This is a genomic window from Shewanella sp. 10N.286.48.B5, from assembly GCF_002874355.2.
GTDB lineage: Bacteria > Pseudomonadota > Gammaproteobacteria > Enterobacterales > Shewanellaceae > Shewanella.
In genome coordinates, this window is sequence record NZ_MCVG02000001.1 from 2,076,174 (window position 1) to 2,306,859 (window position 230,686).

At 41.2% G+C, this 230,686-nt stretch carries 181 protein-coding genes, 7 tRNA genes, 3 rRNA genes and 3 pseudogenes (2 of these 194 only partly in view); 64 read left to right on the forward strand and 130 right to left on the reverse strand.

Going from position 1 to position 230,686, the window contains the following annotated elements:
• Together BCU57_RS08930 and BCU57_RS08935 are read left to right on the forward strand one after the other, a co-directional pair.
• On the forward strand, positions 1-394 hold the 3' end of the coding sequence (locus tag BCU57_RS08930; RefSeq protein WP_102438315.1) for an efflux RND transporter permease subunit. The gene continues 2,687 nt to the left of window position 1, outside the view; 394 of the gene's 3,081 nt are visible here — the last part of the coding sequence; the start codon falls outside the window, past its left edge; it ends in the stop codon at positions 392-394.
• A 63-nt stretch (positions 395-457) separates the two neighbouring features.
• Positions 458-1,321 carry an MBL fold metallo-hydrolase gene (locus tag BCU57_RS08935; RefSeq protein ID WP_076537435.1) on the forward strand — a complete coding sequence of 288 codons (864 nt, stop codon included), beginning with the start codon at positions 458-460 and terminating at the stop codon, positions 1,319-1,321.
• Between the two features lie 121 nt (positions 1,322-1,442).
• Here BCU57_RS08935 and BCU57_RS08940 read toward each other — a convergent pair whose 3' ends face one another.
• From BCU57_RS08940 to BCU57_RS08955, 4 genes are read right to left on the reverse strand one after another with little or no spacing between them, the layout of a single operon-like run.
• Positions 1,443-1,616 (reverse strand): Trm112 family protein, encoded by a 174-nt coding sequence (locus BCU57_RS08940; RefSeq protein ID WP_076537432.1) that lies wholly within the window; start codon positions 1,614-1,616, stop codon positions 1,443-1,445.
• Positions 1,603-2,610 carry a tetraacyldisaccharide 4'-kinase gene (lpxK, locus tag BCU57_RS08945; protein ID WP_102438317.1) on the reverse strand — a complete coding sequence of 336 codons (1,008 nt, stop codon included), beginning with the start codon at positions 2,608-2,610 and terminating at the stop codon, positions 1,603-1,605. Before lpxK ends, BCU57_RS08940 begins: the two co-directional genes overlap by 14 nt.
• Complete coding sequence (gene msbA, locus BCU57_RS08950; RefSeq protein ID WP_102438319.1) at positions 2,611-4,410, reverse strand: lipid A export permease/ATP-binding protein MsbA; 1,800 nt, start codon at positions 4,408-4,410, stop codon at positions 2,611-2,613. It lies immediately after the preceding gene.
• Positions 4,411-4,449: 39 nt separating this feature from the next.
• Positions 4,450-6,927, reverse strand: coding sequence for a DNA internalization-related competence protein ComEC/Rec2 (locus BCU57_RS08955; RefSeq protein ID WP_102438321.1), 2,478 nt, complete (start codon positions 6,925-6,927; stop codon positions 4,450-4,452).
• A 28-nt stretch (positions 6,928-6,955) separates the two neighbouring features.
• On the opposite strand from BCU57_RS08955, the gene BCU57_RS08960 reads away from it, so the two are divergent.
• Positions 6,956-7,459 (forward strand): DUF2062 domain-containing protein, encoded by a 504-nt coding sequence (locus BCU57_RS08960; RefSeq protein WP_102438323.1) that lies wholly within the window; start codon positions 6,956-6,958, stop codon positions 7,457-7,459.
• A 156-nt stretch (positions 7,460-7,615) separates the two neighbouring features.
• Here BCU57_RS08960 and BCU57_RS08965 read toward each other — a convergent pair whose 3' ends face one another.
• Both BCU57_RS08965 and BCU57_RS08970 read right to left on the reverse strand, forming a co-directional pair.
• A complete protein-coding gene (locus tag BCU57_RS08965) occupies positions 7,616-8,194 on the reverse strand; it encodes a GNAT family N-acetyltransferase (protein WP_102438325.1) in 579 nt (192 codons plus the stop codon).
• Between the two features lie 51 nt (positions 8,195-8,245).
• Positions 8,246-9,151 carry a LysR family transcriptional regulator gene (locus BCU57_RS08970; RefSeq protein ID WP_102438327.1) on the reverse strand — a complete coding sequence of 302 codons (906 nt, stop codon included), beginning with the start codon at positions 9,149-9,151 and terminating at the stop codon, positions 8,246-8,248.
• A 123-nt stretch (positions 9,152-9,274) separates the two neighbouring features.
• Between BCU57_RS08970 and BCU57_RS08975 the strand changes: the two genes are divergently transcribed.
• A complete protein-coding gene (locus BCU57_RS08975) occupies positions 9,275-10,273 on the forward strand; it encodes an NADP-dependent oxidoreductase (protein WP_076537421.1) in 999 nt (332 codons plus the stop codon).
• A 157-nt stretch (positions 10,274-10,430) separates the two neighbouring features.
• Here BCU57_RS08975 and BCU57_RS08980 read toward each other — a convergent pair whose 3' ends face one another.
• The 3 genes from BCU57_RS08980 to BCU57_RS08990 all read right to left on the reverse strand — a co-directional run bounded on the left by BCU57_RS08980 (position 10,431) and on the right by BCU57_RS08990 (position 13,671).
• Positions 10,431-11,099, reverse strand: a complete 669-nt coding sequence (locus BCU57_RS08980; protein WP_133149370.1) for a hypothetical protein — start codon at positions 11,097-11,099, stop codon at positions 10,431-10,433.
• Between the two features lie 560 nt (positions 11,100-11,659).
• Entirely contained in the window at positions 11,660-12,637 is a 978-nt protein-coding gene (locus BCU57_RS08985) for a transposase (RefSeq protein ID WP_413211453.1), read from the reverse strand.
• 53 nt (positions 12,638-12,690) lie between these two features.
• Positions 12,691-13,671 carry a LysR family transcriptional regulator gene (locus BCU57_RS08990; protein ID WP_102436877.1) on the reverse strand — a complete coding sequence of 327 codons (981 nt, stop codon included), beginning with the start codon at positions 13,669-13,671 and terminating at the stop codon, positions 12,691-12,693.
• A 151-nt stretch (positions 13,672-13,822) separates the two neighbouring features.
• Between BCU57_RS08990 and BCU57_RS08995 the strand changes: the two genes are divergently transcribed.
• The 3 genes from BCU57_RS08995 to BCU57_RS09005 all read left to right on the forward strand — a co-directional run bounded on the left by BCU57_RS08995 (position 13,823) and on the right by BCU57_RS09005 (position 16,014).
• Positions 13,823-14,725 (forward strand): SDR family oxidoreductase, encoded by a 903-nt coding sequence (locus tag BCU57_RS08995; RefSeq protein ID WP_102436875.1) that lies wholly within the window; start codon positions 13,823-13,825, stop codon positions 14,723-14,725.
• A gap of 15 nt (positions 14,726-14,740) precedes the next feature.
• Positions 14,741-15,358: a hypothetical protein gene (locus BCU57_RS09000; protein WP_102436872.1), complete on the forward strand. Its 618-nt coding sequence runs from the start codon at positions 14,741-14,743 to the stop codon at positions 15,356-15,358.
• A gap of 254 nt (positions 15,359-15,612) precedes the next feature.
• Positions 15,613-16,014 carry a YbhB/YbcL family Raf kinase inhibitor-like protein gene (locus BCU57_RS09005; protein WP_198589902.1) on the forward strand — a complete coding sequence of 134 codons (402 nt, stop codon included), beginning with the start codon at positions 15,613-15,615 and terminating at the stop codon, positions 16,012-16,014.
• 165 nt (positions 16,015-16,179) lie between these two features.
• Here BCU57_RS09005 and BCU57_RS09010 read toward each other — a convergent pair.
• Positions 16,180-16,413, reverse strand: a pseudogene (locus BCU57_RS09010) (transposase); the annotation flags it as partial.
• Between the two features lie 186 nt (positions 16,414-16,599).
• A complete protein-coding gene (locus BCU57_RS09015) occupies positions 16,600-17,142 on the reverse strand; it encodes a DUF924 family protein (protein ID WP_102436870.1) in 543 nt (180 codons plus the stop codon).
• A 168-nt stretch (positions 17,143-17,310) separates the two neighbouring features.
• Between BCU57_RS09015 and BCU57_RS09020 the strand changes: the two genes are divergently transcribed.
• Positions 17,311-17,802: a hypothetical protein gene (locus tag BCU57_RS09020; RefSeq protein ID WP_241900997.1), complete on the forward strand. Its 492-nt coding sequence runs from the start codon at positions 17,311-17,313 to the stop codon at positions 17,800-17,802.
• 207 nt (positions 17,803-18,009) lie between these two features.
• Here BCU57_RS09020 and lolE read toward each other — a convergent pair whose 3' ends face one another.
• From lolE to BCU57_RS09035, 3 genes are read right to left on the reverse strand one after another with little or no spacing between them, the layout of a single operon-like run.
• Complete coding sequence (gene lolE, locus BCU57_RS09025; protein WP_102436868.1) at positions 18,010-19,257, reverse strand: lipoprotein-releasing ABC transporter permease subunit LolE; 1,248 nt, start codon at positions 19,255-19,257, stop codon at positions 18,010-18,012.
• Positions 19,257-19,955, reverse strand: coding sequence for a lipoprotein-releasing ABC transporter ATP-binding protein LolD (gene lolD, locus BCU57_RS09030; RefSeq protein WP_102436866.1), 699 nt, complete (start codon positions 19,953-19,955; stop codon positions 19,257-19,259). The genes lolE and lolD overlap by 1 nt, the downstream gene beginning before the upstream one ends.
• Complete coding sequence (locus BCU57_RS09035) at positions 19,955-21,187, reverse strand: lipoprotein-releasing ABC transporter permease subunit (RefSeq protein ID WP_102436864.1); 1,233 nt, start codon at positions 21,185-21,187, stop codon at positions 19,955-19,957. The genes lolD and BCU57_RS09035 overlap by 1 nt, the downstream gene beginning before the upstream one ends.
• A gap of 134 nt (positions 21,188-21,321) precedes the next feature.
• On the opposite strand from BCU57_RS09035, the gene BCU57_RS09040 reads away from it, so the two are divergent.
• The 3 genes from BCU57_RS09040 (at position 21,322) to BCU57_RS09050 (ending at position 26,759) form a co-directional block, all read left to right on the forward strand.
• Complete coding sequence (locus tag BCU57_RS09040; protein ID WP_102436862.1) at positions 21,322-21,939, forward strand: hypothetical protein; 618 nt, start codon at positions 21,322-21,324, stop codon at positions 21,937-21,939.
• Positions 21,940-22,104: 165 nt separating this feature from the next.
• A complete protein-coding gene (gene mfd / locus BCU57_RS09045) occupies positions 22,105-25,620 on the forward strand; it encodes a transcription-repair coupling factor (protein WP_102436860.1) in 3,516 nt (1,171 codons plus the stop codon).
• Complete coding sequence (locus BCU57_RS09050) at positions 25,620-26,759, forward strand: peptidoglycan binding protein CsiV (RefSeq protein ID WP_102436859.1); 1,140 nt, start codon at positions 25,620-25,622, stop codon at positions 26,757-26,759. Before mfd ends, BCU57_RS09050 begins: the two co-directional genes overlap by 1 nt.
• Before the next feature lie 308 nt (positions 26,760-27,067).
• Here BCU57_RS09050 and nagZ read toward each other — a convergent pair whose 3' ends face one another.
• Positions 27,068-28,090, reverse strand: coding sequence for a beta-N-acetylhexosaminidase (gene nagZ, locus BCU57_RS09055; RefSeq protein ID WP_102436857.1), 1,023 nt, complete (start codon positions 28,088-28,090; stop codon positions 27,068-27,070).
• A 434-nt stretch (positions 28,091-28,524) separates the two neighbouring features.
• On the opposite strand from nagZ, the gene BCU57_RS09060 reads away from it, so the two are divergent.
• The 4 genes from BCU57_RS09060 (at position 28,525) to BCU57_RS09075 (ending at position 32,920) form a co-directional block, all read left to right on the forward strand.
• The gene (locus BCU57_RS09060; protein ID WP_102436855.1) at positions 28,525-29,901 is read left to right on the forward strand and encodes an L-serine ammonia-lyase; all 1,377 of its coding nucleotides are present in this window, start codon (positions 28,525-28,527) and stop codon (positions 29,899-29,901) included.
• A 295-nt stretch (positions 29,902-30,196) separates the two neighbouring features.
• The gene (locus tag BCU57_RS09065; RefSeq protein ID WP_102436853.1) at positions 30,197-30,946 is read left to right on the forward strand and encodes a class I SAM-dependent methyltransferase; all 750 of its coding nucleotides are present in this window, start codon (positions 30,197-30,199) and stop codon (positions 30,944-30,946) included.
• A 453-nt stretch (positions 30,947-31,399) separates the two neighbouring features.
• Positions 31,400-32,293, forward strand: a complete 894-nt coding sequence (locus tag BCU57_RS09070; RefSeq protein WP_102436851.1) for a LysR family transcriptional regulator — start codon at positions 31,400-31,402, stop codon at positions 32,291-32,293.
• A gap of 117 nt (positions 32,294-32,410) precedes the next feature.
• The gene (locus BCU57_RS09075) at positions 32,411-32,920 is read left to right on the forward strand and encodes a hypothetical protein (RefSeq protein WP_102436849.1); all 510 of its coding nucleotides are present in this window, start codon (positions 32,411-32,413) and stop codon (positions 32,918-32,920) included.
• Between the two features lie 434 nt (positions 32,921-33,354).
• Here the strand turns inward: BCU57_RS09075 and BCU57_RS09080 are convergent, their stop codons facing one another.
• Positions 33,355-34,959 (reverse strand): FG-GAP-like repeat-containing protein, encoded by a 1,605-nt coding sequence (locus tag BCU57_RS09080; RefSeq protein WP_102436847.1) that lies wholly within the window; start codon positions 34,957-34,959, stop codon positions 33,355-33,357.
• Positions 34,960-35,654: 695 nt separating this feature from the next.
• On the opposite strand from BCU57_RS09080, the gene BCU57_RS09085 reads away from it, so the two are divergent.
• The 6 genes from BCU57_RS09085 to BCU57_RS09110 all read left to right on the forward strand — a co-directional run bounded on the left by BCU57_RS09085 (position 35,655) and on the right by BCU57_RS09110 (position 45,753).
• Complete coding sequence (locus BCU57_RS09085) at positions 35,655-37,307, forward strand: L-lactate permease (RefSeq protein ID WP_102436845.1); 1,653 nt, start codon at positions 35,655-35,657, stop codon at positions 37,305-37,307.
• Between the two features lie 71 nt (positions 37,308-37,378).
• On the forward strand, positions 37,379-40,189 hold the full coding sequence (locus tag BCU57_RS09090; protein WP_102436843.1) for an FAD-binding and (Fe-S)-binding domain-containing protein: 2,811 nt from the start codon (positions 37,379-37,381) through the stop codon (positions 40,187-40,189).
• A gap of 184 nt (positions 40,190-40,373) precedes the next feature.
• On the forward strand, positions 40,374-41,120 hold the full coding sequence (locus tag BCU57_RS09095) for an HAD-IIA family hydrolase (protein ID WP_102436842.1): 747 nt from the start codon (positions 40,374-40,376) through the stop codon (positions 41,118-41,120).
• Between the two features lie 202 nt (positions 41,121-41,322).
• Positions 41,323-43,005 carry a M28 family metallopeptidase gene (locus BCU57_RS09100; RefSeq protein WP_102436840.1) on the forward strand — a complete coding sequence of 561 codons (1,683 nt, stop codon included), beginning with the start codon at positions 41,323-41,325 and terminating at the stop codon, positions 43,003-43,005.
• A 438-nt stretch (positions 43,006-43,443) separates the two neighbouring features.
• The gene (gene asnB / locus BCU57_RS09105; protein ID WP_102436838.1) at positions 43,444-45,108 is read left to right on the forward strand and encodes an asparagine synthase B; all 1,665 of its coding nucleotides are present in this window, start codon (positions 43,444-43,446) and stop codon (positions 45,106-45,108) included.
• A gap of 153 nt (positions 45,109-45,261) precedes the next feature.
• The gene (locus tag BCU57_RS09110) at positions 45,262-45,753 is read left to right on the forward strand and encodes a GNAT family N-acetyltransferase (protein ID WP_102436836.1); all 492 of its coding nucleotides are present in this window, start codon (positions 45,262-45,264) and stop codon (positions 45,751-45,753) included.
• A gap of 103 nt (positions 45,754-45,856) precedes the next feature.
• Here the strand turns inward: BCU57_RS09110 and BCU57_RS09115 are convergent, their stop codons facing one another.
• From BCU57_RS09115 to BCU57_RS09130, 4 genes are all read right to left on the reverse strand, one after another.
• Positions 45,857-46,051, reverse strand: coding sequence for a DUF1289 domain-containing protein (locus BCU57_RS09115; protein WP_102436834.1), 195 nt, complete (start codon positions 46,049-46,051; stop codon positions 45,857-45,859).
• On the reverse strand, positions 46,051-46,401 hold the full coding sequence (locus BCU57_RS09120) for a VOC family protein (RefSeq protein WP_102436832.1): 351 nt from the start codon (positions 46,399-46,401) through the stop codon (positions 46,051-46,053). Before BCU57_RS09120 ends, BCU57_RS09115 begins: the two co-directional genes overlap by 1 nt.
• A gap of 88 nt (positions 46,402-46,489) precedes the next feature.
• Entirely contained in the window at positions 46,490-47,191 is a 702-nt protein-coding gene (locus BCU57_RS09125) for a DUF445 family protein (protein ID WP_102436830.1), read from the reverse strand.
• A gap of 89 nt (positions 47,192-47,280) precedes the next feature.
• Positions 47,281-47,712, reverse strand: coding sequence for a GNAT family N-acetyltransferase (locus BCU57_RS09130; RefSeq protein WP_102436828.1), 432 nt, complete (start codon positions 47,710-47,712; stop codon positions 47,281-47,283).
• A gap of 331 nt (positions 47,713-48,043) precedes the next feature.
• Here BCU57_RS09130 and BCU57_RS09135 point away from each other — a divergent pair, with 331 nt between their 5' ends.
• From BCU57_RS09135 to BCU57_RS09150, 4 genes are all read left to right on the forward strand, one after another.
• On the forward strand, positions 48,044-51,205 hold the full coding sequence (locus BCU57_RS09135; RefSeq protein ID WP_198589901.1) for a DUF748 domain-containing protein: 3,162 nt from the start codon (positions 48,044-48,046) through the stop codon (positions 51,203-51,205).
• 199 nt (positions 51,206-51,404) lie between these two features.
• Positions 51,405-51,761: a glutathione S-transferase N-terminal domain-containing protein gene (locus BCU57_RS09140; protein ID WP_102436824.1), complete on the forward strand. Its 357-nt coding sequence runs from the start codon at positions 51,405-51,407 to the stop codon at positions 51,759-51,761.
• A 152-nt stretch (positions 51,762-51,913) separates the two neighbouring features.
• Positions 51,914-52,369, forward strand: coding sequence for a hypothetical protein (locus BCU57_RS09145; RefSeq protein ID WP_102436822.1), 456 nt, complete (start codon positions 51,914-51,916; stop codon positions 52,367-52,369).
• 223 nt (positions 52,370-52,592) lie between these two features.
• Entirely contained in the window at positions 52,593-52,793 is a 201-nt protein-coding gene (locus tag BCU57_RS09150; protein WP_372000778.1) for a DUF2986 domain-containing protein, read from the forward strand.
• A gap of 149 nt (positions 52,794-52,942) precedes the next feature.
• On the opposite strand, the gene BCU57_RS09155 is transcribed toward BCU57_RS09150, so the two are convergent.
• Both BCU57_RS09155 and BCU57_RS09160 read right to left on the reverse strand, forming a co-directional pair.
• Positions 52,943-54,451, reverse strand: a complete 1,509-nt coding sequence (locus tag BCU57_RS09155) for an MATE family efflux transporter (RefSeq protein ID WP_102436818.1) — start codon at positions 54,449-54,451, stop codon at positions 52,943-52,945.
• Positions 54,448-55,308 carry an ion transporter gene (locus tag BCU57_RS09160; RefSeq protein WP_102436816.1) on the reverse strand — a complete coding sequence of 287 codons (861 nt, stop codon included), beginning with the start codon at positions 55,306-55,308 and terminating at the stop codon, positions 54,448-54,450. The genes BCU57_RS09155 and BCU57_RS09160 overlap by 4 nt, the downstream gene beginning before the upstream one ends.
• Before the next feature lie 172 nt (positions 55,309-55,480).
• Between BCU57_RS09160 and BCU57_RS09165 the strand changes: the two genes are divergently transcribed.
• Together BCU57_RS09165 and BCU57_RS09170 are read left to right on the forward strand one after the other, a co-directional pair.
• On the forward strand, positions 55,481-55,987 hold the full coding sequence (locus BCU57_RS09165) for a L,D-transpeptidase family protein (protein WP_102436814.1): 507 nt from the start codon (positions 55,481-55,483) through the stop codon (positions 55,985-55,987).
• Positions 55,988-56,071: 84 nt separating this feature from the next.
• On the forward strand, positions 56,072-56,632 hold the full coding sequence (locus BCU57_RS09170) for a VOC family protein (RefSeq protein ID WP_102436813.1): 561 nt from the start codon (positions 56,072-56,074) through the stop codon (positions 56,630-56,632).
• 82 nt (positions 56,633-56,714) lie between these two features.
• Here BCU57_RS09170 and BCU57_RS09175 read toward each other — a convergent pair whose 3' ends face one another.
• From BCU57_RS09175 to BCU57_RS09190, 4 genes are all read right to left on the reverse strand, one after another.
• Positions 56,715-57,578, reverse strand: coding sequence for a M23 family metallopeptidase (locus BCU57_RS09175; protein ID WP_102436811.1), 864 nt, complete (start codon positions 57,576-57,578; stop codon positions 56,715-56,717).
• Positions 57,579-57,628: 50 nt separating this feature from the next.
• Positions 57,629-58,498: a 6-carboxytetrahydropterin synthase gene (locus BCU57_RS09180; protein WP_102436809.1), complete on the reverse strand. Its 870-nt coding sequence runs from the start codon at positions 58,496-58,498 to the stop codon at positions 57,629-57,631.
• Between the two features lie 174 nt (positions 58,499-58,672).
• The gene (locus tag BCU57_RS09185; protein WP_102436807.1) at positions 58,673-59,368 is read right to left on the reverse strand and encodes a response regulator; all 696 of its coding nucleotides are present in this window, start codon (positions 59,366-59,368) and stop codon (positions 58,673-58,675) included.
• 41 nt (positions 59,369-59,409) lie between these two features.
• Complete coding sequence (locus tag BCU57_RS09190) at positions 59,410-60,927, reverse strand: ATP-binding protein (protein ID WP_102436805.1); 1,518 nt, start codon at positions 60,925-60,927, stop codon at positions 59,410-59,412.
• A 167-nt stretch (positions 60,928-61,094) separates the two neighbouring features.
• Here BCU57_RS09190 and BCU57_RS09195 point away from each other — a divergent pair, with 167 nt between their 5' ends.
• Both BCU57_RS09195 and BCU57_RS09200 read left to right on the forward strand, forming a co-directional pair.
• A complete protein-coding gene (locus BCU57_RS09195) occupies positions 61,095-61,364 on the forward strand; it encodes a hypothetical protein (RefSeq protein ID WP_102436803.1) in 270 nt (89 codons plus the stop codon).
• Between the two features lie 13 nt (positions 61,365-61,377).
• Entirely contained in the window at positions 61,378-61,731 is a 354-nt protein-coding gene (locus tag BCU57_RS09200; RefSeq protein WP_102436801.1) for a hypothetical protein, read from the forward strand.
• Between the two features lie 74 nt (positions 61,732-61,805).
• Here the strand turns inward: BCU57_RS09200 and BCU57_RS09205 are convergent, their stop codons facing one another.
• The 11 genes and pseudogenes from BCU57_RS09205 to BCU57_RS09255 all read right to left on the reverse strand — a co-directional run.
• The gene (locus tag BCU57_RS09205) at positions 61,806-64,265 is read right to left on the reverse strand and encodes an EAL domain-containing protein (protein ID WP_102436799.1); all 2,460 of its coding nucleotides are present in this window, start codon (positions 64,263-64,265) and stop codon (positions 61,806-61,808) included.
• Between the two features lie 1,675 nt (positions 64,266-65,940).
• Positions 65,941-66,017: transfer RNA gene (locus tag BCU57_RS09210), tRNA-Asp, on the reverse strand.
• Positions 66,018-66,119: 102 nt separating this feature from the next.
• Positions 66,120-66,235: ribosomal RNA gene (gene rrf, locus BCU57_RS09215) — 5S ribosomal RNA — on the reverse strand.
• A 150-nt stretch (positions 66,236-66,385) separates the two neighbouring features.
• Positions 66,386-69,277 (reverse strand): 23S ribosomal RNA (locus BCU57_RS09220).
• 368 nt (positions 69,278-69,645) lie between these two features.
• A tRNA-Ala gene (locus BCU57_RS09225) sits at positions 69,646-69,721 on the reverse strand.
• 63 nt (positions 69,722-69,784) lie between these two features.
• Positions 69,785-69,861: transfer RNA gene (locus BCU57_RS09230), tRNA-Ile, on the reverse strand.
• A 200-nt stretch (positions 69,862-70,061) separates the two neighbouring features.
• Positions 70,062-71,604, reverse strand: a 16S ribosomal RNA gene (locus BCU57_RS09235).
• The 16S, 23S and 5S rRNA genes sit together here with 3 tRNA genes alongside, the layout of an rRNA operon.
• Positions 71,605-72,573: 969 nt before the next feature.
• Entirely contained in the window at positions 72,574-73,557 is a 984-nt protein-coding gene (locus BCU57_RS09240; protein WP_102435784.1) for a tetratricopeptide repeat protein, read from the reverse strand.
• A 57-nt stretch (positions 73,558-73,614) separates the two neighbouring features.
• Positions 73,615-74,586: a type II secretion system F family protein gene (locus tag BCU57_RS09245; RefSeq protein ID WP_102435756.1), complete on the reverse strand. Its 972-nt coding sequence runs from the start codon at positions 74,584-74,586 to the stop codon at positions 73,615-73,617.
• A 1-nt stretch (position 74,587) separates the two neighbouring features.
• On the reverse strand, positions 74,588-75,565 hold the full coding sequence (locus BCU57_RS09250) for a type II secretion system F family protein (protein ID WP_102435758.1): 978 nt from the start codon (positions 75,563-75,565) through the stop codon (positions 74,588-74,590).
• A gap of 9 nt (positions 75,566-75,574) precedes the next feature.
• Positions 75,575-76,246, reverse strand: a pseudogene (locus BCU57_RS09255) (CpaF family protein); the annotation flags it as partial.
• Between the two features lie 114 nt (positions 76,247-76,360).
• On the opposite strand from BCU57_RS09255, the gene BCU57_RS09260 reads away from it, so the two are divergent.
• Positions 76,361-78,460: a sulfatase-like hydrolase/transferase gene (locus BCU57_RS09260; RefSeq protein ID WP_102435760.1), complete on the forward strand. Its 2,100-nt coding sequence runs from the start codon at positions 76,361-76,363 to the stop codon at positions 78,458-78,460.
• A gap of 177 nt (positions 78,461-78,637) precedes the next feature.
• On the opposite strand, the gene gmhB is transcribed toward BCU57_RS09260, so the two are convergent.
• Positions 78,638-79,192, reverse strand: a complete 555-nt coding sequence (gmhB, locus tag BCU57_RS09265) for a D-glycero-beta-D-manno-heptose 1,7-bisphosphate 7-phosphatase (RefSeq protein ID WP_102435762.1) — start codon at positions 79,190-79,192, stop codon at positions 78,638-78,640.
• Between the two features lie 156 nt (positions 79,193-79,348).
• Here gmhB and BCU57_RS09270 point away from each other — a divergent pair, with 156 nt between their 5' ends.
• Together BCU57_RS09270 and BCU57_RS09275 are read left to right on the forward strand one after the other, a co-directional pair.
• Complete coding sequence (locus tag BCU57_RS09270; protein WP_102435764.1) at positions 79,349-80,020, forward strand: GntR family transcriptional regulator; 672 nt, start codon at positions 79,349-79,351, stop codon at positions 80,018-80,020.
• A gap of 86 nt (positions 80,021-80,106) precedes the next feature.
• On the forward strand, positions 80,107-81,180 hold the full coding sequence (locus tag BCU57_RS09275) for a ketoacyl-ACP synthase III (RefSeq protein WP_102435766.1): 1,074 nt from the start codon (positions 80,107-80,109) through the stop codon (positions 81,178-81,180).
• A gap of 96 nt (positions 81,181-81,276) precedes the next feature.
• On the opposite strand, the gene BCU57_RS09280 is transcribed toward BCU57_RS09275, so the two are convergent.
• The 4 genes from BCU57_RS09280 to BCU57_RS09295 all read right to left on the reverse strand — a co-directional run bounded on the left by BCU57_RS09280 (position 81,277) and on the right by BCU57_RS09295 (position 86,117).
• Positions 81,277-81,954, reverse strand: a complete 678-nt coding sequence (locus BCU57_RS09280) for an exonuclease domain-containing protein (protein WP_241900982.1) — start codon at positions 81,952-81,954, stop codon at positions 81,277-81,279.
• Positions 81,955-82,027: 73 nt separating this feature from the next.
• Positions 82,028-83,878 (reverse strand): DUF294 nucleotidyltransferase-like domain-containing protein, encoded by a 1,851-nt coding sequence (locus BCU57_RS09285; protein WP_102435768.1) that lies wholly within the window; start codon positions 83,876-83,878, stop codon positions 82,028-82,030.
• 243 nt (positions 83,879-84,121) lie between these two features.
• A complete protein-coding gene (locus BCU57_RS09290; RefSeq protein WP_102435770.1) occupies positions 84,122-85,840 on the reverse strand; it encodes a sodium:solute symporter family protein in 1,719 nt (572 codons plus the stop codon).
• Between the two features lie 10 nt (positions 85,841-85,850).
• Entirely contained in the window at positions 85,851-86,117 is a 267-nt protein-coding gene (locus BCU57_RS09295) for a DUF4212 domain-containing protein (RefSeq protein ID WP_076542242.1), read from the reverse strand.
• A 445-nt stretch (positions 86,118-86,562) separates the two neighbouring features.
• Between BCU57_RS09295 and BCU57_RS09300 the strand changes: the two genes are divergently transcribed.
• Positions 86,563-88,683 (forward strand): diguanylate cyclase, encoded by a 2,121-nt coding sequence (locus BCU57_RS09300; protein WP_102435772.1) that lies wholly within the window; start codon positions 86,563-86,565, stop codon positions 88,681-88,683.
• A 65-nt stretch (positions 88,684-88,748) separates the two neighbouring features.
• Here BCU57_RS09300 and BCU57_RS09305 read toward each other — a convergent pair whose 3' ends face one another.
• Positions 88,749-90,194, reverse strand: coding sequence for an alpha/beta hydrolase (locus BCU57_RS09305; protein WP_102435774.1), 1,446 nt, complete (start codon positions 90,192-90,194; stop codon positions 88,749-88,751).
• A gap of 118 nt (positions 90,195-90,312) precedes the next feature.
• Between BCU57_RS09305 and BCU57_RS09310 the strand changes: the two genes are divergently transcribed.
• Positions 90,313-90,912 (forward strand): DUF6942 family protein, encoded by a 600-nt coding sequence (locus tag BCU57_RS09310; protein WP_241903441.1) that lies wholly within the window; start codon positions 90,313-90,315, stop codon positions 90,910-90,912.
• Positions 90,913-90,929: 17 nt separating this feature from the next.
• On the opposite strand, the gene nadE is transcribed toward BCU57_RS09310, so the two are convergent.
• The 17 genes from nadE to BCU57_RS09395 all read right to left on the reverse strand — a co-directional run bounded on the left by nadE (position 90,930) and on the right by BCU57_RS09395 (position 108,329).
• The gene (nadE, locus tag BCU57_RS09315; protein WP_102435776.1) at positions 90,930-91,760 is read right to left on the reverse strand and encodes an ammonia-dependent NAD(+) synthetase; all 831 of its coding nucleotides are present in this window, start codon (positions 91,758-91,760) and stop codon (positions 90,930-90,932) included.
• Between the two features lie 191 nt (positions 91,761-91,951).
• Positions 91,952-93,256, reverse strand: a complete 1,305-nt coding sequence (locus tag BCU57_RS09320; RefSeq protein WP_102435778.1) for an inosine/guanosine kinase — start codon at positions 93,254-93,256, stop codon at positions 91,952-91,954.
• Between the two features lie 249 nt (positions 93,257-93,505).
• Positions 93,506-94,150, reverse strand: coding sequence for an adenylate kinase (gene adk / locus BCU57_RS09325; RefSeq protein ID WP_076542252.1), 645 nt, complete (start codon positions 94,148-94,150; stop codon positions 93,506-93,508).
• Between the two features lie 120 nt (positions 94,151-94,270).
• Entirely contained in the window at positions 94,271-95,143 is an 873-nt protein-coding gene (locus BCU57_RS09330; protein WP_102435780.1) for a co-chaperone YbbN, read from the reverse strand.
• Between the two features lie 74 nt (positions 95,144-95,217).
• Positions 95,218-97,131: a molecular chaperone HtpG gene (gene htpG, locus BCU57_RS09335; protein WP_102435782.1), complete on the reverse strand. Its 1,914-nt coding sequence runs from the start codon at positions 97,129-97,131 to the stop codon at positions 95,218-95,220.
• Positions 97,132-97,400: 269 nt separating this feature from the next.
• A complete protein-coding gene (locus BCU57_RS09340) occupies positions 97,401-98,612 on the reverse strand; it encodes an IS256 family transposase (RefSeq protein ID WP_102440683.1) in 1,212 nt (403 codons plus the stop codon).
• A 566-nt stretch (positions 98,613-99,178) separates the two neighbouring features.
• Positions 99,179-99,778 carry a recombination mediator RecR gene (gene recR / locus BCU57_RS09345; protein ID WP_102436326.1) on the reverse strand — a complete coding sequence of 200 codons (600 nt, stop codon included), beginning with the start codon at positions 99,776-99,778 and terminating at the stop codon, positions 99,179-99,181.
• 219 nt (positions 99,779-99,997) lie between these two features.
• Positions 99,998-100,228: a helix-turn-helix transcriptional regulator gene (locus BCU57_RS09350; protein WP_102436328.1), complete on the reverse strand. Its 231-nt coding sequence runs from the start codon at positions 100,226-100,228 to the stop codon at positions 99,998-100,000.
• Positions 100,221-100,718 (reverse strand): hypothetical protein, encoded by a 498-nt coding sequence (locus BCU57_RS09355; protein ID WP_102436330.1) that lies wholly within the window; start codon positions 100,716-100,718, stop codon positions 100,221-100,223. Before BCU57_RS09355 ends, BCU57_RS09350 begins: the two co-directional genes overlap by 8 nt.
• Before the next feature lie 114 nt (positions 100,719-100,832).
• On the reverse strand, positions 100,833-101,228 hold the full coding sequence (locus BCU57_RS09360) for a GFA family protein (RefSeq protein WP_102436332.1): 396 nt from the start codon (positions 101,226-101,228) through the stop codon (positions 100,833-100,835).
• Positions 101,229-101,349: 121 nt separating this feature from the next.
• Positions 101,350-101,679: a YbaB/EbfC family nucleoid-associated protein gene (locus tag BCU57_RS09365; RefSeq protein ID WP_076542292.1), complete on the reverse strand. Its 330-nt coding sequence runs from the start codon at positions 101,677-101,679 to the stop codon at positions 101,350-101,352.
• Positions 101,680-101,809: 130 nt separating this feature from the next.
• Positions 101,810-104,536, reverse strand: a complete 2,727-nt coding sequence (dnaX, locus tag BCU57_RS09370) for a DNA polymerase III subunit gamma/tau (RefSeq protein WP_102436334.1) — start codon at positions 104,534-104,536, stop codon at positions 101,810-101,812.
• Between the two features lie 219 nt (positions 104,537-104,755).
• A complete protein-coding gene (gene apt, locus BCU57_RS09375) occupies positions 104,756-105,307 on the reverse strand; it encodes an adenine phosphoribosyltransferase (RefSeq protein ID WP_198589273.1) in 552 nt (183 codons plus the stop codon).
• A 158-nt stretch (positions 105,308-105,465) separates the two neighbouring features.
• Positions 105,466-105,831, reverse strand: a complete 366-nt coding sequence (locus BCU57_RS09380) for a YbaN family protein (protein ID WP_102436336.1) — start codon at positions 105,829-105,831, stop codon at positions 105,466-105,468.
• Between the two features lie 349 nt (positions 105,832-106,180).
• Positions 106,181-106,930 (reverse strand): DUF2063 domain-containing protein, encoded by a 750-nt coding sequence (locus BCU57_RS09385; RefSeq protein ID WP_102436340.1) that lies wholly within the window; start codon positions 106,928-106,930, stop codon positions 106,181-106,183.
• The gene (locus BCU57_RS09390) at positions 106,930-107,763 is read right to left on the reverse strand and encodes a DUF692 domain-containing protein (RefSeq protein ID WP_102436342.1); all 834 of its coding nucleotides are present in this window, start codon (positions 107,761-107,763) and stop codon (positions 106,930-106,932) included. The genes BCU57_RS09385 and BCU57_RS09390 overlap by 1 nt, the downstream gene beginning before the upstream one ends.
• Before the next feature lie 155 nt (positions 107,764-107,918).
• A complete protein-coding gene (locus BCU57_RS09395) occupies positions 107,919-108,329 on the reverse strand; it encodes a hypothetical protein (protein ID WP_303411207.1) in 411 nt (136 codons plus the stop codon).
• A 314-nt stretch (positions 108,330-108,643) separates the two neighbouring features.
• On the opposite strand from BCU57_RS09395, the gene dusC reads away from it, so the two are divergent.
• Entirely contained in the window at positions 108,644-109,600 is a 957-nt protein-coding gene (gene dusC / locus BCU57_RS09400) for a tRNA dihydrouridine(16) synthase DusC (RefSeq protein WP_102440381.1), read from the forward strand.
• A gap of 333 nt (positions 109,601-109,933) precedes the next feature.
• On the forward strand, positions 109,934-110,296 hold the full coding sequence (locus BCU57_RS09405) for a TraR/DksA family transcriptional regulator (protein ID WP_076542304.1): 363 nt from the start codon (positions 109,934-109,936) through the stop codon (positions 110,294-110,296).
• 176 nt (positions 110,297-110,472) lie between these two features.
• Here BCU57_RS09405 and BCU57_RS09410 read toward each other — a convergent pair whose 3' ends face one another.
• The 15 genes from BCU57_RS09410 to trmJ all read right to left on the reverse strand — a co-directional run bounded on the left by BCU57_RS09410 (position 110,473) and on the right by trmJ (position 125,246).
• Positions 110,473-113,103, reverse strand: a complete 2,631-nt coding sequence (locus BCU57_RS09410; protein WP_102440382.1) for a TonB-dependent receptor plug domain-containing protein — start codon at positions 113,101-113,103, stop codon at positions 110,473-110,475.
• An 809-nt stretch (positions 113,104-113,912) separates the two neighbouring features.
• Entirely contained in the window at positions 113,913-114,344 is a 432-nt protein-coding gene (gene ndk, locus BCU57_RS09415) for a nucleoside-diphosphate kinase (RefSeq protein ID WP_102440383.1), read from the reverse strand.
• A gap of 146 nt (positions 114,345-114,490) precedes the next feature.
• Positions 114,491-115,138 carry a TetR/AcrR family transcriptional regulator gene (locus tag BCU57_RS09420; protein WP_102440384.1) on the reverse strand — a complete coding sequence of 216 codons (648 nt, stop codon included), beginning with the start codon at positions 115,136-115,138 and terminating at the stop codon, positions 114,491-114,493.
• 126 nt (positions 115,139-115,264) lie between these two features.
• A complete protein-coding gene (locus BCU57_RS09425) occupies positions 115,265-116,668 on the reverse strand; it encodes an amidohydrolase family protein (protein ID WP_102440385.1) in 1,404 nt (467 codons plus the stop codon).
• A gap of 92 nt (positions 116,669-116,760) precedes the next feature.
• Entirely contained in the window at positions 116,761-117,243 is a 483-nt protein-coding gene (locus tag BCU57_RS09430; protein WP_102440386.1) for a Rid family detoxifying hydrolase, read from the reverse strand.
• 15 nt (positions 117,244-117,258) lie between these two features.
• Complete coding sequence (locus BCU57_RS09435) at positions 117,259-117,666, reverse strand: GFA family protein (RefSeq protein WP_102440387.1); 408 nt, start codon at positions 117,664-117,666, stop codon at positions 117,259-117,261.
• 286 nt (positions 117,667-117,952) lie between these two features.
• Positions 117,953-118,288: an ISC system 2Fe-2S type ferredoxin gene (fdx, locus tag BCU57_RS09440; protein WP_102440388.1), complete on the reverse strand. Its 336-nt coding sequence runs from the start codon at positions 118,286-118,288 to the stop codon at positions 117,953-117,955.
• Between the two features lie 8 nt (positions 118,289-118,296).
• A complete protein-coding gene (gene hscA / locus BCU57_RS09445; RefSeq protein ID WP_102440389.1) occupies positions 118,297-120,159 on the reverse strand; it encodes a Fe-S protein assembly chaperone HscA in 1,863 nt (620 codons plus the stop codon).
• A gap of 89 nt (positions 120,160-120,248) precedes the next feature.
• Entirely contained in the window at positions 120,249-120,773 is a 525-nt protein-coding gene (gene hscB, locus BCU57_RS09450) for a co-chaperone HscB (RefSeq protein ID WP_102440390.1), read from the reverse strand.
• Between the two features lie 60 nt (positions 120,774-120,833).
• Positions 120,834-121,157: an iron-sulfur cluster assembly protein IscA gene (iscA, locus tag BCU57_RS09455; RefSeq protein WP_102440391.1), complete on the reverse strand. Its 324-nt coding sequence runs from the start codon at positions 121,155-121,157 to the stop codon at positions 120,834-120,836.
• Between the two features lie 14 nt (positions 121,158-121,171).
• The gene (gene iscU / locus BCU57_RS09460) at positions 121,172-121,555 is read right to left on the reverse strand and encodes a Fe-S cluster assembly scaffold IscU (RefSeq protein WP_076542320.1); all 384 of its coding nucleotides are present in this window, start codon (positions 121,553-121,555) and stop codon (positions 121,172-121,174) included.
• Between the two features lie 39 nt (positions 121,556-121,594).
• A complete protein-coding gene (locus tag BCU57_RS09465; protein ID WP_102440392.1) occupies positions 121,595-122,809 on the reverse strand; it encodes an IscS subfamily cysteine desulfurase in 1,215 nt (404 codons plus the stop codon).
• A 79-nt stretch (positions 122,810-122,888) separates the two neighbouring features.
• Positions 122,889-123,350: a Fe-S cluster assembly transcriptional regulator IscR gene (iscR, locus tag BCU57_RS09470; protein WP_076542338.1), complete on the reverse strand. Its 462-nt coding sequence runs from the start codon at positions 123,348-123,350 to the stop codon at positions 122,889-122,891.
• Between the two features lie 312 nt (positions 123,351-123,662).
• Complete coding sequence (gene cysE, locus BCU57_RS09475) at positions 123,663-124,484, reverse strand: serine O-acetyltransferase (protein ID WP_102440393.1); 822 nt, start codon at positions 124,482-124,484, stop codon at positions 123,663-123,665.
• Between the two features lie 24 nt (positions 124,485-124,508).
• Entirely contained in the window at positions 124,509-125,246 is a 738-nt protein-coding gene (gene trmJ / locus BCU57_RS09480; RefSeq protein ID WP_102440394.1) for a tRNA (cytosine(32)/uridine(32)-2'-O)-methyltransferase TrmJ, read from the reverse strand.
• 149 nt (positions 125,247-125,395) lie between these two features.
• Between trmJ and suhB the strand changes: the two genes are divergently transcribed.
• From suhB to BCU57_RS09505, 5 genes are all read left to right on the forward strand, one after another.
• Positions 125,396-126,199: an inositol-1-monophosphatase gene (gene suhB / locus BCU57_RS09485; protein ID WP_102440395.1), complete on the forward strand. Its 804-nt coding sequence runs from the start codon at positions 125,396-125,398 to the stop codon at positions 126,197-126,199.
• Between the two features lie 194 nt (positions 126,200-126,393).
• Complete coding sequence (locus BCU57_RS09490) at positions 126,394-126,801, forward strand: phosphate-starvation-inducible protein PsiE (RefSeq protein WP_076540074.1); 408 nt, start codon at positions 126,394-126,396, stop codon at positions 126,799-126,801.
• 147 nt (positions 126,802-126,948) lie between these two features.
• On the forward strand, positions 126,949-127,251 hold the full coding sequence (locus tag BCU57_RS09495) for a PilZ domain-containing protein (protein ID WP_102440396.1): 303 nt from the start codon (positions 126,949-126,951) through the stop codon (positions 127,249-127,251).
• A 42-nt stretch (positions 127,252-127,293) separates the two neighbouring features.
• Positions 127,294-127,959 (forward strand): AAA family ATPase, encoded by a 666-nt coding sequence (locus tag BCU57_RS09500; RefSeq protein ID WP_102440397.1) that lies wholly within the window; start codon positions 127,294-127,296, stop codon positions 127,957-127,959.
• Between the two features lie 114 nt (positions 127,960-128,073).
• Complete coding sequence (locus BCU57_RS09505) at positions 128,074-128,424, forward strand: VF530 family DNA-binding protein (protein ID WP_102440398.1); 351 nt, start codon at positions 128,074-128,076, stop codon at positions 128,422-128,424.
• A 119-nt stretch (positions 128,425-128,543) separates the two neighbouring features.
• On the opposite strand, the gene BCU57_RS09510 is transcribed toward BCU57_RS09505, so the two are convergent.
• The 6 genes from BCU57_RS09510 to rssA form a co-directional block, all read right to left on the reverse strand.
• Entirely contained in the window at positions 128,544-129,410 is an 867-nt protein-coding gene (locus BCU57_RS09510; RefSeq protein WP_102440399.1) for a hypothetical protein, read from the reverse strand.
• 28 nt (positions 129,411-129,438) lie between these two features.
• On the reverse strand, positions 129,439-130,053 hold the full coding sequence (ribA, locus tag BCU57_RS09515; protein ID WP_076540064.1) for a GTP cyclohydrolase II: 615 nt from the start codon (positions 130,051-130,053) through the stop codon (positions 129,439-129,441).
• An 86-nt stretch (positions 130,054-130,139) separates the two neighbouring features.
• A complete protein-coding gene (locus tag BCU57_RS09520) occupies positions 130,140-130,496 on the reverse strand; it encodes a YibL family ribosome-associated protein (protein WP_076540062.1) in 357 nt (118 codons plus the stop codon).
• 139 nt (positions 130,497-130,635) lie between these two features.
• Positions 130,636-131,109: an anaerobic ribonucleoside-triphosphate reductase-activating protein gene (gene nrdG, locus BCU57_RS09525; protein ID WP_102440400.1), complete on the reverse strand. Its 474-nt coding sequence runs from the start codon at positions 131,107-131,109 to the stop codon at positions 130,636-130,638.
• A 146-nt stretch (positions 131,110-131,255) separates the two neighbouring features.
• Positions 131,256-133,376: an anaerobic ribonucleoside-triphosphate reductase gene (nrdD, locus tag BCU57_RS09530; RefSeq protein ID WP_102440401.1), complete on the reverse strand. Its 2,121-nt coding sequence runs from the start codon at positions 133,374-133,376 to the stop codon at positions 131,256-131,258.
• Between the two features lie 383 nt (positions 133,377-133,759).
• The gene (gene rssA / locus BCU57_RS09535) at positions 133,760-134,734 is read right to left on the reverse strand and encodes a patatin-like phospholipase RssA (RefSeq protein ID WP_102440402.1); all 975 of its coding nucleotides are present in this window, start codon (positions 134,732-134,734) and stop codon (positions 133,760-133,762) included.
• 118 nt (positions 134,735-134,852) lie between these two features.
• On the opposite strand from rssA, the gene BCU57_RS09540 reads away from it, so the two are divergent.
• The 4 genes from BCU57_RS09540 to BCU57_RS09555 all read left to right on the forward strand — a co-directional run bounded on the left by BCU57_RS09540 (position 134,853) and on the right by BCU57_RS09555 (position 137,998).
• Entirely contained in the window at positions 134,853-136,220 is a 1,368-nt protein-coding gene (locus tag BCU57_RS09540; protein WP_102440403.1) for a DEAD/DEAH box helicase, read from the forward strand.
• A 79-nt stretch (positions 136,221-136,299) separates the two neighbouring features.
• Positions 136,300-136,737: a DUF3010 family protein gene (locus BCU57_RS09545; RefSeq protein WP_102440404.1), complete on the forward strand. Its 438-nt coding sequence runs from the start codon at positions 136,300-136,302 to the stop codon at positions 136,735-136,737.
• Between the two features lie 101 nt (positions 136,738-136,838).
• Positions 136,839-137,522, forward strand: a complete 684-nt coding sequence (locus BCU57_RS09550; protein WP_102440405.1) for a YgjP-like metallopeptidase domain-containing protein — start codon at positions 136,839-136,841, stop codon at positions 137,520-137,522.
• Between the two features lie 41 nt (positions 137,523-137,563).
• Positions 137,564-137,998 carry an HNH endonuclease gene (locus tag BCU57_RS09555; RefSeq protein WP_102440406.1) on the forward strand — a complete coding sequence of 145 codons (435 nt, stop codon included), beginning with the start codon at positions 137,564-137,566 and terminating at the stop codon, positions 137,996-137,998.
• Positions 137,999-138,059: 61 nt separating this feature from the next.
• Here the strand turns inward: BCU57_RS09555 and BCU57_RS09560 are convergent, their stop codons facing one another.
• The 16 genes and pseudogenes from BCU57_RS09560 to BCU57_RS09635 all read right to left on the reverse strand — a co-directional run bounded on the left by BCU57_RS09560 (position 138,060) and on the right by BCU57_RS09635 (position 161,525).
• Complete coding sequence (locus BCU57_RS09560; RefSeq protein ID WP_102440407.1) at positions 138,060-139,334, reverse strand: peptidoglycan DD-metalloendopeptidase family protein; 1,275 nt, start codon at positions 139,332-139,334, stop codon at positions 138,060-138,062.
• Positions 139,335-139,780: 446 nt separating this feature from the next.
• Positions 139,781-143,578 carry an AAA family ATPase gene (locus BCU57_RS09565; protein WP_102440408.1) on the reverse strand — a complete coding sequence of 1,266 codons (3,798 nt, stop codon included), beginning with the start codon at positions 143,576-143,578 and terminating at the stop codon, positions 139,781-139,783.
• Positions 143,578-144,837: an exonuclease subunit SbcD gene (sbcD, locus tag BCU57_RS09570; RefSeq protein WP_102440409.1), complete on the reverse strand. Its 1,260-nt coding sequence runs from the start codon at positions 144,835-144,837 to the stop codon at positions 143,578-143,580. Before sbcD ends, BCU57_RS09565 begins: the two co-directional genes overlap by 1 nt.
• A 76-nt stretch (positions 144,838-144,913) precedes the next feature.
• Positions 144,914-145,675, reverse strand: a complete 762-nt coding sequence (locus BCU57_RS09575; RefSeq protein ID WP_102440410.1) for a TSUP family transporter — start codon at positions 145,673-145,675, stop codon at positions 144,914-144,916.
• A 249-nt stretch (positions 145,676-145,924) separates the two neighbouring features.
• Complete coding sequence (locus tag BCU57_RS09580; protein ID WP_102440411.1) at positions 145,925-147,304, reverse strand: SLC13 family permease; 1,380 nt, start codon at positions 147,302-147,304, stop codon at positions 145,925-145,927.
• A 544-nt stretch (positions 147,305-147,848) separates the two neighbouring features.
• Positions 147,849-148,202 (reverse strand): hypothetical protein, encoded by a 354-nt coding sequence (locus tag BCU57_RS09585; protein ID WP_102440412.1) that lies wholly within the window; start codon positions 148,200-148,202, stop codon positions 147,849-147,851.
• A gap of 372 nt (positions 148,203-148,574) precedes the next feature.
• Positions 148,575-149,042 (reverse strand): GNAT family N-acetyltransferase, encoded by a 468-nt coding sequence (locus BCU57_RS09590; RefSeq protein WP_102440413.1) that lies wholly within the window; start codon positions 149,040-149,042, stop codon positions 148,575-148,577.
• A 107-nt stretch (positions 149,043-149,149) separates the two neighbouring features.
• The gene (locus tag BCU57_RS09595) at positions 149,150-151,135 is read right to left on the reverse strand and encodes an NERD domain-containing protein kinase family protein (protein ID WP_102440414.1); all 1,986 of its coding nucleotides are present in this window, start codon (positions 151,133-151,135) and stop codon (positions 149,150-149,152) included.
• Positions 151,136-151,266: 131 nt separating this feature from the next.
• Complete coding sequence (locus BCU57_RS09600; protein ID WP_102440415.1) at positions 151,267-151,659, reverse strand: ribonuclease E inhibitor RraB; 393 nt, start codon at positions 151,657-151,659, stop codon at positions 151,267-151,269.
• 10 nt (positions 151,660-151,669) lie between these two features.
• A complete protein-coding gene (locus tag BCU57_RS09605; protein ID WP_102440416.1) occupies positions 151,670-151,903 on the reverse strand; it encodes an RNA-binding S4 domain-containing protein in 234 nt (77 codons plus the stop codon).
• 88 nt (positions 151,904-151,991) lie between these two features.
• Entirely contained in the window at positions 151,992-152,813 is an 822-nt protein-coding gene (locus BCU57_RS09610; protein ID WP_102440417.1) for an SDR family oxidoreductase, read from the reverse strand.
• Between the two features lie 30 nt (positions 152,814-152,843).
• On the reverse strand, positions 152,844-154,049 hold the full coding sequence (locus BCU57_RS09615; protein ID WP_198589271.1) for an HD-GYP domain-containing protein: 1,206 nt from the start codon (positions 154,047-154,049) through the stop codon (positions 152,844-152,846).
• Positions 154,050-154,322: 273 nt separating this feature from the next.
• Positions 154,323-154,784, reverse strand: a pseudogene (locus BCU57_RS09620) (DUF2919 domain-containing protein); the annotation flags it as partial.
• Between the two features lie 149 nt (positions 154,785-154,933).
• Complete coding sequence (ligA, locus tag BCU57_RS09625) at positions 154,934-156,940, reverse strand: NAD-dependent DNA ligase LigA (RefSeq protein WP_102440426.1); 2,007 nt, start codon at positions 156,938-156,940, stop codon at positions 154,934-154,936.
• Between the two features lie 65 nt (positions 156,941-157,005).
• Positions 157,006-158,070 carry a cell division protein ZipA gene (gene zipA, locus BCU57_RS09630; protein ID WP_102440420.1) on the reverse strand — a complete coding sequence of 355 codons (1,065 nt, stop codon included), beginning with the start codon at positions 158,068-158,070 and terminating at the stop codon, positions 157,006-157,008.
• 29 nt (positions 158,071-158,099) lie between these two features.
• Positions 158,100-161,525, reverse strand: a complete 3,426-nt coding sequence (locus BCU57_RS09635; RefSeq protein WP_102440421.1) for a chromosome segregation protein SMC — start codon at positions 161,523-161,525, stop codon at positions 158,100-158,102.
• Between the two features lie 204 nt (positions 161,526-161,729).
• Between BCU57_RS09635 and cysZ the strand changes: the two genes are divergently transcribed.
• Positions 161,730-162,494 (forward strand): sulfate transporter CysZ, encoded by a 765-nt coding sequence (gene cysZ, locus BCU57_RS09640; protein WP_076540003.1) that lies wholly within the window; start codon positions 161,730-161,732, stop codon positions 162,492-162,494.
• Positions 162,495-162,821: 327 nt separating this feature from the next.
• Here the strand turns inward: cysZ and BCU57_RS09645 are convergent, their stop codons facing one another.
• The gene (locus BCU57_RS09645) at positions 162,822-163,628 is read right to left on the reverse strand and encodes an SDR family NAD(P)-dependent oxidoreductase (RefSeq protein WP_102440422.1); all 807 of its coding nucleotides are present in this window, start codon (positions 163,626-163,628) and stop codon (positions 162,822-162,824) included.
• Between the two features lie 347 nt (positions 163,629-163,975).
• Complete coding sequence (locus BCU57_RS09650; RefSeq protein WP_102440423.1) at positions 163,976-164,329, reverse strand: GFA family protein; 354 nt, start codon at positions 164,327-164,329, stop codon at positions 163,976-163,978.
• Positions 164,330-164,858: 529 nt separating this feature from the next.
• On the opposite strand from BCU57_RS09650, the gene BCU57_RS09655 reads away from it, so the two are divergent.
• Positions 164,859-167,381, forward strand: coding sequence for an Ig-like domain-containing protein (locus BCU57_RS09655; protein WP_102440424.1), 2,523 nt, complete (start codon positions 164,859-164,861; stop codon positions 167,379-167,381).
• Between the two features lie 456 nt (positions 167,382-167,837).
• Positions 167,838-169,015 (forward strand): IS3 family transposase gene (locus BCU57_RS09660; RefSeq protein WP_102531200.1). Its coding sequence is split into 2 segments (ribosomal slippage): positions 167,838-168,105 and positions 168,105-169,015, totalling 1,179 coding nucleotides; the frame shifts between segments, so codons are not numbered across the junction.
• Between the two features lie 3 nt (positions 169,016-169,018).
• Here the strand turns inward: BCU57_RS09660 and BCU57_RS09665 are convergent.
• Complete coding sequence (locus BCU57_RS09665) at positions 169,019-169,450, reverse strand: hypothetical protein (protein WP_102437241.1); 432 nt, start codon at positions 169,448-169,450, stop codon at positions 169,019-169,021.
• Positions 169,451-170,139: 689 nt separating this feature from the next.
• Here BCU57_RS09665 and BCU57_RS09670 point away from each other — a divergent pair.
• Positions 170,140-172,509 carry a DUF5916 domain-containing protein gene (locus BCU57_RS09670; RefSeq protein ID WP_413211422.1) on the forward strand — a complete coding sequence of 790 codons (2,370 nt, stop codon included), beginning with the start codon at positions 170,140-170,142 and terminating at the stop codon, positions 172,507-172,509.
• 104 nt (positions 172,510-172,613) lie between these two features.
• Here BCU57_RS09670 and BCU57_RS09675 read toward each other — a convergent pair whose 3' ends face one another.
• Complete coding sequence (locus tag BCU57_RS09675; protein WP_102439868.1) at positions 172,614-173,735, reverse strand: beta-ketoacyl-ACP synthase III; 1,122 nt, start codon at positions 173,733-173,735, stop codon at positions 172,614-172,616.
• A gap of 357 nt (positions 173,736-174,092) precedes the next feature.
• Here BCU57_RS09675 and cysK point away from each other — a divergent pair, with 357 nt between their 5' ends.
• Both cysK and BCU57_RS09685 read left to right on the forward strand, forming a co-directional pair.
• Positions 174,093-175,058 carry a cysteine synthase A gene (gene cysK / locus BCU57_RS09680; RefSeq protein WP_102439869.1) on the forward strand — a complete coding sequence of 322 codons (966 nt, stop codon included), beginning with the start codon at positions 174,093-174,095 and terminating at the stop codon, positions 175,056-175,058.
• 277 nt (positions 175,059-175,335) lie between these two features.
• Entirely contained in the window at positions 175,336-176,412 is a 1,077-nt protein-coding gene (locus BCU57_RS09685) for a methyltransferase (protein ID WP_102439870.1), read from the forward strand.
• A gap of 114 nt (positions 176,413-176,526) precedes the next feature.
• Here the strand turns inward: BCU57_RS09685 and yfcC are convergent, their stop codons facing one another.
• Positions 176,527-178,053 carry a putative basic amino acid antiporter YfcC gene (gene yfcC, locus BCU57_RS09690; protein WP_102439871.1) on the reverse strand — a complete coding sequence of 509 codons (1,527 nt, stop codon included), beginning with the start codon at positions 178,051-178,053 and terminating at the stop codon, positions 176,527-176,529.
• 352 nt (positions 178,054-178,405) lie between these two features.
• Positions 178,406-179,320 carry a formate transporter FocA gene (gene focA / locus BCU57_RS09695; RefSeq protein WP_102439872.1) on the reverse strand — a complete coding sequence of 305 codons (915 nt, stop codon included), beginning with the start codon at positions 179,318-179,320 and terminating at the stop codon, positions 178,406-178,408.
• A gap of 531 nt (positions 179,321-179,851) precedes the next feature.
• Here focA and pflB point away from each other — a divergent pair.
• Complete coding sequence (gene pflB / locus BCU57_RS09700) at positions 179,852-182,134, forward strand: formate C-acetyltransferase (RefSeq protein WP_102439873.1); 2,283 nt, start codon at positions 179,852-179,854, stop codon at positions 182,132-182,134.
• Between the two features lie 88 nt (positions 182,135-182,222).
• A complete protein-coding gene (gene pflA, locus BCU57_RS09705) occupies positions 182,223-182,954 on the forward strand; it encodes a pyruvate formate lyase 1-activating protein (RefSeq protein WP_102439874.1) in 732 nt (243 codons plus the stop codon).
• Positions 182,955-183,009: 55 nt separating this feature from the next.
• Here pflA and yfbV read toward each other — a convergent pair whose 3' ends face one another.
• Complete coding sequence (yfbV, locus tag BCU57_RS09710; RefSeq protein ID WP_102439875.1) at positions 183,010-183,453, reverse strand: terminus macrodomain insulation protein YfbV; 444 nt, start codon at positions 183,451-183,453, stop codon at positions 183,010-183,012.
• Positions 183,454-183,630: 177 nt separating this feature from the next.
• On the opposite strand from yfbV, the gene ackA reads away from it, so the two are divergent.
• The 3 genes from ackA (at position 183,631) to BCU57_RS09725 (ending at position 188,305) form a co-directional block, all read left to right on the forward strand.
• Entirely contained in the window at positions 183,631-184,830 is a 1,200-nt protein-coding gene (gene ackA / locus BCU57_RS09715; protein ID WP_102439876.1) for an acetate kinase, read from the forward strand.
• 71 nt (positions 184,831-184,901) lie between these two features.
• Positions 184,902-187,049, forward strand: a complete 2,148-nt coding sequence (gene pta / locus BCU57_RS09720) for a phosphate acetyltransferase (RefSeq protein WP_102439877.1) — start codon at positions 184,902-184,904, stop codon at positions 187,047-187,049.
• An 806-nt stretch (positions 187,050-187,855) separates the two neighbouring features.
• Positions 187,856-188,305, forward strand: a complete 450-nt coding sequence (locus BCU57_RS09725) for a hypothetical protein (protein WP_102439878.1) — start codon at positions 187,856-187,858, stop codon at positions 188,303-188,305.
• A 607-nt stretch (positions 188,306-188,912) separates the two neighbouring features.
• Here the strand turns inward: BCU57_RS09725 and hrpA are convergent.
• The 12 genes from hrpA to norR all read right to left on the reverse strand — a co-directional run bounded on the left by hrpA (position 188,913) and on the right by norR (position 204,488).
• Positions 188,913-192,788: an ATP-dependent RNA helicase HrpA gene (gene hrpA / locus BCU57_RS09730; protein ID WP_102439880.1), complete on the reverse strand. Its 3,876-nt coding sequence runs from the start codon at positions 192,786-192,788 to the stop codon at positions 188,913-188,915.
• Between the two features lie 80 nt (positions 192,789-192,868).
• On the reverse strand, positions 192,869-193,285 hold the full coding sequence (locus BCU57_RS09735) for a CBS domain-containing protein (RefSeq protein WP_102439881.1): 417 nt from the start codon (positions 193,283-193,285) through the stop codon (positions 192,869-192,871).
• Positions 193,286-193,726: 441 nt separating this feature from the next.
• The gene (locus BCU57_RS09740) at positions 193,727-196,057 is read right to left on the reverse strand and encodes a putative bifunctional diguanylate cyclase/phosphodiesterase (protein WP_102439882.1); all 2,331 of its coding nucleotides are present in this window, start codon (positions 196,055-196,057) and stop codon (positions 193,727-193,729) included.
• A 6-nt stretch (positions 196,058-196,063) separates the two neighbouring features.
• Positions 196,064-196,987, reverse strand: a complete 924-nt coding sequence (locus BCU57_RS09745) for a transporter substrate-binding domain-containing protein (RefSeq protein ID WP_102439883.1) — start codon at positions 196,985-196,987, stop codon at positions 196,064-196,066.
• Between the two features lie 598 nt (positions 196,988-197,585).
• Positions 197,586-197,885 carry a hypothetical protein gene (locus BCU57_RS09750; RefSeq protein WP_198589964.1) on the reverse strand — a complete coding sequence of 100 codons (300 nt, stop codon included), beginning with the start codon at positions 197,883-197,885 and terminating at the stop codon, positions 197,586-197,588.
• 260 nt (positions 197,886-198,145) lie between these two features.
• Positions 198,146-199,072, reverse strand: a complete 927-nt coding sequence (locus tag BCU57_RS09755) for a GGDEF domain-containing protein (protein WP_102439884.1) — start codon at positions 199,070-199,072, stop codon at positions 198,146-198,148.
• A 270-nt stretch (positions 199,073-199,342) separates the two neighbouring features.
• Positions 199,343-199,744, reverse strand: coding sequence for an ACT domain-containing protein (locus BCU57_RS09760; RefSeq protein ID WP_102439885.1), 402 nt, complete (start codon positions 199,742-199,744; stop codon positions 199,343-199,345).
• Between the two features lie 80 nt (positions 199,745-199,824).
• A complete protein-coding gene (locus tag BCU57_RS09765) occupies positions 199,825-200,418 on the reverse strand; it encodes a hypothetical protein (RefSeq protein WP_102439886.1) in 594 nt (197 codons plus the stop codon).
• A 773-nt stretch (positions 200,419-201,191) separates the two neighbouring features.
• Positions 201,192-202,220 carry an isoaspartyl peptidase/L-asparaginase family protein gene (locus tag BCU57_RS09770; protein WP_413211423.1) on the reverse strand — a complete coding sequence of 343 codons (1,029 nt, stop codon included), beginning with the start codon at positions 202,218-202,220 and terminating at the stop codon, positions 201,192-201,194.
• Between the two features lie 129 nt (positions 202,221-202,349).
• Positions 202,350-202,595 carry an HAD hydrolase-like protein gene (locus tag BCU57_RS09775; RefSeq protein WP_241903572.1) on the reverse strand — a complete coding sequence of 82 codons (246 nt, stop codon included), beginning with the start codon at positions 202,593-202,595 and terminating at the stop codon, positions 202,350-202,352.
• A 14-nt stretch (positions 202,596-202,609) separates the two neighbouring features.
• Positions 202,610-202,819, reverse strand: coding sequence for a hypothetical protein (locus BCU57_RS09780; RefSeq protein ID WP_241903570.1), 210 nt, complete (start codon positions 202,817-202,819; stop codon positions 202,610-202,612).
• 79 nt (positions 202,820-202,898) lie between these two features.
• Positions 202,899-204,488 (reverse strand): nitric oxide reductase transcriptional regulator NorR, encoded by a 1,590-nt coding sequence (gene norR, locus BCU57_RS09785; RefSeq protein ID WP_102439888.1) that lies wholly within the window; start codon positions 204,486-204,488, stop codon positions 202,899-202,901.
• Positions 204,489-204,718: 230 nt separating this feature from the next.
• On the opposite strand from norR, the gene norV reads away from it, so the two are divergent.
• The 4 genes from norV to BCU57_RS09805 all read left to right on the forward strand — a co-directional run bounded on the left by norV (position 204,719) and on the right by BCU57_RS09805 (position 213,525).
• On the forward strand, positions 204,719-206,296 hold the full coding sequence (gene norV, locus BCU57_RS09790) for an anaerobic nitric oxide reductase flavorubredoxin (RefSeq protein WP_102439889.1): 1,578 nt from the start codon (positions 204,719-204,721) through the stop codon (positions 206,294-206,296).
• A complete protein-coding gene (norW, locus tag BCU57_RS09795; protein ID WP_102439890.1) occupies positions 206,296-207,432 on the forward strand; it encodes an NADH:flavorubredoxin reductase NorW in 1,137 nt (378 codons plus the stop codon). The genes norV and norW overlap by 1 nt, the downstream gene beginning before the upstream one ends.
• A 352-nt stretch (positions 207,433-207,784) precedes the next feature.
• Positions 207,785-209,581: an autotransporter assembly complex protein TamA gene (locus BCU57_RS09800; protein WP_102439895.1), complete on the forward strand. Its 1,797-nt coding sequence runs from the start codon at positions 207,785-207,787 to the stop codon at positions 209,579-209,581.
• Entirely contained in the window at positions 209,581-213,525 is a 3,945-nt protein-coding gene (locus BCU57_RS09805; RefSeq protein ID WP_102439891.1) for a translocation/assembly module TamB domain-containing protein, read from the forward strand. The genes BCU57_RS09800 and BCU57_RS09805 overlap by 1 nt, the downstream gene beginning before the upstream one ends.
• A 67-nt stretch (positions 213,526-213,592) precedes the next feature.
• On the opposite strand, the gene rplY is transcribed toward BCU57_RS09805, so the two are convergent.
• The 3 genes from rplY to BCU57_RS09820 all read right to left on the reverse strand — a co-directional run bounded on the left by rplY (position 213,593) and on the right by BCU57_RS09820 (position 216,194).
• Positions 213,593-213,880 (reverse strand): 50S ribosomal protein L25, encoded by a 288-nt coding sequence (rplY, locus tag BCU57_RS09810; RefSeq protein ID WP_076539958.1) that lies wholly within the window; start codon positions 213,878-213,880, stop codon positions 213,593-213,595.
• 187 nt (positions 213,881-214,067) lie between these two features.
• Positions 214,068-214,616: a DUF882 domain-containing protein gene (locus tag BCU57_RS09815; protein ID WP_102439896.1), complete on the reverse strand. Its 549-nt coding sequence runs from the start codon at positions 214,614-214,616 to the stop codon at positions 214,068-214,070.
• 150 nt (positions 214,617-214,766) lie between these two features.
• A complete protein-coding gene (locus tag BCU57_RS09820; protein ID WP_102439892.1) occupies positions 214,767-216,194 on the reverse strand; it encodes a L,D-transpeptidase family protein in 1,428 nt (475 codons plus the stop codon).
• A gap of 239 nt (positions 216,195-216,433) precedes the next feature.
• Between BCU57_RS09820 and BCU57_RS09825 the strand changes: the two genes are divergently transcribed.
• Together BCU57_RS09825 and BCU57_RS09830 are read left to right on the forward strand one after the other, a co-directional pair.
• Complete coding sequence (locus tag BCU57_RS09825) at positions 216,434-216,709, forward strand: HU family DNA-binding protein (protein WP_076539954.1); 276 nt, start codon at positions 216,434-216,436, stop codon at positions 216,707-216,709.
• Between the two features lie 129 nt (positions 216,710-216,838).
• A complete protein-coding gene (locus BCU57_RS09830; protein ID WP_102439893.1) occupies positions 216,839-218,722 on the forward strand; it encodes a metallophosphoesterase in 1,884 nt (627 codons plus the stop codon).
• 338 nt (positions 218,723-219,060) lie between these two features.
• Here the strand turns inward: BCU57_RS09830 and BCU57_RS09835 are convergent, their stop codons facing one another.
• From BCU57_RS09835 to BCU57_RS09860, 6 genes are all read right to left on the reverse strand, one after another.
• Positions 219,061-220,272: an IS256 family transposase gene (locus BCU57_RS09835; protein ID WP_102440683.1), complete on the reverse strand. Its 1,212-nt coding sequence runs from the start codon at positions 220,270-220,272 to the stop codon at positions 219,061-219,063.
• Between the two features lie 97 nt (positions 220,273-220,369).
• A complete protein-coding gene (locus BCU57_RS09840) occupies positions 220,370-221,335 on the reverse strand; it encodes a hypothetical protein (RefSeq protein WP_102440271.1) in 966 nt (321 codons plus the stop codon).
• Positions 221,336-221,518: 183 nt separating this feature from the next.
• Positions 221,519-222,808 carry an NTP/NDP exchange transporter gene (locus BCU57_RS09845; RefSeq protein WP_102440272.1) on the reverse strand — a complete coding sequence of 430 codons (1,290 nt, stop codon included), beginning with the start codon at positions 222,806-222,808 and terminating at the stop codon, positions 221,519-221,521.
• A gap of 677 nt (positions 222,809-223,485) precedes the next feature.
• Positions 223,486-223,571: transfer RNA gene (locus BCU57_RS09850), tRNA-Leu, on the reverse strand.
• Positions 223,572-223,774: 203 nt separating this feature from the next.
• Complete coding sequence (locus BCU57_RS09855; protein ID WP_102440273.1) at positions 223,775-224,362, reverse strand: uracil-DNA glycosylase family protein; 588 nt, start codon at positions 224,360-224,362, stop codon at positions 223,775-223,777.
• Between the two features lie 60 nt (positions 224,363-224,422).
• Positions 224,423-225,802, reverse strand: a complete 1,380-nt coding sequence (locus BCU57_RS09860) for a leucine-rich repeat-containing protein kinase family protein (RefSeq protein WP_102440274.1) — start codon at positions 225,800-225,802, stop codon at positions 224,423-224,425.
• Between the two features lie 140 nt (positions 225,803-225,942).
• On the opposite strand from BCU57_RS09860, the gene yqfB reads away from it, so the two are divergent.
• Together yqfB and BCU57_RS09870 are read left to right on the forward strand one after the other, a co-directional pair.
• On the forward strand, positions 225,943-226,263 hold the full coding sequence (gene yqfB, locus BCU57_RS09865) for a N(4)-acetylcytidine aminohydrolase (protein WP_102440275.1): 321 nt from the start codon (positions 225,943-225,945) through the stop codon (positions 226,261-226,263).
• 27 nt (positions 226,264-226,290) lie between these two features.
• Entirely contained in the window at positions 226,291-227,004 is a 714-nt protein-coding gene (locus BCU57_RS09870) for an SGNH/GDSL hydrolase family protein (RefSeq protein WP_102440276.1), read from the forward strand.
• Positions 227,005-228,089: 1,085 nt separating this feature from the next.
• On the opposite strand, the gene BCU57_RS09875 is transcribed toward BCU57_RS09870, so the two are convergent.
• From BCU57_RS09875 to uvrC, 5 genes are all read right to left on the reverse strand, one after another.
• Positions 228,090-228,175: transfer RNA gene (locus BCU57_RS09875), tRNA-Leu, on the reverse strand.
• 45 nt (positions 228,176-228,220) lie between these two features.
• A tRNA-Cys gene (locus tag BCU57_RS09880) sits at positions 228,221-228,294 on the reverse strand.
• A 15-nt stretch (positions 228,295-228,309) separates the two neighbouring features.
• Positions 228,310-228,385 (reverse strand) — tRNA-Gly (locus tag BCU57_RS09885).
• A gap of 183 nt (positions 228,386-228,568) precedes the next feature.
• Positions 228,569-229,117 carry a CDP-diacylglycerol--glycerol-3-phosphate 3-phosphatidyltransferase gene (pgsA, locus tag BCU57_RS09890; protein ID WP_076539933.1) on the reverse strand — a complete coding sequence of 183 codons (549 nt, stop codon included), beginning with the start codon at positions 229,115-229,117 and terminating at the stop codon, positions 228,569-228,571.
• A 45-nt stretch (positions 229,118-229,162) separates the two neighbouring features.
• Positions 229,163-230,686: the 3' portion of an excinuclease ABC subunit UvrC gene (uvrC, locus tag BCU57_RS09895; protein ID WP_102440277.1), read on the reverse strand. 309 nt of this gene lie beyond the right edge of the window; 1,524 of the gene's 1,833 nt are visible here — the last part of the coding sequence; the start codon falls outside the window, past its right edge; it ends in the stop codon at positions 229,163-229,165.

Consider the following 230,686-nt stretch of genomic DNA (forward strand, 5'->3'; position numbering starts at 1 on the left):
AATGATAGGGATCCTTATCTTAATGGGTATCGTAGTAAACAATGGCATTGTTTTGGTTGACCAAATAAATCAAAAAACGCCTAAATTAACCGATTTATCTGAATCTATCTTAGCTATCTGTATTACCCGTTTACGCCCTGTATTGATGACGGTTGCTACCACAGTGTTAGGCTTAGTGCCTTTAGCAATGGGCGACACTCAAATTGGCGGCGGAGGACCACCTTATTCGCCAATGGCAATCGCCATTATTGGCGGACTGTCGTTCTCAACTGTTACCAGTTTGTACTTGGTGCCGCTTTGTTATCAGGCGCTTTATCGCATACGTTATCAGTCATCGATAAAATTAGCTTCTGCTGACAAACGAGCCAAAAAGCTGCTACCTTGGACAGTGTAATCAGGATGCAAGCAAGCGCAACATTAAGCGATTAATGAGGCGCTTTACATTAAAGGACGACAAATGAAGCATAAAATTAAAACAAGTTTACTGGCATTATCACTAATAACATCTAGCGCTGTGGCTGATGATGACCGCTTCAAAGATGTACAAATTAGCTCAACACAACTCAGTGACACTGCTTATATGTTTGTGGGATCTGGCGGTAATATTGGCGTGTCAGCCGGCAGTGATGGCATATTGATAATCGATGATCAATTTGCGCCGCTGGCGAACAAAATTAGCCAATCATTAAATAAAATCCAGCCCGGCAGCCCCAAGTATGTCATCAATACCCACTATCATGGGGATCATACTGGGGGTAATGCCCACTTTGGTGAGCAAGCGATTATTTTTGCCCATGACAATGTACTAACTCGGCTCAGCGCCGATAAAGATACGCCAAAATCTGCGCTACCTGTTGTCACCTACGCGACTGATATATCAATTCATTTTAACAAGGATACTTTGGTGGTGAAGCACCTCGGGCCTGGCCATACTGACGGGGATAGTGTTGTGATGTGGAAAAATGCCAACATTGTGCACATGGGGGATTTGTTTTTTAAAGACCGTTTTCCATATATTGATTTAAAGGGCGGCGGATCTGTACTTGGCTATCGTGACAATGTCGCTAAATTACTCGCATCAATGGATAATGACACCCAAGTGATCCCAGGTCATGGTGCACTTGCTAATAAAGATGATCTCATGAAATTTAAGCATATGCTGGATCATTCCATTAATTGGATGAACAAGAATATCCAAGAAGGCCACTCGTTAGCCAATATTCAAGCGAAAGGAATGCATAAGAAATGGAAAAATTGGAGCTGGAATTTCATATCCGAAGAAAAATGGATTGATACTCTTTATCAAGGACTGAAAAAATAGCGTAAAACTTTCCTATATTGGCTGCTAACACTGTATTTATCAGCGCAATATAGTGATGCAAACTAGGATATAAACAGCCATAAAAAAGCGCCATTAAGGCGCTTTTTCGATAACAATCAAATTACGACTCGATTGGCTCAGCTCTATTTTCCAGCAACACTGGAATACCTTCAGTAATTGGGTAAGCTAATTTATCTGCTTTACAAATCAATTGGTCGGCTTCTTTATCGAATTCTAATTTACCCTTACAAACAGGGCAAGCCACAATCTCAAGTAATTTTTTATCGAACGCCATGGAGGTTTCCTTGTTTATCTTTTATGACTTGGTTAAGTCTATTCAAAAAAGCGGTATCAAATTCAGTATTAAGCTTCGCATTTACAGGCAAATACCACCAGTTATCTTGTGCAAAATCGCGACATTTAACCGCATCTTTCTCGGTCATGATCAATGGATGCTGCTTTGAGAGCTGTTTCAGTTCATTTTCATCAAATGCTTGATGATCTTCAAAAGCTTTAGTCTCAGCAAGGCTAAACCCTTGCAATGATAAGCTGTCAAAAAAACGTTGAGGGTTACCAATACCTGCCATTGCAATAGCAGCTTGTGGTTGCCAGTGCTGAGTTGAATTGGGTTTTACAGGCTTAAGGGCTGCTGGCGTTAAACTCATCGCGACTTCATTGCCTTGCACTACACCGCCATTATTTAATACCCAATCAATGCTATTTAAACGCCACAGCCCTTCACGCAGCGGGCCTGCAGGTATTAAACATTGATTACCATAACGGCGCTGACCATCAACAATATTGATCTCAATATCACGTGCAAGCGCGTAATGCTGTAAGCCATCATCACTAATAATCACATCTACATTGGTTTCACTCAGTAACTGTTTTGCAGCGTCAATGCGTTTCGCCCCGACCACCATAGGAACTTGTGTTCGAGCCACAATCATTGCTGGTTCATCACCCACATCTGCGGCGTTATCGGTTGCTTTGACGGTTTTTACCCCATCAATATTGACACCATAACCACGACTGATCACCCCAGGGGTATAGCCTTGCTGACGTAATAAGTTAATCAAGTAAATAACCGTTGGGGTTTTACCACTGCCACCAGCGGTAATATTGCCAACAATCACCACAGGGACATCCAATACTTGCGCTTGTTTAAAACCAAGTTTAAATGCCCAGCGCCTGACACTGGATATCAACCCAAATAGTGCACTCAGTGGTAATAATAACCACTTAGCGCGGTGTCCTTGGTACCAAATTTTATTGACTAACGCCTGCATTTAACTACCAAATTGCATTTGATATAAGTTAGCGTACATGCCCTCTTTTGCCACTAAGTCGCTGTGAGTACCACGCTCAACTACTTGGCCTTGATCGATAACTAAAATCTCATCAGCACTTTCAATGGTTGATAAACGGTGGGCAATCACAATCGAGGTACGATTATGGCGCAAGTTATCAAGACCTTGCTGAATCGCTTTTTCTGATTCAGTATCAAGGGCTGATGTTGCTTCATCTAATATTAATACTGGCGCGTCACGCAACATCGCCCGAGCGATAGCAATACGTTGACGTTGGCCACCCGACAGCAATACGCCATTCTCACCCACCTGAGTATCTAACCCCTCAGGTAAATTTTCGATAAATTCCATCGCATGAGCTAGGGTTGCAGCTTGTAAAATTTGTTCGCGAGTGGCTTCACCTGGATAAGCATAAGCAATGTTATTAGCTATAGTGTCGTTAAATAAAGTAACTTGCTGTGATACTAACGCCACCTGATTACGTAATGACTTTAATTTGTAATCATAAATATCAACGTCGTCTAAGGTAATTTGCCCTTCTGACACGCCGGTATAGAAACGGGTGATTAAGCTGGCAATGGTTGATTTACCCGAACCACTGCGTCCAACAAGGGCAATGGTTTTACCCTGCTTCACTTCAAAATCAACATGAGTTAAGGCTGGTTTTTCTTGCTCAGGATAACTAAAGGTAACGTTATTGAATTTTAAATTACCTTTAACGCGCTGAGTTTCAAATTCACCCGTATCGGCTTCAGGTGCTGTATCTAGCAGCTCAAAAACTGTGGTACATGCGGCAATACCACGTTGAAATTCAGCATTCACACGGGTTAAGTTTTTAATCGGCTGAAGCATTGCCATCATCGCGCCCAAAATGGCCGCAAATGTGCCTGCGGTTAAATCGGCTTTCAAGCTTGGGAATGTGGCGGCGTACAATACAAACGCTAACGCAAATGAACCGATTATCATGATAACCGGTTGGCTGACGGCTTGGGCAACTGCCAACTTCATATTTTGCTTGCGGTTACCCTCATTAACTTTATGAAAACGCTCGACTTCAGTCTTTTGTCCACCAAACGCCAACACATTCTTATGACCTTTAATCATTTGCTCAGTGGTTGCGGTGACATTGCCCATGGCTGCTTGAATGCGTTTAGAGACTTTTCTGAAACGCTTACTCACAACGCTAATCACGATACCCATTAATGGGCCAATGACTAGGATGCACATGGAAAGCTTCCAAGAATAGATGAACATGATAGCTAACATACCAATGACGGTAATAGAGTCACGTACAATAGAGATTAACGCACTGCCTGATGCACGGGCAATTTGTTCGGTATCAAAGGTCACTCGAGAAATCAGGTTACCGCTATTTTCGCGATCGATATAGCTTACAGGCAAACGCAAATAATGCTCAAACACTTGCTGACGCATATCCATGATTAATCTCGAGCTCATGTAAGACACACAATAAGTCGACACGAAATTGGCTAAGCCACGTAGGGTAAACATTCCAATAACCACTAGCGGTGCCATGATCATAATATTGTTATTGGAATTAAAGCCGCCGTGACTCGGCACTTCTACGCCCGCGACCACTGACGGAGTTTGACTAAAGCCTTCGTCAATAAATGGTTTGATGAAGTAAATGAATGCAGCGTCAACCAAGCCGTAGGTCAATAATGCCAATACAGCTAACAGAAACATCCCTTTCATTGGGACAAGATAAGTTAGAAGGCGCTTAAAGACGCTCGACATTTCGTTATTAGTTGTTGTCATTGATTACATTAATACTCGAATTGCTAACAAAGGCGTATTCTACTCTGGTTTAACTTGGACACCAAATCTAAACAAGTTGTTATACCAAAATGGCTTAATAACTGTACGATACGGTCGAATTTTATAACTTTGACGTTTAAAATCTATACTAAGCTGGCCTGTTTCGCCACTGACAAGCGTGGTAACACCATGGGTTTTATAGCGCTCAACAACGTCATGTTTAGGAAAACCATACTGATTAGCAAAACCCGCAGTAAAAATTGCCTCGCTGGGATTAACGGCCGCAATAAACTCTGCAGACGATGAAGTACGACTGCCATGATGTGGCACAAGTAGGATATCAGCATCCAGTAAAGAGCCGCTTTGTATCAGCCGCTGTTCAGTTTGTTTCTCAATATCACCGGCCAGTAAAACACGGTTATTGCCATCATCAATATGCACAACACAAGACTGGTTATTATCACTTTTTGCTGCCATGTTACTGGTTAAAGTAATGGCTAAATTAAACCAATTAAACCTCCTATCATCGCATTGCTTTTGAGTTTTATCGGCTAGTTGCGCATCAAACTGCACTGTATTGGTTATATCAGTTTGCTGGTACTTATCGATATTACTGATAATAGTTAGCTTACTGAAATGCTTAAGTAGTTCATTTACCCCACCAGCATGATCATTATCGTCATGGCTGATAATTAAATAATCTAGCTCAGTCACACCTTTAGCCATTAATGTGGGTATCACCACTCTTTGGGCGTAACTAAAATTGTCACCATAAGCCGCGCCAGTGTCATAAAGTATGCCTTTATGACCTTGTTGTAATAGCACCGCCATGCCCTGACCCACATCTAATACATGCATTTGCCACAACAGCTTAGTCGATAGGGGTTGAGTATTATCTTTGATAAAGCCATATACCTGAAACATAAAAGGCAGCGCCATTAATCCAAAGCATACTCGCCAATGGGTGTCGCTAGCCCACTTAAATAGAAACAGTCCTAAGGCAAGTAATAGTAAACTGACTGTCAGCGCATCTGAAAGGTGAAATTGAGCCAAGGGTAACTGCCCACTTAGGCTTAACAGGTAGTAAAAAGGGGCAAGGCTATGATCAGTAAGCCACAATAATGTGCTAACTATTGCATCACTTATAAACTCAGGTGCAGGTAACAGCATAAAGACACTATTTAGCAATAAAGCCAACATACACAGCGGAATAACAATGACACTAAACCATGGCACCATCAAAAAGTTAATCCAAATACTGTGGATTGAAATACTACCAAATAACAGCGCTTGTATTATCCCGAGACCGATAAATAAGCGCCACTGAATCGCCCAAAAATTAATTAGAAAACCCATCAAATTCGACTTAAGCTGACTTAAACGGCGTAAGCCTCGCGCCATTAATCTATCATCTTGCAAATCTTCATTATCAACTGACAAGCTAGCACTACTCAGTTGCCGGGCGTTTATCTCAGCAGTCGATTTAACCCCAAGGTAGTCAATGGTAAATAATATGATTGCCAATGCGCTAAAGCTAAGCCAAAAACCAGCACTTAAACTGGCAAAAGGGTCAAATACCAACACCGCAAATAACGCCCATATCAAGCGCTGCCAAGTCGAGGCGTGTTGTCTAAATACGGTTAGCAACACAATCATTAACAGCATCATCAATGCCCGCTGAGTGGATATAGCCATCCCAGCTAAATAACCATAACCAGCAGCAACCATTGCTGCCATTAATACCACCAAGATGAGATTACGCCGAGAGGATGTTGCCATGAAATTTAACAATAACAGCCTAAATAAACTCCAGCTAAGACCAAACACTACAGATAAATGTAACCCTGAAATCGCAACTAAATGACCTGTGCCCGTTGATCTTAACGCCTGCCATTGCTCGGTAGAAATGTCAGTTTTATCGCCAAACAACAACGCATTAATGATGGGATAATGGCTTAAATGTTGTAATTTCGGTTTGAAATCACTAATTACTCTTTGCCTTAAAGACAATTTATAATCGATAAGCTGTGACTGTTTAACACTGCCTTTTGCGACAATGTGTTGGCTTAATAAATATTTTTGTTGATTAAAACCACCTTGGTTAATCGGGCTGGTAATGGGCTTCATTCTGGCGTCAAACGCCCATACCTGCCCAACTTTTACCTCAGGCGCTTGTTGCCAATTAAGTCTATAGTATCGCTTGTAAAGCGAATGTTGCGCTGATAGTAAAACAACATTAAAGCTTATCCAGTCGCTGTTTTTGCTAACTAGTGATACTATCTGTGCCTTAAATTGTGTTCTAACTGGCATTTCAGATTCATGATGAGAAAATAATGAATAAAAACAGATAGAAACCCAAAAAAAACCTAAAAGGCAGCCACTGATGAATGGCCACCTCTTTAACGTGAGTACCCCAATAACAAACATTAAAACCGCTAGCGATATTGGAAGTAAACTTGGCAATAAATTGCTAAATAGGACGCTAGCGCAAAATCCATAAACAAATCGATTTATCATCGGTTAATTAAAGACAGTAATCGCATATATGCCAAAAAAATTATTACAAAAATTTATGCCGAAGCCTGAGACTTTACGTAACAATAAATATTTACGTATTTTTGGTGGTTTGCTGGATAAACCAAATTTATGGACCCTCAACCGAAAATCGGCTCCGGGGTCCTTTGCGGTGGGCTTATTTGTCGCTTGGTTACCATTTCCTTTTCAAATGGTTATTGCTGCAGGCATGGCGATATTTTTTAACGTCAATATCCCATTGGCAGTGGCATTAGTTTGGATAACAAACCCGTTTACCATGCCATTTATGTTTTATGCTGCCTATATTTTAGGAGCAAAAATTCTTGGCCATAACACTGCTCATTTCAATTTTGAAGCCAGCTGGCAATGGGTTGAAAGCTCTATCAGTACCGTAGGGCCGCCATTTTTACTGGGTTGCATTATACTCGGTGCAATATTTGCCTTTATCGGTTTCTTTGTGATTAAGAGCTTATGGAAGTACTCGATTTTATTTAAATGGAAAAAAAGAAACTAATCACACAACTGTTCGCCCTAGTGAGTAAAATCGAATTACCAATAAAAAAGTCAGCTTTGTGCTGACTTTTTGCTTTTAAAGCTCAGGTTTAGATTTGAGTTATCGACCACACTCTACCGATAGCGACAACAATAACGATTGTGATAAATACCGTTATTAAGACTGCTGAAAATACTCCTGTTGCAACAGTGCAAAGCCGCACTCATCGCTCCACTTCCCTTTAAAAAATATATTCTTTAAGTAATGGGCCTCTTTTCGAAATCCCAGCCTTTCTAGTAACGCTATTGATGCTAGGTTCTCGGCATCAGTTATCGCCGTTATGCGATGTTTGTTTAAGCTGACAAACAAATAATCAATCACTGCTGCCAGTGCTTCAGTAGCAAAACCTTGCTGCTGATACTCTCTCGCTATGGTAAAACCAAGCTCCATCTGCATATCGTCGACAAAATGCACTGCTACATCGCCTACTAGCTGTTGGCTTTTATCGACAATAGCTAGCTGAAACCAGTTACCAGCAACACCAAACAAACCATAATCCATACTGGTAAACAGCGCCTTGGCATCTTCGAGCTGATAATCATCCCAGCTTTGATATTGCGCAATCACAGGATCGGCTCGATAAGCTACAAATGCTGCCAAATCATCGGCTTGAAAAGCGCGGAGCGTCAGCCTTGTGGTTACTATTGTTGGTGTTGCAATCATTACTAATGATACTCTTGATGTAGACACTGTCATAACAGCCAATATTTAAACATGCTAGCTGCTTTGAATATTACATAAACTAAGTTATTTAGCGTGTTTAATCCTAGCCACTAAAAAATCTACCGCCGCTTTGACCTTAGGGACATGATAGCGCTGCTTTTGATAAATAAGATATACCCCGAAATCATCACTTTGACTGGCTGATAATGGCGGCTCAAACTGTAATTCAGTCAGCTGATTAGATTCAAAAAATGGTGCTAGCACCCAGCGCGGCATCATCACTATGCCTTGATGTTGCAGCGCTTTATCGATTAACCACTCACCAGCATTACTGATCGCCTCAACAGGGGCTGATACATCATGCCACTGGCCATTAATTTTACTTAGCCACGGCACGCGGCCTTTTGGCGAGCGATAATATAAGCCTTTATGTTGTTTAAGCTCATTTGGGTGTAAAGGTACGCCATAGTCCGCTAGATACTGCTGGGTCGCTGCTGGTACAAACTGGTTGTCCATTAACCTTATCGCCACTACGCGATCATTAGGGGCATAACCACCACGAATGGCAATATCCACATCATCACGTCCAACAGACGACAGTTCATCGCTGAGCTCAATATCTAAAATCACTTTGGGATATAACCTTGAGAACTCATCCATCAATGGCAGCAGCTGTTCACGGCCAAAGCCAACCATGGCACTAATGCGTAATTTCCCCATAGGTTCAGTTTGATAACTTCTCACCGCCTCATTGCTTTGTTCAAGCTGATTTAGCAAGCTTGATACTTGCTGATAATATTCTCGGCCAATCTCAGTCAAACTGACGGCGCGGGTTGAACGCTTTAATAACGTCGCCCCAAGGGAGTTTTCAAGATCTGCAACCCGTCTTGATAATGATGATGCCGGTACAGAAAAAGCCTTAGCCGCTTGGGTAAAGCTGCCTAACTCCACCACTTTCACAAAATATTTAAGCGCCCGTAATTGATCCATCAAAGCCTCATTATTGTTTTTAAAGCAATAAAGTATCGCTTTTTAGCTACTATATCTTATCAAAAAGAAAAGCAATAATGCATTCAATAGCAAAATTGATAAAAATAAAGACAAGGAATAACAATGAGCACATTTACCGCCATCAACTTAGTAAAGCGTCCACAAGGTGGCCCAATCACCGCTGATATTTTTGAAGTGGTACAAAAGCCAATGCCAACCGTGAACCCAGGCGAGATTTTAGTAAAACAAAATCATATGTCATTAGACCCTGCCATGTTTGGTTGGATGCAACCTGATACTGACAGCTATATTCCGCCAGTGAACTTAGGTGAAGTAATGCGCAGTAGCGGTGTCGGTGAAGTCGTTGAAAGCCATCACCCCGATTTTAAAGTTGGCGATCGCGTGATGGGCATGATGGGCTGGCAAGAATATTTTCACAGTAATGGTCAAGGCTTAAACAAAGTTGATGCGCCATTACCAGACGAAGCAATACTGTCTGTATTTGCGCTACCGGGATTAACCGCCACTCAAGGCCTATTTAATGTCGGTAAGCCCAAAGCTGGCGAAACCATTATTGTTACCGGCGCTGCGGGGTCTGTTGGCTCAATTGTTGGTCAACTTGCTAAAGCAGATGGCCTAACGGTTATTGGGGTAGTTGGTAGTGATGAAAAAGCAGATTGGATTGTCAATGAACTTGGTTTTGATTCAGCCATTAACTACAAAACCGATGATCTTGAAGCCAAACTTGCACAATGTGCCCCAAATGGCATCGACTTATTCTTTGAAAATACCGCAGGCCCAATCCAAAGCCTAATTATCGATAAAATGAATCCCCATGGCCGTGTCATGGTTTGTGGTTTAATTGCCGATTACAGCAGCCAAACACCGGCACCGGGCCCTAGCTGGATGAATATTTTAAAAAGACGCCTCACGATTCAAGGCTTCACAATGCCTGATCACTTTGGTGAAGTGCCAAGCTTATTGGCTAAGCTCACCCCTTATGTACTGCAAGGTAAAATCAAACACCGCGCCCATGTACTTAATGGCTTAGAGTCATCAATCGACGGATTGAACTTATTCTTCTCTGGTGCCAACAAAGGCAAATTGATGGTTAAGCTTTAATAGGCTTCAGTGCCAACGCTGACAAGCGCTAGGGTTAAAGCAACAAAAAGGTATTAATGCAGTGGCATTAATACCTTTTTATTTTGTCATCTTCTCCATCTTTCGCTGTACAATTAATAGACAAAGATCATCGAAAAATATATTGAAATTAATTTATTCACATTTTACTAAATAGTATTACTGGTAGCATTGGCCATGCCATGAGCAGACCAATATTATTCGACCAAGCTGATTGAGTGCTTTCAACACCGGTTAATTGTTCACTTAAAATATCACCGATTGCGACTGAATTAATTAAACTATCAGGGCTTATGTAAAATTCATTGCCGTTAGCATCTGTAAAAATAACACCTAAACTTAATCCAAACGAAGGGTGGCTAATCTCAACTCGATCCATTGTCAGGGTAACATTTTCATCAAATAGCACTACCTCGAATGGGTCATTGGTATGTGATCGTTGTCGCCAATTTTCAATATTATCAGGCTTGATAAGATAAAACTGATTTGAATATGCTGCCCCCTGATAGCCCCAACCCGAAACTAACTCAACTTTTGCACCTAAATAAGGAAATATCAGTTTATTTGTGGGTTTGTCCCACATAAAAAATGCAAATACCATTGAAACAATAATAATCAGGGAGTACTTAAGTCGCTTGTGATAGTCCCTAATGATTATAAAGAATAAAACCATAAATGGCGTAGCCCAAAGAAAACCTGTGAAGCCTAGATTAACAGCCCCAGCAAAGATAAATAGCAGACTGACAGGTAAAAAAACAATATCTTTTGTTGGTTTAGATATAAATGCGATTAATAAATCGAGTCTCATAGAAGTCTTTAAACCTGAGCCCATTTAAGGGGTCTTATTTATAGTGGAAGTGAATACAATTAACAGACAAAGCAAAACGTTTAGCTCAAATAATCTCCACACAGAAAGAGATAAGCTCATCTAAGCCGACTTTAACTCGGATTGAGTAAACTCTTTAGACATAGCTTTTCTGATTGAGTCGTCCTCGATTCATTGTCACTTAAACCCCTGCTATTAAGCAGGGAAGTTATAACCAGCGCCTAACACTTTGTTTATATCTAATATAATCGTTTCCAAAAATAGAAGTTAACAATACTTCTTCTGGTTTTATTTGAAATTTATTCATATACCAAACAAATAAAATCAAAGTTATAAGAAATAAATAGCCACCCATTATTTTGAAGTTATAACATATCGCCTTTCGTTTTGAGTTGCCAACACCTACATTCATTTACTGATGGACGATCCCTGTCAAAGGACTGAATATTTCATCATTAATCGCCAAAATTAACTCATAAACTAAATTCAATCCAGCAGAAAAAAGTGGGAAATGCTTTTATTTGAAATTAAGAAATGGTGTATTAAGCGCACAACCAGCGCTGACAGTTAGCTGCACCTTGTCGTCGTTTTAGGTCTAAATGCTCACAATAATCTGTTAATGCAGGCAACGCCCCCACCGCACCTTTGAATAAAGCGCCAAACTCAGTGGTGATTTTAAGCCAATTCTCTGCGGGAATGTTCAGCCTATTGAGGATATCCTGACTACTCGCGCTAATGACGCCGCGTTTATCTTCTCGAATAATCCGCCCAGTATCTTCAACCAGCACAATGTAGTCTTTAACACTAAACATCAGTCCATTAGGCATATCTAAACGTTCATTTCCTACAAATGGTAGTAACTCTTTTGGTTGCTCACCTTTAATCGCTGAATTTATGCGTCGTTGAATACTTGTGTAATCTGAAGTTTCAGGTGTTGCAGCCATTTGTGCGCGAATTGGATTCAAATCAACATACGCCATACAGGCGAGTACGGCCGCATCATCTAACAAGGCTTGAGATTTAAAGCGCCCTTCCCAAAAACGGCCTGTACACTTGTCTTCTTTATTGGCCATTCTAGCAATCGGTTCACTCAAGGAACGCATAAACCAACTAATATCGGTTAAACGTTCTCGATATAGCCCAATACAATCATTAACCGTCTTTAATTCAAACTCATTAAGGACTTCAGCTTTAACAAATTTATGCGTCAACAGGGTGCCTTTAAAGCCTTTATGCCATTGGGTAAGCACATCTATATCAGACCATTCTTTGGCTTTATCCACATCGACTTTAAGCACCACATGTAAATGATTACTCATCACCGCATAAGCACAAATATCAATCGCGAAAATCGTCGACAATTCAATAATTCGGTTATCTACCCACTCACGGCGATGTTCATAGTTTTCGCCTGTCGTCTTATCAAACCCACACAAAAATGCCTTACGTACCACACGCGAACAACAGTGGTAGTAAGGCGTATCTTCTAAACTCACGAGTTTTTTTCTAGGTCTGGCCATCATTAATTACCGAAAATTAAGTAATAACTAAAGCCTAGTAGGGTGTTTAACATTTAGCCAACTAGAATGGGTGGCCATGTTAATTCACTCTGGTGTCCGTACATCTTGTCATGTCCAGGAATATTTAACTCCCAACAGGGAGGAGCCTCTCCGATGTGGTCTCGCACCACATCTAGAAATAACCTTGTACGAATAGGCATATCCCGGTGAGGGTAGACTGCGTAGAAGGGGGGATAAGAAGGCAGTTTCAGATCCGTCATAATTGCAACCAATCTCCCAGAGCTTACCTCATCAGTAATATGAATCATCGGAATCTTGCAATAAATGCTACCAGACAGAGCTTTATGTACAACAAGATCGATATCATTACCATAATAGATACAGTTCATTGCCATCATCTGGCTTTGGTTTTTATTATCTACATACTTGAGTTGATCAATGCGAGAGGTTTCTGTCGCATATCCGCCGGCGGGCAGTTGCTGTAGCTCCTCGATAGTTTTTGGTTCACCGTGTTTTTTTAGAAACTGCGGTGATGCAACCAGTACTGGTCGATTGCGCGCTAACTGGCGGGCAATCAATGATGAGTTCTGCAGCTGTCCAGATCGAAAAGCGATATCAAATCCTTCTCCGACAATATCAACCAAACGATCCTCCATGTGAAGCTCAATGACAACCTCTGGATAGAGAGTCTGAAATTCATCGATTACCGATTGCAGAACATTTTTTGCAAAAGATGTGATGGCCGTAATTTTCAGTAGCCCCTTTGGCTCGGAGTGAAAACTTTGTGCTGCCTGAATGGTTTCTCTCAGATTATCCCGCAATACTTCAGCTCTACGCTTTACCTCCACACCTGCAGAGGTAAGTGAAAAGGCTCTGGTAGAGCGGTTTAATAATCTAACCTCAAGCTCTTTTTCCAATTTGGCTATCTGTTTAGAAACGACTGAGCGGTCGATATTACGAAGCTCTGCTGTTTTGGCATAAGAGCCGCGCTCTGCGACATCGAGAAACAGTAATAATCGGCTGGTGATATCCATTTTATCTTCCTGTATCAAAACTATATTGGTGCAAAAATGGCACTAGTCAAGTGCTTTTTTGGGGCTTCTTTCGCACCGAGTAAGTTCGTAATATATACCTGTTTTATCACTAATTGCAATCAACAAAATAGATAGCACTGGAGAGTAAGAAATGAATATTTTAATTACAGGTACAAACAGCGGATTTGGCAAAGAGATGACTATCACGCTAGCTCAGTTAGGTCATACCGTATATGCCGCTATGCGTAATCTTCAGGGAAAAAACAGCGCAAGTGGCGATGAATTATCCGCTTTATCTGAGACCTTATCCGGACAGATTATTCCATTAGAGATGGATGTAAGTAGTGATGATTCCGTAGAGAGTGCAGTTGCGAAGGCCTTGGGTAATTCATCAGGGGTGCTTGACGTCGTTATAAACAACGCAGGTTTCTTTATCAATGGTCTGAATGAGACTTTTTCGTCTTCACAGGCACACGATATGTTCAATGTTAATCTGTTTGGTCCACTGCGAGTGATGCGTTCAGTTTTACCTGCACTGCACAAACAGGGAAAAGGAACTATTATCAATGTAACCAGCAGTGCGAATAGATTTCCGATGCCGGGTAGTGGTCACTATGTCGCCAGCAAGGCCGCATTGGAAAGTGTTACAGAAAGTTACGCCTATGAACTGGCTCCGTCAGGTATAGAAGCACTTATCTTACAGCCAGGGGCATTCAATACCGGAATTGCAGGTAAGGGGTATGCGCCTGACGACGTTCAGCGTAGCAGCGCTTATGCTGAAACATTTGAGCATATGGAAAATCTGATGCCACGGTTTATGGCACTGATTGAAGATACCTATATGAATCAATCACCGACAATGCTTGCAGATGCCGTCGTTGATTTGTTGGCCCTTCCGTATGGCAAGCGTCCTCTGCGTACTTTGGTTGATACCTCTGGTCTTGGTAAACAGACTGCACAAATAAACAGATCTTTTGAAGAAGCTCAGAAGAAGTTTCTTCACTCTATTGGTCTTGAGAAAATGGCTCAGGTATCAATTAAATCAGACAAATAATGACGGAGAATTAAGATGAAATCAACAAAACAGAAAACAATCTCAGCGGAACATCCAATATCTGTAGATGATAAAAATGAAAAAAGATCATCTCTTTCCCGTCGAGATTTTGGGAAAATAGCGGCCGGGTTAGGCTTAGCTTCGGTTGTTGGATCTTCAAGCGTTTTTGCACAAGAGAATAAAGGTTCACCTTCTCATGAAGAGAGTAAAACCAGCGCAACTCCAGAAGGATATGAAGGAAATATTGCTGTCTGCACTGTCTTGATTGTGAAAGAGGAGATGGAAAAAGAAACTGACAATGTGTGGGACAATCATAAGCAGTGGTTAAAGGAATCACATGGTCCTTGGGGAATGGTCTCTTATACAGTTGCCAAGCATAAAGAGTTGAAGTACCCATTAAATCCCGAAAATGGTGAGACAACAAACCGTATTGTCTATGTTATTCATGAGGTCTATAGGCATATTGATGGGCTTAATAAACATTATGCAGAGTGTCGGGATGGTAATTATCTAGATGAATTTATTAGGATTTGTACCACAGAAGGGAACTCTTTCACCGTTTTGCAGGGCGCTCCAGTGACTCACTCCTTGTTGCCCAAAGATTGTGATTTCCCTATTACGTTTAATTCATAAAATTTAGGTAACTACTCAGGTCGTCGCCATTTAAGGCTATTTCATCGTTGAAAAATGCGCATTTAAACCACTAAACTGTGCTTTTTCGCCTTGACCTAACCATAAATGGCTTAGTCCTGAGCATTTACGGTCTGTTTTGTACAAAGCACCTGAATTTAAATGGGGTGCTGAGTAGTTACAAATTTAGTTGCTCTTCGTTTATCTTGCGGCTAGTCGAGCTAGCCTTTTTACTCAATTTTTAATTATGGATATATATGAAAATAATGCGAATCAGCACATTTTTAGCTGGGTGTGCAGTCTCTGCTTTACAACTCTTAATCGTCTTACCCGCTTTTGCTGGTTCATTAACCCTCTCAAGTAATGATATTGAGCAGGGCAAAATGATGAGCTCAAGACAAGAAGCAAATGGTCTCGGCTGTAGTGGCGGTAATATGTCCCCTCATCTGAAATGGGCAGGAGTCCCCCAAGGAACCAAAAGCTTTGCAATCACTGCCTATGATCCGGATGCGCCTACGGGCAGTGGTTGGTGGCACTGGCAGATTGTAAATATTCCTGCTCAAATTACGGAGATACAAGCGAATGCAGGTAGTACGACGGAAATAATTAACAAAGCCACCCATTATTTTGAAGTTATAACATATCGCCTTTCGTTTTGAGTTGCCAACACCTACATTCATTTACTGATGGACGATCCCAGCCAAAGGACTGAATATTTCATCATTAATCACCAAAATTAACTCATAAACTAAATTCAATCCAGCAGAAAAGCTTGATATCAATCAAGTGGAAAATGCTGTTATTTGAGATTAAGAAATGATTTATTAAGCGCACAACCAGCGCTGACAGTTAGCTGCACCTTGTCGTCGTTTACGGTCTAAATGCTCACAATAATCTGTTAATGCAGGTAACGCCCCTACTGCACCTTTGAATAAAGCGCCAAACTCAGTGGTGATTTTAAGCCAATTCTCTGCGGGAATGTTCAGCCTATTGAGGATATTCTGACTACTCGCGCTAATGACGCCGCGTTTATCTTCTCGAATAATTAGCCCTGTATCTTAAACCAGCACACTTGTTCAACTAATTAGGGGCAAATATGATTCCCAAAAACTTAAAATTTAGATTAGGTAGTACAAATAATGAAAAGAAAATCCTCTAAAAAATTATTAAAAAAATTTTATGGTTTGTGCTGCGTGACTAAAGTCTTTTAAACAAACCTTCGCACTCGTCGATACACCATAAAACTAAAAAGACGAACCAGGCTGTGCTAAAAAAGCTAATTCTTCTATGGTTGATGTTCGACCAAGCAACTCATTTCGATGGGGGTAACGGCCAAAACGTTCAATAATTTTTAAGTGTTTTAATTCAAATTGATAATTAGATTCAAGCCCATTACTTTTAAATAGCGCTAACCCTTGTTGATGCACTTTTAACGACTCACTGTGCATATAGGGCATATACAAAAAAGTTCGCTCGATTGCGGTTAATTGTTGATCAAGCCCCTGTAAAATGGCCTCTTGGGCTAAGGCTAATGCCATGAGATCAGCGCTAAATGCTCGAGCATCATCACGGTAAATATTGCGGGAGAACTGATCCAATATGATAATTTCAGCTAAGCGCCCTTGCAGATGCTGACGCCATAACCATAATTCCCCCGCTATGGCTTGAGTATGTAACTTACCAAAGCGTGTGCGAATTAATTCATCAAAGCTAACATCTTTTTTAAACCATTGGGCAGGCTCAATTTCAGTAAACCAAAAGTTAATAACCTGCTTTACCTCATCCATTCAAACTCCTCGTGGTAAAAATAAATTTTTGGGGCGTATTCTAGGGTTTATTCTATGCTAGATTAAAATCAGGTTTAGCTTAGTCATAATAAAGCCGACCTTACGCTAATAACTGGCTGATACCAAAATACAATGACTGCTATTTTGTTTGATAATTATGGAAAATATATGCCACAAAGCAATACGGATGTAGCTAAAAAAACCGCTAAAACTGACATTAACAATGAAGTTCAACCTAAAGTGACAGCGGCTTCGCCTAAGTCTATTAGGCAAGATCCTCTCATTGCAAAAATGCTTAAGCGTTCGCCGTCAGATATTGCTGATAGTTTTACTGATGCGCAGCTCAATGCGATTAAGCAAGCCTTGGGTCCATCGACTTGGGGTGGTCACTTTCTTGATAGCCGTGGCACCTTTAAGTTTCCTTTTATTAAATGGCGTTTTTATTACGTCTTATTATTAGGTAAAAACAAACGCGCCTATACTCGCCGCGAAAAACGAATATCGCTAGTGATGATGATTACCACTGTCACCGGTTTTATACTTTTCAGCATGTTATTTGGTTTGTTAGCTCTGTATTTATTAAAGTCTGCCTTAGGTATCGACTTGTTTCCTGATACCTCGTTAGGGATTTGGCATTACTTTAAAAGCTTGTTTAACTGATGTGTTTAGACTGAGTTTGGAACGCTGTTTTAATTGATGTTATCAATAGCGATTGTCATAGCCTATTCTCATAGCCAATTGTCAGTGCTTGTTGTAAGCGCCTAGTTACGCAATTGAAAATAAATTTTAACCAATAAAAAACGCGCTAGAGCGCGTTTTTATCTCTGCTTTTCAAGGCAGTGATTCAAGACCTAACACCTAGTCAATTCATCGCCCTGCTAATGCCGTTGCTGGCGCTATTTTGGTTGCTTTATAGGCCGGATAAATAGTCGCCAGTAAACTCATCACAAAGCCCATACCAACAACCACTAACACATCTTGTTGCTGTAGCTGTGACGGCAAGAAGTCGATAAAGTAAATATCAGATTCTAGTAATTTAATCCCAAAAAATTGCTCAACAGCATTGGCAAACGCGCTCAGATTAAGTGCCAATGTCACGCCTATAGCAGCGCCAATAGTGCAACCTAAAGCACCATTGAGTGCACCTTGCATAATAAATATCGCCATCACTTGGGCACGCTTTAATCCCATTGTCATCAAAATAGCGATTTCGGCGCTTTTATCTCGCACTGCCATCACCAAAGTAGAAACAATATTAAAACAAGCCACGGCAATCACCAGTGCAAGTACCAAATACATCACCATTCTAACCAGCTGAATATCTTGATATAAATGCCCTTGTGAACGAGTCCAGTTATTTAAATGCAAATACTGATTTTGTGCATAACCCAAATCGCGAGTAATGCGCGGCGCACTGAAAACTTTATTAACCGTAATGCGCAGGCCTGTCACTGAGCCCACAGGCAGTTTCAGTACTTCAGCAAGATACGGCAAAGACACATAGGCTTGAGTTGATTCTATTTCTCCACCCAAGTCATACACACCAGCAACCACAAAGCGATGACTTTTCGCCGCAGTTAACTTATTGGTTTGCCCCATATCTGGGGTGTACATTGATAAGGTGTCACCGACCTTTAAACCAAGTTTGTCTAATAAGCTGCGACCAACGACAATGTTGTTGGAGTGAGTACTTAAAGAGGCCCACGCCTGTGCTGGCATAAATTCATCAATGGTTGAAACCTCTTTTTCAAGTTCTGCCTCAATACCATTAAGCTCTAGCCCTTGAAAGCCGCCCGGCTTTTGTACCAAGCCCTGCATTTTAATAAACGGCGCGGTAGCAACAATTTCTGGCATGCTTTTAGCCGTTTCTGCAATGCCTTGCCAGTCATGTAATGGCTCGTTAACGCTCAGCAGTTCACCATGTGCAACAACGCCTAATAACCTCTGCTCTAATTCACGTTCAAAGCCATTCATGGCTGATAACACTAAAATTAACACTGCCACACCCAGCGCAATACCTGCGGTGGAGGCAAATGAAATAAAGCCAATAAAGCCGTTAGATTGTCTTGCGCGATAAAAACGCCAACCGATAACCAGTGGCAGTAATGACTTCATTATTTCTCTTCCGCTACTTGCTGTAAAACGCCGTCTTTCATGGTTAATTGACGATCCATTTTCGCTGCTAATTTATAATCATGGGTTACCACTACAAAGGCTGTGCCCAGTTGCTGAGCAAGCTCACGAATCAGTTCGTACACACTATCGCCGCTGCTGGCATCTAAGTTACCGGTTGGCTCATCGGCCAATACTAACTTGGGTTTATTAATCAGCGCCCGTGCAATGGCGACACGTTGGCGCTCGCCGCCTGAAAGCTGCGCAGGAATATGCTCTAAACGATGCCCTAGTCCAACTCTCTCTAATAAGGCTGTAGCTTCAGCTAACGATTGCTTTTTATCTCGACCTTGAATAAACGCTGGCATGGCGACATTTTCAAGCGCAGAAAACTCAGGTAATAGGTGATGGAATTGATAAATAAAGCCTAAGTCTTTATTTCTGACTTCAGCTTGTCTAGCTGCGCTTAGCTGATAAAGGTCTTCACCATCTAGCTTCACGGTGCCAGATGTTGGGATATCTAAGGTGCCCATAATATGCAGTAAGGTACTTTTACCTGAGCCAGAGGTGCCGACAATGGCCAATTGCTCACCTTGATAAACCGTTAAATCAACGCTCGAAAGCACCTTGGTGGTGGTTTCACCGTCATGAAATTGCTTAGTGACCTTGTTAACTTCTAATACTACTGGTTGTTTATTCATTATTCATATCTCAAGGCTGTTGCAGGTTGCACTCGCGCAGCCGTTAATGCTGGATAAATGGTGGCAAGTAATGTCATGATAAGAGTGCCAACAACAATGACCATAATTTGTTGACTTGCTATGATCACCGGTAAATTTTGCCCTACTCCAAGTACTGATATACCCAAGACATTAAGCATACTATTTAAATTTAAAGTAATTGTGACCCCAGCTAAGGTGCCTAATGCCAAACCAATAATGGCATTCAGTGAGCCCTGAACAATAAAGATGTTCATCACCGATTGCGTCGTTAAGCCTTGGGTTTTTAGCACTGCTACATCGGTGGTTTTATCTATTACCATCATCACTAATGCCGACACAATATTAAACGCCGCCACGGCAACGATTAAACTGAGCATCAATGACATCATGTTTTTTTCCATTTTTACCGCAGCAAATAAATGGCCAAAATCATCGCGCCAATCGCGGGTTTCAATAGCTATGCCTTGCTGAGCTAATTTATCTGTCAATGTAACGCCCATTTCAGGGGCGATGAAGGGATCGGTTAAGTAAACCCGTAATTCATTAATTTCACTGGGGCTTACACGCATTAACCGTCTTGCATCTTGATAATGCACATAGGCTAATACTCCATCCACTTGCGAGCCCATTTCAAATAAACCCGCCACGGTAAATTTACGCTGGCTTGGCACGGGGCCTAATGGTGAGTACACCACCCCATCGCCACTTAAAATGCGAATTTTGTCGCCAACACTGATAGATAGTTTTCTGGCAAGCTCGCTGCCCAGCACCACGTTGTAACTGCCTGGGGTGAGTTGTTCAAAGGCGCTGGAATAGGTATTGGCAACAATGGCAGAAAGGTTTTGCTCATACTCAGGGAACACACCATACACTTGTACAGCGCTGATATTTTTACTTGATTGCACCATAGCTTGAGTCGTCACCGTGGGTGCGAGCCCTTGTACTTGCGGCAATGTTGTTAACGACTTAGCTTGGGTTTGCCAATCACTAAAGCCTGCATCATTAATGAGGGTTAGTTGTGGCACTGCGCCTAAAATTCGCTGTTTAAGCTGACCTTCTAGACCGTTCATCACTGAGCTGACAATGATCAGCGCGGCTACCCCTAAAAAAATGCCCGATACCGCAAAAAAAGTAATGAAAGATGCAAAAGCATTGGCTTTACGCGTCCGCCAATAGCGGTAGCCCATGAATAATGAAAACCGAAAGTTCATAAAGAAAAGTGCATCCTTGGTGTTTATTGGAATAAAAAACAGCAGTTTAATTTAACACAAAGGCTAAAACTTGCTAAATCATTAAGATGGGCATGATAATAGGGGTATTAGTCTGATAAATAAAGAGACAAACCTTGTTAACTGAATCCAATGCATATTTTACCGTGCCCCATGACTTTGCTGTTTATCTTGAAAACTGGTCAGGTTCTCAAGGCATTCCGTCTGAACAAGACTTACGCTCGATGCAATCGGTTGGGCTTAAATTACTATCAGAAGTCAAAGAGTTAGAAGCAAGCTGTTTACTGCAATTAAGAAGTATTGATAACGATGCTAAAGCTGTGGTCGACTTTCTTAAACTGCAATCACGTAAAGTAGATTTAGTGCTGCATCATGTGCTAGAAAAAGAAGTCCAAAGCGGTGAAAAATTCCAAGGCAGCCATTTTGGTGGTAGCGGCATCAGTTTAATTACCCCTAAGCCACTGACCATTGGTGAGTATTTTAAAACCTCGATTTATATCAGTAGCGAGTTAGTGGCCATTTTGTGTCTTTGTCAGGTGAGCCAATGCAAGCTCATTAACTTTGATGATGACGCAGAGCAAAATAATAAAAGAAATCAGCCACAATATGCCGTCAGCTTAGATTTTAGTCAGATTTTAGATGCCGATGTAGAGCAACTGGTTAAAGCCAGCTTAACAGTGCAGCAAAAAATGCTTCAGCAGCGCAAACAAATTCGCCAACAAGCAGCCAAATAACACATATTGCCTGCATATTGTTTTAAGCTTGCTTATAATAGCTATCATAATCTGGTGCTAATCAACTATCGCCAATACAAATTTAGCCAAGCCTGATTGGTTTTGATGATCACAATCTGCGGGCTAAATTTATCACTTTTATAAAAGAAGTTAGTTAGATATTCAATGAAGAATTTTAGCGTTCTAACACCGCCAAGTGTAAAAAAAGGCCAACAGTTTCAAACCTTAACAACACTGGGGGGGGTCTCACAAGCTATTACGCTTTCTAGCCTAATTTCCCAGCATTCGGGTACTAGTCTGGTTGTTACCAATGACACCCCAAGCGCATTACAGCTTGAGGTTGAACTGGGTTACCTTCTGGCAGAATCTGACATCAATGTGTGTTTATTCCCAGATAGAGAAACCCTGCCTTACGACAGCTTCTCGCCCCATCAAGACTTGATTTCACAGCGCTTAGAAACCTTGGCAAAAATGAGCCAGTCACATCACAATGTGATAATCGTACCGGTGAACACCTTGATGGTGAAGTTACCGCCAAAATCGTTTTTAACCTCCAATGTCATGCTACTTAAAAAAGGTGACATTTACGGCTTACAGCAGGTTAGGCAGCACCTAACCGACACCGGCTACTACTTGGTTGATCAAGTTTATGAGCATGGTGAGTTTGCGATCCGTGGCTCGATTTTAGATATTTTCCCTACGGGATCTTCCCAGCCTTTGCGCATTGAATTATTTGACGATGAAGTAGAAACCATCCGCTATTTTGATGTGGACTCTCAGCGCTCAAAAGAAGAAATTGATTCAATACGCATGTTGCCCGCAAAAGAGTTCCCTACCGATACAGCGGGTATTGAAGGCTTTAGACAACGTTACCGTCGCCGCTTTGAAGTGATTTCAAAAGAAGCGGAATCGGTTTATCAGCAAGTGAGCCGTAATTTAATGCCCGCGGGTATTGAAAACTATTTACCGCTATTTTTTGAAGAGTGCGCCACTTTATTTGACTATATTCCTCAGGATACTCAACTGATCACCCTTGGGGATATTGAACAAGCCAGTGAGCATCATTTAACTGAAATTAAAACTCGCTATGAAGATCGCCGCGTTGACCCGTTAAGACCGTTACTGGCGCCCCAAGAGCTATACATACTCACCGATGAGTTATTTGCAGCCTTTAAAAAATACACCCGCTCGCAAATTAGCACGCCTAACAAAAATGCCGAGGGCGAGCTTGAGCTTATTGTAAAAGCCAAGCAGGCAAATGTAGCCAGACTGCCTGATGTTAATGCCAACCATAAGCTCAAACAGCCGTTAATTAACCTGCAAGCGTACACCAAGGCCCAAGGTCAGACTAAAGGACAATTATTATTCAGCGCTGAATCTGAAGGGCGACGTGAAGCCTTAATTGAATTGCTTGGCAAAATTGACATCAAACCTAAGTTATTTAGCCATTTAAATGCCTTTATAACCGCTAAAGACAACATAGGTTTAATCGTCTCGCCGTTATCACAAGGTTGCATGTTACTTGATACCCCTAAAGGTGATATCAGCGTAATTTGTGAAACAGAGTTATTTGGCCAACGAATTTCTCAGCGTCGTCGCCGTGAAAAGCAAAAACAAGTTAGCTCAGATGTACTGGTAAAAAACTTAGCAGAGCTTAAAGTCGGCGAGCCTATTGTGCATTTAGAGCATGGTGTTGCGCTTTATCAGGGGCTTGTCACCTTAGATACGGGCGGCTTAGTGGCCGAGTACCTGCAACTTGAATATACCGCAGGCGATAAGCTGTATGTCCCAGTGTCATCGCTGCACCTTATTAGCCGTTACAGCATTGGCGCCGATGAAAAGCCGACATTAAATAAACTGGGTAATGAAACCTGGTCAAAAGCCAAGAAAAAAGCCATTGAAAAAATCCGCGATGTGGCGGCTGAATTACTGGATGTTTACGCTAGACGCCAAGCTCGCCCGGGTGATGCGCTAAAAATTGATGCAGAAGAATATGCCCAATTTTCACAAGGTTTCCCCTTTGAAGAAACCGTCGATCAAGAAACTGCAATTGAAGCCGTACTAAGCGATATGCAAACCCCAATGGCCATGGACCGCCTTGTGTGTGGTGACGTTGGTTTTGGTAAAACCGAAGTTGCGATGCGCGCAGCATTTGTGGCGGTCAATGCCGGTAAACAGGTGGTGGTGTTAGTGCCAACTACCCTACTTGCACAGCAACACTATGAAAACTTTAAAGATCGTTTTGCCGATTGGCCAATGGTAATTGAAGTGATGTCGCGGTTTCGCTCAGCTAAAGAGCAAACTCAAGTGCTGCAGTCATTATCAGATGGCAAAGTCGACATTGTCATTGGTACCCATAAGTTACTGCAGGCTGAAGCAAACTTTGAAAACTTAGGCTTATTGGTTATTGATGAAGAACACCGCTTTGGGGTGCGCCAAAAAGAAAAGATAAAAGCCCTGCGGGCTAATGTCGATATCTTAACCCTTACTGCCACGCCAATTCCACGTACCCTAAATATGGCCATGTCGGGTATGCGTGATTTATCCATTATTGCCACCCCACCGGCTAAGCGCTTAGCAGTAAAAACCTTTGTACGTGAGTACGATATTGCCACGGTAAGAGAAGCTATTTTGCGTGAAATTTTGCGTGGTGGGCAAGTTTATTTCTTACACAATAATGTCGAAACCATTGAAAAATGCGCTGAAAACATTCGCCAATTACTGCCTGAAGCTCGAGTGGTTACCGCCCACGGCCAAATGCGCGAACGTGAACTTGAAAAAGTCATGTCAGAATTTTATCACCAACGTTTTAATGTGCTGGTGTGTACCACCATTATTGAAACCGGAATTGATGTTCCCAGTGCTAACACCATTATTATCGACCGAGCGGATAAGTTTGGTTTAGCACAATTGCATCAATTACGTGGTCGTGTGGGCCGTTCACATCACCAAGCATATGCTTATTTGATGACGCCGCACCCTAAATTAATGAGCGCAGATGCCCGTAAGCGATTAACCGCCATTGATGCCTTAGAAGACTTAGGTGCAGGCTTTATGCTCGCCACTCAAGATTTAGAAATTCGCGGCGCCGGTGAATTACTCGGTGATGAACAAAGCGGCCATATTTCTAAAATTGGTTTTAGCTTGTACATGGAAATGCTTGAATCAGCAGTAAAAGCATTAAAAGAAGGTAAAGAGCCTTCACTAGATTATATGCTTAAATCCCAGTGTGAAGTTGAATTACGCATTCCAGCGCTACTGCCTGATGATTATGTTTCTGATGTTAATATGCGCTTATCGCTTTATAAACGCATTGCTAACTGCGAAACTGAACGCATGCTTGATGAGTTAAAAGTTGAGTTTATTGACCGTTTTGGCATGTTGCCAGAACCGACTAAAAACTTAATGGAATTAACCTTATATAAGCATCAGGCAACAGCTTTAGGTGCAACAAAGATTGAAATGCATGCCAAAGGTGGCAGCATTGAATTTAGTGACGACCATAAAATTGACCCAATGTTTATCATTGGCTTATTACAAAGTCAGCCACAAATTTATCGAATGGAAGGCCCAAATAAGTTAAAGTTCACCTTGCCTGCTGAAACCAGCAAGCAACGACTAGACTTAATTAAGACCTTGCTCGAGCAACTTGATAAACATCGTACTGGAGAAACTAAATAGTGCTGCGTAACATTGCTTTTTCTATTGCCGCTATATCGGCACTATCGACACCAATGCAAGCCCAAGCTAAAACATGGTTTGAGGTTGAAGTATATGTGTTTGAAAGACAAACCAACAGTGTCGAAAAGTGGCAAGACGATAATGCAGCGGCGCCAAACCGAAAGAATATCGATTTGATCACCCCAATGATCAGTAACGATATTACCGGGGTTGCGCTAGGTTTAAACGGCTGCACCTCAACTGACTGGAGTAGCAGCGAAATCGACTGCCAAGACCCGTTAGTGAGCGCCAACAAAACCGCCTTTCCAAGCCAAGTGCCATTTTCTATTGCTGCTGCGAGTGAGCAGCAAGCCTATTTAGGTGATGGTCCTGTATTACTGGCTGAGTCTCAAAGTGAATTTGGTGAAATCATCCAAGCGGTACGCCGCGAGTCAAACGTGCGCAGTTTACTTCACCTGACTTGGCAACAAGATATGCAATCTCGTAATCGTGCCAAACCGATACGTATTTTTGCAGGTAAAGATTACTCTGAAGACTTTGAATATTCTGGCAATGCTATTTCTGAGCAAGTAGAGGATGAATTTTCAGGCTTTGATTTTAATTCAAGTTTTGCCAGTTTAGCGCCAGAGCCTCAAACCACTCCAGTGTGGGAATTAGACGGTAATATTAATATTTACCTAAGTCATTATTTGTTTATTGAAACCAACTTAGCACTGCGCCAGCCGATCCAAAAGCAAACAGCGTCCAGTGAATACTTTCAATACGCTGAGCAAGCTGATATAGACAAGGTAATGAGTCCATTTTTACAATCGATTCCTATGGTGCAAAACCGCCGCGTGAGAAGTGGTGAAATCCATTATTTTGATCATCCAAGGCTCGGCATTGTGATGCAAATCCGTAAAATGGAACAACCGACGGAAACTCGTCCTGTGGCGTTATTGCTTGATGACACTGAGGTAAATACCGCGGTTACTGATACCAATCTTGATGCTATTGTTGATGCTATTGTTGATACTGAGGCAGAAAGCGGCCCTGAATCCATGGTTGATGCTATTGTTGATACTGAGGCAGAAAGCGGCCCTGAATCCATGGTTGAAAACGCAGTCGCAACTGAAGAGCGGACGCTGAAAAGCTTTTAACTCAAACCACTATAAACCTCTAGAAAAAAAACAGCTAATCATAGGATTAGCTGTTATCACAAGTCTCTAGTAAAACTTAAAAAAGCCCTAGAAATAAAGTTTTTAAAATAATATGACAGTGAGCTTGGGTCGCATGCCAAACTCACTGTATCAATATGTAACATAGGCGCTGCGGTTTTACTATTGTCTCACGTGTGACTGGCCGTTAATTAACCAGCCATAATTTATCGTGCAACTGCAAACAAACTCTGTCGTTTAACAGCAAGCCAAACTTAACCGCTCAAAAATCATCTAAGGCTCAATTTCTATTATTTTTTTGCCGCTAATATTTGCTTTGCCAATTGCTGCGCATGTTGCCAGCGCTCAGACTGTTCAAGGGCATTAATCACCTGCTTAGCATTCGCTCTTAATGCGAGTGCAGATTTAAATTCAGACAATTGCTCAGGCCAAGTAAACTCGGTTAATAAGGTTTTAACCCCTTCAGGATCATTACAAACCAAAATCATATTACAACCTGCTGATAATGCTGCTTGGGCTCTGCCAATATAATCGCCAGCAAAACTTGCGCCTTTCATGCCTAAATCATCTGAGAAAATCACCCCGTCAAATTTAAGCTCTTTACGCAGCACCTGTTGCAGCCAATAGTTTGAAAAACCTGCCGGATTTGGATCTACTTGCGAATAAACCACATGGGCAGGCATAACGCCATTTAGCTGCTGCTGGCCTATTAACTGCTTAAAAGGCTGCATATCATGATTAAAAATAGTCTCTTTAGTGCGCGTATCTACAGCCATCGCCACATGGGTATCTGCTTTTACACTGCCGTGACCGGGAAAGTGTTTACCCACTGTCGCCATACCCGCTTGAGTCATGCCTTGAATAAAGCTGTGAGCTAAACTGGTCACTTGCTCAGGTTCGGCGCTAAAGCTGCGAGTGCCAATAACATCACTGATACCATTAACATCTAATACTGGCGCAAAGCTTAAGTCGATATCACAAGCTAAAAGCTCAATCGCCATTAAAAAGCCTAACTCTTGGCTCCAACGTTTCGCAAGCGCCATATCGCCCTTGGCGGCAGGCAAAATATCCCCCATGGCTGGTAGCAGAGTAAACTCTTCACGAAAGCGTTGTACCCTGCCACCTTCATGATCAACCGCAATCAATAAATCACGGCGAATATGTCGAACAGATTTAATCAAAGCCTGTAATTGTGCTTTATTAGAAAAATTGCGTGTAAATAATATAATGCCGCCCACTTTATCGTGGCTTAATAGCTCGGCTTCTTCTTCGCTGACCGTAACGCCAGCCAAATCCATCATTAGATAACTCACGCTTACTCCTAAAATATCCTGTTAAATGTTAATTACCACTGTCATTGTTGATAAATTTAAAAACAACACCTTGATAACTGACGCTGCAATAAACTCACCTAATCTGAACCACTATGCATAAGAAAATCTAATGAAGTATCTCGTAAAAAGTATGGGATACTGCAGTTAAATGGCGCCATTGCTCTAGATAAAAATACCAGCTACTTAGGCTATATTGCTTGGTATAATCGCAGTTAATTGCAAACTTAGTCTGCCAAATTAACGCCATTATGCCGCTAAATTTTAATTTCCCTAAGGAAATTCCCAATAAAATGACCCGTTACAGGGAGATAACTAACATTGCCGCACAATTTTTACTCACTGCGAGCGCTAGAATAAAACGCCAAAAAATTTAAACGACTAAAATAATAAAAACTGATTAAAGGTTAATAACAATGATTAGTGTATTTGATATGTTCAAAATCGGTATTGGGCCTTCAAGCTCCCATACTGTTGGCCCGATGAAAGCGGGTAAATTGTTTATGCAACACTTGAGCGATCAAGGTTTTTTGCCACAAACTGATGAATTACAATCGCAACTCTTTGGCTCCCTTGGCCAAACAGGTAAAGGCCATGGAACGGGTAAAGCCGTCATATTGGGCTTAATGGGTGAAGATCCTGATACCGTAGATACCGATGCGATTGATGCCATACTGGAAAAAGTTTCAGCCGAACAAACCCTTAAAATTGCCGATGGCCGCCTAGTCAAGTTCACTCGAGACAACGGTATTACCTATCATCGCCGTAAAAGCCTGCCTGCCCATGCAAACGCCATGACCCTATATGCGTTTAGCAAAGGTGAATGCATTTATGAGCGCACATATTACTCAGTCGGCGGCGGATTTATTCTAGATGAAGATGAAATTACCCAGCGTGATGCCTCGCCTGCGACCCCGATAAAATCCGCCCCTTATGATTTTAATTCTGCCGCGCAGTTACTGGATTTGTGTTGTGAAAATGGTTTAAGTATTTCTTCACTCATGATGTCAAATGAGCTAAGTATTGCCAGCGAAGAGGACGTTAAACAAGGCTTGTGGAATATCTGGCAAACCATGAAAACCTGTATTGAACGTGGTTACCAAAAAGAAGGCATGTTACCCGGAGGTTTAAAGCTGCGCCGCCGCGCGCCAGCTTTATATCGCCGCTTGCAAGCAGAAGGCCGTAATAACAATGACCCATTAACCGCCATGGACTGGGTTGATTTATTCGCATTATCTGTCAATGAGCAAAACGCCGCTGGCGATCGCGTTGTTACAGCGCCCACCAATGGCGCTGCTGGCATTATTCCGGCAGTATTATGCTACTACCACACCTTCGTTCAAGAAGTTGATGAGGAAGTCTGTTGCCGCTTCTTATTAACCGCGGCCGCTATTGGTATTTTGTATAAGAAGAACGCCTCTATCTCGGGAGCTGAAGTAGGCTGTCAGGGTGAAGTGGGCGTGGCTTGCTCAATGGCAGCAGGTGCACTCACTGAAATAATGGGCGGCACTGTCGAACATGTGGAGAATGCAGCTGAAATTGGTATGGAACATAACTTAGGTTTAACTTGCGACCCTGTTGGCGGCTTAGTACAAGTGCCTTGTATTGAACGTAATGCCATGGGCGCAGTAAAAGCCATCAACGCTTCACGTATGGCATTGCGCGGCGATGGCAACCATAAAGTCACCCTCGACAAAGTCATCAAAACTATGATGGATACCGGTAAAGATATGCGCAGCAAATACAAAGAAACCGCCAAAGGTGGTTTAGCAGTCAACATTGTTGAATGTTAAGCGCTTATTATTAAGCTAATAATGCTCACTGCTCAGGGTAAGCACAAGATCTTAGTAAAGTAATTAACTTGCTGATGGATTAATTACTCGAATTAAAAAGAGGCTGCAAAGCCTCTTTTTTAATGATATTTTCAGCCTTATCTCGTAAGTATCCCTGCCAAACACAAGCTAAAAAGGATTAGACATATTTTTATTGGATAAAAACCATAAAGTCCAATTTATAATTAATTCGTTGCCAGCTTTTAATAAAACTTACAGTTTAACTCACCAGTAGCATCACATATAAGGAAATATCATGCTCAGTGTCGAAGACCATTATGAAACGTTATTATCTGACGTATACACATGGCTGATGGGCGGTTTTGCTCAAGCAAAACAACAGAATATCGCCTTCTTTAGCCATCGTAATATTAAACCAACAGGTTCAGGCATTGCAGTCGATCTCGGTGCAGGTTCGGGGTTTCAATCAATCCCGTTAGCCGAATTAGGCTTTAATGTCACCGCCATCGACCTAAGCCGAAAATTATTAAATCAGCTAACATCTAACGCCAAAACCGTTGACATTAAAACCATCAAGGATGATATTTTAAATTTCCCACATCATCTGAGTGAACCTTGTGAATTAATTATCTGCATGACAGACACTTTGACCCATCTAAAATCAAAATCTGATGTTTTAGCCTTACTGCAACATGCATTTAATTCACTTGAAGATAACGGCAGCTTGATATTAAGTTTTCGAGATTTATCCAATGAACTCAAAGACACCGACAGGTTTATTCCATTAAGAAGTGATGAAAATATCATATTCACCTGCTTTTTAGAGTATGAAGCTGAAACAGTTAAGATCCATGATCTGGTACACCTAAAAACTAATGGCACATGGACGCTTAATAAAAGCTGTTATCGTAAATTGAGGTTATCAGTCCCATGGGTTGAAGCCGAGCTTTTGAACATTGGTTTTGAATTACAAGAATCAAGTGAAAACGGCGGATTTCAAACCATTATTGCCGTCAAAAAAGTCACAGCCGAACATGAACGTTAACAAGGGGTGTTAGTTCACATCATCATAAATAATCCAAAAACAAAAAGTCCGTTAGTGGTTAGCCAACGGACTTTATGTTTGTGAAACGTGATGATATTTAATATAAATGCCATTCATATTTCACTATCTGGCAAGCTATTGATTTTACACAACTTATGCGGGCAGCAAATGTAATGAATCAATATCTTCAATCAATTTGTAAGCCATTAGTGGGGAGGCTAACAACTCAAATTGATTACGCTTCTTTAGCGTCTGCTGGCATTTCTTTAGCTTCAGCTTCAGCTACTTCAGGAAGTGCAGCAAGAAAAAGTGCACTAGCAAATAAATTTTTGAATGCTGTCATGTCATATTCCTTCAATTTAAACGGTTAACTGGTTTCTATGGAATAGACTATATTCTTAGGCTATAAATAAGTAAAATGACAAAAAATTACTTACTGGATTCCATATTGGCATGAACATATCAATTAAAAACTTACAATGTTTTTTAACTGTGATTGAGGTTGGTCACTTTACCCTCGCCGCTGAGCAACTTTATATGACGCAGCCGACCTTGAGTAAAACCATTAAAAAAATGGAACAAACCCTTGATCAGACATTGTTGATCCGTAACAACCAAAAAGTGGAAGTCACTGAAGCGGGTTTATTGCTGGCTAAAAGCGCTCAGCAAATCGTTGGTCAGTGGAATCGAATGTATGAAGATATGAATGCATTAACCGGTTTAAGAATTGGTCGTCTGCGCTTAGGTTTAAGCCCTATGACTGGCGGGATGTTTATTAATATGCTGGCATCTTTTACTCGCACTTATCCCGGCATTGATGTCAATGTGTTGGAGGTTGGCGGCGTTGCGGTCGAAAAAGCCCTACTCAATGACAGTTTAGATATTGGCGTAACCGCTTTGCCATGCAGTAACACTGACGAATTTAATATCTTACAGCTGCAAAGTTACCCACTCAATGTATGCGTGCATGTTGAGCATGAACTGGCAAATCACAGCTGTATTCATTGGCAAGATCTCACCGGACTGCCTTTTGTGCAATACAACGACCAATTCTCTATCGGTAAAGTGATCAGTCAAAGTTGCCAAGATGCCGGTTTCAAGCTCAATGTGGTGTCTCAAACTGGGCAGTGGGAATTTATGGCGGCAATGGCCAAGGCCAAAATGGCTTTTGCCATCTTACCGGCACCGATTTGTAAGCGAGTTACCTCAAAAAAATTAATTTTTATTCCCTTAGCTGAACAGGTCGCTTGGGAGTTAGCCTTTATTTGGCGTAAAAATTTACCCTTAACCGCTGCGGCCGCGGCTTTTATTGCTCAAGCAAAACCATCTTATAAAGAAGATAGTTAACTTGCTCTGTAAATCATCGCACTAATAAGGGTCATGACGCTAAGTAAGGTTAACTTTGCAGCTTAAATTCGCCAGCTATACTTATTAGGTTATTTGAATTTAAGCTGAGTACACCCTATGGGCTCTGAATATGAAAAAGGTAAGATCGAAAAAAGCATTTTTGTTCGCTTTGCAGCAGCTGCAGGGCTAAATTTTCAATCGGTTGAAAAACAGTCCCCTGAAGAAGGAAAGCCTGATTTAAAATGCATGACCGATGGCAAGGTTATTTACTTTGAATTAACTGAGGCTTGCTCTGAAGATGTGGCCAAAGCCATCTCGCACCCTAAAAGCATTAATTGCAATGACTTAAGCGCAGAAAAAAGCACAGACAAAAGCACTGCCACATCAAGCAGTACAACTAATTACCCTAGCGACACAGACATTAAAGATTACACCTCTGAAACCTATAAAAAGAAGATCAATAAACGCTACTCGGTATCAGAGCCCATTGATTTACTGATTTATAATGTCGGCAGAACCTTACTTACCGATGATGTATTAGTTAACAATGTCAAAGCCTTAGCCAAAGATAATAAAGGCCCTTTTCGAAAGGTGTGGTATTTTGGCGAACATGTCACTGAGCTATAGTACTTAATTTTAGTACTTAATTTTAGTACTTAATTTTAGTACTTAATTTTAGTACTTAATTTTAGTACTGAGTATTAATACTGAGTATTAGTACTGAGTATTAATACTGAGTATTAGTACTGAGTATTAGTACTGAGTATTAGTACTGAGTATTAGTACTGAGTATTAGTACTGCGTTTTGTTTTTGTGCAGTAACATGCTCAGGATTGATGACCGTAGTCACTCATATACTATGATGACTCGTCCGGTCGATTTAGCCCTAATCAATAAGGGCAGGATGACTAATTAATAAGGGCAAGATGAACACAAACAGTGTTAATCATGCTCGTAATAAATCATTGCTTTAATTAAGTCATTATTAATTAGACTTTAGCTACTTAAGCCTTATTTATACCTTAGTTTTCCAAACGCTTTCAATAAACAGTTAAAACGCTTCATAGGCATTGGCGGCGATAGGCTTGACTGCCTTCATCGCTGATACTCAATACTGCACTAGCATCTTTGATAATACAGCGACCATCCTCTACTTTGGCCGTTATATTGGTGCCATTATATTCAAAGGCTTTAACGCTACATTGCTCAAAATTTAATGCATCGGTTACGGTTTGACTACCATGATCCCAGTTAGAAAACAGTGTATTACCTTCACTCCAAAAAGTATTTTCAGCTTCAATGCTAAAATCACATGCTTGAAACCTTAAGGCATATATTGCCCCTGTCACACCTGCGCCGCCGCCCATGTTGACAGTAATAGTGCCCTGCTCTCTATTAGTATCAACCAATGACATTGAGCGGCTAAAACGTTCCTCTGAAGCTAAAGATAAATCAAAGCCGCCCTCGATTTCATTAATGCGGCTATAAGATTTAACGCTTTTATCGGGGTTTAAATACAATACATAGCCCACCCCTGCGCCATATTGATTCGCGCCAGTGATTAAATCGGCCACGCCATCACCATTTAAATCACCAGCTGCCACTAAGGCATGGCCAAAGTGTCCACCAGCAGTGCCATTAGGGTTTGAATCTAAGGGAATGGTTTCATCAAAGCCTGCTAGACCTGGAGCAATTTTCAGTTTATCTACAACTTCATAAGTGTCGCTATCAAGAGACAAAACCCAAATAGCACCCATACCACTGTCTGACTCAAATGCACCGACTGCGAGCTCTTGAGTACCATTATTATCAAGATCCCCAAGCAACGCTGACTCTCGACCGCCAAAACTATCATTGGCAGTTAACCCATCACCAAAGCCACCCTTATTGCTGCCTATGGTGACGATATCATCATCAATAACCTCTGCATTTTCATCAAAAAATAACAGTTGAATGCTGCCACCATCAACACTACTGGGTTGGGCGGCCACTAAATCGATTTTACCGTCTTCATTTATATCCCCAATAGCGCTCAGACCTTGAGCCACAATACCGCCATTTTTAACCATGGATTTGACTGTGCCATCGCGATTAAGGTGCAGAATGTACACAGCCGGTATACTGGCTGCGGGCGCCGATACGGCAATATCGGGAATAGTATCGCCGTTGTAATCACCAATGCCAGCAACGCCATAACCAAAAAAATCGCCTTCATCTAGGCTATCTGAAAACCGGCCTTGCACCATGGAGATTTTTTGATTTGCCTTGACGGTACCGTCTTGATTCATAAATAAAATATACACAGCACCGGCATCCGTTGCGCCGTCATCATCCGAGCGAGCACCGACGACCAAATCATCAATACCATCACCATTAATATCACCGGCATTGTCATGATCGCGGCCAAAACGATCGCCACTGTCCAAATCTGCTAAAAAACCAGACTCACCTTCGGCAATACGAACAACCTCACTTGGGCCAAATGCTACAAAGTCGCCTAAACTGGGTTCAGTGGGAGTGGTCTGCGGCGGTGTGCTGGTTGGTGGATTGACTATCTCGTCTGTGGGTAAGCCAGTACTATCATCTGAACCGCCGCAAGCTTGCAGCGCCAGTGTTATTGTTACGAGAAGTGTGAATAAGTTTGGTCGCGATTTATTGTAATCCATCAGTATTCCCTATTGCTGAAGTTGTTATTGTTAATTTGGATATCTCGAGGCTGTTTAGGTCGCTATCAAAATGTGACCTTGCGCACTTTTATAATGATTTTTTAATCAACACATTGTTTTTAAATCATCATATATGAAAAGCTAGCCAAACTACGTCAAGACAAGTTAAAGAAATGTAAAGCGGGTAGTCGCGATAAAATAAAGGTGTCAGCGGATTTGACCACAAGGCGGATTCTGAAGAGATAAAATAGCTAACGTTAAATAATCACCTTGAATTATACCTCTTTGGGGCTAACTCAAAAATTGAGTTCTTAGATATTGATGACGTCAGTTAGGCAGTAAAAAGAGCCTTGGGGGGCTTATCAAAAGCCATAAAATACTTGAGCAGCAAACAATCACAACAGACAATTTAACTTCTTTAATACAAAATTACAGAATAATTGCATTGTAACCACGCTAAAAATGAGATCTTCATCACTATAAGTAATACCCGCTACAATTACAGCTCACACTTTGAGCTAGAGTATTAAACAATGTTCATCTAGATGATCTCGATCAAAAAGCAACATCCCTAAATGCAGTCTATTGTAGCCACTTTAGCAAAAGCGAATAATGGGTTTACGCTTTCGTTAACAAAGTCACTTAAACTAGTAAAAATCTAAAATATTATAATATGCACTCCAATAGAGGTACGCATGACCATATTACAACTACTCGCAAGTCTGACACCAATCATCAGTGTCATGGTGTTTTTAGTTTTATTACGTATGCCCGCATCGAAAGCGATGCCAATATCTATGGTAGCTACCGGCTTAGCTGCTTTATTTATTTGGCAAATGGATACCACTTTAATCGCCGCCTCAGTGGTAGAGGGACTGTTATCCGCACTCACTCCTCTCACCATCATTTTTGGTGCTGTATTTTTACTTAACACCCTTAAATATTCTGGTGCAATGGATACTATCCGCGCTGGTTTTACCAATATTAGTGCTGATGCTCGTGTTCAGGTCATTATTATCTGTTGGTTGTTTGGCTCATTCATTGAAGGCTCAGCTGGTTTTGGTACCCCTGCAGCGATTGGTGCGCCACTATTAGTGTTACTGGGTGTTCCGCCGATTGCATCTGCCGTTGTGGCATTGATCGCTGACTCAACCTCTGTGTCATTTGGTGCTATTGGTTTGCCTGTGCTATTTGGTATCGAGCAAGGATTAACTGAAGGCGGCGTAAACATGGCTGCTGTTCAAATCGCCCAACATGGCGGTAATTTTGCTGACTACGCTCAGTATATTGCAATGCACATGATCACCATTGACTTAATCACTGGTAGTTTATTGCCTTTGGTCATGGTGTGCGTACTAACCGGGTTCTTTGGTAGAAACAAGTCTTTCCTTGAAGGTCTTCAAGTTTGGAAGTTCGCTATTTTTGCCGGCCTAGCATTCACTGTACCCGCTTGGTTAATTAACTATTTTGCAGGTCCTGAATTCCCATCAGTGATTGGTGCATTAGTCGGCATGGCTGTGGTTATTCCAGTAGCTAAAAAAGGTTGGTTACTGCCATCAACACCTTGGCATGATTTTGCTGAATCTGACTTTGATAATGCCGCGGTAACAGAGCAGTCTGCTACCCCTGCTAAATTCAGCCAAATGGCAGCATGGTCTCCTTACCTCATCATGGCTGCGTTATTGGTCTTGTCACGTGTTGTTGAACCATTCAAAGCCTTCTTAAACAGCTTCAATATCAGCTGGACTGGCTTACTCGGTACTGAATTAAAAGCAGGTTTTGCGACCTTCTATGCCCCTGGTATTTTCTTTATCGTGGTATGTTTAATTGGTTTTGTATTATTCAAAATGAATAGCAAATCTATTAAGCAATCATTCACCACATCTTGTTCTTCAATGCTGCCTACGATTATTTCTTTAGGTGCTTCAGTACCTATGGTGAAAATTTTCCTTAACTCAGGTGAAAACAGCGCAAACTTAGCATCAATGCCTGTAGCACTAGCTGACTTACTGGCTAACACTATGGGCGCGGTATGGGCATGGACAGCACCGGTTGTCGGTATCTTCGGTTCGTTCTTATCTGGCTCTGCCACTTTCTCTAATATGATGTTCTCTGGACTACAATATTCTGTTGCAGACAACATTGGAATGAACCATGCGCTAGTTTTAGCACTCCAAGGTATTGGCGCTAACGCAGGTAACATGATGTGTGTCATGAATGTTGTTGCTGCTGCTACTGTTGTTGGCATGGCAGGTCGCGAATCAGAAATCATTCGTAAGACCATGCCTATCGCACTAGTTTATGCCTTTGTTGCTGGTACTATCGCAGTCGCTTGGGGCGGTTTCTAAGATTGAATTAATTGCAAGCAATCATCAGGTTGCTTGCTCTCATTGTAGATAACAAAATATGAGTACAAAATATGACTATTAATTATCAAACAGTCATGGATGAGTTATTGGTTAAGTTAGGCAAAGATGCCGTTAGTAACGACCCTGTACGTCGTTTCGCTTGGTCAACAGATGCAAGTTATTTCAGAATTGTCCCTGAAATTGTTGTTCATGCAGATGACGTCGAGCAAGTTAAAGCCACGCTAGAAATTGCCAATAAACATCAAGTCCCTGTGACTTATCGCGCTGCTGGTACCAGTTTATCAGGCCAAGCCATTGGTGAAGGTATTTTGCTTATCTTAGGTCATGATGGCTTCAGAAAAATTGAAATCACTGAAGACAGCCAAAAAATCACTTTAGGCTCAGCAGTTATCGGCTCTGATGCTAACGCAGCCTTAAAGCCATTAAACAAGAAAATCGGTCCAGATCCAGCAACCTTAACCTCTGCCAAAATTGGCGGTATTGTCGCTAACAATGCCTCGGGTATGTGCTGTGGTACTGCGCAAAACTCTTATCAGACCATTGCATCAGCTAAGTTAATCTTTGCCGATGGTACTGAACTTGATACTGGCTGTGATCAGTCTAAAGCCGCATTTAAAGCAACACATGGTGAGTTACTGCAGTCGTTAATGGACTTAGCAGAAATGACGCAAAATAACCCTACCCTTGCGGCGCGAATTAAGAAAAAGTTCTCTATCAAAAATACCACGGGTTACAGTATCAATGCGTTAATTGACTATAGCGACCCATTTGACATCATTAACCACTTGATTGTGGGCTCAGAAGGCACACTGGCTTTCGTTAATGAAGTGACCTACCACACTGTGGAAGAAGCGAAATTTAAAGCTTCTGCCATGGCAGTATTTTTCAGTATGGAAGATGCCGCTAGCGCCGTACCACCATTAAACATTGATGCGGTAGCAGCAGTAGAATTACTTGACTGGGCATCGATTAAAGCCGTAACAGGTAAACCTGGCATGCCAGAGTGGTTGTCACATTTGCCTGAAGGTTCGGCGATTTTACTTATCGAATGTCGCGCAAATGACTCAGAAACCTTAGCGCAATACACTGAAACAGTAACCGCTAAAATAGCTCATATTAAAACTGAGCGCCCAATTACCTTCAGTGCCGACCCTGCGGTATTTAGTAAATACTGGGCAATGCGCTCGGGGTTATTCCCAATTATTGGCGGCGCGCGCCCAAAAGGTACTTCAGTTATCATTGAAGATGTGGCATTTGAATTACCACACCTTGCACAAGCTGCGGCTGATTTAACCGCACTATTCCATAAGCACGGCTACCCTGAAGGGGTTATTTACGGCCATGCATTGGCAGGTAACTTCCACTTTATTATCACCCCAACTTTTGCCAGCGACGCTGATATCAAGCGCTTCCATGCCTTTATGGAAGATGTGGCTGAAATGGTGATTAATAAGTACGATGGCTCAATGAAAGCTGAGCATGGTACCGGCCGTGCTGTCGCGCCATTTGTAGAAATGGAATGGGGTGCTGATGCTTATACGTTAATGAAACAAATTAAGCATATTTTCGACCCAACCACGTTATTGAACCCAGGTGTGTTATTAAACGATGACGCCGAAGTTCATGTTAAAAATATTAAACCTTGCCCAGTTGTGGATGACTTTGTCGATCGTTGTATTGAGTGTGGTTTTTGTGAAAAAACCTGCCCAACTTCAGCGCTAAACTTTTCCCCTCGTCAACGTATCGCAACCTTGCGTGAAATTGAGCGTTTAGAGCAATCGGGTGAAAAAGAAGCCGCCGAAACAATGCGCGTCAGCTCAAAGTATGACGTGATTGATACTTGTGCAGCTTGTCAGCTTTGTACTATTGCTTGTCCAGTTGACAACAGCATGGGTAATTTGGTGCGTAAATTGCGTACTCCGCACATTACTACGACAGAGCAAAAAGTACTCGACTTTCAAGCTAATCACTTTGGTTTAGTTAACCAAGCGATCAGTACAGGCTTTGACGCCTTAGGTGTTATTCATAAAATCACTGGTGATGGTGTCACCAACTCAATTATGAATGTCGGCCGTATGATCACTAAAGAAGTGCCATATTGGAATCCTGACTTTCCTAAGGGCGGCAAAGTCGCTAAACCATCGGCTCATATTCCTGGTCAGCAGACGGTATTGTACTTCCCTGCATGTGGCGGTCGTACTTTTGGCCCGACACCAAAAGACCCTAACAAGGTAACGCTGCCAGAAGTAGTTGTGACTTTGCTAGAACGTGCAGGCTACAACGTGATCACCCCAGACAATACTCGTGAGCTGTGTTGTGGCCAATTGTGGGAGTCAAAAGGTGATTTCAAAAATGCGGATGCTAAGCGTGATGAACTGATTGATACCCTGAGTGAGCTAAGCGAAAACGGTAAAGTCCCTGTGCTTGTTGACGCATTGTCTTGTACTTATCGCACTCTAACCGGTAATCCTAAAGTAGCGATTACAGATTTAGTTGAGTTCATGCACGACAATATTTTGCCGAACATTAAACCAAGTATCACCAAGAAATCTAGCGTGACCCTGCACCAAGGTTGTAGTGCCCGCAAGATGAAACTTGAGCCAAAACTTCAAGCCATTGCTGATGCCTGTTCTGAAACAGTGGTATTGCCAGATGGTATTGCTTGTTGTGGTTATGCCGGTGAAAAAGGTCTTTATAAACCAGAAATTAATGCCAGCGCCCTGCGTAATATTAAAAAGCTGATCCCAGCTGAAACCAAAGAAGGTTACTACGCTAACAGAACCTGTGAAGTGGGCTTGACCCAGCACAGTGGCATTTCGTATCGCCATTTAGCATACCTACTGGAAGAATGTACTCGCTAGGCATTTAAGCTAAGCAAGTATAAAAAGCACTGAAGTTGATATTATCAATTCAGTGCTTTTTTTTGTGCCAATTAAAACGACCTCCTCGATTGATTTAGATGATTTATCGCGCAAATTATGTTTGTATGAATGGGCAAAAAACCTTTTATGGATAGCATTAAAGATTAAGACTCGAGGCGAGTGAATGAAAAATATTATCTGCGACATTGATGGCGTTTTACTGCACGACAACAAGCTCATACCAGGAAGTGACAAGTTTATTCATCGGGTACTTGAACAAGGCAACCCACTGGTTATTCTCACCAATTACCCTGTGCAAACCGGAAAAGACTTACAAAATCGCCTTGGCGCTGCAGGCATTAACGTTCCTGAAACCTGTTTTTATACCTCAGCCATGGCCACCGCTGACTTTTTAAAGCATCAACAAGGCAGTAAAGCCTATGTGATTGGTGAAGGCGCCCTCACCCATGAACTTTACAATGCAGGCTTTACCATCACAGATATTAATCCTGATTTTGTAATTGTCGGTGAAACCCGTTCATTTAACTGGGACATGATCCATAAAGCATCAAAATTTATAGCTGCAGGAGCGCGTTTTATTGCCACCAATCCTGATACTCACGGGCCAGCTTATAGTCCTGCATGCGGCGCATTATGCTCACCCATTGAGCGTATCACTGGCAAAATGCCTTTTTATGTGGGCAAACCCAGTTCGTGGATTATTCGCTCAGCACTTAATCACATAAAAGGTCATTCAGATAACACCATCATTATTGGCGATAACATGCGCACGGATATTTTAGCTGGATTTCAAGCGGGACTAGAAACCATCTTGGTTACCAGTGGCGTTAGTCAATTTACCGACATTGATAAAGAGCCATTTAGACCTAACCATGTGTTCAAATGCGCAGGCGATATTGATGTGGTTTAAGCCATTATTTCCTGTTGATTAACATTAGGTAACATAATTTCAAGCCTATGCTCTTGTGTGATGCATAGGCTTGATTCATTATGCGGCTACAATAATCTTTATTGCCTTTATGCCGCTGTAGTTTTGTCTGAAATATCGTCTACAAATATAGCCTGTAAACCTGCAATAACACATAAAAACGATAACAATAGGAATAAGACCTATGAAGAAAATACTCCCCTTATGCGCACTTACCCTTTTAAGCGCCTGCAGCCAACAAAGTACTGATACCAATCAAAGTTTACAAAGTCAGCAATTAGCAGCAGAAACCAGCACCATCACTTTTGATGAAGCGCGTTTTAGACAAGATATTAAAACCTTATCCTCAGATGAATTTGAAGGCCGAGCGCCAACAACTCACGGCGAAAAATTAACCTTAGATTACCTAACAGCAGCTTTTGAAGAAATGGGCTTACAAGGGGCTTATCAAGGCAGTTATCTACAACCAGTGCCCATGGTCAGTTACACCGCCAGTGAGCAACAAGCGGTCAGTTTAGCCGGCATTGAGCTTAAATATCGCAAAGACATCGTCCTAAGCACCCGCCATGATAAAGGCGGAGTCAATATTAGCAATGCCCCATTAGTGTTTGTTGGCTACGGTATTAACGCTCCAGAATACCAATGGAATGATTATGACGGTCTTGATATGACGGGTAAAATTGCCGTTATATTAGTTAATGATCCAGGCTTTGCTAACCCAGAATCGAAAAAGTTTAACGGTAAAGCAATGACCTACTACGGTCGCTGGACATACAAGTACGAAGAAGCTAGCCGCCAAGGCGCCTTAGGCGCTATCATCATTCACGATACTGCACCTGCGGCATATCCATGGTCAGTTGTTGAAAATAGCTGGACAGGTCCACAGCAAGACTTGGTATTCAGTAAAGCGGTACAAGATGAGCGCATTGCGGTTGAAGGTTGGATAACCATGGACAGCGCTACTGCCTTATTCAAAAAATCAGGCTTTGAACTTGATACTTTAATGGCCAGAGCCGCTAACAGCGCCATAAACATCGATCTTAAGCAAAGCGCAGATATCGCCTTTAGCAGCAAGGCAGAGTATGCCGACAGTTACAATGTTGTGGCCACCTTACCAGGTAGCGATGCCGCAGATGAACATGTGTTATTTACAGCTCACTGGGATCACCTTGGGGTTGACCCAACTAAAGACGGCGACAATATTTACAATGGCGCACTTGATAATGCCACTGGCACCGCGGGTATTATGGAAATTGCCCGCCAGTTTGCCAAACAGGCAAAAGCAGGAAACCCCTTACAACGTTCAGTTACCTTTATTGCCACCACAGGTGAAGAGCAAGGCTTATTAGGTTCACGCTATTATGCCGCGAACCCTATCTATCCTATTGATAAATCGGTGGCGGTATTTAATTTAGACAGCACCAATGTTTATGGTAAAACCCAAGATTACACCATAGTGGGTAAAGGCCAATCTGAACTTGAACGCTATTTAACAGAGATAGCGACATCGCAAAATAGAACGGTCACCCGTGAACGCAATCCTGCATCAGGTGGTTTTTTCCGCTCAGATCATTTCAGTTTTGCAAAACTCGGTGTCCCAGCTGTATTTGCCGGTGGTGGTAGTGTGCCGTTAGATGAGCAAACTGCCCAATACAAACAGCAAATGCAAAAGTTAATGAAAGGCTGCTACCACAACGTCTGTGATCATTACCGTGAAGAGTGGGACTTATCAGGCGCGCTGCAAGATATTAGCGTGTACTACCAAGCGGCAGAAACATTAGCCAACAGCCAAGATTGGCCTGGTTACTATGAAGCTTCTGAGTTTAATCGCCTTCGACCAGCGAAAACTGAGTCAATAACCAACTAGGGCCAAATAAATTTTCGTGAACTTGGCGCTTAATTTGAGCATGCCAATAAAAAGATAAAATCAGCAATGCCGTTTTGTGTTAATCATAAAGCGGCATTTTTGTACAAATAACACCCAAAATAACAATGTTTTTATTGATTTTTTATTTATTAATTTTGATTCCATAATCATAAAATCTGAGTCTATATCCACACCGTTAAATATAGATACCTCAACAAAAACTCACTATATTTAAACGATCCTCAAAATAGATAGCTTCAAAGTTAGATTTTGCCGCACCAAAAGGTTAATTTAACAAGAATAATTCAACAAAAGAGTTTGTACACTGATAAAAATGCTGTCAAAGTAGATTTCAGATACAGATCCTTAAGTTTGTAATCATCAATTTTAAGTGACCTTTTAAATTAGATTTAACCTGATATTTGCTGGAGCCACATTATGTGTTCAATTTTTTCGATTTTAGATATCCAATCAGACGCTAAAGAATTGCGTCAAGTGGCTTTAGAAATGTCTAAGCTATTGCGTCACCGTGGACCAGACTGGTCTGGTGTCTATGCCGATGATAAAGTCATTCTTGCCCATGAAAGACTTGCCATTGTCGATGTCGATCATGGCGCTCAGCCATTAATCAGTGAAGACGAAACCATTGTGCTGGCGGTTAACGGTGAAATTTATAACCACAAACAACTGAAAGCTGAGTTAGGCGACAAATACCGCTACAAAACCAACTCTGATTGTGAAGTTATCTTGGCCTTATACCAAGAATACGGTGTCGATTTTTTAGATAAATTAAACGGTATTTTTGCGTTTGTGCTTTACGATAAAACTCAAGATGCCTTCTTAATTGGCCGTGATCACATGGGGATTATTCCATTGTATTCAGGCCGCGATAGCTTAGGTAACTACTATATTGCATCAGAAATGAAAGCTCTAATGCCAGTATGTAAAACCGTTGAAGAATTTAAACCAGGCCATTACCATTTCTCAAAAGATGGCAATTTAACCCAGTATTATCACCGTGACTGGCGTGATTATGACGCAGTAAAAGATAACCCAGCCAGCAAAGAAGAATTACGTGATGCGCTAGAAGCCGCTGTAAAACGTCAATTAATGTCTGATGTCCCTTATGGGGTATTGTTATCTGGCGGCCTAGATTCATCGGTAATTTCAGCGATTACTCAAACTTATGCTAAGCATCGTATCGAAAACGACGGTGAAACCGATGCTTGGTGGCCGCAACTGCATTCATTTGCAGTGGGACTTGAAGGCGCACCAGATTTAATCGCTGCCAAAAAAGTTGCTGATTCAATTGGCACTATTCACCATGAAATTCATTTCACCTTCCAGGAAGGTTTAGATGCGATTAAAGAAGTGATTTACCACTTAGAAACTTATGATGTCACCACCATTCGTGCGGCGACACCTATGTATTTAATGGCCCGTAAAATTAAAGCTATGGGTATTAAAATGGTACTATCAGGCGAAGGGGCTGATGAATTATTTGGTGGTTACTTGTATTTTCATAAAGCGCCAAATGCACAGGCATTCCATGAAGAATTAGTCAGAAAGCTGGATAAATTACATTTATTTGATTGCTTGCGTGCTAACAAAGCCATGGCAGCTTGGGGACTAGAAGCCCGTGTACCATTCTTAGATAAAGAGTTTATGGATGTGGCAATGCGCATTAACCCCGAAGCCAAGATGTCTAAAGATGGCCGCATTGAAAAGAACATTTTACGTGAAGCCTTTGAACACGCTCTTCCCCATGAAGTGGTATGGCGTCAAAAAGAGCAATTTAGTGATGGTGTTGGTTATTCATGGATTGACGGCCTAAAAGATATTGCCGCAGAACAAGTTGATGACTTGCAGCTCGCAAATGCTAAATTTAGATTCCCATACAACACCCCAGAATCTAAAGAAGCTTATTACTACCGCTGTTTCTTTGAAGAGTTCTTCCCCCTAGAAACCGCAGCCGAAACAGTGCCAGGAGGCAAAACGGTAGCCTGCTCAACCCCTGAAGCCTTACTTTGGGATGCAAGCTTACAAGGCATTAACGACCCATCAGGCCGTGCCGTTAAAAATGTGCATGACAGTGCTTATTAAGCATAATCTAGTGTCATAAGTCATTTAACAGCCATCTAAATTATAGGTGGCTGTTTTAGTTACTGTTCACCAATTTTCATTAATGATTCAATTCAAACTTTATTCGTTTCCAGTTAAACTGCAGCTACAACTTCCACCATATAAAAAGCCACTATGACTGCCGTTTCCATTTTTCATCTTGAAATGCTTTGCCTTGAACAATTCAATCCCAAATTAGATGCTAAAGATCTCACCGTCATCAAAGCTGAAAAACAACAATATGAATTTAATAAATTTTTATATCAGTTTGTGGGGAGTGCTTGGCAATGGACCGACAAGTTGTCTTGGACTGATGAGCAATGGCAAGCTTACAGCGAGGCTGACAACTTGCATCTGTATGTGGCTTATTTTCAAGGCTCACCAGCGGGCTACTTTGAGCTGCAACAACAAGCACAGGGTAACGTTGAAATCATGTATTTTGGTTTAGGCAATCGTTTTATCGGCCAAGGAATGGGCGGTTATTTACTAAGCCAAGCCATTGAGAATGCATGGGCACTTTCAGGCACCCAACGCGTCTGGGTTCATACCTGCTCTTTAGATCATCCTAGTGCCTTACTCAATTATCAAGCTCGCGGCTTCAAACTGTTCAAAACTGAGATCGAATAATAACTCTAAACCCATGATGATTTAAAAGCCCCATTATCCAAAAAGCGCTGCTAAACATGTCGTTTAGCAGCGCTTTTTAATCAGCATAAATTTAATCGCTCGATTAATAGGGCTTTCTTTGCTCTGCCCTAATTTTTAAACTATCAACTAAAGCCAATTTTTCAGCATCATTCATAGTATGCCAAGCAAGAATTTCATCATAGCTTCGGTGGCAACCAAGACAAATATCAGCTTCATCTAAGCAGCAATTTGCCATACAAGGATTACGTGGGCCATTCGGGCCACTGGAGGCGATCATTATTCTGACCAAACGGCATATTCATTGCCGTTAACATCGTCAAAATGAAATCGTTTTCCGCCAGGAAAGTTAAATATCGCTTTAACAATACTGCCACCAGCAGCAATAATGTTCCGCTGGCTAGTTTCTAAACATTGGCTGTATAACACGATAAGTGGGCTACCACGGCTCACCTTGAAGTTTTCATCAGCAACATAAAAGCCGCCTTCAATACCTACATCTAAAAAGCAGCTGTATTCAGGGCCGTAATCTTTAAATTGCCAACCAAATGCTTCGGTAAAGAATGCCTTTGTCTTGATCAAGTCTTTAACCGGTAATTCGATATAGTTAATCTTATGATGCTGGGACATTGGCACTCCTTCAATTTAAACTCACTCGCTTATAAAGTAGTGGAGATTAGGACTATTGTCGATTATTAATCGAGCAAAGCAAGAAAACTTACGCTTGTACTAACGCCGCTACAGCACCAATGATACCGCCAAATACGCCGCCCCAAACAACCAGCCAGCCTAAATGTTTACGGATCATTTCTTGAATAATATCTTTAACCATTTCTGGGGTTAATTCATTTAAACGTTGCTCAACAATATTTGCGACTTTCGCTTGTAAGTCCGCCATCACGTTGGGCTGTTCTAACTCGTTTATAAGGATTTGATTAAACGCTTCACTTTGAGCAAGGTCAGTCAGCGATAGCTTCATTTTTTCGATAAAAGGCTCTTTTAACGGTATTAAAGCTTCTGTACCGCCAAACATTGCTAGCATTCCACCAAATGATGATTGCTCTACTGTAGTGATTAACGCATCAAATGATGGCTCTAAATCCACCTTTTCAATAACGGGTGTTAAGTCTATTGCTGAAGCATTATTTTCCGTCAGTAATCTATCAATATTTTCTTGAGTAAAAAACTGCTCCATCATCAGATGCTTAATGCCACCTTTAAACTCTTCAAAGCGAGATGGGATCACACCTGAGCCATATAAGCCTGGTACTTTTTCAAATAACATATGCACTGCCAGCCAGTTTGTCACTGCGCCTGACAAGGCAAATAAACCAATAGTAAAAACCACTGGTAAAGCTAAAAAATGCCCCGCAACAACTAATGCAGCGGCGATGACATTGACTATTAAACTCTTGTTCAATCTAAAATCCTCGGACATAAAAAAACCTTTGGCATTTTATCAATTTCCAAAGGTTATACTAGGGGCTGACTCAATAATAAAATTTATAACTAAGGTTCACTGTGGTAAAGGTACATTCCCTCAACTTCAGTCATATTCGTCAAGCTTGAGCTTAGCTCATTTTTATTGACCTGAGTTCGTTTTACAAAAAGGACCTCTGTGCCTAGTGCTAACGTTTTAGCTTTATCGAGCAGAGCAGTCGCGATCCCCTTGCCTCGAAACTCTTCAGCAACGAACACATCATCAAAATACCAAACCGATTTTAATAATAAAGAAGAATAGGATGGGTATAACTGAACAAAGCCTAATGCTTGTTCATCTTCTAACGCCACGAATATCATCGAATCATTTTCAGCTAAACGGGAGGTAACAAAGTGGCGACATTTTTGCGGTTCAGCATTAAAGCCTAAACTTTGCCTATAATCATCAAATAATGTGACTAGAACATTGAGATCAAGTTCAGAAGCGAGTCTAATTTGCATCCTTGCATCCTTTTTTTAAGAGAATCAAACCATACAGTTGCTACATCTGAGTAAGAAATTACCCTTGGCTATTACACCACGAGATAAAGCATTGATTAATCTATATAGCTAACCAAGACAGGTAATTTGATACCACAGCAGCCCAAAAATCTAAATGAAGAAATTATTCATTAATACATAAGCTTAATTTGTAACCTCGCAATTGTCTATTTAAAAAGCAAATGAAGATAAATTGTAAAAAAGTTTTAAAACCGACGAGTAACTGAACCTTAATTTGGTTAAAATGTCTAAATTCAACTATAGCCATTATTCAGCAATAGGCTCGATGTTTATGAAGTCATCTTTAAAAGCGTTAACATTAGCATTCAAACAGCGCCCTCGTTACCAAAAAATCGTCATTTACACTGCGATGTTGTATCTAATTTTTGTCATGATATTAGGATTATTAATCCCTTTTATCGCAACAAAACAACTGCCTAAAAGCCTATCAGCTTTACTCGGTAGAGATGTCAGCATTGAAGCCATCAAGATTAACCCTTTCAGCTTTGAATTGAGTGTCGATAACATCAATATCGCAGAAGATGACACAGCTAACACCTTCATGCACATTAACCATATTGCCACCGATATTATGGTGTGGAAGTCTCTTTTTAACTTAGATGTATCACTAGACTACCTGACTATTGATGGTACTGATGTCGCCTTAGCAAGATTTGCGTCAAGCGCTAACGGTTCTAATAGTGCTTACCAATATAATTTTTCAGATATTGTCACCACCTTAGCCAACAATTCGATTGATGAAGAAGTTAAACCAGAGCCCAATGACAGTGACCCTATCTCCTTCAACATCAACAATTTCACTTTTGCCAATGCAAATATTAAGATTACCGATGCCATTACCGATTCAGCTTTAAGCTATAACGAGATATCAATATTACTAAAGCAATTTAGCACCACGGCGCTATTAGATAGCAGCACTAACGCCAATCAATTTTCATTGAAGCTTGATGATAATCAAACCGGTAAAATTACCCTCAATGGCCAAGTGCAACTTAGCCCACTGATAGTTAATGGCCAATTGGATGTCAATTCACTGTCAGTAACGCCTTATTGGCGTTTGGTCGATAGCTTATTTGAGGCTAGCCTGACATCAGCTGATATCAAGCTCAATAGCACCTTTTTAATCACGCAAAAAAGCCCTGACACCCCAATAGAAGTTTCACTAACAAACACTGATTTTGCCCTAAAAAATTTAACCGCCAAAGATGCTAACAGAAACGTAGCCAGTATTGGTTTACTTGCTCTTAATGGGATAACCGTATCAACGGCCAAGCGCAGCATTGATATCAATGAGCTGCAAACAAACAATGCTGACTTCTGGCTTACTGCAGCGCCAGAGAATATCAATTTCGTGAATTTATTCTCACCAAAACTTGAACAGCTTGAGCACATTTTAGGCACCTCAGAGCCTGCAGCTAATTCAACGATTAATGCACCTAAAAACGCTAACATTGACGTCATTGAGCCAAACTCAAATACTGAAAGTGAACCACAATGGCTAGTCACGTTAAATAAACTGAACCTAAGTGACTATAAAATTGAAGTCACTGAAAGTGTTGCCACTGAGCTTGAAAATTATTGGCTGTTTAGTGGCTTATCACTGTCAACAGAGCAATTTAAATCTGATCTATCATTACCCCTAAGCTACCAGTTGGGCGTTGATATCAATAATCAAAGCCGCATTGATTCTAGCGGCCAATTTGATGCTAAAAATATCAATTTAGAAGCCGAACTTGATTATCAAAATGCCAGCTTAGCTAAGTTACAGCCCTATATATCGCCATTTATGAACATCACCCTTGAATCCGGTTTTTTCAGTACCAAAGGTCATATCAGTGCCGATACTAAGGATAAATTAATCTATCAAGGCCAAGCTTCAATCATTGATTTAAAGATAAAAGATAATTTGCTTAAACAGCCACTGCTAAACTGGCAAGCGATGACTGTTAGTGAGCTTAAGTTTGATCAACACGCTAAATCCCTGTCCATTGATGAAATCTTGTTTGATACCCTATTTACCCGTTTGATCATTGCTGAAGATAGAAGCACTAACATTGCCGATTTAGTCGTTAGCCAAGTTCAGCCCGCTGATAGTTCGATCGTCACCGAAGCAGCACCTGAAACAGCACCTGCAGAGGCCGCATTATCTTCAAACAATGAGGCAAAAGCGCAAATCAACGCCCAAGTCGCCACCTCAGATACCACTGAAGCAGCATTTAACTTATCGATTAATAGAGTTGCTTTTAAAGATAGCTCCGCCTTCTTTGCCGATAATTCATTAACACCAAACTTTGCCTCAGGAATTGAGCAACTTAATGGTGAGATCACCCAATTATCTTCCAATCCAGACACTAGAGCTTCAGTTGATTTAGCCGGTAAAATCGATAAATATGCCCCTGTGACGTTAAAAGGCGATGTAAACCCGCTATTAGCTAACCCATACCTTGATTTAAACTTAGCCTTTAATAAGGTGGAGCTCACTTCAGTTAACCCCTATTCTGGTACCTACGCGGGCTATTACATCGACAAGGGCCAATTGTCGCTAGCGCTTAATTATCAGCTAGAAAATAATCAATTAGTGGGTAGTAATCATTTGGTTATTGATCAATTACAACTGGGTAAACCCACAGATAGCTCCCTCGCCACTTCTTTGCCTATCACCTTAGCCATTGCCCTATTACAAGACCGACATGGTGTGATAGACCTCGGGGTTGATGTTGATGGTGATTTAGACTCGCCAAGTTTCAGCATTGGCGGCATTGTGATGACCGCTATCACTAACGTCATTACCAAAGCCATCACAGCGCCGTTTTCACTGTTGGCAGGTTTAGTTGGCGGTGATGATGACGAGATGGATAAAATTGCATTTGATTATGGTCAATTTGATATTACTGATAAGCAGCAAAGCACATTAACATCACTGGCAAAGGCCCTTAACGATAGACCGCTACTGAAGCTTAATGTTAGAGGTGACGTTGATTTAGTTAACGACCAACAAGCCTTGCAAGTACAGCAGTTACATCAAAAGCTGGCGCAATTAGCACAAATACCCGCAGAGGAATTACCGGCGGATTTATCTGCTAGCCAATACCCTCAGCAAGGGCCATTAACTGACGCATTAATAGCTTTATATCAATCAGATTTACAACTAGATCCGCAGTTAATTAAACAAGCCATTAGTGAAGAGCACCCACAAATTGACAGTGTCGAGCTTCAAACTCGCTGGCACATCGCTTTATATAACTTTACTCTTAATCAGCAAGATATCTCAGAAGACGAACTCGGCGAATTAGCTCAGCAACGTGCTAACGCGGTTAAAACCTTTTTGGTAGAGCAGGCTCAAATCGACCCAAGTCGAGTGTTTATTTTAGAAAGCAGAGTCAATACCGACAAAAATGCGGCCTTAGCGACCTTAAGTCTGGATGCTAACTAAGTAAAATTCGATTCAAAACAGAGCGTCACTAACATTTTAGAACAGCACTGTAATAGATACAGTGCTGTTCTCTGTGATAAACATCACGTAAACTGTGGCAAAATGGATTGCGGTAAAAATGGATTATCGCAAAAGCTGTTTAATCCATTACATAAAATAACAAGATCAATTATTAAAACTGAATATTTAAGGAAGCAGTATGTTTGTCATTCGTTGGATCCTTGGCCGTATCATCTTATTACTTAACTTTGTTTTCCCTCCTAAAAAGCGTCAGCGACCTATCATTGAACAAGCTAAAATTGATGAGCAAACAAAGTCGTTAGCCCTTTATCAATATGCCGCTTGTCCTTTTTGCGTTAAGGTGCGCCGTTCAATTCGCCGCCAAGGCCTTAATATTGCTACAGTTGATGCCAAACAAGACGTTCATAAACAGCAACTGGTTAATGAAGGCGGTCACTTAAAAGTGCCATGTTTAAAAATACAACAAGATGGTCAAACTCAGTGGATGTATGAGTCTAAGGACATTATTGCTTATTTATCGAAACAATACGCTTAAGCGCTTTTATTGAGATAACTGCTGGCTTGAATTGATTTAAGCCAGTACATTTGTTTTACGCCCTTGATAACAAGCAGCCTCAAGCCCCCAATCATCTATCGCCAATATCTGACAGCTATTTTTTACAGATAAAATCCAGAAGGATTAATTTAGTGTTCAAGTTTTTATTTACGCTTACCAGTACATTACTCCTCAGTGCATGTGCAACCCAAGCACCCGATCCCGAATTATTCGCAGGTAAATATAGAGATACCTTTAGCTCATCAATAAAAGGCGAAGGCATCAAACTATTTACTTATAAAGCTAAGGTCGCTAATGCAACAGACCGCGGTATAGAAGATCCACTGCCACATCAGCAGCGTGTTGATCGCCGTAAGCAAGATGCCCGCAGTTATGCAAGAGAACAGGAGCGTCGAGCCGACTTTTTGGCGCTATGGAGTGCTCAGGTGGATTTAGGTCTAGAGAAAACCCTCGATATGAATGGCTACTGTAAAGAAGGCTATATTGTACTTCATCGCAATGTCAGTGAAGGCAGAGGTGAGATTCGAGGCGAATGCAATGATGGTGCAACTGCAGCCGACATTCAGAAATTTAGCCGTAAGTATTAACCTTCGGTGCCTAAATGTTAATTACATTAACATTCAAACTGCCTAACTAGCACAAGATCAATAAATAACGCAGTTATACTGTATACCCATAGTAGATTGCGCTAAACTTAGCGCTATTCAAGACATTTAGCTTAGCGCACCACTAGCTAATTTTATTTTCCAAATCGTGCCCAGCTGGCACTTTTTAAAAGAGTTACCAAGTATCATGAACAGAAAACAGCTAATGATAAAAAAGACCGCCAAGCGGGCTAAAGCAAAAAAAAATAAAATTACGCCGGATAATCCGCAAAAAAATCCAAAGGTTGGCTATATTTCAAAAGCTGAGCGAGCGCGAATTGCTTTAGAAGAAGAGCAACAATTGTTAGCAGCAGACAACAACTCTGCAGCTGAAGTGCTTGAAGCCAAGGAAAATACCCAAGCTTAATCGCCACAAAGGTTTTTATAAAAAGACCTTTATAAAAAGATTATTAAAAAAGCCCTCAACATACTATGTTGAGGGCTTTTTACATCTTGTTGCCCATTGAGTTTTACAAGGCAGCATTCAGACAGCGACTTGAGTCAATCTGTGATGCACTAGCTTTTCGGCGTTCGCGGGTTATCTAAATCCCCATCACGGACAATCTCTTCACACAATGGCTCTTCGTTTAATTGCGCTAACTGAATATATGATGACGACTGCGGTGAGCTGGTCGGGCTCATTTCTAATTCAATCTCATCATCAATGGTCTGTGGCTTAATTAGCTGCTGAGGCCCTTGTGAAGCCGCTTGAAGCTTATCAACCAAACGATAACCCAACCACACTCCGCCAACACCAAATAAAATAGACCCAATCGCTTGACCAATTAATACGCCGTATACGCCGCCCATTTGCGCGCCAAAATAAACAAAAGGAATGGTGCCTAAGGTCGCTTTACCTACATTAAAAAAAGTTGAGTATTTGGGTTTACCAAGATTATTAAATGCGGCATTAGCGACAAATAACACCCCTGAAAACACGAAAAATATTGCAATGTATTTACAGAAAAACAAAATAATATCTGCCGCGTCACCTTTCATATCAAAGGCTGACACAATCACATTTCTGGATAAAAACAGCAATAACGACACCACTAACACGTAAACAAAACAAAATTGAATCGCCTTAGTTAAGCTTTCTTTTACTCGTTCAAATTCTTGCGCGCCATAGTTTTGCCCGATAATAGGCCCTACTGCGCCGCTTAAAGCAAAAATCATCCCAAAGCTTACGGGGATTAACCTACCAAGCACCGCCCAACCAGCAACATAACTGTCACCAAAATCAGCAACCGCTTTAGTGACCACCGCGTTACCAATTGGTGTCGCCACATTGGTAATCATCGCAGGCAGAGCAATGGAATAAACAATGCTAATATCTTCAACAAAATGCTGACGGTTAAACTGACCTAACATCTTATGCTTCACAATGACCCCTCTGGCAGAGACCACAAATACCGCAATTCGGGCAATAACTGAGGCAATTGCTGCGCCTTCAATGCCCATCCCTAAGGCAAAAATGAATATCGGATCTAGTACCAGATTTACACCGCCACCCGCTAAGGTAGACAACATGGACAATTTCGCATCGCCAATGGCTCTTAAAGCGCCACCTAACGCCATAGCTAAACAAATAAAAGGTAAAGAAGGCACCAAAATTTGCAGATAACTTTGCGCCAACACCGCAGTTTTCCCCGTTGCGCCAATGAGAGCCAGTAACTCGGGAATAAATATAAACACCACAATCGCAACAAAAATACTGGTTAGCAGAGAGATCAACGCGCTGTTAAGCAACATTCTTTTAGCTAGCACCATATTTTTAGCGCCAACAGCACGGGAGACAAGCGCCCCAAGCGCAATGGATAAACCAATCCCAATTGAAGTCGTAAAAAAAGAAATCGCCCCGGCATAACCCACGGCGGCAGCTAATTCCAACTCACCGAGCAAACTGAGGAAAAAGATATCTAATAAATCCACCACAAACAGCGCAGAAATTCCCACTGCGGCGGTGGAGCTCATAACCAATATATGACGAAATATTGGCCCTTGAACAAATTTAGCTTCGGTCATGACTCCCCTTCAAGGTTGCTGATTTCTAACTCACTGCCACAGTGATGGCAAAACAATGCATGTAATTGATGACCACGAGCGCCGCAGTTACTGCATTTTCTTAAATCTTTATTCAGTTCTCTTTCTGCGCCCATTTCATGGGAAATTTCAGCAGTTAATATTCCCGTTGGTATCGCAATAATAGAATAACCTATCAACATGGTCAGCGATGCAATGGCTTGGCCTAAATTGGTTTGCGGAGTGATATCACCATATCCAACCGTGGTTATGGTAACGATAGTCCAATACATGGACTTAGGGATCGAAGTAAACCCGTTACTTGGCCCCTCAACCACATACATCACCACACTCAGCGCCATAATAATCAGACTCACTGAAAAGAAGAAGATGAAGACTTTGCGTCTAGCGTGGATCATCGCCTTAAGTAAAATATTGCCTTCACTTAAATAGCGTAATAACTTTAACACTCTGAAAATTCTGAATAACCGTAATACTCTAAAGGCCAATGAAATATTGGCTCCTGGGATAATCAGCGCTAAAAAGCTTGGCAGAATTGACATTAAATCCACAATGCCATAAAAGCTACGCATATAGGACCAGCGATTAAGTGAGCCGTATATTCTCAGCAAATACTCAAAGGTAAATAACCAAGTAAACCCCCATTCAGCGTAATAAATCGCTTGGCCATACTGAGCATGAACGCTATCTATCGTGTCTAAGACAATCAGCGTTACACTGAGTAAAATACAAATAATCAGTGTTATATCAAAGCCTTTACCCAAAGGGGTATCGGTACCAAATATAATGGTTCGGATTTGCTTTTTATAATGGTTATCGTGTTTATCTTCTAACGTCATGGGTTACTCTACAATCCACTTAAATTTAATACCGCCCTAAGGAAAAAGTAAGGTATTATCACTAACGATATCTGCTCTAATCATTTTTATGCGAAGCATATTTTGAACTGATACTCATGTTAACATTATTAACATAAAACAAATTAGAAAATCCTGCTTTTTTGGAGTCTGCATGCGCTTGGTTAAATCCCTTATTTTTATCGTCATTTTACAGTCTAGTACGGTTCTTGCGTCTGTTGATAAATTAACTCAAGCAAAAGTTGATTTAGTTGTTGTGAACAAGTCAGAAGCTAAAATGTCTATCTACCAGCAAGGCAAGGTATTAAAAACCTATCAAATTGCCATGGGCGATGCCCCACAAGGCCATAAATTTAAAGAAGGCGATCAACGCACTCCCCAAGGCCGCTATGTTTTAGACTATAAAAAGTCAGACAGTGCATTTTATAAATCAATTCATATTTCTTACCCTAATGAAGAAGATAAATTACGTGCCAATGCCCTAGGTGTTAGTCCTGGCGGCATGATTATGATCCACGGTCAAAACCCCAACTCAGAATTACCCCCTGAACAAGCTCAGCAATACAATTGGACTAACGGCTGTATTGCGGTGACTAATAAAGAAATGGATGAGTTGTGGCGAGTCATCGAAGAAGGCACCCCAATCGAAATTTGGCCTTAACCTTCACAGCTTAATAATATTAACAATATCGTGATAGCGGTTGAGTGCGACTAATACTCCAGCCTATACAAACGGATACTACCGATGAATTACCCTTATTTAATAGAAACTTGGCCAGAATTTAGCGCACGCATTGAGGCCTTCATTAGCCAACTTGGTTTAGATAAACTGTCTCTTGAATGTGATCACTGCGCTTTAAGAGTCAATGACGCAGATAAAGCAAAATTACTCACAGAGCAATTCAGTGAGCACGATGAAGTGATTTCGAATAATATGATTAACGGCCGACCGATATTGATCATTAAACTGACCCAGCCACTGACACTGGCAGATAAAAACGTTACTTGTGTTGAGCTGCCCTACCCATCAGATAAAAACTATCCCGTTGAAGGCTGGGAACATGTTGAGCTAGTCATGCCTTCTACTGCACAAACCTGCGAGCAATTAGTTACCGAGTTAGTTGAAAAAGTACCGACACTCGCCCCTATCATCGCTGGTGAAACAGCCATTAAAGTTAAGCAAAGCTCGCCTAAAGGGGATAATGAACGCTTAGCCAATCCCACAATTGCCTTTAAAGCCGAGGGCATTTGCGTCAAAGTGCATCCATTAGGGATCGAAGCCATTATTGCGAGCGAGCTAAATTAAAACGGCATAAAAAAGCCGTTATTAACATAACGGCTTTAAGTACCAGCCCTGTTTAAGAAGGGTTATTTGTCGTAATATTGGCTTATTGCTTTTCTGCGGTTTTAGCCTTGTTTTCAGCCGCAAGCACACTCTCCATTGACGGCACAATTGACACGGGATCCAGACGCTTTTGGAACCAGTTCAAACGCCAATCGAGATGCGGTCCAGTCACCCGCCCTGTCGCACCAATTTCAGCTAGTGGTTGGCCTTGAGTGACCACATCACCTTCTTTGGCATATAACTTACTCAGATGTAAAAAAGTCGAGTTAATACCATATCCATGGTCAATGATTAACGTGCCACCTGAATAGAACATATCTGGCACTGATAAGGTAATAACCCCGTCAGCCGGAGACACGACAACCGTTCCCGTAGGACGGGCAACATCTACACCATAATGCGGGTTACCCGGCTTACCATTGTAAACTCGCTGACTACCATAAACCCCTGAAATCCTGCCAGTTACCGGCCAGATAAACGCTTGCATAAAGGCATCTTGCTCACTGAACACATTACGTGCGGCGCGAGTTTGCTTTGAGTCCTTTGCAGCTCTAGCTTGCGCCACAGGATCTGGCTGCATGATTTTTTTACTAATGCCGGTTAAGCGATCAATTTTATATTCACGGCTCGCAATTGTCAGTGGTTTAAGTTGTGTTAACCCATCAGGATAAGTCACTTCTAGCAGCTGCTCTGTTTTTGCTTCGCGCTCAAAACCAATAGCAAATTGGCCTTTTGGAGTCACTTTTACCACTTCGCCATTAAGCTTGACTGCGCTACCAGCAGGAACAGTGCCACGCACTAACGCGCCTTGCTCTAACTTGCCTTGTAAATTAATACTGCCATAACTGGCAACAGAAAACAGCGTAACCATAACCAATGAAGATAGTTTTAATCCCTTCAAAAACATATAAATAACCTTAATCCTTGCTAATTCAGCTCACACTCAAAATGCTAAGTTTACTTAACGGCGATGGCGCCTTTACCCACACCTTCAAAGGCAATGACTTTGAACACAGAATCTGGAGATTTAGCAGCCATAGTGTCAGCAATAAATTGTGCTAACAACTCAACGGTGGTGTCGTGGGGAATGATGTCACAATTCGCTTTTGGCATTGCCAATTGAAAGTCACCTTGTGGGGCTTGATAATGAAAGCCCAAATGGCTGTCATCAGAGATACGGGTTTGCGGTGATAATGCTAAGGCGTGCACAGAGACAACATCTTCTTCACTGCCTAAGTAAATATCTTGCCAGCGATCGGCCCAGTATTTATCCCATTTAGGCGCAGCAATGCCGTTTTCAAACACAGTTATAGGGCTACGGTGACCGTGAGCAATACGCTGGCAGTTACCGTCATGCTTTCGTAAACCATGGGTGTAGTGGTAATAAGGGCTTTCAAGCACTTCGGTGCGCAAAGTTAAGCTAATGCCTTGAACATTATCAGGCAGTGCCTGACGTAATGCTTTAATTAAAAAGGCATTAACGCTTTCAAAATCGATAACTTCAGTAGGTATAAGCGCAAAGGCTTGTGATGGGCATGCCAGATGAATATCACCTTGCTGACTGGTGAAATCCATCCATACTCTGTCGCCCTGCTGCTGCCAACGAACGTCACTGCATGCGGTAGGTATTAATAGTCGGTGATCTGCTACATCATCAATGGTGCTTTTGATGGTCTTTTTGACTTTAGAAAAATCGAGCACCATATTTTGCTCATCTAAACCACCATCAAGCAATACATCAACAATCCAGCTTTCGCCCACCATGCCCCGAATTGGACATAAATAAGAAAAGTCGATTACGGTTAAATCTTTTACAAACAGTTGCATTCAAGCTCCTAGACAGAAAAACAGTCCGTCTCAGTTTAAAAGTGTCCCAAATAGCGATGGCTAAGGGGATCCTAAAATTAAAGCTATTCTAAACAAAAGCAGACCAAGGCGCGAGAAACATCAGCAAATATAGTAAAAAACTCATAAGCACAATTAATAGGGGTAAAAGGAAAACTACTCAATTTTATAACCCACACCGTAAATAGAGTGCAGTAAATCAGCTTGTTTATTATTGAGTAATAATTTTGAACGTAAGTTTTTGATATGACTGTCAATGGTGCGAGAGCTCACAACGCGGTCATCGACATAGCAAACTTGCATTAAACTATCACGGGAATGCACCACGCCCGGTCTTTTAAGCATAGTATGCAAAAGCCTAAACTCAACGGGGGTTAAATCGACCTCTACGCTAGCAGCGTGGCATTTAAAACGCTCAAGATTTATCACTAGATGCTTATAGGCTATTTCATCTTCAGCAAGTTGAGCGCTAGGCTCCATTCGTCTAATAATTGCTTTAACCCTTGCTACCACTTCCCTTGCTGAAAAGGGTTTACAGACATAATCATCAGCGCCAATTTCTAAGCCAATTAAACGATCAATCTCTTCAACGCGCGCAGTTAACATCAAAATCGGCACGTTTGAAAATGACCGCACTTCTTTACAGATAGTCAAGCCATCTTTGTGCGGTAACATTAAATCTAAAATGACAAAATCAATAGCGTCATTTTGGATCCTTGCGACAGCATCAAGCCCATCGTGTAAAACCGTAGTGACAAAGCCTTCAAGGGTTAAAAAATCCACAAGCACTTGGGCTATTTTGGGCTCATCCTCTACAATCAATACGCGTTTATTTTGATAATGATTATTCATGATCTATGAATACTCCGTTACTTGTAACAACAGCCAAGTAGCTAGGCCAATGGCAATACAATCTCAATACATAAACCGCCAAGATTAGAAGGCCTTGCGGTAATTGTCCCTTTATGGGCTTCTACAATATTTCGGCAAATCGTGAGTCCAAGGCCTGCGCCATTACTACGGCGCACCCGAGAGCTATCTTGTCGATGAAGCGCCTCAAATAGTAGCTCGCAATCGTCTGTCGCTACTGAAGGTTTAGTATCATTAATTAATATCAGCACCTTGGTATTTTGCTGAATTAAATCGACATCAATACTACCTGGAGAGTCTGTATAAGCGACTGAATTTAATAAAACATTAGAAATTAGTTGCTGAATTCTCATTTTATCAGCATTGATTAATACCGGCTCAATATGGTTAAAACGGTAGCCTAACCCTTTAGCAGAAATTTTATTGCCTAATGAGGCTATTGTTTCTGAAATGCACTCAGTGAGATCCATCGGTTGGATATTGTATTTAAGTCCACCGACATCAGATAAAGACAGCTGATACAAATCATCGACTAGATGTTTGATGCGCATGACTTCTTGCTCTAGTGACTCAAGTTGTTGTTGATCAAATTGACGAATTCCCGCTTTGATGGCGTCAATTTCACCACACAAAATACTTAAGGGGGTTCGAAGCTCATGTGATATATCGGCAAACCATCTATTTTTTGCAGTACGGTTTTTATCTAAAATCATCGCTAAATGGTCAATGTCATTCATCAATTGACCTAATTCATCTTGACGTTGCTGAGTAAAACGTTCGCTATAATTGCCCTTTGAAAGAAAGGAAATACCTTTAACCACCTCTTTCACAGGTACTAATAAAAATCGAGCTAACAGCCATGAAATAATACTTGCCAATAACAAGCAGCCCAAACCTATCCAGAGTGTGGTCCAAAGCTGTTGTTGCGAAAAAATAGCTGCAGATTCACTATTAACCTTAACGATTGGTGAGCTATATAACTTAGCAATAAGCTCTCCTTTATAGGTAACAGGAACATAAGTTGCCTTATTACGGTCATCGATAGCCACGCCGGCAAGTAACTTATTCTCTAAGTTGTAAATTGCTGTAGGAGGTCCAAAGCGCACCTGAGGCTTCACCTCTCTATCCCTTCTTTTGCTGTCGGGTCTTTTATGAGGCGGCGGTTGGCGGTGTTCTGGCTCAAAGCCTTTAGCGGGTTTTCGATGTTCAGATAAGTGTGGCGGTCTTCGATCTGGGTGTGGTATACCTTGCCTATTCGACAATGAATCATTTCGCCCCAAATGCCTTGGAGCCGGCCCTGGTGAATGTAGTCTGAGTAATTGCTTATATTGGTCTGAGCTAATGTTACTCCAATTAAAAGCTGACTGCTGATACAAATCAGCCACTGCAGTTGATAAACGAGCTAAACGTTCTTGTTCTAGGGTATTAATATAATTTAGAAAGCCTTGATCAAAGCTCCACCTTGCTAACGATAACGTCGCAAGTAACACTATGCTAGTTAAGCCCACAAAGGCTAAAAATAATTTCTTTGATATTTTCATAAACTAAGTATATCGACCTACAAGGCTGCAAACTAGCAACAACAATGACTTGGCTGTAATCTCCATGAAATCTGCACAATTACTGCATATTTAATTGCTAACCTAATGATGAATCAAACAAAGGCTTTAATAAAAAGTCATATCGTTATCACTAGGATGGATTAAAAATGAAAAGAATAGCCTCTTTACTTGCCCTTATTCCTTTACTGACATTGATGTCAGCCAATATCATCGCACAAGAAAAAAACCGTCAAATGCGTAAACCACCACAAGAAGCTTATGCAATCTGTGAAAATAAAAACGCTGAAGATCAAGTTAGCTTCACGACGCCAAAAGGCGATGAAATCGAAGCCACCTGTATTTTAATCGATGAAGAACTCGTTGCTGTACCTAATAACCACACACCGCCAGAACATAAACAAAAACGTGGTCAATAAATAGGAGCCTGATATGCAAGTCTTAATGAGCAATAACATCTCGGCACAACAAAGTCAGCTAAACACGCAATCAAGCAGCAAGCCTGAAAGACCACAAGGTCCACCGCCACCTGGGAGCACTCCACCAGGACTTGAAAAAGCAGTATCGACCTTAACTGAAGAACAACAAGCTGATATTTCATCAATGTTAAGTGCATTAACCCCAGAGCAGCATGAGTCTTTGAAATTAGCGTTAGATGAGCTAAAACCTATGGCTGAAACCTTATCAAAAGATGATATGGGAGACGTATTTCTAACAACGGTAACTGAAATAGCAAACACTTCAACCGAAAATGATATCAGCAACACAATAGATATATACGCATAAATCAGTTTAAAAGTGGACTTTTCTATTACAGTAAAGTCCTTAAATAATCGCCTATAAACAAAATTTAAGGACTTTTATTTACTGTTTGTTAAGAGAGGCGTGAGTGTTGATGCTAATTGCGGACGACTAAAATAATAACCTTGTGCTTGATCGCAGCCATTTTCCAATAAAAAAGCCGCTTGCTCTTTAGTTTCTACCCCTTCAGCAATGATGTCGAGATTAAGTGCATGACCTAACACAATAATAGCTTTGGCTATTGCGGTATTATGACTATCAAATGGAATATCGCAGACAAAAGACTGATCGATTTTAAGCACATTAATAGGTAACTTTTTAAGGTAACTTAACGATGAATAACCGGTTCCAAAATCATCAACAGATAATTGAATTCCCATGTCCCCCAAGCGTTTTAAATCACTGATCACTTTTTCAGGTTCATACATCATGCAGCTTTCAGTCATCTCTAACTCAAGACAACTAGCAGGCATTCCAGTTTCTTGCAAAATCATTGCGACATTGTCGATAAAATTACTGCGCTGAAATTGTATACTGGCAACGTTAACCGCAATCCGACCAAAATGATAGCCATTATCAAGCCATTGCTTGCCTTGAAGACAAGCCATTCGAAGTACTACTAAACCAATTTCGTGAATTAAACCGGTTTTTTCAGCAATAGGAATAAACTCAGCTGGTGAAATAAAACCATACTCCCGATGCTCCCATCGGATCAACGCCTCTAGTCCCACCAATTGACCACTACTCAACGATAATTTAGGTTGATAAACTAAATGAAAATGCTGCTCTTGAATGGCTTCGTGTAAAGCATTTTGGATTTTCAAATGCGCTACTGAGTTCATTGTCATAGCTGAATCGTAAAAGGTCACTGTATTACGACCACTTTGTTTTGCTATATGTAATGCTGTATCGGCATTTTGTAATAAGTTTTCGCTATTTACAGAATCATGGGGGAAAACTGAAACGCCCATACTCACGGTAATTCGAATTAAAGAACTATCATCAAATCTAAATGGCTGCTCTATTAGAGACTTAATATGATTTACACGGGATGCCACCATATCGCCCTGAGTAATATCATTTAAAACAAGCACAAACTCGTCACTGCTTAGGCGGCCAACATTACAATAATCATGACTGATATTAGATAGTCTGCGGCCGACTTCAACTAATAGTTTATCACCCACCTCGTGACCTAAACTGTCGTTAATATGTTTGAAAAAATCAATATCGAACATGATAACAGCAAGTTGAGATTGTTTAGTTGCCGCATGCTCAACTTGAACTTGTAAATTAGACCGTAATAAAATTCGATTAGGTAATTGGGTTAAGTTGTCGTAATAAGCTAAATTCTCGAGCTTTTGTTCGTTAATTTTCTGCTTTGATATATCTGAAAATACAGCTACGAAAAAATTAATAGTATCATCTTGGCCATAAACCGCATTAATGGTAGCTGCTTGGAGGAATATGTCACCATTTTTTCTTTTATTCCAAATTTCGCCATGCCACTTACCTTTTACGAGCAAGGTATTCCACATTTTGGCAAAAAACTCAGTATCATGTTTGCCGGAATTTAAAATACGCGGGTTTTGACCTATAACCTCTTCACGTTCAAAACCGGTAATATTGGAAAATGCACTATTAACTTCAGTTATATTGCCATCTCTGTCGGTAACTAATACACCATCAATCGTGTTCTCAACCACACTTTCGGCCAGTAACAATTGTTTTTCATTTTGTCTATGCCGACCAATATTTCGGGTAATACCGATAACGCCTTGGATAGTATTTGTATTATCGATTAATGGCGCTTTAACCGTTTCTAACCAGTGACGGTTATTGTTTGGATCTGTGCCTTCACACTCAGACACTACAATCGGTTTTCTTGCCAAAATCGCACTGTTATCGGTCTCGATAAAAAGCTTTGTTGTTTCAACATCAAATAGATCATGGTCCATTTTACCGACTATTTGACCCGTCTTTTTATTCCAAGCTTTTTCTATACTCTGATTACAAACAATATACTTACCGTCAAGATCCTTTACCCAAATATGTTCACTAAAAGCATCAATGAAATTCTGTAAGTTAATGGATTGATATTGTTGCTGTTGGGAGTGAAGCTTAGATAAAGAGTGTTCCAGGCTATCAACAGTGAGATTAATTAAAGCTAAGTTAAAATCTTTAGATAACAATTTAGAATAAATCGCACAAAAGCAGCCCAGTTGTTTACCGTAATCATCAACAAGAGGTTGCAGATGGATACTATATTGTTTTTGTTTATGGGTTATTGATATGACTTGATTAGTGGCTAATTCCGATAAAGGAATATTATTGATGACTGGAGTGGTAATTTGCTGTAATTCGCGTAAATCTATATCGATGATTTCTTCATTACATGCCACATAACGCATCATCTGCTGAGCATCTAACAAAAAGGCACACACATCAGTACTCAGTGCTTTTGCCGTTATATCTAAGGTTTTTTGCCAATAAGCTTTGATATTTTGAGTTGTATGCATTGCTAAAAAGAACCTACTTATTGGACTTTACACTTATATATACATTTGATTATATAGCCACACAGAAAGTTAATAAATCAGTAAACCGCGGATCTGCTAGCTAGATCATTTAACTGATAAAAAACCACTTAAATATTTGTATGATTTTATAAGATACTGATATTGGCATGCTGTTTTAAGGGAGGGTTACAGTTGAGGGTACTGTTCTTTACTTAAAACAGTGCAAACGGTTGAAATAGGCTTTATAAACTGATCGAGATACTGTAACTACTATTGGCTTACGATGATAAAACTTCATAGAAACATAATTTCAATAATATAGTTCTACTCAGCGGCAGATATTTAATTGAATTCGACAACGAAAAAGTCATATTCTAAAGGCACAGACAACTCAGCTAACATTCTTTTTCTTTATCAATATAAAGCTGAAAATAATTAAATTACAAAACGAAAAAAACCTCTACATTGCTGTAAAAGCTTTCGTTTTTGTGTCGGCGGAGCGGACTTACTCTTATCAAGAGACGACCCCTCGCCGCCATCGTGACAGGCCGTTGATCTCTAATCAAGCGTCTAAGCAACTGAATTACCGCTGCTTTAGCAAACTACTTTTGCATGTCACTATTATTCATTATTTAAATAACAGATACGAAAAAGCCCTGCTATTGCTAGCAGGGCTTATCGTAATGTTGGCGGAGCGGACTTACTCTTATCAAGAGACGAACCCTCGCCCCCGGCGTGACAGGCCGTTGATCTCTAATCAAGCGTCTAAGCAACTGAATTACCGCTGCTTTAGCAAACTATTTTAGCAAACTACTTTAGCAGGTCACTATTATTCATTCTTTAAATAACTGATACGAAAAAGCCCTGCTATTGCTAGCAGGGCTTATCGTAATGTTGGCGGAGCGGACTTACTCTTATCAAGAGACGAACCCTCGCCCCCGGCGTGACAGGCCGTTGATCTCTAATCAAGCGTCTAAGCAACTGAATTACCGCTGCTTTAGCAAACTACTTTAGCAGGTCACTATTATTCATTCTTTAAATAACTGATACGAAAAAGCCCTGCTATTGCTAGCAGGGCTTATCGTAATGTTGGCGGAGCGGACTTACTCTTATCAAGAGACGAACCCTCGCCCACGGCGTGACAGGCCGTTGATCTCTAATCAAGCGTCTAAGCAACTGAATTACCGCTGCTTTAGCAAACTACTTTTGCATGTCACTATTATTCATTCTTTAAATAACAGATACGAAAAAGCCCTGCTATTGCTAGCAGGGCTTATCGTAATGTTGGCGGAGCGGACTTACTCTTATCAAGAGACGAACCCTCGCCCCCGGCGTGACAGGCCGTTGATCTCTAATCAAGCGTCTAAGCAACTGAATTACCGCTGCTTTAGCAAACTACTTTAGCAGGTCACTATTATTCATTCTTTAAATAACAGATACGAAAAAGCCCTGCTATTGCTAGCAGGGCTTATCGTAATGTTGGCGGAGCGGACTTACTCTTATCAAGAGACGAACCCTCGCCCACGGCGTGACAGGCCGTTGATCTCTAATCAAGCGTCTAAGCAACTGAATTACCGCTGCTTTAGCAAACTACTTTTGCATGTCACTATTATTCATTCTTTAAATAACAGATACGAAAAAGCCCTGCTATTGCTAGCAGGGCTTATCGTAATGTTGGCGGAGCGGACGGGACTCGAACCCGCGACCCCCGGCGTGACAGGCCGGTATTCTAACCAACTGAACTACCGCTCCTTTAGTAAATTGCTTACGCAGTATACTAAATTCTTTTAAAGTCGCTAACGTGTCAAAGTTAGTAGACTTGCTCTTTCGAGCTTCTCTTACGAGAAATTAGGCGCTTGGCGATGACCTACTTTCACATGGGGAGACCCCACACTATCATCGGCGCGATTGCGTTTCACTACTGAGTTCGGGATGGGATCAGGTGGTACCACAATGCTATTGTCACCAAGCAAATTCTTGCTTTATCTACCGCAAATGCAGTAAATAATAATTCGGAAAGCTGTTTGAGTTTCTTACTTTATCAAGTGCTTAAATTCTATCACTAAGTCTTTGTAATAAATCTAGTTACCATCAACTCAGATAAAACTCATCTGGGTTGTATGGTTAAGCCTCACGAGTCATTAGTACAGGTTAGCTCAACGCCTCACAACGCTTACACACCCTGCCTATCAACGTCCTAGTCTCGAACGGCTCTTTAGAGGAATTAAATTCCTAGGGATGACTCATCTTAGGACTCGCTTCCCGCTTAGATGCTTTCAGCGGTTATCGATTCCGAACGTAGCTACCGGGCAATGCTATTGGCATAACAACCCGAACACCAGCGGTTCGTCCACTCCGGTCCTCTCGTACTAGGAGCAGCTTCCTTCAATCATCCAACGCCCACGGCAGATAGGGACCGAACTGTCTCACGACGTTCTGAACCCAGCTCGCGTACCACTTTAAATGGCGAACAGCCATACCCTTGGGACCGACTTCAGCCCCAGGATGTGATGAGCCGACATCGAGGTGCCAAACACCGCCGTCGATATGAACTCTTGGGCGGTATCAGCCTGTTATCCCCGGAGTACCTTTTATCCGTTGAGCGATGGCCCTTCCATACAGAACCACCGGATCACTATGACCTACTTTCGTACCTGCTCGACGTGTATGTCTCGCAGTTAAGCTGGCTTATGCCATTGCACTAACCGTACGATGTCCGACCGTACTTAGCCAACCTTCGTGCTCCTCCGTTACTCTTTGGGAGGAGACCGCCCCAGTCAAACTACCCACCAGGCACTGTCCCGAACCCCGATAAGGGGCCGCGGTTAGAACATCAAAACTACAAGGGTGGTATTTCAAGATTGACTCCACTCCATCTAGCGACGAAGCTTCAAAGTCTCCCACCTATCCTACACATGTAGGTTCAATGTTCAGTGCCAAGCTATAGTAAAGGTTCACGGGGTCTTTCCGTCTAGCCGCGGGTATACGGCATCTTCACCGCAATTTCAACTTCACTGAGTCTCGGCTGGAGACAGCGTGGCCATCATTACGCCATTCGTGCAGGTCGGAACTTACCCGACAAGGAATTTCGCTACCTTAGGACCGTTATAGTTACGGCCGCCGTTTACTTGGGCTTCGATCATGAGCTTCTCCGAAGATAACCCAATCAATTAACCTTCAAGCACCGGGCAGGCGTCATACCGTATACGTCATCTTGCGATTTTGCACAGTACTGTGTTTTTGATAAACAGTTGCAGCCACCTGGTATCTGCGACTGCCGTCAGCTTAGGGAGCAAGTCCCATCACCAACAGCAGCGTACCTTCTCCCGAAGTTACGGTACCATTTTGCCTAGTTCCTTCAGCCGAGTTCTCTCAAGCGCCTTGGTATTCTCTACCCGACCACCTGTGTCGGTTTGGGGTACGATTCCTACTAACCTGAAGCTTAGAAGATTTTCCTGGAAGCATGGCATCAACTACTTCATCACCTTAGTGACTCGTCATCAGCTCTCAGCCTAATGTAAACCCGGATTTGCCTAAGTTTACAGCCTACAACCTTAAACGCGGACTACCAACGCCGCGCTAGCCTAGCCTTCTCCGTCTCTCCATCGCAGTTAGCAGAAGTACGGGAATATTGACCCGTTTCCCATCGACTACGCCTTTCGGCCTCGCCTTAGGGGTCGACTCACCCTGCCCCGATTAACGTTGGACAGGAACCCTTGGTCTTTCGGCGAGGGAGTTTTTCACTCCCTTTATCGTTACTCATGTCAGCATTCGCACTTCTGATACGTCCAGTGTGGGTTACCCCTTCACCTTCAACCGCTTACAGAACGCTCCTCTACCGCTTGCTCATAAGAGCAAACCCATAGCTTCGGTGTATTGCTTAGCCCCGTTAAATCTTCCGCGCAGGCCGACTCGACTAGTGAGCTATTACGCTTTCTTTAAATGATGGCTGCTTCTAAGCCAACATCCTAGCTGTCTAAGCCTTCCCACATCGTTTCCCACTTAGCAATAACTTTGGGACCTTAGCTGATGGTCTGGGTTGTTTCCCTTTTGACGACGGACGTTAGCACCCGCCGTCTGTCTCCCGAGTAGTACTCACTGGTATTCGGAGTTTGCAAAGGGTTGGTAAGTCGGGATGACCCCCTAGCCTTAACAGTGCTCTACCCCCAGTGGTATTCGCTCGAGGCGCTACCTAAATAGCTTTCGAGGAGAACCAGATATCTCCGAGTTTGATTGGCCTTTCACCCCCAGCCACAAGTCATCCGCTAATTTTTCAACATTAGTCGGTTCGGTCCTCCAGTTGATGTTACTCAACCTTCAACCTGCCCATGGCTAGATCACTCGGTTTCGGGTCTACGCCTTGCAACTAAACGCGCAGTTAACACTCGGTTTCCCTACGGCTCCGCTATTCGCTTAACCTCGCTACAAAACGTAAGTCGCTGACCCATTATACAAAAGGTACGCAGTCACGGTCTCAAGAACCGCTCCCACTGCTTGTACGTACACGGTTTCAGGTTCTATTTCACTCCCCTCACAGGGGTTCTTTTCGCCTTTCCCTCACGGTACTGGTTCACTATCGGTCAGTCAGGAGTATTTAGCCTTGGAGGATGGTCCCCCCATATTCAAACAGGATGTCACGTGTCCCGCCTTACTCGTTTTCATCTATGGTTAGTTTTCATGTACGGGACTATCACCCTGTACCGTTGAGCTTTCCAACTCATTCCACTAACACCCCATAGACTTAAGGGCTAATCCCCGTTCGCTCGCCGCTACTAGGGGAATCTCGGTTGATTTCTTTTCCTCTGGGTACTTAGATGTTTCAGTTCCCCAGGTTCGCCTCATAACGCTATGTATTCACGTTATGATGACCACTTATGTGGCCGGGTTTCCCCATTCGGACATCGTTAGCTCAAATGCTTGTTACTAGCTCGCCAACGCTTTTCGCAAGTTACTACGTCCTTCATCGCCTCTGACTGCCAAGGCATCCACCGTATACGCTTAGTCACTTAACCATACAACCCAAATGAGTTTCACAAGGAAACTTAATCGTTGTTAGAGCGGGTAGCCCTAACAGCTGTATCGTAACTAGCTGGTTTATTACATAATTTGCATCTCTTGCGAGTACACAAATTCGCCTTAGTTTTTAGAATATTCAAGACACTTAATAAAGTGTTTTGAGAACTCAATGTATTATCAGAAAAGGATTAATTTCCCAATAATACGATTTGTAATTAATACAACGACAGACATCATCGTATTAAATACTATCAGCTTTCCAAATTGTTAAAGAACGGGCTAAAAAAAGCCAAAGATAATGGTTAGATTATCTTTGGCATCTCTTAATTGCATATGTCGACTCAACTTATTGAGAAGATGTAAATGGTGGAGCTATGCGGGATCGAACCGCAGACCTCCTGCGTGCAAGGCAGGCGCTCTCCCAGCTGAGCTATAGCCCCATTTACATGCAGTAAAACAAAATACGTTAATACAAAATCTTCGCTTAGGAGAAATGAAGATTTTGGTGGGTCAGAGTGGACTTGAACCACCGACCTCACCCTTATCAGGGGTGCGCTCTAACCAGCTGAGCTACAGACCCATTCTTTTTGGTCTTTTAATCGTTACTCAGCGTTGCTTTTGTCGTTCAATCGTCGTGTAGTGTACTACACGTCCTCATTCACTCCTCAAGCGCCTTGATTAACAATCAAAAAACTCAAAAATACCTTTCGATATCTTTCTCTTTCTTTCTATCAAGTAATCTGTGTGAACACTCAACAAACATTAAGTTAGTCGTATAGGTAAGGAGGTGATCCAGCCCCAGGTTCCCCTAGGGCTACCTTGTTACGACTTCACCCCAGTCATGAACCACACCGTGGTAAACGTCCTCCCGAAGGTTAGACTATCTACTTCTGGTGCAGCCCACTCCCATGGTGTGACGGGCGGTGTGTACAAGGCCCGGGAACGTATTCACCGTAGCATTCTGATCTACGATTACTAGCGATTCCGACTTCATGGAGTCGAGTTGCAGACTCCAATCCGGACTACGACGTACTTTGTGAGATTAGCTAGACCTTGCGGCTTTGCAACCCTCTGTATACGCCATTGTAGCACGTGTGTAGCCCTACTCGTAAGGGCCATGATGACTTGACGTCGTCCCCACCTTCCTCCGGTTTATCACCGGCAGTCTCCCTAGAGTTCCCGCCATTACGCGCTGGCAAATAAGGATAGGGGTTGCGCTCGTTGCGGGACTTAACCCAACATTTCACAACACGAGCTGACGACAGCCATGCAGCACCTGTCTCAGAGTTCCCGAAGGCACTAAGCTATCTCTAGCGAATTCTCTGGATGTCAAGAGTAGGTAAGGTTCTTCGCGTTGCATCGAATTAAACCACATGCTCCACCGCTTGTGCGGGCCCCCGTCAATTCATTTGAGTTTTAACCTTGCGGCCGTACTCCCCAGGCGGTCTACTTAATGCGTTAGCTTGGGAGCCCAGTGCTCAAGGCACCAAACTCCGAGTAGACATCGTTTACGGCGTGGACTACCAGGGTATCTAATCCTGTTTGCTCCCCACGCTTTCGTACATGAGCGTCAGTCTTTGTCCAGGGGGCCGCCTTCGCCACCGGTATTCCTTCAGATCTCTACGCATTTCACCGCTACACCTGAAATTCTACCCCCCTCTACAAGACTCTAGTTCACCAGTTCCAAATGCAATTCCCAGGTTGAGCCCGGGGATTTCACATCTGGCTTAATGAACCGCCTGCGTACGCTTTACGCCCAGTAATTCCGATTAACGCTTGGACCCCTCGTATTACCGCGGCTGCTGGCACGAAGTTAGCCGGTCCTTCTTCTGTAGGTAACGTCACAGCTAACGGTTATTAACCGTTAACCTTTCCTCCCTACTGAAAGTGCTTTACAACCCGAAGGCCTTCTTCACACACGCGGCATGGCTGCATCAGGCTTTCGCCCATTGTGCAATATTCCCCACTGCTGCCTCCCGTAGGAGTCTGGGCCGTGTCTCAGTCCCAGTGTGGCTGATCATCCTCTCAGAACAGCTAGGGATCGTCGCCTTGGTGAGCCATTACCTCACCAACTAGCTAATCCCACCTAGGTTCATCCAATCGCGAAAGGCCCGAAGGTCCCCTCCTTTCCCCCGTAGGGCGTATGCGGTATTAGCAGTCGTTTCCAACTGTTATCCCCCTCGACTGGGCAGATCCCTAGGCATTACTCACCCGTCCGCCGCTCGTCAGCAAATTAGCAAGCTAATTCCTGTTACCGCTCGACTTGCATGTGTTAGGCCTGCCGCCAGCGTTCAATCTGAGCCATGATCAAACTCTTCAATTAAAGTTTTGTTGAAACAACCACTCTTATAAATAAAAGCTTCGTTTCGGCTCAATGAATTCTGATTTCGATTTAAAGACTCGGAAGAATCTCTAAAACGTTTGTTACATATTGCTATGAACACTCATCGTTACATTGAGTAATAATTTTGATTGCTTCACTCTTTACGAGAAAGAATGAGCAATTTCGATTAACTCAACGCCTGTGAGTGTCCACACAGATTACTTGATAAATTGTTAAAGAGCGGACTCGGTAACTAGCGTTTAGACGCCTTGTTCCGTGTCAGTGGTGCGCATTATAGGGAAACTAAAATTTCATGCAAGGGCTTTTACAAATTAATTGACAAACATTGATTCAAGTGCTTTTTAATTGAGCGTATTGCGCTAAAATAAAACAAGTTGGCTATTTTATCGCTGTTTATTTGGTTTTAATCACTAGTTACAGGCTCTGCTCTATATATGCTGCTACGTCTGCAATACGTCAACTAGCGCTGTAACTTCATTAATACCAGTTTAATGCTTACGGCTAGAACTCGACGATGAGCATGTAATCTCAATGACATTTCAACTTGATGAAGGGTTAATCCATTTCTTTAGCGCTTACGGCTAGAACTCGACGATGAATGTGTAAACTCAATATCAATTCAACTTGATGCAGGGTTAATCCATTATTTTAGCGCTTACGGCTAAAACTTGAAGATGAGTATGTAATCTCAATGACATTTCAACTTGATGCAGGGTTAAACCATTACTTTAGCGCTTACGGCTAGAGCTCGACGATGAATGTGTAATCCCAATATCAATTCAACTTGATGCAGGGTTAATCCATTATTTTAGCGCTTACGGCTAAAACTTGAAGATGAGTATGTCATCTCAATGACATTTCAACTTGATGCTGGTTAATAGTTACTAGCTCCACCTCATTATCAGTAAAGTTTCAATTCAGTCACTTTATATCTATCTAGCCACAGCTTTAATTAATCTTAGATGCTAAAGCAATTTTCAAATTTTTATGAGCTCGTTCAAAATAGGTCGGTGAAGTATCTATTGCTTGCTTAAATAAACTTATCGCTTGTTCGTACTTGCCTTCTAACATCAAAAAGTAGCCAAGATCATTTAATGCATCCGCTGTTGTCATGGTTTGTTCAAAACTAGCCAGTGCCCTTCTATAATTTCCTTGGCGGATATAAACCAAACCTAAATTCGACCATGCTCGGGTAAAACTCGGATCAGCTCTTAGTGCTTGCTTGAGATATGACTCTGCATTATCAAAGTCTCCCACAAGATAAAATGAATAACCTAAATTGGTAGCGATAATTGCTGATTGAGGTTGGAATGCTAGTATGAGTCTAAAATATGTTCTTGCTGCTTCATTGTTGTTTTCCAGATCTTCCAAAATAGCCAGTGCGTTATATACTCTTAAAGGTGATAGCTCATCTAAAGAAGTATAATCTGCTCCAGCAGCCTTACTCTTAATTGCCGATAATCGCTGTTGATCAAGAAAGATGGTTTTCTTAAGATGCTTTCTTGCCAATACATATTGCCGTCTATCTATTTCAAGAATTCCTAACTCTGCATTTGCTAACCTATGATCAGGGTTTATTGTCAGCGCTTCGTTATAGGCTTTTAATGCTATGTCTTTATTGCCTTTAGCAACGTGTATTCGAGCAATTTGATAAAATGTGTCAGCGTTTTGCTGATTGAAGTCTAATGCTTGTATATAGGCGTATAATGCTTTATCTAAATCGCCAGAGCGTTCTGCATCTTGAGCTTGATTAAGAGCCTCAATTTCTGATTGAGGTGATCCCCCGACTGCAATCTGAGATTTCCCTTGATACAAATCTTGACGCTGCGGTATTTTTGTCAGTTCAAGATCCTCATCAACTGATGCACAACCACAAAGACTAAAACTAAGTATTGCCAGCGTGAAAAGCATTTTTAGGTCACGTTTCATCATTGACATATACCTCGCCTTTTGCTGAATCCAGTAAAATTAATATATAGAATATTCATATTAAAAGGCTTGCCCCCATACTTTCATTACTTTAAGTACAGCAGGACCTACTGCGACAATAAAAAAGGACGGCCAGATACAAAACATCATTGGGAAAATCATTTTTACTGCCATCTTTGCAGCTTGTTCTTCTGCCTGTTGTAGTCTTTTGTCTCGATATTCTTCTGAAAAACCCCTTAATGTCGCTGCAATCCCTGTTCCTAAACGCATACTTTGGGATATTGCAGAGTTAAGCCCTTTAATGTCTTCTAAGCCCGTTCGCTCGGTAAATTCACTTAAAGCAACCCTAATAGTGAGACCTGCTCTAACTTTATTACACACTAACTCTAATTCGCTGGATAAATTAGGGTGGCTTAATGAAAGTTCGCGAGCTACACGTTGCAATGCTGCTAATAGCCCTAAACCCGCTTCACAACACACCACCAGCAAATCAAGTGCATCAGGAAAGCCGACACGTAAAGATCGCATTCTTTTATTCGCTAAGTAGGTTAAAACTAAAGAAGGCGCCAAAAAAAATCCCCCCATAATCAAACACACTAGATAAATACTGATCAATGTCGATAAATCCGGAAATATTTTTAAAACCACGATAGAAAGTACTGCACCTATTAGCAACAGTAGTAAACGTATCGCACTAAAGATGGCCAATGCGCTATCGGAATGTAGCCCCGCATGAATTAACAACCGCCTTGTTTCATTATTTGATAAATTCAAAAATGGCACTTTGCCTAATTGGCCAATTCCATGCTCCAGGGTTTTATTTACCTCGTTATTTTCAACAGCCGAGCTTTGAGTATTAACGCCAGAAATTTGTTGTAAGCGTTTACGCACAGGCGAGTATACCCCGCTTACTAACAACGAAATTGATAGAGCAAATGTAATACCGACTATCGCAGCAACAATGTATATCGCCCACTCAACATGTTGGGGATTGTCGAATGTCTGATTAATGAGTCCAAGTAAATAGTCCATATCACATATCAATCCTAATCAATTTACTGATCCAAAGGCCACCTAACGTCATCCCAATTGCGCCCCACATTAACAATGTCTTGCCATCTTCGGTGCCAGTCAGCTCTCCCACATAGTCAGGTGTTTGTAAATAGATAACAGCGAACAATACAAATGGTAATAAGATTAAAATCCACGCAGATAAACGTCCCTCAGCCGACAACGTTCTTACTCGACGCCTGAACATAAAACGTTTACGAATAACCTGTGCCAAGTTATCAATGTTTTCAGCTAGATTACCGCCGGTTTCTTTCTGCACCATCACCGCACTTGAAAATGCCATCGCGGACACACTTGGTACCCGCTCAATAAATCCAAGAATAGCCCTTTTGGTATCTTTACTGTAATTGATGTTGGCAAACATCAAGCTAAACTCTTTGGCTAATGGACCTTCCATTTCCTCTGTAACCAGTTTTATGGCATCAGAAAACGAGTAACCCGCTTGTAAAGCGCGCCTTAATACATCAAGCGCATCAGGAAAACTTGCCTCTATCGCATCCATTCTTTTTGCAATATCACGATTTAATTTAAAATAAAACAACAAGAACACGATAAACATTGCAAAAAATACCATCAGTGGTACACGAAAATACCACCAACTTACTATCCCCACTAATGTGGCAACAAATAAAGCTAAAAATAAAAATTGATGCCCTAAAAGTCGATAATCAGCCAACTCGAGACGGTAACTTAAGTCTTCAATAAAACCGATGCTTTCTAAAGCTCGACCAATCTTACCAACTTTGCTTAATCGGTTTTTTCTCAGTAAAGAAGTCTCAAGTACACCATCACCAGACTCTTGGGATAGTTGCTGTAATCGCTTACGTACTTGGGCTGTATTTGCCCGCTGCGGACTATAGACAGGTAAAAATAACGCCTGAGAAAGGAAAATTACGGCAATAAAAATTAAAACTAGGAAAATAATTTCATTGGAAGGCATAAAAGACTCCTAAAAATTAGCGAATGGGTCACCGCAATTAAATAGCTTAAATGGCAGATCAATACCATGCTGCTTTAATTTAGAATGGAAGTTGGGCACTACACCTGTGGCATTAAAATGACCAATAATTTGACCTTGTTCATCAACGCCTTCACGTGAAAAGCGAAATATCTCTGACATGGTTATGATGTCGCCTTCCATACCATTGATTTCTTGGATACTTATCACCCTTCTGCGGCCATCTTCTTGCCTTTCAAGCTGTACAACCAAGTCAATTGCCGATGCTATTTGTGTCCTGATATTACTCACAGGCATATCAAATCCGGCCATACAAACCATATACTCCAACCTGCCGAGGGCATCTCGTGGGCTGTTGGCATGCAATGTTGTTAGTGAACCTTCGTGACCGGTATTCATTGCGGTCAGCATATCCAATGCTTCTCCACCACGCACCTCACCAATGACAATTCTGTCAGGGCGCATTCGAAGGCAATTTTTTACCAAGTCACGTTGGGTGATTTCGCCACGACCTTCGATATTTTGTGGTCGAGTTTCTAAACGGACAGTATGCTCTTGCTGGAGTTGAAGTTCTGCAGAATCTTCAATGGTGACAATGCGTTCATTAGCTGGAATATAGCCCGAAAGCATATTCAGTAGCGTGGTTTTACCACTACCAGTACCACAAGCTCAATCAAAAATGCAGCATCAAACTAAACATGATGTTCAAGGGCTACACCAAAACAAAAATGAAGCGCTAAATTAAAATGACTCGGAATTAAACATAAGAGATAAGCCATGCCTAAAACCGTAACAAGCAATGCTAAGCTTAGCGTCCCATCAATCTCTTTGATGCGCACGTATTTTAGAACGCTTGCGGTGTTAATTTTTCTAATTGTGATTGCATTTAACTATAAACAGTTAATACAAGACCACTCCCCCTTCTCTATTGCCAATGCGATGACACAAATCAAAACTCAGCACTTGTTAAGTAATGGCTTACTGTACGATCTTAGTTTCTTCGCAGCTATGGTCATATTGCTACATGCCTGTTGGGCTGCAGTTATTACCCTTTCATGTCGGCCTTGGTTTCAGTATTGCAACAATGACAATATTAAGACACAGATCTGGATTGTGATCCTACTACTCCATTGTATTTTTGTGGTTGCGGCAAACTCATATTTATACCCCACCTCTTTGTTGGGGATATTCCGTGGCACAATATTCGTAGAACCTTGGGTAGTCTGGGGGCTGTTTTTCTTACTTCTAAGTAATTTTATCTTTGCCCTTTTCAGCAGTATGCCACTTCATAAAACCGTTGTTTTAATTGGCCTATTAATTGTTAGCATTGGATCTGTTAATTTTGTTAGTAACAACACGCTTTCAAGCAGTAGCAAACCGGTAAATGAGTTACCGAATATTTTTGTTATCGGTATTGACGGGCTACGCCCTGACCACCTTGCACACAGAGGAGCTGATAATTCAATAGCACCAAAGCTCAATCAGCTATTAGCAAAATCATTAATCTACGATAAAGCTTATACACCACAAGCACGCACATATGTGGCATGGATGGGGATATTATCGGGACAATACCCTGTCAATAATGGAGCAAGGTTTAACTTAGCCCCCCCTGAGCTAGTCAATAAAGATTTGCCGCTCCTAAACTCACTTTCAAGTAAAGGGTATCAAACAACCTATGCAATGGATGAGCGCCGCTTTAATCAAATAGATGAGCATTATGGCTTTGATCGTGTTATTGGTCCCAAAGTTGGGGCTGCTGATGCCATAATAGCCAGCGTAGCAGATATCCCCCTGATAAATCTTGCCATCAACACCCCCATCTCAGGCTATATGTTTCCCTATTTATATATTAATCGCGCTTATGGCAAAGCCTATGATCCTATGCGGTTTAATCAAGAAGTGCTCAATGCGTTATCTGTCGATACGCCCAATTTCTTAGCGGTGCATTTTTGTCAGCTACATTGGCCGTTCACTTCAAAAGACTTTATTGAATTGGATAAATCACGCTGGGACGGTAACTACAATCATTATATGCATCGAGAATTGATTAAAACAGTAGATATACAGATAGCCAATTTTATGAGCGGCTTACGCCAACGTGGCATGTTAGAGAATGCCATAGTGTATCTACTATCAGACCACGGAGAAGGATTTTTATTAGCTCAAGACAAGTTAACTGCCGCAGTAGATATACAAGATGACAATAACAAGCCTAGCGATAAAATAGAAAAACTCAATGTAGCCGCATGGGGCCATGGGACCAATATCTTGTCTCAGGAGCAATCACAAGTATTGCTTGCAAGTTTGCGATATCGCCATAGCGAACCGATTAACCACACAGGTAAGGTGCCAGGGTTATTCTCTCTTATTGATATAGCACCAACTATCGTGGCTAGTTTAAAATCAGATTCGACAAATAATGATTGGCAATTTGACGGTATAGCGCTTCCACAGATGCAGACAGATTTAGATGATACGCGATTTGTTTTTGTTGAGTCTTCACTGCCTGTTCGCGCTATCAATACCAGCTTCATCGATGATAATAAAGTCATGTCAGAAACCGCTTCACAATATGAAGTAAGAGACTATGGCCGAGCGGTAATGAAACCCGAGTTTTATAAAAAAAATATCGCTTTGAAGCAGCGCTCTGTATATGAAAATCAGTGGCAACTCGCCATGTTGCCTAAGGTTGAACGGCTCATTTTAGTCAATACTGACACTATGCAGTGGCACAACCTAGCCAACTATCAAGGCAATGCCCCGTGGCAAAAAATGTTAACCGCACTCTGCGAACATTACCAAGCTGATTTGGTTAACATGCCAAAAACGCCATGTCAGAATTCATTGGATTTATACTCTCAGTTAGAGAATTAATGATGAGTTTGCAAGGCAGTGGGATTAAAGTAATTTAGTTAAAGCGTAAACAGACTTAACGCGCTTTATTAATTACCTAAACCGTTAGGTCTATGGCAAAGTTCCAATGAGAAAACAACAAGGCTAGCATGGGCAATCTAGCCTGTTAGTTGCATTTTATAAGTATTTATTTGCTTATTATAAAATTTGCTCTAAATAAGCTGGCACGTCTGCAATACTATTTACTACCGCAGTGGCTTCACTTACCCCAGCTTCATCAACAACTTTACCGGTTTTAACTAAAATCGATGTTAGGATGCCTGCCGCTTTTGCAGCGCGAATATCATCGGCTTTATCACCCACCATGATAGATTGACTCATATCAATTTTTAAAAATTCTGCAGCACTATTAAGCATACCGGGTTTAGGTTTGCGGCAATCACAATCTTGTTTGTAATCCCCGATGCCTTTAACTGGATGATGTGGACAATAGTAGATACCATCTAAATCGACACCTTTATCTGCAAAGTTCCAATCCATCCATTCTGTTAAATGGTGAAAATCATCTTCACTATACATACCGCGAGCAATACCAGATTGGTTTGTCACCACCACGACCATGTAGCCCATTTTTTTAAATGCTAAGCATGCTTCAAACACACCTTCAATGTATTCAAAGTCATCAACCAAGTGCACATAGCCTTTATCGATATTGATAACGCCGTCACGGTCTAAAAAAATGGCTTTATTCACGGTACTACTCCTAAAATTTCAATTACAGTGATTATCCCACTACTTAGTTAAATATGCACATGTATTATAAAAGGAAGATTTTTTACATCGATACTTTATAATAACGCCAGTAAAGGTTACCCTTCCGTAGATATTTTGTGACAATTATAAGAAGTAATGAGTCAAATAACGCCAATAATTCATAAAACTCGCACCCAAGCTGTAGTAGAAGTTTTGAGAGAACAATTACTTTCTGGCTATATCAAAGCGGGTGAACCGCTTAGACAGTCAGCAATTGCTGCACAACTTAATGTCAGTCGTATTCCTGTTCGTGAGGCTTTAGTACAGTTAGAGGCTGAAGGGTTAGTCAAGTTTGAAGCCCATAAAGGTGCCACTGCGACAATGCTTTCTGTTGAGCAGGTCACAGAATTATTTGAGCTACGCGCTATGATAGAGAGTGATTTGCTTGCAAAAGCAATTCCTAATCTACAAGATGATGATTTTGAGCGGGCTGACAAGGTGCTAGCCAAACTCGAGTCAGCTTTTAAGCAAGAGGACTCAGTTGCAACTTGGAGCGAACTCAATATCCAGTTCCATACGTGCTTATATGAAGCCGCTAATCGACCTCATACTCTCGAAGTTGTCCATGGTTTAAATAATAACTGTGATCGCTATATCCGTTTACAGCTACTTTTAACCGGTGGAATACCAACGGCGGAACGAGAGCATCGCGAACTCTTCGAATTGTGCAAACGCAAAGATATCGGCAAAGCGACCAAATTATTACAACAACATATTTTACATGCAGCAGAAGCCATTAAGGCACTTGTGGTCCAGCATTTAAAGTAGGTTTAGTGGGGAGTAACAGTCCCTCTATTAAATGAAGACATTTTATTACCAGATTATTTTTTAATTTTTATTTGAGAGATCACCACATGCAGTATGCTCATATTACCGGCTGGGGAAAATGTGTCCCACCAGCAACTCTGACCAATGACGATTTAGCCACATTTATGGAAACGTCAGACGAGTGGATTAAAACTCGTACCGGGATCAGCGAAAGACGTATTAGCCACGTCAATACCTCAGAACTTGCAACCGTTGCAGCGCAAAATGCGTTATCAGCGGCAGGTATTGATGGCAGTGAGATTGACTTAATCATCTTAGCAACAGCAAGCCCTGACACTTTAATTCCAAACATTGCTTCAACGGTGCAAGCCAATATTGGTGCAACTTGCGGCGCGTTTGATATCAACGCGGCCTGTAGTGGCTTCTTATACGGTCTTGGTCTTGGTAGTTCAATGATCAAAAGTGGTCAAAATAAAAAAGTGTTGGTTATTGGTGCAGAGCGTTTGTCTTTTTACCTTGATTGGTCTCGCCGTGAAACGGCCGTATTATTTGGTGATGGCGCCGGCGCGGTGGTATTAGAAGTAAGCGACCAACCAGGCGGTGTTTTAGGTTACGAGTTAAATAATGACCCTGCTGCGCGTGATATTTTAGCCTCTGGTTTTGGTACCAAAATGGATCGCTTTGATTCATCTTCTTTAGACTTCTTCATTCATCTAAATGGCCAAGAAGTGTTTAAACGCGCGATTCATGGCATGGGCGGTCTAAGCACTAAAGTGCTTGAAAAGTGCAATATCAATAAAGAAGACGTTGATTTTGTTATTCCTCATCAAGCCAATGAACGTATTATTGATACCTTAATCGGCCGCATGAAAATTCCAAAAGAAAAAGCCTTTGTTAATATTGCAAAATATGGCAATACCTCGGCAGCCACTATCCCTATTGCGATTTGTGATGCTCTTGAACAAGGTAAGTTGAAAGCAGGTCAAACTGTTTTATCATGTGCCTTTGGCGCGGGTTTAACCTCAGCGGCTGCATTAGTTAAATGGGGTGAGCGTACTACACCGATTAACCCACCTACAGCCGAGCTTCCACCTTGTGAAGTCACTGCCTTAGAGCTTATCAAGCCAGCTGTTGATTTCTTCATGAACAAATCAAAGTAAACTCAGCTTGCTAAACCATTAAACCAGCCTTGTGCTGGTTTTTTTATATCTATTTACTGGATTTAAACTGATTTGATTAAATTCAGGCTACTGCCTTTATATACTAATAAATTGCGCCGCCTTCATGGTTTTACTGTCGCCAATAGAGGCTATTTGTGCCACAAACAATTCGGCGCACGCTAGTGCATCTGTGAGGGCATCATGGCCATAATAAGTCGGCAGACCGTATCGTTTTCGACAAGCATCCAGTCGTAAACTACCTTCTTGCAGCACATCATGTTGGCGTAAAAGTCGTTGTTTTTCTATCGCTAAGGTATCAATAAAAGGCAATTTAATGCTTCTTTTATAGACTTTTTCTAAATGGCTTTGGATAAAACTAATGTCCATTGGTGCATGATGAGCTAATAAAATTGAGCCTTGAGTTTGTGCAAGCAACCAGGCCATGGCTTGTGTTAGTGATAACGCTTCTGTTAAATGATTATCGATAATCCCGTGCACAGCTGCGCTCTGTCCTACACTTCCATCGATTGTCACCATCACTTGCAGGGCTTTTGATAACGGAATGGCGCCATGCTCAATCGGCACGATACCAATACTGATTATTTGGTCGTTATGAGGATCTAACCCGGTCATTTCTAGATCTATTGCCATAATCGGTAGATCCGCAATCGTAGCACTAAGGCATGGCTTAACGCTCGACTGGTAAGCCGCAAGCTCGTCTTTTTGACCGAGAAGTTCTAACTGTAAGCGCGTTTTAAGCCATAACTCATTCACTAAGTTGTTTACTCCACACTATTAACATCACAAGCTAAATTAACATCACAGGCCAACCCACATAGAAATACCATTAATAACTTCGCATAAACTTCATTCTTAAGCCAGATTGCGCATCATGAACCACTTTAAAAGCATCCCTGAGTTGATGTCGCAATAACGATGACATTTGCTGCGGTTTTAAGTAATTGGTGACTTCTTGTTGTTGTGTATGCTGCTGACCTTGATTTGATAACCGCATATGCGCAATAAACTCTAAGGCATCCGCTAGATTAAGGGCATCTTTACGGTTAATGATATTGGCTTCCATCAATGCTCGGATCCGCTTAGGCGTATTCACTTCAGTAATACCTGCACTTAAAGCATACACTCTGGCGATATCGTTGATTAACGCTACGCCTTTATGTTTCAAATCCATACCTTTTACTTCACTGCCGTCACGCTCTAACACAAACTTTCTAAAAAAGCCTAGCGGCGGCGTTTCAACCAGTGAGTTACCCGCCATTCCAGCAAGAAAAATATCATTATCTTTGGTGTTGCTTAAGACGTGCTGTTGTAACTGATCAAATAAATTCTGCGGCCCATAAACGGAGCGCATATCAAAAAAGATACTGGCATGCATTAAGGCTTTAGGTTCGGGTGATAGCACCCATTTTTCAAAGTGTTGTTGCCATTGGGACAGTGACAAACGCCATTTGGGGTTTTGCGCCATAATATCCCCGGGACAATATATATAGCCGCATTGATCCAGCCCTTTACAAACCGCATGGGTTAAGGCGTCAAAATAGCCTTTTGCATGCTCATCAGGCTCATGGGCCAGCAAAATACCGTTATCTTGATCTGAACAGGCCGCTTGATCTTGCCTGCCTTGTGAGCCAAACGCTAACCAGCAAAAGGCCATTGGCGCTTCACCTAAAATTTGCTGATTTAAAATAATTAATCGCCGGGTTAATGCATCAGTAACCGAGGTTAATACCCTGCCCACTTCTTCTGCTCGGGCATCTGCACTGATTAGATTTTGTAGTAATACCGGAATTTGTTTACTGACATTGATCAGGCTATCGATATTGGTTTGCCGCTCGATTTCGCCGATTAATAACAAGGGCTGTGAACTCTGGCCGCGTAAAATATCAGTACTGGTTAATATCCCCACCACATTTTCTTGTTCCATAATGGGTAAGTGATGAATGCCATGTTCACTCATCAACAGCATTGCTTCAAATACTAAGGCGTTAGCTTCAAGTTTGGTGGGATTGGGAGTCATCGCTTGATGAACCGGCAAATTGCCATCAAAGCCTTCAGCAAGCACTCGATTACGTAAATCTCGATCGGTAAGAATACCAATCAATTGCTGATTATCCATCACTAGCACTGATGACACTCTGGCTAAACGCATTTTTTTCGCCGCTTCACTGACACTGGCATTACAATTTATAATTAGAGGATCGGCAGACATTAAACTATTGATACGATTGGTTGTGGTTAAGTCTTTTGCTTTAAATCTAGCTTGATGACGCATTCTTCTGGCAAAGGCACGATTAAAAAAGCGATCGAAGCTGCGGCTTTCACTACGTAAAAAATCAAAGGTTTCGGGATCTAAGTGATACACCAAACTGTCTTCTAAAATCTGCACTTGGTTACTGACTTTTTCACCAGATAGCAAAGACGGAAAACCAAAGTAGTCTCCTTCGCCCAACCTATCTAATAACTCACCTTGATTGTCTCTTACTTCAAATGCGCCAGAGCGAACAATATAAAGTTGTGGATGACTGGCATCTAAGGGCACTACAGCCGATGCTTTACTGTAATAACCAATGGTGATTTGCTTGCAGCAGCGCGTTAAATTTGTCTCTGAAAGACTATCAAATGGCACTAACTCTTTAATAAATTGAACAATGGGTTGCAGTTCACTGGCATCTTTCATCGCGGGCCTCTTACTTACTGCCAAATCATTTTCTGTCTTATTAATTTAATATACGTAAATTATATTGAGGCTGATATTCGACCAATGGCCATAAGTGGCAATATTTAACTCACTAATATTAAACACTTGCTAACAGCATTTGTTCATAAAGAATTGAACACTGTCACCAATAAAAAAAGCGCCGAAGCGCTTTTTTATCCGAGAGTTAAATACTCACATTTTAAAATTCATATTGTATGAATCTTAATGGTCGTGCGCTTCACCTGAGCCTTTCGGGAATCGAATTGACTCAACCATAGCAACCACGTCAGCAGGTACCGCTGCAGTGACTTTGCTAACAGCAAATGCAACACCAAAGTTAATCATCATACCTAGCATACCAATACCTTCAGGCGAAATACCTAGGAACCAGTTTTCACTGCTATTGGCACTTGGGTTAACAAACTTAAAGTACACGATATAGCTTGCAGTAAATAGTAAACCTAAAACCATCCCTGAAATCGCACCTTCTTTGTTAACGGTTCTTGAAAAGATCCCCATAACAATGGCAGGAAACAATGACGAGGCAGCTAGACCAAATGCAATCGCAACAACCGCGGCCACAAAGCCTGGTGGGTTAATACCAAAGTAACCCGCCATGACAATACCTAGCGCCGCGGCAATTCGCGCAAATAAAAGCTCTTTCTTATCTGAGATATCTGGCATGAAGTTTTTCTTCAATAAATCATGGGATACCGAGGTAGAAATAACTAATAATAAACCCGCAGATGTAGACAGTGCCGCCGCAAGACCACCAGCAGCGACCAATGCTATGACCCATGCTGGCAGAGATGCAATTTCAGGCGTTGCTAATACCATGATATCGCGGTCAATTTTCATTTCATTGGTATCGCCTTTAGCATAATAGATATTGCCATCAGCATTTTTATCATCCCAAGTAATTAAGCCAGTTTTTTCCCAGTTTTTAATCCATTCAGGCGCTGTTTCATAAGCAACACCGGTTTTTTCTGGGCCATTAATGGTTTCAATCATATTTACACGAGAGAAAGCTGCCAATGCTGGAATTGTGGTATACATAATAGCAATAAATACTAATGCCCAACCTGCTGATACACGCGCATCTTTTACTCTAGGCACTGTAAAGAAACGCACGATGACATGGGGTAAACCAGCGGTACCAAACATCAAGGCACCAGTAATAAAGAACACATCAATCATGCTCTTTGAGCCTTCAGTATATTGAGAGAAGCCAAGTTCTGCCGACAAGCCATCAAGCTTATCTAACAGGTAAACTCCTGTTCCATTACCTGCTGCATCAACAAGTTCTGCACCAAAGCCAATTTGCGGTAACACATGACCTGTCATCATTACCGAGATGAAAATGGCTGGTACCATAAAGGCAAAAATAAGCACACAATACTGCGCAACCTGAGTGTAAGTAATCCCTTTCATACCGCCTAAAACAGCATAAAAGAACACCACTGCCATACCGATATAAACCCCAGTTTCAACTTCGACTTCTAAGAAACGGGAGAATACCACCCCAACACCACGCATTTGACCGGCGATGTAGGTGAAACAGATGAAAATCGCACACACGACTGCCACAGTTCGCGCAGCTTGTGAGTAATAGCGATCACCAATAAAGTCTGGCACAGTAAATTTACCGAACTTACGTAAGTATGGAGCCATGCAAAGCGCTAGCAGAACATAACCACCGGTCCAGCCCATTAAATAGACAGAACCATCATAACCAGTAAATGAAACAATACCGGCAAGTGATATAAATGATGCCGCGGACATCCAATCCGCCGCTGTTGCCATACCGTTCATAACTGGCGGCACGCCGCCACCAGCGACATAAAACTCTTTAGTTGAGCCAGCACGAGACCATATTGCGATACCGATGTACAGGGCAAACGTCAAGCCCACGATAATATAAGTTAAAGTTTGAACATCCATGATTTATTCCTCAGTCTTCGTGTACGTTATATTTTTTATCTAAAGCATTCGCTTTCGCTACATACACAAAAATCAGTGCAACAAACACATACATGGCACCTTGTTGTGCAAACCAGAATCCCAATTTAAAGCCCATGAAGTGGACTTCATTAAGAACATCGACCAGTAATATACCGCAGCCAAATGATACTGCAGCCCAAATTGCCAGCAACCCCAATACTAAGCGTAAATTCTCACGCCAGTACCCACTTGCTGTATCTTGATTTTCGAAACTCATAGTGACTCCCCAGTGCTAATTATTTTTTAAGTCGATAGTTAATCTAACAACTCAAAATGTGACCACAATCACGACCTTAGTCTAAGATTTGGTTTGGCCAGTTATAGAAAAAACAAAATAGTTACTTATTAACAACAACTTAATCTATGAAATGCTGAAGTTATGTCTACATCACCAATTAAGCTAATGTAGACCAAGGTCGAACTGAATTTAGTGATTGACTAAGATAAGCAGCAGGAAAGTATTGCCTCAAATGGGTATTGAGCTCACAAGCAGAATTCAGATTTTTCACATTACGGGGGCCACAATATCGTTTCCACTTGAGTTAAATGCTTGACGAGTATAAAATTTTTACATAACAGTTCGATCACATGGTATTCGATTGCAGTTTCCTATAATAAATAAAAAAAACCTCCTAATTGCACTCTGTTTTGGCCTATTAGGAATGGTAATTAATTGCTACCCCATTCCAATATTCGCCAATGTCCAATTAGTGCTAGGTAATACTTTTACCGTTATTTCAGCTGTGCTTTTAGGCCCTTGGTATGGTTTAGTCACCGCCATACTCAGCGCAAGTGGATTAATGCTCACTTGGGGTAGCCCCCATGTATATTTACTATTTTGTACCGAAGCAATATTCATTGGCATTGCTCGCAGAAAAGGCCTGTTTCCCTTATATAGCAGTGGTATTTATTGGTTAGCTCTTGGTATGCCATTAACCTACATATACATGGTGACACTTGCTGATTTTCCAGATAGCCACATGTTATTCGCCATTATCAAGCAAAGCATCAACGGTTTAATTTACGCTGGCTTGGCGTCACTGTTCATCTTGTTTATTCCTAATACGTGGCAGTTAAACGACACAAAAACCAACCAAAAACGTCGTAGTTTTAACGCTCAAGTCACCTACTTTATGACGTTAATGATCACCCTTTGCTTGTTATTATCAGCACTGACTTTTAATTATTTGTTTCTTAAAAAACAACAAGAGTTACTGAAGCGAAATTTAACTGACACCACCGAACATATTAGTACGGCAACCGAGCAATACCTTAATGAACATAAAATGGTCATTGATTATGCAGCAGATTTAATCAGCTTAACGACGTCATCCTACAGTGAATTACAACAAGTTTTAATCAAACTGCATCAGCATTATCCTAGTTTTATTACTATGCTGCTGGCAGACACTGATGCTCAAGTGATTGCCGCAAGCCCCAGCAGTATTATGCTCAATAAAACAGGGCAACCTCTGGATTTATCAATTTCAGATAGAGACTACTTTATTGAGTCTTTTTATAATCAGCGCTTGTTTGTTTCGCCTGTGTTTAAAGGCCGCGGCTTTGGTGACGAATCAATTATCGCCATCAGTGCCCCTTTTTATCACAATAATGATCAATCAAAGGTCAGTGGAATTATTGAAGGCTCGCTGGATTTAGCGTTCTTTTCTAAGATAGATAATCAAAATGGAACAGGGGATAAAGAGTTTATTATCATCGTTGATAACAATAACAACATCATTTATTCCACCCCTTCTCTAAACTTAAGCACTCACGTAGAATTTACCTATTCAAATGAAAAAGGAAATTACCGCACCAGTTTAAATGTGATCAATATTCACAACTTAACCGCCACATCACCTGAATACGTGTACATCAGTAATCGACTAAACAATGGTTGGAAGTTGTATGTATTACAGCCACTGTCTCCGTTAGTTAAAACCGCCGAAACACAAATGCTAGGCACCTACTTGATGCTATTCATCTCCATCATTTTGACCTTTTTAATCTCCTCCAGAGTGTGTCGTTTACTCACTAACTCATTAGAAATTGTGGCTAATCAATTCGGACAAATCAGTGGTACTGAATTAAAAGAACAAATTGATAATGAAAGTACATCAGAAGAAGTATATAACCTGTACAAGAGCCTCACCGCCAGTAAACGTGACTTACTTAAGCACCAACTGGAGCTAGAAGAAACTGTCGCGATTCGCACCGATGAGCTTGAAAAAGCCAATCAAAAGTTATTGGCATTAGTGGATAAAGATCCACTAACGGGGCTTTATAATCGCCGTTATGCAGAAGATAGATTTGATAGCTTGCTGGATTTTTGTCTGCGAGGTGAGCATGCCATTACCATTGCTATCCTTGACTTAGATTACTTTAAACAGGTCAATGATAGCTACGGTCATTTGGCTGGGGACGAATGCTTAAGAGTCGTATCTAAACTATTAAAACAGCAATTTAAACGCGATACCGATATCGTTTCTCGCTATGGTGGTGAAGAGTTTATTTTGATATTGCCTTTATCTAATGCCCTTAAAATTGAGCAGCATCTCAATCATTTTAGAGAACAGTTAGCCAAAGTAATAATTAACTCGCCAACGGATGAACAGCACTTTTCAGTCACCACCAGTATTGGCGCGATAACGGCTAACGCCAACTTTTCTAAAGACATTGATCACTGGATAAAAGTTGCAGATGACAACCTATACAAAGCAAAAGAGCAAGGGCGAAATAAAGTCATTATTGATGTGATTAATGATCCAAGTGACCCAGAGTAGCCCACTAACGTTTTATATCAAAACCATAATCGCTAAGCTAGTGACGAGTTTAGCTACCGCGATAATCACGGCTCAATAAACTGCTCCAATCTATCTAACATATACGGATAAAATGGATTCCATTTCTGTCTTAACATCTCTGCGGCGGGGATCCCAAACAATCCCCGCTCACCTTTAAAGATTGCCTGCCCTATCTGAATATGCTGACTTTGAGGCTGATAATGTGGTCCGTATAAGGGGTCATTTTCAGGAAAAGGCAAGGCAACATGCGATAATGAATACACCCCAGCTGGCCATTTCAGTGCTAAGTCTACTGTTGCTCCCTCTTCGCTCTCAACCAAGTTTTGCTCTTGCACGCCATACTCAGATTGCTGGCTATTTTCAATTAAACTTAAACGGTAGTTCATGGGCATGTTGAGCCAAAGTGGCCCCATTTCGTTTAACAAGTTTTTAGTGATCAATTGATGATTATTACGGTTACGATTGATATCAAATATCACTAAGCTATGCTTATCTGAGGGTAAATATTGATACAAATGCTCGACCACCGCGTTAGTAGAAACGGTATCATCTGCAATTGACTGGAAGGTTAAAATAGGAGGAATATTGGCTAATTGCTGCTGATCAAATTGTTTTATTAAATATTGATTTCTTTCAGCCAGTTGATAAACAACGTCACCGGCATTCACTGCAAATGAGATATATTTGAAAGGGTCGTATTCAACCTCAATGGTATTCCAAAACAGTTTTTCTTGATTAATTAAACGCCCTAACCTCGCTTGCCACTTTGCGCCTGCTGCAATGGGCGCTAACCCTATAGCTGGCGAAAGAAACATCATTGCTTGATAATCTGTAGGGTTATTAACAGCAATTGCTTCTAGTTGAAGGTTTAATGCCAGTGCTGCACCGGTAGAAAAGCCCACGACATATAACGGTTTACCGGCCAATTTTTGCTTCATGTGCTGAGTCGCTAATGCTACTGCGCTGGCTAAATCTGGCCAAGTGATATCTGCTAAGCCAGCAGGAATAGTGCCGTGCCCTGGTAAACGTAGCCCTAAAACATCGGCTGAAGCGCTAAAATGTCGCGCTAGGTTTGAAATCGCATAAGGGGAGTCTGACATACCATGGAGAAATAAAATGCCATAATTGGCATCGGGGTTTGACCACTCAAAAGAGCGATTCCAGTTTACATCCCAATGATTTGGATCTGATAAACTATTGGCTTCGTAACGATTAATAGGTGAAGCCAGCTTAGGAGTATATTGTTGGTATATTTTGCGGTCTAACTCATTAAATAGCTTGTCTTCAAGAGCAAGATACTGGGAAAAGTCTGTTAAGCCAGACAACTGATGATATTCATTTTTTAAACGCGTTGTATGCCAAATTTCCAATTCAGAGCGAGCGGTTAAAAACCAAACCACAGCGGCGATAAAAAGCAGTAAACTGGCAATAAAACCATAAATAGCAAAAAATAACAGATGTTTAGTCGAACCGATTACTATTGCTTTCATTCGCCAGTCCTATGGAATTAATTTTTGTCCGTATAGTTTTAATGATAGTCTAAAAAGAGTCTGAATTTACAAATAATAATATGCCATCAGGCCGAAAATATTGAGTAGCAAACCCATAATGAAATCAACTCAGCCAAGCATTCATACAAAGCCTGCTGTTATCACAAATAACGCGACTAAGCCAAACGCCGAGCTTAGCTCAAAAGCTATTTTATTAGGCTCTGAAAAAGCTGAAATCACATTCTATTTGCCAACGCCACCTAAAGTCTCCAAAGCATGGCATTGGCAAAATACAAATGCTATCGAGCAAATCATTAACGATAATGGCAATCATTGGCGAAAAATATTTACTATCATGGCCAAGATTGCTGTTACTGATAAAGCGCCAGATACATGGCGAGATTGCCGCAACCAATTATTTAATCCGCAAGCTACTGATGATTTAAAGCGGGTAGATTTTAGTCAATGTAACATTATCATTAATGCTACTAAGCTTAGTGTGAATAGCCATATTCATATCATTTGTGGCCAAGCTGCATTCGCTAATATAAGCGATCAATCGTTTATATCTGCGTTAACCGCCATAGATGAAAGCCAAAAAATAATGGCGCATGAGCAGATACTCATCACGCCATATTTAGATTACCGCCAGTTTCCCAATGTGTTAATTGAGCAGCTAAGGCGCTATTTAAGCTCACTTAAACAATCCTTGCTCTAAGCTAGTGGGAAGTTAAATTAGTCATAAATCGTCGGGATAGGTTGACGCTTATGTTGGGTGCGCTGGTAAATCGCAATAAGTTTATCTTCAACAAAGCTATCAACCTCTTTGCCTTCTAAGAAATCATCGATTTGATCATAGCTTAGCCCTAATGCCACCTCATCTTCTAATTGCGGTTTATCGTCTTCTAAATCTGCAGTTGGCGCTTTGGTCACTAATATATCTGGCGCTCCAAGGTAACTGGCTAATTGGCGAACTTGACGCTTATTAAGACCAAACAAGGGTGCTAAGTCACAGGCGCCGTCACCAAATTTAGTATAAAAACCGGTAATATTTTCTGCACTATGATCGGTGCCAATGACTAAGCCGCCAGTTAGGCCTGCAATATGATATTGAGCAATCATTCGCATACGGGCTTTGACGTTACCTTTAATGAAATCAACATTATCATTATTAGCGACTTGAATACCGGCATCCTCAAGTCCTGAAACCGTTGCGTTATGCACACCAATAACCCCATCAGCAATATTCACTGTTACCTGCTTTGAGGGTTGAATAAATTGACATGCAAGCTGAGCTTCATCTTCATCTTTTTGTACTTGATATGGTAAACGCACCGCAATGAATTGGTAAGCCTGCTGTGGATTGTCAGCATTTAAGCTGTCTACCGCTAACTGGCATAATCTGCCGGTTACAGATGAGTCAACACCACCACTAATCCCTAATACCAAACAATGGCTGTGAGCCTCGACCAATTTGGTTTTAAGAAATGCTACGCGGCGCTCGACTTCATAAGCAGGTTCAATCGCCTTAAGTACTTTCATTTCTCTTAAGATTTGTCCCTTCACAATGCTCTCCAATGTATTTTTAAAACCAGAATTACTTAAAATGAGGTATGTTTCTGCATATTCAACATCCTACTGAATTTTTCGGCGTCTACCAAGTACTTGTTTATCTTGATGCAAACAAAAAGGGCAATCACCACTTGGTGATTGCCCTTGATTTAGTCACTGATTATATAAACGGAAAACCTGTCTGGTTATCTTTCCCAGTATGACTCTTCTAAACTATCTTCACGCTCAGGTAAACCACGAGATAATCTTGGGCTATGCTGGGCTAATACTTCATAAGCGACGCGGTTAGCATATTTACACACTTGCGAGAAAGATGAATAACACAGGCCATCACGCTGATGCTTACTTGAACCCGGTACATTGGTTTTATGGAAAGTATTAGCTGCTAAGTCATGCAGTAATGCTGATAACGCTCCATCTCCGGCACCGTTTGTATTACGGATATAATCTGGTCCACCCATATAAGGCGAGATATGAGCATACACTTTAATCGGTGTAGTACAGTCTGATTTACGTTTAGGACGCGAGAATTCGTAACGGTTAAATTCAGGAATTGCGCCCGGTAATAATAAATGGGCTGTGGCTCTTTTTTCAGAGTCTTCAGTATAGCCTGCTGTATATAAACCTAACGGTCCTGCAGTACACAACACCATATCACACCACTCTAAGGCCGCTTCGCTGGCTAATAGCGGATCGCTGAACCCCGTTAAGGCCTCGCCTTCGTCTTCATTCATCGCCAAAATTGTTACATTATCGCAAATGAAATCTTGCCACCATTTAGGGTCTTCTTGAATTAAGAAGCGGGTACCTAAAGTCAATACCACTGGCACATCGGCTTCTTTAGCATATTCAATCGCTTTCATTGCCGCTTCAGTGATTAAATCACCTTCGCTGGCACGCATTAAATACGCAGTTAAAACTAGCGCTGAACTACCTTGAACCACGTCTTTATTAATATATTCTGGGGTTAGCTTATCCATTGCACCTTTGCTAATCGCAAAGGTACGTTCACCTTCAGCAGAGATCAAAGTAAAACAACGACCGATAGGGCCATCTACTGGCTGCAGGTAGTTTAAGTCCACTTTAGAGGAGGTATTACAAAGGTAGCGATAGGCATAACTACCGACCATGATATTCTGGCTCATAACGCCAAATAATACCGAACGGTCATCAGCTAAAATTGAGTAGTTATGAACGGTATTACCAATGGTGCCACCAGCAAATTCATCGCTGATCATCTCATTGTTTTTTAGTTCATTATAAAGTTCGTGAGCTTGCTGATCATCAATAAGAGTTGAGTTGCCTTTTGGAAGCCCGTAACGGCCCAGTAGCTCATCTTCGACTTTTGCTTCAATATCCACAAGAGTTTGGTCAATACCGCAAATATAGGTAGATACAGACTGCTCTTGCTGGGTTAACTGAGCCAATAATGGGTCTCGGTTGTTTACTGGGAAATAGTGCTTAGATTTGCGTTGACCAGGGAACTTCATCTTAAACTCTCTTGAGTAGGCATCCATGCAATAAGGATTATGGGTTATTCACAGCTTTTGAAAACAGTAACGCTTTAATAGAAACGTTCTTATTACCAAACGCTAATTTTAACACAAATACAATCAACACCAAGATAGATGTCAATCATTCTCAGTTTTTGTGACGATGATTTTATTTATGACATAAAAAAACCTGCAATGCAGGTTTTTTTTATAATTCAACAGTATAAAAATACTACTTTATAGGTATTAACCTAACAACTGCTTTACTTGCGCGCTAACAGCGGCAACAGTTTGAGTACCATCATACTTAGTGTATTGAGTGTTACCAGCAGCTGCGACTTTACCATAGTATTCTACTAGCGGCTTAGTTTGCTCATGATAAATACCAAGACGCTTACGTACAGTTGATTCTTCATCATCTGGACGGATAGATAAGTCTTCACCAGTGACGTCATCTTTACCTTCAACTTTAGGTTGGTTGAAGATAATGTGATAAACACGGCCAGAGCCTGAGTGAACACGACGACCACTCATACGCTTAACGATTTCTTCGTCAGGCACATCAATTTCTATCACGTGATCGATTTCAATTCCATTAGCAACCATAGCGTCTGCTTGAGGAATAGTACGAGGGAAACCATCAAGTAAGAAACCCTTTGCACAATCATCTTGGGCAATACGTTCTTTAACTAAACCAATAATTAGGTCATCTGATACTAACTGGCCCGCATCCATCACTGATTTAGCTTCTAATCCTAACGGAGTGCCAGCTTTAATTGCTGCACGCAGCATATCACCAGTTGAGATTTGTGGGATACCGTACTGCTCCATAATGAACTGAGCTTGTGTACCTTTACCGGCACCAGGGGCACCCAATAGTATAATGCGCATCTCAAAAGTCCTCTATATTGCTTTCATATTTTTAGGCGGCGATTTTCGCACATTTAGACGGTCTTTAGAAGGTAAAACCTCAAGATTTAGACCAATATCTAATACGAAAATTTTCCGTGTTTAATACAGTAAACTGTATAAACGGCGGCGATACTGACTGGCTATGGCGTTGCCTTGCCCTAGTGCTGTCAATATTTCCATAAACACTTGTTTAACTTTTCCATCCGCAGCGGATAAATCTTTCTCTAAAATGGCAAATAAACACTCAAGTGCCTCTTCGCCACGATTAGCTTGATTCAATGCTTTGGCCAAATCGATAGTCAGTTCAATATTACCAGGCTGCTGTTGTAATGATTGTTGTAACTGACGAATTTCAGGGGTATCTGCAGCGTCTTCTGCTAGGGCTAACTTGGCTTTTAAGTTCTGATAGTAACTGTCTTGATCTGCAAGCCCTATCGTATCTAATAAGGTCTTAGCTTCAGCCAGTATGCCCAATTGTAAATAAACATCGATAAGCACTAAGGCCACTTCTGCTTGTTGCTGAGATTCAGCAAAGGCACTTTTCAGTAATGCTAAGGCTTGTTCAAGTTTTTCGTCGCTTGGCTTTTCAATGCCTGCTTCAACCAAAATCGCTTTTGCAGCATTAAAATCTGTTACCCATAACGCAGGAAGATGCTTATCAAGTAATTCATTCACTTGCGCTGCACTTTGCACCCCAGCGAAACCATCAACCGGCTGACCTTTACTCAGCACTAGGTGGGTAGGTAAGCTCTGAATTTGGAAGTAATTAGCAATTTCTAACTCAGCTTCACAATTCACTTTCGCAAGGATAAAGCGCCCAGCTTGCTCATTGGCAATCTGTTCCATCACTTGTAGCATTTGTACACTTTGCGGTTGCTGTTGTGCCCAAAAAGACATCACCACAAAGTTATCCATCGAAGCATCAACAATTTGCTGAATATTTTCTTTAGTTAAATTAATAATATGTTCCATATTGATTCCTTTTAACTATTTCGTGATAGCTAACAAAAAGCGGGCCTAAGCCCGCTTTATTGCAATACTAATGACTATTTTAAGCTCGCCACTAGCATTTGGTTGGTTAACTTAATGAATGCCGATGGATCCGCTAAGCTGCCCTTTTCTGAAAGCTGAGCTTGTTGTAATAACAAATCTGCCCAGTTAGCAAATGCTAGCTCATCTTGCTCGTCATTTAGACGCTCAACCAGCGGGTGCTGTGGGTTAATTTCAAATGTCGGCTTAGACTCAGGTACAGGCTGACCTGCTGATTGCATAAGCTTAATCATTTGCGATGACATTTCACCTTCACCGGCAACCACACATGCTGGCGTATCAGTTAAGCGAGAAGTCACTTTAACGTCTGATACTTTACCTTCTAGCGCTGTTTTAATACGTGATACTAATGACTCAGCTTCGCCAGCTAACTTTTCTTGAGCTTCTTTTTCAGCAGCATCTTCAAGTTCACCTAGCTCTAAATCACCGCGAGTAACTGAATGAAGTTTCTTGTCTTTAAATTCAGTTAAGTGGTTAATTAGCCATTCATCGATGCGCTCTGACATTAATAGAACTTCAATGTCTTTCTTGCGCAGTAGCTCTAAATGCGGGCTGTTAGCTGCCGCTTCATAGCTATCAGCCACGATATAGTAAATCTTATCTTGGCCTTCTTTCATGCGACTGATGTAATCATCTAATGACACATCTGTCACTGGTGAATTGTTATGGGTTGAAGCAAAACGCAGTAAACCAGAAATACGCTCACGGTTAGCGAAATCTTCAGCTGGGCCTTCTTTTAATACTTGACCAAATTCAGCCCAGAAAGCTTGATACTTTTCAGCATCGTTTTTAGCCATTTTTTCTAGCATGCCAAGAACGCGCTTAGTCACACCAGTGCGCAATGCTTTAGTTACGCTGTTATCTTGTAAGATTTCACGCGATACGTTGAGTGGCAAATCATTTGAATCGATTAAGCCTTTAACAAAACGTAAATAAGTTGGCATAAACTGTTCAGCATCATCTAGTACAAATACACGTTGAACGAATAGTTTTAGACCATGCTTAACGTCGCGGTTAAACATATCCCAAGGGGCTTTAGTTGGGATATATAATAAGCTGGTATATTCTTGCTTACCTTCAACACGGTTGTGAGACCACGTTGCTGCATCAGCATAGTCGTGAGAAATATGCTTGTAGAACTCTTGATATTCTTCATCTGATATATCTGATTTGCTACGAGTCCAAAGCGCAGTGGCTTTGTTCATGGGCTTCCACTCGCCTTCAGTAGCAGGGATTTTCTCGCCATCTTCGCCATCTGTTTCTGGTAGGCCAGCTTCAAACATTTCTACTGGTACTGAGATATGATCAGAGTACTTAGTAATGATTGAGCGCAAACGAGTATCATCAGCGAATTCTTTTTCTTCATCACGTAAATGAAGGGTAATTTCAGTACCGCGGCTATTTTTAGTGATGGTATCAACGGTAAAGTCACCTTCACCTGCTGACTCCCACAGAACCGCTTGATCAACTGCTGCACCTGCTGCACGGGTACGTACAGTGACTTTATCAGCAACGATAAAGGCAGAATAAAAACCTACACCAAATTGACCGATAAGCTGCGAATCTTTTGACTCTTCACCTGATAAGTTTTTAAAGAAGTCTGCAGTACCTGATTTTGCAATCGTACCTAAATGTTCAATCACACCATCACGTGTCATACCGATACCGTTATCTTCAATAGTAACAGTGCCTTTTTCTTGATCGGTACTAATACGAACACGCAGTTCAGTATCGCTTTCATATAATGCGTTATCAGTTAATGCTAAGTAACGTAGCTTATCTGCCGCATCCGCAGCATTTGAGACTAGTTCACGTAAGAAAATTTCTTTATTTGAATATAAAGAATGGATCATCAGATGTAGAAGCTGTTTTACTTCGGTTTGAAAGCCATGCGTTTCTTGTTGAGACATGAAAATTTCCCTTGTTTACGTTAATACATCAACCATGTTGTATCCAACACGGTATAAAAATCTTTGTTACCTAGGAAATGGGGCGCGATAAATAGAATTCAAGGGGAAATTATTTTATTGCTGAAAAAAAACCATGAACTGGCGAAATAACTGGCGATTAGCAATCGATTTGAGCTAATACCGGCTAATATTGGAAACAAAAAGCCCAGCTTACTCACTCATAAGCTGGGCTTTAAAAGAGGGTGTAACAGATTCTGTGTAACTGCAATTTAGTTAATATGCTTCACAATTCTGTCTTCGAACTCAATAATAAATCGGCTCATCGCAGTACGCCAGTTTCGGATGGGCATGGTCCATTTTTTACTGGCTTCTTTTATCGCAAGGTAAATCATTTTCTTGGCCGAGTCATCATTAGGAAATACCTTACGTTTTTTCAACGCTCGTCTAATCACGCTATTTAACGACTCTATAGCATTGGTTGTGTAAATGGCCTTACGAATATCCTGAGGATAATTGAAAAACGTATTTAAGTTGTGCCAATGATTATGCCATGACTTGCTGATTTGGGGGTATTGCTCATCCCAGGTATCGCTGAAACGGTCTAATTCAAGTAAAGCTTCCTCCTCCGTTGTTGATTGGTAGATGCTTTTAAGGTCCGCAGTGACTGCCTTGTAGTCTTTCCACGATACGTACTTTAATGAATTTCTGACCATATGTACGATACAGAGCTGTACATGAGTATCTGGATAAACGGTATTGATAGCATCAGGGAAGCCTTTTAAGCCATCAACACAAGCGATGAGAATATCCTCAACGCCTCGTTGCTGTAGTTCAGTGAGGACACCTAACCAAAATTTAGCCCCTTCATTTTCAGCTATCCAAAGCCCCATTAGCTCTTTGTGACCTTCAAGGTTAATGCCTAACGCTAAGAAAATAGATTTGTTAATAACGCGCTTATCCTGACGGATTTTTACGACGATACAATCAAGGTAAACGATTGGGTAAATGGCATCTAAAGGTCGACTTTGCCATTCAATAACTTGCTCTAGAACGGCGTTGGTAACGCGAGAAACTAACGTGGGTGATATCTCTGCGCCGTACCATTCATCAAAGGCTTGAACGATATCACGAGTACTCATGCCTTGAGCGTAGAGCCACAATATTTTATCGTCCATAGAGGTAAATCTGGACTGGTGTTTTTTAACTAACTGAGGTTCGAAACTGCCTTCACGGTCTCGCGGCGTATCAAGCTCAAATTGACCATCTTCAGTTTGAATGCGCTTGCTGGTTTTACCGTTACGGCTATTAGCAGAAGTCGATTTATGGTGTTTCTCATAGCCCAGGTGGTCATCCATTTCGGCATTAAGAGCGGCTTCGACCGTTATCTTTTTGAGCATCTGACTGAATTGGTTTAAGTCTTCTGGTGTTTTAATGCTTTTAGCAGCTTCTTTAGCAAAAGCTTCAATATCTTTTTTGTTCATGAGTATCTGCCTATCCTTGACTCTCTATAGAGTACGTGTTGATAAGCAGTTACACAAAATTAGTTACAGTCTCCTTTAAAATAAGACACAAATTCACAACTATAGTTCGCAACTATAGTTCGCAACTATAGTTCGCAACTATAGTTCGCAACTATAGTTCGCAACTATAGTTCGCAACTATCATTTATAACTACAGTTCGAACTATCATTTATAACTACAGTTCGCAACTATCATTTATAACTACAGTTCGTAACTATCGTTTATAACTACAGTTCGTAACTATCATTTATAACTGCAGTTCGTAACTATCATTTATAACTGCAGTTCGCAACTATCATTTATAACTACAGTTCGCAACTATCATTTATAACTGCAGTTCGCAGCTATCATTTATAACTACAGTTCGCAACTATCATTTATAACTACAGTTCGTAACTATCATTTATAACTACAGTTCGTAACTATCGTTTATAACTACAGTTCGTAACTATCATTTATAACTGCAGTTCGCAACTATCATTTATAACTGCAGTTCGTAACTATCATTTATAACTACAGTTCGCAACTACAGCGGAATACGACCATTGAATGACAACGCTAACGTGGTGCTATCAACATACTCAAGCTCACCACCAACAGGGACTCCGTGGGCGATTCGGCTGATCACTACATTATGTCTACGGGCCATATCAGCAATAAAATGCGCCGTGGCATCACCTTCTACTGTGGGGTTGGTTGCTAAAATCAACTCTGTGACATCATCTGATGCAAGGTGTTGCTCTAATAACGCTAAGCCAAGCTCTTCAGGGCCCACACCATCAAGGGGTGATAAATGCCCAAGTAACACAAAATAGCAGCCGCTAAAATGGCCACCCGCTTCAATGGCTAACACATCAGCTGGGGTTTCAACCACACAAATTACTTCTGAATTACCCCGTTTAGGGCTACTACAGATCGGACATAGCTGCTCTTCAGTAAAGGTACGGCAGGCTTGGCAATGCCCCACTTCACTCATTGAACGTTCTAACGCACTGGCTAATTTATGGCCCTGTTTGCGGTTACGCTCTAATAATTGAAACGCCATGCGTTGGGCTGATTTTGGTCCGACACCCGGTAAGCAGCGCAAAGATTCGATAAGCTCATCAACCAGTGGACTAAATTTCATAAATACTTCATTGCCTTATTTTATTAATTAAGCGTGCTGATTTAAGTTAATAAACCATTCAATCAGCATCAATGTGCGTATGGTACTGTAATTATGATTGCGACAAAAGAATGATGTTATTGCTAATGCTACTCACAACACAGAACTCGTCAGTTCGGTTAGCGTTTCTTTGTCAGTATTAACTGTTGCCAAGGCTAGCTAGCTTGCTAACTATTAGTGCTAGGACTTAGTATCACTTTCGGGGTGATAACTGAATACCTGATCTAGCGGCAGTTCAAACACTTCAGCAATTTTAAAAGCCACTTCAAGAGTGGGTGAATACTTATTAGACTCAATGGCCATCACGGTTTGCCTAGTGACACCTATTAATTCAGCAAGCTGCTTTTGTGTCATTTCACCATTTAAAAAACGCAAGGTGCGGATAGCGTTAGAAATCGCCGGTTTACTCATAAATATCACCTGTACGCCCCTTGTATAGCTGCACCCCATAAAATGCCAGCTCAGCACACAAAAAAGACACCACTAAAATATGCAGCGGCGCATGAGCAAAGCCCAATTGTGATAGACCAAGGTCATTGGCTTCAACACTGTATTGCACTATGGCCAGTATCACGCCTACATTCAAAATAATCGCTGAATACTTATAGCCAATGAGATTAATTTGTTTTTCGCGTACATCCATAGGTTGTGACAGTTCATCGTCTGTGATTAATGCCAGAGCAATGTAGCTCACCACCATTAGCACTACTGAATAAATTATAATTTCTAAAAAGATACCTGAAATCCACTGTATTGAAGCTAATTCTTCAGGGCTAGCATGAAATAAGCTGCTACCATAAAAATAGAAAATATAGCCCGTTACCAGTAAATCAACGGATAAAGTGACTTCTCGAAAGCTCGTTTCTTGCAGCCATTGCAGTAATTTATTTGCATTACTCATGTTAATTAAACCTCACTTAATGTTAACTATTTTTGACACGCTTTTAGTTTAGGCTAACAATCAACCATGTCAAATATTTTTAACCTTGGGTTAACAAATTAATGCTTTTATCGCTTAGCTGTCTGCGGGGTGATTTATACCATCGTTAAGCACAACATCATCAATATCAAAAGGATTAACACCTTCTAAGCAGCCAATGTTATAGCCATATTCTGTAGGATTAGAGCGACGTTGATGGTGGGTATAAATACCGCAATGGCGACAAAAGTAGTGCTTAGCAGTGTGGGTATTAAATTGATATAACTTGAGAGCATCCGCGCCTTTTACGATTTGAATGCCAGCTAATTCTACCGAGCCCACAATGGCGCCTTTTCTGCGACAAATTGAGCAATCACAGCGTCTTGGCTTTTCAATGCCATTGGGTAATGAAAGTGATAATACAACCGCGCCGCAATGACAACTGGCTAAGTGTTTCGACTTTATAACGGTTTCACCGACCTTGGTTAGCATAATATATCCTTATAAGACTCTGACATGGCGGTACAATTTAGCAGAAAATTTAATCTGAATGAAACGCGATCAAAAAAGCCCAAGATAAACTTGGGCTTTTGAATCTTAAAACCTTTAAGATTTAGAATGGCATTTTCATTCCTGGAGGTAATTGCATACCGCCAGTGACTTCAGCCATCTTAGTCTTTTGGTTTTCTTCGATGCGACGTGCTGCGTCATTGAATGCTGCAGCAATAAGATCTTCCAACATTTCTTTGTCGTCTTCCATCAAACTAGGGTCGATGTCAACTTTACGAATGTTGTGTGAACCCGTCATGGTCACTTTAACTAAACCTGCACCCGCTTCACCGGTCATTTCAGTGCGTGCGATTTCTTCCTGCATTTTAGCCATTTTGTCTTGCATCATTTGGGCTTGTTTCATTAAGTTGCCCATACCGCCTTTTCCAAACATAGTCTTTTCTCTTAATTAGGTTATTAGCAAGCAGCCAAAGTGGGGCTAATCTTACTGAAAAAAAATAAATTGGCAATAAATCCGCGGCTATTGCTATCAAAGTTTTGACGCCTATAACGCTTTAGCTGTTTTATTGAACAGTCAATGCTGGAATTTGTTGCCCTATCGCCTGTAGCTTTTCAACCGGATACACTAAAGTATCTGGATTTAGCTGAGCCGCTAAACGAGTAAACATCCATTGTACTTTGTCATCGTTAATTAAAGCGTAATTTGCATTAGCTAATAACTCTCGATGAAATCTTTTACGCAATTCAAGTGGGGTTTCATGTTGTGGATCAAGCCCAACCTGAATTTGCACCTTTGTGTCTTCGCCCAAAAGCTCCGATAAGGCAATTTGTAATTGCTCAATCGCCACTTCGGCGGATAAATGTTTTTGATCCGGTTTAAGTAATAACGGGATCGGATTGTCCAGTCGTTGGCATACCGAATTAACGGCGAGCTGTCTTACCCTGCCGCCTATGCTTAACTGCGACATAATTTTGTACCAGTGCAAATCTAGGCTATCACCTGAGATTTCATGGTGACCGTTTAATGCCACTTCAGTCGATACGTGAGCGACTGCTGTCTCAGCCACTGGGGCATTATTCTCAGCTGACGCTATGGCAGTGTGTGCATGCTGACGACTTCCCGGCTCCTCATTAACAGCGCTTGTTGGCACTTCAACGGCGGCGATAGTAGTTTGTGCATTGTCAACTGCCATGTTAGTTGCTGCACTATGGCTCACCTCAGGCTCAGTTGTTGCTATTGCAGTTAAAACTGAAGCTGCAGGTAATTCAGTGGGCTTTTCCCATGGCGGTCTATCTGCTGCATCATTTGCTGCATCATTTGCTGCACTTGTGTTTACTTGCGTGGTTACATCAATAGTAGCATCAACTGTGGCGGTATTTTCAATCGACTGCATTTTCGCTTTGGGTGCAGGAATTTTAATACTTGGATTGGCTACCGCCTGTTGCTTTTTTGCTTGTTCACCTTCTTCGGCTAGCGAATTTAATTCCGCCTTTAATGAATCATTGGTAGCGAGCACAGCATCAAGTAAAGCATCCATGTCGCTTAAGTCAGCTTCTGTAGTATCAACGGTTGTTTGCTCAAGCTTAGCTTGCGCGGCACTAGTTTGCTGAACATTAGCTTGCGGAGTACTTGCTTCTGCCTGCTGATATTGATTGTGATCGTCGTTATCAAATTCAGCATAAGATTCGTCACTTGCCTGAGCAAACTGCTCGTAGGCATCAATGGGCATCTCATTTGACGATGTTGTTGATGTGACAGGCTGAGTTTCAATTGCTGGCGTTTCTACTCTAGGTGTTTCTACTGCAGCGGCTTTAACTGCTGGCGCTGCAATAACGCCTGAGTCAACTGCTTGCGTTTCAGTCGCTGCTTGCTGATTGAAACCTAAACTGTCAGCTTGACTAAGGATAATAGCTTGCTCTGCGGCTATCTCGGGAGCAGCATTTAGATTATCGTCCTCAGCTGCGATACTTGCAGTTTGTGGCAGCGTTATTGCCGCAGACACAGAACTGCTATCAACTGCAGTATTGCTTACTTGGGCTGGCTTAGTAGCCGTTATTGCTTCATTGTCTGCAACTGAAGCGCCTGCATTATTTGTAGCAGTGTCAGCCTTCGAGCTAACCGGCGCCGATTTAACCGTTTCTGGGGTCACGGGGTCTGGCGTCAATGAAATCGTTACTGGCTCATCGGTGTGCCAACGTTTAACGGGCTTTTCAGGTACAAATGCCACGGCTCTAAGTAACGCCATTTCAAGACCTGATTTAGGATCAGGAGCAAAGCCTAATTCTTTGCGACCCGTTAACAATAACTGATAGTAAAGCTGCACTTGCTCAAGGGTTAATTGCTGAGCAAAGGCTAAAATTTGTTCGCTGTATAACGACTGCTGCGCCGCGGCTGGCGCAAACTGCGTTAAGGTAATTTGGTGGAGTAATTCCAATAAACTGCGCAGCACCTCATCGGCATCTGCGCCAAAACTCAGCACTTGCTGAATAGTTTGCATTAAGTTAGCAATATCGGCATCACATAAGGCTTTTAGCAGCACTAAGACTTGCTGGGCATCAATACTGCCAAGCATGGTTTGCACCTGTTGGTGCATCACTTGGCCGCTACCAAAGGCAATCGCTTGATCGGTTAAGCTCAGGGCATCACGCATACTGCCGTTAGCCGCTTTTGCCAATAGTGTTAATGCTTGGGGCTCAAAGGTTAATTGCTCTTGAGTTAAGATAAAATCTAGCTGCTTAGTAATTTCATCTTGAGACAGACTTTTTAAATTAAATTGTAAACAGCGAGACAACACAGTCACCGGCAATTTTTGCGGATCTGTGGTGGCCAGTAGAAATTTCACATGCTCAGGCGGCTCTTCAAGGGTTTTCAGTAAGGCATTAAAACTACTTCGAGACAGCATATGTACTTCATCGATTAAGTAGACTTTGTAACGGCCTCTTGAAGGCTTATATTGCACGTTATCAAGTAGCTCACGGGTATCATCGACCTTAGTTCTTGAGGCCGCATCCACTTCAATAAGATCAACAAACCTGCCTTGGGCTATTTCAACACAACTTGAACACACGCCACAAGGTGTCGAAGTGACCCCTTGCTCACAGTTAAGCCCCTTAGCAAATAGGCGCGCTAAACTGGTTTTACCCACACCTCGAGTGCCAGTAAATAAATACGCATGATGTAATCGTTGCTGTGTGAGTGCATTTGTAAGTGCCAGTAGAACATGTGACTGCCCTACCATTTCTTCAAATTTGGCAGGGCGCCATTTACGGGCTAACACCTGATAAGACATGGAATTCCCCAAGCTTTAATGAAACGGGATGATCTAAATAATACCAATGGTAATTAATTGTACCCGAAAATAAAAATAACAATAGCATGCTCATCAATCACAGGCTATTGCTACTCTAAAAGGCTGGATAATTTGCTGAAGATTCAATCGATGCAGAGCAAAAATCAGGCTTTATTGAGTTAAGCTCAACAAAGCCGCTAACATATTATGCGTGCTTGGCTATTCGCCTTCAAACTCACATAAGGTCAATAACTCAACCCCTAAACCTTCAAGACGTTTTTCGCCGCCGATATCTGGCAGAGAAATAACAAATGCAGCGTGCTTAACTTCGCCGCCTAATTCACGGATTAATTTTACCGTTGCTTCAATGGTGCCGCCTGTAGCAAGTAAGTCATCAACGACCAATACTTTATCTTCAGGGGTGATCGCATCTACGTGAATTTCTAAGGTGTCTTTACCGTATTCAAGATCGTATGTTTGCGCAATCGTCTTTCTCGGCAATTTTCCCGGCTTACGTACGGGTACAAAACCAATACCAAGCTCTAATGCTAATGGCGCACCGAATAAAAATCCACGCGCTTCAGTACCGACAACTTTAGTGAAACCTTGATCTTTATAATGCTCTACAAATAAAGCGATAGTGGCTTTATAAGCTTCAGAGTCTTCTAAAAGGCTGGTGACATCGCGAAACATAATGCCTGGGATTGGGTAATCAGGAATAGCTTTAATACTGTTTTTGATAAGCGCTAAACGTTCTGAGTTCATAGTCATATTAGATAATCTATTGTAAAAGGAATGTTTTAATAGCCATCATTTTCAATATCATTAGCTTGAAATTGAAAATATAGTTTCTGGCATATCACTCAATGGCAGTGATACTAAGCATGTTTTAAGATAGTTGCAACTAACGAGCAAATTAAAGGTAACTTTTAATCTAACTCTGGGATCTGCCACAGATAAACCAGTAGGCAACATAACATGCAAGCGAGCATCACTTTCACCCAAACTAATGGCACAATTAAAATGCTCACAACAAAGCTTAAGGTGGTCATTATCATGGCTTTTTTCTTCAACCGTTTGTTGATTGCTCGTTTATCTTGCCAATCATTTAACCCTTGAGCAAACCAAGGATGAGTCATCAACCAGTGATGCATCCGCGTACTTGAGCGGGCAAAACAATAAGCAGCCAGCAAGATAAAAGGCACTGTTGGTAATAAGGGCACCACAATACCAATGGTGCCAAGCGTTAAGCTCGTTAAACCAGTAATGAGGAACAAGCCTCGTTTTAACGCCATATGACTCCAAGCCCAAATCAAAAAAAACCATTCAATAGAATGGTTTTTGGATAACCGACTCTATGACTTAACTGAGCGGTATAATAACTGAGATTGGCAGTTAAATTAAGCCTGCAAGTCGCAAGGCAGATAGAGACGCTGGTAGCGTTGGTAACAATAAAACAAGAATAAAACCAATAAAATACATAATGTTAAATGGGTCTTTAAACGGCTGACTCATAGTTTTTACTTCCTAACAGTAATGTTGGCCGCCTTACAGCAGCGTGAACTGGATCACAAAATTCGCGCTATTGTATGTAAAAAGACTTTTAATATAAACCACAAATTAAGTAGGAGTTTTATCCACTGTTTAAGCCTGTGTTAACGAACAGATAACCCTTTTGTCGGCCAATTGTTGCAACATTTGCAAGCAGCCATTAGATAAGGTTTCCGGCGTCATCTGTGGGTAGGTCTCGCTAAGCCATGTCAATACATCATTAAAGTAACATTGCTCGGCTTGAGCAATATAGGCTAACACTTGGGCTGTTAATGGGTTTAACTTTAAAAAGTTAACTTCATCATGTTCATCGCGATAAACACAAAAGCTTTGCCCCTGCTCACTGGGCTCTGTGGGTTGGTAATCGACACTGATGTGCTGCACATCATATTGATATTGCGCCACAGTGGCGGTCACTGACAGCTTTAGCGGTAGCTCGGTAATCAAGTCTTTGGCAATTGGCTGCTCATTAACATCATCGAAAACAGTGGCAATATATAACTCTAGCCATTCGTAATGTGCTAGCTCCAACATAAAGGCAGGGTCGTAATCCGCAGGCTGATATTGAGTTTGCAAAAAACAGATAAACTCTTGGGATATTTCAATAAATATGGGGGTTTTACAGTCAAAACTTACAAAAAACTGTTGAATGAGTTTGGTCCATGCATCATCAGTATAAAGACTTTTCAGTACCGGAAACGCGCCTGACACAAAGCCATTGATGTTATTGAAAAATAGCTCACGGTAAACATTCATTCGCTCAAATGTCATGCCTTGTGGCAGTGGCTTGCTGGGATCGCGAATATAATCCATAAAGGCTTGTTGAGTGTTAATAAAATCCATTAAGCACTCCTTTTGATCGCTTTTGCGGCTTGTTGATAGCGATGAATTTGATTGATCTCTTGCAGTAATTCAGCGGTTTTGGGGATATTAAAGTCACGCTCTAATAATGTCGGAAACACCCCATGTTGCTGATAACTCTGTTGCAATAATTGCCAAACAGGATCAATCACATCAGCGCCGTGGGTATCGACCATTAACTGGGATGATTCTTCATAATGACCCGCGATATGCATATATTCAATCCGCTTGGTCGGCATTGAGCTGAGAAATTCAGCGGCATCATATTGATGGTTTATTGAGTTTACATAAATATTATTAACATCAAGCAGCAGTTTACAATCTGCCTCATCCAGCACAGCATTAACAAATTGCTGCTCAGTCATTTTCGCACCGGGCGCAGCGTAGAAAGACACATTTTCTAAAATAAACGGCCGCTCTAAAATATCTTCAACTTGGTTAATACGCTTTGCAACATAAGTTACCGCTTCTTCGGTAAAAGGGATCGGCATTAAGTCATACATGTGGCCGCTACCAGAGCAATAACTTAAGTGCTCAGAGTAGATATTGATTTGATGGCTATCTAAAAAGCGTTTTACTTGCTTAACGAACTCAGTATCTAACGCATGTGGGCTGCCGATAGATAAAGATAAACCATGGCAAAAAAATTCATGTTGCTCTGTAAGTTGCCTAAACTGCTTACCAAACTTACCGCCTAGGGTCATCCAGTTTTCAGGCGCCACTTCGAAAAAGTTTATTTCATCAGGCACATGCTGACAAAACTCATCAAGCATTTCTCGGCGCAAACCCAGTCCCACTGTTGCTTGTTTTGCCATTTATCACCTCAAACACACAATTAATCAGTTAAATTAATGAAAGTTACCAACTAAAAAGGCCTGTATAACAGGCCTTATATTGGCGTAGATTTAATCGGCATGAAAGCTATAAATCGATTTCTGCTGCTAAATCAGCCTGCTAATAATCAGATTGATTATTTAGCACCACCACACTTACCTTCACCACATTTGCCTTCTTTGGCTTTACCTTCAGCCGCTTTTTTCATCTCGCCGCCGCACTTACCTTCACCGCATTTGCCTTCTTTGGCTTTTTTCATATCGCCGCCGCATTTACCTTCACCGCATTTGCCTTCTTTGGCTTTTTTCATATCGCCGCCGCATTTACCTTCACCGCATTTGCCTTCTTTGGCTTTTTTCATATCGCCGCCGCATTTACCTTCACCACACTTGCCTTCTTTAGCTTTTTTATCGCCGCCATCTAACTGATAACCTGAATTCATTTGCTCAAAACCAAATGGATTAGCCTCTACAGACGTAGATACGCCAGCGGTTAATACGACTGCACCTAATGCCAATGCGACTGTTGTTTGCTTTACTGAGTTCATAATAATTTCCTTAAATTCAAACTTAATAATGATGACCAACAACAAACAGTGCTGGCTTACAGATGAATAGACCTACAACCTGCTACTTTTATTTCACATTAATTGATCTAAATCATCATTTTTTATTAAAAATATTGCTAGAGAAGTTCTCTAATGATTAAGGATAGGACAAAATATTCATCTATCAACTTGATATAAAAGATTAAATATTCAGTTGCAGCAGATAACAGTGAATTCAAATACTTGAAATGAATTTGTATAAAAAATTAAACTCGCTAGAATAGCGCTCCTTTTATAGTTAACCAGGTAGTACTGTGCGCGTAGTCTTAGCTCCGATGGAAGGCGTCATTGATGATTTGATGCGAGAAATTTTATCTGAAATCAACCCTTATGATTTGGTGGTAACCGAATTTGTGCGGGTGATTAATCAGTTACTTCCTGAGAAGGTTTATCATAAGTTATGCCCTGAGCTGCGTAATGGCGGTTTGACCGCATCAGGCACCCCGGTAAGAATTCAATTATTAGGGCAACATCCGCAAGTGATGGCAGAAAACGCCCAGCGCGCGGTTGAGCTAGGCTCATGCGGTGTTGATGCTAACTTTGGTTGCCCCGCTAAAATGGTTAACCGCAGTAATGGCGGCGCAGTATTACTGCAATACCCGGATAAAATTCACGATATAGTCAAAGCAATGCGTGATGCAGTACCAGCAGATCAACCTGTTACTGCTAAAATCCGTCTCGGTTACGAAGATAAATCATTATTTATGGAAAACGCTATCGCTGTGTATGAAGCGGGTGCTACCGAGCTTGCTATTCATGCTCGCAGTAAGACTGACGGTTACAAGCCGCCTGCTTATTGGGAATACATAACCGAGGTGCGTGAGCGTTTACCTATCCCTATTATTGCTAACGGTGAGATTTGGAATAGTGATGATGCTAAGCGCTGTATGGCAGTTACAGGCTGTGACAGCATAATGCTGGGGCGCGGGGCAATGTCTCTGCCAAACCTTGCTGCCACCATAAAAGGCGTTGAAGCGCCTTACACTTGGTCACAAACGCTAAATTTGTTACTGAACTACACCCAAAAGCAGTTGGTTAACAAGAAAATTGATTATTACCCTGCCCGAGTAAAGCAATGGTTTACTTATTTGAATAAACAGTACCCTGAAGCTGATGTGTTATTCAGAGAGCTCAGAGTGCTTAAAACGGCTGAAGGTATCATTGCCATTTTAGAAAAAGCCCATGAACAACAGTTAGCGACTAACGGCTAACTTAAGCAGTCTTTTTAGCATTAACAGCTTTCATTAACTGAGAACTCATTTCTGTGATGGGTTTTCGGTTAAACAAACTGCATAATTCTTTTTGAGTCAGCAATTTGCCCCGATACAGACCATCATTGAGCTATCCCCTTCGCTATCTTGCTTAATTTACAGCACAAAATATAAGATTTTGCGCGTTTAGTTACCTACTTAGTTCACACTATATAAATAAAGCCTAATACTGAAATCCCAAATTAACTCTCAATTGATCTCCATCATAGTAAGCATATTGATTAACGGTAGACTGGATAACCAGTGAAATGAACAAACTAATTAGGTGATCTTGTGAACACTCAAGACGTACAACAAATATTATTGCAACGAGAAGCACAGTTAAAATATGAACTTGTACATCAATTAAACCAACAAACTCAGCCTTCTGCTCAAGTTCAATTTAATATGAGTTTGACCGAGTTGATTGAACTCATGAGTGAGCAGCGATTAACTGACACCCCTCTATTTGGACAACTAACCCGTCTTGATGCCGCTCTTTGCCAGCTTGAACTTGGCCTCTATGGTTTATGTTCTGACTGCGAGTCTGACATTGAAGCGGAGCGTTTGGCCGCCGATCCCACTGAGCAGCGCTGTGCTCACTGCGCTGAAAAGTACAACCAACAACATCGTCATGAGCTTAAGCTAAGTCATTAATTGGCCTGTATTACTAATGCACTTATATCATGCCAATAAACATTACTCTTCACTAAAGGCTTTATAGTCGCTGCGATTAATTGCTTTTATAAATAAAAAAACCTCCGCAAGCGGAGGTTTTTTGGTTTCTTATACAATCCCCTCAATAATATTGAAGGCCAAAATTCTAAGTTTTTTTAGAATTTTTGCGTATAACTTGCTGTATATGTACGACCGTATAAATTATAAAGTGCTGAGTCATAAGCAAGATTTGAATCTAAAACTGGATCTTCATTGGTGATATTACGAACACCTAATCCGAACTTACCATTCCACGATGTAGAGTAACTATAACTTGCATCGAAAGTAGTTTGCGAATTCAGTTTACCAACTTGAGCATATGTTTCTGGATCTATTGTTTCAGCCTGCCCATCAATATATTGAGTTAATAATGATGCTGCGTGATCGCCGTATGACCAATCGATTACCCAAGTAAATCTGTATTCAGGTAAACCATTACGACCAATTTGATCATTTACAGGGCCATCGAAATATTCTTCATCGTTGTATGCAAGAACCCAAGTCAAGTCAAAGGTAGTCCCAAAGTCACCAACTGCAGTTTCAAGACCTGTATAAGTTATATTAAAATCAATACCAGATGTATCAAATCCATTACCATTTACTTGAGGAGTTGTTGCTTCTAAGATTTTACCGTCAGCATTATCGCCCGCTCGTATAATTTCACCGCGAGACAAGTTACCGTATCCTACACTCGCTTCTTCTTTTAACAATGAGTCTAATGAAACGAATTGAATAACATTATCAACAGATAAATGGTAGTACTCAGCTTTAGCACTTAAATCATCAGTTAGATTCCAAATTAAACCCATGTTATAGAAGTCAGATGTTTCAGCTTCTAATTCTGAGTTAGCCGTTCGAGTAACATCGTATTGAGCGGAAGGACAATCAACAGGTGCTGTGCCCGCTAATTCACAAACATGATAATCCGTCGCGTAGTCTGCACTGTATGAATCTGCGGCATATAAATCTGTTAATGCAGGAGCTCTAAAACCTTGTCCCCAAGAAGCTCTAAGTACTAAATCATCTACAATGTTATATCTTAAAGCAACTTTTGGTGTTGTCGCATTACCAAAATCAGAATAATCATCAAAACGAAGAGCAACGTTAAACTCTAAGTCATCAGTAACGGGTATAATTGACTCACCAAACACAGCAAATACATCTCTATCGCCGCCAGAACCGTTACCCGAAGAACCAATTACTTCCCCTGCCGCAGACTCAGCATCAACTTTAGAAGTATATTTATACTGAGCGAACTCTGTTCCAAAATAGAATCCAACTGTACCAGCTGGTAATTCAAATGCCTCAAAGTTTATACCGGCATTAACACTTTGAAACTCCATAATATCTTGAGCTAGAACATCGTGGCTAATTGAAGCGACAACAGCAGCGTTATTACCTTCTGGGCCAAAGTTAAAATCGCCAGACTTAACAAGCGCTTCTACTGTAGGGCGATGAACATAACCTGAACCGTAGTTACTATTTTCAGCTAAGTTATAGTGATATGTGAAATCCCAGCCAAAGTCATCGTGTGAACCTTCTAAACCAATTTGGATATCGGTACTATAGTCGATTGTGGTCGAATCACGAGTACCTACATCTGTAAAACGATAATACGTACGACCAGCATTTTCGTTCTTCGAGGTGCCTAGATAGTTCCCATTTTCGTCATAGTTTTGAATATCAATCTGTCCAGCATCGACATTAAACCAACCAGCAGCAGGAGCAAAACGACCAAAAGTTTCATTGCGAGAAAATAAACCCTGACCAATAAATGTTATTTCATCAGAAATTTCATAATCAGCATTTACATAGCCAGCAGTATAGCCTCTTGAGGCATGGTTTGCAGCTTCTGAAGTGTAGTCATAACCACAGATAAAATCGCCATCACCGTAATCATAAACATGACCACCACCTACCATTTTATCATTGTTACAAGCATCCATTGGGCTAAACTGGAAAGTTGTCATATCTAAGAAGTTTCGAGCGTAGGCTGAAACACCTGTAGTATCGCCATAGTTTGGAGCTAATACATTAGTAGAGCTTGTGAACCAACGATCTCTTTGATAAATAATATCTCGATTTTGATGCTCGAAAGAGAAAGTCATACTACCTTTATCACTATTGACACCACCAACTACGTGAGTTTTCCACTCTTCGCCGCCAGCCTGTTGAGGGTTAGTCATAGTTGCAGAAACCTCTACACCTTCATAACCTTTCTTAGTGATAATATTAACAACACCTGCAACAGCATCTGAACCATATACAGCTGATGCTCCGTCAGTTAAAACTTCAATACGCGCAATAGCTGCTGTTGGGATTGTATTTAAGTTTACTGCCGTTCCACCCATAGTTGGTGAACCTGGCATACGTTTACCATTTAATAGAACTAAAGTTCTATCAGCACCGGCACCACGTAAATTAATATTTGATTGACTCTGCCAAGTACTACCTGAAGATTCAGAAAAAGAACCAAAAGTATTTAGATTTGAGCGACGCAATACATCGGCTACTGACATTTCACCAGTTTTTTCGATTGCGGCAGCATCAATGGTAGTAATTGGTGATGAACCTTCCAAATCGGTACGTTTAATGCGAGAACCAGTAACCTCAATTCTTTCTACTTTATCAACTTGAGCTTCTTCTGCAGCGCTAACAGAAAAAGTTGAAGTTGTTGCAACGGCTGTTGCAGCTACAGTTAATAAACCACGGCGAATAGCCTTAGCTGTCAAAGATAATGAACTCATTATTATACTCCCTTCGTTATGTTCTAAATAAAGCCACAACGTTATATTTTTATTTTTTAAGTTAATAGCTCCTATTAACTGAGGTTAATATTGTTAAATAAAGACGAATTAGTCAACATCTTTTACAAATAAATAAACAACCACTTGAGCATCTATATACAAAACAAGTAAGTAATAATTACATAATAAGTAAACCTTTTATTTACAACGCCTTACATTTAAAAAAACAAACAATGTTACCGCCAACTGATACTAATGTTACCAGACTGTAACCGGTAACATTAAAAAGGATCAATAAACGAACAGCTCAGCTTAAATAAATAGATTAAACACCAATTAAAAGTAACACCAAGATCATATAAATCAACACTTATAACAAACCATTAACCTAAGTAACCTTTATTTATTATAGTTTAATTTTATTTCATTATTAAATCGCCCTTTAAAATTAACATTTAGATAGCATTTTAGTTCAATCTCTTCAGTCAAAAGTGCGTTTGGTTTCAATTTTGTATTACTTTTCACTTGGCGGTAGTGAAATATATCTAGCTTAATCTTGATAGTTCGAACTGGACTTTGGACTTGGAACTTGGAACTTGGAACTTCGGGCCTGGGGCTTGAGACGATGAAGTAAAAGTTAGAATGGGGTTTTATAGAAGAGTAATTTTACTGAGTTGTTATGGCTGGGGTGATAATTACGAAGTAAGCAACAAGCTTGGGTAAGTCAGAAATAAGGGCATCTCTACGTTGCTGGATAGACAGGCATAAAAAAGGAGCCATAAGGCTCCTTTTTAAAATCAATGTAGAATTTAGCGTGTGCGTGCACACAACTCTTCTGCACTGAAGAAGTAAGCAACTTCACGTTCAGCAGATGCTACAGAATCAGAACCGTGAGCAGCGTTCTCATCAATGCTTTCTGCGAAATCTGCACGGATAGTGCCTTCAGCAGCTTCAGCTGGGTTAGTCGCACCTAAGATTTCACGGTGAGCTAGAACAGCGTTTTCACCTTCAAGCGTTTGAACCATGATAGGACCAGAAGTCATGAATGCAACTAAAGCACCGAAAAAAGGACGCTCGCTATGCTCAGCGTAGAAACCTTCTGCTTGCTCTTTAGTAAGGTGCACCATTTTAGAAGCGATGATCTTAAGACCAGCAGTTTCAAAACGGTTGTAGATAGCACCGATGTGGTTTTTAGCAACTGCATCTGGTTTAATAATTGAAAAAGTGCGTTCGATCGCCATTAGAAGCTTCCTTTAGATAACAAGTATTTTTAAATTCGCGCGGATTATACGTAATTTACCCCGTAATGCATAGCGTTATTGATGTCACATAACCAAATTGTAATCATGTGAGCTAGGTTATACAAAAATTGTGATTAAACTCATACTTACAACGAATGCTGTTGGAAAGATTGATTAAGATAGCCCAATAGCATTTTAGGTAACTGCTCCACAAATTTAGCACTAGACATCGAACATGCAATTGCTGGGGTCAATGTAGGATATAAGATCTTATCCAGCAAACTATTTATCAGCATATAAATAACCATATCGGCTGCTTGTTGCTCAACGTTTGATGGCGCTATGGTCACAGTGAACTTCAACAACAGCTTAGAAAGTCGATTATAGGTTTCATTCCTGCTTAAGGTAGGATTAGAAAAAATAGTGTCCGGATGCAATCGCGCATTAAGATGAATAGTTCTAAAAACACTGCGTCTGCTATCAAGAAAATCAAATGTTTGCTGACACATCAACAAAACTTGCTGTTCTAAGGTTTCACACTCTATCAATTCTAATTCATCAACCCATTGAGATAATTCGCGCCCAAAGTCATCGTATAACAAAGGCAACAAGGCTTCTTTGTTCTCAAATCGACGATAAAACGTCCCTACAGACACCCCTGCACCTTCAGCTAATTCTTTAATACTGATATGTTCAAAGTACTTAACCTTTAATGCATCTTGTAAAGACTGCAGAAATTTATCATGAGTCACTTGGCTACGTTTTTGTTTTGGGCGTAAATCTATGGCTAACATGCATTTTTCCAGTTCGAAATCAGGGAGGAAACCAAGGTAACAATCCCAGTGTATTGTTACCTTAAGCATCATACAATTTCTACTGGCTAAACTCTAATTCAACAGGTCATTTACTGCGCTGTTAAGTTAATGTAATCCTACTATCGCTTTATTATCAGCAACGATTTTTTTAGTGTCATAGCCAATGCCATTTTTAAATACTACTGGCATGTCTTGAATACGACTAATATCAACACTCAAATCGCCATTTATTAATACTAGATCAGCATTTTTACCGACCTCAACTGAGCCAATAGTTTGCTGCTTATTAAGATAGTTTGCTGCATTCAAGGTGGCGATTTTAATCACTTCTTCGACACTAAAGCCTGCTTCATAAAGTAGCTCAATCATACGTTGATTTGAAAATCCAGCGACGACCCCGCCATAACCGGTAGGATCCGTTCCGGCCATCAACAAGCCGCCAGCTGCAACAAACTTCTTTTCTAATTGCATCATTTTATTAAACACGACAGGCCAAGTAGCATCTTCTTGCTGAGAGATAGTGAGCCAACGATTTTGATACTGCTCCCTAACTTGTGGAATAAGCGCTTCTAATGCTAATGGGTAGGCTTGTGGTCGCCCTTTTGTGAACGTTTCATAAATAGTTAGCGTAGAAGTAATAGCGACTTTCTTTTCGACTAAATAGGCAATGAGATCATTGACCTCAGGTGAATCAATATCTAAATCAACTAATGACTGATGTGCCCCTTCTGGGCACATATCTTTCTGTTTGTCTTTAACAAAATCAGTTGCGGCAAAGAAACCATGTTCAAGGTTATCAATTCCCATCTCAGCGGCTTCTCGGTAAGTAATAGAGCAAAGATGTGCTGTCACTTTATGATCCCGCAAATGCGCTTGCTCTATGACTGTTTCAAGCTCTTTTGTACGAATATTAATATAGGCTTTATATGACGTTACCCCTTCAGAAACCCAGTAATCTATCATTGCCTTAGCATTTTCTGCATCCCGCAGCGCTTTGAGTTTTAGAATTGGCAGCCCAGGACCATTTAAATACGGCGCAGTAACATCCATAGCAGGCCCAATAGTGTCACCTGAGTTAATGGCATCTCTTACATTTAAATCCCCGTAAGGTGAAGTGGTGCCAGCAGTCCTTACCGTGGTTGCACCGCCAGCTAGGTAAAGTTTGGGAAAGCTGTGGAGCATTTCGGTGTAATGGGCATTTCCGGTGGGATAAAACATATGCTCATGCATCATGATCAGGCCAGGAATTAAGGTTTTTCCCTTACCATCGATGATAGTGACGTCCTCTGCAATCGTTGTCGAAGCAGAAGCCATTATCGTTTTAATTTTCCCAGCCTCAATAACAACAGTTTGCGCTTCCTTAATTTTACTGCCAGTGCCATCGATGATATTGACATTGGTAATTGCAATTTTAGGTTGATCATATGATACATAACCACTCGCCACAGCACTTAAAGAAATACTGTAAAGCAGCATACCTAATGTGCAAAACAATTTAGATTGATTCATCCTTAACCTTATTCAAATTTATTTTGAACAAGATGATATCGTGCAAACAGATTTATGTAAATCTAGATTCACATTAGGGGCGGTTTTTATTGTTATTTTGCAGCAATACATTCAATTTCAATGCTGGCACCAAGAGCGAGACCTTTGACTGCCATAGTACTTCTTGCGGGATATGGGGAACTAAAATGCTGCTTATATACCTGATTAAATGCTGAGAAATCTTCAATATCCGTAAGCATCACAGTGCACTTAACCACATCTTTCATTTCATAACCCATTCGACCTAAAGACCCTTTAATGCCTAATAATGTCGATTGAGCTTCCGCAACGATGCCACCTTTAACTAAGGTCTTAGTCTCAGGGTTAAATCCTATTTGACCAGATAAATAGACAGTCCCGCCGACTTTCACCCCTTCAGAAAATGGCAAGGTCATGTCACCTTGCTGGGTATTTAAAAAACTAACTTCACCCTCTGTATAGCTACCAAGATTTACTGGCAGCACTTTCTGTTCAGAACTCTGCACAGCATTAACATAAAAACTCGCTAAAATAGATAAACTGACGATCAATTTCATTGTCATCCCTTAATATTATGGTGTTGTTGAAAATGTGCTTATGTCATTTAAAGTATTCAACCAAGGTTGTGCTGAACGATGCCAGATTTGCATAACCGGCGTTAATTCATTTCTTTGATCCACAACCCCTAAACGAATTCCATACACCCTAGACTTATCACCAACGGAAGTGGCGTACATTGCTGAGCCACATTGCTGACAAAAACCTTGGGCTCGTTGATTACCACTTTCGGCAACTTTGATGTATTCCTTTGGCGTGCCTTTGATAAAATTCATACCGTCAACTTCTGACATCACTACCGTCCTAAAGGCGCTAGCCGATAGTAATTGGCAATCAGTGCAATGACAGATGACAACTTTTTCTGGTAAAACCTTGGCAGTAAAAACTAACTCACCACAATGGCAATGTCCGGTGATGTTCATATAGTCCTCTAGATAAAATGATGCCAACTTAGTTTGCGAATACAAATTCACAAACAAGATAGTTACATTAATTCAACATTGCAACTTAAAATCGTGTCAATGAGTAAAGAAGTAAATTGCTTTAGAGATAATTAGCATAACGAACATAAAGAATATCGAGCGAAGGGGGATATGAATAATGACGCAAAGAAAAGTTAACTGTTTCTAAAAATTGTCCAAAAAAAGCAACCTCTATAGATATAGACGTTGCTCAATTTATTACACCCGTTAACTGTATTTGAATATTCTAGCCTTCACTGACCATATTAACGGTATACTTTGGTATCTCGATAACCATATCAGTATCAACCACTTTAGCCTGACAAGCTAGACGACTTTCAGGCTCTAAACCCCAAGCTTTATCTAGCATGTCATCTTCCAATTCATCACTTTCTTCTAGCTCATCAAAGCCTTCACGGACGATACAATGACAAGTGGTACAGGCACATGACTTTTCACAAGCATGTTCAATATGAATGCCATTTTTTAAAGCAACGTCTAAAATCGTTTCGCCTATTTCTGCTTCAAGAACTGCTCCATCAGGACACAGCTCTTCATGGGGTAAAAATACTAACTGCGGCATTTGTTCACCTATATATTATCGACAGACTGGCCTTTCAGTGCTGTTCGAATTGAATTATCCATACGACGATTAGCAAACTCTTGGGTTTGTGCATCTAACGCTTCAATCGCTTTTTCAATCGCGTCAGTATCATCGCTTTGAGCGGTCACTTGTAACTGTTCAATGGCGCTATAAATAGCACTGCGCTCTTGCTCATTTAATAAGTCCGCATCTTTTGCTAATGCTGCGGTTAGTGTTTCCACTACTCGAGACGCTTCAACTTGCTGCTCAGCTAGCATACGACGGCTAATGTCATCTTTAGCATGCTTCATTGAATCTTTCAGCATAGTCGCTATTTCAGAGTCAGATAAACCAAATGAAGGTTTAACCTGAATCGTGGTCTTCACTTCGGTTGATTTTTCCATAGCGGTTACGCTAAGTAAACCATCTGCATCCACTTGGAAGGTCACGCGAATATGCGCAGCGCCGGCTGCAAGTGCTGGAATACCATTTAAGGTAAAGCGCGCTAATGAGCGACAATCGTCAACCATTTCACGCTCGCCCTGCACCACATGAAATGCCATCGCCGTTTGACCATCTTTAAAGGTGGTAAACTCTTGAGCTCGCGCCACTGGAATGGTGGTGTTACGGGTGACGACTTTTTCAATCAGCCCACCCATAGTTTCGATACCCAAAGACAATGGAATAACATCAAGTAATAATAAGTCAGATTCTGGTTTGTTACCCACCAAAATGTCAGCCTGGATCGCAGCGCCAATGGCAACCACGCGATCAGGATCGATTGAGGTTAACGGGGTTTTCTTAAAGAAATTTTCAACTTGTTCACGTACTAAAGGCACGCGAGTTGAACCACCAACCATTACAGTTTCGATAATCTCATCAGTACTGACATCGGCATCACGTAACGTGCGGCGACAACTGGCAATGGTTTTTTTCACCAGTGAACTGATCAATGTTTCAAAATCAGCTTTAGTCACTTGTGTTTCTACGCGCTCAGCATTATCTAACGTAATCGATGCTATGCAGCTCTCAGATGTGGTTAAGTGCTCTTTAACTCTTCTCGATTCAATCAATAATTGACGTGAAAGCGTGGCAGACAAATCAGTTAAACCAAAAGCTTGCTGTAGATGTGCTTGCAATAAATGGTCAAAGTCATCACCACCTAACGCAGAGTCACCACCAGTGGCTAATACTTCAAACACGCCGCGATTTAGGCGCAGTATTGAAATATCAAATGTGCCGCCCCCTAAGTCGTAAATGGCAATCACACCTTCTTGTTTTGAATCTAAACCATAGGCAATTGCTGCTGCCGTTGGCTCATTGAGTAAACGTAATACTTTAACACCTAATAGCTCTGCTGCATCTTTAGTGCCTTGACGCTGGGCATCATCAAAATAAGCCGGTACGGTAATCACCACACCTTCAAGATTGCCACCTAATGTCAACTCGGCGCGAGCAATAAGAGGCTTTAAAATTTCAGCCGAGACTTGCACGGGGTTAACAGCACCAAAAGCAGTATTAAAAATCGGTAAGCCATTGTCACTTGAGCTAAAGTCGTAGGGTAACTGTTGCTCTTTTGCTTGAATATCAGCAAGGCTTCTACCCATAAAACGTTTTACTGAAACAATGGTATTTTTAGGATCTTGGGCAGATTGTGCTTGCGCATTAACACCAACATCAATAGATTCGGCATTATAATGGACCACAGAAGGAAGAGAATGCTGTCCGTTATCATCAACTAATGTTGATGCTTCGCCACTTCTAACAGCCGCTACTAAAGAGTTTGTGGTACCTAAGTCGATACCAACAGCGAGACGATGCTGATGGGGCGCGGCGCTTTGACCGGGCTCAGCGATTTGAAAAAGGGCCATAGTAATCCAATAGTTTATTAGTGAACATTCATCGATTAAGTCAAAACAAAATGCTCTGTTAAAAACAGAGCATTAAGTTTACCAATCCATTAGTCTAGTAATGAATCTTCAATTTTAGCGAGTTCATCTTGCAATTTTGCCATAAATTTTAGCTTTCTGATCTGATCTGCCGCTAATAAATTATCATTATCGGTGTCTTTAACCAGTAAAATAGCAAGGCTTTGCGAGAGTGACTTTTCAAAATCAGCAAAAGAGTCAAATAAGTCACTGATTAAGTCGTCGGGTTGCTGGCTGTGCTCGATATCTTCTAATGCTTCACGCCATTCCATCTGCTGCATTAAAAATGCAGTGTCTTTAACTGTGGTGGTTTCATGGCTTATATCAATACCACGAAGGCTCAATATGTGTTCGGCACGTCTGAGCGGATTCTTGAGAGTCTGATAACCATCATTAACTTGTGCAGTACGCTGCACGGATAATAATTTTTGTTGCTCAGATCCATTAGCGAATTTATCGGGATGAACCGCCCGTTGCAGTTCGCGGTAGCGTTCTGCAAGTTGGGCGATATCGATATCAAAGGAAGGTGAAAATTGAAATAACTCAAAATAATTCATTGGCAGATATCATGCTCTTTGATTGGTGATTTGCGATACAAGCTTCATAGTATAGATTAACTAAACAGTGAAACTTTCACCACAACCACATTCACCTTTGGCATTAGGGTTGTTAAATTGAAAACCTTCGTTTAGGCCTTCTTTAACAAAATCTAACTCTATACCTTGCAGATAAATAAAGCTTTTGGCATCTATGATGATATTAACGCCTTCGATGTCATAAACTTCATCGTCGTCATTAATTTCATCGACAAACTCGATGACATAAGCCATACCTGAACAACCAGATGTTCTTAACCCAAGGCGTAAACCTAAACCTTTCCCACGATTTACTAGAAAAGATTTAACTCTATCAGCCGCAGCTGGGGTCATTGTAATTGCCATCTTAACTCCAGGTATTACTTATCTTGCTTTGATTTGTACTCATCCAACGCTGCTTTAATAGCATCTTCAGCTAAAATTGAGCAATGGATTTTAACTGGTGGAAGCGCTAACTCTTCTGCAATGTCTGCATTTTTAATCGTAGCGGCTTCTTCAACAGTTTTGCCTTTAACCCATTCTGTTACTAATGAGCTTGATGCAATGGCACTACCACAACCATAAGTTTTGAATTTAGCATCTTCAATGATGCCATTCTCGCCTATTTTAAGTTGTAATTTCATTACATCACCACATGCGGGTGCACCTACCATTCCGGTTACCACTGATGGATCATTTTTATCAAATGAACCAACGTTACGTGGATTTTCATAATGTTCGATTACTTTTTCGCTGTAAGCCATAACAATTCTGCTCCGTTTATCGCTATCGATAATAATGTATTAGTGATGTGCCCATTGAACTTGATCAAGGTCGATACCATCTTTGAACATCTCCCATAATGGAGACATTTCACGTAATTTACCGATAGATTCATCAATTACTTTAATTGCATGCTCGATTTCTTCATCAGTGGTAAAACGACCGATTGAGAAGCGAATTGAGCTATGTGCCATTTCATCATTTAAGCCTAGTGCACGTAATACGTAACTTGGTTCTAGGCTTGCTGAAGTACATGCAGACCCTGATGAAACCGCTAAATCTTTAAGCGCCATCATTAATGACTCGCCTTCAACAAAGTTGAAGCTGACGTTGAAAATGCCGCAATAACGTTGCTGCATGTCACCATTAATATAAGTTTCTTCAATATGTTTGATGCCATTCCATAACTTGTCACGTAGACGAAGGATACGGGCACTGTCTTCAATCATATCTTGCTTAGCAATCGCGGCTGCTTCGCCTAAACCAACAAGTTGATGTGTCGCTAATGTACCACTACGCATACCACGTTCATGTCCGCCACCATGCATTTGTGACTCTAAACGGATACGAGGCTTACGGCGCACATATAATGCACCTACGCCTTTAGGCCCATACATTTTATGGCCAGAAATTGAAATCAAATCAACTTTAATTGCTTGTACATCAATCGGTAATTTACCAGCACTTTGTGCTGCATCCATATGGAAGAAAATACCTTTTGAGCGACATAGTTCGCCAATGGCTTCGATGTCTTGAATCACACCAATTTCATTGTTTACATGCATGATGCTCACTAAAATAGTGTCTTCACGCATGGCAGCTTCAATCACTGACAATGCAATTAAACCGTTTGCACTTGGTTCAAGGTAAGTGACCTCAAAGCCTTCACGTTCAAGCTGACGACATACATCTAACGTTGCTTTATGTTCTGTCTTGCTAGTGATGATGTGCTTGCCTTTCTTGTGATAGAAATGCGCAATACCTTTAATGGCAAGGTTACTTGATTCAGTCGCACCAGATGTAAATACAATTTCACGGTGATCAGCGTTGATTAAATCTGCTACTTGGTTACGAGCAATATCAACTGCTTCTTCGGCTTGCCAACCATAACGATGAGAACGAGATGCTGGGTTACCAAACACACCGTCCATTGTCATAAATTGCACCATCTTGTCGGCAACGCGTTTGTCGACAGGGGTTGTTGCGGCATAGTCTAAATAGATAGGAAGCTTCATCATACACTCCGTACTGAGTAGCCCAAAGGAGGCTACTAACAACGTACATATAAATAGTTATCAATATATGAACAGGAAATTATAAACTAACTCTATGTTCATTCTGCATTTCATCTTGCTTTAGTGAGATAAATTGAACATCTCGTTTGTGCATCAATCCAGCAAGTGTAATGCCATCTAAGAAATCTGAAATTTGTTTACTTAAGTCACCCCATAGCGAATGGGTTAGACAGCGGGTGCCACTTTGGCAGTTCCCTTTTCCCTGACAACGAGTCGCATCGACAGACTCGTCAACAGCATGTACGACCATGCCTACAGAGATATCATTGGCTTCTTGGCCAAGGCGATAACCGCCACCAGGACCACGAACGCTTGATACAAGACCATGTTTACGAAGCTTGGCGAAAAGTTGCTCAAGATAGGAAAGCGATATTCCCTGTCTTTCAGAGATATCCGCTAAGGGAACTGGCCCGGTAGCTGAATGAATTGCAACGTCCAGCATAGCTGTCACTGCGTAGCGACCTTTTGATGTCAGTTTCATAACGTTATTTGCTCCCATAAACCATAGAGCAATTTCACCATACCCGAGTAAACTAGTCAAGTATTTAACCAAGTAATTTACTCAAGTATTATCTCTCGTTCACATCTAACAATTTAGGTCTTGAAATTTGCAGGGCTATTTAACCTTTTTATACCGCAAGATTCAATGCCAGCAAGCCATTAAAAAGGCGAATTTGTGATAAATCTGTCTTATTTTATAAAAATGCTTCAGTTGTTAAAATTTGCAGTACAGAAATAAAAAATCGACACCCAAATAAATGGGTGCCGATTGATTAGTTTTTAAGCTTATAGATTATATACTAGGGTCAAACTTATCAATTTCTTGAGTACGTTTTTCAGCCGCTTCTTGCTCAGCTTCAGTAAAGTCATCAACATTTAACTCTGGCAGTTTTTCAGTACAGACTTCACCGCCCATGGTTTGCACTGCTTGGCAAATTTCTTGTACCTTAGAGTCCATTAAATGCATATGATCAAGCATCTGCCCTATCGCGCTGGCAACAGGATCTGGGTTGTCTGGCGACACAGCATAGGCATCAAAACCGTATTTTTTCGCCATAGCGCTTCTGCGCTCCGTTTGTTCTTTCGATTGCGCAGAAGGCGTTGCTACCACACGGCCAGGTATACCCACTACAGTAGTGTCTTTAGCAACATCTTTAACCACTACTGAATTTGAGCCAACTCTTGCGCCATCATGCATCGTAATAGGCCCCAGAATTTGTGCCCCAGCACCAACCACCACATTATTTTGCAGTGTTGGGTGACGTTTTCCCGCTTGCCATGTTGTGCCACCTAAGGTAACGCCATGATAAAGCGTACAATCATCACCAATTTCGGCTGTTTCACCAATCACAACGCCCATACCATGATCGATAAAGAATCGACGGCCAATAGTCGCACCAGGATGAATTTCGACCCCTGTTAACCAACGCGAAAAAGTAGACAAACATCGAGATAGCAGACGCCAATTTGCATTCCAAAGCTTGTTACTGATGCGATGGATCCAAATTGCCTGCATACCAGGGTAGTTCATTAATATTTCGAAACTACTGTTCGCCGCGGGATCGCGGTGATATATAGATTCAATATCTTCTTTTAGTCGCGCAATCACGCTCATATAACAATCCTTAATACGTTAACGTTATGAATCTTTGTTCTCGTCTGATTTCGCGACTTTTTTATCGATTGAAGTCAATATACCGCGCAGAATATTCATCTCCGCAGTTTCAACCCTTGCACGGGCGAATAAACGTTTAAGTTTGGTCATAATCTGCCCTGGATGATTCTTAATAATGAAGTTAGTTTTTGTTAGTGTTGACTCAAGGTGTACATAAAAACGCTGTAAGTCTTCTGCTAACGGGTATTCTTCTTCAACCGTTGCTTTTTCATCTAACGCAAGGTGGGCCATGCGGGTTTCATAACAAATGATTTGTACCGCTTGCGCCAAGTTCAATGAGCTATATTCTGGATTTGCAGGTATGGCTACATGATAATGACACTCTTGTAATTCCTCATTGCTTAACCCGTGGTTCTCACGACCAAAGACAATCGCTACAGGCCCTTTTATCCCTTCAAGAGCAAGTTTTTCACCTGCTTCTTTTGGCACTAGCATTGGCCAATCTAAAGTACGACTTCTGGCACTGGTTGCAATGACTAAGCTACAGTCTTTGATTGCATCCGTTAAAGAATCAACAATAGTGATATCTCGGATTAAATCTGCTGCGCCAGCAGCAAGTGCAATAGATTGCCCATCAGGCTCAACTCTTGGTTCAGCCAAATATAAATTTGATAACCCCATGGTTTTCATGGCTCTTGCTGTAGAACCAATATTACCAGGGTGTGATGTACCCACTAAAACAACGCGTATATTACTCAGCATGAAACTACTTTATTCTTTAAAAAACTATTTTGGAATAGTAACACAAGCAGCAATTAATTCGTTATATGAAAATCTGCATTTGATATAACTGTCAAAAAGCGTATAATATGCCGCTGATTTATTCGTTCTTTAACATCCAGGGGATTGCTATGCATCCGATGCTGACTATTGCCACGCGCGCTGCACGCGCTGCGGGCCAAACTATTATGCGCGCCTACACTGAACTCGACAATGTTGAGATTGATTCAAAAGGTCTAAATGACTTTGTTACGAGTGTAGACAAGGAAGCTGAATCTACCATTACATACCAAATTCGTAAATCTTACCCAGATCATACGATTGTTGGCGAAGAAAACGGTGAAAACCGTGGCACCAATAAAGATTATGTGTGGATAGTTGATCCTTTGGATGGTACCAACAACTTCGTTCGTGGTATCCCTCATTTCGCAGTTTCTATCGCTGTTCAATACAAAGGCAAAATTGAAGTTGCCGTTGTTTACGATCCTGTACGCGAAGAACTGTTCTCTGCCGTTCGTGGTAAAGGCGCTAAAGTTAATGACTTCCGTCTACGTGTAACTAATGTTAAAACACTTGATGGCACCATTATTGGTACTGGTTTCCCGTTCAAAGCTCGCCAACACACTGAATCTTACCTAAACATCTTAGGTGAAGTATTCCCTGTATGTGCAGACATTCGTCGCACCGGTTCAGCAGCACTTGATTTAGCCTATGTTGCCGCGGGTCGTTTTGACGGTTTCTTTGAAATCAGTCTTAAGCCTTGGGACATCGCAGCAGGCGACTTAATCTGTCGTGAAGCTGGCGGTACTGTAGCTGACTTTACCGGAAACCATAACTATATGACTTCAGGTAATATTGTTGCAGGTTCTCCTAAAGTGACTTCCGAGTTAGTTAAAATTATGCGTCCTTTATTAAATGAAGGCTTAAAACGCTAATTTCAATTAACGCCAAAAGCCGCCTTTTATGGCGGCTTTTTTGTATCTGCAGTTCTTTAGCCTTCAATGGCACTGCTAAATAGTGATGATATTGGGATAAATTTATATTATTTGAACTAGATCACTCAGTATTATTCCATCTAGCAGAATATACTGAATTATCAATCAAATTTATAATAAGAGATGTAATAATCATGCCACTCCCTATACTCCGCCAAATAGGTGTTAAAAGCCTTAAAGGCGTCGAACATATCGTTCTTTTCATTATTTCTCTTGCGACTGTCTTTGCCATTGGCGAAGAGGTGATGCATATGTTCGATATTAGAACCGTAGAACTTGCCGATTTGCTACTACTCTTCATTTATCTTGAAGTCTTAGCCATGGTGGTCAATTACCTCGAGTCAGGTAAGCTACCTATCCGCATGCCACTATATATTGCTATTGTGGCACTGGCCCGTTACTTAATTCTTGATATGAAAGATATGGATGACTGGCGCATACTGGCAATTTCTGTTTCAACGATTGTGCTAGCAGCCACGGTCATTGTCATTCGCTGGGGACAACTGAAACTGCCCTACCCTAAAAGCAAAGATTTCGACTAAGCTCACAGAGTAGACACCTTTGTTAATTTATATCAACAAATAAAGCGATAAGTGACTTACTTATCGCTTTTTTTAACGATGTTGATTACTATCACTAATAATGACTAATACTTATGATGGATTAAGCAAACAGGGAGCGATAAGGTTATGTCAAATGAGCCTATAGGGTTTGAAGAAAAAAGAGCTTCTTTAAGAGTCGATATGGAAGCCGAGCGAGTTTTATTGCATTGGATTGACGCTAATGGCCAGCCCCAGGAAGATGCTGGCATTTGTATCGATTTAGCCCGTAAAGGAATTTTAATCGACTATAAAGCGCCGTTTGCCTTAGGCGACTTAATCGCAGTCACCTTCAACCATAACACTGACAAACAAAATACCATCAAAGGCCAAGTATGTCGTTGCCTTGAGTCAAATCCACAGAGTTATCATATTGCCATGCAGTTGCTTTAAACGCTTAAAGCAGTGCAATATCTTTAACATTAAGGTGATACTATGATTATATTAGTCGGCGGCGAAAAAGGTGGTAGTGGCAAAAGTTGTTTAGCGCAAAACCTCGCTGTATATGTAACCGAAACCTTCAATGCCAGTGTATTGATGGTTGATTGTGACCCGCAAAAAACCACCTCAGATTGGATCCAAGCCAGAAATGAACACCCCAGTTTAAAACCCATTAATTGCATTCAATTATACGGCAAAATCCGTAATGACTTACTTAGTCTTAATGAGCGCTTTGAATACGTTATTGTCGATTGCGGTGGTCAAGATAACCTTGCCATGCGCGCAGCGATGTCAGTCGCCACTTACGTACTCATTCCGCTTAGGCCCAAAAGACGTGATTTAAAAACGCTTCCACACATGGAGGACATGCTAAGCACCTGTAAAATGGTCAACCCAAAAATGGTGGCTGCAATAGTCGTCAGTCAATGCCCTGCTCTGCCATCGCAATTTAAGCGTATTTTAGAGGCCAAGGAAGTAGTGCAATCATTTGGCTTAAAAGCGCTAAATGCCATTACCTTCAATCGTAATATTTATGATGACAGCGAAGAAAGTGGCTCGTCAGTGCTTGAGATTGACCCTGAAGGTAAAGCAGCAGTAGAAATTCGCGCCATAGCCGAAGAGCTTTTTGCCATTCCACCAGATAATAGCTTCGAGTTTTAGGTCTGATATGCTGAAGTTTCAGTGTGGTTAACTTAGCACTGAAACATTTCAGCACTAACGTCATCAGCAAGCCAATGTTATAATGTCGGCAAATTGGTAAATTAAGCTGCGTACATGACTCAAGCAAACAATCCTCTTCATGGAATTAAATTAGAAACTATTGTCACTGAATTAGTGGAAAAGTATGGCTGGGAAGAATTAGGCAGCCGCATTAATATTCGCTGTTTTCAAGATAATCCAAGTGTTAAATCCAGCCTCAAGTTTTTAAGAAAAACCGAATGGGCCCGTGATAAAGTTGAATACTTATGGCTAAAAACCAACAAGCTGCCTTTGCCTGCTCCTAAAGTTTATGATGCAGCAAAATCAACGACAAAGGCTCATCAAGGCTCGGGTGGCAAACCTGTGTCCAAAGCGCAAAATAATAAATGCACTGCAGGTGTTAACGCTGATATTTGGGGCAAATAAACACCATTGATAAACAAGCGGTCTGAAACAAACCTCTAACTACCTGTTTATTCGGTAAATAGTACAAAAAAGCCTGATTGGTTTAATTAAACCATCAGGCTTTTTTGTAACCGATGAAACTACATAGGGAATTCAAAAATTAATCGCCACACCTGTAACTCCCCATCAGTTTGATAACTCATACCAAATCGGTCTGTACTGAACCATCCCCAACCTAACGGCTTAGACAAGGCTAATGTCACTCCCACTTCATAGGAATATTGCGTAAGCACATTTTCTTGCACTGGGGTAACAAACTTAAGTTTATCGAAATACCAGCGCCCCGCTACAAACAAGCGTGGCTCAACGGTATACTCACCCCAATCCCAGCGTTGATTTAAGCCAAAATCAATGCCAGATTGCAATACAGAATAGCCATCAGAGCTGTCATTGATACTGCTTTTATAGCCAGCATAATAAATTCGGTTAACCCACACCGGATTATATTTGGGTTGTGCCAGTTCATATAACGCTGAAAAACCAGTAGAGAAAATCCCCACATTACTGGAATTTGAAAAGTTATGCCCGTAGCCCAAATCTAAATAGGTTTCTAGGGTGAGCTGCTCGTCATAAAACCATTTGTACTCAATCCCTGGGGTTATGGTCATAGTGCCGACACCATCGGGTAGTTCACCTTCTGGCAAGTCACTAAAAGAGTAATTAAAAAAGCCCAATGAAACTGGCAACCTTAAGGTCAGCAGGTGATCATCGGCCTGTTCAATATCAAATGCGAAAGGAATATTGGCCACTGCAGCGCTCTGGCCAGAAGCGCGATAAATCCCGCTGCCAATATAATTTGCAAAAGCGTAATGGGAAAGATCGGGGTTGTCAGCATCAAATTGAGCCTGACAAGGTTGAACAACAAAAAGCGCTGCAATAGCTATTACAGCGCTTCTATATAATGGAAATTGATTTGCTTTAAAACCAGTAAACCAACTCAGTAACATGATTTAATCTACGCTATTTCGTCAACTGTTATTTATTGTCATCAATAAAATGGTGTTCTGTCATCATATGACCTAACTCGGTTGATTTGGTTTTTAAATATGCTTCATTGTAACGGTTTTTGCCCACTTGCAATGGAACTCTTTCGCTCACTTCAATGCCAACTGCCTGCATGGCCTTCACTTTACGTGGATTATTGGTCATTAACTTCACTTTGCTAACACCAATTTGAGCTAACATAGGTTCAATCATATCGTACTTACGCATATCAGCTTCAAAACCTAAACGTTCGTTAGCTTCAACAGTATTGGCACCTTGATCTTGCAGTTCGTAGGCTCGGATTTTATTCAGTAAACCAATGCCACGGCCTTCTTGTCTTAAATAAAGAATAAAACCTTGGCCTAATTCAGCAATATTTTGCATTGCAGTTTGCAGCTGAAAACCACAATCACAACGCAAACTAAACAAGGCATCACCGGTTAAACATTCAGAGTGAATACGACCTAACATTGGCTCATTAGCATTTAGCTCACCAAACGTTAGCGCAACATGTTCTTTACCGGTTTCGGTATCTTCAAAACCATGCATTGCAAATACGCCCCAAGGCGTAGGTAACTTAGAAGTGGCGATATATTTAATCGACATTGACCAACCTTTCAGACAACGCTCAATTTATGAGTCTCATCATCCATGCAACTGACTTACGTCATAACTAATAGGGATAAACTGGATTAGAATTTTGCTGGGGCAAAACCAGTTACTGCTTTAATATTCATTTCGCGGCCAAGCGCAGTCATTGGATGTACAACAACTAATCCTTTAACTGATTTTTTTAATTTACCCATGTCTGCTTGTTCCGCTTTGGTCAGCACACGACTAAATTTTAGTTCTTTTACATCTTTACCGGCTTTGTTTAATTGACGTGATTGCTGATTTTTCAAACTTGCAATACGTTTTGTTACTGTCGCGATCTCTTTTTTAAACTGCATGATAACCGCTTTATCTTCACGGGCTTGTGCAGCAGCAAGTTTACGGCGAAACTTTTCTGCTTTATCGTTTAATGCTTGCAGTTCTTCTTTTAAATTCATTGTGTTACCTTAAATTTCAACATTGTGCCACTGACACAATAACATGCTCAAACACAGCACTTGTATCAATCCAACACGTTTACGGAGGCGAAGTATAACAGTTCGTTAGACGAAACACATTATCCACAGCAGCTTATGGTTAATCTATTTGAACTAAATCATGAATAATTTGATTACTGCTACCACGCCACTTCAAACTGGGATCCGCTAAATCTTGCTCGAACTTGCCATCCACTAACACATCTACATAGTCTAATACTTGCAGTTGTTTGAGGGACATTTGATCGAGCTTGTAGCCACTCCATAGCCAAATGTCTTTATCTGGGCATTGTTGTTTTACCCGTTTAACCAAAGACAAAATGCTGTCGAGATTAGCTGGGAATAATGGGTCGCCACCAGAAAGTGATAAACCACGGCGCTTGATACGAGTATCATTTAAATCAGCAATAATTTGATCTTCCATCATTTGGCTAAATTCATGGCCTGAACGAGGATCCCAAGTAGACTGATTATAACAACCACGGCATTGATGCTCACAACCTGAAACAAACAAGGTCGCGCGGGTACCTGGGCCGTTGATCACATCGATAGGAAAATACTGATGGTAATTCATAATCACTTCTCTTACTGCTCATTGTCGCGTAAACACTCACGCTGTAAACCTATTTGCATCACTAAGGCCAAACCAAAACAAGGCGCTTAAAGCGCCTTGTTGGGTTAATCACGGAATTAGCTTTGCTAACTTCATGAATTTGCTATTTATAAATGCTTAACGCGGCGTTTAACTTCTTCTTGCTTACCATAGTTAAATGGTCTTGCATCAGGGCTGCCTAGATAACCACATACACGACGGGTTACCGACACACGGCTTGGCTCATGGTTGCCACATTTAGGGCACACAAAACCTTTACTGGTACAGTTAAACTCACCAACGTAACCACAGTCATAACATTCATCGATTGGGGTATTGGTACCGTAATAAGGCACTCTGGTGTAACTGTAATCCCAGACGTTTTCTAATGCTTCAATATTGTGCTGCATGTTCGGGAACTCACCGTAACAAATAAAGCCACCATTGGTGATTTCTGGGTACGGTAATTCAAACTCAATTTTATCGTATGGATTGACTTTCTTTTCGACGTCTAAATGGAAACTGTTAGTGTAGTAACCTTTATCAGTAACCCCTGCAACCACACCAAACTCTTTGGCATCTAGCTGGCAAAAACGACTACATAAGTTTTCACTTGGGGTGCTGTATAGGCTAAAGCCATAACCTGTTTCTTGTTTCCACGCTTCAGTCGCGCGCTTCATCACTGAGATAATTTCAATGGCTTTAGTGCGTAACAGCTCGCTATCAAACACGTGCTCATCAGTACCATAAAGTGCATTAATGGTTTCATGTAAGCCAATGTAGCCTAATGAGATTGACGCGCGGCCATTTTTAAAGATTTCAGACACATCATCATCTGCATTTAAACGAACACCACAAGCACCTTCCATATATAGGATTGGTGCAACACGCGCTTTTACACCCACTAAGCGGGCAATACGGGTATCGAGTGCTTTACGAGCGAGTGTCATTCTCTGTTCTAATAAGGCAAAGAAAGCGGTTTCGTCGCCCTTGGCTTCAATGGCGATTCTAGGTAAGTTTAAGCTGACAACACCTAAGTTGTTACGCCCTTCATGAATTAACTCACCATTTTCTTCATAAGTTCCTAAGAATGAACGACAACCCATTGGCGTTTTAAATGAACCAGTAACGCGTTCAACTTGTTCATAATTAAGAATATCTGGATACATGCGCATGGTGGCACACTCTAATGCTAACTTCTTCACATCGTAGTTAGCATCAGCAGCTTTATGATTTAGGCCATCACGAATAGCAAAAACCAGTTTTGGGAATACCGCTGTTTTACGGTTTTTACCTAGACCTGCCATACGTACTTTAAGAATCGACTTTTGAATTAAACGCGCTTCCCAGCACGAGCCTAAGCCAAAACCAAAGGTCACAAATGGCGTTTGACCATTGGCGGTATGAAGGGTATTTACTTCATATTCTAAAGACTGGAATGCGTCGTAACATTCTTTTTCAGTTTGCGCCATGGCAAAGGCTTCAACATCTGCTACGCCCCACTCTTTACCGATAACCAACTGCTTTTGATAGCTCTTTTGAACGAACTCAGCTAATACTTCATCAATGCGGTTAATGGTGGTGCCGCCATAGATATGGCTAGCCACTTGGGCAATAATTTGCGCAGTTACTGCAGTCGCAGTTGAAATTGATTTAGGGGTGTCAATTTCAGCGTTACCCATTTTAAAACCATGGGTTAACATGCCAGCTAAATCAATTAGCATGCAGTTAAACATAGGGAAGAATGGTGCATAGTCTAAGTCGTGATAATGCAGTTGACCTGACTCATGTGCAGCAACAATATCTTTTGGCAATAGATGCGACTTGGCATAATGTTTGGCCACGATGCCAGCAAGTAAATCCCGTTGAGTTGGAATAACTTTAGCGTCTTTATTGGCATTTTCATTTAAAATCGACGCGTCGCTTTGTTCAACCAAACCACGAATTTCGCAGTTCAATTTACTTTTGGCTTCACGGCAAATATCACGGTCGTGACGATACTCAATATAATGACGCGCAACCTCTTTATGAGGACCTTCCATTAATAAGTTTTCAACTAAAGCTTGTAAATGATGGATCTCAACTTCTTCATCGTTAGCAACTTGATCTCTAATCACACAAGCGACTGTTGAAGCATAGTCTTCATCAGCACTACCTGTAGCAGTTTCCATTGCTGCAACAATGGCATCCTTGATCCGCGACTCATCAAATAGAGTACGACAACCGTCCCTTTTAATTACTACAGGCATTACTTTTACTCCTTTTATGCACAGGATATAAACACTATATATCCACACATAATTATCAACAAACACAATATATGGTGCATTAGGCAATAATAGGCACTAAAAATCCATGATCTAGATCATGTTTTGATGAAGGGGAACAAAATGAAAAAAATTACTGCCAAGCTCAACACTATTTAGAAAAGTTGAACTTGACCAGGTTATAAAAAGCAGCTACTGAGTGCTGAAACGCCTATAAATAGATTGCTATTTATTACAGATTTAAACTGGTAATTGCAGGCTTATAAGAATAGTTATCACAGATTTATACTGGTATATTGATGCTTAAACAGGTCATTTCAACCGTTAAAAATCAGTATGATTAAAGCAAAGCGCTTTAATTGGCGTTAATCATTTGGGCTAATACCAAGGGCTGCATAAATTAAATGCGCAGATTGGCGCACAGATTGACGGCCTGCTTCTATGGCTTCATCAGCACGATGAAACTCCATGGTACCGATATCAGCAAGCTGTGGCACTAAACACACATCCGGTGGATCGCCCATTAATCTGGCGCGTTTATGGCGCTGCTCTAAAATATCCATTGATTGCGACATCACCGCAATCATCCCAGGGTGAGATTTCGTGCTTGTGGAAAACTTTTCTGAAAAACTATTTATATACTCTTTACCTTTACCTAGCAGATCCATAAACGCCGACTCTGGCTCTTTGGCCACTAATTGCTTTTCAATTTCAGTGGGCGCACAGCTGGTCATTTGTTGAGGCAACATATGCATACTATTACGGCGGTGACCATTTAAGTCCACTGCAATCACTACATCAACGTCCATGGTGCGGCACATTGACACTGGCACAGGGTTTACCACTGCGCCATCCACTAACCAGCGATCATGCAATTGTACTGGGGGTAAAAAGCCCGGCATTGAACACGAGGCTCTTACCGCATGACGTAAATCGCCTTCTTTGAACCAAATTTCTTGGCCAGAATATAAATCGGTCGCCACTGCCGCAAACGGCTTTTGCAATTGCTCTATTTTTAGATCGCCTATTCGACCAGCTAAAACATCAAATACTTTTTCACCACTGATTAAGCCACCTTTGCGCCAGCTTAAATCCATTAAGCCTAAAACATCCCAACTAGAAAACCCACTCACCCACTCATGTAACTCTTCTAAATGATTATTAGCATAAGCTGCGCCCACCAGAGCCCCAACAGAGCAGCCAGCAATCTTTTCAGGGTGGATCCCCATGGCGGCCAGCTCTTTTATCACCCCAATATGAGCCCAGCCCTTAGCCGCGCCACTACCGAGGGCGATCCCAACACGAAGTGATGATTTATTTTCTTTTGAAGCCTTAGACATTTACCAAACCCTTAACCATTTTTGCACACCTAAGTAGCTTATCTTACGCTTAAGCTGTTGGCTATCAAGTCGCTTACACGTTATAATATCTGGCTATCATTTTTTAGGGGATTTACCTTTGTTATTTACCGATTTTTCTTTAGATAAACGCTTACTAGACAGTCTAAAGCATATGGGCATTTCTGAGCCAACAGAAATTCAGCAGCAAGCCCTGCCAATTGCCCTAGCGGGTAAAGATTTAATGGCATCATCTAAAACCGGTTCAGGTAAAACCCTGGCGTTTTTATTACCTGCTTTGCAGCGGGTAATATCGACTAGGGCCCTCTCTAAAAAAGACCCTCGCGTTCTGATTTTATTGCCAACCCGTGAACTTGCTCAGCAAGTCTATGGTCAATTACGTTTACTGGTTGCCAATACCCAATATAAAGCCATTAGTATTTTAGGTGGCGAGAACTTTAACGATCAAGCAAAATCGCTATCTCGTGACCCACACTTTATTGTGGCAACACCTGGGCGTATTGCCGATCATCTTCAACAGCGCCACTTATACCTAAATGGCTTAGAGTTACTGGTACTTGATGAAGCCGATCGCATGTTAGATCTTGGTTTTGCGCCACAACTTAAAGCCATTAATGACGCTGCAGATCATAAGCGCAGACAAACCTTGATGTTTTCAGCGACATTAGATCACGATGACATCAATGATATCGCCGCAACATTATTAAAGACCCCTAGCCATGTGGCTATTGGCGCATCGCATGCAGAGCATAAAGATATTGTTCAGCGCATCTTTTTAGTTGACCACCTTGATCACAAACAAGCCCTGCTGCAGCATATTTTAAAACATGAGCAACACAAGCAAGTGATCATTTTTACTGCAACTCGCTCAGACACTGACAGACTCGCCAAACTATTGTCTGCTGAAGGGCTAGAAACCGCTGCGCTCAGTGGTGACTTAAGTCAGTCAGCACGTAATCAAATTATGGACAAATTCAGCCGTGGCCAACAAAAGATTTTAGTCACCACAGATGTTGCTTCTCGCGGGTTAGACTTATTAAATGTGTCATTAGTAATTAACTTTGACATGCCAAAGTTTGCAGAAGAATATGTTCACCGTATTGGCCGTACTGGCCGCGCAGGCGCTAAAGGCGATGCTATTTCATTAGTAGGCCCGAAAGACTGGGATAGCTTTAAGAAAGTACAGGTGTTCTTACGTAAGAACTTTGACTTCTCAACTATCGCAGGCCTTGAAGCTAAATTTAAAGGCTTAAGAGACAAGCCTAAGGCATCAAGCGCCAATGCAAAATCAGCTGATGCCAATACAGGTAATGCCAAGCGTGTCGCTAGCAAGAAGCCAAAAGTGGCGCCTAAACGCGACAAGCGCTTTGCCACCGGTATTGATATTGGTGACTCACCAATGCGCCGTAAAGCAAAACCAGCAAAAATTATCGAAACTGATGATTCAATTGTCAGTGACGAAGAATAACCGTAATTTTGACAGCATGAACATATTTGAGCACAGCTCAACAACATGCCAAATAAACTCGCTCTAAGTAAGGTATAACATGAAGATTTGTGGTGTAGAATTAAAAGGTGGCGAAGCCATCATCAGCTTATTAAATTATGAGAAAGAGTCATTCAACGTACCGGAATGTCGTCAAATCTCGTTCAGCATTTCAAAATCTGTTGAAACAGAATCAATTCGTGAATTTCATTTTGCTTTCCATAAATTAATGGAAGATTACAAAGTTGATGAAATCGTGATTATTGAACGTGAACAAAAAGGCAAGTTCTCCGGCTCTGCTACTAGCTTTAAACTTGAAGCAGCAATTCAAATTACTGAATTACCAGTAGCGATTATTAGCCCAGTGACTATCAAAGAAGAGCTAAAGCGTAATCCGCCACAAGCCGATCTTGATACCCTTGAGCTTAAACGTGTGCAATTACCTGCTTTTGAAGCCGCATACGCTCAGCAAAACCGCCACATGTATGGCAAAATCTAACTCAGTTTGAATTAGATTTTCTTGTGAGTAAGCTGCTTTATGGCCTGTTTGTGGGTAAAAGCAGCTTACTGATAAGCTTAAAGTAAGCAATAAATATCCCTATGAATTCAAGAAAATCCGCCTCATTTTCCACTCCTGTTACATCAAAAAAAGTCAGACCAAGTGCGCCGCCGCAAATGACGGTAAAAGCGGTTAATCAAGCTACAGCGACTAAACTGGCGGCTAAGCAAGCCCTAGCAAGCCTGGTAACCAGTGATGAGGTAAAGGCCAAAAAACAGCAAACAGCCCAGCTTAAATACATTGCCGGTTATTCAGCCCAAACCATCGAACAGGTAAAAGGCTATATTGCCAATGACAGCTTAGCTGCCGTGCTATTAAAGCGTTACCCAAGTGTGCACGATATACGCACTGATAAAGCGCTTTATGACTACACCATGGTGTTTAAACAGCAATTCTTAAAACAGTCTGCGCCGCTTTCTAAAGTGGTTTTTGACGACAAAATCACCCTCAGTCATCAAGCCTTAGGCCTACATACCTACGCCAATCGCGTACAAGGCAGTAAGGTCAAAGCTAAGAATGAAATTCGAATTTCATCACGACTACGCCATGTGCCTGAGCCATTACTGAGAATGGTGGTGGTGCACGAATTAGCCCACCTTAAAGAAAAAGATCACAACAAAGCTTTTTATCAACTGTGCGAATATATGACCAGCGATTACCACCAGCTGGAATTCGACTTACGCTTATTACTGACCTGTATTGAGCTAGGAAAAGCCCCTTATTAAGCTTAAGATATTCATAAACCTATTTTCTTAGGAGGGTATTAATGTATGTAGCAAGCTTTAGGGGCGACAATCGTCGCACTCGAAAATACAAAACCGAAAAAGCAGCCATGAAAGCCATTCGTAATTGGCTTAAGGATAATCAACTTAAAGGGTTTTCGGTGGGTTTGATGGGACCAGATCTGGCGCCATGCGAATTTAATGATTGGGAGTTAATCCCATTTGAAGAACCCAAATCGGTATCTTTTTATTCATCTCAAAAATGGTTAAGCCTGCGTCTAAACGCTTTTGAAAAGTACGGCTCAGTTTGTCAGTGCTGCGGCACTAGCCCACAACATGGCGCAGTCATGCACGTTGACCACATCAAACCTCGCTCCAAATATCCTGAACTTGCGCTCGATATCGATAACCTACAAGTGTTATGCGATCAATGTAACCTTGGTAAATCAAATCACTCAGAAACCAAATGGCGCAAATAAAAAACCACTTTCAAACGAATTAAAAAGTGGTTTTAATTTAACGATAAAAAGATTAAATGGGTTAACCTAAATCCATCATCATTTGTTTGGTTTTCACCAGTTGCTTAAAGGCGTTCATTTGCTTTTTAGGCAATACCGAGGCTTCAATGATACTCACCTTCATTGGGTTAACTGGGCGACCATTAACATGAAACTCATAATGTAAATGTGGTCCCGTCACCCGACCTGTGCTGCCTGATAAGCCAATCACCTGCCCGCGTTTAACCCGCTGGCCTTTTCTGACCAAGAACTTCGACATATGCAAATAGCGGGTTCTAACATTATTGTCGTGTTCAATCACAATATACTTGCCTGCAAAGCGATGATTAGTGACCATTGACACCACACCATCCCCCGGCGCTACCACTCTGGTGCCAGTAGGAGTGGCAAAGTCAGTACCGTTATGTGGCGAGGTTCTACCAGTAACAGGGTGCTTACGGGTCGGATTGAAATGTGAAGATAAGCGATACTGCCTTTCCAGCGGTATTCGCTGAAAGGCACTGGCTAGACCTTGGCCTTTGTCATCATAAAAATTACCATCCACATTTTGAAAGGCGCTAATATTTCTACCTCTGGTTTCAATACGCACTGCTTCTAATTTACTGGCTCCGGTGGATACGCCTTCAATAAATTGATCATTCATTAATACTGAAAATTGATCACCTGCACGCAAATCACGGGAGAAATTTAGCTTGCTTGAAAGTAGCGTTTCTATGGTTTGTATTTGCGCTGCAGTTAAACCTGAGCGCTGGGCCGATAAATAAAATGAGCCATTGATATCCCCACTAATAATGCGGTTTTGCCAAATGCCTTCTATATTGACCTCATTAACCTCGTAACTGCCATCGTCAAAACGGCTAAATACCACTTGGTAAGCTGGATTAAAATACAACTCTAGTTTGGTTAGTTTTTGCTGTTCGTCTTGCCAAAATCGAATACGATTACCCGGCGATAATGTATCTAATGCCAGTACATTTAAATCAGCTTCAAGCACTTTGTACATGGTCTGTTGACCAATACCAGCTATTTCAAATAACTGACTTAAGGTGTCACCTTGCTCAATAATACGTTCAAATGTCGGCGCAACCGGCTCACTAATTTCAACCGGAGTATGATTGGCTACCTGTGGGATCAAGGCTTCGATATCAAGGGCAACAGGGATCCGCTGTGAGGCAAATTCTTGCGGGGTTGGCCACAGTAATGCCGCCGCGACAATAAACACGCTTGCTAGCAATAATTTCCGATGTAATGTGGGTAAGTTTTGCGCTTTACCAACCAGCGTTTGTAGCTTATCCATTTGAGCTGAAAGCAATCTCGTGTCCGCCCTACTGCACGTATTAATATACGTATAAAAGAATGTATACTTAAGCACTAGTTTAATGAGTGCTTAAGTACTATATACCAAGGGGGAGTTATATCAAAAAAGACTGCAAATACAAATATAAAAACTCACCACGCCTGCATAACTTTGAACTAGGCAATTGAAAGTAACTGAGATGGGAAAAGACTGTTATCAGTCATGATGTTTTTAATTTACATCTATTACTCGCTTAATTAACCTAAAAGCGCTGCAACAATGGCAGCTTTTTACTCAGCATGGTTGATTTATCATTAGAATTTATTGACCTAAAAATAACCCTACCCCAAAGCAAATAATGAGGCTAATGCGGCTGCATTAACCTCAAGTGACGGTTTAGTTGTTAGCCTAGCCGCGAGTCTGAGCGATAAGCTTTAGAGACAAACTTAAGCCAATTCGACATCGCTATTAACTTTATATTCACTCTGCAACTTACTGACTCCAAGTCCATTCATTTTATGCACTTTAATTTGCACCCCAATGCGCTCTTTCATCGCTTCAATGTGGCTGATCACACCAATCATTTTGCCTGAAGCATTAAGGTTATCTAGCGCATCAAGGGCGGTATCTAAGGTTTGACTGTCTAAGGTGCCAAAGCCCTCATCCAAAAATAACGAGTCGATACTGGTTTTATGACTGACTAAATCCGATAACGCTAACGCTAATGCCAAACTGACTAAAAAGCTTTCACCACCTGATAAGGTGCGAGTATCTCGAATTGCATCGCCTTGCCAGGTATCCAATACTTGCAGCTCTAGATCTACCGATTGTTTGCGCTCAAGCAAATAGCGTCCTTGAAGCCTATCCAGCTGCCGATTAGCCAAAGTAACCAGATGATCTAATGTCAGCCCTTGGGCAAACTTTCTGAATTTATCGCCTTTTTGCGAACCGATGAGTGAGTGTAAATAGGCGATATCATCATAAGCTTGTTTGGCTTGGTTAAGCTCTAACAGCATTTGCTGCTGACTTAGGCGCTTTTGTTTATCGTCATCCAGTAAATGGTTCACTTGCCATAAGGTTTGTTTTATCTCACCTAACTGGGTCTCGACTTGTTGATGCTGCAAACTGACCTTTGCTAAATAGCCTTGTGCAGATTCTTGCTGTGACTTTAGCTCTGAATCTAGATCAGCCCCTTGAAGTAAGACTTTGTCTGAGCCTTGTTGCTGCTTTTCAGTCGTTAGCTGCTCATAATCAAATTGCTCTGCTTGGGTCATTAACGCTGTTAATTGCTGCTTGGCTTGTTCTACCAAGGTGCGCGCTTTTAACTGCTGCTCATTAAGTTGCTGCTGCAAGTTAATTAACTGCTCACGCTCAGCCTGAGGAATAATGGCTTGCTCAAATTCCGCTTGGCTAGCAAATGGGCTTTGGCTTAATTGCTGCTGCCACTGCTCGGTTGCCGCGGTTAACTCAGTCAATGCCACTGCAATTTGTTTATTAACGGCTTCAATATGCGCCTTAACATTATCTTGCTGCTGCTGATATTGATTCAATTGGCTTTGTAGCGCTGTTAACTGGCTTTCTGCTTGCTCAAGCATGGCGTGGCTAGCCTGCTTTTCAGTTAATGTTTGCTTATCGGCAAATAGCTGCAGCCTTTGGCTCGTCAACTTGGCTAACTCCGCTGCAACTTCAGTTAATTGCGCTTGCTGCGACTGTGATTGCTGCAACGCCTCTTCTAGTTGACTCGCCTGGGTTTGCTGTTGCTGCTGCAATAATTGTAATTGCTGCTGTGCTTCAAGTTGCTGATCGCTTGCTTGCTGCCACTGCATTATTTGTTGTTCAAGGGCGCTTAACCACGCTTTAAACCCAGCCATATCTGGCATAGACTCTGCGGTTTGCGCAATTGAATCGCTTAATTCAGTCACTAGGTTATTAAGGGTTTTATTCACCTCAATAAGCTGCAGCTCAGCGTCCTGTAAGCCATTGTTGCAGCTTGTATGCTCTTGGGCTAATAAGCTTAATTGGTGCTGTTGTTGCTCAGCGGCGTTATTCGCTTGCTGGTACTGATCGTTTTGTTGTTGCAGGTGAGTTTTAGCCTGCCTGATATCGGCTAATCGCTGGGATAAGTTTTGCTGCAACTGCGCCATTTGCGCTACATAATCACTCAGCTGGCTATCATCAATAGCAAATGCAATTCCAAGTTGCTGACAATTTTGCTGCCAGTCCTGTTGTAATTGCTGACTCTGCGCCGTTAGCTTAGCCACCGCTTGTGAGGCTGACTCATATTGTAACTGCAAGGTTTGCAATGCCAATTTAGCTTGCTCGCCTTGGGTTTTAATCTTATCTAATTGCGCGCTAGTTTGTTGATGGCGCAGCTCTGTTTGCGACAAATCAACCGCTTGATATTCACTCACTAAAGGGTGATCCAACGAGCCACATAAGGCGCATGGCTCACCTTCTACTAACTTAGCCCGATGCTGGGTTAAATCAGCAATATGTTGCTCTTGTTTTAGCAAGCTTGTTAAGTCTTTTAATTGCTGATTTTTATCTGTCCACAAGGCTCGTATTTGGGTTAACTCAGCTTGCTTTAACTCAATATCGTGTTGGGTTTGCGCGTTTTGCTGGCGATGTTGATTAAGATCTAATTGCAATTCACTGTAACGGGTCGACAAGTGTTCAAGCTGACTGCGCTTTGGCTGCTGAGTCACTATGTCATTATATTGCTGCTCAATGAGTGCTTCTTCATCACCGGCTAACAAGGTCTGTAATTGCAGCTGGGCTTGTTGGCGGCTGAGTTGATATTGTCCAAGTAACTGTTGCTCACTGGTTACTTGCGCTGTCAGTGTGCTTTGCTGCTGTTGGAGCTGAATTTGCTGTTGCTGAAAACGGGCAATTTGTTGCGTCAACTTAGTTTGCTGAGTCACTTGCTCGGCGTAGTTAGCATATTGCTGCTGCCACACACCAAGGCGAGTTTGGATCAACTTGCCCTGGGGATATTGGTTGATGACTTGCTGCTGCTGGGCTTGTAATGCCGTAACGGTTTGAATTTGTCCGCCGATGGCCTGCTGCTTTTGCTGTAATTGCTCTAGCAGCTGGGTTTGTTGCTGCTGAGACTGTAACTGCTGAGCATGTTTAAAGCTCACTTGCTCAATTTGATTATCAAGTGGCTGCACCTGAGTATCAATTAGCGTCACTAAATCCGTATGTTGCTGCTTAGCTAAACTAAAGTGCTGAGACTGCAACTGTTGCTCAGTGGCGATTTGACTTAATTGTGCGCTGGCCTGTTCAAGCTCAGTATTGCGCTGCTGTAACTGCTTTTGCAACTGTGCATGGCTGTTTTCAAGTTTGCTCATGCCTTCAAATAACGGAATTAAGCTTTCAGCTGGCTCACTGGCAGCTAACTTAGCTAAACTGGCTTGCTGGGCTTTAAGTTCAGTCTGCGCTAGTTGTAATTGTTGCTCACTGGCAAGATGTCGCTCAGTTGCTTGCTCAAGCTGCTTAGCCCACGTGACTTGCAGCTGCAGTTGCTGCAGTTGTTGCTGGCATAAATCGGCTTGCTCAATTAACTGAGTTTGCTCTATTTGTTTAAGGCTAATACTGTCATCATCTAGTAATTCAACGCTGTTTGATTTAGCTTCAAGCAAGGCAAGCTCCTGCTTTGATTGGCTAAATTTTTGATGTACTTGCTCCGAGATAAGCCCGTATATTTCTGTGCCGGTAAGCTCTTCAAGTAACTCAGCCCGTTCATTAGCTTTGGCATTTAAAAAGGCGGCAAACTGACCTTGGGATAACATCATCGATTTAGTAAATCGCGCGAAATCTAATCCGGTAATGGCTTCGGTTAATTCGGTTTTATGCTTAATTTGGCTGGCAAGAATTTTACCATCTTCAAGTTGCGCTAACTCAACTTGGGCATCTTGTAAATTGCCATCAACTTGACCACGGGAGCGTCGTTGGCTCCAAAAGGCGCGATACGCCTTACCTTTCACTTCAAACTCAACCTCGGCCAGACAATCGCTGGTGCCACGAGTCATGAGCTCATTGGTGGTTTTTGAAATTACCCCTAAGCGCGGGGTCTGATGATACAGCGCTAAGCAGATAGCATCTAAAATGGTTGTTTTACCCGAGCCTGTAGGGCCAATAATGGCAAACAGGCCGTTTTCTTTAAATGGCGACTGGGTAAAATCAATTTTCCACTCATTTTTTAATGAGTTAATATTTTTAAAACGCAGGCTAAGGATTTTCATTATTTTGCCTCCTCAACATGTTGCGCTGTGCCATTAAGCTGCTCATTCATTTCATCAAGGATAATATCAAACTGTTGTTTTACCCGTTCAAGTCGCTGTTGCTGCTCGGGTTCTGAAAAGTCTTCTTGGGCTAAACGGCGCTCAAACACTTCTGTGACGCTTAATTCAGTTAAGGTTTCATTATCCATTTGCTGAATTTGCTGTTGGCGCTGGCTACGAGCACGCTTAAGTTGCAGTACTTCTACAGGTAAGGCGTCGGTCAATTCGGCTATTCGGCTTTGTAAGTCGGTTAAAAAGTCTTGCTCGGCCACTTCGATACTCAGCCAAGTGACTTGATCGCTGCCTTGCTCAACTAAGGTTTCAAGCTGGGATGCGATTTCGGCCAAGCTGCCTTTTACACTTGCCATGGCTTGAAACTTGGGCACTTCAAGGGCACTGACCTCGGCTAATTTAGCCTTATCAAACTCAACCAAATACACACTTTTTTGACTGTTAAGTTCATCAAAACTTAAACTGATTGGCGAGCCGCTATAGCGAATATGCTCTGTTTTGGCGATTTTTTGCGGTCGATGAATATGGCCTAGTGCAATGTAATCCGCTGCAGGAAACAAGTTGGCATTAAATGCATCAAGGCTACCAATATAAATGTCTCGCACCGACTCACTGGTGCTGGCACCCACTGTGGTTAAATGCCCTGTGGCAATAATGGGTAATGGCGTAGTTTGCTGGTTATTAATTGCTTGGGCATGAGCAAAACAGCGCTGATATAAATCGGCGATTTCATTAGCTAACTTGCGCTGTTTATCTTCACTGGACTCACCCGACTCACTTAATACTATATCTCTAGGGCGTAAATACGGTAGCGCACATACAATCGCGCAGGGGTGATCATGACTATCAGCCACTAACAACACATGCTCAGCTGCGTTATCAAGCGCACCTGGGATAACCGTGGCATTTAAGCACGCCAGCAACTGCTTTGACTCACCTAAGGTAGCAACAGAGTCGTGATTACCACCAAGAACGATAAGCTTACAATTTGTTGCTTGAATATCGACAATAAATTGATTGTACAAACTGCGGGCATAACTTGGCGGCGTGCCAGTATCAAAAATATCGCCAGCGACAATCAGTGCATCAACCTGATGCTGGCTAATTTGTGCTAACAACCACTGCAAAAATGCCTTGTGCTCAACAGCGCGACTTTTACCGTAAAAGTTTTGACCAAGGTGCCAATCAGATGTGTGAATAATGCGCATGAAAACCTTTTCTGTTCGATGTGTTGTTATTGAAATCTGTCATAAAACGCTTAATTAGTCTGGAGATATAAGTCACTTACCCGTACTGCGCCCACAATAATTTAAAGCTCATTAAAAATGCCATGGTGATCACCAGCGGTTTAATAATTTTTACCCCTTTGGTCATCACTAAGCGTGAGCCAAAAGTTGCGCCGATAGCTTGCCCGACTAACATAATAAGCCCTAATAAAACCGCCACTTGGCCGCCAATCATAAAAAAGATTAACGATGACACATTAGTAGCAAAGTTAAGCACTTTGGCATGGGCGGTGGCTTTAGCCAGTCCGTAACCTGCCAGTGACACAAAGGCTAAAGCAAAGAAACTGCCGGTTCCGGGTCCAAAAAATCCATCATAAAACCCCACCCCAAGAGCGGCAGTAAAAGCAAACATGGCAGGTGTCAGCACTTGTTGTTTATCTTCTTCTGAGATTTTTTTAGAAAACAAAAAATAACAGCCAATGGCGAGGATAAGAAATGGTAATACCAGTTCTAATACGGTGACATCAATCATTTGTACAATAATGGTGCCCACTGCAGCGCCAATAAACGCGCACACAATGGATAAGCGTGCTTGTTTTAAGTCAACCATGCCTTTGCGAATAAAGTACAAGCTAGCAAAAAAGCTGCCGCCACAAGCTTGCAGCTTATTAGTACCTAAAGCCGCAGCTGGCGGTAAACCCGCCCACATCAATGCAGGAATAGTGAGTAAACCGCCACCACCGGCAATGGCATCAATAAAACCCGCCAATATGGCGACGAAAAATAATATAACAGCAATTTGTAGGGTTAACTCGAACATTAGATAGGTCTATAAATCAAAATAATACGCTATTAGACCTGCTTTAATGGCAAAATTCAAAAGCTATCTGCATTAGATTGTGCCTTAGTTTATCCAAACGTTTACGTCGCTATTTTTAATAACACAGAGCCTGTGAACATTTAATAATTGTTGACAGATATCGGCTAAAAAACGCAAAAAGGTAACCTAAGTTACCTTTTTATTAGTGAGTAAAGTGATTGCGCTTTTTAACTGTGATTAACAGTGCAATTAAAAGCCCCAGAACAAGTTGGTGATTAAAAACAGCACCAACATACTTATGAAGTTAATAATCATACCTGCACGCATCATTTCAGATTGCTTGATATAACCTGAGCCAAAGACAATGGCATTAGGCGGGGTGGCGACAGGCAACATAAAGGCGCAAGAAGCTGCAATACCAATCACTACTGAAATCATCACTGGCGATAAACCTAAGGGCTCAGCAATTGCAGCAAAAACTGGCACCAGCAATGCTGCACTAGCCGTGTTACTGGCAAACTCAGTTAATAACACCACAAAGGTAATCACTGCAATCATAAATAGCGCCATGTGGGCATCGCCAAAAATATCTGTCACAAAGTGGGCTAAAAACACACTGGTGCCTGTGGCTTTTAACACTGCACTTAACGTGAGGCCACCGCCGAACAGGATAAGTACTCCCCAGTCCGTGGTCGATTCGATTTTTTTCCAGTCCACTAATTTAAGGCTGGCAAGCACAACTACCGCACCTAAAGCAACAATGGTATCAAACTTACTGATCCCACCAAGTGCTTGGGCTAATGGTTTACTGAATATCCAACCACAAACTGTAGCTAAAAATATAATCAGGGTTAATTTTGCACTAACGGTCATTTTTACATTTTCTGTTTTTATCTCACACACAGTCGATAAATCAGGTTTTAAAAATAGATAAAGCGCGATTAACATGCTTGGTAACATAATAGCCACAGTGATTAAACCAAACTCGAGCCAATCACTAAAGCTTAAGCCCACTTGTGCCGCAGCAATGGCATTAGGCGGACTGCCCACTAGGGTACCAATTCCACCAATGTTGGCAGAATACGCGATTCCCAGTAGCACGAACAAATAGGTTTTACGGTACTGTTTAAAATCCAGTTGATGCAAAATACCCAAGGCTAGTGGCAGCATCATTGCGGCTGTTGCCGTATTACTGATCCACATCGACAGCACTGCGGTCACTAAAAACAGTAACATACAAGCAATACTCAACTTACCTTGAGACAGCAGCAACACCTTTTGCGCAATTAAGCGGTCAATGCCCTGATGATTTAGCGCCGCCGCCAACACAAAACCACCAAAGAATAAGAAGATAATCGGGTTAGCAAAATTACTCATGGCGGTGGAAGTATCAAACACCCCCAAAAACACCGCTAATATCGGAATTAAAATGGCGGTAATACTGATATGAATCGCTTCGGTTAACCATAGAATAGCTGCAAAAATAAGTAGCGATAGACCGGTATTGACCCCTTGTTCAAAGGGTAATAAATGATATAGCAAGGCAAACAAGGCAATGTTGCCAAACAAGATGATGAAGTCAGTTTTATTGTTTTTGGTTGTCGTCGACTTTGTTGGGCAGTTTTCCATTAAAGCGTTCTCCCTTATTTTTTAATGACAACAATGTAAACAGAGTAATAGGTAAGATAAAGCATTGTTTTTGGTTGCTTGATTACATAGTCAAGCCTGCGCGGCGTGAGATGAATCCCATTACCAGCCACTGTTGTGACGCGCGACAATAGTAACACTAGATGTATTGTGGTTATTAAGTTTCAAATTGACGGAATTCGCCATTTAGTACTCTCAAACTGAATGTTTATTAGCGTTTAAATAATGTGACATAGATCTAGCTGGCCCAGGATAAACTTGTAATAAGACAAAGTTAATTAGCGTTTCGTGATCTGTAATAACCATAAGTGGTTTTAAATGCCGCTTAGAGAAATGATAAAATCGTGATGCGTGATGGGTGATGGGTGACGGGCTATTAATAGTAAAACTAGCTTAGCAAAAAAGATCCTTTAGCAGCAGGAATGCTCAATAGGGGCGTTAAAAAAGTAAAATAAAAACTCAGTAAGGCACATCCGCCTTACTGAGTATTAGTCGTTATGCGATTATACGATGCAATAACGCGAGCTTAGATTTCACCCGTCACAATGCAGTAACCAGTAACGGCCTCTTCACCGTGCACTTGAACCTTGGCATATAACTTATGATCAGCTAGCGGGTAATGATTGTATAAAAGGTAAGTGGGTGTTTCGCTGATGTCCTGGCCATCAACTGCATCGATGCGATAAATATTACTTAAGATCGGCGATTTATAGCCATCAATGTTAACCACAGGTTCATTTGAACGTAAAATATCAATATTAGCCATGGTGATATCATCACCACCAGCAACAGTGCATGATAGATCACTTGCATGCGCCATACCTGTCAGCGCGGCGATGCTCAAAGTTGAAACGAGTAGTGTTTTTTTAAAAGAGCTCATCAGGTGTTACCTCAATATCGTAAGTTATAGCTATTTTAATCAACTTACAGCAATTGAATAAATCCCATATGAAGGATATGACCCTACCACAAGCTAATTTGCATGACTCAAGTGTAGTATAAGAATACTGGCGATGATTCACCCTTCAAATAGGCCGCTTAAATGGGCTTTATATTGGCCAACATCGCTATCGATATTCGTTTTTTAATCACATCATTACTCATAAAGGCCTTTAGTGGTGTCATGCCTAAAAACTGATGGGCTTTATAGGGGCGCTGTATTTTTCGAGTTTATCAGCCAAGAAGTGCCGTTCTAGTTAAAGTAACCAACAAGAAAATTATAAAGTCACGCTAAGCTACACATCACTTGTGCCTATTCATTTAGCAAAGGATGATCTTTAACCGACAAGCTATACGAAAAAAAGCGGCTATCTTTTACAAAGCCAATTTTCTCATAGACAGATTGAGCAGGAAAATTCACTTTCGCGGTGCTTAACTCAACCCTTACGGCTTGAATACCGCGAGCCAATTCAATAGAGCATCGGATAAGTAAATTAGCGGCGCCTTGATTTCGATAGTCAGGCTCAACAAATAGATCATTTAACACTAATACTTTACCTAGCTCTGTGGATGAAAAACTTTGATAATTAAGCACGAAACCAATCGCTTTATCCGCTTCAGTGTAAGCCCCAAAAATAAACGCTTCTTGATTATTTAACCGTTCCAGCAAATAGGTAGCATACTCAGTCACGGCTTGCTCAACCCCGTAAAAATGCATATATTGGCTAAACAGAGGCAAAACATCATCAAGTCGTTCAGCAGTAATGCGTTTAATAATCATGGGTTCCCTCTTACATTATCCTCGAATCATATAAGCCAATACGGCTTGTACCGGCTTTTGGGGCAAACATCCTTAACATAAGCCTGAAGGGCTATAAATCAAGATAACTACAAGCCAGAGTTTTGATACTCAACTTCATCGAGCCCTAACTGCTCGGCATAACTGCGGTTAGGAACGATACGAAATTCAAATTTCAAAATACTTAAGCAAGCCTCAAAAAAGCCTTCGCCAAGCCACTGCTTATCAAAGCTCATTAAGGCGTTAATCATGGCATCTGCGCCACTGCCTTGTTTAATCGACTCTGGAGAAATCGCATCGACAACACTTGCGACCAAGCCATATAAATCTTTTTCAGCATCGCCTTCTACAGACCACATAGTCGGATCGGCATATTGCGCAGCGTAATGGCTGGCAGCTATATCAGAACCTATACCAAAGTTTACTAAGGTAGCCTTACCGTCTCGGCAAATGATATTTTTAGGACAAATGGCCCCATGGTGAATATCTAAACTGTGCAAGTATTGTAGTGCTGTTAATAGTTGAATAAACCACAACCTGGGTTGACCCACTTGTATTGTGGCCACTTCATCTAGCGCGACCCCTTGTACCCAATCTCTGGCAATGAATAAATCATCCGACTGTGGCAATTGCCCAAATGCCAGCACACGCTCAACATGTGGATGATAAATTTTAGCCAGGCTGCGATACATGTTACTCAGGGTGTGCCATTGGTTATCCACATCTTGATAAACACTGACGCAGCATGGGAAGTTCCCTTGTAAATGCAATGCCCGCCATAGCTGGCTGCGAGGCGTTGCTGAAATAAAGTGATCGAGGCGGTAATGATGATCAACCACCGCGCCCTGCTCGATAACGATTTTGTGCGGTAAAGTGTCACACACACCTAAATCGATAACTGCAGATAAATCACAACGAATCGCGTCAAGGTCAATGGTGCTGCCTTTGGCTGCAGCGCGATACCATTGGTAAATACGTGGTTGTACGGTTTTTTCAGCTAATTCTAAAAAGGCCGTGGCATAAGCTTGTATATCTTCACTGGTATTAAGTGAATCTTTAATATCAATAAATTCAACGTCAGCGTCATCTGAGATAAATATACAATTATCTTCCCAGCCACCTATGGTGTAACCGCGGCGATGGATTTGCTGTAAGCCGGTGACACTGCGGCGCAGAATTTCTAACAGCTGATAAGTGGTTTGCTGTCCAATATCAAAAATATTCAGTGGCACACCACGGGGCATTCTGATGGGCAAGACCACCTGTTCACCATCTTGAATAAGTGGCGCGCAAAAAGGCACGCAGCTACAACCTGAAAGTGACTGAATCCGTTTAAATTCATCACGCAATTTTTGCTCGTGATAATTGGCATCAATACTGTCGTCAAACTCACTGGTCACCAGTATTTTCAACAGCCATGGCGCGGTCCAGCCACCCGGATTATATTCTGATTGCCAAACTTCCAAGCCTTGCTGCAGGAATAAACATTTGAGCTTAATGAAATCTTGAATTTTGTTGTTACGTTGCTCAACCAGTGCCACCTGGCCTATGGTGTCTAATACCATTTCTTTTTGAGTGTCGGTCACAGGATGAATATGCGGCGCCGTTAAGCCCCACTCTTTGGTTAACGCGGCGATGATTTTTGCAGGGGTATAAATACTCAGTTTACCGGTATCTTTTTCAACCAGAATTTCTTCTCCTTTACGCCCTGTAACAAACACCATGCCCTGACACCAAGGAGCATAAACGCCCACAGGAATTTTGTTCTTTAATTTACCCGCTAATACTCGGGCGACATAATTGGCTTTTGATAAACTATTGTCCACATGACGACCATCCAGTGACCAAGCATGTAAACCAGCGTTTAAGCGACCAATGTAGCCTTTTACGTCAACCACATACACACCAAACTCACCGACAACTAAGGCGTCAACCTCCATTGCTTGGCCAGTTTGAGTAGGAATTTCTACATTGGTTAAAAGGAGATAATCTTCAGGAAGTTCGTCAGATAAAAGAGAAAATGCCCAACGTTCGGCATCATTGACTGGGGTACCAAAGCTAATGTGTCTTGCCATTTAAAATGCGACTCCATAAATACTGCGGGATATTAACTTCCCTTAACTGCATATGGCTCCATCCTATAATATAAAGACACAAAAAAACCACCTAATTGGTGGTTTTTGTTTTCAATATTTTAACAGGCTAACTAGTGGGTGTGTGAGCAGTTGTCGTCACATTGATGCTCATCATCAGCAAACTCGTCATCACCTTCTTGATGTTGCATTACGCCCCATCCATCTGTCATGCCGTCAAACTCTTGGGCAAAGGTGTTTAACTCAAGTTCTTTAGCCACCAAGTCATCATAAGTTGGCACCATGTTTAAACAAACAATCAGCTCCCACTTTTCGATTTCTTCGCTAAAGTTAAGCTCTAACTCACCATTTGAGCCCATTGCTGCGAGTGCTTCTAATGCTGATTCTGCATCGCGTTGATCATCAAAAATCAAAAAGAAATCAACATCAAGTGCTACAGTTAAGTCAATACCAGACTCAGCCATTGCGGCTAACATTTTACCATTGTCATCATCAGGGAATTGCATGCTTGTATCCTTATGCTGTGGCAACAATTTGAATTTTATCGCCATTAAATTCAATGACATCACCAACGACACACTTTTTACGCTTACGTGTGTCAACTTCGTTGTTTACTGTGACTAAGCCTTCAGAGATGACATGCTTAGCTGCACCGCCACCATCGACTAAACCTTGTACTTTTAATACTTTATATAACTCAACAAACTCATCGCCACTCAAAAGTGCGAATTGTGCAACTTGGCTGCTCATTCAATTTTGGCCTTTAATCATAAATATGGGTTGCATTATACCTGATCACTGCTTAATACCAACCATCTCGCCGCTAACGAGTTATCAATTAACAAGCTGCTAGCATTTTTAGCGGATCGGGATGAATATAGTTGAAATTAAGCTGTTGGCAAATCAAATTACCATTTATTACTTTACTGGCTAATTGGGTTTGATTAAATTGCGGCGCTGCTAAGCCCAAGTCAGCAGTCGCTGCTTGGTAAAACTCAACGCGAGTAGGATGACTCGGCGCAGTTAAATTGTAATAGCTCGACACATTTTTCCCTGAGCTCGTCGCCGCCAATATGGCCTCTATTGCCTGAATGCAATCATCAAGATGAACCAAATTAACCGCGACATTTGCGCCGCTAACATCGGTTTTACCAGCAAAAAACTTACCCGGATGGCGCTTAGGGCCAATTAAGCCTGCAAAGCGCACGATACAAGCATTATCCATTGCAGCAATTAACGACTCCGCAGCCAATAATATTGCACTTTTATCATCATATGCCGCAGCATCCGCTTCGGTCATTATGCGATTTTTAGCAGGATAAACCCCTGTGGTACTGATAAAAATCACCCGCTGATATTGGCGCGGTGCAATCAAGTTGACCAAGGTTTGAATATGCTCAAGATAATGACTTTCACCTCGGCGCAGGCCCGGCGGAATATTAATGATTAACGCATCGGCTTCAAGTAAGCCTTCAAGCTGTGTTGCTTCAATATTTTGCTCACTTAAATCTAGCTTATAAGCATCAATACCCAGTGAGGATAACTGCTCACAACCGGCTTGGGTTCGCTTAGTGCCGCTAACCTGATAACCTTGTTTAACTAATCTTGTCGCTAATGGCAGGCCAAACCAACCACAGCCGATAATTGCAATACAGTTCATGAAAATCCTACGGGTTAAAAAACGCTAAAATTAATCATTAATATGGCAAACATAAAAACATACAGGGGCGTGAACTTCTAGCAAGTTAGCTAGTTTTTTTGATAAGTCTTCTAGTTTTACCGTCTCAACAATCGTTACCCCTTCATCAATTAAGCATCTAAAACTGGCCTGAGTACCATGAGCTGAACAACTAACTACATGGGGCTGCTTAGATGCGGTTGATGTCATCATTACCTTGGCGATACTACCATCGGACAATTTAACAATGGAGCCCGGAGGAAAAACGCCTAACGTTTTCACTAGTATGCTAATCAAGGCTTTATCATGTTTATCAGCACGGCTTTTAAATAAGGTGCCTAATGCCAATTGTGCTGAGCCTGTGCTTTCTAACAATACCGTATAGTCATTCGCTAGAATCACGATTTGGGTCAATAAAGGAATGTGATTTTTGGTGAGTTTATTGGGGTAACCACTACCATCGATATACTCATGATGATGTAGCACAATATCCAACATGGCTTTAGGGAATAAACCACTTCTATCTAGCATTTCATAGCCGATATTGGGATGGGTCTTTATATAGTTTCGCTCGTGACTAGTTAAATCAATGCGTTTGCGACGTATGGCATCAGGTATTTTTAATTTGCCAATATCATGAAACACACAGCCTAACGCAAGATCTCGCATTTGAGCAGGGGCTAACTCAAGGCTGTGCCCCATTAAAATGGATAACACAGCAACCGAGATCCCATGCTGAGCCATGTTTATTTCTTTATCAGCACAGTTAACTAATCCAATTTGTGGCTGTTTGGTTTCATGTAAATGGGTTAATAGTAACTCCACGACTGTCACTGCTTCTCGATGTGATACCGGCGGATCACTAATGACTTTACTATATGCGGGGCGAAGATTACTGCAGGCTTTACTGAAGCGAACTCGACTTGTATTTACTGACTTTTTGATTATGGCGTTAATATCAAACGCGGGGGCCACTTCCGCAGCAACCACAGGTTGACTGATAACGGGCTCAACAAATAAATGCTGACCGTCAATCACAGTCACATAGTTAATGCCTAAGCTATTAATCAGTTCAATTTCTGCTTGGGAGCTAATCAGTACTTTATTACGAAAAAACGGATTATTAAACCACGATAACGGCAGTTTTACCGTCATACCGACCACCAGTTGTGATAACGGTATATTGATAGGCTCAGTTTTAGCCACTACTTTAGCCAAGATAAGATCCTTTTTAACCGCCATAGCAGCCGCTGGTATTGGTTTTTATTTCTGTCAGCTACTATGACTTAACATGTTTTACTTATTCACCTTTATCGAGTCGGTTATTTCTGTTGCAATAACTTTATTAGACACGCCTCGATTATGTTTGGCTGACTCGACAACCTTTTGAGTATGCTGCGCGGCTTGTGACTGTTCATCTGGCTCATAAAGTTGAGCATCTTGTTGTTCTTTCGCCATGGCAAGTTCAGCTTCTACTGCCATATAATCGGCTTCATTTTGCCAATCTTTAAAATAATGCTGCAATCGTTTTGATTTTAATAAATAAATAGCTGACCAAAAGATAAATAATGCATCAAGTGCAAAGCTGACTTTGAAAACAAAATGATCGTGAACCAGGCGTTGGCTAAGTAATAAAGCATCAACAATCAGTAGTAGCCATAGAATGTACTTAATCTGATTAAATAGCGGCCTTAATACCTGTGGGCTGCGTTTTCGCTCCGCAATCACTAATCCATAAATAATTACCGCACCAACCCCGCTCGCTAATGCCAGTAAAAAATCGCTTTTTTCAGGATAAAATAGTCTCACGAGCCCAGTGCGATCGTTAAATTGGGTTAACGATGCAATAAAGACACACCAACCACGGGCGAGAAAGATCAGCATTAAATACAAAAATATCGGCGGTTTTATATGGCCCTTGTCATCAAGCCAAGTGATATTGCTAAAATTCACAGGGTATCCAGTTTATTAGGTAAAGGCTTACTTGCTTAGTTCGAAGCTAGGTAAGCCTTAACTTATGCTATTAATAAATTGCCAGTAGCTACTTTTTAAGATTATTTAAAGCGACTAATTGTTAGTGATTAGTGTTTATTAATTAATAATTAGTGACTTAGCAAATCTAATAAGCCTTGTTCATCAATCACTTTCACGCCTAAGTCTTGGGCTTTGGTTAACTTAGAACCTGCAGCCTCCCCCGCGACTAAACAGTCGGTGTTTTTAGAAACACTGCCGGCCACTTTTGCCCCCAGCGCTTGTAACTGCGCTTTAGCATCGTTGCGATTTAACTGAGTTAAGGTACCTGTTAATACCCAGGTTTGGCCTTTAAGGCTTAAGGCTGACTCATCAACGGCTTCAAGAGCAGGCCAATTTACACCCGCAGCGACTAACTTATCAATCACTTCAAGGTTATGGGGCTGAGCAAAAAAATGCGCTATATGTTTGGCAACAATCACGCCGACATCATCCACTTCAATTAACTCATCAATGCTGGCCGCTTTAATGGCATCAAGGGTTTTATAATGGCTGGCTAAATTGGCTGCGGTGGCTTCACCAACTTCACGAATACCTAAGCCATAAATAAATCTTGATAAGGTAGTGGTTTTGGCATCATCAATGGCGGCAACCAGCTTAGTCGCCGACTTCATTGCCATACGTTCTAGCATGGTGATCATCGATGCTGTAAGGGTAAACAGCTCAGCAGGGCTTTGTACTAATTCTTTATCAATCAGTTGCTCAACCACTTTGTCGCCCATGCCATCGATGTTTAATGCTTTGCGAGAGGCAAAATGTTTAATGGCTTCTTTACGCTGGGCTTCACAAAATAAGCCACCACTGCAACGTGCTACCGCTTCACCTTCAAGCCGCTCGACTAAACTGTCACACACTGGGCATGCTGTCGGGAAGGTAATCTCTTTAGCATCATCAGGGCGCTTTTCAGCCACAATGGCAACAATTTGCGGGATAACATCACCCGCGCGGCGAATAATCACCGTATCGCCGACTTTTACGCCTAAACGCGCAATTTCATCAGCATTGTGAAGCGTGGCGTTTGATACGGTAACACCGCCAACAAACACCGGTTTTAAACGCGCAACCGGCGTCACCGCACCGGTGCGGCCAACTTGAAAATCAACCTCTTCAAGTAGCGTCATCTCTTCTTGCGCGGGAAACTTATAGGCTATTGCCCAGCGCGGCGCTCTAGCGACAAAGCCTAAGGTTGTTTGTTTGGCAATATCATTTACTTTAATTACCACTCCGTCTATCTCGTAAGATAAACTGCTGCGGCGCGTCATAATATCGCTATAGTAAGCAAACACTTCAGGTAAGCTGTCACAGACTTTAACTTCTTGACTAACAGGTAAGCCCCATTGTCTTAATTGGGTAAGCTGGCCAAAGTGACTCTGTGCCATTGGCGAGCTTTCACCTTCGACCACACCTAGAGCATAAGCGTAAAAGCCTAATGCGCGCGTGGCGGTGATTTTGCTGTCTAATTGACGAATACTGCCAGCGGCGGCATTACGTGGGTTAACAAAAGTCTTCTCGCCTTTGGCCTGTTGACGCTGATTAAGCGCATCAAATGCTGCTTTAGGCATGATCACTTCCCCACGCACCTCCATCAGTTCAGGGAAATCATCACCCCGAAGCTTTAACGGAATCGAGTTAATGGTGCGCACATTATCTGTGATGTCTTCACCTACGCTGCCATCGCCTCGCGTTGCTGCGCGCTCTAATACGCCATTACGATATAAAATACTCACCGCTAGACCATCAAGCTTTGGCTCACAGCAGTAACTGACCGTATCTACTTTATCACTAATACGTTTATTAAAGGCTTCAAAGTCTGCTTGCTCAAAGGCATTATCTAAACTGAGCATCGGCTTTAAATGGGTAATTTGATCAAACTTGGCCAGTGGCGCGCCGCCAACTCTTTGGGTGGGAGAATCAATGCTAATCAACTCAGGATGAGCCGTTTCAAGCGCGATAAGGCGCTGCATTAAACGGTCATACTCAGCATCAGGAATACTCGGCGCATCATCCACATAATAAAGAATATTATGACGGTGTAGTTCACTGCTAATTTGCTGTATTTCTGTTTTAATGTCTTGCATAAAATCACTCATCTAAAAAGCAAACAAGGCCGCAAGTGCGGCCTCATTGTAAAATATAATAAAATTTAAGAAACGGCTCGAATTCGGCTTAAGTATGCTTGTTTATTAGTATCAGTCCAGGCGTTACGCTTGTCGTCTAACACTTCAGCGCCTAAGTCATCAGCCAGTTGCTGGGCTGAATTAAGCATAATTGAGAAATTTCTTAACGCATCGCCATGGCAAGGCAATGTCATAAATAACACCACACCTTGAGTGGCAAACTGTTCCATATTGTCAGGGTCAAATACCCCAGGCTTTAACATGTTAGCCATGGAGAATAGCACTTTTCCATTACCGGCATTATCTTGATGACGATGGAAAATATCCATATCGCCGAATTTAAAGTTAAGCGATAACAAACAAGGTAATAGCTCGGCGCCTTGTAATTGTTCACCGTCACGGGCAACCACATGCAGTACTAATACATCTTGCGGCTCGCCAAGTGGCTCTTCTACTGGCTCAGCCTTTGGCGCAGTTTCGACAACAGGAGTGAGCGGCTCTTGTGCTAAGGTTTGATGTTCTGGCGAATGAACACTCGCAGAGCTCACATTAGATTCAGCTTTGGTTACTGAGGCTTTTTCAATAGGGTCGTCAATAAACGGTTCATTAGAGTCATCATTAAACTCTTCACCAAACAGCGCTTGCTGGGTTGGTATATGCTCTGGTTCTTTGGCAGCGGTAGTCATTACGGGATCTTTTCTACCCGGATGGTAACTTGGCGCTTGCACATTCACTGCTGATTGGTTTTGTAGGCCAATGCCCTTTTTTGAACCCGCTGCAGTAATTTCTAGCTCTGCACTATCAAGTTGACTGCTGCTTACATTAGGCTTTAAATGTGGGCTAACCTTCGACTGTCTCATAACAGGCTCAACTGAGACCTCGTCAGCTTTAACCCGTCTCACTTCACCAATACCATCAGCGTCAAACCCCTGTGAGTCACGCTGCTCTGCTTGGCCTTTATAAAACCCCGTCATTGGGTTGTCTTTTAACGTTTTAGGTTGTTGTTTACGAATAGACCAAAACCCATGTACCAATACTGCGATAATCGCTATTGCGCCTAGTATTGACAAAACCAGTTGAAAATCTTCCATTGGTGACCCTGTAATCCTATTTATTCTATTTATTCAGCGTCGGCAAGTGCCACCGCTTCTTCGATATCGACTGCGACTATACGTGAAACGCCCGGTTCATGCATAGTGACACCTATTAATTGATCAGCCATTTCCATGGTGATTTTATTATGGCTAATATAAACAAACTGCACACTCTGTGACATCTCTTTTAATAAGCGGCAAAAACGCTCAACGTTGGCATCATCTAAGGGTGCATCAACTTCATCAAGCATACAAAATGGTGCTGGATTTAGTCTAAATATGGCAAATACTAATGATAAAGCGGTTAAGGCTTTTTCTCCACCACTAAGAAGGTGAATAGTACTATTCTTCTTGCCGGGTGGTTGCGCCATAATGGTCACACCCGTTTCAAGTAAATCATCATCCGTTAAGGCTAAATAGGCTTTACCACCGCCAAAAACCTTAGGGAATAACTTTGATAAGTCCGCATTGACCGCATCATAAGTGGTTTTAAATCGAGTGCGAGTTTCCTTATCGATTTTACGAATGGCCTCTTCAAGTGTGGCTAAGCCTTTATTTAAATCATTATCTTGATTATCTAAATAAGCCTTACGTTCACTTTGCTGCTCAAACTCTTCGATTGCCGCGAGGTTAATGGCCCCTAAATGACTGATTTGGGCTCTTACTTTATCAAGGTTTCGCTGCCATACAATGACTTTAGCTGTTTCAGGAATATGTGCTATCACATCTTGAATCTTTATCTGTTGTTCTTCAAGTAACTGAAATTGGCCATCGGCCTGACCTTTTAATCCTTCACGACGTAACTTTAACCCGCTGAGAGACTGAGTCAAGTTTTGCAGTGCACCAAGCTGTTGTTTTTGAATCAATACCGCACTATCGAGCCGAGTTTGTAACTCTGCCTGCTGTGTACGATTTGAATTCAGTAATTGTTGTTTAGCTTGCTGAATGTCGAGTTGCGCGTTTAATTGTGTTTGCAGCTGTTGTAATTGCTGCTCACCTAAACTGGCATTAGTTTGCTGCGAAGATTCCCGCAGCTGCTTGATTTGCGCTGTGGTGGACTCGCTCTGCTGGGTTTGCTGGCTAATATTGGCTTGTAATACTGCTACTTGAGTGTGCAATTGTTGCATTTTTTGCCGGCAACTATTGCTATCACGCTCTTGCTGACTGCGGTTAGCTTTATAATCTCGTAGCTGCTGACTGGCAGTTTGCCAATCTTGATTTACTTGCTGCTGGGTTGCCAACTGCTGTTGATGCGTTTGCTGGGATAACTCAAGCTCGGCAGTTAATCGCTCTATCGCTTGTTGACCTGCGCCAATTTGTCCTTGCAGCTGAGCCACTTGTTCATCAAGGCTTTTTTGTCGGCGTAATCTGTCTTGTTGCTGCAGCACCAAACTGTGGCTCTGAGCATCAAGCTTACTGCAATCTAATTGCAACTGGTGATGTTTAAGTTGAGATTGACTCAATTGCGCGTGAGCATCGCCAACTTGCTGAGTTTGTAAGCTCACTTGCTGCTGCAACTTCAACAATTGCTCATTTAATTGGCTAATTTGTATTTGTAATTGCTGGTACTCATTTTTAAGTGCCAGCTGTGATTGCTTAGAGTCGGCTTTTTTAAAGACAAAGCCATGACCCACTAAATAACCATCTTGAGTGGCAAAAATGCCATCTGAGCTTAACTGCTTAAGCTGCGCTTTTGCCTCATCAACACTGGCACACCAGCTTACATGGTGAAGCCAAGGGGATAAATTAACCGCAGCGCTAATTTGGTGATTCAGCGCGCTCACCTCACCTGTGGCAATAAAACCACTCACTGATGGGCCAATTGCACCACCAGCATCAATCACTTTGGTGGCTAAAATGCCTTGCAGTAATACATCAACAGCCTTTTCCCAGCCTGGCGTTACCTCAATGGTTTGCCATAAAGCTTGCTGATCATCGTCATTGCTGGTTAGCCATTGCTCAATCAGCTCACTTCTGGCGCTTAGTGACGATAACTGCTGTTTTTGCTGCTGATAATCTTCACTTGCCTGAGCTAGCTGTTGTTGCTTATCTTCAAGTTCATCAGTGAGTTGATGTTTGATTTCATCTTCTAATTCAAGTTGCTCTTTAAGGGCGGTTAACTTGAGGTCAAGTGCGGTTAATTCAGCTTGTGAGTCAGACTCAGTATTTCGCTGCTGCTCAGCACTAAGTTCGATTAACTGCTTTTGTTGCTGCGACAGCATTTGTTGTTGATGCTGCAATTTGCTCTGGGTTAGTGCCGCTGCCATTTTGGCATTCGCCGCGCCATCAGATAACACCGATAAATGCTGCTGTAAGTCTGCCGCTTTTTGCTCAACATCTTGCAGCTGAGCATCAATAACGCCCAGCGCTTGTTCTGCTGCAACAAGTTCAGGTTTGCCCTCAGCTAACTGCGCCGTTAATTGTTGCTCTTGCAGCATCAAGGTTTGCAACGCATTACTAGCAACTTGCTGCTGCGAAATGAGATCTGCTAATTGTTTTTCCAGCTGATTATCTTGTAGCTGTTGATGTTTAAGCTGTTGTTCAAGCTTAGCGATTTCTGTGCCTGCTTGATAATACTCGGCCACCAGCTGTTGCTCAGCAGCGGTTAATTCTGCAATTTGGGTTTTAAGCTGAGTAAGGGTTAATTCAGTGGTTTCACCATCTGCATTGGCAGCAGCTAAATTAACTTCAAGTTGTAAAATCTCTTGAGCAATATTGTCGCTTTGGTTTTTAAGCTCTTGATAGCGCATCACCAACAATTGCGCATGTAAGTCACGTTCTTGTTGCTTAAACTCACGATATTGCTTGGCGGCCTGCGCTTGTTGTTCAAGCTTGTCGATTTGGCTACCGAGCTCTAAGCGAATATCGCCCAATCGCTCCAAGTTTTCACGGGTATGGCGAATACGGTTTTCAGTTTCACGGCGGCGTTCTTTATAACGGGAAATGCCTGCTGCTTCTTCAATAAAAACCCGCAGTTCTTGGGGTTTAGATTCAATAAGACGCGAAATCGTCCCCTGCTCGATAATGGCATAACTTCGTGGGCCCAAACCTGTGCCCATAAATAAATCGGTAATATCTTTACGGCGACACTTTTGACCATTCAAAAAGTAATTTGAGTCACCATCGCGACTGACTTGTCTTTTTACCGATATTTCTTGATAACTGGCATATTGGCCTGCTAATCGACCATCGAGATTTTCAAAGCTCAACTCAATGCTGGCAACTGACACGGGTTTTCTGGCGCTAGAGCCATTAAAAATCACATCCATCATCGAGTCGCCACGCAAATGCTTAGCAGAGCTTTCGCCTAGCACCCAGCGCACGGCATCAATGACATTGGATTTACCACATCCATTGGGGCCTATAATGGCCGTTAAAGGTTGGTTGAAGGGAATTTTGGTGGAGTCAACGAACGACTTAAAGCCAGCAAGTTTTATTTGTTTTAATCGCATTGTGCTTGTGAAGTTGTTCCAGTGAGATTGATTAAGAAGCGTCAATGAATAATCATCTCGTCTGCGTAAGACGGATAAAGTACAACTTTACCAATCGCGCTGCATTTTGTAACGATTTTTATGACTTAAACACACTTTAAGGCTTGTTTTCCGCTCAATGCATCACCACAATCATCATAACTAGTTTTTTCAAGGATGTAATCGATGCCAATTAAACCAATGAAAAGTGGTGTTAATTATTTTATGGATGGGTTTAAGCTCATAAAACAACCGGGGCTACGAACCTTTGTCTTCATTCCATTAATGGTTAACTTAGTTTTATTCTCAACGGTCATTTATTTTGCCATTGGTAAATTAGATGAAATGTTTGCTTGGATGAACGGCCAAATCCCCGAATACCTCACATGGTTAAATTTTTTCCTGTGGCCACTGGCGGTTGTTAGCTTATTAGTGGTGATGTCTTTTATCTTTAGCTCAGTGATGAACTGGATAGCTGCGCCCTTTAATGGCCTGCTGGCTGAAAAAGTTGAGATGCACTTAACCGGTAAGTCACTTAACTCTGGCACAACGGTAGATTTAATTAAAGATTTGCCGCGAATAATGGGCCGAGAGTGGACTAAATTAAAATACTACCTGCCTAGAGCATTACTGTTTCTAGTGTTATTTATCGTGCCTGTTGTTGGCCAAACCGCCGCCCCCGTTTTATGGTTTTTATTCAGTGCATGGATGATGGCAATTCAGTATTGCGACTTCCCATTCGATAACCATAAAGTGCCGTTTGAGGATATGAAGTTTGCCCTCAATCAAACTAAAGGCACCAGCTACACCTTTGGCGCAACAGTGACGCTGTTTTCAATGATCCCGATAGTGAACTTTATCGTCATGCCAGTGGCTATTTGTGGCGCTACTGCAATGTGGGTTGATAAATATCGTGATGCTTATAAACACCCTGAAATAGCACCAGAGTAGTCGTTTAGTCGTCGTTTGATAGTAAACTTAATGAATTGAGTTAATTCATAAATGCTAAAGCCTCAACGAAACTGTTAGGGCTTTTTTGTTTTACATATTTGAACTTGAGTAGCGTACATCTGGACAGAAATTATTTAGAACAAAGGGTCTAAATATCGGTCCTTGGATTAGTCAATTTATGGTGTCCAAATAAAGTTTACACTGACCCCACATATCGACCCCACATATCCATTATTATTAGATTAAAAGCATAAAGAATATTTAGTAGTATTCGTTCAATAAGGGGATAGTGAGTTATCCTCTTATTGAGTTTCAAAGGGAGTTAATTTAGCTCAGTTCTGTCAGAACTTGTTCTAGCACGTCTACCACTTTTGCTGTTTTAGCCACATCTAAAGCGTCAGGGTGAGGAGAGGCGAACTGTCCTCTATCATTATCAAAATATTGACCTGTCGCCTCTGCAAACTCATCAGCTAATGCTGCGCGAGTTAATATATCAGCGCCAATCGATAAGTCGCCACCTGCAACGCCGTATGCTTGTTTGACCATTTTACTGCCAAGCATTGATGCTGGGTTAACTGCCACAATCATTGGGCCAGTTCCTTTAATCGCTAAACCTAAATGGCGTGACCACATTGTCAGTGCCAATTTGCTTTGGGCATATACGGTTGAGTCAGACAATGAGCTTGGTTTAGCCATATCATTGGCAGAAAATGCCGCCTGTGCAGCAGAAGATAAGTTAACGATACGACTGCTTGAATCCATGATAGGCAGTAATAATTGGCTTAATAAATAGGGCGCATAAGTATTAACCGCATAACGTGAATCTAAGCCATCTAGGGTAATTAATGTGCTTGGGTTATAAACCCCTGCGTTATTAATCAGCACATCAAGATGATTATGCTTGGCTTTGATTTGTTTAGCCAAAGATCTTACCTCTTCCATGCTAGATAAGTCGGCAACATAAAACTCAATTTGTGGTTCATCTGCAGCTGTTGCTAATAGATTAACAACGTCAGTCAGTTTATTTGGATTACGGCCATGTAATAACACCTTATGACCTTCAGCAATTAACATCTTTGCTGTTTCTAAACCAATGCCATCGGTAGAGCCGGTAACAAGAATCGTCTTTTGCATGATGAGTTCCTAGGGGTTAATAAGTTACGGGGCTGCTTTTAAGGTTTCACTTTTAAGACTTCAAGGTTTAAAAATTCTTGCTTTATAAACCTAACGCCCACACATTCAATATATGAATGTTAGCAGGTATAAAGTGATTGATAAGCGAGGGTTCAACAGAATTAGTTTATAGGTTTTGTTAATAATAGTGGGCATAAGTAAGAGCTGAACTAAGCCTCTCATTTTTAAAGGAGTAACTTAACGATTTTTACTTGGATGAATTAAGTACATCACAAATATATGGCCATGTTAATCGTCTATCGGGATAAGGACGCGGCTACGCGCGGCCTATCCTTATCTGTTAGACATTACAGCTCGTTTTTACCATCAAAGTGAATGATATTTAGATTACGTGAATCTACATTTTTAACACAACCTAAATTAATCCTGAATTTACCTGGTTCATATGTTGTGTCATGAAATGGGTAAATACCACATTGATTGCAAAAATGATGATTTACATCATGATCACCCCAATGATAGGTTTTGAGGTTCTCTTTGCCGCTTAACAGCTTAAATTCATTTGGCGCAAAACTTTGCTTAGACATAATTGCATTTTTTCTTATGCAAATTGAGCAATTACATTGTAATGCTTCCTTTATTTCATCAGTTTCGAATTCAAATTTAACTGCTTCACAGTGGCAACTACCAGTATATTTCATTACTTCTTCCTTTTTGAATAGAACCAAAACAACTGTATATAAAAACAGTTAAAAGGTAAAATCCAGATTTGAGGAATGCCTAACGCCGCAATATTGGGCGCACAAATGCATGGCTATAATCAGCGACGAAGGAGCGCAAGCCATGCGTTTTGCGTCCTGACTATAATTGACTTGTTAGCAATTTAGTTAAAACAAACACCCGATTTACCCTGCAATAGAGGTACGGCTATATCAGGGTCTTCAACCTGATAGTAGAGTGACAGTATTTTCCATTTAGGGCCCGCTACAGCTAATTGTGCCACCCATTTTAAAACTTGTTAGTTAGTCGGAGGTTATCAGTTGTCCATTGACTATGGCTGCCTATGGATTTACTAGGTGGTAACTCACAAAGATATGCATCTGTGAGTCCCGAGTAAAACCCATTAAGAAAGGTTTGCGATTAAGTTAACAACTTTGTATATTCATTCGTAGCAATAGGTTAGACACTATTGTTTGATATTTACAATGGAATGTAACTCTTAAGGAAGTCATGAATAAATTTACCCTTACTTTAATCGCAGCAGCTCTTCTTGGCGGCTGTGGTGGATCTGACTCTGCTTCAGAAACTCCCGACCCAACTCCGACACCTACTCCTTCACCAACAGCAATTGCAGATACAGGGCTTGCCCAAAATAATCTAGCGGTAACGCTCGATGTGCTGGCTAATGACACTGATCATAGCGGCAATGGCTTAACGATTACATCAACTTCAGATTTAGAATTCGGAAATGTTGAAATAGTCAATAACCAACTTGTTTTCACACCTGAAGAAGATACTACAGGCACTGTAACCTTTAATTATCAAGTTAGCGATGGCGCCAACAAAGCGAATGCTGACGTTACAGTAACCGTTAATCATACCCTAACCCTTTCAGGTCAGATAACTGACAGCCCCATTGCCAATGCCGAAGTCGTGGTCACCTTAGATGGCATAGACCACACAGCAACTGCTGATAGCGAAGGTTACTACTCGCTCCCATTAACCATCAATAACCTTGATGAAATAATTAAAATACAAGCGTTCGGCTCCGCTGAAAGCAACCAACAAAATGTTGAGCTAATCTCAATTGTTGGTCAAACAGGTACGTTGCTGCAGAGGGTTGATGAACAACGCAAGATTACTGCTGAACAGGCTAAATCGCTTAATGCTACCCAATTATCAACAGCAGCTTACTTGATTGCTAAAGACCGCAATAACAATGAAGAATTTGAATCTGCAGAGCAATTTGAACAGGTTCTAGCTGGGGTACCAGCACAGCATCTGCTTGAAACTGCAGGATTCATAAAACTGTTAGTGGATAATAGTGAATTTGAAATTCCCGAGGGGAAAACAATAGTCACACTGCTTAATGACGAAGAACTCAATACCTTGCAGTTGATTAATCAGTATCTGATAAATAATGAACTGATTGATGAAAACGGCAATCCGAGTGAAGCCTACGAAGAAGCGCTGGAAGAGGCAATTAAACAAACCTTAGCCGATTCAAAGGTTGTTGATAGCTTTACCAAAGAGATGTTTACCGACAAATCAATGAGCTGGCTAGTAGGAGCGCAACCTGGTTGGCTAGAGTTCCGCGGCGACAGTATTATCTTTAATGCCAATGGTTCAGGAACTGTATATTTGGATTCATACTCTCTAAACAACGAATTACCTGAACCTGAAGGATTTGATTGGTCTATTCAAGATGGAAAGGCAATGATTGAGTACACTGACAGAAGTTACGTTTCATACACCTCTGTTTCCTACCCTTACTACCAGTTGGAAGAGAATTATGGATTTTCATCCGACGTCGTTGAAGCATTTATTGCTGCGTACGAAAGTGGATATTATGACAGTCAAATTCCGCTAACTTACCGTACCCAAAGCGACAGCATTACCTTACTTCAAGCCAATGAGATGTCTTATCAAGTTAATGTTGACTCTACTATAGAATTAACGATTGAAATGCCTGAGTGGGTCGACTGGAATAAAGATAATCCCAAAACAGTGATTACTGAGTCATCACAACAAGTTCTTCACCATAATTACAAAAGTGCATTTGCTGGTAAAGCGCTTGAAGATTTCAATGGTAAGTGGGTACTACCTATCGAAAGCAACTACCTCGCTCAACCTGAATTCAGCGAATCAACTGGTGAATACGAGCAAAACGTGAAAACTGCAATCAAAGCAGATGTCATTACGATCAACAATGGCCAAGCTCAGAGTCAAATCGGGGAAAAGAGCTTTACCGTCAGTTTGGAAAATGATGTTCTTAAACTAACGATTGGTGATACACACTTTGAATATACTCCATACGCTTCACAAGGTGATGAGCACTTGGTCTTAGTGGCAAAATATCAAAATAATGCATTCCAGTATTCAACTTCCCAACGTATGGCTAAGTATACCGCTGGTGACTTTGTGGTAGGGAGTAAACTTGTGACAGAATTACCTGAAATGTCACTTTCAAATATCAATGCCTACTTACCTTCATACTGGAATGGTAATCAAATGACTGTAGGTGGAGTATGGGGACGCCTATTTAGAGCTGATGGCACTTTTAATCATGGCATCTCAGGAGTGGAACCTGGTAATTGGAGCAATGAACAACAAAAAGTAACTGATATACCAATGTTTGATATAGGTTACCATGAGGGTACATGGACGAGCGTTGGTAATAAAGTTGACCTGCATATTTCACAAGATTATATTTTGAGAACACGCCATCGCGAATGGGAAGTCGTTTCTGTGGACTCTGAATCTGGTCGTATGGTCGTGTTTGAATACTCAAATTGGCATCTAGATATGGATGGGGACGGTGTTCTAGAAGATGCCGAACGGTACACTATCATTCCTCCGAGAATCAACTATGTTTCTACTATTGATCTAAGCGATTGGGAAGATGCTTGGAAAAACTCTCAAGATTTAGGCTCCATGCAAACCAACGCTACAACACCTATCTCTGCGTCAAAGTTTAGTGGCTTAGATAAACGGTTCGATAACAAACTGTTTATGGAGCCAAGCAAGCATTAATGTAAAACTTTTAAGCAAGAAATAACAAAAGATATGGCTGTCCAGCCTCTTCGATAAGAGTAATCTGACAGCCATGGTCTTAAGAGTTTCATACACTTTATAGACATTCACCATATCCCTAAAATTTAACTACAACTAAATCTGCGGCCCATTTTTAAAGTTCAGTTAAAAGTTTAAAAAAGTCATTTCGTTTGCTCCTAGCAAAGGAGTTTAAATCTCATTCTTTGTACTATGAGCATCAAAGCTTGAGTTTTAAATGCTAAAAAATAGTGAGTTTGACTGATTACACACAGCAGTGACCGCTTGATATCCATCAAGTAACAGAAAACTGATTTACTGTGACATAATTATTTTTTTTAAATATTAATTAAAATATTAGTTAGGTGTAGTGGCATAGTTAATTTGGCCACCTAGTTAGAGGTGATATCATCACCTCATAAGTTAACAGGTGACACTATGAAAAAACGTACAAGAAGACTTTTTAGTGCAGAGTTCAAACTTGAATCTGCACAACTCGTGCTAGATCAGAATTACTCAATTGTTGAAGCTGCTCAAGCTATGAATGTGGGCAAATCAACCATGGATAAGTGGGTACGACAATTAAGAGAAGAGCGACAAGGTAAGCAGCATAAAGCATCACCTATATCACCAGAACAAGTTGAAATTCGAGAGTTAAAAAAGCAACTAGCTCGCCTCCAGGAGCACAACGAAATATTAAAAAAGGCCACAGCTCTGTTGATGTCGGACTCACTGAACAATTCTTAATAATTGAGAAACTCAGGCAGAGCTATAGCATAAAAACATTATGCGAAGTGTTCAGTATTCATCGTAGTAGTTACAAGTATTGGAGAAAGAGACCAATAACCATTAACGCAGATAAGGTTAAGCTTCGCAGCCTAGTCAGCGAAGTACACACTGCAAGTAATGGATCGGCAGGTGCTAGAACGATTGCAGATATGGTTAGCCAGCAGGGTGTCTCGCTAAGCCGTTATCGTGCCACTAAGTTGATGAAAGAGCTTGGTATAGTTAGCTGCCAGGTACCTAGGCACAAATACCGAAAAGCGACACTAGAACATATTGAAATCCCTAATCACCTAGGTCGACAATTCGCTGTCACAGCTCCGAATGAAGTCTGGGTTGGTGATGTTACCTACGTGTGGGCTGGTAACCGTTGGATGTACTTAGCTGTGGTGATTGATCTATTTGCACGTAAAGTGATTGGCTGGGCTATGTCGTTATCACCTGATAGTCGTTTAACTGGCAAAGCGCTTTCGATGGCCTATGAAGGTCGTGGTAAACCTAAAGATGTTATGTTCCATAGCGATCAAGGGACTCACTATACAAGCAGAAGATATCGGCAACTATTATGGCGATACCAGCTCAAACAAAGTTTATCTCGACGTGGGAATTGTTGGGATAATAGTCCTATGGAACGTTTTTTTAGGAGCCTTAAGACAGAATGGATACCAACTACAGGGTATCGTAATTTTACTGAAGCGCAGAATGAAATTACACGATACATTATTGGATATTATTGTCAGCTTCGGCCGCATCAATATAACGGCGGGCTGACGCCCAATGAGTCAGAACGATTGTTCTGGTTAAACTCTAAGACTGTGGCCAATATTTCTTGACCACTACATATCGAATTTTGTGTAGCTAGGCCTTAAAGCGTTATATCTAACTCTTTGGACTTGACCAGCATTAATTTTATCTCTCTTTTCTATCTCTTCAATATCAAGTACTTCAGCATCGAGATTTTCGTCATATTTGGTTACAGGAAAACTAGCATAATCACTAAACAATTTATGGTTTAAATTTAGCTCAAGAATTATGCCCTTATGTTGATCTGCATAATGAGACCACATTAATAAATTGTTATTGGTTTCAGAAAGAGAAATAACGGCATAATCGAAATAAGAACTTTCAGCTAATGATTTCTCGCTTTCACTGCTACTAGGACGAAGTTCAAAAGGATCGTTTAGCGCATATTTCTGGCTACCTCTAATTAAGAAGTTATCAAAAAACTCTTTTCTTAATGGCATGTACTTATAGAGATTATTTAACACTAAGTAACCTTATTAACTAATGGGAATACCACGATTCAAACTAACAGCTTATTCAATAGCAGCACAATAATGTTCCAGGCTGCTCAATTCAAACATCAAAGGTAGCATCGCTAAGCCATTGTTGTAAAATGAATATTTTTGTGAATACGTAAGTAATGCTCAAAATACTGCCGGAGAAAGAATGCGTCTATGTTGACGAGGTCTATACAACACTTTAAAAAATTTCGCAGTAGATTGATATGTCTAGTTTTCTCGAATGATACAAAATTATCGATGCGTAAAAAGCTCATTTTACGCATCCTTTGGCGCCAGAAATATCTCAATTTGGAGAAAATCAGTTATACCTGTATAGGCAACCAGTCATTTGGGCGACAAGTAAGGCGGTCATAATCGATTAGAAAAAGTAACGTTATGCTGATTATCCCATTGCTAGCACCAACTCCCTTTGGGCCATAAATAATTTAAGCCCCTAACCCATTCCTAGACTGAACGAGTTAACACGAAGATACATAACGAATAGAACACATAATTACTCTTCACTACACGCTTAAATAAATCACCTACTTTTCCCTAAAAACCCCATTAACAACTTGAAACTAAATTGTTACAAATAAGCACAAATAATTAACGACATCAATGTGGCTTTCTGACACAATCACGCAAACTAACAATGAGTTACTGATGCTATTGTGATTAAAATTTCTTCTAAATCCTTATTCCATACTCGTACACTGGCCTGCTGCTCAGCCTTGTTAGGCGCAGTAATCACTCACTTTGCCGTTGCTGGAGAGTCTGCACAATTTAATGTTTCGATTCCTACACTGGCAGCACCTGCGGAAATTGATGGCAATTTAAATGATGCTCAATGGCAACAAGCTGCAACCATGCAGCTTAAATATGAAACCTCACCCGGTGAGAATATTGCGGCCCCGGTGACCACTGACGCCAAGATTTTTGCCACCGAAACCAGTTTGTTTGTCGCCTTTATTGCAAATGATCCAAACCCTGAAAAAATCCGCAGTAATTTACGCGACCGTGATAACTCATGGGGCGATGACCAAGTTGGTATTAAACTCGACACCTTCAATAATGCGCGCCTTGCCTATCAGTTTTTTATCAACCCTTATGGGGTTCAAAATGACTCTATTGAAAATGAGTTAACAGGTGAAGAAAGTGATGCCTGGGACGGTATTTGGTATGCTAGTGGTCAGATCACAGCCCAAGGTTATCAAGTTGAACTAGAGCTACCATTAAGACTATTTAACTTTGATGACAATAAAGACCTGCAAACTTGGGGCATTGAATTAATTCGCTTTTACCCAAGAAACGAAACTCACCGTATATCAAGCCATAAGATCGATCGCAATGTGTCATGTCAATTATGCCAACTCGGCACCGCAACAGGCCTTGAAGGCGCTAAGCAAGGTAAAGATATTCAAATTACGCCATCAGTGGTGGCAACCAGTAATAATCAACGTAATCTTAATCCTAACCAGCCTTGGGAAGATGATAATCATGTTGAAGCTGGGCTCGATTTACGTTGGGGCATCACCCCTACAACGTTATTAAATGCCACCATTAATCCTGACTTTTCCCAAGTAGAAGCCGATTCTGGTCAGCTAGATGTTAACAATACTTTTGCGTTATTTTACCCTGAAAAACGTGCTTTCTTTTTAGATAATAAAGATTATTTCGATACCCAATTAAGCCTATTACACACTCGTAATATTGCCTCACCCGACTATGGGGTAAAGCTTACCAGTAAAACTGATGATCACACTTTAGCTGTGTTAGCGGCTAATGACGAAAATACCCAGTTTTTAATCCCGGGTAACTTAAGCTCAGATATCGCCACCATTAACGAAGAAAGCTATAACCTTGCAGCAAGGTACCGCTTTGATCCCAACAAGAAGCTATCTTTTGGTGGTCTGGTTACCGCTAAAACCTCAGAGAATTACCATAACTATGTTGCCAGTGTTGATATCAAGTATCAGCCCACTGAGCAAGATACTTTTACCGGGCAATATGTATTTTCAGACACGCAATATCCTGATGATTTGTTTCAACAGTTTTGCCAAGGCGAGGATTGCAGCGCACCGCCACAAAGCTGTGAGTTGGGTAATTGTGAATACAATGAACGCGTGCTACGCACTAACAAGCAAGATAACTTTTCCGACAGTATGTACCGGGTAAGCTACGACCATATTCGTCGTAACTGGCGCGCCTTTAGCCGTTATGAATCCATTGGTGAAGACTTTAGAGCTGACTTAGGTTTTATTGACCGAATTGATGCCAGTAAGTTTGTCGTCGGCGGTAATTATGTTTGGTACCCAATGGAAAACTTTTTCAACAAAGTGGTATTTGGCGGCGATTGGGACATTACCCACAATCAAAATAATGAAAAAATTGAACAAGAAGCTGAGGTGTATATTGAGTTTAACGGCGGCTTACAAAGTTACATCTCAACCGGTTTTGTTCACAAAGACCGCGTAGGTAGACGCCATGATGGCTCATCACTGGCCATTGATGGCAATACCACCATGTACGATATTAATTTCAATTGGTTGTACGCCAACTTTACCCCGATACAGTCACTGAAATTAGAAATTGATATGAACTACGGTGATGATATTGATTACGCCAACGACCGTGCGGCTACTGTGACTATGTTTAACCCAGCGGTGGAGTGGAAGGTGACTGAGTCAATCATCTTAGATGTGAATCATCGCTACCAAACCCTTGATGTTGATGAAGGTACTTTGTTTACCGCTAACCTGACTGATTTACGTCTCAATTGGCAAATCAGCTTAAATAGTTTTTTACGTTTAAGCAGTGTCTATACCGATATTGAGCGCGATCCAAGTTTATATCAATACCAATCGCCGAATAAGCAAAGTCAGAATTTAGGCAATGAAATTTTATATGGCTATAAGCTAAATCCACAAAGTGTATTTTATCTGGGTTATTCCGACGGCTTGGTTGCTACCGATGAAATCGATTCATTAACCCAAAAAGATAAAACCTACTTTATGAAAGTAAGTTATGCCTGGTTACTGTAGTTATTAGTCGTTAGTTGTTAGTTGTTTAAGATTTTACCCATTGATGATCAAAAAGACTGCCTTGGCAGTCTTTTTGATTTAGTTGAAAGTACACACAGTTAAAATTAAGTCTTCTCTAAAATAATACTGCCAACAGAGTAGCCTGCTCCAAACGAGCAAAGCAGACCTAAATCACCAGTTTTAAAGTCCTGATTATATTTATTAAAAGCAATAATCGAGCCCGCTGAAGCCGTGTTTGCGTATTCATCTAATACCACTGGTGCCTGCGCTGCATCCACATTGTCACCAAGCAGTTTACGCACCACAAACTGATTCATATTGATATTGGCTTGATGTAACCACAAGCGTTTAAATTCATTAGCTTGTATCTGCTCTTGTTCGAGTTGCTTGTCTAAATGCTGATAAATCATTGGCAACAACTCTTTAAATACCTTGCGCCCTTGTTGATGAAACAACTTATCACTGCTGTTAGCATTGAGCGGATCACAGCGATTCATATGGCCAAAATTACTGCGGATATTATTAGAGTAATCAGTAACGCATTTGCTCGACAGCACATTAAAAGCAAACTCAGTGTGAGCATTGTTCGCTTTTTCAACCACAACTGCGGTTGCGACATCGCCAAAAATAAAGTGGCTATCGCGATCGCGATAATTAACCTGCGGCGAACATATTTCAGGATTAATCACCAATACCCTAGATGCTGTACCTGACTGCACGGCATTGATCGCATTGACTATGGCAAATGTAGCTGACGAACACGCCACCAACATGTCGTAGGCAAAGCCCTTTGTGCCCATGGCTTGCTGAATTTCGATAGCAATTGCAGGGTATGAGCGCTGAGTATAAGCACAGGCAACAATCACTAAGTCAATGTCACTGGCGAGCAGTTTAGCCTGTTCTAAGGCTTTATTCGCCGCCGCGATACCCATTTCAGCCTGCATAGATAATTCGGTACTTGGGCGATCTTTTATCAAAGGCATCATGATGTCAGGCTCTAAAATGCCCTCTTTGACCATCACATAACGCTGCTTAATTCCTGAGGCTTTTTCGATAAATTCAGCCGATGAGTGGGCTAATGCGTTTAATTCACCATTCGCGATTAAGCTAGCATGCTGGCTGTTATATTGGTCGACGTAACGATTAAGGCTTGTTACTAGCTCTTCATTACTAATGCTATGGGGTGGGGTGTAAAGTCCACTTCCTGAAATCACCACTTTGTTCATATTATATCTGCCATTAAGGTATTGGGGAGTAACAAGTTTCCCACCTCGACATTGCCATACTGATAACTTTTGGCCATCTGGTTAATACAGGGAAAATTTTACAATTAAAACAAGTCTATTGGGTTCTGGCATTTTCGCTAAGCACTAATTGACGATTTGCTAAAGGTCTGACCATCTAAGCGAGTAATAATGTGCTTAACTGTTGCAGCAAAAGTAAATGATTGTTAATTAAGAAGATGCTTTATTATTATAGTAGAGTTTGCTTTAATAACTAAAAGGAATAACGAATAACTAACTGTCACTGTTAAAGCCACCTAAACCGATTATCATTAGACAATGCAAACAAGGAGCTAAACCATGAGCAACATTTACGAAGACAATTCATATACGCTAGGTAATACCCCACTAGTGCGCCTTAATCGAGTAAGCAATGGTAATGTGCTAGCAAAAATAGAAGCACGCAATCCAAGTTTCAGTGTTAAGTGTCGTATCGGTGCCAACATGATTTGGGATGCCGAAAAGAAAGGTACCCTCAAAGCTGGTATCGAATTAGTTGAGCCAACCTCAGGTAATACTGGTATTGCACTAGCTTATGTTGCTGCCGCGCGCGGTTACCAGCTAACACTTACTATGCCAAACACCATGAGCCTTGAGCGCCGCAAATTATTAAAAGCATTAGGTGCTAACCTTGTGTTAACTGAAGGCGCTAAGGGCATGAAAGGCGCGATTGATAAAGCAGAAGAAATTCGTTTATCTGATCCTTCAAAGTACCTTATTCTCGGTCAATTCAGTAACCCTGCGAACCCAGAAATTCATGAAAAAACCACAGGCCCAGAAATCTGGAATGACACCGATGGTAAAGTCGATGTATTCGTAGCAGGTGTTGGTACTGGCGGTACTATTACGGGTGTGAGCCGTTACTTAAAAAGTCAGAATAAAGATATTGTGTCAGTGGCGGTTGAGCCAGTTGATTCTCAAGTTATTGCTCAAGCTAAAGCAGGTGAGCCTCTGCAACCTGGACCGCACAAAATTCAAGGTATTGGCGCAGGTTTCATCCCTGGCAACTTAGATTTAGATTTGGTTGATCTTGTGCAAGCTGTTAGCAATGAAGATGCAATTGATATGGCGCGCCGCTTAATGAAAGAAGAAGGTATCTTAGTGGGTATTTCTTCAGGTGCAGCTGTAGTTGCAGCGAATCGTATTGCTGAACTGCCAGAGTATGCAGGCAAAAATATTGTTGTTATTTTGCCTTCAGCTGCAGAGCGTTACTTATCATCAGCACTATTTGCTGGCGAATTTAGCGATAGCGAAAACGTACAGTAACCATATTTAGTGACTGATTGCTAAAAATCGCTAAACACTTTAAAAGCTCTGCATTTGCAGAGCTTTTTATTGGTTTAAACAAACGTAACTACCTGCACATAAATAAGTTTCAATTCAACTATCTGCAACTTCTAAGGCGTGTGTCCCAAAAATGCATTATCCCGCCCTAGCATGTCGTTAACAAGCTCAACATCTAGAGCTAGATCAAGCTCCTATTTAATAGTGTTTGCTAATATCGCAGCACTTTTTCTCCTGCTGCTAGAGCAATCTTCATTTTATGTCTTTTTATCAATCACCGAAAAAAATATCCGCCTACGATGCTAAATTCGAAGCACAAAAAATAGCCTTCGCACCTGTAAGCTTTCAAGTGGCCCGTTGCCTTAGCCAATTCGGCCTACTGGCACAAATTGATGCAGCAGGCGATCAAGGTATTAGCTTAGCGCAGTTAGTAAATGATGCTGACGTATCTGAGTATGCTATTCATGTTTTGCTAGATATGGGTCTAAGTATGGGTCTACTTTGGTGCAAAGATGAGCTTTACCGCTTAGATAAAACAGGACATTTCTTATTACATGATGATATGGCTGCAAAGAATCTTAACTTTATTCACGATGTCTGTTACCAAGGTTTGTTTGAATTAGAAGCATCTCTTCGTAATGGCAAAGCTGAAGGCTTAAAATACCTTGGCGATTGGGACACCATTTACCCGGGATTAAGCCAATTACCTGAGCAGGTTAAACGCAGCTGGTTTGAGTTTGACCATTACTATTCCGATCATGCGTTTGATAGTCTTTTACCGTTAATTTTTCGATCTAAGCCACAACATATTGTTGATGTGGGCGGCAATACAGGTAAGTGGGCGTTTGCTTGCACAGGCTATGATGACCAAGTCAACATCACCATTATGGACTTGCCGGGGCAGTTAACTGTAGCGATGGAAAATGCCAAGATAAATAAGGTTGCCGATCGAGTGCATCCACTTGAAACCGATTTGCTTGATAGTGATAAACCTTTCTATCAACATGCTGATTTATATTGGATGAGCCAATTCTTGGATTGTTTCTCAAAACAGCAAATTGTCACTATTTTAAAACGCGCCGCTGCTGCTATGCGCTCTGATAGTGAGTTGTGTATCTTAGAGACTTACTGGGACAGACAACCATACGAAGCGGGTGCCTACTGTGTTAACGCCACCTCACTATATTTTACTGCAATAGCGAATGGTAATAGCCGCATGTATCACAGTAAAGATATGCTAAAAATGATCAGTGAAGCAGGCCTTTATGTGGATGAAGATATAGATAACATTGGCATAGGTCATACTTTGTTACGCTGTAAGAAAAAGCCTTGTTAAGCTCATTTTTAAGTTAATGACTTATTTAGTCGTTATCACAATAAAAAAACGGCATCAATTCATTGATGCCGTTTTTAATAAATGCCATTTATAATAAATAATATCGCGCCTTGTTTAACTGAAGCCTAAATAATGGGCCGTAATCACTGCAATGCTCGAAAGCACCATTAGCGCTACCATAAAGCGCCAAATAAACTTAACCCAATCACCCCAATCCACTCGGCATACGCCTAAAGTCGCCATCAGCGACGCTGAAGTAGGCACTAACACATTGGTAAAGCCGTCGCCTAACTGAAACGCCAGTACTGATACTTGACGAGTCACACCCACAAGATCTGCCAGTGGCGCCATCAAGGGCATGGTTAACGCCGCTTGGCCTGAGCCTGAGGTGACGAAGAAATTAAATACCGACTGGAATAACAACATAAACCAAGCAGATAAGGCATTCGGTAGCTGGCCAATCACGCTACCTGCACTGTGCAAAATACTGTTTAGCACACTCGGTTCTGTTGCCCCCCCACTGCCAATTAATAATAAAATGCCAGAAGCTAAACCCACTAATAGTGCAGGCTCGAGCATGGTGCCTGCACCTTGCTTAAAGCTTTGAGCTACTTTATTCATGGTTAAGCCGTTTAGGTTGAACAATATGCCAATAATACCGACTACAATGCCCATGGTAAAAAACTGGCTGGCAATTTCAGGAATAAACCACGCATGAGCAATCACGCCCCAGATAACCCAGCCTATGGTTGCTGCAATGGTTAGTAATACCAATATGTCACCCATATTAAAGCGACTGTCTTTTACTGTTCCTTGCTGGTTATCTCTAAAATGCTGATCACTATGAAAACTAAACGACAAGCTGGGTTGCTTTTGAATTTTACTGGCGTAGCGCATGGTAAAAATAATCCCAATTAAGGTAAAGCCAACCCAAAGCCCAAAGCGTACCCCTGCCCCAGATAATACCGGCACCCCTGAAATGCCTTGAGCAATCGCCACACTAAATGGGTTCATCCACGAACTGGCAAAACCAATTTGTGTCGCAACGTAAGTCACCATCACGGTACATATGCCGTCGTAACCAAGGCGGATCATTAACGGGCAAATGATAATTGCAAAGGCGATTGCCTCTTCGCCCATACCAAAAACCGCCCCGCCTAAAGAAAATAAACTAAAGATAACCGGAATAAATAACTGCTCGTTGCCCTTGGTTTTATCGATTAAGCGTAAAATACCGTTATCAATGGTGCCAGTGGCCATCACCACTCCAAATGAGCCGCCGATCACTAACATGAACATAATCACGCCAATGGCACTGCCCCACTTAGAACCAGAAACTAAGCCTTCAAAGGCGAAGTTAAAAAAGCCCATGCCACCATCACCTTTAAATAGCCCCATTGGGCTAAGTAGTGGCTCACCTTGTTCATCTGTTGCATAGCTAAACGAATTAGGGTCGACAACACTGCGTGTCTTTTCCACACCATCGACAACATAATGTGCCTCTTGGGTAGTAAAGGAGCCAATGGGCACCACATAGGTCAACAGTGCTGCAGCAAAGGCAACAAAGAATATGATCACTAAGGTATCAGGCATTACTTTGGTTGTTTGGGGGGGATTACTGGCTATTTGTTGCTCTAACATTTCATTACCACTGTTATTGTTATTATCAGGTAGGTTTTATTTATAAAATACTAGCATTTAAATAGTCTTAAATATTGCAGACTTTTAGTTAAAATATCTAAAAATGGCAGGTTAACAATATATTAGCGCCTAAAAAGTAGCCTTAACGCATATTCGTTTGTTATTGAAAAAGTTTAATCGAATAAAAACCAGTCAACAATAAAAGCCTGATGATATTATTGCTTGATATCAAATGCTGCTGAGTTTGAAATTGCTTTGGTAAAAAAGGCTAGCTACAAAAATGCCCAGCAAAGGCTGGGCATTCAAATTAAGACTGACAGTAGTTCTATGCAGACTTCATACTCTAAGGGGCTTAATCGTTTTTAGGCTCAACACGGCTTGTAATAGTGCCGTGACTTGCGCCGTCAGTGCCAAGGGTTAATTTACCTTGTTCAACTAACCAAAAGCCGATGCCAACAAACACCCCACCACCCACTATATTACCTAAGGTTACAGGGATCAGGTTATGAAACACGAAGTTACTCACAGTAAGATCGGCAAATTGTTGCGGGTCTAGGTTAAGTGCTACATAAAAACTATCCGGTGCAAATGAATGGATAGCAATACCAATTGGCACCATAAACATGTTGGCAATACTATGCTCAAAACCGCTGCTCACAAACATGGCTACAGGCAGGATCATCAGTAAGGATTTCGTCAGGAGATCTTTGGTGGCAAAGGTCATCCACACAGCTAAGCACACTAACATGTTACATAAAATACCTAAGGTAAATGCTTGTGACCAAGTGTGATGAATTTTGTGCTGTGCAAGCTTCATTGCACTTAACCCCCATTGACCATCATTGAGTTCAAACATGCGCGCACTCATGATCAGAAACACCATCAATAGTGCGCCGACTAAATTGCCCGCATAAACTCTGGCCCAACAACGTAATTGGGTCGCTGTTTTGACTTTTTTCTGCGCCCAAGGGATCGAGGTTAACACTGTACTAGTAAATAACTCTGTGCCGCACACCACAACTAAAATTAATCCTAAGCTAAACGCAATACCGCCAATAAAGCGTGTCATGCCCCAGCCCATAGTACTGCCGTTAGTCACTGTAATGTAAAACACAAATGCAATCGCAATAAATGCACCGGCAAATATCGATAACATAAATGATTGCCAAGGGCTTTTAGCAACTTTAGCTAAACCAAATGCTTCAGCATTTTGGAAGGTGGTTGGCGTCGCAGCAATTTGCTGTTGATCGCCAGATGCATTTTTCATAAAAACCCCGAGTAAAACTATAAGTTAAATTGGTATGACCAAGAGCAAAGATTAAAAAATCTACCAGCACCATGACCCAATTAGATTAACAGCCACTAATTAAGTATCAGTTTTGCTAAAAGGTGCTATAAATCAGTATAGCAAGCAATATAGGGCTAAGCAGCCTTAGCAGCACGCTTGCAAAAGGTTAGCAAGAATAGACCCAATTGATTAAATAAAAAACTTTTTGCTCAGAAACTGTTAAGCACTTAACAGTTTCACTGTTCGCATAGCCAAATTTTATTTTTTTAAGTGAAGTTAACCCAAAGCTATGTTAATCTTTGCAGGGTAAATTGGTCTTACCAATTTAGATAAGTGGGAAATTTAGCTTAATCGCTATTACGATAACGGTTAAGCCAACGGATTAGATGCCCTTGCGATCATCCATCAATAGGGATCTCAATTTTTGTTCTGCTAACTTGTTTGTAATAGACATCAACTAACATCAAGTCGCAGTTCAGCAGCAGTTAATTGACGAGAAGGTAAATTACCATGACCGATAAAACAGAGTTATTTGCAAATGCGTGGCAAGGTTTTGAAGCTGGCGACTGGAAAACAGAAGTCAACGTTCGTGACTTTATTCAGAAAAACTACAACCCATATGAAGGTGATGAATCTTTCCTAGCTGGCGCTACCGCAGCTACTGAATCACTTTGGGAAAAAGTGATGGTTGGCATCAAGCAAGAAAATGCAACCCACGCACCTGTTGATTTCGACACAGAAATGGTTTCGACCATTACTTCTCATGATGCTGGTTACATCAATAAAGATTTAGAAACTATCGTTGGTTTGCAAACTGATGCGCCGCTTAAGCGTTCAATGCTGCCAAATGGTGGTATTCGTATGGTTGAAGGCTCTTGTAAAGCTTATGGCCGCGAATTAAACGCAGACGTTAAATACACTTATTCTGAATTACGTAAAACCCATAACCAAGGTGTATTCGATATTTATACTCCTGAAATTATGGCTTGTCGTAAATCTGGTATTTTAACTGGTTTACCTGATGCATATGGCCGTGGCCGTATCATTGGTGATTACCGTCGTATCGCGCTTTACGGTATTGACTACCTAATGCAAGATAAATACGCTCAGTTCTCTTCACTTCAAGCAGGTTTTGAAGCTGGCGAAGATTTAACTTACACAATGCAACTGCGTGAAGAAATTGCAGAGCAACATCGTGCATTGGGTCAAATCAAGAAAATGGCAGCAAAATACGGCTGTGATATTTCTCTTCCTGCGACGAATGCAAAAGAAGCAATCCAATGGACTTACTTTGGTTACCTTGCAGCTGTTAAGAGCCAAAATGGCGCAGCAATGTCATTGGGCCGTACTTCTACTTTCATCGATATCTTCGTTGAACGTGACATCGCTAACGGTGTTATCACTGAAGAACAAGCACAAGAAATGGTTGACCATTTCGTAATGAAACTTCGTATGGTGCGTTTCTTACGTACTCCTGAATACGATGAATTGTTCTCAGGCGACCCAATCTGGGCAACTGAATCAATTGCTGGTATGGGTTTAGACGGTCGTACTTTGGTAACTAAATCAAGCTTCCGTTTCTTACACACGCTTTACAACATGGGCCCAAGCCCTGAGCCAAACATTACCGTATTATGGTCAAATGAGCTGCCACAAGGTTTCAAAAACTACTGTGCAAAAGTATCAATCGATACGAGCTCAATCCAGTACGAAAATGATGACTTAATGCGTCCTGATTTCGAATCAGATGATTACGCAATTGCCTGTTGTGTTAGCCCAATGATTGTGGGTAAACATATGCAGTTCTTCGGTGCCCGTGCCAACTTAGCGAAAACCATGCTTTACGCTATCAACGGCGGTGTTGATGAAAAACTAAAAATCCAAGTTGCACCTAAAGCAGATGCAATCACATCAGAAGTATTAGAATTTGATGATGTAATGGGTCGTTTAGACGGCTTAATGGATTGGTTAGCGACACAATACGTGACAGCACTTAACTCTATCCATTACATGCATGATAAGTATTCATACGAAGCTTCATTAATGGCATTACATGACCGTGATGTACGTCGCACCATGGCATGTGGTATCGCAGGTCTTTCAATTGCAGCCGATTCACTATCTGCAATTAAATACGGTACTGTTAAGCCAATCCGTGACGAAGACGGCATTGCAATTGATTTTGATATTTCTGGTGAATATCCAAAATTTGGTAACAATGACCCACGTGTAGATGACATCGCTTGTGACTTAGTTGAACGTTTCATGGCTAAGATCCGTACCATGAAAATGTACCGTAATGCGATTCCAACACAGTCTATTCTTACTATTACTTCTAACGTTGTATACGGTAAGAAAACGGGTACTACACCTGATGGTCGTCCAGCTGGCGCACCATTTGCTCCGGGTGCTAACCCAATGCATGGTCGTGATGAAAATGGCGCAATCGCTTCATTAACATCAGTAGCTAAACTGCCATTTGCTCACGCACAAGACGGTATTTCTTACACATTCTCTATCGTGCCAAATGCACTAGGTAAAGATGAAGTTGGACGTCGTGCTAACCTTGCATCATTGATGGATGGTTACTTCATGAGCAACGCTAACAGTGAAGGTGGTCAACACTTAAACGTTAACGTAATGAACCGCGAAATGCTTGAAGACGCGATTGTTAACCCTGAAAAATACCCACAGTTAACCATTCGTGTGTCTGGTTATGCGGTACGTTTCAACGCGTTAACACCTGAACAGCAACAAGATGTTATTACACGTACCTTTACTAAAAGCATGTAATATCAACTAAAATCGGTTGTGCTAATATAAGTGATGTCACTATTGCTAATTAGCACAACCTTTTTTCATTTGTTTGTTCGGAGTTCTCATGACCACAGGTCGCATTCACTCAATCGAGTCTTTTGGCACAGTAGATGGCCCAGGCATTCGTTTCGTTGCCTTTATGCAAGGCTGCTTAATGAAATGCCAATACTGCCATAACCGTGACACTTGGGATTTAGATGGTGGTAAAGAGGTCAGTGTTGATGAACTCATGAGCCAAATCATCAGCTACAAACCTTTCTTAAAATCAGGTGGCGTTACAGCAACTGGTGGAGAAGCGATTCTTCAAGCTGATTTCGTAAACGAGCTCTTTAAAGCCTGTAAACAAAACGATTTGCATACCTGTCTCGATACCAATGGTTTCGTTCGAAAATACACACCGATTATCGATGAACTACTCGATAACACCGACTTAGTATTGCTTGATATCAAGCAAATGAATGATGCCAAACACATTGATTTAACCAAAGTGAGCAACCAACGCACACTGCAATTTGCACAGCACCTTGCTAAACGTCAGCAAAAAACTTGGGTTAGATATGTTGTGGTTAACGGTTTTACTGAAGATATCGACTCAGCCATTGCCTTGGCAGATTTTATCAAGCCGATGACAAACGTTGAGAAAGTTGAATTACTGCCCTACCACCAGCTTGGCACCCATAAGTGGGAAGCTTTCGGTGAAACCTATCCGTTAGAAGGTGTAGAGCCGCCAAGTAAAGAAACGATGGAAGCCATTAAAGCGGTATTCGTCGAGCGTGGAATAAATGCCAATTATTAAGTTTCGCTAACTTATGATTGACTCAGTCATTTTTAAAGTGTGTAACCCTTGAAGGCTATAGCTCTTCCCAGTAACTGCGATCTAAACGGTCAAAGGCCACTTTTAAAATCACTGCCATATCTAAGTAACACGCTTTAGGGCCCAACGGTTTATTGCTAATCCCCATTGCGGTTAGCTTTGCACTGAGTTGGTTAGCCCAATCAAATAAGGTCAGTGGCAACGGGTGTCTTGCACGCCAGCCCAACCACAGCAAGCCTTGAACAGGTAAGCTGATAAAAAATAATAAAATGGCAATGGCTTGGGGCAAAAACGCCCATCCATTGACATACACTTGGCTCATTGCAGCCAAAATAGCAAAAAAAGGCATGAACATGATGCCTAAATGGGTTGCCCTTACAACGCGGTATTCAGGGAAATAAAACCCAAGTTGTCGGATCATTGGCCACGTTTTCATATAACGTCGACCATCGCCGATGATTTTGAATACTTTTACGTTCAACGGTATGCCCTAAATCAATTAATAGATACATGCACAATAGCACACAGCCCTATTTAGCCCCAAATTTCAGCTAAATTTATCGGCTAATTTGTAAATCATTAACTATGATTGATTGTTGAAATAACAAGGTTTCACATCAATTTAAATTTTGTTCGATTAGAATGTAAAGGTCTCAACATGTCAGAAAAACTCGTATTGGTTCTCAACTGTGGTAGCTCTTCTTTAAAATTTGCCGTTATTGATGCCGTTTCAGGTGATGATTATATCTCTGGTCTTGCGGAATGTTTCGGTTTAGAAGATTCACGTATTAAATGGAAAGTAAACGGCGCGAAAAATGAAGCTAGTTTAGGTGCATTTACTGCTCACCGTGAAGCGGTTGAATTTATTGTTAAAGATATTCTTGCTGGTCAGCCAGAACTTGCTGCTCAAATCCAAGCTATTGGTCATCGTATTGTTCATGGTGGAGAGAAATACTCTCGTTCAGTGCTTATCACTGAAGATGTGATCAAAGGTATCGAAGACTGTGCATCACTGGCACCACTTCATAACCCTGCACATTTAATTGGTATTCGCGCTGCTATTGCATCATTCCCAAAACTTCCTCAAGTTGCGGTATTTGATACAGCTTTCCACCAAACCATGCCTGAGCGTGCTTATGTTTATGCACTTCCTTACAAACTATACCGTGAACATGGTATTCGTCGTTATGGCATGCACGGTACTAGCCACTTATTTGTTAGCCGCGAAGCCGCTAAAGTATTAAACAAAGACGTTGCTGATACTAATGTTGTCGTTGCCCATCTTGGTAACGGTGCATCTGTTACTGCCATTAAAGGCGGAAAGAGCGTTGATACTTCAATGGGTCTAACACCACTTGAAGGCCTAGTAATGGGTACACGTTGTGGCGATATGGATCCTTCAATCGTGTTCCATTTAGTGAACCAATTAGGTTACACCCTTGATGAAGTTCATAACTTAATCAATAAGCAAAGTGGTTTATTAGGTATTTCAGAGCTGACTAACGACTGCCGCGGTATTGAAGACGGTTATAAAGATGGCCATAAAGGCGCAACCTTAGCATTAGAAATTTTCTGCTACCGTTTAGCTAAGTACATTGCTTCTTACACTGTGCCATTAGGTCGTTTAGATGCTGTTATCTTCACTGGTGGTATCGGTGAAAACTCAGATCTCATCCGTGAAAAAGTACTTAATATGCTGCAAATTTTCAACTTCCAAGTGAATGCAGAAAAGAACACTGCAGCGCGTTTCGGTAATGAAGGTATTATCACTGAAGAAGGCAGCACAGTTGCGATGGTTATCCCAACTAACGAAGAATGGGTTATCGCAGAAGATGCTATCAAGCTGATCACTGCTTAATCGTTAATTGCTTAATTCTTTTTAAAGACTGTTATTAAACAGGCTTTGTTCAATTTATATTAGAGGTTTTTATGTCTCGTAATATCATGTTAATTCCAATCGGCACAGGTGTAGGTTTAACCTCATTAAGCCTTGGGATGGTACGTGCCTTAGAGCGCAAAGGTGTTAAAGTTCAATTTTTCAAGCCTATCGCGCAAATCCGTAACGGCGATACCGGCCCTGAACGTTCAACCACCATTTTAAGTCACTCTCCAACGGTTAACCCGCTTGAGCCATTTTCAATGGAACATGCTGAGAACCTGATCCGTGCAGAGCAAATTGATGTACTCATGGAGCAAATCATTGCTCGCGCGAGTGAATGTGCATCAAACACTGAGACCATCGTTATTGAAGGTTTAGTGCCAACGCGTAACCACCCTTTCTCAGATGACATTAACTTTGAAATTGCTAAAGCATTAGATGCGGATATCATTTTCATCGCGACTCCGGGTAACGATTCACCTAACGGTCTAATGAACCGCTTAGAAATCGCTTATAACTCTTGGGGCGGCGTTAAAAACAAACGTCTTATTGGTTCTATCATCAATAAAATTGGTGCACCTGTTGATGAAGAAGGCGCAACACGTCCTGACTTATCAGAGATATTTGATCACACCGACATTAACAAAGCTGATTCATCAGCGATGTTCCAACTGCCAGGTAAAAGCCCATTACGCATTTTAGGTAGCGTGCCATATAACCTGGACTTAGTGTCTCCACGTGCATCTGATTTAGCCAAGCATTTACATGCCAAAATCATCAATGCCGGTGAAATGAACACCCGTCGTTTACGTAAAGTCACCTTCTGTGCCCGTAGTATTCCAAACATGGTTACTCATATGCGCACCGACTCATTATTGGTCACCTCAGGGGATCGCTCTGACGTGATTGTCGCAGCCTGTCTTGCCGCCATGAACGGCGTGAAAATTGGTGCGTTATTACTGACTGGTGGTTACGAGCCTGAGCCAGAAGTCATGGCATTGTGTGAACGTGCCTTTGATACCGGTTTACCGGTATTCCTTGTAGACAGTAACACATGGCAGACATCGCTTAATATTCAACGTTTTGACCATGAAGTACCGGTTGATGACGCTGTACGTATTGACTACGTTCAAGAATATGTTGCCAGTCATATTGATCAAAGCTGGATTGAAAGCGTTACTGAAAACTCGCCAAGAGAACATCGTTTATCGCCACCAGCATTTAGATACAAGTTAACTGAACTTGCTCGCGCTGCGAAAAAGACCATTGTCCTGCCTGAAGGTGAAGAGCCAAGAACCATTAAAGCTGCCGCTATTTGTGCTGAACGTGGCATTGCCCGTTGTGTACTTTTAGGTAATGCAGAAGAAATTCAACGTATTGCTGCATCACAAGATGTGGTTTTAGGTGAAGGCGTACAAATCATCGATCCACTGCAAGCACGTGAGCGCTATGTAGAAGGAATGCTTGATTTACGTCGTCACAAAGGCCTTACTGAAGTTGTCGCTAAAGAGCAGTTAGAAGATAACATGGTGTTAGGCACCATGATGCTGGCGCAAGATGAAGTTGACGGTATCGTTTCAGGCGCAGTAAATACCACTGCCAATACCATTCGCCCACCGCTGCAGTTAATTAAAACAGCGCCAGGCTCAAGCTTAGTGTCATCTATCTTCTTTATGTTGATGCCTGATCAAGTACTTGTTTATGGTGACTGTGCGATTAACCCAGATCCAAACCCTGATCAATTAGCAGATATTGCCATTCAATCAGCTGAATCTGCTGCTGCATTTGGTATTGAGCCACGCGTTGCGATGATCAGCTACTCAACGGGTACTTCAGGTACCGGTTCTGATGTTGATAAAGTACGTGAAGCAACCCGTATCGCGAAAGAAAAACGCCCTGACTTAGTCATTGACGGTCCATTACAATATGATGCGGCAGTGATGGAAAATGTGGCCCGTTCTAAAGCGCCTAACAGCCCTGTAGCTGGTAAAGCGACGGTATTCGTATTCCCAGACTTAAATACTGGTAATACGACTTACAAAGCGGTACAGCGTAGTGCTGATCTGATCAGTATTGGTCCAATGCTGCAAGGTATGCGCAAACCAGTAAACGATTTATCACGCGGCGCATTGGTCGATGATATTGTTTACACCATCGCATTGACTGCGATTCAAGCTAAACAAAACGAACAAGCTTAATGACTTTAAGTAGCGCGATGTAAGCTGCGCTAAGTTTTAAGCCGAAAAGCACTAACGTCTAACGCTAGTGCTTTTTTTGGGGGCCAAATTCATTTAAAACTAAGCCGTAATTACAAAAGCTGAACAATGACAGCACTGTTATTAGGCTGTAAAACCAAAATTTAAGCTAACAAGCAGGCGACTTTACAACTTGCTACTCTCACTTCCCCTACTTAAAATACCCTGCCATTAACCGCTACCACCTTAAAAATACCTCAGTAACCTTCTATGGTAAAAAACCTATGCCATTATCAGTAAATTGCTCATCCATGCACGTCATACGTCATCGAGTAATAAAAATCTGTTGTGGTCTGTAAGCCACTAAATATCCCCAGCAAGAACGCCGCTATTCACACTGCATTTATGACATGAATCTGCATAGGGTTTCAGCATTAAACAAGGGTTGAATTTTCAACGACCTAAAAGGATTTATTACCCAAATGCAAGGATAAAATGATAAAAAAGCAAGTGAAAAGTAAAAAGATTCGAGGGGGAAATTATGATGTTATTTTTTAACCAGCATTGATAACTGTTAATTTTCATGACGTTACGCAGGCAGAATATAGTCTTCAACATAGTTGTCCACAGATTTTGTGGATAACATGAAGTTATACATAGCAGTCGAAGTATTGAGTTACTAAGATATGCCACGGCTGAGTTTTTCAGTCAAGATCTATTTAATATTTTCTGGAATATTTGCGTTATTCTTGTGTCTGAGCCTTTAAATAGCGATACTCAATCATCTTATTTTACCTTATCAACTCATCATGCATAAAATCGTTGTTATTATCTGTTTATTACTTTTAAGTGCCTGCAGTCCTTCTGAACAAAACCCTCAAGGCCGATTAGAAAAACCACTCTCCCCTGAAGAAGTATCATTGGGATTCTTTAATGCTATTTATGTTGATAGAGATATCAATCAAGCCATGATTTATGTCAATCAAGAATTAAAAGATATCATCTCCCATTACCATATTGCCTCAGCAGTACAGCGCCATGTGTTGGGGCTGTCCATGACAGAGGTTAATATGAGTGTTGACGATATCAATATCGACTTTTTCCGCAAATTTACCGATGAAGTTGATGTAAAAGTTAAAATGGAAGGCTTAAAAGGAGGCAACCCTTGGGTTGATGACCGTACCATTAAACTCATTAAAAACGGTAACCGTTGGACCATCACTGGCGTAATAACTGAAAAGGGCCGCATTGACCTGTAAGCGGTCTTTAGCCAACGTGAGTTAAGCTAGCTCGACTCGCCAATTTTAAGCATAAAAAAAGCAGCTGAGGCTGCTTTTTTTATGCTTGTGAAAGAGCTAATACTATTAGTTCGATCCGCTTATTCTTCTTCAGTAGGTAACGACTCTAAAACATCGTCTTTTACTTGGTAATAAGCATTATCATATTCATGAACTTCCATAATAACTCCTATCAATCTTAGGTCGTTTGTAAGGTGCATGGCATGTCTATAATTAGGGGTGACATTTACCAATACAGAGAAGCGCAACCATCGGTCTTCTTAAGGCTAATTGTAGCAAGCCAACACTTTTAATGATACCAATAATTACGAAAAACTTACCAAATCGTATGTTCAATATACAAGATATTCGTTTATATACGATTTTTACGCTCCTAAAACTGAAAGTCTTTCATAAAAGATCACAAATTAGCATTAAATTGTTAGAATTTTAACTTCAACAACAGATTTCACTGTCAGGGCATTTAAACACTTGTCACTCGCGGCGGCGCAAAATTTACCCATAAAAAAACGCGTAAATTACGCGTTTTTATTGGTATTTAAACTTAACAAACAGGATTAGTCACCCATCATGCCTGCTTTATATGCATGACGACCCGTTTTTCAGAAATAGGATAAGCTGTACCAAGTACCTGCGCAAAGCAAGACACTCGGTATTCTTCTATCATCCAGCGGGCTTCAAGCAGTGCTTCTGGCACTGGTTGAGTTTTAGGTACCTTGGCTAATTGCGCTGAAAGTAAGTCCTGAAGTTTACTAATGCTCACCATATGTAAGCGATCACGGGTTGGGTCAACAGGCAGCTTTTCAAGGCGATTCTCTATCGCTTTAAGGTAACGGCCGACATCAGCGAGCCGTTTCCAACCGCAATGCTCAACAAAACCTCTAAACACTAACTTATCAAGCTGGTTGTTGATGTCACTCATCGCAAAGGCAATATCTAAGCTGATCTTGCCTTTTAAGCGTTTTTTGATGCGTTGATAGATAGTCAGCACTTGCTCCACTTGCAGTGAGATTTGTTCAGCATAGCCATTAAGCTCTTGTCTAACCCAATCTTTAGCTTGCTCAAATTGCTGTTCATTGCGCACATCTAATTGTTTTTCATCAAGTAGTTGCTGCACTGATGCCGAAATTATATCGTCAATTAACAACTGTACTTGTCCAAACGGATTAAAATACATCGCAAGCTTGGCTTTGTTAGGCAATGCTTTTTGTAAATGCTTAACCGGTGACGGAATGTTAATCAGCAATAAGCGTCTTAAACCTGCTCTATGATGTCGCTCTGCCTCAAATTCATCATCAAACAGTTTAATCGACACCTGACTTTTCTCGTCAATTAGCGCTGGATATGCTTTAACTTCATAGTTGCCCCTGCGTTTTTGATATTGCTTAGGTAAGTCGCCAAATGACCAAGTAGTAATATCTTTCTTTTCAATGCCATCTTCAGCGACATTGCGAATGGCTTTAGCCACCACACCTTGTAGTTTATCTTTCAAGGCATCGAGATCTTTACCTTGATCTACCAAGCGATGTTTATCATCTTCAATTTTAAAATTCATTGTCAGATGCGCGCTTAACTGGCTTAAATCAAAATCATCAGCGCTAATACGGGTCCCTGTCATTCTTAATAACTGTTTGCACATAGAATCAAGCATTGGCATTGCAAACGGCTCCATCGCTTGTACACAAGCTCGGCCATAATCAGGTGCGGGGACAAAATTACGACGCAGGGTTTTAGGTAATGATTTAATCAGCGCCACTACTTTTTCTTCGCGTAACCCCGGCACTAACCAATCAAAGTCTGCAGTATCAATTTGGTTAATTAACGCCACAGGAATATGAATAGACACGCCATCATCAACCGCCGCGGGCTCAAAGTGATAACTCACTTTTAAGCCCAAGTTGGCTTTATGCCAAATCTCAGGAAAATCCAATGCTGAAACATGGTCAGCACTGCGCTGCATTAACAGCTCTTGGTTAAAATCAAGTAACTCAGGTGAGGCTTTACGGGCTTCTTTCCACCATTTAAAAAATAGTGGCGCGTTATAAATCCCTTGCGGAATTATCGGTTCGTAAAAATCCACCAGCACTTGTTCATCAACTAAAATATCGCGGCGACGTGATTTGTGCTCTAGGGATTCAATATCATTAAGTAGCTGCTGGTTTTTAACAAAAAACGGTTCTTTGGTTTGTAACTGCCCTTCTGCTAATGCGCTGCGAATAAATATCTCCCGCGCTTCCACAGGTTCTATCGGGCCATATTGCACTCGGCGGCGATTAACCACGGTTAAGCCGTAAAGCACTTGGTTTTCAAAAGCGATAACACTGGCGGGTTTGGCTTCAAAGTGCGGCTCGATATGATTTTTCTTAATCAAATGCGCAGCAAGAGGCTCTAACCATTCAGGCTGAATTTTGGCGCAGCAGCGAGCAAATAAACGCGAGGTTTCAGTTAGCTCTGCTGCCATGATCCACTTAGGGCCTTTTTTAGCCAGTGGTGACCCCGGGAACACAAAAAACTTACGGTTACGGGCACCAAGGTACTCGTTATTGTCATCTTTAAAACCAATATGACTCAACAAACCTGACAATAAGGCTTTATGCAGGTTGTCATAACTTGCAGGGGTATCATTTAAACGCCACTTTAAGTCATGCACGGCTTGTTTAAGCTGGGTGTATAAATCTTGCCATTCACGTACCCGTAAATAGGCTAAATATTCTTCACGGCACTGCTTTCTAAATTGGCTTGCCGATAACTCGTTTTTTTGATCTTTAATGTAATTCCACAAATTAACCCAACTGGCAAAGTCAGAGTCTTTATCGGTATAACGTTTGTGACACTCGTCCGCCGCTTGCTTCTTATCTATGGGTCTTTCGCGTGGGTCTTGAATCGACAAACCAGCAGCAATAACCATCACTTCATGTAGACAATTCATATCTTTTGCTTCAAGCACCATACGGGCTAAGCGAGGATCTAACGGGATTTTAGCGAGATTTCGACCCAAGTTTGTCAGCACCAGATCTTTGCGCTGCTTTTTAACCGCCTGTAGCTCTTCAAGCAATAAGAAACCATCACGGATGTGTTTCTCTTCTGGCGGCTGAATAAACGGGAATCCAGCGATATCGCCTAAACCAATGGCTAACATCTGCAAAATAACCGATGCTAAGTTAGTACGCAGGATTTCAGGGTCGGTAAATTCCGGACGCTGCATAAAATCCATTTCATCGTATAAACGAATACAAATACCCGCCGCAACACGACCACAACGACCTTGGCGCTGATTAGCACTGGCTTGTGATATTGGTTCAATAGGTAAACGCTGCACCTTAGTGCGGTAACTGTAGCGGCTAATACGCGCTGTGCCGGGATCAATAACATAGCGAATCCCAGGTACCGTTAATGATGTTTCAGCGACATTGGTTGCCAATACAATTCTGCGGCCTACATGACTTTTAAAGACTTTTGATTGCTCGCCATAGGATAAACGCGCATATAGCGGCAGCACTTCTGTATCGCGATAGTTTTGCTTACGCAGCATTTCGGTGGTATCACGAATTTCTCGCTCACCGTTCATGAAAATCAAGATATCACCAGGGCCTTCTGCCATTAACTCATCAACAGCAGAAAAAATACCGTCACTGACATCTAGGTCTGCATCGGTATCACGGACTAATGGCCTGTAGCGAGTCTCAACCGGGAAAGTACGTCCAGATACTTCAATGACAGGGGCTTGATTGAAATGCTTCGAGAAGCGCTCAACATCAATGGTTGCTGAGGTAATAATAACTTTTAAATCAGGACGCTTTTTAAGCACTTGTTTTAAGTAGCCTAAAATGAAATCGATATTGAGGCTACGCTCATGAGCTTCATCAATGATGATGGCATCGTATTGATTCAAGAACTTATCAGAGGTCAATTCCGCTAATAAAATACCGTCGGTCATTAGCTTGATGTAACTATCTGGACTAATGGCATCAGCAAAACGGACTTTAAAGCCAACAACCTCGCCTAGCGGGCTGTTTATCTCTTCAGCGACGCGATTTGCCACACTTCTTGCGGCTAATCGTCTTGGCTGGGTATGACCAATTAAGCCACGGGTACCAAGGCCTAACTCTAAACAAATTTTTGGTAACTGAGTGGTTTTACCTGAGCCGGTTTCACCCGCCACTATCACCACCTGGTTATTGGCAATGGCAGAGGCAATATCATGACGTTTTTGCGATACAGGTAGCGAGTCAGGGTAACTCACTTTAGGAATGTTATTAAGCCTATATTGGGCTTTATCAAACGCTTTAACGGCTTGCTCTGATAACTTAGCCAGGAGTTGATCTTTCTTTTCAGATTGCGGCTCTTTTTTTAACTGAAACAACCGACGACGAATTTTAGCCGCATCGGTTTGATAACATGAGTTTAGGTATGCTTTAGAGAGCGGGTGTTGATCTGAATTCAAATCTAATTCCTAGCAAGTATGGCAAAAATGCGATCCTAGCAAGGAACTAGACTGAATGGTATTAGTTTACGTCATTCCCTTTAAGCAGGGGTTAAATAACACTGTTGCATATAAACATTCATCGCACTCAGTACATTGGTGCGGTTAATGGTACCAATCACTTTGCCATTTTCTACTACGGGGTAAATTTTAGGTTTCGCGCCTAACATTTGCTCAGCAAGTTGCAAAATACTGCCATCGGGCGTTGCCGTTAGCACCTCTGTTTTCATGCAGTCTTTGACGGTCTCAGTCATATCACAGTGGTAACTGCTTTTTAGCATCACAGATAAACAATCTTGCTGAGATAAAAAGCCCACCAATGCGCCCTTATTATCAATCACTGCAGCGCCCGCTTTATTGTGGGCTAATAGGTGTTCCACTGCAGTAGCCAATGACATTTCGGCTTTTAACAGTACGGGTTGTCGATCCATATATTCAGATATTTTTATTGAATCCATATATTACCCCTTAACTCATTCATAACGCGCTGGTGATTTATTGAGCCACTGGTGCTTACCTTATTGGCTCAATAAACTAGCTTGCTGTGTCTATGACAGCTATTTTCAATGTACTCATTAAGTACTCTTATTGAGTGTAGTCAAATTTAACAACATTCGTTGATTGAATAAGTCGATTGCGGTAACAGGAATTTGTGTTTGTGAATACATGGGGGAGTTTAGTTTACGTTTTGTCCGCTTGAGAAGTTAGTTAAAACTCATATTTAGATAGACACGTTTGGTCACTTTGATTCGCTATCCCCTTTGGCCAGTTAATCGCAAATGGATAATCGCAAATGGATAATCGCTAAACCACTGAATGACGACTAGATTCAATAGGAGTTAGAAAGGGTCTAGCTGAATCATATAAAATGACTATGTAAGCCATGTATAATCCGTTGGTTAAATGACCAAGCCTAAAGGGTGTTGTTTATCTTTAAGTAATAACTGTTTAAATTCATCAGCGGTTACCGCTTTACTAAACAGATACCCTTGACCAAATTCACATTTCATATCGGCTAAATATTTCGCTTGATATGGCTCTTCTATTCCCTCAGCGATCACTTTTAAATTTAGTGCATTTGCCATTGCGAATATTGCTGTCACTAATGACCGATTAGCTGCATTCGTTTGCAAACCATCCATAAATGCTTTGTCTATTTTAAGTTTTGAAAATGGAAATTTTTGTAAGTAACTTAATGATGAATACCCCACACCAAAATCATCAATAGACAGACCGATGCCAAGTTTATCAACCTTATTAAGCATATTAAGTAAGTCTTTATTATGATCGATCAAGAGACTTTCTGTAATTTCAATGGTCAATTTATCTGCAGGGAGTTGACTCTCATTTAAGGCTGTTTCAATTTTTTCGAGGAGAGCATTACAATACCTAAATTGCACACTAGAAAAATTAACCGCTATATTTATTGGGGTAATTTCTTGCCATTCTGCCGTATTATAGCAAGCTTGCAAAAGTGCCAATTCACCAAGTTGATGGATCAAACCGTTTTTTTCTGCCAACGGTATAAATATATCAGGTGCAACAAAGCCTAACTCGTTATCATGCCATCGCATAAGGGCTTCTGCTGCGACAATTTTGCCACTTTTTAGCTCAATAATCGGTTGATAGTACATCTCAATGTCATTATTGTTAATGGCTAAGCGTAAACGCTTGTCTAATAAAACACTCTGCTGTAAAGACTCATTTAAACTTGAGTCATAAAAACTAAAGTCATTCCGGCCAGAGTCTTTCACACGATACAAGGCCATATCTGCATTTTTCAGCAATGTTTCAGGGTCATATCCATCCATTGGATACATAGACATGCCAATGCTCGCCGTTATAAAAAATTCAAAGTCATTTACGATAAATGGTTCATCAAAAATACTAAGAATTTTAGTTGCCAGATCTGTTGCTCTACCTATATTCATTTGAGACTGAGCAATGAGTAAAAATTCATCACCTCCCAACCGGGCAACCATATCCGTTTCATACACGGTATCAAGTAGGCGACGACTTGCCATTTTAAGGATATCGTCTCCAGCTGCATGGCCTAGTGTGTCATTAATTTTCTTAAAGTTATCTAAATCAATAAACATGACTAATATTTCAGTGTTGTTTATTTGTGATTGCTGAATAGTTTGACTTAAGTATGTATGACTAACATTCCTATTTACCAAGCCGGTAAGTTCGTCATGGGTTGCTTGATAAGCGAGTTGACTTTCCGACTGTTTACGCCTTTTTATTTCACGTTCTAACAAAACATTTTGCTGACTTAATTTATCTTGCTCTTCAACCGAAACATTAATTTGAGTGCGTAAAATGGTATTGCTCTTATCAATTTTCAATAAGTAATAAAGACCAAATAACAAGGGGATAGCAAGAAAAGAAAGGATTAAAGTGAAATTAGAAGAAGTAAGAATATCTTGATCAAAAATAGGTTCAAACCAACTCTCTAAATACAAATCAACACCTGCAATTTCATTATCAATTGCAATGTTATTGGCTAATTCAGGCTTTAAAGTGAGATTATTTTTATTGTCAGATGAAATAGAGTCCCAGATGAGTAATGATTTACCATTAGGGGCTGTCAGCTGCAAACGACTATGACGGTCAGCAGTATTTTGTAATTTAAGTTGATTGATGACCAAGTGTAAATTAAGGTCAGCAACAAATACTCCAACAGGTTTTCTTTGATGAAAAACGGTTTTATGTAACTGTATTTTTAATCCGTTGGAACCTTCTACTACAAAAATCTCACTTTGTTGTTCTAGGCTTTTTTCCTTTGAAATGTTCGCCTTATCAAAAAATAAATCAGTATGAGTATCTGCGATTGCATTGCCAGACAAATCAATTAACACCACACGATTGAATATTTTATGCTCATCTAATTGACTATTTACAACAAAAGAACCTAACTGCCTTTGTAAATTAGTTAAACTTGAACCAAGCCCATACTCCATAGACATACCGGAATGGAGATTAGCAAAAAAAGTACTAACCGTTTTATCATCTTCTAAATCAATGACATATTGTTGACTCACTGAAAGAATAAACTCAATGGTTTTTACATATTGACTGACCTCAAGCTGCAATACGTTAACCTGAGATTTTTGGAGTTTACTCTGCCCAAAATGAGTGACAGTAAGAATTAACCCAAGATACGCAATCAGAATAGCGGCACCAATTATGATGATACTTTTAGTACTAAAAAACTTTATCACTTTCATCAGCTATTAATCTAACGTTTCAAAAAATTGAGGATAAAAATAGAAGACATCGGGATAATATTTTTTTACTAACTTTATGTAACTGCCGTCAACTAATGTTGTTTTAAAATAAGTATTAAATGCTTTTCGTAATTCAGGTGAATTTTTACGGAATGCGACAGCCATACGCTGCTCTTCAGATATTGGGCCAATGACTTTTATTTCGCCCGACCACTTTTGCAGTGCAATCAGTGTATCTGGTACATCAAGCAAGGTACTTTCAGCATCTTGATTTAGAATAGCGGGAACCATTTCATTTAGCTTGCGCGCCTTTACTGGCAAGATAATATTGGCCCCTGTTTGCGCCATATTATATAAATCTGGATCTAAGCAAGATTGCTTCATTGCCAAAACATCTCTTCCCAAAAGCTTTGATTTTACCGTTTGAATATCAGTAGTAATCGAACCACTAGGCTTAATTGGCTGTAAGCTAGAATCTGTCCGCGCGACTAGCCATACTGCCGATGGAAAATACACTTCGGAAAAATCGACAAGTTGAGTCCTCCAATCAAGAATGGTATATCCATTAGAAATAACATCGCCTTGTATTGCTTCTTTTGATCCTAACTGAATATTTTTGTCTACAAAGATTGCATTTTGGCCATTAATTTTACCAATTAGGTTGCTCCAAGATGCTTCAACAAATTGATATTCAACATCTAAATATTCTGCAAAGCCTTGCATAAGCTCCACATCGAGACCTGTTAGGACTGTTTTCTCGTTTTGTGGGTATTGAATGACAAAGTTTGCATAGGGAACGCCAATATGCCTGAGCACCCCTGATTCCTTAACCTCTTGAAGATCATACGCAAGAGACTGAGGACTAAAAATAACAATACAAAACAACCATAATGTATTTAATAAGTTTATATGGCTTCTTTTATTTAACATTTTACTTCCAACTAATTTAAACTACCCACTTAATACAAATAGATACTCACCACATCAATATAGACGATATTCATCTTGTTATCTTTGATAACAATGTCACTTCAAATGACATTATGGTTCATCAGTCAATTATTTTCTGTTCCCGGAGTAACAAAAACTTATTTTAGCTTCATGCTTTCTTGACAAAAAATATTAATTTAGGCTCATTTAAAATTAATTAAATAACTTAAAAACAGAAGGTTACTTAGGATGTATACAGACAGGAGATAAAAAGCTAATACAAGATATTCAAAATAAAATTTATCAGAGATTTGATTAGCACATCATTATAAAGGGCTTTGCTTCCCGAAATGGAAAGCTCGATGATTATGCTCGAGGCTAGCCAAAGCTGTACTTAATTGTTCTTGCTTTAATCTAATCCATTACCTATCTCAGCTAATGTTTAGAGTTTAGGGTCGATGTTTAGAATTTAACATGCCCCGCTTACATAAATGTGAGCTGAACTCATCGACGTTACAACATGTCCGAGCAACATTTTCGTTGAGGGTAGAGCCACGACATCGATGAATAAAGCCCTGTTCTTTTATGTGCTTTCTGCCTATGCCCGGCGCTTTTTAAACGCATGTAAACCAGCACTTAGAATAGTTTTGAACACCACACCAAGGGCACTTAATTTGGGGTCGGCTTTTTTACCTGCGGCGATACGCCACATTTGGTGTTCATACCACACCAGTCCAACCATGCCTATTTTGTCTAGCGCAGGTTTGCCAGTAGTTGGAACAGTTAGCGGCATGCCATAGTTTGGATTTTCAATTAACTTATTGGGAAAATAAGGGTCTACCGCCATAGTTCGTGCAATGCCAATAAAGTCTGTAGCCGAAGTATTTAGTGTAGTCAAATTTAACAACATCAGCAGATTGAATAATTAGATTGCTGTAATAGGGCTTTTAAATTAATTGGCAATAGCATGGAGCAGTTAATGGATCAGGTCAATTAAGCGCTGAGTTAAGCGATGGCAGGCTATAACAGTCATAGCATGAATTGCTGATATAGAGACTTCATATAAAAATCACAGCGACTTTAATTACTGCGTTGCATTTTTGCCACATTAACCCAGCAAGGCACAAGGTAGGACTAGCCAATGACTTTACCGTCCCATTAGTTATCATTTGAAGTAAAGACGATTTGAGGTGAAAACACTGTTCGATTTTTTCCTAATTTCTTAGCTTCATACATCAAATCATCTGCAACTTTTATTAAACCTTCTGCATTTTCTGCATCTGTTGGGAATTTGGCTACCCCAATACTGCATGACAGATTAAAAGTAGTTTGTTCGTATGTAATTGTTTCACTGTTGAGTTCATGAATTTTGCGAGCTAAAGTTTGGATGCCTAAACTATCATTTTCGGTCACCAATATTAAAAATTCATCACCGCCATATCGTGCAATACAATCTGATTTTCGACATGAAAGCTGTAAGCGACTCGCTATCTCTTTTAAAATAGCATCGCCACATGGGTGACCATAGGTGTCATTAATGCCTTTAAACCTATCTACATCAATAAAGAATAAATAAGCATGGCTCCCGCTACGCTGAGCAAGGTTGAGTGTATATCTTGACTGCTGTAAAAAGCTGTTACGGTTGCATAATCCGGTTAAATTATCAGTTTGGGCAAGCTTGGTTGTTTCCGCTTCTAATTCTTTTATTCGGGTGATATCTCGGCTAATCCCAAACATGCCTATTATTTCGTTAGAATCATTAAAAATCGGGGTTTTGCTGGTGCTTATCCAGCACAGCTTCCCATGTTGATCAAAATAAGTTTCTTGCAATGAATCAATAACTTTACCCGCTAATATGTCTTTATCAACCTGTCGATAATGAGCGGCATGATCCTCATCAAAAAGATCAAAGTCTGATTTTCCGATAATATCTTCAAGGTTTTTTATTTGCAGAAGATCCAGAAAAGGTCTGCTGGCATAGGTAAATCGAAAATCCCTGTCTTTAAAATAAATAAAATCTGAGCTGCTTTCTAAAAAGAAAAGAAAATAGTCATTCCCTGACATTTTATTGTGTTTACCTATCATTATTAGCTTAATCCTTTAGTTAAATATAAGCTATAAAACGTCGAAGCAAGATGTCTTCTCAGCCTTTATCCATTTTAAACAAAGCTCGAATTATCACAATTCAAGCTATGATCCATACCAATCAAAGATTTAAAAATAACATTAACACCTAGATTAGGAATTGCAACTTTAGCTGCAGTTTGTTGAATCGTATCAAGGCAGTTTAATACTACGCTAAGTTAAATATAGTAGCGATGGCCAACTCACTTAAAGCAAGTTGATAGAATTGCTTTAAGTGACTGCGTTAAACTCTTTTAAGGCTAAAAGAGCCAACTCGGCCTTAGCTGATGGAACAAAGATATGATCGTGATAATAAGCCGCAATGACGTTAGCACTAATACCATAAGCCGTTAATTTGGCAGATACCGCCGCGGTTAACCCTACAGCTTCAAGACTTGAATGCACTGTTAACGTTATTTGGCGAAATGAGCCTTCAAACCCTAAACCAGCTTGTTGGGCGGCAGTTTTATCCAACACTAGCGTTAATCCTTCTGCTTCACAAAATGTGGCGACAGGATCAAGGGAAATATAATCAACTAACGCGCCTGAAACCGTACAGAACACAAATTCTGCTGGCAGCAGTTGTGGCTCCATCGACTTTAATAGTGCATTTAACTCTGTAATACCTGACATGATGACTCCTCTATTGCTGACACGCTATTATTAAACCTAAAGCTTGGCATAAATCGCTATATCACGGGGCAAGTTAATACTTACTTATTACTGCGGTTTTTAAACATGTTTTTTAGTTTTAATTTTAATGGTTTTAGCTTCATTAGATAATCACGAATAGTGTCAGTTTTTGCAAGAAAAGCATATTCTTGTTCAGTTAATTGTTGCGGCTGATAAGTTCGTATTAAACGATATAAATGGTAATGACTGACCTTTTTGGCAATCAACCAAATTGGCGACCATTCAAAGCTTCGAAATGTAATTCTTTCGAAATCAACCATGCCCAGGTTCTCATCACTGTCTGCTAATAAATCTCGCACAGGCATTGCATGGCGCGCGACACCTTGAGCGAGCATATTGGCAACCATTTCCCGTAACAGGATAATTTGTTTCACTGATAAGGTTTCTGGTGCAGTACCTTTTAAACGACTCATGGTCAGCGTGGTATTTTCATCGTCGAAATGAAGTAGTTTTGGGAAATTATCGAGCCCGATTAATCGTTGTAAGGCTATTTTTTCTCTGAAGTAGCGCTTCTTGTAATCCTTCACCTTTTTGAATGTTTTAATGACAGAGCTAGCCTCAATCACAACGTTCATTTTTGCCGTCTCGTAAACACCATCTTTAACCACTTTCATAACTAGCCTTAATAATACTTAATCTTAAAGAAATTCCTAAATACTACATATCGTCTTTGCATTACTGGCTAACAGCGCCGTTTAGGTATTTGTAGCCTTTTTACTTCAAATCACAACTTGCGTGTATTCATTCAAATTCAATGTAAAAAATGACTTTCCCATTAATCGCCTACCTTCAATATTCATTTACTTAGCTTGTGTCTCACAACCTATGTTTAGTGTTGTGCTTAGCTAGCTTGTTATTGAGGCTGGTACATAATCATAATTCAGTATAACTATACGGTTTTGTGTATCTAACTCACGGATAATTTAGAGGCTTAGCTCATATAAACTCGACTTTTATACTTATGTACAACAGCCATAAAGCAGTAACAAAACAAGCTGTAAACTTTGCAACAAAAACACAAAGCAACGACCATTTTATTTCAAAAATAGAATTATTAACTATAGTCCAACAACAGCTAACGAGTTACCATCAATCACTTTCTATTTGCACTATAGAAACTTTAATCGCTTACCGCTGACTCACGCTTATGTAATACCTATTAGCATTGATCTTGCTAATACAATTCACCACAGGCTCAACATTTGAATAACCCTATTAAGATAAAGGGAATATTTGCCCGCCTCAAGTGATTAATAATCAAGCACAATCACATTAAACAGTTTTAAACAGTTTTAAACAAGGCTTAAAAGAAAAAAGGCACCAAGTGAATACTTGATGCCTTTTTAGCTAGTGCTTAATACTTGTATTAAAAAACGCACTAAAGGGCTTACTTATCTCGCCAAATCATCACTTGGGCTTGTTCACCCTTTTTACGGGTCGCACGGTACATACCTTCGGTATTAAATGGTGTGGCAATATTGCCGCGATGATCAATAGCGATAACCCCGCCGGTGCCACCCGCAGTGATAAGGCGCTGATTAATCACTTCATCGGCAGCTTGAATAATGGATTTACCTTGGTATTTCACTTTGGCGCAAATATCCCCAGCCACATGGTAGCGAATAAAATATTCACCATGGCCAGTTGCTGATACTGCACAGACACCGTTTTCAGCATAAGTGCCTGCGCCAATAACGGGTGCGTCACCAATACGACCATAACGCTTATTGGTCATGCCGCCTGTTGATGTACCCGCACTAATATTGCCACTTTTATCCAGAGCTACCGCGCCCACTGTGCCCACTTTAAATTCGACATCGAGTGCATTATGGGAAGCGATATAGTCTTTATTATCTAATTTTGCTTGCTCCATTTTAGCTTTAGCCCGTTGCAATGATTCATAGCGGTGTTGAGTATTAAAAGTCTCATTGGCAACCAGCGGCACCCCTTGGGTTAAGGCAAACTCTTCAGCGCCTTCGCCATAGAGCATCACATGTACTGATTTATCCATCACCAAACGCGCCAAATCAATGGGATTTTTAACGTGCTTAACCCCCGATACAGCGCCTGCATTCATGGTTTTTCCATCCATAATAGAGGCGTCCATTTCATGCTGTTCATTGTGGGTATAAACCGCCCCTTTGCCTGCATTAAAGTATGGCGAATCCTCTAAAACATTAATAGCTTGAGTTACTGCTTCAAGGCTTGAACCGCCCTTTTCTAACACCACATAACCCGTATCAACGGCCTCTTTTAATTTAGCGCGATAGGCTTGTTCTTGCTCAGGAGTAAAACTACTGGCCTTTATCGTGCCTGCACCGCCATGAATAGCGATGGCAAACGGCTTGTCATTGGCAACGCTGCCAAACGATGAAGCAAGTAGTGTAATACATGACAACATGGTTAATTTATTCATTGTTATTCTCATATTTATCAAGGGGAGAAGCGGCTAAGTTTATTGATTCTATGGTAAAAATAGCATTAAGCAACGAAGTTAATAAATTTTGATTATTTAAAAATAGTTTATTAAAGGCTTACTTATGCTTCAGATGCAAAGCTCATTCAATTGTTGAATAGCACTGGCGCCATGAGGAACTTGGAGTCTCGGCTGGTCAGTCAACCAAATTGCGTTAATACCCGCTGCAATCGCTGGCTGAATATCTTTAAGTAAACTGTCCCCTACCATGGTTACTTGAGACTTTTCAGCATCAAGTTTATTAATGATTGACGGCAGGAACTCAACTTCTCCTTTAGAGAAACCAAGGTTTGCTTTGCAAAAATAGCCGCTAATGAATGGATCTAATCCTACACGTTCAAAGCTTGTTTAATGTCAACTTCTGCGGAGTCTGCAGCGCCAGTGGCGACATAAATATCAGCAGATGATGACAAGTAAGCAAGGGTTTCAATTGCGCCATCAACCGCTTTAACCTTTTCCCAATGACACATTTTTCCTTGCTCATCGGTAAAGTCGACCATCAAGGTGTCACCCCAATCAAACAAATAGATAGCTTTCATTTACCTTCCTTGTACTCAACAATATCGGTTAGTCTAATTTAAAACATTACCAACTAAATGTATCAAGAGAATCGTTTACTTACTTTAAATTGAGTCGTTTCATTAATCGATGTAGATTACCGGGGCTTAATCCTAGTGCATTGGCTGTATTGGTCAGTTTTTCATTATTGGCGACATAGGTTTGTTGAATCAGTTTAGTTTGAAACAGTTCTGTGGCATTTTTTAAATCCATATGCACATAGGGTTCAAATCCCTTCTGTGATTCAAATGACTGCTGCGATAAACTAGGCTTAGTTACCTGAGTTGATGCATTTGAGGACTCATCTTCAGAGAACATCAGCTGCGTTGTTTGCAGTAAATTAAAATGATGAGGTTTTAGAATTAGGTGCGTTGAATTAGTTTCCGCTTTGGCCAGCACTGCAGCGCGATTCAAAGCGTGCTCTAATTCACGTACATTCCCTTCCCACTGGGTTTGTTGTAACAACGCAAGCACCTGAGTATCCAGTTTAATGCTGGCGACATTCAGTTTGTGCTGGCAACGCTCTGCGAAAAAACCTGCCAGTAATATAATGTCTTTACCGCGTTCTCGTAGTGGCGGTACAAATAAAGGAAACACACTTAAACGATGATATAAGTCAGATCTAAAATGCCCAGCTTTAACCTCTTCATGCATGATGCGATTAGTTGCGGCGATAATGCGCACATCAACTTTAATATTATTATCATCACCAACACGTTGAATATCGCCATACTGCAATGCCCGCAGTAATTTTGCTTGTAATGCTAACGACAGCTCACCCACTTCATCTAAAAATAAAGTGCCATTATTGGCTAGTTCAAACTTACCTTTTCGATGACTAATCGCCCCAGTAAACGCGCCTTTCACATGACCAAATAACTCACTTTCAGCCACAGATTCTGGCAATGCGGCGCAGTTAAGGTAAATAAATGGCTGGGTGCTTCGAGTCGACTTTTCAAAAACAGCATGCGCAACCAGCTCTTTACCCACGCCTGTTTCACCCATAATTAGTACCGACAAATCCGTTTGTGCTACCGCCTCAATATGAGATTTTAGCGCCTGCATGCCTTTCGATTTCCCAATCATCTCATGGTGACTGGCGCTAAAGCTTTGAGGCTTTTCTGAATTAATAACGTCAATATTGCTTTCTAGTTTTTCCACTAATAAGGCGGTATGTAAGCTGTTTGCCGCCAAGGCACTGATTAAACGTAAATCACTGTCTTGAAAGTCATCAAACTGGTGAGGGTCAAAAGCATCGATGGTGACAGCGCCAATTAGGCGACCTTGCTGAATAAGCGGTAAGCCAATGCAGGAGTGAACATGAAGCATTTCATCATGATTCGGGATGAGTCCATCATAGGGGTCGGGTAAATCACTGTCAGGCGGGAATCTGACGATATCACCTGCACGGGCAATCGCTTCTAAGCGAGGATGTTGTTCAATTTCAAAGCGTCTGCCTAACACATCTTCAGTCAAGCCATTGATTGCAAGTGGAATAAACTGTTGCCCTTTGAATAGCAATAGTGCGGCAGCATCGCATTTAAGCTGACTTTGAATGGTCGCCAGTAAGCGCTCAAAGCGGTCTTGCTCTGAAATACTGGAGGAGATATCTAAAGCGACTTGTATCCAATCATTCTTATATTGATCCATATTACCGCCACTTGTTCAAACACATCATTACCTGAGCTCAGCATAGCATTTAATTATCAAATCGATAATTAATTATCCAATTGACAACCAAAATTGATTATCAAAAAGATAATTAATTTAGCTTATTTTTTAGATAACTCACAAAAACAGCATGTTAAAAAGTTGGCCTACTACGTGCAATGTGCTGGACAAGATTCTTATTAAATTATGTTTTATATAAAGGCTGTAATATGACAATTCATGTAAAGAACAACATTCATTGGGTAGGTCAACGCGATTGGGAAGTTCAAGATTTCCATGGTACTGAATATAAAATGACGAAAGGCACTAGCTATAACAGTTATTTAATACGTGAAGAAAAAACCGTCCTTATCGATACGGTAGACCACCGTTTCAGCCTACAGTTTTTACAAAACCTTGAAATGGAAATCGATCTTACCAGTATCGATTATATTGTCATCAACCATGCTGAAGAAGATCATTCAGGTGCTTTAGCGGCGCTAATGGAGCGCATTCCGAATACGCCTATTTATTGTACTGAAGCAGCGATTGATTCGATTGTTGGACACCACCATCACCCAGAGTGGAACTTTAAAACCGTTAAAACCGGCGACAGTTTAGACATCGGTAATGGCAAGCAATTAGTGTTTATTGAAGCGCCAATGCTGCACTGGCCAGACAGCATGATGACTTACATCACCGGTGATGCAGTGCTGTTTAGTAATGATGCCTTTGGACAGCATTACTGTGATGAACATTTATTCAATGACGAAGTCGACCAAGCTGAATTAATGGATCAATGCATGCGTTATTACGCTAACATTTTAACGCCGTTTAGCAGCCTTGTTATTGCCAAAATCAAAGAGGTACTAAGCTTTAATTTACCTGTTGATATGATTGCTACATCGCACGGTATTGTGTGGCGCGATAACCCCATCCAAATTATTGAACAATACCTTGAATGGGCTGATAGCTATCAAGAAGATCGCATCACCATTTTCTATGATTCTATGTCTAACAACACCCGTATGATGGCCGACTCTATCGCCCAAGGTATTCATGATGTCGACCCTGGTGTTGCAGTAAAAGTCTTTAATGTGTCACGCCATGATAAAAATGAAATCCTCACTAACGTATTTCGCTCAAAAGGGGTGTTAGTCGGTTCTTCAACCATGAATAACGTGATGATGCCTAAAATTGCCGGCATGCTAGAAGAAATAACCGGTTTACGATTCAAGCAGAAAAAAGCGGGCGCATTTGGCAGTTATGGCTGGAATGGCGGCGCAGTTGACCGTATTCATTCACGCTTAACCGATGCCGGTTTTGAAACCACGGTAGGCTTAAAAACCAAGTGGCGTCCAGATGGTAAAGCGATGCGAATTTGTCGTGCACACGGCCAACAAATTGCAAAGCAATGGGCATTGCATGAGCTTAATATTACCCCTTTTGTACCAGAGCCCGTTGCTGAGCCGGTACTGTTTAAAGCAGTAGAGCCTCTAGCTATTACTGCAGAAGTTACTGCTGTAGATGTTGCTGCTGTAGATAATACTAATAGCGTGTCACAAATAACATCCGTTGAAAATGTAGGTGCATCAAACACAACAGCTGAAAGCGAAGCCCATGATAGCGATTGCCAATGCATGATTTGCACTGTGTGTAATTGGGTTTACGATCCTAGCATTGGCGAACCGAATCAAGGCGTGTTACCCGGCACAAGCTGGGCTGAAGTACCTGATTACTTCTTATGTCCAGAATGTAATCTCGGTAAGGATGTATTTGCTGTACATAGCAAGGTTGAGGTTGCGTAATGAATAAACCCATTACCATTATTGGCAGCGGCTTTGCCGCTTACCAGTTGGTGAAAACATTACGCCGTATGGATAGCAATGTTGCCATTACTGTAATTACCGCAGATAAAGGCCATGATTATAACAAGCCAGATTTAAGCCATGTATTCTCTAAAAAGCAGTCTGTTGCTGATGTTATTACTATTCATGCTGATGACTTTAAACAGCAATTTAATGTTGAGTTGTTTGCTGAGCATCACGTGACCAATATTGATACTAATAAACAAATCATCACAGCAAACAACCAAAGTTTTGAGTATCAAAAATTGGTATTTGCCACTGGGGCGACTCCTTTTGTACCGCCCATTACTGGTATGCATGACGGTTTAGCGCTAACGCTTAATAGCCTGAATGATTTTGAACAAAACCAGCAACACATTCAAAATGCTAAATCAGTATTAGTGATTGGTGGCGGCTTGATTGGGGTTGAGGTGGCATTAGATCTTGCCAATGCAGGTAAAAAAGTTACCTTAGTTGAGCCCAATAGCCAGCTGATGCAAATTCAATTGCCTGAGTATGTTGCCCAGAAGCTCACTCAAGCTTTAGAGCTGAAAACCATAAAGGTATATACCGCCACCGGGGTTAGCACAATAGCTCAAACTGATTATGGGGTTGTCGCCACGTTAACTAGCGGCGAGCAAATTGAGATTGAGCAAATTCTTGTGTGCGCTGGTTTAAAACCCAATATAAACCTTGCGCAGCGTGCAAACCTAGAGGTTAACCGCGGCATATGTGTTAACGAGTTCATGCAAACGTCTAATGCTAATATATACGCTTTAGGGGATTGCGCTGAATTTGAAGGGCAAGTAAAAGCGTATTTACAACCGACCTTAATTAGCGCTGCTGCATTAGGGAAAACATTATTGGGAGAAGCAACCAAGGTGACACTGCTAAATATGATGGTCAAGGTTAAAACCCCTAATTACCCCATTCAAATAGGTGGTAAAACCGACTCTAGTTCAGTATCACGTTGGAATCTTGATGTTCAATCTCAAGGCATTGTCGCCAAAGGCTATGACAGCGCTGATAACATGGTGGGATTTGTGGTGACTCAAGATTGTACTCAACAAGCATTCTCTTTGTTAAGACAACTCTAAAAACCTTAATTTAATAGCTTCACCAACACTAAACAACAAAGCAGAACAGTAATTAGTTCTGCTTTTTTATTTGGACGATTAAATCACTCCAACATTAAGGTAAAATCAAGGTAGCTTTGACCTTGCATGGCCAAAACCTATCTTAAGCCGAGCACTGGAATGACTGGTTTTTATATTAATGCTTTAATCAGACGATTCTTTCTATGCATTTCAAAGGTTAATTTCAATCCACAACTTGCCTGATTCACATATTCTAGCGACAATACAGTATGAGTTTATGGCCTTTATAAGCATCCTATAATTGTTATTTAAATCTTTTCAATATTGCGTTGTCGCCTTTGCTGCCATTGTCATGATGGTACCTAATTTCGCTTGGGCAAAAGATAACTGGTTAACGGTCAAGGTAACGGGCGCATCAGGACGGTTAACCAAAAATATCCAAGCGCATTTAGGCAATAACCCTGATTCTGAAGTACAACGCAGAGCCTATTTATTTACTGTAGAAGACAATGTTAACGCCGCGCTGGAATCCATCGGCCATTATCACGCAAAAGTATCGATTAACGTTGAAGAAGCGACCAAGGGCCCCTGGAAACTTAACATCGATATCGATGAAGGTGCGCCTACCATTGTTCAGTGGATAGACATTAAATTCAGTGAGCAAATGATTGAAGATAACAGCTTTAATCGTTGGCTTGATCAGTTAACTATCAAACCTGGTGATGTGTTAGATCACGGCGTATACCAAGAGTTAAAAAATCAGCTGGTTACATTAGCTATGGCCAGAGGCTACTTCGATGGAAAATTCTCACGGGCTGAAGTGGTGGTTAATCGGGATGTGAATACCGCTAAAATCCACTTGCATTATGACTCAGGTAGACGCTATCAACTGGGTAACGTCGAGTTTCATGGTCATACTCTCAATGATGAGTTCATGAAAAAACTCATCCCGTTTAAACCCAATTCAAATTATTCAACCCGGCGGTTAAATCGATTGAACCGCAACCTTATCGATACTGGCTACTTTAGTAATATCAAAGTGTTACCACAAGTTGATGCCATGACCGACGTCGATGTCCCCATCAGAGTTGACTTAAGCCCAAGACCAACACACTCATTTGAATTAGGTTTGGGTGCCGATATTGGTACCAATGCCGAAAAAACCATTGAGCCAAGGGTCAGGCTCACTTGGCGGATGCCGCAAATTAACAGCTATGGCCATACTCAAGAAACTACTATGGAATGGTCACCTGACAGGCCTAAGTTTTTAACCACCTATACTATTCCGTTAAAGCACCCGTTAGATGATCAGCTACAATTTAAGATTGGATTACTGCGAGATAAATATGGCGTTACCCAAGATTATAATGAAGAAGATAGAAGCTACGATTACACTGGCCAGCTAGAGTCAGAGAAACGTTTACTCGGGGTGATCAGACAACAAACCCTAGCCGACCAATGGCTATTTGGTTATTCACTTGAATATAGCCAAGAGCTTTATAATCAATCCAATATTGATTACGATTCAAAATTCCTTCTTGCAGGCTTTGGTATTGGCAAAACCGTTCGCGGCGATAACACCTTAGACCCCAAGTCGGGCTACCGTCATATTTACAGTATGCAATATGGTGACCCTAATTTAGGCTCTGAAATTCGACTGTTAAAATTTGAAGCTAACTTTAAATGGATTGATACCTTTTTCGATCGGCATCGTTTTGTAGCCCGACTCGACTTAGGCGCCAACATTGCTGATAGTGACGATATCGCCCAAATATCACCTTCGCTACGTTATTTTACCGGTGGCGATCAGAGTATTCGCGGTTATGGCTACCAAGAGCTAGGGCCATTCATTGAATACACCAACGAAGACGGTAGCACGTCACGTCAGGTTGTCGGCGGTCGTTATTTGATGGTGGGCAGTTTAGAGTATCAATTTTATTTAACTGACACATGGCGACTTGCCAGCTTTGTGGATGCGGGTAACGCTTTTGATACAGAAACATTTGAACCTATTGCCTCCGTCGGCGGCGGCGTTCACTGGATCTCTCCTATCGGACCCATTAGATTCGATTTAGGTGTCGGCTTGAAAGAAACAGAAACGGTCGATAGATCTTGGCGAATTCATTTAACCATGGGGACGGATTTGTAATGACAGAAAAATCCAAGCTACCCCAGCATCATAACGACCATGAAGCCCATGACGCTACACCACTAGATAAAGTGCCAGCAAAGCCGCCATTAACGCTTTGGGCGCGATTATGGAAATACTTCAAACATACCACTCGAGTGATTATCTATATTCCACTGCTGATTTTAATTTTGCTAGCAGTGCTCATTGGCACGCCTTTCGGCGCACGTATGTCAGTGATGTTAGCCAATCAATTTGTGCCCAATCTCGCATTAGACTTACGCTCTGGCACCATCAATAAGCAACTCGAATTTAACCATGCAAGCTGGTCAATGGATGGCGTAGCGGTAGAGGTTGATGACTTAAGCTTATCTTGGCTGCCAACCTGTTTGTTTAACAAGCAAATTTGTGTCGATAAGTTACACGCAAGTGGCGTGCGGGTACGAGTAGCTACTGATGAGTTTGCCGATGATGTGCCTAGTGAAAGTACCGTTGCAAACGCTCGAACAACTCAAGCTGCATTAGCAGATAATCAGCCAGCTAACACTGATAAAACTAATGAAAGTAAAGATGAAGTACCTGAACCGCTGATTTTACCTGTAGTTATTGGCCTTAACGAATTAGACTTAAACTCAGTTGAGGTCAGCGTAAATGACATGCGCTATAACGCCAGCCGCTTGCAAGGCAAAGCACTATGGAATAGCAAAGGCTTAAGAGTTAATTACCTTTATAGTGACGGTTTGCTGGTTGATATTCCTCTTGCCAGTGATGATGTTGCAGCGCCGAACAATACCACTGAGGTAAATGACGACTGGGCTATGGCAGCATTACCAGTGGTTTATATGTCATTCCCTATTTACCTTGAACAACTGATTAGTAATAACAGCGTGATGGTCTTGGGAGCAAGAACCGATGATTTCGCAAAAATAACCTTAGCAGGCAGCTATGTTGATGACTTAATTGATGTGCAGCAATTAGCCATCACTCATGATTACGGTGAGGCAACATTAGAAGGCGATATCCGTTTAAATCACGATTACCCAATGAATATTAACGCCGATTTTAGCCTTAACAATGTGGCCGAAATTCCTGAATTAACCCAGCAAAAAATCAAACTCAGTGCACACAACGGCTTTGATGATTTAGCCGTTACCCTTGCCGCTGAAGGTGACTTTACCATTAATTTTGACTCAAATATCACTTTGAGTAAGCCCGAAATGCCTTATCGAATTGATATAAGCAAAGCCCAAATTCAGTGGCCTTTGATTAAGCCTGACTATGTCACTGATATCAAAACATTATCAAGTACCGGTGACTTCAACCAACAACATGTTGTCCTTGATGGGCAATTCCTCAGCCCCTATCACCCGCAGCTTGAAGTTAATAGCGCAATGCAGCTATCACATACCAATGTGGATATTGCAGATATTGTCATTAGCTCAGATGCGGGGGATATCGCAGGTCAAGCGAGTCTTGATTGGGGCAATGATTTTAGCTGGCAAGCCAAACTCGACACCACTGATTTACAGCTAGAAAAAATCGATTATCTTTATGAACTCACCGAGCTTAGCAGCCACATCAGTGGGATATTAACCACCACAGGTAAGGTTTCTGATACTAGCTGGGAAGTAAATATTGTAGACAGTGATTTAAGCGGCAGTTTAAATCAGTACCCTCTTAGCGTTAAAGGTCAGGTACAATTTGATAATAACTTCGCCATCAATGCCAAAGACCTACAAGCACAAGCCCTCGGCACAACCCTACTTATCAATGGTCAAGCAGATACAGTATGGGATGTAGATGCATTACTTGATGTACCTGACATCAGCCAGTGGCTACCAGATAGTAAAGGGTCAATTACCGCAAAAATCGATGTCACTGGCGATGCCAAACAACCTATCGTTGATATTAACGGCCAAGTGGCCGATTTTGATTTTGCCGATATGAAGCTCGACAGACTGACATTAACGGGTCACTACTTACCGTTAAATGAGCATCAATTTAGCGTGAATCTCGCCAGTACTGCTTTTAGCTGGAGCGAACTGGACTTAACTGACGTAGAGCTAATCGCCTCAGGAGATCTTGGCCAGCAAACATTGCAACTGTCTACGGGTGGAGAGCTAGCCATTAACACCCAATTGAGCAATATATACACGGCAGATAAACAACGCTTTGATACTGAAGTTAACGCCTTATCCTTAACCAATATGCTCGGAGATTGGCAGTTAGATAAGCCCATCATGATCGTTTGGGATCAACTCAATCAACTTGGCAGCGCCAGTCCTTTTTGCATTAATCACCCCAGCAATAGCCTGTGCCTGATTGAACCTGCAAATTTTGGTACCCAAGGGGATATTCATATTCTTGCACAAGGCACACCTGGCCGCCTACTGCAGCCAATATTACCCGAACGCTTGGTATGGATTGGTGACTCTAGCCTTGATGCCAAACTGAATTGGTCTGAGGTTGAAAAGTTACAAGCAGATGTTGATTTAACCTTATCTGAGGGCAAATTAGAATTAAAGCGCTCAGAGAATGATCGCATCGATATCATTTACGACTTAGTTAACTTACATGTCACATTAGATGAGCAGCAACTAACGGGTCAATTATCAGTGCAAGCAGATAGCATCTCAGATATCAGCAGCCAAGTTAACATCAGCACCCAGCCTTCAAGAGAGCTATCAGGGCATATCAATATTGACGAGTTAGATTTAACTGGCTTACAGGGCTTCTTCCCTGAGCTGGCGACATTACAAGGACTGTTTTCCACTGATTTAACCTTATTAGGCACTTTAAATGAGCCTGAAGTCGGTGGCAAAATGACACTATCAAAAGCAGCTATTGCCACTACAAACAACCCGACTTTGATTGAAAATATCAATTTAATAATGGAGCTCGCTGGCCAACAAGGTAATGTAACAGGCGATTTAACCATGGGGAAAGGCCAGGCAAATATCAATGGTAAGTTGGCTTGGCCAGAGGGTAACTTTAATGGTGAAATTGATATAAAAGGTAAAAAGCTCGCCTTTATTCAGCCCCCTATCGCAATATTGGATATTACTCCTGATGTAAAAATTAACTTTAGTAAAAATCAGCTGGCGATCACGGGCACTGTCGATATTCCTAGCGGGGAAATTACATTAGTTCAACTAGCTGAGGGTGGTGTAGCGATATCTAGCGATGTGGTATTTAAAGACTCGATTTCAGAACAAGAAGAAAAAGTCAGCCCTTACGCTATCGTCGCCGATCTCAATATTAATGTGGGCAAGAACCTTAACATTGATGGCATGGGCTTAAACGGCAAGTTAGAAGGAACATTATTGCTACAGCAACAAGCCTTCAAACCACCGCTGTTATTTGGTGATATTAAAGTGAATAATGGCAGTTATAAATTTATGGGGCAAACCCTAACCATCAGTACTGGTGAAGTGCAGTTTGTTGGCCCAAGCTCAGTACCCAACTTAAATATTGAAGCAGTAAAAGAAATCAAAGATGAAGATCTCACCGCAGGCGTGAGAGTCACAGGCACAGCCATGCAGCCAGTAGTGACCTTGTTTTCAAACCCTGCCAAAGAGCAAGCCGAAATTCTATCCTACATAGTCACCGGCACAGGCTTTGCGAACTCTGGTAATGATCAAAATAATGCTTTAATGATGAGCGCGGCGTTAAGCTTAGGCTCACAGTTTGGCGGCGGCGCAATGAACAACATTGGCTCAACAGCGACGGGCTTAATTGAAAAAATGGGCTTTTCTAATGTACAACTTGATGCCAACGATGAAGGACGCTTTGCCATTAGCGGTTATATTGGCGAAGACTTGATGGTGAAATACGGTATTGGTGTTTTTAACCCCGGCTATGAAATGACGGTAAGGTATTATATTTTTTCACAGCTTTACCTAGAAACCGTATCAGGCAACTTAAATCAATCCTTAGATATTTACTATAGCTTTGATATTGATTAAGCGTTACAAACCAAATTTTAGTCACAAAAAAAGCGCCTTAAAGCGCTTTTTTCATTCAAATTAGCAATTAAGCAAATTTGAAATCGATGTGTTCGATAAGCATTTTGTACGCGTGACGCTGTACAGCTTGTGCACGAACTTTAATTTCTTTGCCATCGATTACGATAGTTAACTCGCTTGTGTAGAAATCTTCATTCAACTGTTGGTTGATGATATCTTTTTGAGCGAATTTGATAGAAATAGGCTCTTTACCTGGACCGTAGATTACAGCAGGAACTAAATTCGCATGACGTAGGCGGCGGCTCGAACCTTTCCCGATTTCAGTACGGATTTCAGCATTGATAGTATAAGACATGTAATTCTCACTTATATAAAATAATTTTTGTTGTTATTTTCGACCAATAACAACTCGTGCTCGTTATAAAACTAAGCGCGCGGATTCTAACACAGCTAAATAGCGTCAACAAGCATCACGCCGGTATTTTATCCACATGAACTAACTATATAGCCTTTAAATCATGCTAAATATCAGGCCGTGGGTTTTACCAGCTTCTTACCGGGCCAGTATCAAGGTGAATAAAACCAGAACGAGGGTAATAACCAACCCCGCCCATTTTTAACGACATTGCTGCATCACGTAAGGTTTTAAGAGCAATGCCGGGTATGGCTAAATCCATTGCCATTCCCTTCATATGATAACTTTTCTTGGCAACACCATTACTGTTGGCCGCTAACATATTATTGGTGATCGGAGAGCGATAACCAGAAATCACATGAATTTCATCTGAGTTATTCAGTGTCTGTTGAAGCTTATACAGGATTTCATATAAACGCTTATCCATCGGCGCCGCTTGGTTTTGTCTATGGTCACGTAATACATTGCTAAAAAGCGTTAAGGTATCACTGCGATATTCACCATCAACCCAAAAACTGCCTTGCCCGCGCTCACCAGTATGACGGTTGTAAAAGCTCAGATCACGCTGCCCTATTGTAGATCGGCTTGCTTGAGCGGAATTAGAAAACATTGAAGCGACAGCCACCCCACTAATTCCAAGGATTAACTGCCTACGCGAAGGACAAACTAACGACATTAACTCACCACTTTTTAAAAATTCATACTGTGCACTTTTTGCACAAACGAGGGTGAATTTAAAGCTTATGGCAAACAATAGCAACTCTAAAAGAACATAAGTTATGTATAAATCATGTGCAGTTTAGCAACTTCTAATAAGGTCAGGCACTTAACGTGACGTCAACTGTAACGGGCTTGTTGCATTATTTGCCACTACTGTTTTATCTGTGTTATTTAAATGATAAATATCATTTCGATATTGGGCCAAGTTATCTTCACCAACCCAAGCATTCCAATACACTATATGCACAGGAATGGTCTGTGACAGCGAAAACCATTGAGTATTTTTTTGATTAGACTGCATACGCGCCCAAGTGCGTTTATCTATTACCACATTATCCGCGAACCACTCAGCCAATTGCTGCACTTTTTCAATGCGAATACAGCCCGATGAAAGCGCTCGATTTGCCTTATTAAAAAGCCATTTATCTGGTGTGTCATGTAAGTATATATTCAGATCATTTTTAAAATGAAATTTATAACGCCCCAACGCATTAATTTCCCCGGGTCGCTGCACCAAACGATATGGAAAGGCTGCAGTTGCGGCCATTTGCCATTCATCAGCGGTTTTATCAATTTTAATCCCAGCTCGATCAAAAACATCAAATTGTCGATCGCGAAAATAATCACCATCTTTAGCCACTTTAGGCAAGATATCCCGTCGTAACAGCTTTTTAGGTACTGTCCAAGTAGGATTAATGACCACATTGGATATTTGTCCTGACATCACAGGGGTTCTTCGATAGGCCTTGCCGACAATTACTCGAGAGGTCATGGCGATTTGACTATCATTGACTAGCACCATTTCAAAGGCGGGAATATTTACCAATAAATAACGCTCTGACAGTTGATGTTGATAACTGGTTTTAGCCACAAAATTACTGGCAAGTAATATGGCGCGCTGTTTAGGTGTTTGGTTTAACCAATGTAAGGTATTGGGACCAATAACAGCATCGGCTTTTAAGCCATGACGCTGCTGAAATGACACCACCGCGTTCGCTATAGTGTCATCATAAATATGTTGCGCTTCTGAACGAGATGATAAGTCCCCAAGTAACCATAAACGCTGTGAAATAGCACTGATAGTCTGATGGCTATCGCCAGGCCGTAAAAAACCGCCGGGGACAATTGGCTGCCATTCATGGCGGTTATCAAGCCACATTAATCGTCTAATATGGTTAAGAACTCTCAAGTAATCATCTACCGGAGGCTCTAAAGAAAAAACTTTCTTTTGAAGTGAAGCGTTGGAAGCCAGATTGCGATACTGCAGTTCAACAGACTTATCAGCCCAAAACCTATCAACTTCATTTTGTATTGTGTCGATATATTCAAGCTTTTCAGCCTCTGTACCCTGGCGCAGAATCGTTAAATATGCTTGCCATTGAACACTGGAGTCAGTCAACGAAATCAATAATACATGTTGCGCAAGGGTGTTATAAACCGCATCCGAAGCCGCAATCTTAGTTATTGGCGTAAAATACAAGAATAATATCACTGCAAAAGATAACGCAACTCGATGAAAACAGCATCTCACCATGAATTATCCTCCTAAATACTGACTACGAGCTTTTGAGTATGGCAAAGAAATACCATCCTTGTGTTACATAAAATATGACACTGTTAAAAGATAATACGAAAGTTGGAGATAAATAGCGGATTTAGCGCAGCAATTCGACAGTGGTAGAGCTGTGATAAGTCGAGTTCTGTTAAACGATGGGCATAACTGCTATAAACAAACTCCGCAATACTTATTACGTTAATTTCACAGCAGTTAATATGAATAAAAAACAACTCATGCAAGTGATGGCCTCGGACATCGGTATCTCACAATCTCAAGCGAAAATTCAAATCGATCAAATTGTTTCTCAGATCCATAAAGCACTTACCGAAGGTGAAAAAGTTTACATTCCGCAATTTGGCACATTTGAATTACGCTACCATTTAGCGAAAAATGGCTACAACCCACAAACCGGTGAAGCAATGGAAATTCCAGGATTTAACCAACCAAGCTTTAAAGCTGCGCCTGGATTGAAAAAACTCATCAATCAGTAATAAAGCCATAATCCCATTTCAAAGGCCTTGTTTTACTAGTAATAGCAGCAAGGCTTTTACCAATAACTACACCATTTCATAATCATCTTCTAAACTTAAAGTCAAAGTCACCTTACCCAGCGCTCAACCATGAACCTTAACCATGCTGTGATAAGTGTTGTTCTACTGCTATGCACTTTTATTCCATTACAGGAAACTTCAGCCTCCTACGAGAGCTTTGAGCTATCAACAACAGCAAAAATTATTGTTGTTGGTGACATCCATGGCGACTATGGTGAATTTGAAACATTAATTCGTGCAGCAGGCATTATCGATGACCAACTGAACTGGCAAGCTGGCGACACTCAGCTAGTCAGTGTCGGCGATCTGCTGGATAGAGGCCCTGACTCCCGCAAAGTAATGGACTTGTTTATGCGTTTAGAGCAACAGGCCACCGCAGCAGGAGGCGCAGTACATCTTGTGTTGGGTAATCATGAATTGATGAACCTTATCCGTGAACTTAACTACGTACCCACTGATGAATATAAACACTACCTGGATGATGAATCTGCGGACGTACGCGAAAATTACTGGCAGCAATACCTTTCATATGCAACTGAAACCAGTGCCGGAATGAGTCAGCAATCGCTATTATCGACCTTTAACACTGAATACCCTCCCGGCTACTTTGGCCATATGCAGCTCTTTTCTACCAAGGGTAAATATGGCCGTTGGCTGTTGAGCAAGCCCAGTATATTAAAGATCAATGAGGCGCTATTTCTCCATGGTGGACTTTCTGCCAAGTTCCCTCTGTCAACCTTAGCCGAAGTAAACAACGAATCAGCAAAAGTAATACATGATTACATGGAAGCTTTTGAGCAATTAAAACTCCAAGGCGCATTAAGTCACCTTGATGATTTCTTTAGTCGCCAAGAAAAAATAGCACGGCGGTTACTATCTGCAGGCTCTGACGAACATAAATCCTTGTACCAAAGCTTTGTTAATCTCAGCCAGTCTTTTTACCTCGATGGAGAAAGTCAATTCTGGTATAGAGGCTCAGCTCTTTGCCATCCAATCTTTGAGGAAGAGATACTTGATCGCGTTTTGCAACACTATAAGGCCAAACAATTGGTGATTGGTCACACAACCACGAGTAGCCGCGTTTTTGAAAGCAGAATGAAGGGCAAGGTGATCAATACTGACACTGGACTGTACCGAAAATATTATCAGGGCAATCCAATGTTATTAGCCATTAACAAAGATGAACTTCAACAATTTGATGGTAATCAATGGCGTCCTTTTGAGGTTGACGATGGTCAATACCGTGAGATTTACCAAGGCCACAGCTATCAGGACTGGGAACAGTTATTAACACAGGCAATTATCACTAAACTTGAGCCTATAGGGACTGGTGTGACACAGTCGAAAAAAGCTTATTTGGAACATAACGGACTGCGTTTCAAAGCTATTTTTAAAACTGAAAATATCATCCCCAGAAATGCCTCTAAAGATAAATATCGCAATACCGACAGTTATAAATACGAAATAGCAGCGTACAGGATAGCCCGTCACCTTGGATTGAATATGATCCCGCCAACGGTACTTCGAACCATCAAAAATAAACAGGGCTCGCTACAATTGTGGATAGATGACACTTTTAACGAAAAAAATCGCATCGAGGATGAACGTTATCCAAGCGAGTATTGCGTTCTGTCATACCAAGCCAGCCTGATGAATATGTTTGATATTTTAATTTTCAATGTAGATAGAACCCAAAGCAATATTCTCTATACAGAAGCGGATTGGATGATGTGGATGATAGACCACTCTCGAAGCTTTAGAACTGGCAAACACGCACCAAAATATTTAAAGGCGGCACGTTTGCGTCACTCGCTAAAAATTGAACATCAATTAAAAAACTTAGACTATCAAAGCCTAGATAAACTCACTAATGGCCTACTCAAGAGAAAACAAATCAAGGCGTTACTCAAACGTCGTGATCTGTTATTAAAAAAGCTGGCAGAACATGAGTAAAAATCCTCATTAACTACGCTCGCTACCTTAAGCCGCTTAAGTGATTTATGCCATACCTGTCAGTAATTCCGTGTTTATTTTCAATATAAGAGCTTAAGCAAAAGCGCTGTACTAGCCCATAAACGCCAAATACTCTAATTAAGATAAAGAGTTAACCAAACTCATAGAGAGGATAACAGGCAAGATACTGATATTGACTTAAATGATTGTAGATTTACTGAGGCTGTAACCAAGAGATTGTAACCCCCTGATAAATAGCGCTATATTACAGCGGGTTTGACATGTCATCTTTTAAGCCGTCTTCGAAGAGGGTGTAACAGATTCTGTGTAACTGCAATTTAGTTAATATGCTTCACAATTCTGTCTTCGAACTCAATAATAAATCGGCTCATCGCAGTACGCCAGTTTCGGATGGGCATGGTCCATTTTTTACTGGCTTCTTTTATCGCAAGGTAAATCATTTTCTTGGCCGAGTCATCATTAGGAAATACCTTACGTTTTTTCAACGCTCGTCTAATCACGCTATTTAACGACTCTATAGCATTGGTTGTGTAAATGGCCTTACGAATATCCTGAGGATAATTGAAAAACGTATTTAAGTTGTGCCAATGATTATGCCATGACTTGCTGATTTGGGGGTATTGCTCATCCCAGGTATCGCTGAAACGGTCTAATTCAAGTAAAGCTTCCTCCTCCGTTGTTGATTGGTAGATGCTTTTAAGGTCCGCAGTGACTGCCTTGTAGTCTTTCCACGATACGTACTTTAATGAATTTCTGACCATATGTACGATACAGAGCTGTACATGAGTATCTGGATAAACGGTATTGATAGCATCAGGGAAGCCTTTTAAGCCATCAACACAAGCGATGAGAATATCCTCAACGCCTCGTTGCTGTAGTTCAGTGAGGACACCTAACCAAAATTTAGCCCCTTCATTTTCAGCTATCCAAAGCCCCATTAGCTCTTTGTGACCTTCAAGGTTAATGCCTAACGCTAAGAAAATAGATTTGTTAATAACGCGCTTATCCTGACGGATTTTTACGACGATACAATCAAGGTAAACGATTGGGTAAATGGCATCTAAAGGTCGACTTTGCCATTCAATAACTTGCTCTAGAACGGCGTTGGTAACGCGAGAAACTAACGTGGGTGATATCTCTGCGCCGTACCATTCATCAAAGGCTTGAACGATATCACGAGTACTCATGCCTTGAGCGTAGAGCCACAATATTTTATCGTCCATAGAGGTAAATCTGGACTGGTGTTTTTTAACTAACTGAGGTTCGAAACTGCCTTCACGGTCTCGCGGCGTATCAAGCTCAAATTGACCATCTTCAGTTTGAATGCGCTTGCTGGTTTTACCGTTACGGCTATTAGCAGAAGTCGATTTATGGTGTTTCTCATAGCCCAGGTGGTCATCCATTTCGGCATTAAGAGCGGCTTCGACCGTTATCTTTTTGAGCATCTGACTGAATTGGTTTAAGTCTTCTGGTGTTTTAATGCTTTTAGCAGCTTCTTTAGCAAAAGCTTCAATATCTTTTTTGTTCATGAGTATCTGCCTATCCTTGACTCTCTATAGAGTACGTGTTGATAAGCAGTTACACAAAATTAGTTACAGTCTCTCTTCGAACTTAATCGCTTAACCTTCACCAAACCCGATGCCAAAGCCCCGAGCTGTAATATTCTTCATCAGTCATGCCACTCTTTCGCTGCTGTTCCTCAAAATGTTGTTTTACTTTTTGAAAGCGATGCTCAATAGATTCCAATCTGAGGTGAGCTAATTGTTGCTCAGATAGACCACTCGCTCGGAGTCTTTTTTCTAGTTCTTCAATTTTCCAATCTCTCATCCCTTGCATAAACTGCATGCTAATAGCATCTGACTTTAACTTACTTAGCTTACAAGTTCGGATGTCTAGCCGAGGCCCTCGATAAAAAGATCTAGAGTGATCGATGGCCCAAATTTTACCAAGATAAGCTTTTTTCCTGTCCGTCACTTCATTTGGGTCTTCAAATCTTTCATTCAGATCGACTAAAAGGTTGCCAGCATGCCTGTCAACATTGCCAATAATACAATCGAATGTTTTGATTTCTTTTATTTGGTGATTTTTATATTCGGCGGATCCCGGGTAAGGCAGGCTAAGAGCAGTTAAATCGTAAAGCACGACACTATTCTCTACCCATAATTGCAAACTGCCTTTTCTCAATTTTTTACTCGGTTTTAGCCCTTTTCTCCCTATTGGTATACTTCGAAGCACTGTCGCAGGAATAATATTAAGGCCAAGGTATTTTGAAATAATATATGCTGCTAATTCATTGTAGTAGCTATCGTAATACATTAAACCAACGTTACCTCTAGCATAATCTTTTACTGTTTTATCTCGAAAGGCGGCACGTATCTGTACACTATTTTTGACTAAACCTACCCTGCGAATTTCCATAATACTTTCTTTTGTCGTGAACGCTTTAGCAACACTTTTAGAAAGATTAATATCGCCATCATTTAATAAGTCAAAGATAACCGTTTCATCTCGGATTAAAGGAACGGTTACAGCGTGAGACAAGAAAGCGACTAAATATATCGTCAGAAAAAAAGCCATCTTCAAATATTGCATATTGCGCTCCTTCTATTCAATCGATGAGATATCACGCTGGTAAAGTCTATTTTTAAGGGCGATGGATTTCACTTATATCGATATATTTAGGCTCTTTAAGCCACAGATAACAAATCCGTTTATGACAATGCAACTACTTAAAATTAGTTAGCGCTTAGCAAGACATCAGAATTAAAACAGGTATTAATCATGCTCATTGACCAATTGCTTATGCTTGCGAGCAAGGTTAAATGCCAATATTATCCAAAACAGGGAAAGCACCAGATTAACCGCCGCAAACTCATAATAATCAAGCTTGAATACTTTAAGGCCAATAAAGATGATCACCACATGAGCCAAATCTCCCAAACGCCAACAAAATGCATCGATCACAGTCTTCCCTTCAAAAATTTGTTGCTGATTTAAAGGCAGAAACAGTGCATGCCGGGCAGTATTTTGTAATGAATAATCTATGCTATTTTCAGCAATCTTTATTAGCTTAAATAGGGTGAATATAGGGATAAAAGTCGCTAATCCATAGCCCACAAAAGCGACAAAGGGTAAAATTAGAATGGCACCATGTATATGGATCCACTGGAATATTCGAGAAACCAGTAATAGCTGAATTATCATGCTGAATAAGTTTACCCAAGTGTAAAAGTCACTGTAAAACTCACCTATAATCAGTTTGACATCGGCTCCCTGCTGCGCATGAATTTGCACCCATTTGGCCAGAATGTATTCTCCTGTAGTATTCACACAGTTGAGTAACACTACAAACCCAGCAATCACCAACAAGTAACGATTATTCAGTACGGTATCAAAACCTGTTTTGAATGAATGACCATGGTAGTCATTTGTTTGTTTTTTTTTAGATTTCAGTCCAATTAATTTGGGTAACCACATGGTCGCGATAAGTAAAACCGCAGCGACGAGCATCAAGCCTTCAGCGCCAACAAGCTTAAATAGATGTTTGCTAATTTGCGCACCTAATAATGATCCTAAAGATGCCCCTGCTGCAATAAAAGCAAACAAGCGTTTACCCTCATCTGGACTGTAAATATCTGCAGCATAGGCCCAGAACTGGGCAATTAACAGCACATTGATCACACCTAGCCAAACGAAGAAAGGGATTGAAATAGGCACCTTAAACAAATAAAGCCCCCAGAATAATAACAAGCTCACAGCCACAGCTAAGGTGACTCGGGGCAATATTTCATTCGTTCCCTGAGTCCTAATCCAGCTAGCGTATAAAGGCACCAATATCATTAACACCAATGCTTGAATCGCTATCGTGTAAGTGCGTATTTCAGCGGTGTGTTCAGAGAGGATGAGTGCTTCACGGATAGGCTTTAAAATGTAATACAGCAACAGTAGCAAACAGGCGTAAGCGGAGAGCATCAAGGTTGACTTACCTTCTCCCGGTTGCACATGAGTAAACAATCTCATTAAGCGTTCTAGGTAACTTAAGTCGTTCCTGCTGTTTGCTTCCATACCTGTAAATAATACCTTGTTTACTTTCAGGGTATCGAAAAGCTTAGCAGAGGCATGTGTACAGTCAAATATGTAAAGCTAAAGGCAACACTCATCCCAGCGACGTAAAGATATTGATTGAGAGGATTTTTTATCGTCTAAAAATCCGATATGGCTAATTGATTTAATACATTAATTTAGCAAGAACAATTCAAATAAGTCCGTCAACAATAGTCGATGAATCTGATTGATTTCGTCGTTTTAACACACCTGATACGGATCAGGATTTCAACACAAAGTTTCAATGTAACGCGGCTAAATTTAGCTGTGTTCACTCGTGGTACTCGCCAGACTTGAACGAGCAAATATCACTATTTCACAAACTTCAGATACAAAAAGGTCAGACTTGAACCGGCACGCCCTATTTTAAAACGATGAGGGATTGTTATATCTTGTCATTCATTTAGCAAATTTCAGATACAAAAAAGCCTCAACTAATGTTGAGGCATTTTGGCACCATACTGACGTATATTTTTGATAATAAAACTGATGGTACCCGAGGCCGGACTTGAACCGGCACGCCCTATTTTAAAACGATGAGGGATTGTTATATCTTGTCATTCATTGAGCAAATTTCAGACACAAAAAAGCCCCGACTAATGTCGAGGCTTTTTTGCACCATACTTACGTATGTAATATGGTACCCGAGGCCAGACTTGAACTGGCACGCCTATTAAGCGAGGGATTTTAAATCCCTTGTGTCTACCGATTCCACCACTCGGGCAAACTTGTTGTAACTTGTCGAAACAAGCTACGGAATCTGTTTTCAATTGCTGCAATTGCTTGCTGCCGCTGAACTTGGTGCATACTTTACTGGTTTTTCAGAATGGATCAATAAAAAAATGAAACTTATTGTTCAAGTGCTGACTTTGCAATCAATTCGTCTAAAAACATAGCTAAATTAGCCCTTTCAATTAAATATTTCACTTAAGCATGCAAAATATTCTGCACTGTCGATTTTATTACTGGTAATAAATCTTCAGCAAACCATGGATTTTTTGCTAACCAAATATTGTTGCGAGGACTTGGATGAGGCAATGCAATGATGCCCGAAGGTAAATTACGCCAATCTTTAACAGTTTCTGTCAGCGTTTGTTGCCTGTTTGGCAAGTGATAGTCTTGAGCATACTTGCCTATAAGCAAAGTTAACTTCACATCAGTTAAGTGGTTAAGTAAGGGTTGCCGCCACGTTTGGGCGCACATTTTCATTGGCGCTAAATCACCGTTTTTCCCCTTACCGGGATAACAAAAGCCCATGGGTAAAATCGCAATCTGTTTAGGGTCGTAAAGGGTGTCTTTGTCGATGCCTAACCAATCTCGTAACCTGTCACCACTTTTATCATCAAACGGGATGCCAGACTTATGCACCGCAAGGCCTGGAGCTTGCCCAGCAATAAGAATACGCGCTAGCGGATCAATTTGAATCACTGGGTTAACGCCATGGGGCAACGCATGCTGGCAAAGCTGGCATTGACGTACTTGTGCAACTAACGACGTTAATGACGCCGCAGGCATAACGCTCCCCTATCCTGTTTATAAATTTAACTATCTGGGCCTAAATATAAGCGACGATTGTTAATCCAATAACTGCTGTTGAATGGTGGCTAATTGCTGCTGGATATGAATAAACTGAGGTCGCATCGCTACGTCAGCCTGCAAACAACTAGACACTATTTGGCTTAATTGGCTAATGATCTGACTATCTGCAGTTGCTAACCTTAGCTGGTTATTATCATGGCCTGTAAATTCATTAAAATGCCCCAATACGTCATCTAGCATATTACCTAATGCTCTGACTTCAATGGCTTGCATATACGCTGCTTGCTCTACTGCAAGCGCTGACAAGTCCGTTGCTGCGCCAAAATCACCAAATAGCATATTGGCATCACTATCAATCATGGTGTTGTGAGCGTATATATCGCCATGACTGACTTTATGTTGATGTAAATGGGCTAGCGCAGCTGCCATACTGCGCATAACGGTGACGATTTGCCTTAGGGATATATCCATGTCATCACAAAAGGTATCGCGAGTACAGGTTTCCAGTGACGGCGGTAAACCCAAGTTGTAATAACGCTGAGGAATGAGCTCCATGACTAAACCAAGATTGTCAGCATCAGCAATAAAGCCAAGTACGCCAATTAAATTAGGATGAAAGCCTGCTTGCAAACAGCAATGTAATTCATCTTTTGGGTAACCATCTGATGTCACCGCACCTCTGAATATTTTCACCGCTACGTCCAGTGCTGTGCCAGAGTCCTGCTGCCATTGTGCTTGATAAATCACCCCTGAAGCGCCTTGGCCTAATTGCTCCCCTAATGATAACTGCGCCATTGGCGTTAACGCACAACCACTATTAACAGCAGCGTCATCACTATTGATAACAGGCGCTGTTATAGGATTGCCACTAAATGCCAACCAAGCTAAATTGGGCAGTTTGAATAACCAATCTGGAATAACAGTCAATTCATTGGCTGAAATACGTAATAGCTCTAGTGATGTACATTGACTCATTGATGGCGGCAAATTGTTGAGCTTATTGCCTGCCATGGCAAACTTCTGTAGTCGATGTAGCTTGCCAATGGATTGAGGTAATTGCTCAATGTTATTGTCAGTGAGAATTAACCAGCGGGTATCAACAGGAAAACAATCTTCGGCAACTGTAGTTATTTGATTGGCTTTAAAACCGATCATTTCAAGCTTTGGGCATTTAGCAATGACATCTGGGATGTCAGTAAAACAATTAAACGATAGGAATAAAATTTTAAGCTGTTGCAACTGCTCAAACTCATCAGGTAGCGATGATAAACGGTTATTCGACAAATCAAGCACTTCAAGGGAATCAGCAAGCTTAATAATTTCCATGGGAAAGCTGGTTAACCCTTCAGCTATCTGTAATCGTTTTATCTTGTTTTGGTGTAATTCACCAGACTGTAATTGAGCCAAAGTATGCAATGGAAATATCCTAAAATAAGCAGTAAGTCGCAATGGCGCTCATGATAAGCCAAACAGATAAACAAGTTAAGGCAAACCTCAGTAAACTGATTTACTATAACGCACAATAAACCTGCAATTAATAAAGGCTCAAAGCCACTATGCCAGCACTTAACAGCATCACTTTTTTCAGCCGCTTTGAAACAGACATTCTGTCAGGCGCTAAAACTATTACCTTACGCGATGACAGTGAATCCCACTTTATTGCAGGTGAAACGTTAACCGTATCCACCTTTGAGGAAGATAAATGGTTTTGCGACATCAAGGTTATTTCCGTTAATACAGTGCCATTTACACAATTAACCGACTTGCATGCGCAGCAAGAAAATATGCCCTTGGCAGTATTAAAAGCCTTAATACAGGAAGTGTATCCGGGTATTGAACAGCTTTATGAAATCAAATTTAAGGTCGTAACCCCTTAAATAAGCACATAACAAAGGAATGTAACATTGCACTATCTAACACTAATATTTTTATGGCCTATTTATTTAGTACAGGCTATTTGGGTAAAAAAAACCACCATAAAATTACCAGAGCCAAGCGGCGAGCGCGTTAATGCCTCATGCCGTTCGCCACAATTGTCGCTACTGATCCTAGGTGACTCTGCTGCAGCGGGAGTTGGGGTAAGCCACCAGCAACAAGCACTGGCGGGAAACATGGTTAAGCGGCTCTCTAATGATTATCAGCTCAATTGGCAACTGGTGGCCCAAAGTGGCTATAGCACCCAAAACTGCCTCAATAAAGTCAAACTCATGACCCATCAAAATCAGCTAACAAAAGCAGATGTTATTGTGATCTCTCTGGGCGTAAATGATGTGCTGAGTCCAATATCGGCAAAAACATGGATATTACAATTAAGTGAGTTGTGCGCATTGATCACATCAAAGTTAGGTGGAACACAAATTATCATTACTAATGTGCCTCCAATGGATCGATTTCCAGCGTTACCACAGCCTTTTAGGTGGTTTTTAGGCGCAAGAAGCCGAGAGTTCAACTTAGCTCTTTCTAATTGGGTTCAAACAAGCTCACTGCCATGCGAACAACTTAATATGGAATTGACGTTAGCTGATGCGCCAATGGCCATTGATGGGTTTCATCCAAGTGAGGTTATTTATGCCCACTGGGGACAACAAGCATGCGACATGATTAAGGTGAAAGCGTAAGCCAGACTTCAACCACACCCCTTCAAAATAACTTTAAGAAATGAAATTGATATAGCCAAATTGCAAACACAAAAAAGCCCCAACTAATGTTGAGGCTTTTTCGCACCATACTCTTTAATACTAAAAGTCGTATATAAACGCTTTATAGAAGAATAATGGTACCCGAGGCCAGACTTGAACTGGCACGCCCTATTTTAGAACGACGAGGGATTTTTTAGTAAAATCATTCATTCCAACAAATTTCAGATACAAAAAAGCCCCAACTTAAAACGACGAGGGATTTTATCTTTCGCCAACGCTCGAATTACAGGCACAAAAAAGCCACAACTAATGTTGAGGCTTTTTCGCACCATACTCTTTAATACTAAAAGTCGTATATAAACGCTTTATAGAAGAATAATGGTACCCGAGGCCAGACTTGAACTGGCACACCCTATCTTAAAACGACGAGGGATTTTATCTTTCGCCAACGCTCGAATTACAGGCACAAAAAAGCCCCAACTAATGTTAAGGCTTTTTTGTACCATACACCTTAATACTAAGTCGTATGTAAGCGCTTTATGGAAGAATAATGGTACCCGAGGCCAGACTTGAACTGGCACGCCCTATCTTAAAACGACGAGGGATTTTTTAGTAAAATCATTTATTCCAACAAATTTCAGATACAAAAAAACCAACTTACGTTGAGGCTTTTTTGTACCATACACCTTAATACTAAGTCGTATGTAAGCGCTTTATAGAAGAATAATGGTACCCGAGGCCAGACTTGAACTGGCACGCCCTATCTTAAAACGACGAGGTTTTTTTTAGTAAAATCATTCCAACAAATTTCAGATACAAAAAAGCCCCAACTAATGTTGAGGCTTTTTCGCACCATACTCTTTAATACTAAGTCGTATGTAAGCGCTTTATAGAAGAATAATGGTACCCGAGGCCAGACTTGAACTGGCACGCCCTATCTTAAAACGACGAGGGATTTTTTAGTAAAATCATTCATTCCAACAAATTTCAGATACAAAAAAGCCCCAACTTACGTTGAGGCTTTTTTGTACCATACACCTTAATACTAAGTCGTATGTAAATGATGGTACCCGAGGCCAGACTTGAACTGGCACGCCTATTAAGCGAGGGATTTTAAATCCCTTGTGTCTACCGATTCCACCACTCGGGCATAAGTGTTGTTTTAATTGTTAATATAACAACTAAACAAAATTTGTGGAGGCGCGACCCGGAGTCGAACCGAGGTCGACGGATTTGCAATCCGCAGCATAGCCATTCTGCCATCGCGCCGATATAAACATGATTTGGAGCGACATATCGGGTTCGAACCGATGACCTATACCTTGGCAAGGTATCGCTCTACCAACTGAGCTAATGTCGCGTAAATCATTTGTTTATCTTTTCAAATAAACCTGATGTCTTGTAGCTAAAACCTTTTGGTTATAAGCCGAAGCATCCTTGTCTACGGGGGTGCATTCTACCGATTTCAGTGTCGGTGTCAATTGCTGTTTTCAACAAAATTAACTGAGTGAACACTAAGTAAACGTATTGAAGTTTTATTGCGCTACTCAGCCGTTAAGTCTTTCCATGCTGCAGAAATATAGCTCATCATCGACCAGAAAGTCAGCACTGCAGCAATATAAAACAAGCCATAAGCCACATCGGTCAAAAATTCATTCGGCTGCCAGATCAAACCAACAATCGCCGCCATTTGCGCCGCCGTTTTGTATTTACCAATCCATGATACTGCGACAACACCGCGTTTACCGATTTCTGCCATCCATTCACGTAGCGCAGAAATCACAATTTCTCGGCCGATCATGAATAATGCCGCTAAGGTTAGATAAATATTATCATTTTGCTGCACGAGTAATACTAACGCCGTGGTCACCATTATTTTATCGGCAACCGGGTCAAGAAAAGCACCAAAGCGAGTCGACTGCTTTAATTTTCGCGCCGCATAACCGTCTAACGCATCAGTTACCGCAGCAAGCCAAAAGATAAATGCCGAAGCAAAAGGGGCCCACGAATAGGGAAGATAAAACACAACAACAAATACCGGCAATAAAACAAGCCGAAATAAAGTTAATGCTATAGGTAAATTAAAAGGCATGAACGAAACCAAATAGTCAGAAGCAGCGCCAATCTTGCCTTAATTTTATCCCCCTCGCAATGCATCATGGATTGTTTGTGCCATTTCTAGGCTAATTCCAGGAACTTTTGTTAATTCAGCGACACTTGCGCCCTTCACTTCTTGAATACCGCCCAAATGTTGTAACAATAGTTTGCGCCGTTTAGGCCCCACACCAGCAATGGATTCTAGCGTCGATGTATTTCGGGTTTTCTGGCGCTTATTTCTATGGCCTGTAATTGCAAAGCGGTGGGACTCATCACGGATATGCAAAATTAAATGAAATGCTGGTGAATCACTGGGTAATTCAAAGGTATCTTCCGAGCCACCAAACACAAAGGTTTCAAGCCCTGCTTTACGACCTTCGCCTTTCGTTACCCCGATCAGTAAAGGCGCATTATCTAAATGCACACATTTTTCATCAACTATTTGCTGTGCAATACGTAACTGGCCTAAACCACCATCAATAAATACAATATCTGGCACCTTACCCTTGCTATCAATTTTATCAAATCGGCGACTTAAGGCTTGTTCCATGGCAGCATAGTCATCACCACCGGTAATGCCATTAATATTGTAGCGGCGATAATCGGACTTGTGAGGCCCCTCACGGTTAAACACCACACAAGAGGCAACGGTACTTTCGCCCATGGTATGGCTGATATCAAAACATTCCATCCGCTGGATTGGGTGACCTAGCTCTAATGCTTCTTCTAATAATTGAAAGCGCTGCTCAACGGTATTTTTGTGGGACAGGCGCGTATTAACCGCATTGGTGGCATTGGTTAGTGCTAGGCGTAAAAAGTTTGCTCGCTCACCTCTGACATGTGTTTTGATTTCAAACTTTCGTTCTAATGCCGCAGATATAGTTTGTTGTAATCTAGTTAGTTCTTCAAAGGAGTGACTTAATAATACTTCTTTAGGAATTGTGCGCTGGATGTCGGCATTTAAATAAAACTGCCCCATAAAAGAGACGAGTACTTCTTCAAGCTCAGTTTGTGCTGGCACGGTTGGATAATAGCTGCGACTGCCAAAGATTTTACCATCTCGTATAAATAATAAATGAAAACAAACGATACCTGATGCGTAATGTACCCCTATCACGTCCATATCGCCTTTGTGATTAGACACTTCTTGCTGCTCAGCCACTCGCCTTAGGGCGGTGATTTGATCGCGAAATTGCGCTGCATGTTCGTACTCTAGCTCATTGGCAGCCTTATCCATCTTCACCACTAGCTCACTGATCACTTGCTGATCTTTGCCTTTTAAAAACAGGCTGGCTAATTTCACTTGCTCGGAATATTCATCATCGCTTACGCGACCAACACAGGGTGCACTGCAGCGATCTAATTGATACTGCAAGCAAGGTCGAGAGCGCGACTTATAATAAAGATCATCACACTGACGAATAGGAAACAGCTTTTGCATCAGATGTAAGCTTTCTCTAACTGCACCGCCATTTGGATATGGGCCAAAATAATGGCCTTTTTCACGCTTAGGGCCACGGTGATAAGCAAGTCGTGGATGCTTATGGCCACTGAGCAAAATGTA

What these genes read in the sequence shown, in the direction of transcription:
- BCU57_RS08935 (WP_076537435.1), top strand. Translation starts at nt 458, where the DNA reads ATGAAGCATAAAATTAAAACAAGTTTACTGGCATTATCACTAATAACA.
- BCU57_RS08940 (WP_076537432.1), bottom strand. Translation starts at nt 1,616, where the DNA reads ATGGCGTTCGATAAAAAATTACTTGAGATTGTGGCTTGCCCTGTTTGT.
- lpxK (WP_102438317.1), bottom strand. Translation starts at nt 2,610, where the DNA reads ATGCAGGCGTTAGTCAATAAAATTTGGTACCAAGGACACCGCGCTAAG.
- msbA (WP_102438319.1), bottom strand. Translation starts at nt 4,410, where the DNA reads ATGACAACAACTAATAACGAAATGTCGAGCGTCTTTAAGCGCCTTCTA.
- BCU57_RS08955 (WP_102438321.1), bottom strand. Translation starts at nt 6,927, where the DNA reads ATGATAAATCGATTTGTTTATGGATTTTGCGCTAGCGTCCTATTTAGC.
- BCU57_RS08960 (WP_102438323.1), top strand. Translation starts at nt 6,956, where the DNA reads ATGCCAAAAAAATTATTACAAAAATTTATGCCGAAGCCTGAGACTTTA.
- BCU57_RS08965 (WP_102438325.1), bottom strand. Translation starts at nt 8,194, where the DNA reads ATGACAGTGTCTACATCAAGAGTATCATTAGTAATGATTGCAACACCA.
- BCU57_RS08970 (WP_102438327.1), bottom strand. Translation starts at nt 9,151, where the DNA reads ATGGATCAATTACGGGCGCTTAAATATTTTGTGAAAGTGGTGGAGTTA.
- BCU57_RS08975 (WP_076537421.1), top strand. Translation starts at nt 9,275, where the DNA reads ATGAGCACATTTACCGCCATCAACTTAGTAAAGCGTCCACAAGGTGGC.
- BCU57_RS08980 (WP_133149370.1), bottom strand. Translation starts at nt 11,099, where the DNA reads ATGAGACTCGATTTATTAATCGCATTTATATCTAAACCAACAAAAGAT.
- BCU57_RS08985 (WP_413211453.1), bottom strand. Translation starts at nt 12,637, where the DNA reads ATGGCCAGACCTAGAAAAAAACTCGTGAGTTTAGAAGATACGCCTTAC.
- BCU57_RS08990 (WP_102436877.1), bottom strand. Translation starts at nt 13,671, where the DNA reads ATGGATATCACCAGCCGATTATTACTGTTTCTCGATGTCGCAGAGCGC.
- BCU57_RS08995 (WP_102436875.1), top strand. Translation starts at nt 13,823, where the DNA reads ATGAATATTTTAATTACAGGTACAAACAGCGGATTTGGCAAAGAGATG.
- BCU57_RS09000 (WP_102436872.1), top strand. Translation starts at nt 14,741, where the DNA reads ATGAAATCAACAAAACAGAAAACAATCTCAGCGGAACATCCAATATCT.
- BCU57_RS09005 (WP_198589902.1), top strand. Translation starts at nt 15,613, where the DNA reads ATGAAAATAATGCGAATCAGCACATTTTTAGCTGGGTGTGCAGTCTCT.
- BCU57_RS09015 (WP_102436870.1), bottom strand. Translation starts at nt 17,142, where the DNA reads ATGGATGAGGTAAAGCAGGTTATTAACTTTTGGTTTACTGAAATTGAG.
- BCU57_RS09020 (WP_241900997.1), top strand. Translation starts at nt 17,311, where the DNA reads ATGCCACAAAGCAATACGGATGTAGCTAAAAAAACCGCTAAAACTGAC.
- lolE (WP_102436868.1), bottom strand. Translation starts at nt 19,257, where the DNA reads ATGAAGTCATTACTGCCACTGGTTATCGGTTGGCGTTTTTATCGCGCA.
- lolD (WP_102436866.1), bottom strand. Translation starts at nt 19,955, where the DNA reads ATGAATAAACAACCAGTAGTATTAGAAGTTAACAAGGTCACTAAGCAA.
- BCU57_RS09035 (WP_102436864.1), bottom strand. Translation starts at nt 21,187, where the DNA reads ATGAACTTTCGGTTTTCATTATTCATGGGCTACCGCTATTGGCGGACG.
- mfd (WP_102436860.1), top strand. Translation starts at nt 22,105, where the DNA reads ATGAAGAATTTTAGCGTTCTAACACCGCCAAGTGTAAAAAAAGGCCAA.
- BCU57_RS09060 (WP_102436855.1), top strand. Translation starts at nt 28,525, where the DNA reads ATGATTAGTGTATTTGATATGTTCAAAATCGGTATTGGGCCTTCAAGC.
- BCU57_RS09065 (WP_102436853.1), top strand. Translation starts at nt 30,197, where the DNA reads ATGCTCAGTGTCGAAGACCATTATGAAACGTTATTATCTGACGTATAC.
- BCU57_RS09070 (WP_102436851.1), top strand. Translation starts at nt 31,400, where the DNA reads ATGAACATATCAATTAAAAACTTACAATGTTTTTTAACTGTGATTGAG.
- BCU57_RS09075 (WP_102436849.1), top strand. Translation starts at nt 32,411, where the DNA reads ATGGGCTCTGAATATGAAAAAGGTAAGATCGAAAAAAGCATTTTTGTT.
- BCU57_RS09080 (WP_102436847.1), bottom strand. Translation starts at nt 34,959, where the DNA reads ATGGATTACAATAAATCGCGACCAAACTTATTCACACTTCTCGTAACA.
- BCU57_RS09085 (WP_102436845.1), top strand. Translation starts at nt 35,655, where the DNA reads ATGACCATATTACAACTACTCGCAAGTCTGACACCAATCATCAGTGTC.
- BCU57_RS09090 (WP_102436843.1), top strand. Translation starts at nt 37,379, where the DNA reads ATGACTATTAATTATCAAACAGTCATGGATGAGTTATTGGTTAAGTTA.
- BCU57_RS09095 (WP_102436842.1), top strand. Translation starts at nt 40,374, where the DNA reads ATGAAAAATATTATCTGCGACATTGATGGCGTTTTACTGCACGACAAC.
- BCU57_RS09100 (WP_102436840.1), top strand. Translation starts at nt 41,323, where the DNA reads ATGAAGAAAATACTCCCCTTATGCGCACTTACCCTTTTAAGCGCCTGC.
- asnB (WP_102436838.1), top strand. Translation starts at nt 43,444, where the DNA reads ATGTGTTCAATTTTTTCGATTTTAGATATCCAATCAGACGCTAAAGAA.
- BCU57_RS09110 (WP_102436836.1), top strand. Translation starts at nt 45,262, where the DNA reads ATGACTGCCGTTTCCATTTTTCATCTTGAAATGCTTTGCCTTGAACAA.
- BCU57_RS09115 (WP_102436834.1), bottom strand. Translation starts at nt 46,051, where the DNA reads ATGATCGCCTCCAGTGGCCCGAATGGCCCACGTAATCCTTGTATGGCA.
- BCU57_RS09120 (WP_102436832.1), bottom strand. Translation starts at nt 46,401, where the DNA reads ATGTCCCAGCATCATAAGATTAACTATATCGAATTACCGGTTAAAGAC.
- BCU57_RS09130 (WP_102436828.1), bottom strand. Translation starts at nt 47,712, where the DNA reads ATGCAAATTAGACTCGCTTCTGAACTTGATCTCAATGTTCTAGTCACA.
- BCU57_RS09135 (WP_198589901.1), top strand. Translation starts at nt 48,044, where the DNA reads ATGAAGTCATCTTTAAAAGCGTTAACATTAGCATTCAAACAGCGCCCT.
- BCU57_RS09140 (WP_102436824.1), top strand. Translation starts at nt 51,405, where the DNA reads ATGTTTGTCATTCGTTGGATCCTTGGCCGTATCATCTTATTACTTAAC.
- BCU57_RS09150 (WP_372000778.1), top strand. Translation starts at nt 52,593, where the DNA reads ATGATAAAAAAGACCGCCAAGCGGGCTAAAGCAAAAAAAAATAAAATT.
- BCU57_RS09155 (WP_102436818.1), bottom strand. Translation starts at nt 54,451, where the DNA reads ATGACCGAAGCTAAATTTGTTCAAGGGCCAATATTTCGTCATATATTG.
- BCU57_RS09160 (WP_102436816.1), bottom strand. Translation starts at nt 55,308, where the DNA reads ATGACGTTAGAAGATAAACACGATAACCATTATAAAAAGCAAATCCGA.
- BCU57_RS09165 (WP_102436814.1), top strand. Translation starts at nt 55,481, where the DNA reads ATGCGCTTGGTTAAATCCCTTATTTTTATCGTCATTTTACAGTCTAGT.
- BCU57_RS09170 (WP_102436813.1), top strand. Translation starts at nt 56,072, where the DNA reads ATGAATTACCCTTATTTAATAGAAACTTGGCCAGAATTTAGCGCACGC.
- BCU57_RS09175 (WP_102436811.1), bottom strand. Translation starts at nt 57,578, where the DNA reads ATGTTTTTGAAGGGATTAAAACTATCTTCATTGGTTATGGTTACGCTG.
- BCU57_RS09180 (WP_102436809.1), bottom strand. Translation starts at nt 58,498, where the DNA reads ATGCAACTGTTTGTAAAAGATTTAACCGTAATCGACTTTTCTTATTTA.
- BCU57_RS09185 (WP_102436807.1), bottom strand. Translation starts at nt 59,368, where the DNA reads ATGAATAATCATTATCAAAATAAACGCGTATTGATTGTAGAGGATGAG.
- BCU57_RS09190 (WP_102436805.1), bottom strand. Translation starts at nt 60,927, where the DNA reads ATGAAAATATCAAAGAAATTATTTTTAGCCTTTGTGGGCTTAACTAGC.
- BCU57_RS09195 (WP_102436803.1), top strand. Translation starts at nt 61,095, where the DNA reads ATGAAAAGAATAGCCTCTTTACTTGCCCTTATTCCTTTACTGACATTG.
- BCU57_RS09200 (WP_102436801.1), top strand. Translation starts at nt 61,378, where the DNA reads ATGCAAGTCTTAATGAGCAATAACATCTCGGCACAACAAAGTCAGCTA.
- BCU57_RS09205 (WP_102436799.1), bottom strand. Translation starts at nt 64,265, where the DNA reads ATGCATACAACTCAAAATATCAAAGCTTATTGGCAAAAAACCTTAGAT.
- BCU57_RS09240 (WP_102435784.1), bottom strand. Translation starts at nt 73,557, where the DNA reads ATGATGAAACGTGACCTAAAAATGCTTTTCACGCTGGCAATACTTAGT.
- BCU57_RS09245 (WP_102435756.1), bottom strand. Translation starts at nt 74,586, where the DNA reads ATGGACTATTTACTTGGACTCATTAATCAGACATTCGACAATCCCCAA.
- BCU57_RS09250 (WP_102435758.1), bottom strand. Translation starts at nt 75,565, where the DNA reads ATGCCTTCCAATGAAATTATTTTCCTAGTTTTAATTTTTATTGCCGTA.
- BCU57_RS09260 (WP_102435760.1), top strand. Translation starts at nt 76,361, where the DNA reads ATGCCTAAAACCGTAACAAGCAATGCTAAGCTTAGCGTCCCATCAATC.
- BCU57_RS09270 (WP_102435764.1), top strand. Translation starts at nt 79,349, where the DNA reads ATGAGTCAAATAACGCCAATAATTCATAAAACTCGCACCCAAGCTGTA.
- BCU57_RS09275 (WP_102435766.1), top strand. Translation starts at nt 80,107, where the DNA reads ATGCAGTATGCTCATATTACCGGCTGGGGAAAATGTGTCCCACCAGCA.
- BCU57_RS09285 (WP_102435768.1), bottom strand. Translation starts at nt 83,878, where the DNA reads ATGAAAGATGCCAGTGAACTGCAACCCATTGTTCAATTTATTAAAGAG.
- BCU57_RS09290 (WP_102435770.1), bottom strand. Translation starts at nt 85,840, where the DNA reads ATGGATGTTCAAACTTTAACTTATATTATCGTGGGCTTGACGTTTGCC.
- BCU57_RS09295 (WP_076542242.1), bottom strand. Translation starts at nt 86,117, where the DNA reads ATGAGTTTCGAAAATCAAGATACAGCAAGTGGGTACTGGCGTGAGAAT.
- BCU57_RS09300 (WP_102435772.1), top strand. Translation starts at nt 86,563, where the DNA reads ATGGTAATTAATTGCTACCCCATTCCAATATTCGCCAATGTCCAATTA.
- BCU57_RS09305 (WP_102435774.1), bottom strand. Translation starts at nt 90,194, where the DNA reads ATGAAAGCAATAGTAATCGGTTCGACTAAACATCTGTTATTTTTTGCT.
- BCU57_RS09310 (WP_241903441.1), top strand. Translation starts at nt 90,313, where the DNA reads ATGAAATCAACTCAGCCAAGCATTCATACAAAGCCTGCTGTTATCACA.
- BCU57_RS09320 (WP_102435778.1), bottom strand. Translation starts at nt 93,256, where the DNA reads ATGAAGTTCCCTGGTCAACGCAAATCTAAGCACTATTTCCCAGTAAAC.
- adk (WP_076542252.1), bottom strand. Translation starts at nt 94,150, where the DNA reads ATGCGCATTATACTATTGGGTGCCCCTGGTGCCGGTAAAGGTACACAA.
- BCU57_RS09330 (WP_102435780.1), bottom strand. Translation starts at nt 95,143, where the DNA reads ATGGAACATATTATTAATTTAACTAAAGAAAATATTCAGCAAATTGTT.
- htpG (WP_102435782.1), bottom strand. Translation starts at nt 97,131, where the DNA reads ATGTCTCAACAAGAAACGCATGGCTTTCAAACCGAAGTAAAACAGCTT.
- BCU57_RS09340 (WP_102440683.1), bottom strand. Translation starts at nt 98,612, where the DNA reads ATGAACAAAAAAGATATTGAAGCTTTTGCTAAAGAAGCTGCTAAAAGC.
- recR (WP_102436326.1), bottom strand. Translation starts at nt 99,778, where the DNA reads ATGAAATTTAGTCCACTGGTTGATGAGCTTATCGAATCTTTGCGCTGC.
- BCU57_RS09350 (WP_102436328.1), bottom strand. Translation starts at nt 100,228, where the DNA reads ATGAGTAAACCGGCGATTTCTAACGCTATCCGCACCTTGCGTTTTTTA.
- BCU57_RS09355 (WP_102436330.1), bottom strand. Translation starts at nt 100,718, where the DNA reads ATGAGTAATGCAAATAAATTACTGCAATGGCTGCAAGAAACGAGCTTT.
- BCU57_RS09360 (WP_102436332.1), bottom strand. Translation starts at nt 101,228, where the DNA reads ATGCTAACCAAGGTCGGTGAAACCGTTATAAAGTCGAAACACTTAGCC.
- BCU57_RS09365 (WP_076542292.1), bottom strand. Translation starts at nt 101,679, where the DNA reads ATGTTTGGAAAAGGCGGTATGGGCAACTTAATGAAACAAGCCCAAATG.
- dnaX (WP_102436334.1), bottom strand. Translation starts at nt 104,536, where the DNA reads ATGTCTTATCAGGTGTTAGCCCGTAAATGGCGCCCTGCCAAATTTGAA.
- apt (WP_198589273.1), bottom strand. Translation starts at nt 105,307, where the DNA reads ATGACTATGAACTCAGAACGTTTAGCGCTTATCAAAAACAGTATTAAA.
- BCU57_RS09380 (WP_102436336.1), bottom strand. Translation starts at nt 105,831, where the DNA reads ATGGCGTTAAAACGAGGCTTGTTCCTCATTACTGGTTTAACGAGCTTA.
- BCU57_RS09385 (WP_102436340.1), bottom strand. Translation starts at nt 106,930, where the DNA reads ATGGATTTTATTAACACTCAACAAGCCTTTATGGATTATATTCGCGAT.
- BCU57_RS09390 (WP_102436342.1), bottom strand. Translation starts at nt 107,763, where the DNA reads ATGGCAAAACAAGCAACAGTGGGACTGGGTTTGCGCCGAGAAATGCTT.
- BCU57_RS09395 (WP_303411207.1), bottom strand. Translation starts at nt 108,329, where the DNA reads ATGAACTCAGTAAAGCAAACAACAGTCGCATTGGCATTAGGTGCAGTC.
- BCU57_RS09410 (WP_102440382.1), bottom strand. Translation starts at nt 113,103, where the DNA reads ATGAGTTCATTATCTTTGACAGCTAAGGCTATTCGCCGTGGTTTATTA.
- ndk (WP_102440383.1), bottom strand. Translation starts at nt 114,344, where the DNA reads ATGGCGATCGAACGCACTTTTTCAATTATTAAACCAGATGCAGTTGCT.
- BCU57_RS09420 (WP_102440384.1), bottom strand. Translation starts at nt 115,138, where the DNA reads ATGTTAGCCATAGATTTACGCCCAAAACAAAAACGTAGCCAAGTGACT.
- BCU57_RS09425 (WP_102440385.1), bottom strand. Translation starts at nt 116,668, where the DNA reads ATGAATCAATCTAAATTGTTTTGCACATTAGGTATGCTGCTTTACAGT.
- BCU57_RS09430 (WP_102440386.1), bottom strand. Translation starts at nt 117,243, where the DNA reads ATGAAATTGATCGTCAGTTTATCTATTTTAGCGAGTTTTTATGTTAAT.
- BCU57_RS09435 (WP_102440387.1), bottom strand. Translation starts at nt 117,666, where the DNA reads ATGAACATCACCGGACATTGCCATTGTGGTGAGTTAGTTTTTACTGCC.
- fdx (WP_102440388.1), bottom strand. Translation starts at nt 118,288, where the DNA reads ATGCCGCAGTTAGTATTTTTACCCCATGAAGAGCTGTGTCCTGATGGA.
- hscA (WP_102440389.1), bottom strand. Translation starts at nt 120,159, where the DNA reads ATGGCCCTTTTTCAAATCGCTGAGCCCGGTCAAAGCGCCGCGCCCCAT.
- hscB (WP_102440390.1), bottom strand. Translation starts at nt 120,773, where the DNA reads ATGAATTATTTTGAGTTATTTCAATTTTCACCTTCCTTTGATATCGAT.
- iscA (WP_102440391.1), bottom strand. Translation starts at nt 121,157, where the DNA reads ATGGCAATTACAATGACCCCAGCTGCGGCTGATAGAGTTAAATCTTTT.
- iscU (WP_076542320.1), bottom strand. Translation starts at nt 121,555, where the DNA reads ATGGCTTACAGCGAAAAAGTAATCGAACATTATGAAAATCCACGTAAC.
- BCU57_RS09465 (WP_102440392.1), bottom strand. Translation starts at nt 122,809, where the DNA reads ATGAAGCTTCCTATCTATTTAGACTATGCCGCAACAACCCCTGTCGAC.
- iscR (WP_076542338.1), bottom strand. Translation starts at nt 123,350, where the DNA reads ATGAAACTGACATCAAAAGGTCGCTACGCAGTGACAGCTATGCTGGAC.
- cysE (WP_102440393.1), bottom strand. Translation starts at nt 124,484, where the DNA reads ATGAGCGTGATTGCGCGACTAAAAGAAGATATTGAATCTATATATCAC.
- trmJ (WP_102440394.1), bottom strand. Translation starts at nt 125,246, where the DNA reads ATGCTGAGTAATATACGCGTTGTTTTAGTGGGTACATCACACCCTGGT.
- suhB (WP_102440395.1), top strand. Translation starts at nt 125,396, where the DNA reads ATGCATCCGATGCTGACTATTGCCACGCGCGCTGCACGCGCTGCGGGC.
- BCU57_RS09490 (WP_076540074.1), top strand. Translation starts at nt 126,394, where the DNA reads ATGCCACTCCCTATACTCCGCCAAATAGGTGTTAAAAGCCTTAAAGGC.
- BCU57_RS09495 (WP_102440396.1), top strand. Translation starts at nt 126,949, where the DNA reads ATGTCAAATGAGCCTATAGGGTTTGAAGAAAAAAGAGCTTCTTTAAGA.
- BCU57_RS09500 (WP_102440397.1), top strand. Translation starts at nt 127,294, where the DNA reads ATGATTATATTAGTCGGCGGCGAAAAAGGTGGTAGTGGCAAAAGTTGT.
- BCU57_RS09505 (WP_102440398.1), top strand. Translation starts at nt 128,074, where the DNA reads ATGACTCAAGCAAACAATCCTCTTCATGGAATTAAATTAGAAACTATT.
- BCU57_RS09510 (WP_102440399.1), bottom strand. Translation starts at nt 129,410, where the DNA reads ATGTTACTGAGTTGGTTTACTGGTTTTAAAGCAAATCAATTTCCATTA.
- ribA (WP_076540064.1), bottom strand. Translation starts at nt 130,053, where the DNA reads ATGTCGATTAAATATATCGCCACTTCTAAGTTACCTACGCCTTGGGGC.
- BCU57_RS09520 (WP_076540062.1), bottom strand. Translation starts at nt 130,496, where the DNA reads ATGAATTTAAAAGAAGAACTGCAAGCATTAAACGATAAAGCAGAAAAG.
- nrdG (WP_102440400.1), bottom strand. Translation starts at nt 131,109, where the DNA reads ATGAATTACCATCAGTATTTTCCTATCGATGTGATCAACGGCCCAGGT.
- nrdD (WP_102440401.1), bottom strand. Translation starts at nt 133,376, where the DNA reads ATGCCTGTAGTAATTAAAAGGGACGGTTGTCGTACTCTATTTGATGAG.
- rssA (WP_102440402.1), bottom strand. Translation starts at nt 134,734, where the DNA reads ATGTCTAAGGCTTCAAAAGAAAATAAATCATCACTTCGTGTTGGGATC.
- BCU57_RS09545 (WP_102440404.1), top strand. Translation starts at nt 136,300, where the DNA reads ATGAAGATTTGTGGTGTAGAATTAAAAGGTGGCGAAGCCATCATCAGC.
- BCU57_RS09550 (WP_102440405.1), top strand. Translation starts at nt 136,839, where the DNA reads ATGAATTCAAGAAAATCCGCCTCATTTTCCACTCCTGTTACATCAAAA.
- BCU57_RS09555 (WP_102440406.1), top strand. Translation starts at nt 137,564, where the DNA reads ATGTATGTAGCAAGCTTTAGGGGCGACAATCGTCGCACTCGAAAATAC.
- BCU57_RS09560 (WP_102440407.1), bottom strand. Translation starts at nt 139,334, where the DNA reads ATGGATAAGCTACAAACGCTGGTTGGTAAAGCGCAAAACTTACCCACA.
- BCU57_RS09565 (WP_102440408.1), bottom strand. Translation starts at nt 143,578, where the DNA reads ATGAAAATCCTTAGCCTGCGTTTTAAAAATATTAACTCATTAAAAAAT.
- sbcD (WP_102440409.1), bottom strand. Translation starts at nt 144,837, where the DNA reads ATGCGCATTATTCACACATCTGATTGGCACCTTGGTCAAAACTTTTAC.
- BCU57_RS09575 (WP_102440410.1), bottom strand. Translation starts at nt 145,675, where the DNA reads ATGTTCGAGTTAACCCTACAAATTGCTGTTATATTATTTTTCGTCGCC.
- BCU57_RS09580 (WP_102440411.1), bottom strand. Translation starts at nt 147,304, where the DNA reads ATGGAAAACTGCCCAACAAAGTCGACGACAACCAAAAACAATAAAACT.
- BCU57_RS09585 (WP_102440412.1), bottom strand. Translation starts at nt 148,202, where the DNA reads ATGAGCTCTTTTAAAAAAACACTACTCGTTTCAACTTTGAGCATCGCC.
- BCU57_RS09590 (WP_102440413.1), bottom strand. Translation starts at nt 149,042, where the DNA reads ATGATTATTAAACGCATTACTGCTGAACGACTTGATGATGTTTTGCCT.
- BCU57_RS09595 (WP_102440414.1), bottom strand. Translation starts at nt 151,135, where the DNA reads ATGGCAAGACACATTAGCTTTGGTACCCCAGTCAATGATGCCGAACGT.
- BCU57_RS09600 (WP_102440415.1), bottom strand. Translation starts at nt 151,659, where the DNA reads ATGCAATTCCCTGATGATGACAATGGTAAAATGTTAGCCGCAATGGCT.
- BCU57_RS09605 (WP_102440416.1), bottom strand. Translation starts at nt 151,903, where the DNA reads ATGAGCAGCCAAGTTGCACAATTCGCACTTTTGAGTGGCGATGAGTTT.
- BCU57_RS09610 (WP_102440417.1), bottom strand. Translation starts at nt 152,813, where the DNA reads ATGAACTGTATTGCAATTATCGGCTGTGGTTGGTTTGGCCTGCCATTA.
- ligA (WP_102440426.1), bottom strand. Translation starts at nt 156,940, where the DNA reads ATGCAAGACATTAAAACAGAAATACAGCAAATTAGCAGTGAACTACAC.
- zipA (WP_102440420.1), bottom strand. Translation starts at nt 158,070, where the DNA reads ATGGAAGATTTTCAACTGGTTTTGTCAATACTAGGCGCAATAGCGATT.
- BCU57_RS09635 (WP_102440421.1), bottom strand. Translation starts at nt 161,525, where the DNA reads ATGCGATTAAAACAAATAAAACTTGCTGGCTTTAAGTCGTTCGTTGAC.
- cysZ (WP_076540003.1), top strand. Translation starts at nt 161,730, where the DNA reads ATGCCAATTAAACCAATGAAAAGTGGTGTTAATTATTTTATGGATGGG.
- BCU57_RS09645 (WP_102440422.1), bottom strand. Translation starts at nt 163,628, where the DNA reads ATGCAAAAGACGATTCTTGTTACCGGCTCTACCGATGGCATTGGTTTA.
- BCU57_RS09650 (WP_102440423.1), bottom strand. Translation starts at nt 164,329, where the DNA reads ATGAAATATACTGGTAGTTGCCACTGTGAAGCAGTTAAATTTGAATTC.
- BCU57_RS09655 (WP_102440424.1), top strand. Translation starts at nt 164,859, where the DNA reads ATGAATAAATTTACCCTTACTTTAATCGCAGCAGCTCTTCTTGGCGGC.
- BCU57_RS09675 (WP_102439868.1), bottom strand. Translation starts at nt 173,735, where the DNA reads ATGAACAAAGTGGTGATTTCAGGAAGTGGACTTTACACCCCACCCCAT.
- cysK (WP_102439869.1), top strand. Translation starts at nt 174,093, where the DNA reads ATGAGCAACATTTACGAAGACAATTCATATACGCTAGGTAATACCCCA.
- BCU57_RS09685 (WP_102439870.1), top strand. Translation starts at nt 175,336, where the DNA reads ATGTCTTTTTATCAATCACCGAAAAAAATATCCGCCTACGATGCTAAA.
- yfcC (WP_102439871.1), bottom strand. Translation starts at nt 178,053, where the DNA reads ATGTTAGAGCAACAAATAGCCAGTAATCCCCCCCAAACAACCAAAGTA.
- focA (WP_102439872.1), bottom strand. Translation starts at nt 179,320, where the DNA reads ATGAAAAATGCATCTGGCGATCAACAGCAAATTGCTGCGACGCCAACC.
- pflB (WP_102439873.1), top strand. Translation starts at nt 179,852, where the DNA reads ATGACCGATAAAACAGAGTTATTTGCAAATGCGTGGCAAGGTTTTGAA.
- pflA (WP_102439874.1), top strand. Translation starts at nt 182,223, where the DNA reads ATGACCACAGGTCGCATTCACTCAATCGAGTCTTTTGGCACAGTAGAT.
- ackA (WP_102439876.1), top strand. Translation starts at nt 183,631, where the DNA reads ATGTCAGAAAAACTCGTATTGGTTCTCAACTGTGGTAGCTCTTCTTTA.
- pta (WP_102439877.1), top strand. Translation starts at nt 184,902, where the DNA reads ATGTCTCGTAATATCATGTTAATTCCAATCGGCACAGGTGTAGGTTTA.
- BCU57_RS09725 (WP_102439878.1), top strand. Translation starts at nt 187,856, where the DNA reads ATGCATAAAATCGTTGTTATTATCTGTTTATTACTTTTAAGTGCCTGC.
- BCU57_RS09735 (WP_102439881.1), bottom strand. Translation starts at nt 193,285, where the DNA reads ATGGATTCAATAAAAATATCTGAATATATGGATCGACAACCCGTACTG.
- BCU57_RS09740 (WP_102439882.1), bottom strand. Translation starts at nt 196,057, where the DNA reads ATGAAAGTGATAAAGTTTTTTAGTACTAAAAGTATCATCATAATTGGT.
- BCU57_RS09745 (WP_102439883.1), bottom strand. Translation starts at nt 196,987, where the DNA reads ATGTTAAATAAAAGAAGCCATATAAACTTATTAAATACATTATGGTTG.
- BCU57_RS09755 (WP_102439884.1), bottom strand. Translation starts at nt 199,072, where the DNA reads ATGATAGGTAAACACAATAAAATGTCAGGGAATGACTATTTTCTTTTC.
- BCU57_RS09760 (WP_102439885.1), bottom strand. Translation starts at nt 199,744, where the DNA reads ATGTCAGGTATTACAGAGTTAAATGCACTATTAAAGTCGATGGAGCCA.
- BCU57_RS09765 (WP_102439886.1), bottom strand. Translation starts at nt 200,418, where the DNA reads ATGAAAGTGGTTAAAGATGGTGTTTACGAGACGGCAAAAATGAACGTT.
- BCU57_RS09770 (WP_413211423.1), bottom strand. Translation starts at nt 202,220, where the DNA reads ATGAATAAATTAACCATGTTGTCATGTATTACACTACTTGCTTCATCG.
- BCU57_RS09780 (WP_241903570.1), bottom strand. Translation starts at nt 202,819, where the DNA reads ATGAAAGCTATCTATTTGTTTGATTGGGGTGACACCTTGATGGTCGAC.
- norR (WP_102439888.1), bottom strand. Translation starts at nt 204,488, where the DNA reads ATGGATCAATATAAGAATGATTGGATACAAGTCGCTTTAGATATCTCC.
- norV (WP_102439889.1), top strand. Translation starts at nt 204,719, where the DNA reads ATGACAATTCATGTAAAGAACAACATTCATTGGGTAGGTCAACGCGAT.
- norW (WP_102439890.1), top strand. Translation starts at nt 206,296, where the DNA reads ATGAATAAACCCATTACCATTATTGGCAGCGGCTTTGCCGCTTACCAG.
- BCU57_RS09800 (WP_102439895.1), top strand. Translation starts at nt 207,785, where the DNA reads ATGATGGTACCTAATTTCGCTTGGGCAAAAGATAACTGGTTAACGGTC.
- BCU57_RS09805 (WP_102439891.1), top strand. Translation starts at nt 209,581, where the DNA reads ATGACAGAAAAATCCAAGCTACCCCAGCATCATAACGACCATGAAGCC.
- rplY (WP_076539958.1), bottom strand. Translation starts at nt 213,880, where the DNA reads ATGTCTTATACTATCAATGCTGAAATCCGTACTGAAATCGGGAAAGGT.
- BCU57_RS09815 (WP_102439896.1), bottom strand. Translation starts at nt 214,616, where the DNA reads ATGTCGTTAGTTTGTCCTTCGCGTAGGCAGTTAATCCTTGGAATTAGT.
- BCU57_RS09820 (WP_102439892.1), bottom strand. Translation starts at nt 216,194, where the DNA reads ATGGTGAGATGCTGTTTTCATCGAGTTGCGTTATCTTTTGCAGTGATA.
- BCU57_RS09825 (WP_076539954.1), top strand. Translation starts at nt 216,434, where the DNA reads ATGAATAAAAAACAACTCATGCAAGTGATGGCCTCGGACATCGGTATC.
- BCU57_RS09830 (WP_102439893.1), top strand. Translation starts at nt 216,839, where the DNA reads ATGAACCTTAACCATGCTGTGATAAGTGTTGTTCTACTGCTATGCACT.
- BCU57_RS09835 (WP_102440683.1), bottom strand. Translation starts at nt 220,272, where the DNA reads ATGAACAAAAAAGATATTGAAGCTTTTGCTAAAGAAGCTGCTAAAAGC.
- BCU57_RS09840 (WP_102440271.1), bottom strand. Translation starts at nt 221,335, where the DNA reads ATGCAATATTTGAAGATGGCTTTTTTTCTGACGATATATTTAGTCGCT.
- BCU57_RS09845 (WP_102440272.1), bottom strand. Translation starts at nt 222,808, where the DNA reads ATGGAAGCAAACAGCAGGAACGACTTAAGTTACCTAGAACGCTTAATG.
- BCU57_RS09855 (WP_102440273.1), bottom strand. Translation starts at nt 224,362, where the DNA reads ATGCCTGCGGCGTCATTAACGTCGTTAGTTGCACAAGTACGTCAATGC.
- yqfB (WP_102440275.1), top strand. Translation starts at nt 225,943, where the DNA reads ATGCCAGCACTTAACAGCATCACTTTTTTCAGCCGCTTTGAAACAGAC.
- pgsA (WP_076539933.1), bottom strand. Translation starts at nt 229,117, where the DNA reads ATGCCTTTTAATTTACCTATAGCATTAACTTTATTTCGGCTTGTTTTA.